This is a genomic window from Alkalihalobacillus phoenicis (assembly GCF_047302405.1).
In the GTDB taxonomy this organism is placed as follows: domain Bacteria; phylum Bacillota; class Bacilli; order Bacillales; family Bacillaceae_D; genus Alkalihalobacillus.
Genome location: NZ_CP154853.1, coordinates 2,537,543 through 2,768,228, shown reverse-complemented (window position 1 = coordinate 2,768,228; position 230,686 = coordinate 2,537,543). Strand labels below are relative to the sequence as shown.

Annotated in this window: 193 protein-coding genes, 1 tRNA gene, 3 pseudogenes and 1 other annotated feature (2 of these 198 cut by a window edge); of the genes and pseudogenes, 139 read left to right on the top strand and 58 right to left on the bottom strand. The window is 37.1% G+C overall.

The annotated features are described in order from the left end of the window. The 8 genes from AA0017_RS13165 to AA0017_RS13130 all read left to right on the top strand — a co-directional run. A tRNA-Leu gene (locus AA0017_RS13165) sits at positions 1–61 on the top strand (it extends 22 nt beyond the left edge of the window). Positions 62–800: 739 nt separating this feature from the next. Next, positions 801–1,724 carry an ArsR/SmtB family transcription factor gene (locus AA0017_RS13160; RefSeq protein WP_413375048.1) on the top strand — a complete coding sequence of 308 codons (924 nt, stop codon included), beginning with the start codon at positions 801–803 and terminating at the stop codon, positions 1,722–1,724. 487 nt (positions 1,725–2,211) lie between these two features. Beyond that, complete coding sequence (locus AA0017_RS13155) at positions 2,212–3,510, top strand: extracellular solute-binding protein (protein WP_413375046.1); 1,299 nt, start codon at positions 2,212–2,214, stop codon at positions 3,508–3,510. A 67-nt stretch (positions 3,511–3,577) separates the two neighbouring features. Next, a complete protein-coding gene (locus AA0017_RS13150) occupies positions 3,578–4,453 on the top strand; it encodes a carbohydrate ABC transporter permease (RefSeq protein WP_413375044.1) in 876 nt (291 codons plus the stop codon). Further along, positions 4,454–5,350, top strand: a complete 897-nt coding sequence (locus AA0017_RS13145) for a carbohydrate ABC transporter permease (RefSeq protein ID WP_413375042.1) — start codon at positions 4,454–4,456, stop codon at positions 5,348–5,350. 19 nt (positions 5,351–5,369) lie between these two features. Then, complete coding sequence (locus AA0017_RS13140) at positions 5,370–7,160, top strand: glycoside hydrolase family 2 protein (protein ID WP_413375040.1); 1,791 nt, start codon at positions 5,370–5,372, stop codon at positions 7,158–7,160. 152 nt (positions 7,161–7,312) lie between these two features. Next, the gene (locus tag AA0017_RS13135; RefSeq protein ID WP_413375039.1) at positions 7,313–9,799 is read left to right on the top strand and encodes a family 43 glycosylhydrolase; all 2,487 of its coding nucleotides are present in this window, start codon (positions 7,313–7,315) and stop codon (positions 9,797–9,799) included. 587 nt (positions 9,800–10,386) lie between these two features. Further along, on the top strand, positions 10,387–11,445 hold the full coding sequence (locus AA0017_RS13130) for an LLM class flavin-dependent oxidoreductase (RefSeq protein WP_413375037.1): 1,059 nt from the start codon (positions 10,387–10,389) through the stop codon (positions 11,443–11,445). Positions 11,446–11,534: 89 nt separating this feature from the next. On the opposite strand, the gene AA0017_RS13125 is transcribed toward AA0017_RS13130, so the two are convergent. Further along, entirely contained in the window at positions 11,535–12,125 is a 591-nt protein-coding gene (locus tag AA0017_RS13125) for a TetR/AcrR family transcriptional regulator (protein ID WP_413375036.1), read from the bottom strand. A 277-nt stretch (positions 12,126–12,402) separates the two neighbouring features. Here AA0017_RS13125 and AA0017_RS13120 point away from each other — a divergent pair, with 277 nt between their 5' ends. The 19 genes from AA0017_RS13120 to AA0017_RS13030 all read left to right on the top strand — a co-directional run bounded on the left by AA0017_RS13120 (position 12,403) and on the right by AA0017_RS13030 (position 34,109). Further along, the gene (locus AA0017_RS13120) at positions 12,403–13,029 is read left to right on the top strand and encodes an FMN-dependent NADH-azoreductase (protein WP_413375034.1); all 627 of its coding nucleotides are present in this window, start codon (positions 12,403–12,405) and stop codon (positions 13,027–13,029) included. A gap of 380 nt (positions 13,030–13,409) precedes the next feature. Next, the gene (locus tag AA0017_RS13115; RefSeq protein WP_413375032.1) at positions 13,410–14,909 is read left to right on the top strand and encodes a spore germination protein; all 1,500 of its coding nucleotides are present in this window, start codon (positions 13,410–13,412) and stop codon (positions 14,907–14,909) included. Further along, on the top strand, positions 14,890–15,993 hold the full coding sequence (locus AA0017_RS13110) for a Ger(x)C family spore germination protein (RefSeq protein WP_413375030.1): 1,104 nt from the start codon (positions 14,890–14,892) through the stop codon (positions 15,991–15,993). Before AA0017_RS13115 ends, AA0017_RS13110 begins: the two co-directional genes overlap by 20 nt. After that, positions 15,993–17,069 carry a GerAB/ArcD/ProY family transporter gene (locus AA0017_RS13105; protein ID WP_413375028.1) on the top strand — a complete coding sequence of 359 codons (1,077 nt, stop codon included), beginning with the start codon at positions 15,993–15,995 and terminating at the stop codon, positions 17,067–17,069. The genes AA0017_RS13110 and AA0017_RS13105 overlap by 1 nt, the downstream gene beginning before the upstream one ends. 417 nt (positions 17,070–17,486) lie before the next feature. Next, complete coding sequence (locus AA0017_RS13100) at positions 17,487–18,053, top strand: NADPH-dependent FMN reductase (RefSeq protein ID WP_413375026.1); 567 nt, start codon at positions 17,487–17,489, stop codon at positions 18,051–18,053. Between the two features lie 371 nt (positions 18,054–18,424). Then, entirely contained in the window at positions 18,425–19,270 is an 846-nt protein-coding gene (locus AA0017_RS13095; protein ID WP_413375024.1) for a phytanoyl-CoA dioxygenase family protein, read from the top strand. Between the two features lie 392 nt (positions 19,271–19,662). Further along, complete coding sequence (locus AA0017_RS13090; protein ID WP_413375022.1) at positions 19,663–20,715, top strand: Gfo/Idh/MocA family protein; 1,053 nt, start codon at positions 19,663–19,665, stop codon at positions 20,713–20,715. A gap of 73 nt (positions 20,716–20,788) precedes the next feature. Further along, the gene (locus AA0017_RS13085; protein ID WP_413375020.1) at positions 20,789–21,484 is read left to right on the top strand and encodes a hypothetical protein; all 696 of its coding nucleotides are present in this window, start codon (positions 20,789–20,791) and stop codon (positions 21,482–21,484) included. Then, positions 21,481–22,455 (top strand): Gfo/Idh/MocA family protein, encoded by a 975-nt coding sequence (locus tag AA0017_RS13080; RefSeq protein WP_413375018.1) that lies wholly within the window; start codon positions 21,481–21,483, stop codon positions 22,453–22,455. The genes AA0017_RS13085 and AA0017_RS13080 overlap by 4 nt, the downstream gene beginning before the upstream one ends. A gap of 318 nt (positions 22,456–22,773) precedes the next feature. Further along, positions 22,774–23,712 carry an ROK family protein gene (locus AA0017_RS13075; RefSeq protein ID WP_413375015.1) on the top strand — a complete coding sequence of 313 codons (939 nt, stop codon included), beginning with the start codon at positions 22,774–22,776 and terminating at the stop codon, positions 23,710–23,712. Between the two features lie 27 nt (positions 23,713–23,739). Then, entirely contained in the window at positions 23,740–25,017 is a 1,278-nt protein-coding gene (locus AA0017_RS13070; protein ID WP_413375014.1) for an ABC transporter substrate-binding protein, read from the top strand. A gap of 145 nt (positions 25,018–25,162) precedes the next feature. Then, positions 25,163–26,077: a carbohydrate ABC transporter permease gene (locus AA0017_RS13065; RefSeq protein ID WP_413375012.1), complete on the top strand. Its 915-nt coding sequence runs from the start codon at positions 25,163–25,165 to the stop codon at positions 26,075–26,077. Positions 26,078–26,096: 19 nt separating this feature from the next. Next, positions 26,097–26,918 carry a carbohydrate ABC transporter permease gene (locus AA0017_RS13060; protein ID WP_413375010.1) on the top strand — a complete coding sequence of 274 codons (822 nt, stop codon included), beginning with the start codon at positions 26,097–26,099 and terminating at the stop codon, positions 26,916–26,918. 39 nt (positions 26,919–26,957) lie between these two features. After that, positions 26,958–27,695, top strand: a complete 738-nt coding sequence (locus AA0017_RS13055) for a sugar isomerase domain-containing protein (RefSeq protein WP_413375008.1) — start codon at positions 26,958–26,960, stop codon at positions 27,693–27,695. A gap of 33 nt (positions 27,696–27,728) precedes the next feature. Then, positions 27,729–29,843, top strand: coding sequence for a hypothetical protein (locus AA0017_RS13050; protein WP_413375006.1), 2,115 nt, complete (start codon positions 27,729–27,731; stop codon positions 29,841–29,843). A 246-nt stretch (positions 29,844–30,089) separates the two neighbouring features. Continuing rightward, complete coding sequence (locus tag AA0017_RS13045; protein ID WP_413375004.1) at positions 30,090–30,827, top strand: glycerophosphodiester phosphodiesterase; 738 nt, start codon at positions 30,090–30,092, stop codon at positions 30,825–30,827. A gap of 191 nt (positions 30,828–31,018) precedes the next feature. Next, on the top strand, positions 31,019–32,197 hold the full coding sequence (locus AA0017_RS13040; RefSeq protein WP_413382583.1) for an ROK family protein: 1,179 nt from the start codon (positions 31,019–31,021) through the stop codon (positions 32,195–32,197). A gap of 85 nt (positions 32,198–32,282) precedes the next feature. Further along, the gene (locus AA0017_RS13035; protein ID WP_413375002.1) at positions 32,283–33,140 is read left to right on the top strand and encodes a sugar phosphate isomerase/epimerase family protein; all 858 of its coding nucleotides are present in this window, start codon (positions 32,283–32,285) and stop codon (positions 33,138–33,140) included. 84 nt (positions 33,141–33,224) lie between these two features. Then, positions 33,225–34,109 (top strand): helix-turn-helix domain-containing protein, encoded by an 885-nt coding sequence (locus tag AA0017_RS13030; RefSeq protein ID WP_413375000.1) that lies wholly within the window; start codon positions 33,225–33,227, stop codon positions 34,107–34,109. 273 nt (positions 34,110–34,382) lie between these two features. Here AA0017_RS13030 and AA0017_RS13025 read toward each other — a convergent pair whose 3' ends face one another. Both AA0017_RS13025 and AA0017_RS13020 read right to left on the bottom strand, forming a co-directional pair. Next, on the bottom strand, positions 34,383–35,132 hold the full coding sequence (locus AA0017_RS13025) for a response regulator (RefSeq protein ID WP_413374998.1): 750 nt from the start codon (positions 35,130–35,132) through the stop codon (positions 34,383–34,385). After that, positions 35,133–36,884 (bottom strand): sensor histidine kinase, encoded by a 1,752-nt coding sequence (locus AA0017_RS13020; RefSeq protein ID WP_413374996.1) that lies wholly within the window; start codon positions 36,882–36,884, stop codon positions 35,133–35,135. A gap of 481 nt (positions 36,885–37,365) precedes the next feature. Between AA0017_RS13020 and AA0017_RS13015 the strand changes: the two genes are divergently transcribed. The 11 genes from AA0017_RS13015 to tnpA all read left to right on the top strand — a co-directional run bounded on the left by AA0017_RS13015 (position 37,366) and on the right by tnpA (position 47,969). Further along, complete coding sequence (locus tag AA0017_RS13015) at positions 37,366–38,733, top strand: ABC transporter substrate-binding protein (RefSeq protein ID WP_413374994.1); 1,368 nt, start codon at positions 37,366–37,368, stop codon at positions 38,731–38,733. 177 nt (positions 38,734–38,910) lie between these two features. Beyond that, on the top strand, positions 38,911–39,843 hold the full coding sequence (locus tag AA0017_RS13010; protein ID WP_413374992.1) for a carbohydrate ABC transporter permease: 933 nt from the start codon (positions 38,911–38,913) through the stop codon (positions 39,841–39,843). A gap of 2 nt (positions 39,844–39,845) precedes the next feature. Continuing rightward, positions 39,846–40,682: a carbohydrate ABC transporter permease gene (locus tag AA0017_RS13005; RefSeq protein WP_413374990.1), complete on the top strand. Its 837-nt coding sequence runs from the start codon at positions 39,846–39,848 to the stop codon at positions 40,680–40,682. 184 nt (positions 40,683–40,866) lie between these two features. After that, positions 40,867–41,238, top strand: coding sequence for a cupin domain-containing protein (locus AA0017_RS13000; RefSeq protein WP_413374988.1), 372 nt, complete (start codon positions 40,867–40,869; stop codon positions 41,236–41,238). Between the two features lie 20 nt (positions 41,239–41,258). Then, a complete protein-coding gene (locus AA0017_RS12995) occupies positions 41,259–42,341 on the top strand; it encodes a Gfo/Idh/MocA family protein (protein WP_413374986.1) in 1,083 nt (360 codons plus the stop codon). A gap of 18 nt (positions 42,342–42,359) precedes the next feature. Then, complete coding sequence (locus tag AA0017_RS12990) at positions 42,360–43,265, top strand: sugar phosphate isomerase/epimerase family protein (protein ID WP_413374984.1); 906 nt, start codon at positions 42,360–42,362, stop codon at positions 43,263–43,265. 10 nt (positions 43,266–43,275) lie between these two features. Next, on the top strand, positions 43,276–44,499 hold the full coding sequence (locus AA0017_RS12985) for a Tm-1-like ATP-binding domain-containing protein (RefSeq protein ID WP_413374982.1): 1,224 nt from the start codon (positions 43,276–43,278) through the stop codon (positions 44,497–44,499). After that, a complete protein-coding gene (locus AA0017_RS12980) occupies positions 44,496–45,317 on the top strand; it encodes a phosphoenolpyruvate hydrolase family protein (protein WP_413374980.1) in 822 nt (273 codons plus the stop codon). Before AA0017_RS12985 ends, AA0017_RS12980 begins: the two co-directional genes overlap by 4 nt. A gap of 52 nt (positions 45,318–45,369) precedes the next feature. Next, positions 45,370–45,537, top strand: a complete 168-nt coding sequence (locus AA0017_RS12975; protein WP_413374978.1) for a XapX domain-containing protein — start codon at positions 45,370–45,372, stop codon at positions 45,535–45,537. Positions 45,538–46,200: 663 nt separating this feature from the next. Beyond that, entirely contained in the window at positions 46,201–47,295 is a 1,095-nt protein-coding gene (locus AA0017_RS12970) for a PRK06851 family protein (protein ID WP_413374977.1), read from the top strand. Positions 47,296–47,477: 182 nt separating this feature from the next. Next, positions 47,478–47,969 (top strand): IS200/IS605 family transposase, encoded by a 492-nt coding sequence (gene tnpA, locus AA0017_RS12965; RefSeq protein WP_413374543.1) that lies wholly within the window; start codon positions 47,478–47,480, stop codon positions 47,967–47,969. A 205-nt stretch (positions 47,970–48,174) separates the two neighbouring features. On the opposite strand, the gene AA0017_RS12960 is transcribed toward tnpA, so the two are convergent. The 4 genes from AA0017_RS12960 to AA0017_RS12945 are packed head-to-tail and all read right to left on the bottom strand — an operon-like array spanning position 48,175 to position 52,881. Beyond that, complete coding sequence (locus AA0017_RS12960) at positions 48,175–49,206, bottom strand: aldose epimerase family protein (RefSeq protein WP_413374975.1); 1,032 nt, start codon at positions 49,204–49,206, stop codon at positions 48,175–48,177. Positions 49,207–49,216: 10 nt separating this feature from the next. After that, the gene (gene galT, locus AA0017_RS12955; RefSeq protein WP_413374974.1) at positions 49,217–50,695 is read right to left on the bottom strand and encodes a UDP-glucose--hexose-1-phosphate uridylyltransferase; all 1,479 of its coding nucleotides are present in this window, start codon (positions 50,693–50,695) and stop codon (positions 49,217–49,219) included. 3 nt (positions 50,696–50,698) lie between these two features. Then, on the bottom strand, positions 50,699–51,694 hold the full coding sequence (galE, locus tag AA0017_RS12950; RefSeq protein ID WP_413374971.1) for a UDP-glucose 4-epimerase GalE: 996 nt from the start codon (positions 51,692–51,694) through the stop codon (positions 50,699–50,701). A gap of 2 nt (positions 51,695–51,696) precedes the next feature. Continuing rightward, entirely contained in the window at positions 51,697–52,881 is a 1,185-nt protein-coding gene (locus AA0017_RS12945) for a galactokinase (protein ID WP_413374969.1), read from the bottom strand. A 584-nt stretch (positions 52,882–53,465) separates the two neighbouring features. Here AA0017_RS12945 and AA0017_RS12940 point away from each other — a divergent pair. The 6 genes from AA0017_RS12940 (at position 53,466) to AA0017_RS12915 (ending at position 62,861) form a co-directional block, all read left to right on the top strand. Next, positions 53,466–54,458, top strand: a complete 993-nt coding sequence (locus AA0017_RS12940) for a LacI family DNA-binding transcriptional regulator (RefSeq protein WP_413374967.1) — start codon at positions 53,466–53,468, stop codon at positions 54,456–54,458. Between the two features lie 292 nt (positions 54,459–54,750). Then, the gene (locus AA0017_RS12935; RefSeq protein WP_413374965.1) at positions 54,751–56,025 is read left to right on the top strand and encodes an extracellular solute-binding protein; all 1,275 of its coding nucleotides are present in this window, start codon (positions 54,751–54,753) and stop codon (positions 56,023–56,025) included. A 104-nt stretch (positions 56,026–56,129) separates the two neighbouring features. Next, positions 56,130–57,386, top strand: a complete 1,257-nt coding sequence (locus AA0017_RS12930) for an ABC transporter permease subunit (protein WP_413374963.1) — start codon at positions 56,130–56,132, stop codon at positions 57,384–57,386. A gap of 3 nt (positions 57,387–57,389) precedes the next feature. Then, entirely contained in the window at positions 57,390–58,241 is an 852-nt protein-coding gene (locus tag AA0017_RS12925) for a sugar ABC transporter permease (RefSeq protein WP_413374961.1), read from the top strand. Between the two features lie 25 nt (positions 58,242–58,266). Further along, positions 58,267–60,333 (top strand): beta-galactosidase, encoded by a 2,067-nt coding sequence (locus AA0017_RS12920; RefSeq protein ID WP_413374959.1) that lies wholly within the window; start codon positions 58,267–58,269, stop codon positions 60,331–60,333. A 197-nt stretch (positions 60,334–60,530) separates the two neighbouring features. After that, complete coding sequence (locus tag AA0017_RS12915) at positions 60,531–62,861, top strand: glycosyl hydrolase 53 family protein (RefSeq protein ID WP_413374958.1); 2,331 nt, start codon at positions 60,531–60,533, stop codon at positions 62,859–62,861. 273 nt (positions 62,862–63,134) lie between these two features. Here the strand turns inward: AA0017_RS12915 and AA0017_RS12910 are convergent, their stop codons facing one another. The 3 genes from AA0017_RS12910 to AA0017_RS12900 form a co-directional block, all read right to left on the bottom strand. Next, a complete protein-coding gene (locus AA0017_RS12910) occupies positions 63,135–64,070 on the bottom strand; it encodes an MBL fold metallo-hydrolase (protein WP_413374957.1) in 936 nt (311 codons plus the stop codon). Positions 64,071–65,057: 987 nt separating this feature from the next. After that, positions 65,058–66,683 (bottom strand): PAS domain S-box protein, encoded by a 1,626-nt coding sequence (locus tag AA0017_RS12905; protein ID WP_413374955.1) that lies wholly within the window; start codon positions 66,681–66,683, stop codon positions 65,058–65,060. Between the two features lie 142 nt (positions 66,684–66,825). Further along, positions 66,826–67,878: an FUSC family protein gene (locus tag AA0017_RS12900; protein WP_413374953.1), complete on the bottom strand. Its 1,053-nt coding sequence runs from the start codon at positions 67,876–67,878 to the stop codon at positions 66,826–66,828. 173 nt (positions 67,879–68,051) lie between these two features. Here AA0017_RS12900 and AA0017_RS12895 point away from each other — a divergent pair, with 173 nt between their 5' ends. The 3 genes from AA0017_RS12895 to wrbA all read left to right on the top strand — a co-directional run bounded on the left by AA0017_RS12895 (position 68,052) and on the right by wrbA (position 70,578). Further along, positions 68,052–68,768 (top strand): hypothetical protein, encoded by a 717-nt coding sequence (locus AA0017_RS12895; RefSeq protein ID WP_413374951.1) that lies wholly within the window; start codon positions 68,052–68,054, stop codon positions 68,766–68,768. Beyond that, positions 68,765–69,535: a hypothetical protein gene (locus tag AA0017_RS12890; RefSeq protein ID WP_413374949.1), complete on the top strand. Its 771-nt coding sequence runs from the start codon at positions 68,765–68,767 to the stop codon at positions 69,533–69,535. Before AA0017_RS12895 ends, AA0017_RS12890 begins: the two co-directional genes overlap by 4 nt. A 431-nt stretch (positions 69,536–69,966) precedes the next feature. Then, on the top strand, positions 69,967–70,578 hold the full coding sequence (gene wrbA / locus AA0017_RS12885) for an NAD(P)H:quinone oxidoreductase (protein WP_413374947.1): 612 nt from the start codon (positions 69,967–69,969) through the stop codon (positions 70,576–70,578). A gap of 277 nt (positions 70,579–70,855) precedes the next feature. On the opposite strand, the gene minD is transcribed toward wrbA, so the two are convergent. Together minD and AA0017_RS12875 are read right to left on the bottom strand one after the other, a co-directional pair. After that, complete coding sequence (gene minD, locus AA0017_RS12880) at positions 70,856–71,698, bottom strand: septum site-determining protein MinD (protein WP_413374945.1); 843 nt, start codon at positions 71,696–71,698, stop codon at positions 70,856–70,858. A gap of 476 nt (positions 71,699–72,174) precedes the next feature. Then, entirely contained in the window at positions 72,175–73,044 is an 870-nt protein-coding gene (locus AA0017_RS12875; protein WP_413374943.1) for an AraC family transcriptional regulator, read from the bottom strand. A 942-nt stretch (positions 73,045–73,986) separates the two neighbouring features. On the opposite strand from AA0017_RS12875, the gene AA0017_RS12870 reads away from it, so the two are divergent. From AA0017_RS12870 to AA0017_RS12850, 5 genes are all read left to right on the top strand, one after another. Then, positions 73,987–75,894, top strand: coding sequence for a beta-N-acetylhexosaminidase (locus AA0017_RS12870; protein ID WP_413374941.1), 1,908 nt, complete (start codon positions 73,987–73,989; stop codon positions 75,892–75,894). Positions 75,895–75,970: 76 nt separating this feature from the next. Continuing rightward, complete coding sequence (locus AA0017_RS12865; protein ID WP_413374939.1) at positions 75,971–76,936, top strand: ABC transporter permease; 966 nt, start codon at positions 75,971–75,973, stop codon at positions 76,934–76,936. A 27-nt stretch (positions 76,937–76,963) separates the two neighbouring features. Beyond that, entirely contained in the window at positions 76,964–77,860 is an 897-nt protein-coding gene (locus tag AA0017_RS12860) for a carbohydrate ABC transporter permease (RefSeq protein ID WP_413374937.1), read from the top strand. A gap of 72 nt (positions 77,861–77,932) precedes the next feature. After that, positions 77,933–79,606 carry an extracellular solute-binding protein gene (locus AA0017_RS12855; protein ID WP_413374935.1) on the top strand — a complete coding sequence of 558 codons (1,674 nt, stop codon included), beginning with the start codon at positions 77,933–77,935 and terminating at the stop codon, positions 79,604–79,606. A gap of 260 nt (positions 79,607–79,866) precedes the next feature. Next, positions 79,867–80,586: a YesL family protein gene (locus AA0017_RS12850; protein ID WP_413374933.1), complete on the top strand. Its 720-nt coding sequence runs from the start codon at positions 79,867–79,869 to the stop codon at positions 80,584–80,586. Positions 80,587–80,732: 146 nt separating this feature from the next. Here the strand turns inward: AA0017_RS12850 and AA0017_RS12845 are convergent, their stop codons facing one another. Together AA0017_RS12845 and AA0017_RS12840 are read right to left on the bottom strand one after the other, a co-directional pair. After that, complete coding sequence (locus tag AA0017_RS12845) at positions 80,733–81,107, bottom strand: hypothetical protein (protein ID WP_413374932.1); 375 nt, start codon at positions 81,105–81,107, stop codon at positions 80,733–80,735. Between the two features lie 87 nt (positions 81,108–81,194). Next, a complete protein-coding gene (locus AA0017_RS12840) occupies positions 81,195–81,437 on the bottom strand; it encodes a hypothetical protein (protein ID WP_413374930.1) in 243 nt (80 codons plus the stop codon). Positions 81,438–82,564: 1,127 nt separating this feature from the next. On the opposite strand from AA0017_RS12840, the gene AA0017_RS12835 reads away from it, so the two are divergent. From AA0017_RS12835 to AA0017_RS12815, 5 genes are all read left to right on the top strand, one after another. Then, positions 82,565–83,488: an ABC transporter ATP-binding protein gene (locus AA0017_RS12835; RefSeq protein ID WP_413374928.1), complete on the top strand. Its 924-nt coding sequence runs from the start codon at positions 82,565–82,567 to the stop codon at positions 83,486–83,488. Beyond that, positions 83,481–84,461 carry an ABC transporter permease gene (locus AA0017_RS12830; RefSeq protein WP_413374926.1) on the top strand — a complete coding sequence of 327 codons (981 nt, stop codon included), beginning with the start codon at positions 83,481–83,483 and terminating at the stop codon, positions 84,459–84,461. Before AA0017_RS12835 ends, AA0017_RS12830 begins: the two co-directional genes overlap by 8 nt. A 23-nt stretch (positions 84,462–84,484) precedes the next feature. Next, positions 84,485–84,919, top strand: coding sequence for a DUF4064 domain-containing protein (locus tag AA0017_RS12825; RefSeq protein WP_413374924.1), 435 nt, complete (start codon positions 84,485–84,487; stop codon positions 84,917–84,919). Positions 84,920–84,991: 72 nt separating this feature from the next. Further along, a complete protein-coding gene (locus AA0017_RS12820) occupies positions 84,992–85,690 on the top strand; it encodes an ABC transporter ATP-binding protein (protein WP_413374922.1) in 699 nt (232 codons plus the stop codon). A 2-nt stretch (positions 85,691–85,692) separates the two neighbouring features. Continuing rightward, a complete protein-coding gene (locus tag AA0017_RS12815) occupies positions 85,693–86,919 on the top strand; it encodes an ABC transporter permease (RefSeq protein ID WP_413374920.1) in 1,227 nt (408 codons plus the stop codon). A gap of 234 nt (positions 86,920–87,153) precedes the next feature. On the opposite strand, the gene AA0017_RS12810 is transcribed toward AA0017_RS12815, so the two are convergent. Beyond that, on the bottom strand, positions 87,154–88,065 hold the full coding sequence (locus AA0017_RS12810) for a PhzF family phenazine biosynthesis protein (protein ID WP_413374918.1): 912 nt from the start codon (positions 88,063–88,065) through the stop codon (positions 87,154–87,156). A gap of 150 nt (positions 88,066–88,215) precedes the next feature. On the opposite strand from AA0017_RS12810, the gene AA0017_RS12805 reads away from it, so the two are divergent. Beyond that, positions 88,216–89,166, top strand: a complete 951-nt coding sequence (locus tag AA0017_RS12805) for an aminoglycoside phosphotransferase family protein (protein ID WP_413374916.1) — start codon at positions 88,216–88,218, stop codon at positions 89,164–89,166. Positions 89,167–89,323: 157 nt separating this feature from the next. On the opposite strand, the gene AA0017_RS12800 is transcribed toward AA0017_RS12805, so the two are convergent. Both AA0017_RS12800 and AA0017_RS12795 read right to left on the bottom strand, forming a co-directional pair. Further along, positions 89,324–90,496 (bottom strand): ABC transporter permease, encoded by a 1,173-nt coding sequence (locus tag AA0017_RS12800; protein WP_413374914.1) that lies wholly within the window; start codon positions 90,494–90,496, stop codon positions 89,324–89,326. Further along, entirely contained in the window at positions 90,493–91,236 is a 744-nt protein-coding gene (locus tag AA0017_RS12795; RefSeq protein ID WP_413374912.1) for an ATP-binding cassette domain-containing protein, read from the bottom strand. The genes AA0017_RS12800 and AA0017_RS12795 overlap by 4 nt, the downstream gene beginning before the upstream one ends. Positions 91,237–91,505: 269 nt before the next feature. On the opposite strand from AA0017_RS12795, the gene AA0017_RS12790 reads away from it, so the two are divergent. The 5 genes and pseudogenes from AA0017_RS12790 to AA0017_RS12770 all read left to right on the top strand — a co-directional run bounded on the left by AA0017_RS12790 (position 91,506) and on the right by AA0017_RS12770 (position 95,551). Next, positions 91,506–92,204: a LytR/AlgR family response regulator transcription factor gene (locus tag AA0017_RS12790; protein ID WP_413374910.1), complete on the top strand. Its 699-nt coding sequence runs from the start codon at positions 91,506–91,508 to the stop codon at positions 92,202–92,204. A gap of 16 nt (positions 92,205–92,220) precedes the next feature. Then, complete coding sequence (locus AA0017_RS12785; RefSeq protein WP_413374908.1) at positions 92,221–93,222, top strand: sensor histidine kinase; 1,002 nt, start codon at positions 92,221–92,223, stop codon at positions 93,220–93,222. Further along, the gene (locus AA0017_RS12780; RefSeq protein WP_413374906.1) at positions 93,219–93,746 is read left to right on the top strand and encodes a GNAT family N-acetyltransferase; all 528 of its coding nucleotides are present in this window, start codon (positions 93,219–93,221) and stop codon (positions 93,744–93,746) included. Before AA0017_RS12785 ends, AA0017_RS12780 begins: the two co-directional genes overlap by 4 nt. Before the next feature lie 10 nt (positions 93,747–93,756). After that, positions 93,757–94,767, top strand: a pseudogene (locus tag AA0017_RS12775) (S66 peptidase family protein). Between the two features lie 73 nt (positions 94,768–94,840). Next, the gene (locus tag AA0017_RS12770) at positions 94,841–95,551 is read left to right on the top strand and encodes a DUF3784 domain-containing protein (RefSeq protein ID WP_413374904.1); all 711 of its coding nucleotides are present in this window, start codon (positions 94,841–94,843) and stop codon (positions 95,549–95,551) included. A 572-nt stretch (positions 95,552–96,123) separates the two neighbouring features. On the opposite strand, the gene AA0017_RS12765 is transcribed toward AA0017_RS12770, so the two are convergent. Next, a complete protein-coding gene (locus AA0017_RS12765; protein ID WP_413374902.1) occupies positions 96,124–96,999 on the bottom strand; it encodes an AraC family transcriptional regulator in 876 nt (291 codons plus the stop codon). Between the two features lie 329 nt (positions 97,000–97,328). Between AA0017_RS12765 and AA0017_RS12760 the strand changes: the two genes are divergently transcribed. Next, a complete protein-coding gene (locus AA0017_RS12760; RefSeq protein WP_413374900.1) occupies positions 97,329–97,841 on the top strand; it encodes a GNAT family N-acetyltransferase in 513 nt (170 codons plus the stop codon). 1 nt (position 97,842) lies between these two features. Continuing rightward, on the top strand, positions 97,843–98,697 hold the full coding sequence (locus AA0017_RS12755; RefSeq protein WP_413374898.1) for an aminoglycoside 6-adenylyltransferase: 855 nt from the start codon (positions 97,843–97,845) through the stop codon (positions 98,695–98,697). Positions 98,698–98,794: 97 nt separating this feature from the next. Here AA0017_RS12755 and AA0017_RS12750 read toward each other — a convergent pair whose 3' ends face one another. After that, a complete protein-coding gene (locus AA0017_RS12750) occupies positions 98,795–99,565 on the bottom strand; it encodes an alpha/beta hydrolase (protein ID WP_413374896.1) in 771 nt (256 codons plus the stop codon). A 138-nt stretch (positions 99,566–99,703) separates the two neighbouring features. Between AA0017_RS12750 and AA0017_RS12745 the strand changes: the two genes are divergently transcribed. The 3 genes from AA0017_RS12745 (at position 99,704) to AA0017_RS12735 (ending at position 101,776) form a co-directional block, all read left to right on the top strand. Then, a complete protein-coding gene (locus tag AA0017_RS12745) occupies positions 99,704–100,243 on the top strand; it encodes an RNA polymerase sigma factor (RefSeq protein ID WP_413374894.1) in 540 nt (179 codons plus the stop codon). A gap of 1 nt (position 100,244) precedes the next feature. Continuing rightward, positions 100,245–101,084: a hypothetical protein gene (locus tag AA0017_RS12740; RefSeq protein WP_413374892.1), complete on the top strand. Its 840-nt coding sequence runs from the start codon at positions 100,245–100,247 to the stop codon at positions 101,082–101,084. 182 nt (positions 101,085–101,266) lie between these two features. Then, complete coding sequence (locus AA0017_RS12735) at positions 101,267–101,776, top strand: hypothetical protein (protein WP_413374891.1); 510 nt, start codon at positions 101,267–101,269, stop codon at positions 101,774–101,776. Between the two features lie 997 nt (positions 101,777–102,773). Here the strand turns inward: AA0017_RS12735 and AA0017_RS12730 are convergent. Continuing rightward, positions 102,774–103,217 carry an N-acetyltransferase family protein gene (locus AA0017_RS12730; protein ID WP_413374889.1) on the bottom strand — a complete coding sequence of 148 codons (444 nt, stop codon included), beginning with the start codon at positions 103,215–103,217 and terminating at the stop codon, positions 102,774–102,776. A gap of 261 nt (positions 103,218–103,478) precedes the next feature. On the opposite strand from AA0017_RS12730, the gene AA0017_RS12725 reads away from it, so the two are divergent. Then, complete coding sequence (locus tag AA0017_RS12725; protein WP_413374887.1) at positions 103,479–104,390, top strand: hypothetical protein; 912 nt, start codon at positions 103,479–103,481, stop codon at positions 104,388–104,390. A 21-nt stretch (positions 104,391–104,411) separates the two neighbouring features. Further along, the gene (locus tag AA0017_RS12720) at positions 104,412–105,170 is read left to right on the top strand and encodes a hypothetical protein (protein ID WP_413374885.1); all 759 of its coding nucleotides are present in this window, start codon (positions 104,412–104,414) and stop codon (positions 105,168–105,170) included. A gap of 49 nt (positions 105,171–105,219) precedes the next feature. Here AA0017_RS12720 and AA0017_RS12715 read toward each other — a convergent pair whose 3' ends face one another. Further along, positions 105,220–106,941, bottom strand: a complete 1,722-nt coding sequence (locus AA0017_RS12715; protein ID WP_413374883.1) for a S26 family signal peptidase — start codon at positions 106,939–106,941, stop codon at positions 105,220–105,222. Continuing rightward, on the bottom strand, positions 106,938–107,453 hold the full coding sequence (locus AA0017_RS12710) for an RNA polymerase sigma factor (RefSeq protein ID WP_413374881.1): 516 nt from the start codon (positions 107,451–107,453) through the stop codon (positions 106,938–106,940). The genes AA0017_RS12715 and AA0017_RS12710 overlap by 4 nt, the downstream gene beginning before the upstream one ends. A 467-nt stretch (positions 107,454–107,920) precedes the next feature. Between AA0017_RS12710 and AA0017_RS12705 the strand changes: the two genes are divergently transcribed. Further along, positions 107,921–108,964 (top strand): ArsR/SmtB family transcription factor, encoded by a 1,044-nt coding sequence (locus AA0017_RS12705; RefSeq protein WP_413374879.1) that lies wholly within the window; start codon positions 107,921–107,923, stop codon positions 108,962–108,964. 9 nt (positions 108,965–108,973) lie between these two features. Beyond that, a complete protein-coding gene (locus AA0017_RS12700; RefSeq protein ID WP_413374877.1) occupies positions 108,974–110,215 on the top strand; it encodes an MFS transporter in 1,242 nt (413 codons plus the stop codon). Between the two features lie 73 nt (positions 110,216–110,288). Here the strand turns inward: AA0017_RS12700 and AA0017_RS12695 are convergent, their stop codons facing one another. The 7 genes from AA0017_RS12695 to AA0017_RS12665 form a co-directional block, all read right to left on the bottom strand. Further along, a complete protein-coding gene (locus tag AA0017_RS12695) occupies positions 110,289–111,479 on the bottom strand; it encodes a cytochrome P450 (RefSeq protein WP_413374875.1) in 1,191 nt (396 codons plus the stop codon). 82 nt (positions 111,480–111,561) lie between these two features. Further along, positions 111,562–112,272, bottom strand: coding sequence for a dethiobiotin synthase (bioD, locus tag AA0017_RS12690; protein WP_413374873.1), 711 nt, complete (start codon positions 112,270–112,272; stop codon positions 111,562–111,564). Further along, on the bottom strand, positions 112,269–113,447 hold the full coding sequence (gene bioF / locus AA0017_RS12685) for an 8-amino-7-oxononanoate synthase (protein ID WP_413374871.1): 1,179 nt from the start codon (positions 113,445–113,447) through the stop codon (positions 112,269–112,271). Before bioF ends, bioD begins: the two co-directional genes overlap by 4 nt. Further along, a complete protein-coding gene (bioA, locus tag AA0017_RS12680; protein WP_413374869.1) occupies positions 113,431–114,798 on the bottom strand; it encodes an adenosylmethionine--8-amino-7-oxononanoate transaminase in 1,368 nt (455 codons plus the stop codon). The genes bioF and bioA overlap by 17 nt, the downstream gene beginning before the upstream one ends. Then, a complete protein-coding gene (locus tag AA0017_RS12675) occupies positions 114,788–115,561 on the bottom strand; it encodes a 6-carboxyhexanoate--CoA ligase (RefSeq protein ID WP_413374867.1) in 774 nt (257 codons plus the stop codon). Before AA0017_RS12675 ends, bioA begins: the two co-directional genes overlap by 11 nt. Positions 115,562–115,910: 349 nt before the next feature. Next, a complete protein-coding gene (locus AA0017_RS12670) occupies positions 115,911–117,263 on the bottom strand; it encodes a TldD/PmbA family protein (RefSeq protein WP_413374865.1) in 1,353 nt (450 codons plus the stop codon). Then, a complete protein-coding gene (locus tag AA0017_RS12665; protein ID WP_413374863.1) occupies positions 117,263–118,651 on the bottom strand; it encodes a TldD/PmbA family protein in 1,389 nt (462 codons plus the stop codon). Before AA0017_RS12665 ends, AA0017_RS12670 begins: the two co-directional genes overlap by 1 nt. Positions 118,652–118,913: 262 nt before the next feature. Between AA0017_RS12665 and AA0017_RS12660 the strand changes: the two genes are divergently transcribed. Continuing rightward, positions 118,914–119,549 carry a DUF3885 domain-containing protein gene (locus AA0017_RS12660; RefSeq protein ID WP_413374861.1) on the top strand — a complete coding sequence of 212 codons (636 nt, stop codon included), beginning with the start codon at positions 118,914–118,916 and terminating at the stop codon, positions 119,547–119,549. A gap of 252 nt (positions 119,550–119,801) precedes the next feature. Further along, positions 119,802–120,860: an undecaprenyldiphospho-muramoylpentapeptide beta-N-acetylglucosaminyltransferase gene (locus tag AA0017_RS12655; RefSeq protein ID WP_413374859.1), complete on the top strand. Its 1,059-nt coding sequence runs from the start codon at positions 119,802–119,804 to the stop codon at positions 120,858–120,860. Between the two features lie 185 nt (positions 120,861–121,045). Here AA0017_RS12655 and AA0017_RS12650 read toward each other — a convergent pair whose 3' ends face one another. The 3 genes from AA0017_RS12650 to AA0017_RS12640 form a co-directional block, all read right to left on the bottom strand. Further along, a complete protein-coding gene (locus AA0017_RS12650; protein ID WP_413374857.1) occupies positions 121,046–121,801 on the bottom strand; it encodes a GNAT family N-acetyltransferase in 756 nt (251 codons plus the stop codon). Between the two features lie 18 nt (positions 121,802–121,819). Beyond that, the gene (gene abc-f, locus AA0017_RS12645) at positions 121,820–123,685 is read right to left on the bottom strand and encodes a ribosomal protection-like ABC-F family protein (RefSeq protein ID WP_413374855.1); all 1,866 of its coding nucleotides are present in this window, start codon (positions 123,683–123,685) and stop codon (positions 121,820–121,822) included. 582 nt (positions 123,686–124,267) lie between these two features. Next, positions 124,268–124,387, bottom strand: a complete 120-nt coding sequence (locus tag AA0017_RS12640) for an RAxF-45 family protein (RefSeq protein WP_326938300.1) — start codon at positions 124,385–124,387, stop codon at positions 124,268–124,270. A gap of 120 nt (positions 124,388–124,507) precedes the next feature. Here AA0017_RS12640 and AA0017_RS12635 point away from each other — a divergent pair, with 120 nt between their 5' ends. From AA0017_RS12635 to AA0017_RS12620, 4 genes and pseudogenes are all read left to right on the top strand, one after another. After that, entirely contained in the window at positions 124,508–125,044 is a 537-nt protein-coding gene (locus tag AA0017_RS12635) for a GNAT family N-acetyltransferase (protein WP_413374853.1), read from the top strand. A 203-nt stretch (positions 125,045–125,247) separates the two neighbouring features. Continuing rightward, positions 125,248–125,495 (top strand) — a binding site (T-box leader). Positions 125,496–125,557: 62 nt separating this feature from the next. Further along, entirely contained in the window at positions 125,558–127,246 is a 1,689-nt protein-coding gene (locus tag AA0017_RS12630; RefSeq protein ID WP_413374851.1) for a 2-isopropylmalate synthase, read from the top strand. Between the two features lie 365 nt (positions 127,247–127,611). Beyond that, positions 127,612–127,701 (top strand): annotated as a pseudogene (locus AA0017_RS12625) (metallothiol transferase FosB); the annotation flags it as partial. Between the two features lie 248 nt (positions 127,702–127,949). Further along, positions 127,950–128,933 carry a rhodanese-related sulfurtransferase gene (locus AA0017_RS12620; protein ID WP_413374849.1) on the top strand — a complete coding sequence of 328 codons (984 nt, stop codon included), beginning with the start codon at positions 127,950–127,952 and terminating at the stop codon, positions 128,931–128,933. 48 nt (positions 128,934–128,981) lie between these two features. On the opposite strand, the gene AA0017_RS12615 is transcribed toward AA0017_RS12620, so the two are convergent. Next, positions 128,982–130,664 (bottom strand): methyl-accepting chemotaxis protein, encoded by a 1,683-nt coding sequence (locus AA0017_RS12615; RefSeq protein WP_413374847.1) that lies wholly within the window; start codon positions 130,662–130,664, stop codon positions 128,982–128,984. Beyond that, entirely contained in the window at positions 130,658–132,307 is a 1,650-nt protein-coding gene (locus AA0017_RS12610; protein ID WP_413374845.1) for a pyridoxal phosphate-dependent decarboxylase family protein, read from the bottom strand. The genes AA0017_RS12615 and AA0017_RS12610 overlap by 7 nt, the downstream gene beginning before the upstream one ends. Before the next feature lie 477 nt (positions 132,308–132,784). Between AA0017_RS12610 and AA0017_RS12605 the strand changes: the two genes are divergently transcribed. Next, complete coding sequence (locus tag AA0017_RS12605) at positions 132,785–134,590, top strand: EAL domain-containing protein (RefSeq protein WP_413374843.1); 1,806 nt, start codon at positions 132,785–132,787, stop codon at positions 134,588–134,590. Positions 134,591–134,738: 148 nt separating this feature from the next. Continuing rightward, the gene (locus tag AA0017_RS12600; protein WP_413374841.1) at positions 134,739–135,464 is read left to right on the top strand and encodes a GntR family transcriptional regulator; all 726 of its coding nucleotides are present in this window, start codon (positions 134,739–134,741) and stop codon (positions 135,462–135,464) included. Between the two features lie 78 nt (positions 135,465–135,542). On the opposite strand, the gene AA0017_RS12595 is transcribed toward AA0017_RS12600, so the two are convergent. The 7 genes from AA0017_RS12595 to AA0017_RS12565 all read right to left on the bottom strand — a co-directional run bounded on the left by AA0017_RS12595 (position 135,543) and on the right by AA0017_RS12565 (position 142,144). Continuing rightward, positions 135,543–136,283, bottom strand: coding sequence for a sugar isomerase domain-containing protein (locus tag AA0017_RS12595; RefSeq protein ID WP_413374839.1), 741 nt, complete (start codon positions 136,281–136,283; stop codon positions 135,543–135,545). A 4-nt stretch (positions 136,284–136,287) separates the two neighbouring features. Beyond that, the gene (gene nagB / locus AA0017_RS12590; RefSeq protein WP_413374837.1) at positions 136,288–137,028 is read right to left on the bottom strand and encodes a glucosamine-6-phosphate deaminase; all 741 of its coding nucleotides are present in this window, start codon (positions 137,026–137,028) and stop codon (positions 136,288–136,290) included. Beyond that, positions 137,015–138,214, bottom strand: coding sequence for an N-acetylglucosamine-6-phosphate deacetylase (gene nagA, locus AA0017_RS12585; protein ID WP_413374835.1), 1,200 nt, complete (start codon positions 138,212–138,214; stop codon positions 137,015–137,017). Before nagA ends, nagB begins: the two co-directional genes overlap by 14 nt. Positions 138,215–138,751: 537 nt before the next feature. Then, the gene (locus tag AA0017_RS12580) at positions 138,752–139,912 is read right to left on the bottom strand and encodes an IS256 family transposase (protein WP_413374833.1); all 1,161 of its coding nucleotides are present in this window, start codon (positions 139,910–139,912) and stop codon (positions 138,752–138,754) included. Between the two features lie 306 nt (positions 139,913–140,218). Continuing rightward, on the bottom strand, positions 140,219–140,518 hold the full coding sequence (locus AA0017_RS12575; protein WP_413374831.1) for a PTS sugar transporter subunit IIB: 300 nt from the start codon (positions 140,516–140,518) through the stop codon (positions 140,219–140,221). Between the two features lie 5 nt (positions 140,519–140,523). Next, on the bottom strand, positions 140,524–140,847 hold the full coding sequence (locus tag AA0017_RS12570; RefSeq protein ID WP_413374829.1) for a PTS lactose/cellobiose transporter subunit IIA: 324 nt from the start codon (positions 140,845–140,847) through the stop codon (positions 140,524–140,526). 19 nt (positions 140,848–140,866) lie between these two features. Further along, positions 140,867–142,144 carry a PTS sugar transporter subunit IIC gene (locus AA0017_RS12565; protein ID WP_413374827.1) on the bottom strand — a complete coding sequence of 426 codons (1,278 nt, stop codon included), beginning with the start codon at positions 142,142–142,144 and terminating at the stop codon, positions 140,867–140,869. A gap of 283 nt (positions 142,145–142,427) precedes the next feature. On the opposite strand from AA0017_RS12565, the pseudogene AA0017_RS12560 reads away from it, so the two are divergent. The 9 genes and pseudogenes from AA0017_RS12560 to AA0017_RS12520 all read left to right on the top strand — a co-directional run bounded on the left by AA0017_RS12560 (position 142,428) and on the right by AA0017_RS12520 (position 151,782). Then, positions 142,428–143,186: pseudogene (locus tag AA0017_RS12560) on the top strand (GntR family transcriptional regulator). A 23-nt stretch (positions 143,187–143,209) separates the two neighbouring features. Beyond that, the gene (gene chbG, locus AA0017_RS12555; protein ID WP_413374825.1) at positions 143,210–143,926 is read left to right on the top strand and encodes a chitin disaccharide deacetylase; all 717 of its coding nucleotides are present in this window, start codon (positions 143,210–143,212) and stop codon (positions 143,924–143,926) included. Between the two features lie 227 nt (positions 143,927–144,153). Continuing rightward, positions 144,154–144,918: a hypothetical protein gene (locus AA0017_RS12550; protein WP_413374823.1), complete on the top strand. Its 765-nt coding sequence runs from the start codon at positions 144,154–144,156 to the stop codon at positions 144,916–144,918. A 20-nt stretch (positions 144,919–144,938) separates the two neighbouring features. Next, positions 144,939–145,583 (top strand): pentapeptide repeat-containing protein, encoded by a 645-nt coding sequence (locus tag AA0017_RS12545; protein WP_413374821.1) that lies wholly within the window; start codon positions 144,939–144,941, stop codon positions 145,581–145,583. A 984-nt stretch (positions 145,584–146,567) separates the two neighbouring features. Continuing rightward, positions 146,568–147,260, top strand: a complete 693-nt coding sequence (locus tag AA0017_RS12540) for a copper homeostasis protein CutC (RefSeq protein ID WP_413374819.1) — start codon at positions 146,568–146,570, stop codon at positions 147,258–147,260. Positions 147,261–147,594: 334 nt separating this feature from the next. Further along, complete coding sequence (locus AA0017_RS12535; protein WP_413374817.1) at positions 147,595–148,434, top strand: metallophosphoesterase; 840 nt, start codon at positions 147,595–147,597, stop codon at positions 148,432–148,434. A 189-nt stretch (positions 148,435–148,623) separates the two neighbouring features. After that, positions 148,624–149,862 carry an efflux RND transporter periplasmic adaptor subunit gene (locus AA0017_RS12530; protein ID WP_413374815.1) on the top strand — a complete coding sequence of 413 codons (1,239 nt, stop codon included), beginning with the start codon at positions 148,624–148,626 and terminating at the stop codon, positions 149,860–149,862. Then, positions 149,840–150,541, top strand: coding sequence for an ABC transporter ATP-binding protein (locus AA0017_RS12525; protein WP_413374813.1), 702 nt, complete (start codon positions 149,840–149,842; stop codon positions 150,539–150,541). The genes AA0017_RS12530 and AA0017_RS12525 overlap by 23 nt, the downstream gene beginning before the upstream one ends. Beyond that, a complete protein-coding gene (locus AA0017_RS12520) occupies positions 150,541–151,782 on the top strand; it encodes an ABC transporter permease (RefSeq protein WP_413374811.1) in 1,242 nt (413 codons plus the stop codon). Before AA0017_RS12525 ends, AA0017_RS12520 begins: the two co-directional genes overlap by 1 nt. Positions 151,783–151,979: 197 nt before the next feature. On the opposite strand, the gene AA0017_RS12515 is transcribed toward AA0017_RS12520, so the two are convergent. Further along, on the bottom strand, positions 151,980–153,437 hold the full coding sequence (locus AA0017_RS12515) for a carbon starvation protein A (protein ID WP_413374809.1): 1,458 nt from the start codon (positions 153,435–153,437) through the stop codon (positions 151,980–151,982). A gap of 427 nt (positions 153,438–153,864) precedes the next feature. Between AA0017_RS12515 and AA0017_RS12510 the strand changes: the two genes are divergently transcribed. The 8 genes from AA0017_RS12510 (at position 153,865) to AA0017_RS12475 (ending at position 160,142) form a co-directional block, all read left to right on the top strand. After that, on the top strand, positions 153,865–154,251 hold the full coding sequence (locus AA0017_RS12510) for a GntR family transcriptional regulator (protein ID WP_413374807.1): 387 nt from the start codon (positions 153,865–153,867) through the stop codon (positions 154,249–154,251). Beyond that, positions 154,248–155,147 carry an ATP-binding cassette domain-containing protein gene (locus AA0017_RS12505; protein WP_413374805.1) on the top strand — a complete coding sequence of 300 codons (900 nt, stop codon included), beginning with the start codon at positions 154,248–154,250 and terminating at the stop codon, positions 155,145–155,147. The genes AA0017_RS12510 and AA0017_RS12505 overlap by 4 nt, the downstream gene beginning before the upstream one ends. Next, complete coding sequence (locus AA0017_RS12500; protein WP_413374803.1) at positions 155,128–155,862, top strand: hypothetical protein; 735 nt, start codon at positions 155,128–155,130, stop codon at positions 155,860–155,862. Before AA0017_RS12505 ends, AA0017_RS12500 begins: the two co-directional genes overlap by 20 nt. Then, positions 155,863–156,606 carry a hypothetical protein gene (locus tag AA0017_RS12495; protein ID WP_413374801.1) on the top strand — a complete coding sequence of 248 codons (744 nt, stop codon included), beginning with the start codon at positions 155,863–155,865 and terminating at the stop codon, positions 156,604–156,606. A 17-nt stretch (positions 156,607–156,623) separates the two neighbouring features. Then, positions 156,624–157,376 (top strand): hypothetical protein, encoded by a 753-nt coding sequence (locus AA0017_RS12490; RefSeq protein ID WP_413374800.1) that lies wholly within the window; start codon positions 156,624–156,626, stop codon positions 157,374–157,376. Next, positions 157,376–158,065: a hypothetical protein gene (locus AA0017_RS12485; RefSeq protein WP_413374798.1), complete on the top strand. Its 690-nt coding sequence runs from the start codon at positions 157,376–157,378 to the stop codon at positions 158,063–158,065. The genes AA0017_RS12490 and AA0017_RS12485 overlap by 1 nt, the downstream gene beginning before the upstream one ends. Positions 158,066–158,257: 192 nt before the next feature. Further along, the gene (locus tag AA0017_RS12480) at positions 158,258–158,794 is read left to right on the top strand and encodes a sigma-70 family RNA polymerase sigma factor (RefSeq protein WP_413374796.1); all 537 of its coding nucleotides are present in this window, start codon (positions 158,258–158,260) and stop codon (positions 158,792–158,794) included. After that, positions 158,769–160,142 (top strand): DUF4179 domain-containing protein, encoded by a 1,374-nt coding sequence (locus AA0017_RS12475; protein WP_413374794.1) that lies wholly within the window; start codon positions 158,769–158,771, stop codon positions 160,140–160,142. Before AA0017_RS12480 ends, AA0017_RS12475 begins: the two co-directional genes overlap by 26 nt. A gap of 97 nt (positions 160,143–160,239) precedes the next feature. On the opposite strand, the gene AA0017_RS12470 is transcribed toward AA0017_RS12475, so the two are convergent. The 3 genes from AA0017_RS12470 to AA0017_RS12460 all read right to left on the bottom strand — a co-directional run bounded on the left by AA0017_RS12470 (position 160,240) and on the right by AA0017_RS12460 (position 164,787). Next, entirely contained in the window at positions 160,240–160,902 is a 663-nt protein-coding gene (locus AA0017_RS12470) for a hypothetical protein (protein WP_413374792.1), read from the bottom strand. A gap of 272 nt (positions 160,903–161,174) precedes the next feature. Beyond that, a complete protein-coding gene (locus tag AA0017_RS12465) occupies positions 161,175–162,914 on the bottom strand; it encodes a methyl-accepting chemotaxis protein (protein ID WP_413374791.1) in 1,740 nt (579 codons plus the stop codon). 121 nt (positions 162,915–163,035) lie between these two features. Further along, on the bottom strand, positions 163,036–164,787 hold the full coding sequence (locus tag AA0017_RS12460; RefSeq protein WP_413374789.1) for an ABC transporter substrate-binding protein: 1,752 nt from the start codon (positions 164,785–164,787) through the stop codon (positions 163,036–163,038). A 117-nt stretch (positions 164,788–164,904) separates the two neighbouring features. On the opposite strand from AA0017_RS12460, the gene AA0017_RS12455 reads away from it, so the two are divergent. From AA0017_RS12455 to AA0017_RS12440, 4 genes are all read left to right on the top strand, one after another. Next, entirely contained in the window at positions 164,905–166,131 is a 1,227-nt protein-coding gene (locus tag AA0017_RS12455) for an MFS transporter (protein ID WP_413374787.1), read from the top strand. An 88-nt stretch (positions 166,132–166,219) separates the two neighbouring features. Continuing rightward, the gene (locus AA0017_RS12450) at positions 166,220–166,999 is read left to right on the top strand and encodes a Cof-type HAD-IIB family hydrolase (protein WP_413374785.1); all 780 of its coding nucleotides are present in this window, start codon (positions 166,220–166,222) and stop codon (positions 166,997–166,999) included. Positions 167,000–167,205: 206 nt separating this feature from the next. Next, positions 167,206–167,925, top strand: coding sequence for a TIGR02206 family membrane protein (locus AA0017_RS12445; protein WP_413374783.1), 720 nt, complete (start codon positions 167,206–167,208; stop codon positions 167,923–167,925). 240 nt (positions 167,926–168,165) lie between these two features. Next, positions 168,166–168,885: a YebC/PmpR family DNA-binding transcriptional regulator gene (locus AA0017_RS12440; protein ID WP_413374781.1), complete on the top strand. Its 720-nt coding sequence runs from the start codon at positions 168,166–168,168 to the stop codon at positions 168,883–168,885. Positions 168,886–168,966: 81 nt separating this feature from the next. Here AA0017_RS12440 and AA0017_RS12435 read toward each other — a convergent pair whose 3' ends face one another. Further along, the gene (locus AA0017_RS12435; RefSeq protein WP_413374779.1) at positions 168,967–170,748 is read right to left on the bottom strand and encodes an ABC transporter ATP-binding protein; all 1,782 of its coding nucleotides are present in this window, start codon (positions 170,746–170,748) and stop codon (positions 168,967–168,969) included. Positions 170,749–171,948: 1,200 nt separating this feature from the next. On the opposite strand from AA0017_RS12435, the gene AA0017_RS12430 reads away from it, so the two are divergent. From AA0017_RS12430 to AA0017_RS12415, 4 genes are all read left to right on the top strand, one after another. Next, entirely contained in the window at positions 171,949–172,770 is an 822-nt protein-coding gene (locus AA0017_RS12430) for a GNAT family N-acetyltransferase (RefSeq protein WP_413374777.1), read from the top strand. A 13-nt stretch (positions 172,771–172,783) separates the two neighbouring features. Continuing rightward, the gene (locus AA0017_RS12425; protein ID WP_413374775.1) at positions 172,784–173,392 is read left to right on the top strand and encodes a transglutaminase-like domain-containing protein; all 609 of its coding nucleotides are present in this window, start codon (positions 172,784–172,786) and stop codon (positions 173,390–173,392) included. Positions 173,393–173,817: 425 nt separating this feature from the next. Further along, positions 173,818–176,559 carry a GTP-binding protein gene (locus AA0017_RS12420; protein ID WP_413374773.1) on the top strand — a complete coding sequence of 914 codons (2,742 nt, stop codon included), beginning with the start codon at positions 173,818–173,820 and terminating at the stop codon, positions 176,557–176,559. 222 nt (positions 176,560–176,781) lie between these two features. Beyond that, complete coding sequence (locus AA0017_RS12415) at positions 176,782–180,513, top strand: alpha-amylase family glycosyl hydrolase (RefSeq protein WP_413374771.1); 3,732 nt, start codon at positions 176,782–176,784, stop codon at positions 180,511–180,513. 147 nt (positions 180,514–180,660) lie between these two features. Here the strand turns inward: AA0017_RS12415 and AA0017_RS12410 are convergent, their stop codons facing one another. The 3 genes from AA0017_RS12410 to AA0017_RS12400 form a co-directional block, all read right to left on the bottom strand. Continuing rightward, positions 180,661–181,026, bottom strand: a complete 366-nt coding sequence (locus AA0017_RS12410; protein ID WP_413374769.1) for a hypothetical protein — start codon at positions 181,024–181,026, stop codon at positions 180,661–180,663. A gap of 17 nt (positions 181,027–181,043) precedes the next feature. Beyond that, on the bottom strand, positions 181,044–181,973 hold the full coding sequence (locus AA0017_RS12405; RefSeq protein WP_413374767.1) for a nuclease-related domain-containing protein: 930 nt from the start codon (positions 181,971–181,973) through the stop codon (positions 181,044–181,046). Positions 181,974–182,181: 208 nt separating this feature from the next. Next, the gene (locus tag AA0017_RS12400; RefSeq protein ID WP_413374765.1) at positions 182,182–183,378 is read right to left on the bottom strand and encodes a dicarboxylate/amino acid:cation symporter; all 1,197 of its coding nucleotides are present in this window, start codon (positions 183,376–183,378) and stop codon (positions 182,182–182,184) included. Between the two features lie 207 nt (positions 183,379–183,585). Between AA0017_RS12400 and sigY the strand changes: the two genes are divergently transcribed. The 6 genes from sigY to AA0017_RS12370 are packed head-to-tail and all read left to right on the top strand — an operon-like array spanning position 183,586 to position 186,557. Further along, complete coding sequence (gene sigY, locus AA0017_RS12395; protein ID WP_413374763.1) at positions 183,586–184,131, top strand: RNA polymerase sigma factor SigY; 546 nt, start codon at positions 183,586–183,588, stop codon at positions 184,129–184,131. After that, a complete protein-coding gene (locus tag AA0017_RS12390) occupies positions 184,121–184,450 on the top strand; it encodes a YxlC family protein (protein ID WP_413374761.1) in 330 nt (109 codons plus the stop codon). Before sigY ends, AA0017_RS12390 begins: the two co-directional genes overlap by 11 nt. After that, entirely contained in the window at positions 184,447–184,683 is a 237-nt protein-coding gene (locus tag AA0017_RS12385; protein ID WP_413374759.1) for a transcriptional regulator, read from the top strand. Before AA0017_RS12390 ends, AA0017_RS12385 begins: the two co-directional genes overlap by 4 nt. A 3-nt stretch (positions 184,684–184,686) precedes the next feature. Next, the gene (locus AA0017_RS12380) at positions 184,687–184,887 is read left to right on the top strand and encodes a PLD nuclease N-terminal domain-containing protein (RefSeq protein ID WP_413374757.1); all 201 of its coding nucleotides are present in this window, start codon (positions 184,687–184,689) and stop codon (positions 184,885–184,887) included. Between the two features lie 12 nt (positions 184,888–184,899). Further along, positions 184,900–185,790: an ABC transporter ATP-binding protein gene (locus AA0017_RS12375; protein ID WP_413374755.1), complete on the top strand. Its 891-nt coding sequence runs from the start codon at positions 184,900–184,902 to the stop codon at positions 185,788–185,790. Beyond that, positions 185,787–186,557, top strand: a complete 771-nt coding sequence (locus AA0017_RS12370) for an ABC transporter permease (protein ID WP_413374754.1) — start codon at positions 185,787–185,789, stop codon at positions 186,555–186,557. Before AA0017_RS12375 ends, AA0017_RS12370 begins: the two co-directional genes overlap by 4 nt. 140 nt (positions 186,558–186,697) lie before the next feature. Here the strand turns inward: AA0017_RS12370 and AA0017_RS12365 are convergent, their stop codons facing one another. Then, positions 186,698–188,851 carry an AAA family ATPase gene (locus AA0017_RS12365; protein WP_413382580.1) on the bottom strand — a complete coding sequence of 718 codons (2,154 nt, stop codon included), beginning with the start codon at positions 188,849–188,851 and terminating at the stop codon, positions 186,698–186,700. A gap of 753 nt (positions 188,852–189,604) precedes the next feature. Then, entirely contained in the window at positions 189,605–190,735 is a 1,131-nt protein-coding gene (locus AA0017_RS12360; RefSeq protein WP_413374752.1) for an IS110 family transposase, read from the bottom strand. Between the two features lie 560 nt (positions 190,736–191,295). Between AA0017_RS12360 and AA0017_RS12355 the strand changes: the two genes are divergently transcribed. From AA0017_RS12355 to AA0017_RS12330, 6 genes are all read left to right on the top strand, one after another. Beyond that, positions 191,296–192,417 carry an NAD(P)/FAD-dependent oxidoreductase gene (locus AA0017_RS12355; RefSeq protein ID WP_413374750.1) on the top strand — a complete coding sequence of 374 codons (1,122 nt, stop codon included), beginning with the start codon at positions 191,296–191,298 and terminating at the stop codon, positions 192,415–192,417. A gap of 8 nt (positions 192,418–192,425) precedes the next feature. After that, the gene (locus tag AA0017_RS12350; protein WP_413374748.1) at positions 192,426–192,956 is read left to right on the top strand and encodes a hypothetical protein; all 531 of its coding nucleotides are present in this window, start codon (positions 192,426–192,428) and stop codon (positions 192,954–192,956) included. 317 nt (positions 192,957–193,273) lie between these two features. Then, a complete protein-coding gene (locus AA0017_RS12345) occupies positions 193,274–193,543 on the top strand; it encodes a YkvA family protein (RefSeq protein WP_413374747.1) in 270 nt (89 codons plus the stop codon). A 30-nt stretch (positions 193,544–193,573) separates the two neighbouring features. Continuing rightward, positions 193,574–194,389, top strand: coding sequence for a TerC family protein (locus AA0017_RS12340; protein ID WP_413374745.1), 816 nt, complete (start codon positions 193,574–193,576; stop codon positions 194,387–194,389). Between the two features lie 358 nt (positions 194,390–194,747). Beyond that, positions 194,748–195,503 carry an AAA family ATPase gene (locus AA0017_RS12335; RefSeq protein ID WP_413374743.1) on the top strand — a complete coding sequence of 252 codons (756 nt, stop codon included), beginning with the start codon at positions 194,748–194,750 and terminating at the stop codon, positions 195,501–195,503. Between the two features lie 90 nt (positions 195,504–195,593). Continuing rightward, entirely contained in the window at positions 195,594–197,315 is a 1,722-nt protein-coding gene (locus tag AA0017_RS12330; protein ID WP_413374741.1) for a DEAD/DEAH box helicase, read from the top strand. 158 nt (positions 197,316–197,473) lie between these two features. On the opposite strand, the gene AA0017_RS12325 is transcribed toward AA0017_RS12330, so the two are convergent. Next, the gene (locus tag AA0017_RS12325; protein ID WP_413374739.1) at positions 197,474–198,694 is read right to left on the bottom strand and encodes an endonuclease Q family protein; all 1,221 of its coding nucleotides are present in this window, start codon (positions 198,692–198,694) and stop codon (positions 197,474–197,476) included. A 200-nt stretch (positions 198,695–198,894) separates the two neighbouring features. Here AA0017_RS12325 and AA0017_RS12320 point away from each other — a divergent pair, with 200 nt between their 5' ends. The 3 genes from AA0017_RS12320 to AA0017_RS12310 all read left to right on the top strand — a co-directional run bounded on the left by AA0017_RS12320 (position 198,895) and on the right by AA0017_RS12310 (position 201,347). Further along, on the top strand, positions 198,895–199,515 hold the full coding sequence (locus AA0017_RS12320) for a YhbD family protein (RefSeq protein WP_413374738.1): 621 nt from the start codon (positions 198,895–198,897) through the stop codon (positions 199,513–199,515). Positions 199,516–199,642: 127 nt separating this feature from the next. Continuing rightward, on the top strand, positions 199,643–200,362 hold the full coding sequence (locus AA0017_RS12315; protein WP_413374736.1) for a polymer-forming cytoskeletal protein: 720 nt from the start codon (positions 199,643–199,645) through the stop codon (positions 200,360–200,362). Between the two features lie 13 nt (positions 200,363–200,375). Then, positions 200,376–201,347 (top strand): alpha/beta fold hydrolase, encoded by a 972-nt coding sequence (locus AA0017_RS12310; RefSeq protein ID WP_413374734.1) that lies wholly within the window; start codon positions 200,376–200,378, stop codon positions 201,345–201,347. A gap of 52 nt (positions 201,348–201,399) precedes the next feature. On the opposite strand, the gene AA0017_RS12305 is transcribed toward AA0017_RS12310, so the two are convergent. Further along, positions 201,400–201,879, bottom strand: coding sequence for an NUDIX hydrolase (locus AA0017_RS12305; RefSeq protein WP_413374732.1), 480 nt, complete (start codon positions 201,877–201,879; stop codon positions 201,400–201,402). A gap of 374 nt (positions 201,880–202,253) precedes the next feature. Between AA0017_RS12305 and AA0017_RS12300 the strand changes: the two genes are divergently transcribed. The 8 genes from AA0017_RS12300 to AA0017_RS12265 all read left to right on the top strand — a co-directional run bounded on the left by AA0017_RS12300 (position 202,254) and on the right by AA0017_RS12265 (position 213,079). Then, complete coding sequence (locus AA0017_RS12300) at positions 202,254–203,543, top strand: glycosyl hydrolase family 18 protein (protein WP_413374731.1); 1,290 nt, start codon at positions 202,254–202,256, stop codon at positions 203,541–203,543. 157 nt (positions 203,544–203,700) lie between these two features. Then, complete coding sequence (locus AA0017_RS12295) at positions 203,701–204,591, top strand: GNAT family N-acetyltransferase (RefSeq protein ID WP_413374729.1); 891 nt, start codon at positions 203,701–203,703, stop codon at positions 204,589–204,591. A 933-nt stretch (positions 204,592–205,524) separates the two neighbouring features. After that, entirely contained in the window at positions 205,525–206,190 is a 666-nt protein-coding gene (locus AA0017_RS12290; RefSeq protein WP_413374727.1) for a TetR/AcrR family transcriptional regulator, read from the top strand. Positions 206,191–206,606: 416 nt separating this feature from the next. Beyond that, complete coding sequence (ppc, locus tag AA0017_RS12285; RefSeq protein WP_413374725.1) at positions 206,607–209,360, top strand: phosphoenolpyruvate carboxylase; 2,754 nt, start codon at positions 206,607–206,609, stop codon at positions 209,358–209,360. 253 nt (positions 209,361–209,613) lie between these two features. Next, positions 209,614–210,387 (top strand): YhfC family intramembrane metalloprotease, encoded by a 774-nt coding sequence (locus AA0017_RS12280; protein WP_413374723.1) that lies wholly within the window; start codon positions 209,614–209,616, stop codon positions 210,385–210,387. Between the two features lie 120 nt (positions 210,388–210,507). Further along, positions 210,508–211,608, top strand: a complete 1,101-nt coding sequence (locus AA0017_RS12275) for an amidase family protein (RefSeq protein ID WP_413374721.1) — start codon at positions 210,508–210,510, stop codon at positions 211,606–211,608. Continuing rightward, positions 211,609–212,466, top strand: a complete 858-nt coding sequence (locus tag AA0017_RS12270) for a fumarylacetoacetate hydrolase family protein (protein WP_413374719.1) — start codon at positions 211,609–211,611, stop codon at positions 212,464–212,466. Positions 212,467–212,638: 172 nt separating this feature from the next. Beyond that, positions 212,639–213,079 carry a hypothetical protein gene (locus AA0017_RS12265; RefSeq protein ID WP_413374717.1) on the top strand — a complete coding sequence of 147 codons (441 nt, stop codon included), beginning with the start codon at positions 212,639–212,641 and terminating at the stop codon, positions 213,077–213,079. 96 nt (positions 213,080–213,175) lie between these two features. Here AA0017_RS12265 and AA0017_RS12260 read toward each other — a convergent pair whose 3' ends face one another. Next, positions 213,176–213,817 (bottom strand): FMN-dependent NADH-azoreductase, encoded by a 642-nt coding sequence (locus tag AA0017_RS12260; RefSeq protein WP_413374715.1) that lies wholly within the window; start codon positions 213,815–213,817, stop codon positions 213,176–213,178. Positions 213,818–214,371: 554 nt separating this feature from the next. Between AA0017_RS12260 and AA0017_RS12255 the strand changes: the two genes are divergently transcribed. Then, positions 214,372–216,024 carry a catalase gene (locus AA0017_RS12255; RefSeq protein WP_413382577.1) on the top strand — a complete coding sequence of 551 codons (1,653 nt, stop codon included), beginning with the start codon at positions 214,372–214,374 and terminating at the stop codon, positions 216,022–216,024. A gap of 253 nt (positions 216,025–216,277) precedes the next feature. Continuing rightward, positions 216,278–216,970 (top strand): SDR family NAD(P)-dependent oxidoreductase, encoded by a 693-nt coding sequence (locus tag AA0017_RS12250; RefSeq protein ID WP_413374713.1) that lies wholly within the window; start codon positions 216,278–216,280, stop codon positions 216,968–216,970. A gap of 177 nt (positions 216,971–217,147) precedes the next feature. Here AA0017_RS12250 and AA0017_RS12245 read toward each other — a convergent pair whose 3' ends face one another. Beyond that, a complete protein-coding gene (locus tag AA0017_RS12245; protein WP_413374711.1) occupies positions 217,148–217,441 on the bottom strand; it encodes an antibiotic biosynthesis monooxygenase family protein in 294 nt (97 codons plus the stop codon). A 164-nt stretch (positions 217,442–217,605) separates the two neighbouring features. Here AA0017_RS12245 and AA0017_RS12240 point away from each other — a divergent pair, with 164 nt between their 5' ends. Next, positions 217,606–218,214, top strand: a complete 609-nt coding sequence (locus tag AA0017_RS12240) for a DUF3298 and DUF4163 domain-containing protein (protein ID WP_413374709.1) — start codon at positions 217,606–217,608, stop codon at positions 218,212–218,214. 107 nt (positions 218,215–218,321) lie between these two features. On the opposite strand, the gene AA0017_RS12235 is transcribed toward AA0017_RS12240, so the two are convergent. Together AA0017_RS12235 and AA0017_RS12230 are read right to left on the bottom strand one after the other, a co-directional pair. Then, positions 218,322–218,762, bottom strand: coding sequence for a Dps family protein (locus AA0017_RS12235; protein WP_413374707.1), 441 nt, complete (start codon positions 218,760–218,762; stop codon positions 218,322–218,324). A 199-nt stretch (positions 218,763–218,961) separates the two neighbouring features. After that, complete coding sequence (locus AA0017_RS12230) at positions 218,962–219,657, bottom strand: B3/4 domain-containing protein (protein WP_413374705.1); 696 nt, start codon at positions 219,655–219,657, stop codon at positions 218,962–218,964. Positions 219,658–219,771: 114 nt separating this feature from the next. Here AA0017_RS12230 and queG point away from each other — a divergent pair, with 114 nt between their 5' ends. From queG to AA0017_RS12205, 5 genes are all read left to right on the top strand, one after another. Beyond that, a complete protein-coding gene (gene queG / locus AA0017_RS12225) occupies positions 219,772–220,938 on the top strand; it encodes a tRNA epoxyqueuosine(34) reductase QueG (protein ID WP_413374703.1) in 1,167 nt (388 codons plus the stop codon). Positions 220,939–220,981: 43 nt separating this feature from the next. Continuing rightward, the gene (locus AA0017_RS12220) at positions 220,982–221,515 is read left to right on the top strand and encodes a methylated-DNA--[protein]-cysteine S-methyltransferase (protein WP_413374701.1); all 534 of its coding nucleotides are present in this window, start codon (positions 220,982–220,984) and stop codon (positions 221,513–221,515) included. Positions 221,516–221,622: 107 nt separating this feature from the next. Beyond that, positions 221,623–222,612, top strand: a complete 990-nt coding sequence (locus tag AA0017_RS12215; RefSeq protein ID WP_413374699.1) for an amidase domain-containing protein — start codon at positions 221,623–221,625, stop codon at positions 222,610–222,612. 294 nt (positions 222,613–222,906) lie between these two features. Further along, entirely contained in the window at positions 222,907–223,380 is a 474-nt protein-coding gene (gene trmL, locus AA0017_RS12210; protein WP_413374697.1) for a tRNA (uridine(34)/cytosine(34)/5-carboxymethylaminomethyluridine(34)-2'-O)-methyltransferase TrmL, read from the top strand. Between the two features lie 396 nt (positions 223,381–223,776). Further along, positions 223,777–224,331, top strand: a complete 555-nt coding sequence (locus tag AA0017_RS12205) for a YufK family protein (RefSeq protein ID WP_413374695.1) — start codon at positions 223,777–223,779, stop codon at positions 224,329–224,331. Between the two features lie 246 nt (positions 224,332–224,577). Here AA0017_RS12205 and AA0017_RS12200 read toward each other — a convergent pair whose 3' ends face one another. After that, positions 224,578–226,449, bottom strand: a complete 1,872-nt coding sequence (locus tag AA0017_RS12200) for a transglycosylase domain-containing protein (protein ID WP_413374693.1) — start codon at positions 226,447–226,449, stop codon at positions 224,578–224,580. A 211-nt stretch (positions 226,450–226,660) separates the two neighbouring features. Here AA0017_RS12200 and AA0017_RS12195 point away from each other — a divergent pair, with 211 nt between their 5' ends. The 3 genes from AA0017_RS12195 to yhbH all read left to right on the top strand — a co-directional run. Beyond that, complete coding sequence (locus AA0017_RS12195) at positions 226,661–228,556, top strand: PrkA family serine protein kinase (RefSeq protein ID WP_413374691.1); 1,896 nt, start codon at positions 226,661–226,663, stop codon at positions 228,554–228,556. Between the two features lie 190 nt (positions 228,557–228,746). Further along, positions 228,747–229,280: a signal peptidase I gene (gene lepB / locus AA0017_RS12190; RefSeq protein WP_413374689.1), complete on the top strand. Its 534-nt coding sequence runs from the start codon at positions 228,747–228,749 to the stop codon at positions 229,278–229,280. Between the two features lie 331 nt (positions 229,281–229,611). Next, a protein-coding gene (gene yhbH / locus AA0017_RS12185; protein WP_413374687.1) for a sporulation protein YhbH crosses the window boundary here: on the top strand, positions 229,612–230,686 show its 5' portion. Its footprint extends 98 nt past the window's final position; 1,075 of the gene's 1,173 nt are visible here — the first part of the coding sequence; it begins with the start codon at positions 229,612–229,614; the stop codon falls past the right edge of the window.

Here is a 230,686-nt window from a genome sequence, read left to right as displayed (position 1 = left end):
CACGGTGGACTCAAAATCCACTGCCAGCGATGGCGTGCCGGTTCAAGTCCGGCCTCAGGTATCAATTTTAAGTGAAATGGTATTTTTTTACCAGGTGTAAAAAGGATTGTGAGTTTAGTCTTATGACTGAATACGCAATCCTTTTTGTTTTAGTCATGTCTTAATCATCGTGTGCGTAAAATATTGTGCTACCTCATATTTAACCTTAAAGGAGTGTAGTAAATTGACAAAGAGAAGAAGAATAAACATTAATAAGTGGTGGTGAGTACTTTCAAACGTGCTTAGCTTTGTTTTAAAGGAGAAACCTCACTTATCGTATAAAGCGGTGCTGTAAGTAGAATCTAGCAATTGTTCAAGCGTGCTTTAGAAAGTTATAAATACTCTACTGAACCGCTCAATACTAAAATGTTTAAAGACGTTATTATCTATTGTATGAAACGCTAGGTAATACCGCAACTACTATCAACCACTGTTATAAGAAGTATGAAACAGTTCTATTTGTCCTTACATAATGAATTAATCATACCTAATCCCTCGCTTATACCCTTCAAAAGCAAGGAAAGAAAGAGCAACTAAAACCCTATATAGATGATGGAGTAAAAGATCTTTTATCCCAACCAAATAAAAAAGAGTTTGAGGCTTTAGAGATTATACTATAATATTAGTTTTTTTAGATACAGGGGTCAGGCTCTTAAAACAAAAAGTTAATTTATTTATTATTAATCTGGATTATTACAGCTTTTTTGTTTATATTAATTATAAGGAACAGATACTAGTTAATGAGTTAGGGGTGGGTATTGTTGTTAGAATTATCAATTAATGATCCTGACTATTTACGTAAGGTTTCTCATGCGTTGTCGTCAGAGGTAAGGTTAAAAATGATTAAGCTATTAAATATGGATAATATGAATATACATCAATTAGCAAATGCATTAGAGATCCCAATTTCGACAGGTGCTTCTCATGTGAAGGTGTTGGAGGAAGCTGGTCTAATCCAAACAGAATTGCGCCCTGCAAGTAGAGGGGCGATGAAGGTCTGTACACGGAATTTTGATGATATTCATATTCAGTTATGTAGTAATGAAAAATATACACAAGACTATAAAAATTTTGAGTTAGAAATGCCAATTGGGCAATATGTTGATTTTGAAGTTGCTCCAACTTGCGGGATGGCTAATCATGAAGGAATTATTCTCCCGGAAGATGAGCCTGTTCATTTCTATAGTCCAGAGCGGTCGAAAGCGCAGATTATTTGGACACGCAAAGGGTATTTTGAATATAAATTTCCGCTAGTTATTCCGCATGAATCTGAAATAAAGGCCGTTCAATTTTCATTGGAAATTTGTTCGGAGGCACCGAACTATGATCATAATTGGCCATCTGACATTACCGTTTGGTTAAATGGAGTTGATATAGGGACTTGGACGAGTCCGGGAGATTTTGGTGAGCGGCCTGGACGATTAAATCCACCTTTTTGGAAAGATTTGACTAGTACACAATATGGATCTTTAAAAACGTGGACAGTAACTAGTCAAAGAACAATGATTGATGAGTTCTATTTATCAGATGTGAAAATTGATGATCTGGGAATACTAGAACGCAATTTTATATCGTTTAAAATTGGCATTAAGGATGATGCTGTTCATAAAGGTGGAATGAATTTATTTGGTAAAGAATTCGGTGATCATACACAAGACATAAAATTAAAAATAGATTTTTCTTAATATATAACTCATTTCCGTGTAAATCTGATCGGTTATTTTTGTGTTTAGGCTATTTGGAGTTGGAGGGTTCGTATGCCTCCAGCTCCAAGTGGCTTATTTGTTTACGTTCATAGCAATAGTTATTTCCATTCATTTTTCAAAATAGCTTAATAAAGTTCATCCCCCCTAATCGTTCCTCTTTAGTGAGCATTTCTTAAATCTCCTTTTCTCCTTATCTCTACTTTCTCTATAACTTAAAATGATGGTGCGTTCTCGAAATGACACGTAGCAATAATTCTATACAGAATTCATAGGCTAAAATCCAGAATATATATATTGTTGTTTATAAACAGTAAATATGTAATTAATACATAAAACGACGAAAAAAGAGGTTGACTTTGCATTTATGAAAGCGTATTCTAAACGTATAATTACAGAAAATAAGTATTATTACAATTTTTCTGTAATTAATGAAGATAAAATTTATTTGAAAAGGGAGGAATCAATAATGAAAAAGAGCTTAATGAGTTTTTTGGGTCTAGTACTAGCTATGTTCGTACTAACAGCCTGCTCTGGCGGAGCGGGTGAAGGAGCTGGAGGGGGCGTAGAAGTACCTGAAGGGGCGACCGAGGTTGTCTTATGGAATCTATTTGGTGGTGGAGACGCTGAGTACATGCAAGAAATAGTTGAAGAGTTTAATAATAGTCAGGATGGAATTTTTATTAATAACGTTCTTCAAGATTACGATGAGTATTATACGAAACTTTTAACTAGTGTTGCATCGGGCAAAGGACCAGATTTGGCAATTTCTCATACCCATGTATTACCTGAACTAGTGAATCAAGGTCTGCTTCAAGAATTGGATACACTCGGTCTAGAAGTTGGTATAACTTGGGATGATTTCAATCGAAATATACTAGAGGCAACCATCTATGATGAAAAGCATTATGCCGTTCCTATTGATACACACGCACATATCTTTTATGTAAATAATAAACTTGTCGGGGACGCTGGTCTATTAAATGAGGATGGAACGGTGAAAATGGAACAAACACCTGATGGATTTAGAGAATTCTTCACAACTCTTAAAGAAGAATTACCTGATGATAAGTTTCCATTAGCATTTTCAACTGCCGGTGTCGATAGTTATCGTCATTGGTGGAGTTATTATACACAGCTTGGAGGCGAACATATTCTTACTGAAGACCTAGAAAATCCAGAATATGTTCTTGATGTTGATAAAGCGATTGAAGCTGCGGAATACCTGTATAATCTTTGGCATGAAGATGAAGTTATTCCATTGAACCTTGCCGATTTCTATGCCGAGTTTCAATCAGAGAATTCAGCTTCAATTGCAACAGGTGTTTGGGCAACTGGGATTTGGGAAACGACGGAAGAGTTAGAATTCACTGCAATGCCACTTCCGAATATTTTTGGACAAGAAGGTGCTTGGGGAGATTCGCATACATTTGTCATTCCTTATTACCAAAGTGCAGACACTGAAGTACAGAAAGCGGCACTTGAATTTATGGATTTTGCAACAGAGAAAGGTGCCATTTGGGCAAAAGCTGGCCATATACCTGCTAAAGATACTGTCGTAGAATCGGTAGAATATCAGGAGCTTCCATATCGTAGTGAATATGCTCAGGTCGCTAACTATGTCAACTTTCCAGACCGAACCATTTATGCACGTGGGGTTCAAGATATTATGATTCGTAACCTCGATTTGATCTGGACAAATGAAGTTTCACCTGAAGAAGCATTTAACAAAATAGAACAAGAAGTTGCTAGTCTTATAGGAAGATAAGGTTTGATTTTGTTCAACTAACATTAAATCTATAGGTGCTTTTGCTTTAATTGAAGGGAGTGTAGTGATGAATAAAAAGGCATGGGTTCAAGATTTGAAGGCAGTCCCGTTTCTATTGCCCTTTTTTATAGCATATGTAGTCTTCACCATTTTGCCTATCTTTAAAGGGTTAGAGATGAGTTTGTACGACTGGACTCTTGTTCGTAAAATGGAGTTTGTTGGATTGGAAAATTATCAAAAAATGTTTGCGGATCCTCATTTCTGGAGGACGCTTTGGAATACAACGTTATTCGTTATACTAACAACGCCAACGATGGTTCTGCTTGCTTTGGGATTAGCGTTGCTAGCAAACTTGAATTCAAAATGGCGAACCTTTTTCAGAGGGGCGTACTTTCTACCGAGTATTCTATCTGTAGCTGTCATATCCTTTCTTGTTATTTTTATGCTTCAACCATACAGTGGACTCGTAAATAACGTTTTACAAAGTATGGGTCTTCAAGTGGAGCCGTTCTGGTTGGCAGATAAATATTTAGCTTGGGTAACAATTGTGCTTGTAACTTTATGGTGGTCAGTAGGATTTAATATGATTTTATTTCTCACTGGTTTACAAGATATACCAGATTCATTATATGAAGCAAGTGAAATAGATGGAGCGACTCGGTGGGAGCAGTTTCGTTATATTACTCTCCCTCAGCTTTTACCGATTGGAAGAGTGATTTTGTTGCTGCAAATTTTAGCTTCCTATAAAGTGTTTGCACAAATTCTTTTAATTACTGGTGGGGGGCCTGGTGGTGCAACAAGACCGCTCATCCAGTATATTTATGAGACTGGATTTAGGCAAAATAATTTAGGGTATGCTGCGACTATGTCTTATGCATTGTTCTTTATCTTATTAATACTCTCAGTCATCCAACTTAGGGCTAATAGATCGGGGGAGAGCTAAATGAGTGAAGTAAAAGTATCTAAGAATCATAACTCCACTCAACCAAGCAAGAATAAAAACACAGCTTTATTACAGCGAAATCGTGATCCGATGCGCAGGCTGAAATTAACCTTAGGCTTCCTTGTAGCGATTTTGTTTATTCTACCAATCATATGGATGTTGTTTGTGTCTGTGAAGCCAAATGGCTTTTCGACGACTAACCCCCTAGATTGGTTTATGCCACCATTTACTTTTGATAATTACACGAATTTATTATTTGAAAGCTTGATTTTACGTTGGGTGTTTAATAGTTTCATTGTTGCACTCATAACCACAATATTAACATTAATTATTACGTCACTCGCAGCATTTGCGATATCTCAAATGAAATTTAGATATAAAAAGTTTATTTTCATCTTTTTCTTATTAGGTTTAATGATCCCGGGGGAAGCAACGATTATTCCATTGTATGAAATCGTCAAAAACCTCAATATGATTGACACTTATGCGGGACTAATCTTACCGATGATTACATCCTCACTCGGTGTCATTATCTTAAAGAGCTTTTTTGATGGAGTACCAAAAGAGGTTGTTGAGAGTGCCATTATAGATGGGTGTTCCTCTTTCAAACTATTTTATAAAATTGTTTTGCCATTAGCGAAACCAGCGTTAGCAGCTATCGCCATTTTTACATTTATTGGTTCTTGGAATAACTTCTTATGGCCGTATCTATCTATTTTATCGGAGCAACTTTATACGTTACCTGTAGGGATTCCGGTATTTAATTCAACTTACTCACAAGCATATGTACTTCCGATGACGGCCAATGCTATCGCTTCAATACCGGTCATCATCGTATTCTTAATTTTCAAAAAACAAATTGTGAAAGGCATTAGTTTTACAGGAATTAAAGGCTAATTAAAGGAGTGTATTACAGATGACAACAACAACAGAAAGCAAGGTTACTTACCAACGAACAGAATATCCGCGCCCTCAATTTCAACGTCAAGAATGGATGAATTTAAATGGGACTTGGAAGTTTGCATTTGATGACGACAACATTGGTGAGAAAGGGTTGTGGTATCAACAATCTTCCTTTACAACTGATATACAAGTTCCTTTTACGTATGAGACAAAAGCTAGTGGGATTGGTAAAGAGGAATTTCATCCTTATATTTGGTATCAAAGAACATTTGAAATCGCTAAAAAGGAAATCGGGAAACGAGCGATACTAAGGTTTCAAGCAGCAGACTATTTAACAAAAGTGTGGATTAATGGGGAATATATTGGTGAACATGCTGGAGGAAATGCTGCTTTTTCCTTTGATATTACAAATGCTCTCGATTATACAAAAGAAAATGAAATAGTGGTCAAGGTAGAAGACAGTCAGAGTTGTTATCGACCGAGAGGAAAGCAACGTTGGCGTGATGAGAATTTTGGTTGTTGGTATGTGCAAAATACGGGGATTTGGCAAACGGTGTGGCTCGAATTTTTACAAAAGGAGAGCATTGAAAAGGTGAAAATTGAGCCTAAATTGGATACGAATTCTGTTTTATTCGATTATAAGCTCAATGGTGAGATCGATTCGGATTGGAAGCTCGAAACGACCATTAGCTTTGCTGGGGAAGTCGTAAAGCGGTTTACAAACGTGCCAGATCGTACGAATAGTCGTGTGGAAGTCAGTTTGCTTTCTGACTTATATGAATGGAAAGTGATGCATTGGAGTCCGGAACACCCTAATTTATATGATGTGCGATTTACTTTATCTATTAAGGATCAAGTGGTCGATGAGGTGCAATCCTATTTTGGCATGAGAAAAGTATCGATTAAAGATGGTCAAGTGCTCCTCAATAATGTTCCTATTTATCAAAAGCTCTTACTTGACCAAGGTTATTGGCCAGATACGATGTTGACGCCTCCATCAGATGAAGCAATGCTAGAAGATATTGAAAAGACGATAGCGATGGGATTTAATGGGGTTCGTAAACATCAGAAGCTAGAAGATGAACGCTTCTTATACTGGTGTGACAAAAAAGGATTGCTCGTCTGGTCTGAAATGGCAGCCACTTATGAATTCTCCGATGAAGCCGTTGAAAATTTCACAAAAGAATGGCTAGAGATTGTGCAGCAACATTACAATCACCCGTCAATTATAACGTGGGTTCCCTTTAATGAATCATGGGGGGTACCAAATATTTTTAAAGATAAAAAGCAACAGGCCTTCACAGAGATGATTTATTATTTGACCAAAACGCTTGATTCAGAGCGGCCTGTCATTGTTAATGATGGATGGGAGCATACGATTTCTGACATTATTGCCCTTCATGACTATGAGGAGCTTGGTAAGGTATTCTATGAGCGTTATAAAGACAAGAGTCCAATTTTAAACAATGAAATTCCTCATAATAAACATAAATATGCATTTGCAGATGGTTATCAATACAAAGGTCAACCGATCATGATCACGGAATATGGTGGTATTGCTTTTAATGAAGCAAGTGGCTGGGGATATGGAAATCAAGTGAATACAGAGGAAGAATTTTTGAAACGGTATCGTGATATAACAGATGCGATCAAATCGCTTCCTTATATAAATGGTTATTGCTATACACAAACGACTGATGTTCAACAAGAAATCAACGGTTTGTTGAAAGAAGACCGAACACCGAAGATTGCATTAGAAAAAATAAAGGAAATTAATGATGCAGACAAAATATGGATTAAATAAGTTTTGACATAAAGTTCAGATCCTACTTATTAGCAGAGTGAAGAGAAGGGTTTCAATCAGGTGGGACAGTTTTTCCACCTGATTTTTTTCATGGTTTTGCTTGTTTAAAATGAGTTTGCTGCTAGAAACTTACTCGGAAGGAGTGGAGTTCATTGCGTATAAGGCTAATGACAATTACATTATTTTTAATCGTTAGTTTTTTGAGTTCGTGTAATGGAACGGAGGATGAAAAAGAAGTGCGATATCAAAATCCAATTGCTTTAGAAGACGAATGGGAGGAATATGGATTAGGGGATCCGTTCGTTATGAAACATAATGGAATGTACTATTTGTATGTTAGTACGAGAGATACCGATATTGGTGTCAAGGCATGGAGTTCTATGAATTTAGTTGATTGGCAATATGAAGGGCTTGTGACAGAAGAACCTGAAACGAGGGCAGCATATGCACCGGAAGTGATCTATTGGAATGGATATTTTTATATGTACACTTCTCCAGCTGGGCAAGGTCATTATATATTGAAAAGTGAGAGTCCGACCGGGCCGTTTCATTTAGCTTCACAAAATTTAGGGAAATCAATTGATGGCAGTGTCTTTATTGATGATGATGGTTCCATGTATTTTTCGCATGCAGGAACTGACGGAATTGAAGTGGCCCCGATGAGTGACCCATTAACAATAGGCACAAGTATTTTAACTGATGCTTATATGGACGGATGGACAGAGGGTTCGACCATTTTTAAAAGAAATGGGAAGTACTATATGACATATACCGGAAATCATGTATTTAGTGATGCTTACCGGATTGATTACGCAGTTAGTGAGCATCCAATTGAAGGATATCAGCTTTCGGACCAAAACCCTATTATTATAAATACAGAAGGTTCTAATGTCGGTTTAGGACATAACAGTGTAGTAAAGGGTCCGAATCTAGATGAGGATTATATCATTTATCACAACTTAGAAGGGCCGGGTATTGTAGGTCCGTTACGCCATATGAATATTGATCGAATTGCCTGGAATGGCGACAAAATGCTCGTACTTGGACCTACTTTTACCGAACAACAAGGGCCTGCATCACCTGTTTTTGAAGAGCGTTTTAATAGGGGGAAACTAGGTAATAGTTGGGAGGATATCAATGGTGGGGAATGGGGGATTGAAAATCAAACCTACTTGAGACAGACAGCAACGGGTTCGACGGAATGGCATAAACAAGTAATAAAAGAAGCAACAGCAAATGATTATACAGCAGAATTTCATGGGAAAATGGTGAACGAGAGTTTAGGAAGTTCTAGTCAATTATATGGTGCTGTATTTTCCTATCAAAATGAGAATAATTATGGAGTCGCATTATTCAGTCCGAGTGATCATGCTCTCCTTGCTCGCTTTACTGTTGATGGACAAAATTCGGATTGGTTTTCATCTGAACTACCGGAAGAGTTTGACTTTACAAAGCTTCACCAAATAAGAGTAGAAAAGTCTTCGGATTCTTTCGAAATCTATGTGGATGGTATGCATCAATTGAGTTTAACTGCTGCTCTAGATGGTGGGAAAATTGGTTATATGACTGAAGATGTTCAAGTGGATTTCGGTTACATTGCCTTTAGTAATGATGTGAATGGAAGCAGTGTATGGGATGTGTATAAACCTCTACCGGGCACAGTTCAAGCGATTCATTATAAAAGTGGTGGTCAAGGAGAAGGTTATCATGTTCTGAACGAAGAGAATAAAAATGGGGAGTATCGTTATGATGCGGTTGCTATCCAAGAAAGTGAAGATGGTGGTTATAGTGTGAGTTTAAAGCAACAGGAAGAATGGTTAGCTTATCTTGCAAATGTTTCTAAAGAAGGAACGTACCATCTTGATTTGCGATTCGCTACTGAAGATGAAGATACTGAATTAAGAATATGGCAAGCTGATCAAGATATCTCGGGTACGATTTCTCTTTCTAATACAGGAGGAGGAGCCCAAAGCTGGCGAACGATAACCGTCAAAGATCTGGAGTTGTCAGAGGGGCAACAGGAATTGAAAGTAGAGTTAGTACAAGGAGAAGTTCATTTAGCAGCTATGACTTTTTATGAGGCTGATACGGTTGAACAAATAACTGAAAATTTTACAGAAGGTTTAGAGAATGAATGGATGATGTATGAAGGATATTGGTCAGCGAGAGGTGGGATCTTTCAGCCAAGTGAGCGTAACTTTTCAAAAGCTTTAGTTGGAAAGGCAGGTTGGACAGATTATACAGTTGAAGTAGATGTAAGCTTGAACAATACGGATGGAGATGCAGGGATTCTTGTACGAGGAATGAATGCAGCGAACGGAGCAGAGCGTAATCAAAATAATGGAGATTTCCTTCAAGGTTATTATGCATTTATTAATGCAGACGGGGTGCATTTAGGAAAACAAAATTATGGATGGGAAAATTTAGCGTCTGTATCGGCCGAATTGCCAGAGGGGATTTTTCATCAGATGAAAGTAGTAGTAAATGGCGGAGAGATCCAAGTATTCGTTAATGATATGGATAGTCCTAAAATTGTGTATGAGGATACATCACCATATGCCTTTACTCATGGAAGGGTAGGGTTACGTAACTCTAATGGAATCGCTGATTTTGCTCGATTTAACGTGACAGCTAATTAGTGGATGGGGGAAGGCGTGATGTTATTACTAGTCGGTTCATCTTTAATCTTAAATACAAGAAGAAAATTGAAGCAATAACTAAATCAGAACAAAGGGATTACCCTTTGTTCTGATTTTTATTATATGGGTTTAAAACCACGTGCTCTGCACGTGTGAAAATAAAACTTCAAGAGTGGTAAAGTGACAGGAAAAAACTCCAAACGTTATAAGAGAAACGGGCCGTCAAACCAACTTCTATACGACGAACCTTAAATAATAGAATTACCTACATAAACATGGCTATACTGCTGTAAGTGTGTTATTGAATAGACTGCAGTTGAGATAAGTTGGTTTGATTAAGTATTAAATTGTTTTAACTTTAATAATTTTTAATTTCTATACATTTTTGTAGTTCTGTTGTTTAGAAGATAAAGATTATTTTTTGTTGGTTGTGATGCTAGTCCTCACTTGATATATTATGAATGCAACATATGTTAGCTAAACAAAATATGTTGCTTAATGAGTGGTTTCAGTTATTGAATTTCTGTGCAATTGGTTGCATGGAGTAATTAAAAACGATGAATTAATCAAGGGAGGATGTATATATAATGAGTAATTTTGAATTTGGTGTTTATTCTTTAGGGGATCGAATTCCAGGTGTGAATGGAAAAAGTACCACAGCTAAGGAACGGGTTGAGGGTATGATTAACATTGCTAAAATGGCCGATCAAGCAGGACTTGATGTTTTTGGAATTGGAGAGCATCACCGGTTGGATTTCGTAACATCATCATATGCAATGATTTTATCAGCCATTGCACGTGAAACAGAAAAGATTAAGCTAACAAGTGCACTTTCAGTTATAAGTACCGCTGATCCAGTGAGGGTATATGAAGATTTTGCAACTCTTGATTTACTTTCAAATGGACGTAGTGAAATCATTTTAGGACGTGGAGCTTTTTTAGAATCTTTTTCTCTCTTTGGAGCGGATATAAATAATTATGATGCTTTGTTTGAGGAAAAGTTGAAGTTATTTATGCAATTGCAAGAGAAGGAACTCATTAATTGGGAAGGGGAGTTTCGACCGGCACTTCAAAATGCCCAAATTGCCCCGAGGCCAATTCAGAAGAACATACCAGTTTGGGTTGGTGTTGGTGGTACGCCTTCAAGTGCAATACGAGCAGGAAAGCTTGGATTGAATATGGCACTTGCTTTGTTAAGTGGACAAGCTGAATCTGTAAAGCATCTCACAGATTTATACTGGCAATCTGCCAAGGAAGCGGGTCATGATTTATCAAAATTAAAGGTAGCTGTCACCGGGCATGCTTATGTAGCTGAAACAGGAGAAAAAGCCGTAAAAGAATTTTTGCCACATTATAATCAATATCTCGGTTACTTTATGAAGGAGCGTGGGCGCAATTTCTTTACAACAGAAGAACAACTAACAAAACAACGTTCGACAGGAGATATTTTAGCGGTCGGTAGTCCAGATGAACTTGCTGAAAAAATATTATATCAACATGAATTATACGGACATTCTCGATTTATGGGGCAAATAGATTTGGCCGATCAACCATTGGTACAAGTAGAAAAAGCTATTGATTTACTTGCGAATAAAGTAGCACCGATTGTTCAAAAGGAAATCGATAAAAAAACATTATCTCATTAAATAATAAAAGTTATGAGCAAAATATTAAAGCACACGTCCTCTCTTTCATTTGTGAAAGGGAGGACGGTCTTTTTGTTATCTTTACATCGTTATTTCTCCATAATTGATTCTACACCATTCATGATAATAGGTGTGATTTTAGCACCGAAATCCTCAACTGATAAATTCCTTCCTTCTTTATTCCAAGAGTAAGCAGCACCATAAATACTCCAGCTTAGCATCATTGATATTGCTTTTAGGGATTCATCATCAACTGATAAAGTTGTTTGTTTTTTTGTTTCTAGAAGGATATGAAAAATTAAAGTTTGTAGTTCTTCGATAATATTATTTTCAATTACAGGTTCCAAAGATTGATATCTACTTGAACACAGAGTTGTTAAATTTTTTTGATATTCGCACATTACCATAACGATTTTCGTAAGGGTCTCTTGATTGATGGCCTTATGACAATTTATTTTTTGTCTAAGGGTATTTCTAAATGTATCAGTTATGGTAGAGTCCAATAATTCGTATTTATCTGTAAAATGTGCATAAAACGTTGCACGGTTAACAGTTGCCTTCTCGGTAATATCTCGTACTGTTATCGCTTTAAAATCCTTTTCCCGAATTAATGTTGTAAAAGCCTCTTGAAGAAGTTGTCTTGTACGTGTTACTCGTGGATCCACTTTTTTTGTGCTCATTTAATTCACCTCAACTTGTTTATAAAAAGAACAATTATGAAGAAGTGTTGTTTTGACAACACTTCACTAATTCTGATGATTGTTGCTTTAATTATTTTATTTTATCATAGTTTATGCAACTAATGTTGTTTAAGCGTTAGATGTCTATAAACACTGTTTACCCGGAGGTGAAAAGAGAAAAAGGAGATTGACTACTTGATGATAGTACCGAAGAAATATGTTTTTTAACCTTAACCAAATTATATAAAAACTTTTTCAAATAAAGGAGTTTATAAAAATGACAAGCGTATTATTTATTAAAGCCAACTCTAGACCTATTGAGCAATCTGTTAGTGTTCAATTATATCAATCATTTTTAGAAAGCTATAAAGAATCTCATCCAGAGGATAATGTGATTGAATTGGATATTTTCAAAGAAAATTTACCTTATTATGATACAGATAAAATTAATGGGATGTTTAAATTAGCTAAAAACCTAGAATTAACTCCAGCTGAAAAGAAAGGAACTGATTTAGTAAATAAATACTTAAATCAATTCTTAGAGGTTGATAAAATTGTTTTCGCCTTCCCTCTGTGGAATTTTACCATTCCTGCAGCATTGCATACTTATTTAGATTATATAGGACAAGTAGGAAAAACTTTTAGTTATACAGCAGAAGGTCCGGTTGGATTACTTTCTGATAAAAAGGTGGTGTTGTTAAATGCAAGAGGGGGGATCTATTCTGAAGGACCAGCCAAATCGGCAGAAATGTCTGTGAATTATTTGAAAACAGTTTTAAACTTTTGGGGGGTACAAGATATTAAAACCGTTATTGTAGAAGGTCACAATCAATACCCAGACAAAGCAAAAGAAATCATCAAAGAAGGAATGAATAAAGCTGAAACAGTTGCACAGACATTTTAATTTAGAATACCTATTCCTACACTATTTACGTAGTGCTTAAAAAAGGTTCTAAAAGTGTTTAGATAAATTAAGATTAAAATCTCTGTTATGCCTTTTTGATTTGGGGAAAATACAATAGAGCTCTGAATAAGAGTGTGGAATAGTAACATATTTCATACTCTTTTTTGTTGGGACTACGGGACAGTTAAGCAGTCCTAGACATTGGTATTAGGAACGTTAATCTTAAGAAAAAGTGAGCGGAGATGAGAGAGGTTAATTGTTTAACAGTCGAAATCAAGTTTGTATTTTCTAGATACTTTTGTGGAAATGTATATTTTTTTAACTCTAGGTCATGATACGGATGTAGTCTTTTTCACAATGGAAAGGAAGCAAAAGATAAAGTGTCTAATCAAATAAATCCGGTACAACAATTTGACAATATCGAGGAATTAATATCTCATTGTTCGAAGTCTAGTGATTTTTCAAAATGGATTATTAGTGAGGAATTATCGCTAAATATTATTTATTTCAATACGCTTGTTGATGAAAAAATAATACAAGAGTACATCTCTAAACCTATTATTAATCATCTTGAGAACATTTCATATATAGAAGATATCCTACAAATCTTACCGATTAAAAATGCAGAATTGACCTTTGACATGGAGAAAATGACCCAAAAGCTATTACAGGGTAGCATTGTTTTATATTTTAAGAATATTAGCAATCAGGGGTTGATTATAAACTCGACAACTGATAATAAAGGATTTCGAGAACAAAATGATGCGGAAAATGAGTATAGTGTAATTGGGGCTAAAGTGGGATTTGTAGAAAACATCGATATAAATATTCAATTATTAAGAAAAGGTTTAAGGAACTCTAATCTGCGTTTTGAAGAAATGGTTGTTGGAACAACAGGAAACACAAGAGTAGTCTTAGCGTATATCGAAGGAATAATAAATCCTCAACATTTAAATACCGCTAGACAGCGAATTAAGGACTTAGATTATGACGTGATTATTGACAGCTCTTTGCTAGAACAAGTTATTTCTGATAATTCTAATTCTCCCTTTCCACTACTATTGACGACTGAGAGGGTGGACCGTACAATATACGGCTTAACTAATGGGCAATTATCTATAATATGTGACGGTTCTCCATATGTAATCAATGGTCCTACTTCTATTTTCGACTTTTTTGTTTCTCCAGAAGATTATCTCTTACCATGGTTGTTAGGCTCTTTTTTTCGGATGATACGCTTTTTAGGCGTATTATTTTCTATCGTAGCTACTCCTACTTACGTTGCTGTTTTAACATATCATATGGCGGTTATTCCAAAAGATTTACTTGGTCCTATCATTGATTCGAGAGCAAATGTTCCTTTTCCACCATTAATTGAAGCACTCATTTTAGAACTTATTATTGAATTATTACGTGAAGCAGGAGCTCGTTTGCCTACTAAGGTAGGACAAACGTTAGGGGTTGTTGGTGGGATTGTCATTGGACAAGCGGCTGTTCAAGCGGCGATCACAAGTAATATTCTGTTAATCATTGTTACCTTCTCTGCTTTGGCGTCCTTTACCACTCCAGCTTTCAAAATGTCTAACACGATACGCTTTTTAAGATTCCCGTTAATTCTTTTAGCGGCACTGTGGGGAGGATTAGGTTTAGTTGCAGGGATGGTTATATTATATACACATATACTTCGACTGAAGTCACTTGGCATGCCCTATTTTGCACCATTATTCCCATTCCGTTACGGTGAGTTTGTAGATGGTTTTTTTAGGTTATCATTAGAACACATTAATAAGAGACGTTCCATATTTAGGCCGTTAATCAGTTCGAGATTTCAAGCAGCGAATAAGCGTAAAGATATTGGAGATGACTTCAATAATGAATAGAGGCAGAGCCATTAGACCTTTAATCCTTTTTATAGCGGTACTCATTTTGATAAGTGGTTGCACAAGAGCCAGGATCATCGACGATGTGAAAATAATTCAAAGTATAGGATATGACTTAGAAGATGAGCAAATTATTGGTACGGGCTCTTATGTCATTTATGAAGATTCGATTGATGATTCATTGCCAGAATATTTGTTTACAGCAGAGTCCAGTACTGCTATGGGGATTCTTTCTTCCTTTACAAGTCAAGCAACTGACATCGTCGATATTATGCAATTAAGTTCGATTGTTATAAGTGAACAGTTTGCAGAAAGTGGGATTCAAGATTTATTAATTAATTTCAATAGTGAGCCTAGTATTGGAACTAATTCGCGCTTAGTTATCTCTAACCAACGAGCGAGGAGCTTTTTGGAAAAAGGTATGAATTATCCTCCGTATTACTTATCGTCTATATTGGAGCAAAATATGAGATTTGGAAAAATACCATTTTCAAATCTACATACTGTTACGTATCAACATTACAGTAAAGGGCAAGATATTTACATGCCAATAATGGAAATAATAAATGAAAGAGTGTTTCAAGTAAAGACGGTAGGGGTTTTTAAAAATGATAAATTAATATTACGATTAAATGAGACCGAGACTCTTTTATTAAAAATTTTAGTTGATGATTTTAGAGGGAACAGTGCTGATTATGAGTTTAGCACAAATGATAATAAAGATATTCTCATAAAGATTGAAAATGTTAAAAGGAATACGACGGTGAAGGATTCTAATATCAATCCGGAAGTCATTTTTAACATTAAGATTAAAGTGCTTTTAAAAGAACAAGTCCCTAATATAGCTATGGAAGTGGTAAATAACCGTATAACCGCAGAAATTGAAACTCATTTAGAAAGTGAACTAGTGTCTCTTTTAAATAAGTTGAAAAAAGAAGAGGTTGACCCAGTAGGTAACGGAGAATTATTTAGAGCCACTCAAAGAACTTGGGATCATAACGAGTTTTATGAGCAAGTTTACCCCAATTTAACATTTCGTGTGAATGCAGAAGTCAATATCGTGAATACGGGAGTAAGAAAGTAATGGATAATGAAACAAAAGTTAATTATCGTGTATCCAATTTTTTTCTGTTTTTTATGATTACCACCTCTCAGGTTGGTGTAGGGTTATTAAGTTATCAGAGTTTAATCGTGACAAATGCTCGGCATGATGGATGGCTAAGTGTCTTAATTACGGGCTTAAGTCTACATCTTATTTTGTGGATGATTTATAAAATATTAGAAGGTGAGACGAATGACATCATTTCTTTTCATAAAGCTGTTTTTGGAACCTTCATTACTAAAGTGAGCACTGTATTATTGTCGATCTACTTTCTCTCGTTATCGTTTGTTGTCTTGCGTAGCTATATAAATATTGTTCAAGTTTGGGCATTCCCAACAATAAGTATTTGGGAGTTAGCCATTTGTATATTATTGCTCATTTACTATATCGTTTCTGGGGGTTTTAGGGTTATAACAGGAGTTAGTTTTTTAGCATTTTTTATTCCTCTTTTATTATTGATGTTTAGTTTATATTTTCCTTTACGAATGTCGAATTTTAATAATATTTTACCGGTATTTAATCTTTCCTTTTTTGAATTTCTTCAATCATCTAAAGACTCAAGTCTGATCTTTATAGGATTTGAATCGTTATTGGTCTACTTTCCTTTTTTGAAAAACGGGGATCGTTCAAAGAAGTGGGCTAATGCAGGTTTAATTTATACAACTAGCCTTTACACAATCGTTGCAATCGTGAGTCTTACTTACTTTAGTTTGGAGCAAATCATTCATTATAGATGGCCTACTCTTGAAATGATAAAAATTTTCGATCTTCCCTTTATTGAAAGATTTGAGTATATATTTATTTTTTGTTGGTTAATCGTGATCATTCCAACCATTTGTGTGCCATTATGGAGTATTTGTAGAATGAATAAAAAGGCATTTAATATAAAACCGAGAATTACATTAATGATCTCTTTAGTTGTTTTATTGTTTGGTTCGATTCTTATAGACAATCATATAAAAATTGAAGCGACAAGTGAGCTAGTCTCAAATATAGGGTTTTATTTTATTTATCTCTATATTCCTTTTTTATTTTTTATAAGAGTTGTAAAAAACTAATGAAGCCGTTTTGGACAATAGAGAGGGCGGTTTTATAATGAAATCTATTTATTATGTTGAATCCAAGCAATCTGGAAGGCTTTTAGACCAAGCACAGATTGCTTCTATATCGTTCACATCTATATTGGAAGGGGCTCTTATTTTTTTCGTATACAACCAATGAACCGTGGATGTAAAAGTGTTATACATTTTTGCAGATATGTTGTTTAGAAGATAATAAGTACTTTTTGTTGGTTGTGATGTTAGTCCTCGCTTGATATATTATGAATGCAACACATGTTGTGTAACTGAAAAATGTTACTTAATGTTACTTCAGTTATTAATTTGTTGTGCGATTAGTTAGAGGTTGCTTGGAGTAATTAAGGACAATGATTTAATCATAAGGTGGAGTTAATAAAGAAAGAGGAGGAGTAAAAATTGAAAATAGTTGGTTTGGCAGGTTCTATCGTAGGGTCTAAAACACGTAATGCGATGAATTACTTATCTAAAGAGATTTCGGAGAATTATCGGGATATAGAGTTTACACTACTAGATCTGGCGGACTATGACATTCAGTTTAGTGATGGACGAGATTATTTAGAATATGAAGGTGATACAGGTTACGTCACAAAAAAGATTATGGAGGCAGATGCGGTAATTATTGGGACACCGATTTTTCAGGCATCTATTCCTGCAACATTGAAAAATATATTTGACTTGTTACCAGCTAATGCATTTCTTGATAAAGTAGTAGGTATGTTTGTTACTGCTGGTACGTCAAAGCATTATTTGGTTGCCGAACAACAATTGAAGATGGTTTTGGCATATATGAAGGCTCAAATTGTTCAATCATATGTATTTATTGAAGAAAATGATTTTTATAGAAAAAAAATTATCAATGAAGATGTGATAGTCCGACTTAATCGTTTGATTGAAGATACAATAATTTTAACAAAAACTTATTCCAGTATTCGTAAAGCAAGAGAAGCCGAATATAACTTTTAGATAAATGTTACCTCATTAAATTAAGTGTAAGTAGCAGTAAAATTTTTAAATTAAAAAAAGGATAATTAATAAGTTTGAGTGAGTGTAAAGAAAATCAATAATAAAAAGTGGAGCGTCCTCTCTTGATAAAGGAGGACGCTCCACTTTTTATTTAGGATTGAAGATAAAGGAGGGTGCTTAATAAGAAGTCCCCCCTTTGGTTTCTTTAAACACTGTATAATTATAGCGTCTATACATTTGGTGACGGATTTATGAGTGATGAATGCAGTTGTTTTTGACAAAGAGGTCAGTCAATATGAACAATGATTCTTATCTAAATTTAAGTTAAAGTAAATATTAAGAAAAATAAAAAAAAAGAAAGAGGGATAGCGATGTTAGAAAGTCATAAAACCTTGCCAGAATTACAGAGTGAATATAATCTTACAGAGGAAAATATCTCTAATTACCGTGAAAGTGGGCATATACGTCTTAATGCGGTAGCAAAACAAGAGGAAATTGATATTTTTCATAAAATTATCAATGATGAAGTTGAAAGGTTAAACTATCAGACTAAGCCTTTAAATGAACGCGATACTTACGGGAAGGCATTTATTCAAATTGGACAATTGCGGGAAAAGAGTGAACAAGTACGTAGATTTGTCTTGGCTCGTCGGTTTGCTAAAATAGCTGCAGATCTAATGGGGGTAGAGGGAGTACGCATTTTCCACGATCAAGCCCTTTTCAAAGAACCTGGTGGTGGTCATACACCATGGCATCAGGACCAGATTTATTGGCCATTAGAGACAGATAAGACAATTACAATGTGGATGCCACTTGATGAGATTTCTGAAGAGATGGGAACGATGTCTTTTATTTCTAATTCTCATACAACAGGAGATTTAAGTCAGAACCTTTTAAAGATATCAGACGAATCTCATAATTTATTTGATCAATATATTGAAAAACAAAAGTTAGAACCAATTACTTATGGAGCAATGGCTGCAGGAGATGCAACATTCCATAGTGGCTGGACTTTGCATAGTGCTCCTCACAATCCAACAAATAGAATGCGTAAAACAATGGCGATTATTTATTATGCAGACGGAGCACATGTAACGGAAATTGGCAGTAAAGAGCGGCAAACGAATTTGGATGTATGTTTACCAGGGTTAAAACCAGGTGATTTGGCTTCTACGTCTTTAAATCCTTTAGTGTATTCGAGTAAACCTTCAGTTTAGGAGAAACACCCTGTAGTCAGAATAATAATAGAATAGATAGAACATAATTATCATTTCTTTTCATATTTGTCATAGGTTTAGATAATCAGCTAATATTATTAGTGATGCACAGGTGGTGATTATTGGTATTTAATTTGTTGATAGATATTTTGAAATTCAAGAAAAAATTGGATGGGCGATTAAATGAACACTATTTATTGGCTGGAAAAGGACGCAAGTGTTGTTCTAAAATTGTATAACAAAAAGTGGTTCGACATTTGACTCGAGGTTGTCTTAAAAGCTCCTATTGAACTTTTGAGACAACCTTTTTGAACTTTTAATTTCAATTAAAAATTATATAACGATGTAAGTAGGAGTTAAAAGAAATCAAGTACTAGGGGTGAGCTTATCGTATGTTAAAAGTAGGGGTGATTGGTGTAGGATCTATTTCCCATTCTCATCTTAAGCCGTATTTAGAAAATGAAAGGGTGGAATTGGTAGCATTGTGTGACATTAATGAAAAGCGTCTAGCTGAGAAAGGTATGCTGTATCATGTAAGCCGATTGTATAGTGATTATCGTGAACTATTGCAAAGTAAGGAGCTTGACGCTGTTAGCATTTGTACATGGAACAATTCACACGCTGAAATTGCTATAGCAGCATTAGAAGCGGGGAAACATGTTTTAGTAGAGAAACCATTAAGTATGACAGTAGATGAAGCTTTCGCGATACAACAAGCAGCAGAAAAGGCTAAGAAAGTATTACAAGTTGGATTTGTAAGACGACATGCGGATAATGCAAAGCTTTTAAAAACATTTATAGAAAGTGGGGAACTTGGAGAGATTTATTATGCCAAAGCATCGTGTTTAAGAAGACTTGGAAATCCAGGTGGGTGGTTTAGCGATCTATCAAAATCAGGAGGTGGACCATTAATTGATTTAGGTGTTCATATGATTGATATTTGTTGGTACTTGATGGGTAAACCAAATCCAGTATCAGTAAGTGGGAATACTTATTTTAAGCTGGGAAATCGCAGCCACATTGAACATTTGTCCTATTATAAAGCGGCAGATTATGATCCGGCATTAAATGATGTTGAAGATTTAACAAATGCTTTCATTCGTTTTGAAAATGGTGCGTCTCTTTTTGTCGATGTAAGTTTTACACTGCATAGCCAAAAAGACGAAATCAATGTTCAATTTTTTGGAGATAAAGGCGGTGCTGAAATCGAACCCGAATTATCGTTAGTATCAGAAAAAAATAACACGATCTTAAATATTACACCGCAAATGGACCAATTAGGCTTTGACTTTACGAAAGCGTTCACGAATGAAATCAATCATTTTGTAGACTGCTGTATAGATGGGAAAGAAACGATCGCTCCTTTAGCTGATGGTATCCAAGTCATGAAAATGTTAAATGCCGTTTATGAATCTGCCAAAACTGGTAAGGAAGTAGAATTGTAAAATAGGATTCTCGTATTAAAAGATTTGTAGAAACATTGAATTACCTCGGCATGGCTGGAATGGGAGGAAAGCAATGCGAAATATCGTCTTTATTAATGAAAAGAAACTCCATCTACAAACAATGTCTGAAACAGGAAACATGGTTCAATTAAATAATCAAATGACCGTAGTGAATGAAACATATGTAGTGGATGGATTGAACATTGATGCATATTTATTAAAAAGTAAGGACGTCTTCGTTTCATCAAAAGCTCTTCAAGGTTTGAAAGTAGCAGAAGGGCTAAATGTATACTTTGATTTAGAACAGTATCCTTTTTTTCAAAAATTAAAAGAGATGCTTGCTAACCAACAAAAAGGTATCTTTCGTTTTAAAAGAAAAGCTAACAAAAATGAAGGCGTTCATTTACTTATTGGAGATTTGTATGTTTTAGCATCGTTATTAGGTGAGCCCAAAGACATCCAAGTGAAGCGAACAAATTCTGCTGTCACACCTTATCATGTAATCGTTACAATCAGCTTCAAAGGAGGCTCGATGGCCCATGTCGAATGTACATTTACTACTGATGATCGTGAGTTTATTGAGTTTGAATGGAATGGCATCAAAACAATCATTGAATTTAATAGCATAGAGATGACAACTAATTTGGAAACGTCACTTCCTCAATATAATCTTTCCGCTATATTAGCTTCTGCCCATAAAGTCGATCAGAAATTAATGAATCGTCTTGAGTACTTTAGTAGGGTGATAATAGGGAGGGAACAATCGTGAAGATTGGAATGATGAGTTTCGCCCATATGCATGCACATAGCTATGCAAACAGTTTGATGAAGCTATCAAATGTAGAGTTAGTAGGGATCTTTGATGATGATGTAAAAAGAGGGGAAGAAGCAGCCAAACAGTATCAAACGAAGCACTTTTGTGATCAGAAGATTTTTTTAGAAGAGGAAATGGATGCTGTCATTATATGTAGTGAAAATGTCCGTCATAAAGAAATGGTTCTAAATGCCGCGAAAGCTAACAAGCATATATTGTGCGAAAAACCAATAGCAACAACGGTTGAAGATGCTAAAACGATGATTCAAGTTTGTGAAGAGCATGATGTGATTTTACAGATAGCCTATCCAGTCCGGTTTAGTTCACCAATTCAACAACTAAAACAAAGGATAGATAATGGGGAACTAGGTGAGATTGTCGCCTTCCGTACAACGAACCGTGGACAAAATCCGGGTGGGTGGTTTATTGAAAAGGCACAATCAGGAGGTGGTGCTGTATTAGATCATACAGTGCATATGGTTGATATTATGCGATGGTATTTAGGAAAAGAAGTGACTGAAGTATATGCAGTCGTCGATTCATATTTTCATGATATCGATATTGATGATGCGGGAATTCTGACTCTAGAATTTGAAAATGGTGTTATTGCCACACATGATTCAAGTTGGTCCAGATTTCCTCAATATCCGACTTTTGGAGATGCAACGATTGAAGTAATAGGCACAAAGCAAACCGTAAAGGCGGATGCTTTTAGTGAGCATTTTCGATTGTTTTCAAACGGAGAGAAGTCATTAAGTCATGTCTTTTATGGGAGGAATATGGATTTTGGTTTAATTAAAGATTTTGTTAATTGTATAGAAGAAGGAAGGAAGCCTTCTATAACAGGGTATGATGGGTTAAAGTCCATGGAGGTTGCTTTGACTGCTTATAAATCTAGTGAATTTAATAAAGTAATTTCACTATAAAAAACTCAAAGGAAGACTATTATCGAGTGGAAGAAGGTGCACATCTGTATATTTGTTTTGGGGTAGTCCAAAAAGGTGAAAACAGTCCTTTTTGAACTACCCCTTTATATGTTGAGAGGAGCTAAGGTACTTTTATTTTAGCCTATTTTCAACATAAATACATGAAATCTAAATTTTCTGATAATAAGTTATTGACAGAAAATTCTTAAAATGATACGATTTTGTTAGTTTATTTCGGAAAGCAACAAACTAAAATGGATAGGATAAAAATATTAAAGATCACATTTTACTGTGAAAAGGTAGATAGGGGGAGGAGACATGATACAAACCAGTAAACTAGCGATTGGCGTGGACATTGGAGGAACCAATATAAAAATGGGACTTGTAACTAGTGCGGGTGAACTAGTTGAGTTTCAGTCACTTTTATTAAAAAGAAACGTTTATCATTCAGCAGATATAGAATGGATTTGTAAAACTGTCAAACAGTTTATTCATAGCAATGGTATTGATGATCGATTAACAGGAGTAGGTGTAGCGAGCCCTGGGATACTTGATATTGAGAGAGGAGTTGTTGCAAATGCTGTCAACTTAGGATGGGAAAATATACAATTAGTGAAAAATATGGAACATTATTTAAACCTAGATGTGAGTTTAGTTAGTGACTCTGTAGCAGGAGCATTAGGAGAACAGAATTATTCTGCAGCAGACATGGCAGATTATTTATTTATTTGTATTGGAACAGGTCTTGGTGCTAGCCATGTCATAAAGGGTTTCTCTAATGGGACAAAAGTAGAAACGATCAATTTAGGGCATATGAGTATTATACCAAACGGGAAAAAATGCATATGTGGAAATCAAGGATGTCTCGAGAAATATGTTTCTGCTTCCGCTTTAATTGAACGAGCTAGAAATGACATGGGAGAGACAAAGACGATACTGAAGCAATATGCAGAAATTAACGGACGATTAGAGGCTCATCACATACATGAGGCAGCCTGTAAAGGTGATAGCTACTCCTTACAGCTGTTTCGGGAAGCGGGTGAATGGTTAGGGATATCGATCGTTAACTGCATTCATTTATTTGGCTCTAAAAATATTATTATTGGTGGTGGATTGAGTCGTGCTGGTACTTATTTACTTGAACCAATGCAACAAGAGATAACTAAAAGATATCCAAAGAATGATCTTCATATCTCCTTTGGAACATTGCCGACAAAATCTGGGGTTTTAGGAGCAGCTTCACTAGTATTTAAATAGATTACAATTCATTAGGAGGTCATTTAAATGCAAAAATGTAAAAGTCTTTCTGCTTTTGTTGTGGTTCTCTTTTTAGTCATCTCTATTTTAACTGCCTGTTCTTCCAGTGGCGGAAGTGCTACGAATGAACAAGGGACTGTCACACTTGAATTAGCGGTATGGGATCAAACGTTCGATCCTTTATTAGAACAGTCTATCGAAAGATTAAATGAAGATTATCCTCATATCCAAGTGAATGTTACGAATACCCCATGGGCACGGTATTGGGATCAAATCCGAACGAGTATTGCAGGTGGAAGTGGCCCAGATGTTCTTTGGATGAATGGACCAAACTTTCAAAAGTTCGCTATGAATAATCTTCTTAGCAGTTTGGATTCTTATGTTGAAAATGATGGAATGGATACTAGTCAATACGATGACAGTGTAATTGATATGTACACATTTAATGACGAACAATATGGAATCCCACATTTTCTAAGTGTAACGGTGTTTTTCTATAATAAAAGGTTATTTGATGAAGCTGGACTTGACTATCCTGATGACACCTGGACATGGGATGATATTAGAGAAAATGCAAAGAAACTGACCAAGGAAACAGACAATGGTAAACAGTATGGATTCCTGGCAAATACAGAACCTCAAAACGGTTACTATAATTTTATTTACCAAGCGGGTGGATATATCATCAATGAAGAAGGGACAGAATCTGGGTTTGATTTGCCAGAAACGCAACAAGGGTTACAATTTTTGTACGATATGATGTATGAGGAAGAAGTCTCTCCAACAATGCAACAACAAGCCGAGACAGTGCCGAATCAATTTATGGGATCGGGAATGGTTGCCATGATGCCAGCTATTGATGTCCATACTCCAGCGTTGTATGAGATGTTAGGGGATGATTTAGGAATTGCCCAACTTCCTGCTGGACCTGCTGGAAAAGCGTCCGTTGTCCATGGTTTAAGTTTTGTCATGAATTCCAACACGGACCATCCAGATGAAGCTTGGGCTTTGATTAAGTATTTAACAGATGAAGAATCCAATCTAGAACTAGGGAAATCTGGACTTGCTACTCCGACTTACAGTGGAACAGAGGGGGCTTTATTTGAGTCATTACCACTTGATTTCCAAGCAATTGTAGATAGCATGGAATTTGGAGCACCATATCCAATTTCTATTGAGACAGCTAGTTGGCAAACCGTTGAATTTGATGAAATGACCAACTTTTTTAATAGGCAGCAGACTGTCGAAGAAGCAGGCCAGAAAATCGCCGATGAGATGAATCGAATTTTAGCAGACGAACAGTAAATTGACTAATCAGGAATTGTTGAATGGATAAGAAAATTTACATCTCCTACGTTTAGAGATAAGAAATGATGGCATTTGTAGTTTTTCGAAGAGGTTGCCGGCTTAATCGTGCACCTCTTCTATAAGAAAAATGGAGGTGATATTGTTGAGTTCTTCTACAACAAAGCACAAAGGTACCTCAAAAAGAAAGCGTGAAGAAACTTATTGGGCATGGTTTTTTATTGGCCCTACTCTCATAGGTTTATTGATTTTCTATACGTTGCCGACGATTGTTGCACTTGGACTAGGCTTTACATCATGGGATGGATTGAGTACACCGATATTTAATGGGTTGGAAAATTTCACACGACTTTTCCAGGATGAAAAATTTATTCGTTCAATTTGGAATACCGTACTCTACACCTTTGTTACCGTTCCTGTTTCCATTTCGATTGCAACAGTGATAGCTGTCTTGCTGAATCAGAAAATTAAAGGTGTTTCTTTTTATCGAACGATTTATTTTCTACCTGTTATCACAATGCCAGTAGCTGTAGCGATGTTGTGGAGGTGGCTATACAACACAGATTACGGGATCATTAATTATATTTTAAAACTGGTTAATCTACCTGGTGTTTCTTGGTTACAAGATGAAAGAACGGTTCTACTATCGATTATGCTTGTTGCCATTTGGTCTGGTGTAGGATTTAACATCGTGTTGTTGATGGCAGGTCTTCAAGGGATTCCACAAACCTACTATGAAGCCGCTGATCTTGATGGGGCAAGTTCTATTCGTAAGTTTTTTACGATAACACTCCCTTTACTTACACCTAGTATATTCTTCGCTTCCGTTATTGGGATTATTAATTCATTTCAAGTGTTCGATTACATCTTTGTCATGAGTCCACGGAGCGGATCCGTTTTGGATGCAACGAGAACAATGGTATATAGCATCTATGAAGTAGGATTTACAAATTTTGAGTTGGGGTATGCTTCAGCACAATCACTTATTCTATTTATTTTTATTTTGCTCGTAACGATCATCCAAATGAAAATGCAAAAAAAATGGGTTCATTATAATTAAAAGGAGGGAGGTTACGAATATGCCGATTTCAGGAAAGCAAAAGTTTTTCATCCACCTTTGTCTTATTGTAGGAATTGCTGTTGTTATTGTTCCGTTTTTGTGGATGGTTAGTACATCACTAAAAACATTTACTGAATCGATGCAAGTGCCACCTGTCTGGTTTCCCGCTGTACTGCAATGGGGGAATTATATTGATGTGACCGAGACGATCAATTTTGCGAAAGCGTACATAAACACGACCCTTGTCGTTGTAGGTCGAACCCTTGGACAGTTAATTTTGTGTTCAATGGCTGCATACGCCTTTGCAAGGTTAGATTTTCCTTTTAAAAATGTACTTTTCCTCTTAACACTGTCTGTTTTAATGGTCCCGATTCAAATTATTATGATTCCAAGCTATGGCTTGATGAGGATGTTAAATTGGTTGGACACGTTTTATGTGTTAATTGTTCCTGGTTTCTTTAGCGCTTTTGGTACATTCCTATTAAGGCAATTTTTCATGACCATTCCGAAAGAGTTAGAAGATGCTGCAAAAATTGATGGCTGCTCTTATTTTGGGATTTACTGGAGAATATTCTTACCATTATCAGGCCCAGGACTTGTTGCCTTAACTATATTTACTGTTCAAGCATCGTGGAATGATTTACTGTGGCCGTTAATCATGACCAGTTCTAATAATATGAGAGTATTGTCGGTAGCGATGGCTACGTTACAAGGACAACATGTTACAAACTTTCCGTTATTAATGGCAGGAGCTACAATGGCGACATTGCCACTTATTATTATGTTCATTTTCTTACAGCGATACTTTATCCAAGGTATTTCGATGACGGGGATTAAATAAGCAAGCAGAAGGGTTAATAGTTTTATGGAGGCGGTCATTTTGTCAGCAGAAGCCTATTTTGAAATGATTCATAAATTAAATGAACAAATTCGAAGTACTCAGATGAATGCTATTTGTAAGACAGCAAAGAGGATAGCCGATTCAATTAAGCAAGGAGGGGTTTTGCATATATTTGGAAGCGGTCATTCTCATATGATCGGTGAAGATGTTTTTTATCGAGCGGGAGGACTGGCCTGTATTAATGCAATGTTAGAACCTTCTTTAATGGAATTGAATATTGGTCGTGCGACATTGTTGGAGCGCATGCATGGATATGGTCAAGTATTGTTATCCGGTTATAAGTTAGAAGCTGATGAAGTCCTGATTGTCATTTCTAATTCTGGTATTAATCCTGTTCCTATTGAAATTGCTTTAGAAGGTAAACGGAAAGGGTTACATGTCGTAGCGATCACTAGTGAAACTCATTCGAAACAGACGCCTTCAAGACATGAGGAGGGACTGAAGCTTACCGATATAGCCGATATTGTGATTGATAATTGTGGTCAATTGGGAGATGCAATGCTTAAGGAAGAACGGTTTGGGACTTTTTATGGTCCTACTTCAACGCAAGCGGGTATTTTGATTATGCAAATGATTATAGCTGAGGTGGTGACTATTTGTGCTGAGTCTGGATTTAGACCCCCGTTGTTTGTGAGTGCCAATCGAGAAAAAGGACATGAAAGGAATCAACAACTGGTAGAAGCTTATCAATCGCGTGTACGGTATTTTCCTAAATAACTTTAAAAACTAATAAAAGGCGAGGTTATAACGATGGCTAATCAACTAAAACTAGTAGATAAAGAAACTCTTAAAAGTTGTCATACAGAAGCTGAGTATTATGAAAACTCGTATACATTAATTGGTTTGAAAGATTATCTTCAAGGGACTAGAATTACACCGAGTGTCTCTATGAAATTAGGACAAAGAAGAGAGGTATCACTAGCTGCGGTAAACCGTAGTGGGGCATTTATCCGCTATAACAATGGAGTTATCAAGGAGTTGAAAAAAGGATATCTCCCAATTGTCTTAACCGATGTTATCGTAGATGAGGCTTTACAATATCAGACGGAAATGTTTGTTGGTCCAATTAAAAATGCCCCATTTGATGGGATGGATACAACAGAAAAAAATTATCTTAATTATTTGCGATTGAGGATGAAAAATAAATCAGGTACCAAAGAAACGGCTGAAATGAAGATAGAAATAACAGAGCACTTTTCCAAAGGAGTTCCTTCATTCAGACCGATTGAATTGAAAGATGACAAAACCCATTGGATTGGTTATGTGAATGGAAAAATTTTATTCCTATTACCAAAGCAAGTAAATGTTCATATTTCAGTTGAAAACTCAACTATTGTTTTTACTTCAGAATTGGATTCAGGGGAAGAATCTTTAGTCGATGTCCGTTTCGTTTTTGCATTAGTTAATGATGCTGATAAGTTAAGGCCTGATGTTGGTCATGATACTGCTCGTCTTGAAGTCGAACAGTTTTGGGAAGACTTTTTGAACGAAGGGACACAACTCAGCATCCCTCATAAAAAAGCTATCCATACGTTAAAGGCGTCAATTATCTATACTTTTATGACGAGAGATCGAGGTGAAATTCATCCAGGTGTTGGATTTTATGACCGGTTTTGGACGCGTGATGCCGCTTTTATCAATTATTCCGTTCAGATGCTAAATTTTACAAAGCAAGCTTTTGATACATTGGCCTCATTTTGGGAGCGGACGGAAAATGAGGACGGTTCGTTAATGAGTCATCGTGGTCAACTTGATGGGACAGGGCAAGGGTTGTGGGGGCTTTATCAATATTACATGTTGAGTCGAGATGCGGGTTGGTTAAATGAGGTCTATCCTCGCTTAAAAAAGGCAGCTGACTGGATCGTGAAAACACGAAGGAAGGACTTGCCAGTAAATGATCCTTACTTTGGGTTAATGCCAAACTCTTTAGCTGACGGGGAATGTTTATGGAATGGGGAATATCATATTGTTGGTTATGATTTGTGGAGTTTACGAGGATTAATCTGTTTTTCTAAGTTGGCTCAATATGTAGGTAAAGAAGAGGATGCTGCTACCTATTTGGCAGAATTTAAGAGCTATAAACAAGATGTACTTAAAGCTTTGGAACGGTCAGGAGTGAATTATTTCCCTCCAAGTTATGAATTGAAAGGAACCCATTGGAGTAATATCAAGTCGGTTTTTCCTTATCCTGTTTTCGATGCTTTTGATTCAAGAGTTTTGGCAACAATGGAAGAAGCAGAAAAGACGTTTGTCGAAGGTGTTTGTTCTTGGGACGGTGCGGAGGAAGATATGGGGGAAGTCATTGAGTTACCGATGAAAGCCATTCATCCTTACATGTCAACATACGTTACCCAAACACGGCTATTGCAAGGGGATTACAAGAAGGTTGCGGAGCATTTTGATGCCATGTTAGAACATACAACATCTACACATGGATTTCCAGAAGGAATCTTTAACGAATACCGTTTAGCTTGGAATGATACGTTGCCCCACATATATGGTCATGCAACTTATATTATCTTGCTTCGCCGTATGCTTATTCATGAAGAGGAACAGTCTCTACATTTAGGTTTAGGTACCCCTTGTGAATGGTTCTCAGAAGGTGATGGCATTCATATTCATGATGCCCTTACAGAGTTTGGTGCAATGAGCTATGAGGCAGTAGTTGAAGGGAAAGTGCTGCATGCCAAAATTATACCTCCAAAGAGAAATGATGTGTCCGAAATTATCTTTTATTTACCACCAAATTTTGCAAAAAGTATCGTTAAAGTGAATGGACAAAAATGTGAGCATGATGGCAGGAAGTTAAAGGTTCCAAGCCACATATATAATGAGGTAATTAAGATTGAAGCACATCAAGAATAGAATATTAAAGTGTATGTTGGAAATAGTCAATTTTGAAATGATGTAATAGCGACATACGTCACGGTTTGCTGATTGAGATGAGTGCTCAATCAGCAATCTTTAACATTAAGTAAGGTGATACCCATTGGTGTAAAAGCTACCTTTAAAAGTTTACTTCTTAAGTTTGGAGAAAGCTTCTTGTGAGTGAGAAAAACAGCAAAAGGTCGTAAGGTGCAGGCTTATCTAAACCAGAAGGGAGAAACAGTGATGAACATTTCAAAGAAAGAACCAATCATTATTGCCCACCGAGGAGCATCCAAAGACGCACCAGAAAATACTTTAGCTGCATTTGCATTAGCAGTGCAACATGGTTGTGATGCGATAGAACTTGATATCCATTTATCGGTAGACAATGAATTCATTGTTTGCCATGATGAGCACATCAATCGCACGACAAATGGCTCTGGAAAAATAGCAGATATGACCGTTCCACAATTGAAATCGTTTGATTGCGGACAATGGTTTAATGAAAAGTTCAGAGGCGAGAAAATTCCTTTACTTGAAGAGGTATTTGAGTTAGTTCCCTCACATATTTTAATTAATATTGAATTGAAAATACCTCATAAGTATCCGGACATTGAAAGAAAATTGACAAATTTTTTGATAAGAAAAAACAGGATAGATAGTGTCGTTGTCTCTTCATTTGACCATCAATGTTTGCATCGGTTAAAAAAACTAGAAAGTAGAGTGAAGATTGGTCTCTTGTATATGTCGAATTTAGTAGAGCATTATCAATATACACGCCTTTTTAATGTTCCCATTTACTCACTTCATCCCTATTTTTTGAATATTGGGGAGGAAGATATTAGAAAAGCGAAAAAAAAGAACTTAGAAGTTTATACATGGACGGTGAACGAGGAAAAGGAAATGGCAAAACTTATACAGGCTGGTGTGACCGGAATCATTACAGATTGTCCACAAAAATTAAAGTTAATAAGAGGTTAGCGGGAATGATTTATCTTTTGATTGAGAAAAGTGAATAGGATAGACTGAAATATAATATAAAAAGAAAGAGAAATGTAGCTAACTTCAACGCAAATCTGTTAAGGGTTTAAAGTACATAGGTTATAATTAATAACATTGAACGGAGTGATCATAGATCATCTATATAATTAATAGGAAAGTGCGGTGTAGTGATGAACGGTATTTCAGGTAATCCATCATATATTCGCAATATGAATCGAGCAAATGTATTGAATATTATTAGACAAAATGGACCAATTACTCAAACGCAAATAGCAAAAGCCTTAGCATTACAACCGTCAACTATTTTAAGGATTGTTCATGATTTAGTGGATGAAGAACGGATCAAGGAAATCGGAAAAAATGAGGCTGGCTCTAAAGGTGGTAGGAGAGCTTCTATGCTTGACTTGGATGAGAAAGGAGCGTATGCCGTTGGGGTTGATTTAGGTTCAGAAGAGATTATTGCTGTATTAATCAATCTTAAAAGTGAGGTTATTGCAGAAGTGAGGAAGGATCTTCCGTTTGAAGAAGGAGCACCAAGTGTTTTAAAAGTGGCTAAAGAAGTGATAGTTGAGTTACTTACCTTACAATTGGTACCTAAAGAAAGGGTAGTGGGCATCGGTGTTTCGATGCCTGGGAAAGTGGATAGCCAGCTTGGGATTTCGGTGTACGCGATTAATTTTAAAAATTGGAACAATGTACCGATACGAGAGGAATTAGAAAAAGCCTTCGATTTGCCAGTCTATCTAGAGCACGATATACGTTCTATGGCTTTTGGTGAAATGTGGAAAGGAGAAGAATGTAAAAATATTATTTGTTTAGGTTTTCGCCGTGGGATTGGTTTAGCTACTATCATTAATGGAGAATTGTATAGAGGAAGTAACGAATTTGCTGGGGACGTTGGGCATATTTCAGTTGAGCCGAATGGCCCACTGTGTAGTTGTGGCAAAAAAGGCTGTTTAGAGGCACTAACAAGTGAAGAAGCGTTTATATACAAATATGGTGAAATGATTAATCGCCCTAGTGAAGAAATAACGATTCCTTTTATTTTCCAGGCAATGAATAATGGGGAATCATTAGCATTGGAATTAATTAAGGATAAATCTCGTTATATGGGTAAGGTGTTATCTGATCTAGCTCGTGTTTTCGATCCGGAAAGAATTATTATTGGAGGAAATTGTATTGCTTCCAGTGAGCAGTTTTTAGCATTTGTTCGTAGTAGTTTTCAAATGAACCAACCTAATTACGCTGATCCTAATATAACAATTGAGTCTACTTATTTGGGTGAGAATGGTTGTGCTGTAGGTGCTGCTTTTGTTGTTTTGTCTCACTTGTTTAAAGTTACTGAATGAGCAAGTATAGAAGTGGAGTAGAGGGTAGGTTCAAATGAGTAAGTTATAAGGAATAGACCCCAAAACATTTATAAGGGTGACATATATGGACTTAAAGTTAATGAAATCAGTGTGGGGGATGACAGGAAGTTTGGAAAGCAAGCTTCAACAAATAGCCAAAGCTGGATATGCTGGGGTGGAGTCTCCATTGCCATCTTTAGAAGATGAATCCTATTTTCTAGAGCTACTAGAACGATTTAATCTTGAATTAATTGTCCAAATATATACAGGGTATTGGGATAAGGGTGATTCTTATATAAATACATTAGATGATCATAAGGCAACATTAGAGATACAGTTAGAACGAGCTAGTTTGTTCAACCCACTTCTTGTCAATTCACTAAGTGCAAAAGATTCGATGCCTTATGTTGAACAGCTTTCCTTTTTTGAACATGCAATTGAATTGGAGAAGCAGATAAAAATTAAAGTTGCTCATGAGACTCATCGCGGAAGAGCTACCTTTACTCCATGGGGAACAGCCCAATTAATAAATGATATGCCTGATCTTCATCTTACTGCAGATTTTAGTCACTGGTGTAATGTGTGTGAGTCTATGTTGCAGGATCAAACAGAAAACTTGAAAAGGATCATCCCTCATGTTATCCATATCCATGGTCGTGTAGGGTTTGAACAGGGACCACAAGTTCCTGACTTTCGTGCTCCTGAATATGAATATACACTAGTCCAACATGAAAAGTGGTGGGATGAAATTTGTACTTTTCAAAGAGAGCAAGGTTCTTCATATCTAACTTTCACACCGGAATTTGGTCCACCCGGGTATATGCATACACGACCATTTACTAATGAACCTGTTGTTGATTTATGGGACATTTGTTTTGAAATGGGGAGACGATTTAACAGCCATTTTATCCAAAATAAAAATTCGTCAAGACCCTTTAGTTAACTGAATTCATATAGATGGACAGTATGAGATCCTTTTCTTTTTTGATAGAAAAGTTGGAAATTATATGAGGAGAAGGTGGTTTAGATGAATGCTGTTTCAGATTTTATTGCTACCCCCCCAATCGTACCTTTTATACGTTTAAGCGACTTTGCGATTCGAAAACCTTGGTCGGTATCAAACCGTCGCTTATTAGATTATTTGCTTATTTATGTCCAAGAAGGGCGGTGCACAGTTAGGGTAGATGAAGTTAAATACGATCTTAATAGTGGTGACTTTTGTTTAATTCAACCGAATACGGTGCATAGCCTTCATGGTACGACAAATACAATTACTCCTTTTGCCCATATGGATTTTTTTTATAATCATAAACGAGAAAATAGTTTTCCCGTCATTGGAGGTCAATTAGATTTAACGGGTTACGAAGAGTTAATGCAACCAAAGCTAGATGATACTTTGAATATCCATGTGCCTGTGAAGTTTCATCCTGAAAATCCTATTGAATTTCGTGATAAAATGCTTAGAATGATTGAATGTTGGCAAAATGATACTTTGATCAGTCACCTGGAGGCACAGTGCCTTGCATCAGAGCTGATTTTGAGCATTTTTCAAGCGTATAGCCAAACAAACTACCAGTCTCCCTCCACTCTTCGAACATTTAATTGGATTACTTCTTATTTGTTTTTTTCTATTTCAGAATCTTTATCCGTTAGTGATATGGCCCAGCGTGCCAATCTTTCACCATCCCGGTTTAGTGCGATTTTTAAAAAGAAATTCGGCATCTCCCCATATCAATATCTTCTAAATTTACGAATAAAACATGCCAAAGAATTATTAAAGACTTCGCAACATTCATTAGAAGATATTACTGTCTATTGTGGTTTTTCAGATGTCCATCATTTCTCTAAATCCTTTAAAAAAAATGTCGGCGAATCTCCAAGTGTCTACCGACAAAATAGTTTATGGAATTAATTTTATTGAGGTTTTTTTGTTCATAGAGGAAGCAAATCATATATTTGGGTTTTGAAAATGAGGACTATATGTTTAAATGATTTGGGCACCTACTAGTCAGGGGCGAGACTACGGCAAAAGTCCTTTTAGTTAGTATAGATATGCGAACTTACATAGCTTACGAGTTCGACGGGAGCCGCCTCGCTAACATCGCTGCGGGGTCTCCCGTTTTTTACTGATCTCGCAGGCGTCTCCGGGCATTCCACCGGCTCAGATTTGGACCTTTTCTTTCTTTTACCTTTTCCGATATTCCTTTGGTGTACATCCATATGTCTTTTTAAATACCTTTGTAAAATGTTTTGAATCTGTGTAACCAATACGTTCACTAATCTCATAAACTTTTAATAATGGATTCTTTAATAGCTCACAGGCTCTTTTCATTCGGTAGGTCGTTAAGTAGCTGATAAATGATTCGCCTGTAACGTTTTTAAACAGTTGCCCGAGATAATGTTCACTTAAGTGAATTCGCTCAGCTAAATGCTTTAAGGTAAGGGGTTCCTTGTAATTTGATTGTATATAAGAGGTTGTATTTGTTATCAACCGTTCTTGATGTGTCTGTGGCGAGTTTTCCGTGATAGTGTTTTTGTTATGGTTTAGTTGCTGTTTTTTAGTGGCAAGTTCTTGTTGGACTTTTTTGACTACATTTAAAAGTTCATTTATATCTATTGGTTTTAGAATATAGCCTTTTGCATTATAATGGAGTGCTTTTTGGGCGTAGGAGAATTCCTCATATCCACTCATGATAATAACAGCTGGGTTAAGTTGGTGATCAAGAATGTGTTTAGTTAATTCTAAGCCATCCATGTGAGGCATACGGATATCGGTGAGTATGATGTCGATTGATTCTTTTTGGAGCCAGTAGAGTGCCTCCTGGCCGTTCTCTGCTGTACTAACGACATCTATATCGAGATCAATCCATTCTTCCATCGTTTTTAAACTGTCTGAAATCATCCAGTCATCATCTACAATTAGCATTTTATTCATTTATTTTCCCCCTTCTTCTTTAGGAAGTGTTATTTGTACAGTAGTTCCTTTGTTTGAAGTGCTTGTAATTGAAAGGCCAAAGGGTTCTCCGTAATGGGAGAGAATTCGGGTTTGAACGTTATATAAGCCAATTCTGTTATCGTATTTTGTTAAGCGAGCTGAGCTGAATTTTAAATTTTTGGTAATTTCTGAAATTTTATCTTGCTTGATACCGACTCCGTTATCAGCGATGTCAATGAGAACCTTATCCTTTTTCGTTCGGACGTATATCGTAATTTTTCCTTCTGAACGTAATGGGTCAATACCGTGAATAATAGCATTTTCGATGATTGGTTGTAGAATCCATTTAATCGTCGTATAGTGTTCAATGTTTGGTTCGATAATGATTTCGTATAAAAGTGGATAACGCATTCGTTGTTTTTGAATTTCTAAGTAATATTCAACATACATAAGCTCCTGTTCAAGTGAAACTTTTTCTTTAAATGAGCTTATACTTAAACGTAATAATCGACCCAATAATACAATCAAATGACTAATTTCATATTCCTTCTTTTTTCGGGCTAAGGAATTGATTGATTCGAGTGTATTATAAATAAAATGTGGATTAATCTGAAGTTGGAGTGCTGTAATTTCAGCTTCTTTCTTTAGTTGTTCTTCTTGTTTAACAGACTCTATCAGTTCTTTTATTTTTATTAGCATATGGTTAAACCCAATGGCTAAGTCACCGAAAGCATCCTTTGAATTCGTAATAAATCTTTTCTCAAAATTACCTTTTTCTACTTCTTTCATTTTTCGTTGTAGCTTGTGAAGGGGTTTAGATATTTGATGAGAGATAAAGAGTGACGCAAAAAGGCAAACAAAGATGCTCACCATAATGGAATAAAGGGAAATCTCTTTAGTGTCGGCAACTGTTTTATAAAGATGATCCACTTCAAAATACTCTACGACGTTCCAGTCTGTAAGTGGAAAATTTTTTTTATAAATTAAAAACTCTTTACCATTTTTATCTTTCAGAATGGAATTGGTAGAGTAGTTTTTAACTAAACTATGCTGGAACCCTAATGTAGAAGGAGGTGGAAGAATATAATCTTCCTCTCCGTAAATAAAAGTACCTGCTACCATTTCGGAACCTTTATAGTCATTTAAGAAACGACTAATAACCTCTTCCTTAAAATCAATAATCATGATGCTTTTTGTTCGTAGTTTATCGTCCCAAGCTTGGCTAATAAATGAATAAACAGGTACATCTTTATCGTAATTACTGTACTCTCTGAGGTGAGGTGTTGTGATCTGAGGGTGTGAAAAATCCTTTTGTTTCTTAAACCATTTTTTTTCATAGAAATTATCAGATGTAAATTCTTGGTTAAATGAATAGCCATAATGGTAGATGAATCCAGATTCGTTAATAAGAGTGACCCCTTCGAAATCAGGAAAGATGTTCTCGATGCTAATTAATAGCTTGTCGAGTTCAATATATAACTGTTGATGGGTACGAAGGTCTGAGTTTTCGCTAAACCTTGTAAATAAGTTATTCTGGATAATTCCCTGACTTAGGCGGGTAAGTTCGTTGTATAAGTTTTCCAAGGCACTCATTTTTTGATCGAGAATGGAACTTGCGTGAAAGTGTAAGTTTTCTGTCATGTTTTTTGTCGCTTTTTGATAGGTAATCCCTCCGACAATACTGAGAGGGACAATAGAGATTAGTAGAAGGCACATTAATAATTTAAAAAATAAAGAATGAAAAAACTTCATAGGGTCACCTCAGAGCTATTAATTATAATTTAATAACAATTAAACGTAGATACTTAATCAATTTCGTTTTGTCCACGTGTTTTCCTAAATAGTCGTTTTTTCTCGTATCCCCATTAAAAATTCATTCAACGTTTGTTTATATTTTTGGGTAATGAAGGAAGGAAAAATAGAATTTATTATCTTAATCAAATAAACTATTTTTATGTAAGGAGCTTTGAAAAGAGCAAAAATTGATCTTTTCATGTAAAAGGTTCATGACCTTAAAAGAGGTAACTAGTGTTAGAAATAGATTATAAGTTATAAAGAATAAAGTCAACAGAGTTTGTTAATAGAAGTGACACTTCTTCTTTTTGCCCCCTTTTTTAAAAGAAACACCCCCTTTTTTTTGACTAATATAACAATTATGATTAGTCATAACAAAAATACTAACCTTCCAAGTCGAAGAATGGTATGTTTTGAATATTAAAGGGGGGCTCATTTGATGGATAGGATGAATCGGAAAGTAATAGGTTTATTTTTCATTTTACTATTTTTGGTGTTGTTAACAGCTGGTTGTCAATCGCCGGCAGCGAGTCCAGACGGTCAAAACGATGAAGTGAATGAACAAAGCACAGAGCAAAGTGATGGAGAAAGTGGTGAGCAAACTTTAAAGCTTTTGATTCCAAATTATTACAACGAAGTGGAAAGAGAGCAATGGACACAGGTTATAGAGAGATTTAGAGAGTTGCATCCAGACATTGAGGTGAATGTAGAAAATGGGGATGTCCGTGTGGAATCGGGAAGCTTAACAGCACTACTGCAATCAAAGGTAAATACTCCTGATGCGATTTTAATGAATGCTGGTCCAAGTCGTATTTCTCTGTTATCTGATGCAGAATTAATTCGACCTTTAGATGAACTGTACGATAAAAATGACTGGAAAGGTGCGATTCGTCCGTTTGCTTACGACTTGGTTTCTGGAAATGACCATATTTATGAAGTTCCACACATGATTGATGCGATTGCTCATTTTTATAATATTGATGTGTTTGAAGAGAATGGCATTGAGGTGCCTGAAACACCAGAGCAATATTTTGAAATGCTTGAGAAACTAGAAGCTGTGAATGGTGTTGACCCGCTTACAGTGGGAGCTCGAAATGGTTATGCAATTGGGTGGTTGTTTGGCGTTATGATTGAAGCGATGGCTGGTACTGATAAGCTTGAAGAAATTCTTTACGGAGAGGGAAGTTGGAATGATCATGAAATAGTACAAGTAGCGGAAGCTCTAGTAGAGTGGGTGGATAAAGGGTTTATTCCTCAAGAAGCAGTCACATTAACGGAAGCGGATTCAAAGTTCAAATTTTTGAATAAACAAGCGGCGATTTATACAGGTGGGACGTATTTAATTACCGATCTTGCACAAGAAAACTTACAAGACAGTGTTGGATATTTTATGATGCCTTCTTTCTTAGAAGGAAATACAGCCCGACCGACTGGAGGGATTGGACAATCATGGGTCATTCCAACTGAAGCAGAGAATGTGAAGGCGGCTGAAACTTGGGTAAAGTTTATCCTTTCTGTAGATTATGCGGAAGTTGTCTATAGTTACTCTGATTATAATTTTATTTTAGCCTCTACTGCTGCTATGGATGTAGTGCCAGCTGGTAATGTATTAAAAACAGCAGCTAACGATGTTCAAGATGGCTCTGGATATAATCCTAGCGTATTTATTGGAGTGGAAACAGGAGAGAGTTACTTCCAAAACCTTCAGGGATTAGTAGGTGGACTCATTTCACCTCAAGCAGCGATGGATAACATTGAAGAAGGAGCGAAAAAAGATAAGGAAAAAGGTTTTCAACTAAGGAGATAACGCTGTTAATTAACTAAGATGAAATCATTTGGTGATAGTGATGATTTTTCAGCATCACTATTATCAAATTCTTATCTACACTTAATCTAGTCTTTACACACTTTCTTAATTTAAGGAAGGAATAATGAATCGTTAGAAGTTTATTTTTCGGAATTTTTTGTTAATGGAGGGGGACAAATGAGTGTATCTGTTAGTGTAACTTCACAGCTAGAAAAACAGAAGAGAAGAACAAAGAAGATTAGTGCGTTTAAAAAGAATATGGTAGTCGTTTCCTTTTTGGCACCTGCACTGCTTTTGTACATTGTATTCATGGCTTACCCAATGTTAGATGCAGTTCGTTATAGTTTGTTTGATTGGAATGGTGCTTCTACTTCCATGAACTTTGTAGGGTTAGAAAACTATGCTGCTCTTATGCAAGATTCCCTTTTTTTACGAGCGTTAGGTCATAATTTGTTGTGGGTAGTGCTTAGTTTGCTGTTAATGGTTTTGCCAACGCTTCTTTTATCAGTGTTAATTAGTAAAGTGAAAAAAGGACGAACTTTTTTTAGGGCTGCTTTTTATTTACCAAGTGTTCTCTCGTTAGCGGTAGTTGGCGTCTTATGGTCGAAAATCTATGATCCAACAATGGGACCAATCAATACGTTTTTAAGAGCAACAGGTTTAGAATTTCTTGCACGTAACTGGTTAGGGGAGCCAATGTTAGTCATTCCAGCTTTGGTGATTGCAAGTACATGGGCTTTCTACGGGTTGTATATGATTTTGTTTTTAGCCGGATTACAAAGTATTGACACACAAATGTATGAAGCGGCAGATATTGATGGTGCTGGCCCGATTCGAAAGTTTTGGTATATTACGGTTCCTAGTTTGAGAAATACAATGAATGTTGTTGTAAGCATGGTTATTATTCATGCATTAAAAGGATTTGCTCTTATTTGGATTATGACTCAAGGTGGTCCATTCTATATGAGCGAAGTAGTTTCGACATATGTATATAAAAGTGCATTTAGTATGAATCAAGTAAGCTATGCAGCCGCACAGAGTGTTGTGCTTGGAATTATTATTATTACGTTTACCATTGCGTTTAACTACTACCGAGAAAGGACTGAGTAAAAGTGGCCAACCTAGCGAAAAAAAGAGTTTCTGGACAGAAGGCTATAGTTATTTCTTTATCTGTTCTATTGCTTTTTATGATTACTCCAATCATTTACGCGGTATTAGCTAGTTTTAAAACTAATATGGAAATTTTCTCAAGTCCGTTTGCTCTCCCGAAAACTTGGAGTTTTGACAACATTATAAGTGCTTGGAATGTCGGAAATTTCCAACAATATTTTTTAAATAGTGCATTTGTGACAATTGGAGGAATGGTCTTAGTAGCACTTGTTGCTTGTCCAGCAGGATATGCTTTTGCACAATTATCTTTTCGAGGCAACAATTTAGTTTTTTATTTGATATTACTTGGAATGGCTCTTCCTGTTCAAGCGATTATCATTCCAATATTTTATCATTTACGAAGCATGGGGTTAGTGGATACACTGACAGGTCTTACGCTTGTTTCAGCTGGGCTTGCACTACCTTTTTCAATCTTTTTAATGCGAAATACATTTCGTGATGTTCCAAAAGAATTGCGTGAATCGTCGATGATTGATGGAGCGGGAGAATGGAGAACTTATTGGAAAATTATGCTGCCACTTGCGAAACCAGGATTAGTCGCACTATTAATTTTCACTTTTATGAATATATGGAATGACTTTTTACTTCCTCTCGTGCTGTTGATGTCACAAGAAAATTATACCATTTCCCTTGGGTTGTATTCCTTTCAAGGTGAAATGGCGACCAACTATGCATTAATTTTTGGAGGGACAGTTATAAGTATGATTCCTAGTATTATTATCTATTTAATTTTCCAACGCTCATTTGTTGATGGGATGTCAAGTGGAGCTAGTAAATGATGGTCATTTAAATAATGTAAAAGTCATCTACTTTTTCCCCACTTTTATCATTGAAATGCCACCTTGTTTAAAAAGTGTAAGCGTTTAGAATTAAATTCAACAAAACTTTTTTAAAAGTCTCTTATTACTACTGTAGTGAAAGAAAGTTGTATTCAAATTTTTACATGGAAAAGAGGAGAGCTTTATGACTGAGAAAACACAAGTTACAATAACAGATTTAAATGAAGAAAAGCATTTGCTTCCAATGGATTGGGGAGGTATTCAATGGCTTTGTGGTCAAGAAATTGATCCGAATAGTGAAATGACATTTGGGATGGTTTATATCAATGCTGGTACTTCTAATCCTAGACATATACACCCGAACTGCGAAGAATTAATTTTCGTTTTATCGGGAGAATGTGACCATACACTAGGGGATGAAAGTTATCACTTAAAACCAGGAATGATGCTTAGAATACCTAGAAATGTGCCACATAACGCGACGGTTACGAGCTGGGAACCTTGTCGTATGATCATTGTTTATTCAGCACCTGACAGACAAACAATTGGGGAATGATAGGAAGGGAGAAATGGTAAGTGGAGACAATTAAATTTAATTACGAGTATTCAAATAAGATTAATGTGGGATTTATTGGGTGTGGAGCTCATTCGTTTCGTAATGTATATCCAACATTTGATTATGCCCCAATAGATTTAGTTGCTGTTTGTGACTTAAATCTAGAAAGGGCAGAGATTTATCGTAATAGATTTGGAGCGAAAAGAGCTTATACGGATTACATGGAAATGATTAAAAAAGAAGATTTGGATGCTGTGTTTATTGTCCTTAATTTTGACAAAAATGGTCATCCACTTTATCCGAAAATATTGCCGGATCTTATGCAGGCGGGTCTGCCAATTTGGGTAGAAAAGCCAATCTCGTACACGACTCAGGAAGCAGAAAGTTTACTAGAGTTACAAGAGAAGACAGGCGTGCAAATTCTTGTTTCAAATAAACGATATTTTTATCCATCATTTGTCGGTGCAAAGAAAATTATTGAAGCTCAAGATTTTGGTGAACCGGTGTCTATGACTGGCCGTTATCCATTGACGTTAACACCATTTCAGGAAGAACTAGGTGAACGGAAAGGGCTTCACTGGTTTTTAGATATATGCCATCCAATGTCAGGAATGCATTATTTATTGGGAGATGTGAAAGAAATGTGTTTTATTGAACATCAACCAAGTGGCAACGTGCAAACGCTCTTTAAGTTTCAGTCAGGTGCGATAGGTAGCTTGCATTTACCATCAACCCAGTCAGAAACAAGCCCAAATGAACGTTATGAGATCATTGGAGATCATCAAAATGTCATTATCGATAATGCAATAAGGCTAGCATATTATCAAGGGAAAAAAGGAAGTGGTGATTATGGGAAAGCCCCATCTTTTATTGGTGATGATCCAACAAATGGACCCATTCATTGGGAACCAGAATTTTCTTTAGGGCAGCTTCATAATAAAAACCTATTTACTCAAGGAATGGTGCAAAGTGTTAATCATTTTGCTCATGCGATTTTAAATAATAAGCAAGTCGAACGAGCAACACTACGAGACGCTTGGCATTTGACCAAAATCTTTGAAGCGTACAAAAATAATAAAGCAGGCAAATGGATTGAACTATAGAAGGGGGAGGAAAACACGATGAAATTTAGTGTTGTGACAGATATGTTTGGAAAGGAATTATTTGAAGAAGCGATTGTTTCAGCAAAAGAGCTTGGTTTTGACTATGTTGAGTTAAGAGCTAAGCTTGATGGCGATACCATCGATACGATTTCAGTAAAAAAAGCGAGAGATTTACGGGAATTGGTTGAGAGTTATGGGTTACAAGTCTCGACGTTAAGTTCATGGGCTGTAAATCCATGTACCTTTTCAGGGCCACCTAAATATGACAATTATGATGACAGTCATCATCTTGAAATGACATCTCAGTTGAACCGTCTGTTTGATTTGGCAGAAGCCTTTCATGCTCCACATGTAAGGATCTATCCGTTGCACCGAAAAGCTAATTTTGATACTTTATCCTCTTTTGAAAAGCAGCAAGAGTACAATCATAATGCAAATGTTCTGTTAAGGCATGCCGAACATGCAAAACAAAGAGGAAAAATTATTTTAGTCGAAAATGAACCTCCAACATTAGCAAACTCTTGTAAAGAGCTGGGAGAGTTAATGAAGCAAACAAATCATCCCAATCTAAAATTAAATTGGGACATTGTTAATGGATGGCGTAGCGGTGAGTATCCTACTGTTAAAGCTTATGAATCAATTAAAGGACATATTGCGTCTATTCACTTAAAAGGGGCCTCAAGAGAAGTAAATTCCATTACAGAACACACACCATATGGACGTTTTAATAACTTTGCGATTGCTGGAAAAGATGACTTTAATCACGAGGAAATATTAAGTGCAGTTTCAGAAGGGGATCCAGAAGCTATTCTTACTATCGATACACATTACCCATCTTTTTATCAACAAGACAAAATCGGGGAAGTAGAAGTAATCCGCCAAACGAAAGAGTTGTTTGAAAAGATTTTAAAAGTAAATGCGTGAGGAGGAACCTATGAGTAAAAAAGTGGTGATCATTGGCTCATTGGATACAAAGGAAGCGGAATTTCGTTATGTTGATTCAATTTTAAAGAAGAGTGGTATTTCTACGATAATAATGAATACAGGAATCTATGAAACTACTTTTGAAGCTGATATTTCCAATAAAGAGGTAGCCGCTGCTGGAGGAGTTACACTTAATGAGCTTCAAAGGAAAAATGATCGTGGTTTAGCGGTTGCTACGATGGCAGAAGGAGCGTCATCTTTCATTCAAAAACTAGTTAATGAACAAAAAGTGGCGGGGATCTTTGGGATGGGAGGTACGGCCGGTACAACAGTAGCGGCAACTGCTATGAAGAAATCACCAATTGGTATTCCAAAATTGATTATCTCGACCGTTGCTTCGGGAAATACTCGTCCGTATATTGGGGAGAAAGACATAATGATGATGTTTTCTGTCGTTGATATTGCTGGTATTAATAGTTTATCCGCACAAATTTTAAAAAATGGTGCCAATGCCTTGGCAGGAATGGTTAAAGGGGCAGACATAGAAGTAGATGTTATAAAGAAACCGATGATTGCGACGACGATGTTTGGAGTGACCACTCCTTGTGTAACAAAAGCAAGAAAAGAGTTAGAAGCAAAAGGCTATGACGTACTAGTCTTTCATGCGACAGGCACTGGTGGAGATGCGATGGAAGCTCTTATTCAAGATGGCTATATTGAAGGAGTTGCAGATATCACAACGACAGAATTTGCTGATCAATTAGTAGGAGGAGTTTTCAGTGCAGGGGCACAGCGACTTGAAAGTGCGGCTATGATGAAGATTCCACAAGTTGTTTCGGTTGGAGCGTTAGACATGGTGAATTTCGGGCCACGTGACACGATTCCCGAGCAATTTAAGGAGCGCCTTTTCTATCAGCATAATCCTACAACGACATTGATGAGGACCACGGTTGAAGAGAATATTCAAATCGGAGAAATTATTGCTCAAAAAATCAATCAAGCCCCTCAGAGTTCTGTCGTTGTATTTCCAAAAGGTGGTGTTTCTCTTTTAGACAGAGAAGGACAACCATTTGAAGGAACCCAACAACGGGAGTCTTTATATAACAGTTTGAAGAAAAATCTAAATCCAGACGTTCGATTTATTGAAGTTGAAGAGGATATAAATGACCCAATAGTAGCTGATTTAATTGTTGAGCAATTGTTACAATTATTAAAAAAGGAGGTAAAGGCATGACTAGAATAAGAGAAGAAGTATTAAGGCGATTACGTGAGAACATTGAAAATAATGAAGTAATAATTGGAGGAGGAGCTGGGACAGGTTTATCTGCCAAAAGTGCAGAAAGGGGCGGTATTGATTTGATCATTATTTATAATTCTGGTCGATATCGTATGGCTGGACGGGGTTCGTTAGCAGGTTTAATGCCCTATGGGGATGCTAATCAAATAGTTATCGAAATGGGAAATGAAGTTTTGACTATTGTTGAAGATACACCTGTGTTGGCAGGGGTATGCGGAACGGACCCTTTCCGAAACATGGAGCTGTTTTTGACGCAATTAAAGGATATGGGATTTGCTGGTGTTCAAAATTTTCCAACAGTTGGTTTATGTGATGGTCAGTTTCGTCAGAACCTTGAAGAAACTGGGATGGGTTATGATTTAGAAGTTGAAATGATTAGAAAAGCACATAATATAGGCCTTGTTACGTCTCCATATGTGTTTAATAAAGAAGAGGCAAAAAAGATGGCTGAAGCGGGTGCTGATATACTCGTTGCCCATGTAGGCCTAACAACAAAAGGAGCTATAGGTGCCCAAACTGCAATGAGTCTAGATGATTCTATTAAACTCGTTCAAGAAATACATGATGCTGGAAAAGCTGTTAATGAAAATATTATTGTACTTTGTCATGGCGGTCCGATATCAGAACCAGAAGATGCGGCATATGTATTGAGTAAAACCGATGGGGTTTCTGGATTTTTTGGAGCTTCAAGTATTGAACGATTACCTACTGAAACGGCTATTTCCAATCAGGTACAAAAGTTTAAAAATATTTAATGGCTTTTGTGTTAGGACTCATAATACTTTACAAAGTAAAGTAGGTGAAAAAATGTTGCAATTATTTTTAGCTTTGTTAGCCGGGGCTTTAGTAGGTTTTGTTTTTGGGTTAATAAAATTGCCAATTCCAGCTCCCTCAGCTCTTTCTGGAATATTAGGAATATTAGGGATTTATTTAGGTTATCAATTTTTTCTATGGTTAATACCGATCGTAAAATAGAATCTTCATTAAATAGGAAGCCACTGTAGTGTTTTAAAAACTATAGTGGTTTTTAAGTGTGCCTGGCATGGGTGATAGCTAGGCAGTGAAAGTCCGCGACAGACTTGGCAATAGGGAACTGTTAGCCTAAGGCAAGAGCCGACGAATAGAAGCTGTATACAAGGCTGATTAGAGATGGGTAAGTTCGTTAAACAAAACATAGACCAATACTGCCCGAATCGTGGCCACTGAAAAAGTCCTGTTAGTTAAAATTAGTCTGGGTGATTTGGATTACACCGCCAGCTCTGTATACCCCTACGCATTACGCGGTGAATCGAAAGCCCCCTCACGTCAAGTGAGCCCATTGAAAAACGGTCTACTCGGTAAAAATATGGTTACATTAGTTAGCTATACTCCGCGGGTGAGTCGGGAGCCTCCTGATGCTGCGGGGGTCTCCCGTCCATCACTATTCTCGCAGGAGTCTCCAGGCATTCCGCTCGCTCCGTTATGGAGCATAAAAAAACAATTTGATCCTTTGAACGACTATTTACATAGATAGCCTTTGATTTTTCTAAGAGAAAGCTGATGTTGAGACTTTTTCAGTTGCCTCGACCGAATATCATAGGCAATCACCCTTGTTAGATTATTTACATATGTTGAGGTAAAAGGGTAAGAGGTGATTGGATGCGTGGAAAGGTATCAAATTATTATGCAGGTGGGAATACAGCCAAGGGATTTTATAGCTTGTATGACTCTGTCTTAGAGGGATTAAATCGCTTGTTTATTTTAAAAGGGGGTCCAGGAACAGGAAAATCATCGTTAATGAAATCGATTGGGGAAGAAATGGTGAGCAAAGGGCTCGATGTTGAATATTTACATTGTGCTTCTGATAACGATTCTATTGATGGCATCATTCTTCCACAGTTTCTCGTTGGAATCGTGGATGGCACAGCACCACATGTGATTGAACCGAAAGCACCTGGTGTCATTGAGGAATATGTCAATTTAGGTGTTGCTTGGGACTCGAAGAAGCTAGCTACACATAAAGGAGACATTCTTGCTTTGAATCAAACAATTGCTCAGACATTCCAAAAAGCTTATGACACCTTCGCCGCTGCACTGAGAGCCCATGATGATATTGAAGATATTTATATTTCCAATATGGATTTTTCTGAAGCAAATAAACTAACAGAAGAGCTAATTGCCCGTTTTTATGGAGAAGATGTTTGTGAGAAGTCAGCGAAAGTAAAGCATCGATTCTTAGGAGCGGCGACTCCAAAAGGGGCAGTTGATTTTATTCAAAACTTAACAGAGGACATCACTAAGCGATTTTTCATTAAGGGGCGAGCTGGCTCTGGAAAATCAACGATGTTAAAGAAAATCGCAGCCGCAGGAGAAGCGAAAGGATATACTGTTGAAGTGTATCATTGCGGGTTTGATCCTAATAGTTTAGATATGGTCATTGTACGTGAGAAAAACTTCGCTATCTTTGATAGTACGGCACCGCACGAATATTTTCCTGAACGTGAGTCAGATGAAGTGATCGATATGTATACAAGATGCATTGCAGAAGGAACCGATGAAACGTTTGCAAAGGATATCGAGAGAACGACGAAACCATACAAAGACAAAATGAAAGAAGGCGTTTCTTATTTAGCAGAAGCGAAAGCACTTCGCGATGATTTAGAAGCATACTATATTGAAGCAATGGACTTTACAAAAGTCGATGAAATTCAAAAGCAATTACTAGCAGAAATTAACCAAATAGTCGGTGGATAGTGTAAGATTACTTCAGCACATCAACTCGTATGTTGGTGTGCTTTTTCTTTGTGGAAATGAAAACCCTAGGCTCGGCCTAGGGTTCCAAAAAGCTTAGAGCGAGGTATTAAAAAAACTCCCCCGAGGTGCTAAAATATATTTTGGTTCGCCAACCAGAATATCAAGCATACGGAGGAGTTTTCATGTCAAAAGACACTAACAGTTTAGCACACACAAAGTGGAATTGTAAGTATCATATTGTGTTTGCACCCAAATATAGGAGGCAAGCTATTTATGGGAGACTAAAAAAAGATATAGGTGAAATTTTAAGAACCTTGTGTGAACGAAAGGGTGTAGAGATTATAGAGGCAACAGCCTGCGTAGACCATATACATATGTTGGTTAGTATTCCGCCTAAAATAAGTGTGTCTTCATTTGTGGGCTATTTGAAAGGGAAGAGCAGTTTAATGATTTTTGATCGACATGCCAACCTAAAATATCGATATGGAAATCGTAAATTTTGGTGTACCGGTTTCTATGTAGATACGGTAGGGAGAAATAAGAAAGTGATACAAGAATACATCAAAAATCAAATACAAGATGATATAGTGGCCGAACAATTGAGTCTTTTAGAATATGTCGACCCATTTACAGGTGAAGAACTAAAAAAGAAGAAGAAATCATACAAAAAGTAGGCCTTTGAGGTCTGGCCAGTAAAAGGAGTACACATGGCGAACCGTTCAGTAGCCCTTTAGGGTTTGGTCAGTAACAAAGGCTTTCAGCCGTAGAGCAAACCACCCGTTATCACGGGTGGTTTTGATTTTTTCGAAACTGGAAGAGTGAGTGATTCAATCGAGGGGTAATAAAGAAAACCGGCCAAAGCCGGTTTTCTTATTAATCTCACTTAGTAAAAAACGTAAACACAGTCTGTTTTTTATAGGGGTGTTTTGCTGTTAGCATGATGCTTGGCAAGATGTTGTGATGTAAGCTAGCGGGTGAACCTTGGGTTTCGAAGCAGACGCCTAAGTGTTTTTGTGAAGGACCTTCTGCTAATTCGTTTTCTTGGCCCATGGAGTTTCCTGTGTACATGACCATGCCGGGTTGATTTGTTTTGATTGTCATGACACGGCCACTTGTTGGTTCATAAATCGAAGCTTGGTTTTCCATGTTATGATCAAAAACAAAATAATGATCGTAACCACTGCCAGCGATTTTGTTTTGTTCAAAGGTGTCGTTGAAGCCGTCCACTAAGGGGCGGCTTGCCCGAAAGTCAAACGTTGTGTCCTCGACAGGAAGAATGTTTCCAGTTGGAATTAAATGGCTGTCGAGTTCAACAAAGTGACTGCTGTCTAATGTAATTTGATGGTTATCCACCGTTTCTTTTAAGTTACCATTTAAATTAAAGTACGCGTGATTTGTTAAAGTCAGGGGCGTTGTTTGGTCACTTTCAGCTTGATAATCAAGAGTTAATTGATTATCGTTTGAAAGGGTATAAGTGATAAGGAGATCCACATTGCCTGGATACCCGCCTTCTCCGTCCAAACTTTTGTGTGATAGTGTAAGCCCAATCGTGTCGGAAGTTTGAAACGGTTCCACGTTCCAAATAACCTGGTGGAACCCTTCGGAACCCCCGTGTAAGTGATTGGCACCATTGTTCGCTTCTAAGCTGTATGTTTTATCATTAATTTGAAAGGAAGAACCTTGAATTCGTCCGGCGACTCGACCAATGATTGCCCCAAAATAGTTCGGGTCTTTTTCAAAGTCTTCGTAGTTTTTATAACCGACGACGATGTTTTCGTGAAGGCCGTCGCGATTTGGGACATTGAGCTTTGTAATGATGCCTCCAAAGTTTAAGACGCTGACGCTCATGCCATTGTCATTTGTGAAGGTGTATTCGGTCCATTTGTATACGTCTTTTTGACTGAGTTTCATTGGTTTACTCCTATTTGTTTAGTTTGTCGATAAAGCGTTTGAATGAGGTTTGCTCTTTAAAGACACCCGCATCTTCTAGTACGCGAACGAATTTTTTTCCTAGTTCTTGGTGAACGACAGCTTCGGCTTGTTGCTCACTTGTGATTGTTCCATGTGATGCTTTTATATCGTTTGCCCATTGTCGGTGATAGTCAGCGACTTCATTAGCTTCGTTCAACAGAAATTTCTTAATATCTTCTAGTTCATCTTTTAATCTTGGCGGAAGAACAGCTAATCCCATTACTTCAATTAAGCCAATGTTTTCTTTTTTGATATGGTGAACATCTTCATGCGGATGGAAGAGGCCATGTGGATGTTCATTAGTTGTTCGGTTGTTACGTAGAACAAGATCGATTTCATAAACATCATCCCGTTTTCTAGCAATCGGAGTGATTGTGTTATGTGGTGTTGAATTGGTAAAGGCTAAAATGTTTGCTTGTTCGTCGTTATACGATTTCCATGTTTGCAAAACGTTATCTGCACAGTCAACAAGTTTTCCAAGTTGTTTGCTTTTTAAGCGAATGACGGATAACGGCCATTTTAAAATGGCAGCTTCAATTTCAGGATAGGCGTTTACCTTAAAAGAGTCAATTTCTGGTGCATTTGTCATCGCAAATTCGTAATGACCTGCTTGATAGTGATCATGACTTAAAATCGAGCCACCGACAATCGGTAAATCGGCATTAGAACCGATAAAATAGTGTGGAAATTTTTCCGTAAAACGAAGCAATCGTGTGAATGTGCTACGATCAATCTTCATGTCTCGATGTTCTGCTGAGAGTAAAATACTGTGCTCATTATAGTAAACATACGGAGAGTATTGTAAAAACCACTTCTCCCCTTCAAGCGGAACTTGAATAATACGGTGGTTAGCGCGAGCTGGGTAACCAGTTCGGCCGACATATCCCTCGTTTTCTTTACATAAAAGACATTTCGGGTAATGATTGGTGTTTTTGATTAGACGTTCCCGTTTAATTTGTTCAGGATCTTTTTCTGGTTTTGACAAATTGATTGTAATATCGAGCTCGCCGTACATCGTTTCGGCTTTGAACGAGATGTTCTTTTGAATACGGTTCATTTGAATGTAGTTACTGTTTTGGCTTAATTTATAGAAATAGTCGGTTGCCTCTACAGGTGATTGCTCGTATTTTTGATAAAAAGTTTTGTTTATGATGGAAGGACGTGCGATAAATGTATTCATAATATTGGCGGCTAATATTTCTTTATCGTCAAAAACATCTTCAATCACATTTTGTTCAATCGCATAGTCAATTAATTTTTCAATTAAGTTCGGAATGGTGTCATCTGTTGGTTGTGTGACTGATGCAGGGAAAGCCTCGAGTCCAAGCTGATGAATGACTTGATTTAATACATAATGTTGATCAGCATGTTCAATCAGTCCTGCCTCAGTTGCTTTTTTTATTAATCCAGCAATGTGTTCATTAATCAAATTCTACACGTCCTCTCCGTAACCTTTTGGATTGGTAGAATGCCACTTCCACGCATCTTCTATTATTTTTGTAATTGATGTACGTTTTGGAGACCAGCCAAGGATATTGTTGGCTTTATTTGAACTTGCGATTAATGTGCTAGGGTCACCAGCTCGGCGTTCTCCTATTTGGGCAGGGATTTCTTTACCTGTTACCGTTCGGGCCGTTTCTATCATTTCTTTTACAGAAAAACCTGTGCTGCTTCCTAAGTTGAAAATGTCACTTGTGCCACCATTTCTTAAGTAATTCAGTGCTAATAGGTGAGCATCGATAAGGTCTTCAATATGAACGTAATCACGAATACAAGTGCCGTCTGGAGTATCATAGTCTTCTCCATAAACGGTAATGTGAGAACGTTGACCGAGTGCGGTTTGCAAAATGATTGGAATAAGATGTGTTTCGGGACGGTGATCTTCACCTATTTCGGTCGTCTCCCGTGCACCGGCTACATTAAAGTAGCGTAAAGAAACGTAATTAACATCGTGAGCTTTGTTTGTCCAGTTGATCATTTTTTCCATCGTTAATTTCGTTTCTCCATACGTACTCGTTGGATTTGTAGGCATTACTTCTGTAATCGGTACGGCTTCGGGTTCTCCGTATGTTGCGGCAGTAGAGGAGAAGACAATTTTGTTGACATTGTGCTCAACCATTACTTGTAGCAAAACCTGTGTTCCATACACATTGTTATCAAAATATTTAAGCGGATTTTCCATCGATTCGCCGACAAGCGAGTTCGCTGCAAAATGAAGGACCGCATCAATTTGTTCTTTTTCAAAAACAGTGCGAAGAAACTCAATCTGACGAATATCGCCTTGATGAAAACGGGCCTTAGGGTGAATAGCCCCGAGATGACCAGTTTCAAGGTTATCAACAATCACGACTTCTTCGCCTTTATCAATCAATTGATAGACGGCATGTGACCCTATATATCCAGCTCCACCTAATACGAGTACACTCATTTTCATTCAGCTCCTTCATGTAATTCTTTTGCTCCATCACCAATGCTTGCTGTATAAAACGTTGCTGAATATCCGATTTCTTCAGTGTAAATCTGATTCACTTGTTGCTTGAATGCGTCAGCTTTGTCTTTTTCAACAAGGGCAATCGCACAACCGCCAAACCCAGCTCCGGTCATTCTGGCACCGACAACTCCATCAAGTCTCCAAGCAACTTCAACAATCGTATCGAGTTCAAGACCAGTAACTTCATAATCATCTCTTAACGATTCATGTGATTGATTCATTAATTGACCAAAGCTTGTTAGATCGCCTGCTTGCAATTTAGCAAGAGCTTCAAGCGTGCGAGCATTTTCATAAACAGCATGTTTGGCCCGTTTTTGATTTGTCCCAATTTGAATGAGGTGTTTCTTTTCTTCAAATTGAGTAGGAGATAATTCTCCTAGACTTTTAATAGATAATTCAGTTTGTAAGTCTTTTAGTGCCATTTCACATTGTGTCCGGCGTTCATTGTATTTAGATCCTGCTAGAGTTCGTTGTTTATTTGTATTTATGATAATGATGACATGGTCGTTTAACTGTAGGGGAGCATAGTGATATTCAAGTGTTTCGCAGTTTAGTAGTAAGGCATGATTAAGTTTCCCCATACCGATCGCAAATTGATCCATAATGCCACTATTAACGCCGATGTACTGATTTTCCACCTTTTGACCAAGTTTAACCAATTCAATGCGAGTTACGTGAAGGTTGTATAACCCTTCCGCTAAAACACCGGTTGCAAGCTCAATCGAAGCCGAAGAAGAGAGACCAGCTCCATTTGGAATGTTTCCGAAGAATAAAATATCGGCTCCATGAGTTAGTTCATGGCCTGCTTCTTTTATATAAAGGAACATCCCTTTTGGATAATTCGCCCAGTGGTGTTCTTCGTTATACGATAAATCATTTAAATCACATTCAATGATACCGTTTTCAGGGAAATTCATTGAATAAAAACGGAGCTTTTGATCGTTACGTTTCTGTGCGAGCACATATGTCCCAAATGAAATCGAAGCAGGGAAGACGTGCCCACCATTATAATCTGTGTGCTCGCCAATTAAGTTGATGCGCCCAGGTGCAAAGAAAATTCGAGGTGTGCTTGCCGTATTGAAAATGGATTGAAATTCTTTTGTTAATTGTAAAGTAGTTGTCATAATAATCTCCTGTAAATGATCTTGAGAACTTAAAGCATAATGATATATAGACTCAGATCATTTTAGTTTTATAGAGTATTACTTAATTAATTAATTTAATTAAGTTAACCAAAGTGTACAATTTTTTAGTTCATTACGCAAGACGTAGAAAGAAAAAACTTTAACGAATATTATGAAATAGTCGAAGGAAAAGAGGTGAACTGTTCATCGCTCCTCTTTGGTGTATGGTGTGGTAACTCCAAACTACTGCAGCCAAACGATTAGAAGTGGAGTAGTTATATAAGGAAATACTCCTTGCATAGCAATTGGTTATCCAATTCATTTATTGATTCATTTGTGGTATTCTTGGTTGTGCATATATTTATCAAATTGGACCTGGAAATACCGTGGAGTAAATCTTATTTGAACTAAGGCCTATTAAAGAAAGCTGTTCGCCTTTAAAAAACGTTTGTCGACCGTCTCATTAAATGGGACTTTGCCGACAAGAATAAGTAAAAAAATTTACTAAATCATTAAGTTAATTTTAAATTTACATATTGGTTTTGGCTATCGGTGTATTAAGGGTGAGGAGGTGACCGAAGTAAGTGGCAAAAATTAAAGATATAGCAGAAAAATCAGGCTTTTCGATTTCAACCGTTTCTCGGGTGTTGAATAATGATTCAAATCTTTCGGTGCCGGATGAGACGCGTGAAAAAATATTCGAAGTGGCTGAACGATTGAACTATCGGAAGAAAACGGTTAGACCTCGAGTAAAAAATATGGCCTTCCTCTACTGGTTAACAGACAAAGAGGAGTTAGAGGATGTTTATTTTAAAACGATGAGGTTGGAACTTGAGAAAATGGCTCAAGATTTTAATGTGGAACTTACAACTTATAAGATAACGGAAGGCATTGAAAGGATTCCGGATAGTATAGAAGGTTTTATTGCGGTTGGAACATTTTCAAATATGGAATTGGACTATTTAAAAGGTATAACGTTAAATGGGGTATTCATTGATTCGACACCAGATCCAAATCATTATGATTCCGTTAGGCCTGACTTAGCCCAAATCACGAGTAATACTGTTGATTTTTTGATGGCACAAGGGCACACAGAGATTGGATTTATCGGTGGGACATATCACAATCCGAACACAGATTCCGATGAAATGGATATTCGGGAGCGGACTTTTCGAGCCTATATGAAAGAAAAAGGATTGTTGAATGATGATTATATCTTTTGGCATCGAGGGTTTTCAGTGGCGAATGGCTATAATCTGATGAAAAAGGCAGTTCATCAATTAGGTGATGATTTGCCGAGTGCGTTCTTTATAGCTGCCGACCCGATTGCTGTCGGTTGTCTTCAAGCATTGAATGAAAGTGGAATTGCGATACCGAATCGTGTTAGTGTCATTAGTATTAACAATATTAGTGTCGCCAAATATGTTTCCCCACCTTTAACAACCTATCATATTGACTTACGAGAAATTTGTAAAAATGCGGTGGAATTGTTAGTTGAACAAGTGCTTGAAAAACGAAAAGTCGTCAAAACTATTTATATTGGAGCAGAATTAGTCATACGAAAAAGCACAAAGTAAAAAGAAAAATAGGATCATTTAGTCTATCAACCTGTTCAAAGGGAGTATCTTTTGAGCAGGTTTTTTGATGTACAAATATTTTCTGCTAGCAATTTGGAGTAGGTGACAATGAAAGAGGGAGCAATGCATCTGGAAAAGTGTTTAAATAACCTTCAGGAAAATAATTAAGTAAAACTTTTACTTTATTAAGTAAAATAATTGTTTACAAGTTTATTAGACGCATGCTATATTATTTTTAATAAAACGCTTCCAATAAAAGAAAGCGTATTAGAAAACAAAAGGGGAGTCGAAAATGAAACGATATAAAAAGATTTTTGGTATCTTGAGTACAGTCGCGTTAAGTTTAGCTTTAGTTGCTTGTGGACCTCAGGAAAGCAGTGAAGATAACCCAGAGCAAGCAGCAGATACAGGCTCAAAAGAATTATTAGTATGGGAAGACCAGGAAAAATCAGAAGGAATTGCTGATGCGATTGCTGAGTTTGAAGAAATTCATGATGTAACGGTTCGAGTTGTTGAAAAGCCGTATGCTCAACAAATAGAAGATTTACGCCTTGATGGTCCAGCTGGAACAGGTCCAGATGTGTTTACGATGCCTGGAGACCAAATTGGGACGGCTGTGACAGAAGGATTATTGAAAGAATTAAATGTTGGTGAGGATGTTCAATCCATTTATACGGAAGCTGCGATGATGTCGCAAATGGTAGATGGTAAAGTGTACGGATTACCTAAAGCGGTTGAAACGACCATGCTTTATTACAATAAAGATTTAGTATCGGAAGAGGAGTTACCTACGACGCTTGATGGGTGGTATGAGCTATCAAAAGAAATCACAGGTGATGGAACATATGGCTTTTTAGCTTTATTTGACCAAATCTATTATGCACAGAGTGTCTTAGGTGGTTATGGTGGATACGTGTTTGGACAAGATGCTGATGGGAACTATGATCCAACAGATATTGGTCTAAATACGGAAGGTGCGATTGCAGGTGCCGAGCAAATTCAACAGTTTTATGCAGAAGGCCTTTTTCCAGCAGGTATCATTGGGGAGCAAGGAATTAGCGTGTTAGACTCTTTATTTAGTGAAGGAAAAGCAGCAGCCATTATTTCCGGACCTTGGAATCTAGAACCATTTGCACGTGCAGGCGTTGATTATGGTGTAACCAAATTACCTGAATTAAGTGAAGGTGATAATATGAGCGCATTCATGGGGGTAAAAAGTTATAATGTGAGCTTTTACTCTAAAAATGCTGAGTTAGCAGAAGAACTTGTTAAGTTTCTAGCGAATGAAGAAAATTCAAAAACAAGATACGAACTTACACTAGAAGTGCCAGCTGTTCAGGCTTTAGCAGATGACCCAGTTGTGACAGAAAGTGATGCTGCAAAAGCGGTTGCTGAGCAATCTCAATTTTCAGAATTGACACCAAATATTCCTGAGATGAATGAAGTTTGGGATCCGATTGATGCGGCCCTTCAAACGATGGCAACAGGAAGAGCGACACCACAAGAGGCATTAGATCAAGCGGTAGAAACAATTAGAGGACAAATCGAAGCGAATCATAATCGATAATCCTTTTGAAAAAGAATGGTGTCAAACTCGATGAGTGGTTTGGCACCATTTAATCTAAAATGGTTTTGTTTCGTCATTTGTGTTTAACCAAAGAGGTGAAAAAAGTGCAACATCGAAAAGTGGCTTTATTACTGTCTATCATTCCTGGATTGGGTCAATTTTACAATAAACAATGGGTCAAAGGGATCATCTATTTAGCATTAGGGGTTTCATTCTTTCTCGTATTTGGTGATTTATTAAACATGGGGTTTTGGGGTCTATTTACATTAGGAACAGAGGTGCCGCGAGACAATTCTATCTTTTTATTAGCGGAAGGAATTATTGCCCTCATCGTAACGTGTTTTGGACTTGCCATTTATTATTTGAATCTTAAAGATGCTTATAAGAATGGAAAATTGCGTGATCAAAACATGCAGCTCTATTCGCTGAAAAGTCAGTATCGGAACCTTGTTGAGCAAGGCTATCCTTATGTAGTAGCAGGTCCGTCTTTATTTATCTTAATTTTTGCAGTGATTTTCCCGATTTTATTTAGTTTTGCTTTAGCTTTTACGAACTATAATCTTTACACATCTCCACCAGCGAACTTGGTTGATTGGGTTGGTCTTGATACATTTAAATCTATTTTTACGGTTGATATTTGGCGTTCTACTTTTTTTGATGTATTGTCATGGACCGTTATTTGGACATTAGTTGCTTCTACTTTGCAAGTGAGTCTTGGGATCTTTTTGGCGGTTGTTGTCAATCAGAAAGATATCCGCTTTAAAAAGTTCTTCCGCATGATTTTAATCTTGCCATGGGCGGTACCGGGCTTTGTCACGATTTTAATTTTTGCAGGGTTATTTAATGATAGTTTTGGAGCGATTAATAATGACATCTTAGCCTTTTTTGGAATTAATGCGTTACCATGGATGACAGATCCTATGTACACAAAAATCGCGTTAATTATGATTCAAGGTTGGCTTGGATTTCCGTATATTTTTCTTGTGACGACTGGGATTTTACAATCGATTCCTGAGGATTTATATGAAGCAGCGACAGTTGATGGGGCTTCGATTTTTTCAAAGTTCCGTCATATCACATTGCCCATGATTTTAATTGCGATGGCACCGATCATTATCACTCAATTTACTTTTAACTTTAACAATTTTAATATTATTTATCTATTCAACGGTGGTGGTCCAGCTGTACCAGGATCGACAGCGGGTGGTACTGATATACTAGTATCTTGGATTTATAAATTGACGATGCAGTCGAGTCAATATGCATTAGCAGCTGCTTTAACTATTTTATTATCTGTTTTTGTCATTGGAATCGCATTATGGCAATTCAGACGAACGAATTCATTCAAAGAGGGGGAGTAAGAGATGAAAACGAATATGAAGCAAAAGAAATTCTTTCGACTCTTTGTTTCTTACTTACTGTTAAGTTTTATGGTGGTTGTCATCGTATATCCCCTTCTTTGGACAGTAGGTGCAAGTTTTAATCCTGGAAACAGTTTAGTCAGTACATCGATTATTCCGGAGAATCCAACATTGGACCATTATCGAGAATTGTTTGCTGGCAAAGAGAGTTTGCAATACACGCAATGGTACAAGAACTCGATTAAGATTAGTATTTTAACGATGATTGGAACGTTAATTACGGTTTCCTTTACGGCTTATGCCTTTTCCCGATTTCGCTTTAAAGGAAGAAAACACGGGCTTACACTATTCTTATTGCTGCAAATGATCCCGCAGTTCTCTGCTTTAATAGCCTTGTTCGTTTTAGCGCAGTTACTTGGAATGATGAACAGCCACGGGCTTTTAATCTTGCTCTACATTGGTGGATTGATTCCGATGAACACGTACTTGATGAAAGGGTATATGGATTCAATTCCAATTGATCTTGATGAAAGTGCGAAAATTGACGGTGCAAGCAATACGCGAATCTTTTTACAAATTATTTTGCCCCTGTCTAAACCGATGCTTGCAGTAGTGGCTATCAATGGATTTGTCGGACCGCTCGGAGACTTTATTTTAGCATCAACGATCTTACGTACCCCTGAAGCGTATACGTTGCCAATTGGTTTATACAATTTAGTCAATGATGTAATGGGGGCAAGTTATACAACCTTTGCCGCTGGAGCGATTCTCATTAGTATTCCAGTAGCACTCATCTTTGTCTTTTTACAAAAGAACTTTGTATCAGGTTTAACGGCTGGGGGAACAAAAGGATAATTTAAGTTTTAAAAGGAGAATACTTATGTCAAACTTTCAGAAATCACGTGTTTCTAACGCAGAATTTATGCTCCATGGCGGAGATTACAACCCCGATCAATGGTTAGATCGTCCTGATATATTAGCGGATGATTTGCAGTTGATGAAATTGTCCGATTCGAATACATTCTCCATTGGTATTTTTGCCTGGAGTGCCCTAGAGCCAGAAGAAGGTGTTTATCAGTTTGAATGGATGGATGAGATTTTTAATAATATTCACGAAATAGGTGGAAAAGTCATTTTGGCGACACCGAGCGGGGCTCGTCCTGCTTGGTTGTCACAAAAGTATCCAGAAGTGTTGCGTGTCAATGAAAAGCGGATGAAGCAGCTGCATGGTGGAAGACATAATCACTGTTTTAGCTCTAAAGTGTACCGCGAGAAGACTCAACAAATGAATCGTCTATTAGCTAAAAGATATGGAAACCATCCCGCTCTTTTAATGTGGCATATTTCCAATGAATACGGTGGCGAATGCCATTGTGACAACTGTCAACATGCATTTAGAGAATGGTTGAAGTCAAAGTACAATAGTGATTTAAAAGCATTAAACGACGCATGGTGGGGGCCATTTTGGAGTCATACATTCAGCGATTGGTCACAAATTGAATCTCCATCACCAATTGGGGAAAGTATGGTTCATGGCTTAAACTTAGATTGGCGACGATTCGTAACCGATCAAACGATTTCCTTTTATGAAAATGAAGTGGTGCCATTAAGAGAAGTATCGCCTACCATTCCGATTACAACAAATTTTATGGCTGATACTTTCGATTTGATTCCGTTCCAAGGTCTCGATTATAGTAAGTTTGCCAAACACTTGGATGTCATCAGTTGGGATGCCTATCCAGCTTGGCATAATGATTGGGAAACGACCGCCAATTTAGCGATGAAAGTCGGCTTTATTAATGATTTGTATCGAAGCATGAAGCAGCAACCGTTTTTGTTGATGGAGTCTACTCCAAGCGGGGTTAACTGGCATAGTGTGAATAAAGTCAAACGTCCAGGAATGCATTTACTTTCTTCGATGCAAATGATTGCCCATGGCTCTGATAGTGTGCTTTATTTCCAGTGGAGAAAATCAAGGGGTTCTTCTGAGAAGTTTCATGGTGCAGTGGTGGACCATGATAATAGTGCTGAAAATCGTGTGTTCAAGGAAGTCGCTCAAGTAGGAGAAACTTTAAAAGCACTTCCTAAGATTGTTGGTACTAACCGTCCGTCAGAAGTTGCGATTTTGTATGATTGGGAAAACAATTGGGCACTTAATGATGCACAAGGTTTTGGCATGGAGACAAAACGTTATCCACAAACGTTGCAAGAACATTATCGCCCATTTTGGGAAAAGGACATTCCAGTTGATGTCATTACGAAGGAACAAGATTTTTCTGCGTATAAATTGTTAATCGTCCCGATGCTGTATTTAGTGAGTGAAGATACGATTGCACGATTAAAAGCGTTTGTCGCAAATGGTGGTAGATTGGTCATGACTTATATAAGTGGAATTGTAAATGAATCCGATTTGACCTATTTAGGTGGCTGGCATTCAGAGCTTCAAGAAATTTTTGGAATTAAGCCGCTTGAGACGGATACGTATTATCCAAACGATAAAAATTACGTTCACTATCATAATAAGACGTATTTATTAAAAGATTATGCAACTGTGATCGAGGTTCATTCTGCTAAAGTAGAAGGGCAATACTTAGAAGATTTCTATGCACATACGCCAGCTGTAACAAGCCATTCGTATAAAGAAGGAAAAACCTATTATATCGGGGCACGGTTAGAAGCTGATTTCCAACGCGACTTTTATAATCAAGTGATTGAGGATTTGGCATTAGAGTCTGTAAGCCAAGTGAAGCATGGAAAAGGCGTCTCCGTTCAAGCAAGGCAAGATGATGAAAATGATTATCTATTTGTTATGAATTTTACGGAAGAACTTCAAACAGTAGAGTTTCCATCAACCGTGTTTGATCTTGTCACAAATGAAAAGCTACACGGGGATGTCACCCTAGAGAAGTATGAAGTAAGAATCGTTCAACAACCAAGAGTTAAGTAGTTCATCGAGAAGGCACCTACACTATTATTTATAGAGTTGGTGCCTTCTTCCTGAATATATAGGTAAGCGTTTACTATTTTTGTGGGAACATAATTGCTCTTGGCAGTAGTTGAAAAAGGGGGTGTTGCCAATTAAAGTGCGTCTAGTAAGGAGAGAAGCATAAATAATGATTAAAAAGGTAGAAAAGGAGAAAATCGATGAGGCGAATAATATATCAAAAAGGGCTTTTAACAATACTTGCAATAGGGTTGATAATAAGCACATTAGTGGGGTTTCAACCTGGATTAACAGTGAAAGCGAATAGTCAAATGAATGAAGAGCACCCTGCAGATCCAGAAGCAGTAGAGTCTGAAATTTTTGTGAAACGAGTAGATGGGTTGTCAGATGATTTTATGAAAGGAGTCGATATTTCAAGCATTATTGCTCTTGAAAATAGTGGGGTGACTTTTTATAACGAAGCTGGTGTTGAGCAAGATATTTTCAAAACATTAAAAGAAGCAGGGGTTAACTATGTGCGTGTCAGAATATGGAATGACCCGTTTGATGGGCAAGGTAATGGCTATGGGGGAGGAAACAATGATTTAGAAACGGCGATAGAGATTGGGAAGCGAGCGACCGAGAATAACATGCAATTGCTCGTTAATTTTCATTACTCCGATTTTTGGGCAGATCCAGCGAAACAAGATCCACCAAAAGTATGGGAACATTTTTCCTTTGCAGAAAAAGAAGGGGCTGTTTATCAATTTACGAAAGATAGTTTAGGAGCAATGTTAGAAGCAGGAATTGACATTGGCATGGTTCAAATTGGAAATGAAACAACCAGTGCTTTTGTTGGAGAAAACAATTGGGCGAGAATAAGTGAATTATTTAATGCGGGATCAAGTGCGGTAAGGGAGATTGACCCTACTATTTTAGTTGCGTTACATTTTACAAACCCTGAGAATGCGGGAAGATACGAAACCATTGCAAGGACCCTTGAGCAAAACCATGTAGATTATGATGTCTTTGCGAGCTCTTATTATCCGTTTTGGCATGGTACATTAGATAACTTGACGAATGTGTTAACTCATGTTGCTGATACATATGACAAGCAAGTCATGGTGGCGGAAACGTCTTATACGTATACTGCTGAGGATGGAGATGGACATGGCAATACAGCTCCTCAAGAAACAGGGCAAGTCTTAAATTATCCGATTACGGTTCAAGGACAAGCAACGGCTATAAGAGATGTCATTGAAGCGGTCGCTAATGTTGGGGAGGCTGGAATTGGCGTATTTTATTGGGAACCGGCATGGTTGCCTGTTGGACCACCTGCTCAATTAGAGCAAAATAAACAAATATGGGAACAGTTTGGTTCTGGTTGGGCAACAAGTTATGCAGCAAGCTATGACCCTGAAGATGCAGGTGAATGGTATGGAGGGAGTGCAGTTGATAACCAAGCGTTATTTGATTTTAATGGACAGCCTCTCGCTTCCATAAATATTTTTAATTATGTTGATACGGGAGCGGTAGCGACGTTAGGGGTAGATGAAATTAAAAATATCTCAATTAGTATGAATGCAGGCTCCGATGTTGAGTTACCTAGTACTGTAACAGTCGTTTATAACGATGGTAGTGAGGGCGAGGTTCCGGTTACTTGGGATCTACAAGCCTTTGAAGTGGCTTTAAATCAAGGCGTAGGAAACTATCAAATTGAGGGATGGTTAGAAGACGGGCAAGTTGTTTATGCAAATCTACAAATCGTACCTAAAAACCTAGTCTTTAATCCAAGTTTTGAAGACAGTGATCGAAGTATGTGGCACATCAATTACCCAGAAGGAGTCCAAGAGCACGTACAGTTCCAGAACAACCCAGCTGATGCAAGAACAGGTGATTACTCTTTACACTTTTATTCAGAAGAAGCTATTGATTTTTCAGTCGAGCAAACGATCACCGGGCTAGAGCCAGGCTACTATCATTTCTCAGCCTTTATCCAAGGTGGAGATGCTCATAATGCGGATATGTCGATCTATGCTTTGACTGGAAATGAAGAATTTACAACAACAACATCGGTAAGAGGGTGGAACAACTGGAGTAACCCAGAAATCCTAGAAATTCTTGTGCTTGATGGAACGATTACGATCGGAGCAAGTATCAAGGCGGATGGTGGTGCTTGGGGTACACTCGATGATTTTAACTTATATCGGACAAGCGAATACGATGAAGGAATAGAAGAAGAAATCGTACCGGACGAACCGATCGATGAGCCGATATTAGACGAGGAGAATGATTCTTCAAAAGAGGATCCCCTATTAACTCCTGAGCAGGAATCTAGTCATTTATCTCCTCAAGAAAAAGAAGAGGACGTAATTGAAAACACAGCAGCAGGTAATTCAAGCGGTAATGGACAAGCAGATGAATTAAGCAATGGTCAAACATTGCCACTAACTGCAACAAATACTCATCAAATCCTATTAATAGGTTTACTTCTAATAGGAATAGGTAGCACCCTCTATTATCTGAAAAAATTGAAAGCAACTGGAGTTTGATAGTCAATGCTTGGAATGAAAAAGGACGAGGCGAATAAAAGAGAGAAAATCAACGAATAACAATTCGAGTGAGCTAATCTCAAAAGTTGACGGAATGTATAATAATGAATAAATTACTCTCACCCACGAAAAGTGTAGGTAATTCGTGGGTAGAGTAGACTAGGTTGATCCAATAGTATTTAATCAACAAACATGAATGTATAGTCTAAGAAGAACTGACATTGTCGGTTTTTCTTAGATATACTCTTTATATAGTTCTCGATGGAACTGCGATTATACGCTGCCCCAATACGTTTCTCCTAACTTTAATACTTTTAATTGTTCCTCAGAAAGTGCGAGCCTTGTCCATTCTTTGTTAAATCTTTCTAATGCTTCTGGCCCTGTGTCATCTGCTAAACGGTAGGCACCATAATGCATCGGGATGAATAATTTTCCTTCTAGCTCTAAAAAGGCTTTAATCGCATCTTCAGGGTTTATATGGGATGAAGCCATAAACCATTCAGGTTCGTAGGCACCGATTGGCATTAAGACAGTGTCGATTGTAAATCTCTTGGAAATTTCTTTGAAGCCAGTAAAATAAGCCGTATCTCCGACAAAATAAATCGATTTATCTGACGAACTATCTTCAATAATCCAACCGCCCCAATGAGAGGTATTCATATCGTTAATAAAGCGTCTTGTCCAATGTTGGGCAGGAACGAAGGTTAATTTTATATTATTTTCTTCTATGATAAAATGTTCCCACCAATTCGCTTCAATAACCTTTTGATACCTTCTACGTGTGAAAGCTGATTTGAGACCGTGTGGAACATAAAAGGTAGGAGCTCCTTTTAATTTTTTTATGGTACTAAAATCTAAATGATCATAGTGTCCATGTGAAATGAGCACGACGTCGATTTCAGGCAAATCGGAAATTCTTAATCCAGGCTCTGTTAACCTTTTCTGGATCCCCATATGTTTTGCCCAAACAGGATCAGTTAAAATGTTTATTCCGTTAAGTTGAATGAGAAATGTTGAATGGCCGACCCATGTAATGGATAGCTTTGTGTTATTTTCTTGGAGCTCTTTCACTTCAACTTTATTGGCATGAGGAATCTGAACCGATAAGTCTTTTTTCTTTTGTTTTCTTTCCTTGGACCACTTGCGCATGTCCTTAATTGTCTTGTTGTCTACTATATCATCATAGTTTTTATATCTCATTTTTTTCAATGGATGTCCCTCTTTTCAACAATCACGCTATATAAAAATCTTTTTAAATTTGGATTCTTTTCTACTATATAGGGGAATAGAGTATTTAGCCAAATATAATGACTTCTTAATTGTAACACCAAGCTTTTTGCACCCTAATTTTGACTTGACTCGAATGAAGCTCGAAGCGATTGAATCAGAGCCGGAAAGGGAATCCAAGGCCGTCAATGAATCCGGAAGCCATCAAATAAAAGTCGCAAAGGAAATTAAAGGTCGCCAATGAATCCGGAAGCCATCAAATAAAAGTCGCAAAGGGAATCCAAGGCCGTCAATGAATCCGGAAGCCATCAAATATAAGCTAGAAAGGGAATCCAAGGTCGCCAATGAATGCTAAAGCCATCAAATAAAAGCTAGAAAGGGAATCCAAGGCCGTCAATGAATCCGGAAGCCATCAAATAAAAGTCGCAAAGGGAATCCAAGGCCGTCAATGAATCCGGAAGCCATCAAATAAAAGCTAGAAAGGGAATCAAAGGCCGCCAATGAATCCCAAAGCCATCAAATAAAAGTCGCAAAGGGAATCCAAGGCCGTCAATGAATCCGGAAGCCATCAAATAAAAGTCGCAAAGGGAATCCAAGGCCGTCAATGAATCCGGAAGCCATCAAATAAAAGCTAGAAAGGGAATCAAAGGCCGCCAATGAATCCCAAAGCCATCAAATAAAAGTCGCAAAGGGAATCAAAGGGCATCAATGAATCCGGAAGCCATCAAATAAAAGCTAGAAAGGGAATCAAAGACCACCAATGAATCCCAAAGCCATCAAATAAAAGCTAGAAAGGGAATCAAAGGCCGCCAATGAATCCCAAAGCCATCAAATAAAAGTCGCAAAGGGAATCAAAGATCGCCAATGAATGCCAAAGCCATCAAATAAAAGTTACCTATTAAATTTAGCAAAAAAGGATACTAATGAATGAGTATGAAAAAGACCTCGCATAGAGCGAGATCTTTTTCATTACATTCGATTTACTGGAAATTTCATCGTTACAATCGTGCCTTCGTTAACGATACTATCATAATGAATCGTACCTCTGTGAGCTTCGACGATTTTGAAGCTGACGGTTAAACCTAAACCAGTGCCTTTTTCCTTTTGTGAATAAAAAGGCTCCCCAATTTTTTTCAATCGTTCTTTCTCGATTCCACAGCCATTATCTTTTACAGAAATTCCGAGGTAAGCTCCTTCTTTAAATATTTCAATTTGTATATGAGTAGCCGAGGCTTCCATTGAATTTTTTAAGATGTTTAAGAATAATTGTTTTAATTGATTCGGCTCACAATCTAATAAAAGTTCTTCTGCTTTCTGATCGAGGCTGACAGTTACTCCATGTAAGTTCATTTCTGAATGAAGTAAGGTTAATACATTATCCATAATGTCATTGAGGTTCTTTTTACAAAAAATAAGTTCCTGAGGGCGGGCTAAAACGAGTAATTCACTTACGATCGTATTAATTCTCTCTAGCTCATCTAACATTACATCGTGGATAAAGTTCTTTTCTTTACTTTCAATTTGAAACAGCTGGACAAATCCTTTTAATGAAGTTAGTGGATTGCGAATTTCATGAGCAATGCCAGCGGCAAGTTCACCAACAACGGCTAATTTTTCGGTTGTTCTTAGTTTTTCTTCTGTTGCTAAAGCAGAGGTCATATCTGTTGTATAACCAATAATACCTTGAATCTCATCGCCATTTAAAATCGGAACGAAGACACAATGGACGATGACTTTTTGTCCACCTTTATGTTTTAAGAGGATCTCCGAATTTTGATCGGTCATCTTTTCAGTTCGCACATTCGCTAAAGAATGTTCAATTCGTTCTCGATCTTTTTCGTCTATATAGTCATTGATTGATTTTCCGATTGCTTCATTTGGTTCAAAACCTGTTAAGGGTTCAAATTGTGGATTTAACTCTGTAATATATCCGTTTAAATCAACCATAAAGACAAGCTCAGGATTGTATTTAAATAATGATTTATATTTGATTTCACTGTCTTTTACTTGTTTATTGGCGATAATTCGCTCAGTTACATCTCGTCCAATGACAACAAGACCTTTCCTTTTTTGATTTGCCTCAAAAAGTGGAACTTTAATTGTTTCAAATGTGCGAAACGAGCCATCGGGTTGAGGAATCATTTCTTCAACTCGTGTGATTTGACCAGAGCGCCATGTTTCTTCATCGGAATCGATACACGCTAATAGGGCATCATGATAAAAGTCGGTATATTTTGCTAGTTCTGCGTCGGTTTTTCCGCGGTAATCAACGCCTTCTAATTGAAATAATTTTAATCCATACTGATTGGTGTCAATCCATCTGCCTTCACCGTCTTTGAAGTTAACAAAGTCGACCATAGAGTTAATTAAGGTCGATAGTCGTTCTTTTTCGTTTTTGAGGAGCTGTAATTGCTCTCGTTTTCCGAGAATATGATAAATAAAAATTCCTGTTAAGAGGACAAAAACAACGCCTTTAATCTTTTGAATACTGATATAAGTATCCATATCTAAATAAAAGACAAGATAATCAGTTATGACGATCCAAAGAATTCCGATAGAAATATATATTAATAGCATTTTTCGCTTGTAAGTCATCGATGGTAACCCTTTCTCACTCGTATATTAAACTTTTTTTCACATACAGATTATACCACTGCTATCATATCATGAATTACGTCCTAGTGAAGAAAATTATCAAAACCATTTTTTTCAAAATTATTCAAAAAAATCACCTAATTTAAGGATTAGGTGAGGGGTACGGCTGTTTTGGGTTAGTTTGTTTCTTTTGCTGGGTTTCTCTTGTTTCTTGATAATCGATGAGCAAATGATAAATAGATAATAATTCAATCGCAATCGAGGTGCTTTTTGAAACAAGTACTTCATCATTTTTACTTTCATAAATGAGAGGATAAAGGATATTACGGACTTGTTGGACATTTTCACCATGAATTCGCAAAGTTTCATCGTAGAAACTATCTTTGATTAAACTCCACGCTTGGTAAAGCTGAGCAGCCTCTCTTTTTTGGAGGTTCTCTTTTTTTGAATACGCAATAATATTTTTGGTATGGGAGGTTACTTGGTACATCATGTTCACTTGTTTTTGAATTTCTTGTAAAGCAATATCGTCTTTTTCTTGTTTTTTAAATTTATGTACATCATGTTGTAATGTTAAATATTCTTTCATTTGTTGCATTTTCTCATCAATTTGTTTTAATTGCTTTTGGAGTTTAGCAGTCGTTTTTTTCGTTAAATTTTGATTGGCTAAGCTTTTATCTATTAACGCTTTTGTATCAAAAATGAGTTCTTTTTGAGTTTGACGAATGTCTTTAATAAAGTTTGGTGACCAAATGATAAGGTTTACTAATGTAGATACAGTTAAACCGATCGTTGTTGTTGCAACACGAGTAAGAAAGGTAAGGAAAAAATGATCCTGGGTCATTGGGATCATGGCTACTGCGGTTAAAGTCGACACGATAATGGCGTCATGCCAGCCAAGCCGGTGGCAAATGTAAATAGTAAAAAAAGCGGAAAGAGCAAAGGTTAATGGAACTTGTCCAAGAAGAAAATCAAAGCTCATCGCAATAGCTGCTCCAATAGCCGCAGCAGGAAGTCTAATCATTCCTTTTTTTATGGAAGCATGGACAGTAGGTTCAATCGTAACAATCGCAGCTATAACGGCAAAAACAACAGGTAAGCCTAACGACTGACAAATCCAAGCTGTAATAAAAACAGCTAACCCCGTTTTTAATAATCGTTTCCCAATCAAGGGCTTTATCCAATTTTTGATCATAGGCATGTCTCCTGTTCAGTCTCTTCTATAATTGTAAAATACTTTTTGATTGCTGAAAAGCCTCTAAAAAAAGAACGTACACCTAAAAAAATGTATAGTTTTACCAAATCTCATGATACGATTTAAATATCTTATTTTATTTATATTTAATGTTGAATTATGGAGGGGTATCGTTGTTTAGTGGTAGTTTTATTTCAATAGGTTTGGTCCTTTTTGGCTGGTCTTTGTTTTTAATTGTGTTAGTTAGTATTTATCGACGAGACGAAGCTGTTCACTCTTTATGGAGAGTTCTTCTAGTTGGCTATATTGGATTATTTTCATATGATTTTTCTTTTCAAATAAATGAAATTCAATATACAGCACCTATCTTGCCTTTAGGGGTCTTTATATTGGTCTTGTTTTTGCGAAAGCGAGAGAATGGCTGGGCCAAATATAAAAAATATGCTTGGATTGGTTTTGCTTTTAACTTTCTTTTTTTCATGACAGATATTGTCGAACGACCTTTACATAATAGTTTGTATGATATATATGATTTAGAAACTCTCATTACTAATGTTGATGATGTTACGGTTTTTACGATTCATCCTTCTGGAGAAAAAGTGCATTTTGACCCTGAGAGCTTTTATTATGATAGTTTCATTATTGAAACATTTAATAGTATTACTTGGTACGATCAAATTCAAATGAATAATGATAAGCCAATTGAATTAATTGATCGGGTCGAAAAATTTCCTTATATGATGGTAGGTGTTGAGTCAAAAAAGGGGAGCGGATTCACTCCAATTGTTTATATTGAAGAAGATAGTTTAGGGTTGTTAATTCAAGTAGGAGAAGAACATCTATATTTTCGTACTAATGATGTTTTTTTAGAATGGGGGACTGATGAATGAGTTTCATTAAGAAATTAATTATAGGAAGCCTGTTTGTTATTAGTATAAGCTTCCTTCTTATTTTTTGGTGGAGTGATGAGAGATTACCTTCTTCATTTTTAAATGAGGAGGAATTAGCCGATATTTTATCGCGAGAATATAAGAAAATGGATGAAAAATCGGAGAAGTTCGAAATTCTAGATATCATTTATTTAGATGAATCACATGTATATATTCCTTTTAAAGATGATGATGGTTCCCATAGTCAAAGTTTTTGGGAATGGCAGAATAGTGAATGGGTTCCAATTGTAACGGAACGTAGGTCATTACCAAAAATTTGGCAATTGGATAAAAAAGATCCAAGTTCTTTGTATTTTGTTTGGAATTTTAATACAGGACCAGCAGAGAAAATTATTTTTCATATGATTCTAGAACGTTCATATTCGGCAAGTGGGCTAGAGGATTATCAATATCAACCAAGAATTCAAGCTAATTATAAGGAAGCTATTAACTCGTCTTACGGCGTTAGTCAAATTCCTAAAGAATGGAAATCGGTAATTCTGGAATTGAATAAATATGAGCAACAGGAAGGGATATTTAGTTTTTGGTCTAATTCTAATGGTTTAAGTTATTCCTATTTACTCGTAAATAATAACGAAGAAATTGTTTATCCTCCTATAGAAGAGATAAATGGTTCTGCTTTTTATAATCGAGGTGGTGAACAAGTATCACACCTTAGTATGACAATGAATTCTCTTGAGTACTTTCATTGGATGGATACGGAGTAATTATTGAAATGTTTAGCTTATTATAGTTTCTACTCAAGTATTTCCGTACAATTTTATGATTAATTAAGAAGCTTAAACAAAAACTTTAAGTTTCTTTTTTATATAAAAAGGGTAAAAGATCAAGGGATTGGGAGTGAAGAAATTGTTTTTAAAATAAACTTACAAAAATATAGTTAATACTATTGTGTTAGTTAAGTGTTTTATGATAGTATATGAAATGTAGATAATTAAAGAAAGTCATCTTAATTATCTTGAAGTTAAGTAATCTGATTTAAAGATTTAATGAAAGGGAGAATCTCGGGTATACTACCAAGAGCAATTTTTGGTGGAGGTGGATTCCATAAGGTTATCCTTTTAATTGAAGAAGAAGGTGAATGGTTATGAGTTTTTTCAAAAAATTATTTGGTTCAGATGAAAAGGAGTCGAGAGAAATGGCAAATGTAAAATTAGCGGTAATTTATTATAGTTCAACAGGTACAAACTACCAATTAGCACAATGGGCGGCAGAAGGAGCAAAAGAAGCTGGTGCTGAAGTCAAGGTATTGAAAGTAAAAGAGCTTGCTCCTGATGCAGCAATTGATTCAAACCCAGCATGGAGAGCTCATGTTGACGCAACGCAAGATGTACCAGTTGCAACAAATGACGATTTAGAGTGGGCGGATGCTATTATTTTCAGTGTACCAACTCGTTTTGGTAACATGGCTGCTCAAATGAAACAATTTATTGATACAACGGGTGGACTATGGGCTCAAGGCAAATTAGCGAACAAAGTAGTAAGTGCGATGTCTTCTGCAAGTAATGCCCATGGTGGTCAAGAAGCAACCATACTTGCACTTTATAATACAATGCACCACTGGGGTTCCCTTATTGCCTCTCCTGGATACACAGATCCCGTACAATTTGCTTCAGGCGGAAACCCATACGGTGTGAGTGTAACGATTGACCAAGAAGGTAACATGGTTGAGGATGTAAAAGATGCTGCAAAACATCAAGCCAAACGTGCTGTAACAGTAGCAGGTTGGGTTAAGCAAGCAAACTCATAAGATTAAAATGAAATATAGGACTGTCTCAAAGGGCGAATGACTTTTTGAGCGGTCTTTTTTTTATGCGTGAAAAGCGGGATTAGTTGGGGGAGGAACATCGGTTTTAGGATAATTGGTAATGAAGTAAGTGTGAGGCGGGAATTAGGGTGCGAATAAAAATGAATAAGTAATGAAACACGTGTAATGCGTGAATTACGGTTCGAATAACTAGTAAATAGACCGTCAAAATAAAAAAGGCTCTCAAAAGCTGATGACATGACTTTTGAGACAACCTTGATTATTTTGTACGCACTTTACGATTTTTAGTTAAATTAAAATAATGAACCATCTTTAGTGGCTGCATGAATTGTTTTTTGTGTGTATTTTTTGTTGAGATATAACGTAATGTTTTTTCCATCAGAACATTTCTAGCAATATGTCTAAATCTTAATCCGCTTTCCAAATGACTGTACAAGGCAATCACTTTACCTTCGTTTGATGATTTAATGATTTCCTCATCTTCATGAATGACTCCTAATAAAGCAGTGTTTAGTTGCTTTTCAATTTCACTTTGAAGCAAACGGTGGCCTTTATCTGCTTGACGCTTATTATAATAATTAATTATGAGTTTAGGCGTTTTTTTCATTCTTTTTTCTAACATACCGATGACTCGATCGGCATCTTGCACGGCTGTTCTGTCAGGTGTTGTGACAACAATGGCTTCAGATGCTGCAGAAATGGCAGTTTGAAAACCTTTTTCTATACCGGCTGGAGAGTCAATTAAAACAAAATCAAAGAATCCATCCGTTTTGAGTTTTAAAATAGCTTTTTGAAAATGAGCTGAATCATAATCAAGTTCTGTAACGGTACGATTTCCTGGCAATAAATATAAATTAGGTAGTTGCTTGTCCTTAATTAACACTTGTTGAAGGTTATCGCATTTTCCTGAAACATAATCTAATACGTCAAAGATAATTCTTTTGGTTAGTCCGAGTGGAATGTCTAAGTTCCTTAACCCGAAGTCAGCATCAATTAAACAGACCTTTTTTCCCATTAAAGCTAGGGCAGTACCAATATTAGCTGTGGTCGTCGTTTTTCCGACCCCGCCTTTTCCTGAAGTAATCGCAATGATTCTAGTCATGTTCAGTCCCCTTTTTAAGACATAGTGGTTTGATTAAAACTGCAAATATGATGACATTAATTAAGAGGCTTAAGATATAAAATGAAAAAAGTACATCGTTATTAAGCATAAAGGACGTAAGCAAAGAACGAAATAGATAAAGAGACTCCACTTTTATGAATAAAAGAAAGGTCGATCGAACTAGTTGTTTATAAAAATCTAAAATTAATGGGAATAATATCCACTATTTATGACTTATTGATTGGTTCATTAGGTAATGGAAGGTAAGATCTTTTATCAACGGAGCAGAGTTTAGGATGGAGTTGTTTTATGGTTAGTTTTGTAAATGGACAAGAATGAAGAACGGTTGTAATAGCAAAAGAAGCAATCCTTTTGGTAAATAATAAACGCCAGTTGGTCAACTTATTTCCAAATGACGTTTTTTTTATTTATGGTTCGTTTAAGTTTTGTTCTAAAGTAAAGACGGCAAAAGTCTTCTATTTGGGAATATGACCTTTTCTGGCGGTCGATGGTGACTCTTTTCGTAATTTTTTATAGGCACGACTAAAGTAATTAGCATCGTTAAACCCGGTTTGTAAGGCTACTTCCATAATGCTTAAATCCGTTTTAGTGAGTAGCATATGAGCTTTTTCAATTCGTCGTTCATTTACATATTGGACAAAACTTCTTCCTGTTGCTGTTTTAAAAAGTCTACAGAAATAATAAGGACTTAAGTTTGAAATTTTCGCTGCTTCATTTACGGTTAAATCTTCGTAATAATGGGTGTCTATGTATTCTAGCACTTTATTTAAACGATTTAGGTTTTTGAGGCGAGTCGTATGTTTTTGCTCATTTAATGTTTTAACTCCGTAATGACGGACTAGGTAACCAATTAAATAAATGACGCTAGATTTTACATATAGTTCATAACCGATATTTTTATTTGTTTGTTCAACGGTTAGGTTGTCCATGATACTTCTAACCGTAGTGTCCCCACTTATGATGTTTTTGATTAATGTGTAATCATTCGGTTGTGTCATCGTTCGGTTCTTAGTGTATGTTTCGATGAAGCTGTTATGAAGGGAAGAGGTGTCGATAATCATACAGTAATAGGAGACATTTTTGCTAAAGCCGATCCCTTGATGTAACTCATTACTGTTAATAATAAGGAGGTCGCCTTCTTTTGCTTCAAAAGTATTTGAATTTATTTCAATAGCAGCATGTCCTTGTGTTATAAAAAGCAATTCCATTTCTTCATGCCAGTGCTTTTGAAATAAAATCCCTTCATTTGCGTGTTGCTCAAAGGTAATTCTTAAAGGGAAGAATGGGTCAGTATATAATGGTTTTTCATACAAAGATAAGTCCATTTAAACCTCCTATTATAAAAAGCGGAGTCCGTTCGCTCAGAAGCGAGAAAAAATTAGGGGCGGCTTTTGAAGACGCTTTTTGTCTTCATAAAGACGAACCGATTTTTCTCGAGCTTCTAACAGACGCAGCTAGATTGAATAAAAAGCGGAGTCCGTTCGTTCAGAAGCGAGAAAAAGAGTAGTTGGTTTACTGCGTCAGCTGCATACCCTACGCGTTCCGCGGGTGAGTCGGGAGCCTCCTCGCTAAGCCTGCGGGGTCTCCCGTTCCTCACTAATCCCGCAGGAGTCTTCGGGTATTCCGCTGACTCCGTTTTGGTTAACGAAAAGTGAATTGGCTCAACTGACTATAGAATATTATGATTGGTTTTACTCGAGCTTCTAACGGACGCAGCTAGATTGATTATAAAGCGAAGCCTGTTTGGTTAGAAGCGAGAAAAAGAGTAGTTGGTTTACTGCGTCAGCTGCATACCCTACGCGTTCCGCGGGTGAGTCGGGAGCCTCCTCGTTAACCCTGCGGGGTCTCCCGTTCCTCACTAATCCCGCAGGAGTCTTCGGGTATTCCGCTGACTCCGTTTTGGTTAACTAGAAACCATTCGATTCAACAGACCATTGAACATTATGATTGGTTTTACTCGAGCTTTTGATATGGGCAACAAAACTTCTTTTGGCTCCAGACATTATGACAAATTTAATGACTGATTTTCTTCTATTATAAAAAATCTACGCTAGATTAAAAGAATTAAAGCAAGATTGTACTAAAAATGAGCAAAAGAGTGAAAGAGTTTTAAGTGTTTATAACATTATAATGTAATAAAGAATTAGATTTCACCTAGAATAATTATCAGAAATAATTCAATATTCTTAGTTTTTGTGTTTCCTTTTCATTTTACCATAAGTGTGTAAATGTAAGGAGGCAGTTTTTAATACTCGGGGGTGGCAACAGTGAAGGTAAATATTTATGGAGAGGTTTCAACTATAGAAGAGGGATTAAAAACGATCCAAAGTCGATTAGGATTGCAATTATCTCCAGAAGGAATTCCGATTAAGATTCAACAAGGGAAAAAAATTGAAGTTCATTTTGAAAATGGTAGAGGGAAAATAATCTACGATAAAAAAGTTCAATTTTTTAGAGCTTTAGGATTATTTCTTGAAAAAGTAACAAAGGAAAATCAATCAGTTCAAATAGAAGAGGAAGCTCAATTTGAGACCATTGGTCCGATGTTCGATTTTTCACGAAATGCAGTTATGAATGTACCTAGATTAAAAGAAATGATTCAAACACTTGCTCTAATGGGGTTTGATTCCATGATGTTATATATGGAAGATACGTATGAAGTAGAGGGTGAGCCATACTTTGGCTATATGAGAGGTCGTTATACAGAAAAAGAATTAAGAGAATTAGATGATTATGGCCATCAGTTCGGAATTGAATTGATTCCTTGTATTCAAACACTTGCCCATTTAGAAGAGTTTTTAAAATGGGATGCCGCGGTTCATTTGAAAGACACTCGTGGTGCGTTACTTGTTGAACAAGAAACGACGTATGAGTTTATTCAAAAAATAATCACAGCAGCATCAAAACCATTCAGAAGTAAACGTATTCATATTGGGATGGATGAAGCGGAAGAGCTTGGGAGAGGGGTCTACTTAAATAAGTTCGGATATAGAGATAGATTTGAGCTGATGAATGGTCATTTGAAAAAAGTTCTAGAAGTAACGAAGGCTTTAGGGCTAGAACCGATGATGTGGAGTGATATGTTTATCAAATTCGCGTCCCAAACAGGGGATGTCCACTATGACTTAGACATTAAGATTCCAGAGCATATTTTAGAAGAAACCCCTAAGGATGTTCAACTCATGTATTGGGATTACTTCCATACAAAAGAAGAAGAATACGATCAAATGATTCAGAAGCACAAGGCATTTGGACGTACTCCTGCTTTTGCTGGTGGAATATGGGTATGGAATACATTTAGTACAAACTATGGCTTATCTTTACGTACATCTAACGCAGCTTTAACAGCTTGTAAAAAAGAAGGGATCAAGGATGTGTTTGTGACCCTTTGGGGAGATGATGGTTATGAGAACAATGTATTCACTGCCCTTTTAGGATTACAACTTTATGCTGAACATGCTTATACAAAAGGAAATGTAGAGGACGAGAAGTTAGCTGCTAGAACTGAGTTTTGTACAGGGGTTAATCAAGAGGACTATATGCTTTTTAATGCTCTTGACTACTTACCAGGAATTCCAGCTGATAATATGTCACAAACCAATCCATCGAAATTTTTATTATGGCAGGATGTGTTAATTGGCTTGTTTGATACCCATGTAAAAGGAATTGACCTTAAAAGCCATTTTGAGCAACTAGAAGAGAAAATTAAGAGCTCTCGTAACAGCAATCGTGAACTTGATTATATGTTCGACGTTCCAGAGAAGCTATCCGCTGTGCTAGCCGTTAAGGGTGATTTAGGAATTCGTTTAAAACAAGCCTATGATCATAGAGATAAAGAGACATTGTTGGAAATTGTTGAAAAAATGATTCCAGATGTGATTCAAAAAGTACAGCAATTAAGGCTCGCGCATCGAAGCCAATGGCTCCATGTAAATAAACCTTTTGGGTGGGAAGTTATCGACATTCGTTATGGTGGATTGTTAACAAGGCTAGATACAGCAGCGATGAGAATTGAAGCTTATCTTAATGGACAAATTGAAAAAATCGAAGAACTTGAAGAAGAACGCCTTAATTTTAATCGAAATGTTGAAGAATCAACAGGAGTTGGTTGGTCAAGTTATTATTACCGAATGGCATCACCAAATGTCTTCTTCCATGTATTACCTATTTATTAAAAATCTAAAACTATTCATTTTCGATTAGAGTTCTAGAGTGATTTTATAGGAGAAAGTTTTATGAAGGGAGAAAAGCATGGCAAAGTTAGGCACATCAAAAGGTAAAAGCTTAGCACATATTCCAGATAATCAAAAAGGTCCGCTAGCTCGTTTTTTCCAGCAATGGGAATTACAGATGATGGTGTTGCCTGGAATTATCCTTATCTTAATCTTTAACTATATCCCGATGTACGGGGTAGTAATGGCCTTCCAACAATTTAACATCTTTGAGGGGATTTCAGGTAGTAAGTGGGTAGGTTTGGAGAACTTTGAGCGCTTTTTTAATGACCCACGTTTTTGGGAAATCATGCGAAATACGCTCATCTTAAGTTCTATAAAAATCTTAATTGGTTTTCCAGCGCCTATTATTTTGGCTTTAGCTTTAAACGAAGTGCGGAACATGGCATTTAAACGTTCGGTTCAAACGATTACTTATCTACCGCATTTCTTATCATGGGTTATTGTTGCTGGATTTGCAATGTCTTTATTATCTACAGATAACGGAAGTATCAATATTTTATTACAACAACTGAAGTTAATTGAACATCCGATACACTTTCTAGCCATTCCCGAATATTTCTGGACGATTATTGTTTCGACGAATGTCTGGAAATCAATTGGTTTTGCTTCAATCGTCTATATTGCCGCTATCGCTGGGGTTGATCCACAGCTATATGAAGCAGCCGCTCTTGATGGGGCGAGCAGATTTAAGCAAATTTTCTTAATTACGATTCCGTCGATTATGCCGATTATTGTTATCTTCTTTATTTTGGAAATTGGTAATCTATTAAATGCAGGATTTGAGGACTTATTATTACTTGGTAATAATCCGATTTTACGCTCGGTTTCTGATGTTATTGATACGTATGTGTACCGAGTTGGAATAAGCAATGGTCAGTATTCCTATGCAACAGCCATTGGTCTATTTAAAGCAGTAATCAGTGTTGGCTTACTAACAGCGGCAAATTACTTCGCCCGAAGATCAGGGAACAGCTTATGGTAGGAATAGAGCGAAAGGGGGAGTTTTGCAATGCTTAAACCAACAGCTGGCGATCGTGTCATGATGACGATTATATATATAAGTTTAACTTTATTAGCTTTTTCTACTTTTTACCCATTTTGGAATTCACTCGTAATCTCGTTTAATGCAGGTCAAGATACTGCGCTGGGGGGAGTCACTTTTTGGCCACGAGAATTTACATTAGAAAACTATACCATTGTTTTTCAAGATAAAAGATTGATGGATGCTTTTGTTATATCGATTTTAAGAACCGTTATTGGAACCGTTCTTTCAGTTTTCTTAACAGCTATGCTTGCATACGGACTATCAAAAAGAGAATTGATTGGTAGAAAATTCTTCATGCTCTTCTGTTTATTTACGATGTTCTTTAGTGGGGGATTAATTCCAACGTTTTTATTAATTCGTGAGCTTGGGTTAATGGATAGCTTCTGGGTCATGATTATTCCGATGTTAATCTCTGTTTGGAATATGATTATTTTCCGAACTTTCTTTGCTCAATTACCAAAAGGGCTTGAAGAATCAGCCAAAATTGACGGATGCGGTTATTGGGGAATCTTTTTCCGAGTGGTCTTGCCGTTATCAGGTCCGGTTATTGCTACCTTATCGCTTTTTACAGCTGTTGCACACTGGAACGACTGGTTTTTGCCGAGTATCTATATAACGACTGAGAGTTTAATTCCGATTCAAACGTTATTGCAAAAGATATTAAACTCAAACACAGTCAGTTCAGCGATGAACCAGCTTGATGCTGGAGCCCAAGCAATGATGTCGCAACAAATGAAAGTTACCGGTAAATCTTTGTCGATGGCGACGATGATGGTGGCGACCTTGCCGATTATTATGGTGTATCCTTTCATCCAGAAATATTTTGTTAAAGGAGTATTAATTGGCTCATTAAAAGAATAGTTTCACCTTTACTTTGATTTAAGGCACTTTTGCTTTAAATAAATTATTTAAGAGAATAAGGGGGATTTAAGTATGTTGATGAAAAAGAAGGGATTTCTTCTATTTGTAGCGACATTGATGACTGTTCTTATTTTAGCTGCATGTTCTGGTGATAGTGTCGACAATGAGCCAGAAGAACCAGCCGATGAACCAGGTACAGAAGAGGGAACTGGTGAAACAGCAGAATCAGAAGGTGACGCTTGGGTACTTGGCTCTGAACAATTAGACATTACGGTTTTTGGTAACTATGATTGGTACACAATGGACCAGTGGGGAGCCGATGAAGCGACGGCTAATATTCAAGAGTTATACGATGTACACCTTACGGCCATTGATGGTGGTGGTAATGCCGCTCAACGTTTAAGCACGATGATCGTTGATGGAAATTTACCTGATATTATTTGGACAGATAGAGGTGCGGATGTTGAAAGGCTTCGTGAAGGTGGGGTATTAGTAGCATTTGATGATTATCTTGATAAATATCCAAACTTAAAAACGTGGATGAGTGAAGAAGCAATGAACCTTCTTCGTTCAGAAGATGGCAAGCTTTATCAATTCCCGAACTGGTACAATGACCAACCTTTTGGTAATGGTGGATACCTCGTCCATAAAGGGATCTATGAGGAGTTAGGTTCTCCTTCATTAGAAACAACTGACGATTTATATGAATATTTAAAGTTAGTACAAGCAGAATTTCCTGATGTTATTCCATTTGAAACAGGGGTTGAAGCTCAAGGTGTAGGTGTCCTTTATTCAGCTTTTGCTGAGGGACGTGCCCCAACTGATATTCGTAACCAAGGGGTTCCAAATGGCGACAAGCTTGTTTCTTTATTTGAGGATGAAAACTATGTTGATTCTTTAAAATATGCAAGTAAATTATTCCGTGAGCGTTTAATGACACAGGATGCTTTAACACAATCAGCTGATGATTTAGAGGAAAAAATCTTAAATGGTCGTGTCGCTGTATTTGCGGGAGCAAGTGTTACAACTTTAGGTCAAAGAGGACATCAGCAATTAATTGCCGATGATCCAGATAGTGGTTATTTTGTTGCTAACCCAATTCATAAAGAAGGAAATAATCCTAACAATACTTTCCCTGGCGATTATAATCAATTAGGTTGGAACGTAAATGTGATTACAACTTCTGCTGAAGACCCAGAAAAAGTATTCGCATTCCTAGATTGGTTAACAGGTCCTGAAGGTCAAATGCTTTCCATGTTTGGTCCAGAAGGAGTTTATTGGGATGGTTGGATTGAAGAAGGAGTCCTACCTAACTTCACAGATGCCTATATTAATGACCAAGAAGGAGCAAAAGAAATGGAAGGTGGAGCTGCTTCATTCCAATTTAATGGAAACTCTAAATTCCTTGACAATGCAAAAGGTTCTTATGAAATGCAATTACCAGAGGACCAAATTACTTGGACAACATATTGGCAGCAAGAAGTTTTATGGCCTAGCCAATTAGATGTCACTGAATTTTTGAATATTAACCCAATGCCTGAATCAGATGAAGGTATTGCCCAACAACGTATTGGTGAAATCTTTGAAGAAGCACGTGCAAAAGCACTTTATGCTCAAAGTGATGAAGAAGTAGAACAAATTGTAGCCGATGCTAATGAGCAAGCGATGGCGGTCGGATATCAGCAAGTATTAGATTATAAAACAACGAAATGGCAAGAGAATTTAGCAGCAATGCAAGGTAACTAATGATATGAATGGTTGCGGGTATCTCAGAAGGTTCGAGCCTTTGAGATACCCCTTTCATATCGAAGTAATATCGGGAAAAAACTTTGAGCTTTACATACTGAATCGTATAAAATAGAGCTATATCAAACTTAAAAATTTTCCAAAGAGGATATGACAACATTTTTGCTTATTTAGGAGCAAACAAAGGATTGCGTCTTTCAAATGTAAAGCATGTCCATTATTTGTATAAAAAAGATTATGAATAAAATTGGGGGTAAATTATGGGACTTACAGGCATCTGGAGCAAACTTTTTAGTCTATCAGAGTGGCTCATGAAAATACTATATGTGAATGGGTTGTGGTTATTATTTAATCTACCTCTCGTTTATTTATTGGCAAATATTGTACTTGCTCCAACGTTTGAAAGTTTATCTGTCCTACTTATTTCTTTTGTTGTCTTACTTCCTTTTATTTTTTTTCCGGCAACAACAGCGATGTTTTCCGTCGTTCGAACTTTTGTGATGAAAACAGAGCAATCGATTTTTCGCACTTTTTGGAAAGGTTTTAAGGGAAATTATATTCGTAGTTTGATTGGTGGGGTTTTCTTTTCGGCATTATGGTCATTATGGATTTACAACTATTACTTAGCACAAATTGAATGGCAGTCGCCTCTATTTTATTTTTACTTAGTGACTACCGTCTTTTTAATTAGTTGGAACGCCCATTTTTTCTCGGATACTGTTCATTTTAATGTGAAGTTTTTTACATCAATTAAAAAGTCTATTTTGTTAGCTGTCGGTTATTTGCCCTATACGATTTCTATGGTTGGGGTTTCGAGTTTTAGTATTTATACGTTAAATTCTTTTCATCCGTTATTTGCCTTTTTTCTAAGTGGAGGAGTTTTTGCTCTCGTTTGTTTTTTTGCCTATTATCAAATTATTAAACGAGCGATAAAAATACAGGAGAAAATAAAAAAACAACAAGAGCAAGAAGCGAGTTAAATATTCATCATATAAAAAGGTAGAATCGTCCATTACGTAGCCTACTCCGCGAGCAGCATGTCCTACACATTCCGCGGTGAGTCGGGTCGGGAGCCTTCACGCTAATCGCTACGTCTTCCATCCTTCGCCCACGCAACCCGACTTATTTATTGTTTCGCTTTTTCTCCCTTAAATCCTTTCCATCTAAGAGGGGTATATGTATCAATGGAGTGAGCCATAATTGCTCCAGCTTTTGGAAAATGTTTGCGGAGATCACGGCAAGCATTTATTCGATAGTCATTTAAATGAGTGATTCGTTGATCATAGGGCACAAGTACTTCCGCATGAACCGAAAGTTGGATATAAAATTGCTTTTCTTTTTCGTCAAACTCCTCTTTTATTAATTGGACATTGGAGATTTGTACGGTATTTGTTTGATAGGACAAAAGGTGGTCAATCCTTTTGTTGATTTCGCTTTTGTCATAACGACTATGTTTATAAAAATAGAGATTGGCTTCACAAAATGCTTTTCCTTTATACAAAATAAATCCCTCCAGCTGATGATCCCCTTTATTTTATCAAAGGAAACAACTTTGTACGAGTAATTAGAAATGAGCTATTAAATAACTTTAATCGATTAAAGGATTGCCATCACCCTCATCTTCACTCTCTTCCTCATCTTCAGTATAAACAATCGACATCACAATGATTAAGATGATTAAGGCTAACCTCGGCAAGACTTCATGTGTCACCGTTTTTAACAGGGCTACAAAAACAAGTCCAAGAATAGGGGCTTCTTCGAGCATTAATACGACAATTATATCTAGAAACAAAATAATATCATCCCGTCCAAAAAAATCTCGATCCTCCATAAGCTACTCCCATCTGTTCCTTCTTTTTTTATAAGTTATTATGGGGTTTAGACTTTTGTGAATAACCTAATTAATTTATTTACTCAACTTTCGCAGCGTATAATTGCCCCTTAACCGTTGATAGAGATTGACTTTAGGGAGATACAAGACTCAAATTGACTTTACATGAACGGTTCAATCGTTGACAGTCTGAACACATCTCTTCGTAGGCTGTTGAAGGAAACTGTTCACTAAATGAAGCGCTTCGGCTGTCGCTACCAAAACCATACTCCGCGTCCTTGCCGAGAACCTGGCGAGCCTCCTCGGCAAGCCTTGCGGGGTCTCGCTCCACGGTTTATTCCCGCGGGAGTCTCCGTATGGTTTTGTCCGCTAAGTGTCGTGGAGATGCTTGATGATAGGGCCATTCTCAATCAGCTATTTCTAACGCAGAAGGACCTTCTTCTTCCCTTTGTTGGTTATAGAACTAAATAGGTCGTTGCCACCTATTTTTTTCCTAAGTCTGCCGTCATGAAAAGACAGGATTCCAATCGAAACAAGCTCGATATTCTAGCTAACGTACAGAGCATCCACACGAATTTGTTTACAACTGTAACGGAATGAGTCATGGAAGGAGAAAAATCATTCTCAAGCTCATGTACGTTGAAGTCATGACTGTTTTTTTATTCAATGAGAAAACCGAACCTAGATTCGATTCCATTATCTAGCGGACAAACAGACACGGAGACTCCCGCAGGAATAAACCGTCCAATGAGACCCCGCAAGCGTGAAACGCTGAGGAGGCTCATGAGGTTCCTGCAGGACGCGGAGTGTTTGTTTGGGAGCGACAGCCGGAGGGCCTATATTATCTTTTTCTTGATGCACAGTTTATCCGTTTTGTGTGATAGTACGTTCTCGCTTTTTAAACGTGTCAAGGGCATTTGTTTAAGAGCTTCCCTTTCGCTCGGCCAACTAGTTGAACGGATTTTCTCGATGCGAAAGTTGAGTTATTAAGAAATGGTTAAATCTTAAATTGTCTGAGAGAAAAAGATTAAAATCAGGAAAGGATATCATAAATCTGAGAAAAATATGAAACTAATTTTCGGTTTGAACGTAAGAGAGAGAGTAAACTTTTTAAGGAGGTGTAGCGTTTGTCAAAAACAGCGATGCAATTAAAAAATGTAAAAAAGAAGATAGGAAAAAAGGAAATTATTAAAGGGTTATCCTTTGATATTAAAGGCGGAGAAGTGTTTGGTTTTTTAGGTCCAAATGGGGCGGGAAAAACGACAACGATACGAATGATGGTAGGGTTGATGAGCATTACAGAAGGGGAGGTGCTCATTCAAGGAAAAAGTATTCAGACAGACTTTAAAAATGCGATTCGTGAAGTCGGGGGTATTGTTGAGAATCCTGAAATGTATCCATTTATGAGTGGCTGGAAAAACTTAAAACATTTTGCGAGAATGATTCCTGGAATTACGGATGAACGAATAAAAGAAGTGATTCAGTTAGTCGGTTTAGAACAGGCCATTCATGAAAAGGCGGGTCGCTATTCACTTGGCATGAGGCAGCGTTTAGGAATCGCTCAAGCCTTATTACATAAACCATCGATTCTTATTTTGGATGAGCCGACAAATGGATTAGACCCGGCTGGAATTCGTGAAATTCGCCATTACATAAGAAATTTAGCTGAAAAGGAAAATGTAGCGGTTATCGTATCAAGCCATCTATTATCAGAGATTGAATTGATGTGTGATCGAATCGGCATTATTAAAAATGGAGAATTAGTTGCGATACAAGATGTCAAAGAAGAGGCTGATAAAGCAGACGGGTTAAGAGAAGTTAAAATGATCGTGGAACCACTTGAACAGGCAAAAGCTTTGCTTGAGAAAAAAGATGGACTAAAGGTAGTAGTGGAAAAAGACACATTAACAATTGAAGTAAAAAGAGAAGAGATTCCCGTTATCTTGAAGGAGTTGCTTGAGCAAAATATCCAAGTATTTGAGGTACAATCGATGCGCTCAACTTTAGAAGATAAATTCTTTGATTTGATAGGAGAGAATGTGATTGAGTAACTTTTTTCAGTTAGTAAAAAATGAGCAAAATAAACTGTATATTTTAAAGTCAACATGGGCGATGTATATTGCTTTATTCATTTTAGTGATAGTTGGCGCTTTTATTTTGAAAGCTTTTAATGATGAAATGGCGATTCCAGAATATAGTGAGAACTGGGAGCAAGAGCTTATGGCGGAGAATGAACAGTTAGCCGAAGAAATCGAAACATGGCAAAATGATGATAGTTTTGGTTGGGATGGAATGATTGATTATAATAACAGTCTTATTGCCAAAAATAACTATTATGTAGATAATAGAATTGAACCACCAAGCTATGACGGTTGGGTCTACTTATTTGATAATGTTGGGCTGTCCTCGTTTATTAGTTTATTTACGATTATTGTCGGGGCCGGTATTGTAGCGAATGAATTTAAATGGGGAACGATTAAGCTTTTACTTATCCGTCCCGTTTCAAGGACGAAAATTTTAATTGCTAAATATGTGTCAGTATTACTTTTTGCGTTGACTACATTAGCTTTTCTGATGGTTAGTTCGCTTCTAGTCGGGAGTCTTTTCTTTGGTCTGAATGGACTGAATCCTGCGATGGTTATTGAAACGTCAAATGGTTTAGGCGAATCCACCTATTTGCTAGAGTCTTTGAAACAATTTGGTTTTGATAGTATTAATTTAGTGATGATGGCTACATTAGCCTTTATGATCTCAACCATTTTTAGAAGCAGTAGTATGGCTATCGGGGTGGCGATTTTCTTAATGTTTTCTGGAAACATTATTGTTAATGCCTTATCAAACTATGAATGGGCTAAGTACATATTGTTTGCTAATACGAACTTACAGCAGTATTTTAATGGAAGTGGCCCAATGTTTGAAGGCATGTCGTTATCGTTTTCTATTATTGTCTTAATCGTGTATTATGTTATTTTCTTAGGGTTATCTTGGTTAGCTTTTACTAAAAGAGATGTAGCTGGGCATTAATTAAAAAAAGGGAGAGAAAAAGAATGATTAAAAGAACAGGTGAAGTGATTTTAGGGATTATTGGAGCAATTGGATACGCGTTTTTAACACTTATATCAGTTGGGATTATGTTGTTACAAAATAATGAGGCTTTGTTGCGAGATACTTTTAATGAAGTAATAGCAGAGGATCCTTCATTACAGGGAACGTTTAATGTTGATGCTATCATTACGGATATAAATAGTGTCTCTGGTATGATGATGCTTGTTATTTTCTCTTTATCTATCGTTGCCGGGATTATCGCGATGGTTAGTTTAAAAGGAAATAAAAAGCCAGTTTTAGCTGGGGCTTTATTCCTCGGGGCAGCAGTTATTTCAACCATTCTTACATCTGGTGCTGGTCTGTTTGGTGGTCTATTTTATCTAATCGCAGGAATTATGAGTTTAGCCCGTAAACCAAAAGTAATGATTGAGGAATAATAGAAATGGAGAGTGGGTTAGCTATTGGCTAGCCCTTTTCTTCGTAATTTTTATAAAGAAGGGAGAAATAAGATGGCCGTATTAGAAGTTGACATTCAAAGTGCTGGTTATACAGGAAAAGAAAAGGCGATTAATAATATTCGTTTTGCGATACAAGAAGGTGAGCTTGTTGGATTAATCGGACCAAATGGAGCTGGGAAAAGCACGATGATTAAATCGATTCTTGGACTAGTCGATTCCATTGAAGGCAATATTCATTTTCAAAAACAAAATGATTATGCTTATATACCAGAGCAGCCCACATATTATGATGAGTTAACTTTGTGGGAGCATATTGAGTTAGCCAAAGCAGTCAATAAAATAGAAGACCTTGATTATGATGAGCGAGCGAATCAATTATTAGATATTTTTCGCCTTCAAGAAGCAAAGCATGATTATCCAGGCTCTTATTCAAAGGGGATGCAGCAGAAGTTAATGATTATCATCGCGATTTTAATTAAACCAAAATTATATATAGTTGATGAACCGTTTATTGGTTTAGACCCAAAAGCGATTAAAGATTTTCTTGTCATTTTAGAAGCGGAACGAAAAAATGGAGCGGCGATTTTAATGTGCACTCATGTTCTGGATACAGCAGAGAAAATTTGTGATCGTTTTTTATTAATCAATTATGGTGAGGTTATTGCGAGTGGAACATTAAATGACATTCAATTGGTCAGCGTAAAGGACGGCTCATTAATGGATTGTTTTTATGAGCTGATGGATCAATGAATATGGAGAAGATGAGTCCTGTAATGGTTTTTAAACAAAGAGTGAAAAGTGAATGGAGCTATCAGTATAAGCTGTGGAAGATGATGGTCGATTGGACCGTTTGGTTATATATCCTACTACCACTGCTTGCTATTTTAGGCTATCAATTTTATTTGCTGTGGCAAGGAGAAATGGAGTGGGCTTATTATTTACCTTCGTTTACAATTCCATTTATTTTCTTGTTGGTTTGTTGGAGTGGAACGTTACGACTTTTTTTATTAGATGGAGATCTACTGTTTTTAAGACAGCGACCAGAATGGGTTCAAATGATAAAGAAATACGGACTCATTTATTCCATTGTATTGAATGTTTTTAGCGTGTCAGTTATCGCATTCATCATCGCCCCGTTTATGCTCGTATACCAAGATGTTTCTGTGTGGGACTATACGTTGTTATGCTCATTTGTCATTCTCTTTCGGCTATGTTTACAATATCTTAATCAGTTGCTTGAATTGCGATATGAACGTTGGAAAAAGGTGTTGCGAACGATTGGGCTCTTTATTCTGACATGGCTTTTATTTCATTTATTCCATTGGAGTCCTTTATCACTACAAGTCACTTTCACTGTTTTACTGGTACCGATCACTTTGGTATTTATGAAAAAACGTCTTAATTTAACAACGACTTTTTTTAAAGACTGTCTTCGTGAAAATAAGGAGCGAATCAAATATACGTCAATGCTTGTTGGTCTAAATGGGTATCAAGTCAACAAAAAACAACGAAAACGACCAGTCTTCCTGTTAGCCAATTCAGCTAAAATCTTTCGGAAGCGAACGACCGAAAATATAACGACCGAACTTTTTATTAAACTGTTTATTCGTAATTCTCAAAAATTAAATGGTTTATTTAGAATTACTGGCGTCTCAACAATGGCTATTTTAATTGTCCCAGCGAATTGGATAAAGTGGGTGCTCTTTTTTATTATGTTAGCGCTTCTTAACTATTATATGATGTCAAGCTGGAAGGAATTAAAAGGCCATTCGTTCTTCAAACTCTATCCATTCTCGAAACATGAAGAGACGATGGAAGGAATCAAACGAGCGATTGCTTATTTATCGATGCCAAGTTCCGCGGTTATTGGATTCGTGTTAGGGATGGTTGTCCTTTCACCAGTTTGGGCAGTTCCAATGGCATTATTATCCGGAGCAATGACGTATTATCTGTGTATGAGGCAGATGATTATCTTTTAAGGGAACTGTTGCGTGGGATTTGGTCGGGAGTGATGTGTGAAAAGAGCGGAGTAATGCGGTCAAGAGTGATTTGGTCGGAGGTGATGTGTAAAAAAGGAGGAACAACGTCGTCAAACCTGATTTAAAATAATATGTTTATCAAAAATAGGCTACAGCAAATAAAAAAGGCTACTTCAAAAGTTTAGCTCGTTAAACTTTTGAGGTAGCCTCTTGTCACTTTAGAAAATGCTTATATTATTTAATCTTTTCAATCAAATTTAATTCGAATTTGTTGACGTATACCGCTTGTCCGCTCATATGAATACTCATTTCTTTCGTTTTTTCATTTGGGGTGGCGGATACATAAACCCTTCCGTTTTTGCCGACTTCATAGCCTTGTTCAATGACAAGGTTAACGATCGGCTTTTTTGATTTCTGAATGTACTTTTTATAATAAGCTGCCATTACACCAGAAGCTGTGCCGGTAACGGCATCCTCGATCGTGCCTGAATAAGGCGAGGAGAAATGGCGTGCATGCATATCCGCTTCAGTATCAAATGTTTCTAGACAAAAGACATGAAGGGAAGCATTAGGTATCTCTTTTAAGATGGAAGGAAAAACTTGATTATTAGGTTTCATTTTTTGAAAGGATTCTAATGAACGAATGGGAACGAGTAACGTCCATGTTCCAGTACTGCCATAAATAATCGGTAAATCCGATGACAGTTCATTTTTGTTTATCCCTATAGCTGAGGCGATATCAGCATAAGAGCCATTAAATTTCTTGAATTTTGGAGGAGCGTGTTCTAACGTAATAAAAAAGGACCCGTCTTTTTCTTGAATACTAATGGGAAGAATCCCTGCATTTGTTTCAATCGTCAGCTCGCTTTTATCAGCTAAAAGCCCTTTTGTTTTTAAGGCGTATAAGATAGCGATCGTACCGTGTCCACATAAATTCATCTCGTGTCCGGGTGTAAAATAGCGTAACTGAAGATCGGCGATTTTTGATGTTAAGTGGAAGGCTGTTTCATTAAAGCCTACTTTAAAGGCAATTTCCTGCATTTCTTTATCGGAAAGGGCATCCGCTTCTAAGACAACTCCCGCTGGATTTCCTTGGTTTGGTTCTAAACTAAATGCATCGTAATGATAAACGGTCACAGACTGCATCCAAACGTGTCCTCCTCTTTATTTTTTATATCTAATTATTCTGCTATTTTAACATTTATTGTAGGATAATGGATCATGAATGAATGATTTAATTACAAAGAGAATAGAAGTATGTCATTTTAAGGGAAAATATTCGGGGTGGAGGTTACAATGGACCAGATAAAAGAAGTTCTCTTGAATCATTTTAAAATAAAGGCAACGAAAGTAAGTAACCTTGCTGGTGGTTGGACAGCACTTGCCTATAAGGTCGAAAGTTTACAAAAAACCTATTTTTTAAAAGTATTTTTGAAGAATAGGCAATCGATCAAAAAATGGGTGGAATTAATTGATTATTATGTTCCAATTACATTTGAACTACAAAAGAATCCAAGGTTGAAAGAAAGGATTTCTGTTCCGATTAAAACGCTTGAGCAAGAGTTTAAATTTGAAGATCAATCTGCTTTTTATTTGCTTTTTCCTTATATTGATGGAGAAACTGTAGGGGAAAGCGGTTTAGATACGAATGAAATTGTCCAATTTGCTGAGATGATTTCTGACCTTCATTGTCACCAAGTAGAGCTAGATGTTCATCCGTCAATGATTGAGGACTTCACACTGCCGTTACTCTCACATTTTAAAAATGAGCGAATGAGAAAAGAAGAGGTTCCTAATGATGTTCGTGTGATAGTAGAACAATATATGCCGGCGATTCAAAATTTAATGAAAGAGACCGAAAAAAAGGCTGTTTTGTTAAGACATAATCCACCTCAAAATGTATTTTGTCATACGGATTTACACCATTGGAATGTCATGAGAGTATCAAATCAACTTGTTATTATTGACTGGGAAGGACTCAAACTTTCACCAGTGGAAGCAGATTTGATGTTTATACAAGAGCAATCATACGCAGCCACATTTATGGAACAATATCAGTTATTAAATCCCTGTTTCGAAATGAATGAGACTGCTCTACTATTTTTTCAAGGGAGAAGACTGTTAGAAGATGTTGCTGAGTTATTAGAAGAGTTATTATATGATAATCAAACGGAGGCACAAAGAGAAAAGACACTAGCCTATTTTAGAATAGAAATGGAGAAAATCGTGCAGTTGGATCAAATATAATGAATCGTCTCGTTCGTCCTTCTAATTACACAATCTTTACTTGTGAAAAAGCGAGTGTTGAAGGTTCTTACTTTATTTAAAACAAAAGGCTGCCTCCATAAGGTCATTTTCATGACTTTATGGGACAGCCGTTGTCTCTATGTGTCTATTAGATATATCAGCTTGCTTTCCCTAATACATATTTACTTTTCATAAACATTTTATAAGCAATCAAGAAGAGAATGGAAACGAAGATAGCTGAACTCCCCGCTACAAGAAGGATATGGGTAATATCGTAAACCCCATAAATAAGTTCTTTAATTAAAGCAAAGATATTCATAACGGGGATGATAAAATAGTTGGTTGATAGTTCATTTACCGATACACCAATTAATAAAAAGTAAGGAATCATCGTTAAGAAAGAGATTGGTGAAATATAGTTGCTCGCTTCCTTAATCGTATTGGAAAATAAACTAATCATTAAATAAATACTCGCCATAAGTAGAGCGAATGAGAGGATTCCAACAGCAAGACTAAGCGAAAGCATTCCGATATTTTCTCCAATTTGTAAAGCTTCTCCTAACTCTCCACCGACAAAATAAATGTATAAAAAGAAAGTAGCGACCGAGAAAAATCCACTAATTGTACATAAAGTTGCTATCGTTAACCATTTGCCTAAGACGAGATGTAAACGGTGGACAGGAGTCATTAAGAGTGCTTCCATCGTTTTTCTTTCCTTCTCACCGGCCACCAGGTCATTTGCCGCCGATAATCCTCCCATATTAATCGAAAGGATAATGATTAACTGAGCAAAAATCGTTAAAATAAAGAGTGATGTTTCATTATTTTCTTCACTTGCAGTTAGTGGAACGAGATAAAAAGGTTCAATCACTTGATGATCAAGATTAAGCTCAGCTAAATTACTAGCAACAATGCCATGCATTTGTTCGGCCAAAACATTGTAAATTTGATCCATAGCAGAGCTAGAGCGTGTACTTGCTGGATCGTATTGAAGTTGAATCATCGGTGTTTCCCCTGATGCCAACATTTGCTCAAATTGATTGTCAAAAATAAGAGCAATATGGGCATCTCCTTCTAAAAAGACAGCCGATGGATCCTCAGAGGGAATGAGGTTGGCTCCTTCTATTTCATTCACCCAACTTGCTATGAGTGTGGAATCTGCTTCAGTAATCGCAACATTAATTTGATCGACATTATCATTAAACAAAAAGTTGGTCATAAAAAACATGACGAGTAAATTAAAGATAATTGGGAGTAACACACTTAATAAAATCGTCTTCCTATCTCTAAGCATATCGAGCATTTCTTTTTTATAAACGTTAAGAATCATGAATTTGTCCCCCTAACTAAACGTGACATAAAGATGTAGTTTAAGTCTTCGCTTTCTTCTTCCTTATAAAGTTCTTCAATCGAACCTTGATAAACCAGTTCTCCTTTATGAATCATTACAATCGACTCACAGAGCTGTTTTACTTCCTCCATAATGTGACTAGAGAAGATAATGGTTTTGCCTTCGTTTTGTAAAGAATGGATCAGTTCTCGGAACATATTCGCAGAGGTGATGTCGAGTCCTGTAGTTGGTTCATCGAGTAAGATTAATTCTGGATCATGGAGAAGTGTCCGTGCAATCGTCACCTTTTGTCTCATCCCTTTTGAAAATCCACCAACCTTTCGATCTAAATAATCCTTCATGCCAAACCGAGTCGCTAAATAATCAATTCGAGTCTTCGTTTCATGTTTAGACATTCCGTAAAGCTGAGCAAAATACTGCAAGTTTTCTCTAGCGGTTAAGCGGTCATACATTCCCGTTTCACTGCCAAAAAGAACACCAATTTGTGCTTTTACCTTCATCGGTTCTTTTAAGATATCAATTCCATTAATCGAAATTTCTCCTTTAGAAGGTTCAAGAACCGTACTAATCATTCGTAGTAATGTTGTTTTTCCAGCCCCGTTCTCACCTAAAAGTCCAACGACTTCGCCTTTTTTGATTGCTAGACTAATATTTTTTACAGCTTCAACGGTTACTTTTTTATCACGAAAGGAACGTGACACATTTTGAATTTTAATCATCCTCTTTACCTCCTTGAATATAAAGCACAGTCCATTTTTTCGAGCTTCTAACGGACGCAGCTAGCTTATTTATTTAAGTAGTACCGACCATCTTTCTAATCGTTGCTGTGATACCGCGATGAACGTTTTTTTGTATAGTCCTACTATACTCATTTTTTCCTTTGAAAACGTCCTTATTGTCGTGAAAAGGGCTTTTTATGTCGCGAAAGTACCGTATAATAGATGAAGAGGGTTAAATTGGAAGTGTGTTAACAGTTAAGGAGAATAATATGCTCAAAGTTGGATTAGTGGATGACCAAAAATATGACTTAGAAAAGCTCAATGCAATATTGGCGGATGTGCCAACAGTTGAGGTTGTCTTTTCAACTAATAATTCTGAGGAAGCTTATGAATATATTAAAACGACATCGATTGATTTATTAATTACCGATATTGAAATGCCCAATCTCTCGGGCTATGAGTTGGCTGATTTTATTAATAGCTATGCAATGGGGATTGATGTCATTTTTGTAACTGGTTATAGTGGTTACGCCGTTCATGCGTTCGAGTTAAATGTATTAGACTATATTATGAAGCCTTATTCAAAGGAACGATTAATGAAAGGGATTAATCGCTTAAAAAAAGAAGAAGTTGTTGAGAAGAAAAAGTTGGTTTTAAAACAGAAAAATGAAATCCACTTTATTGAAAAAGAGAAAATCATTTTTGTAGAACGAACAGGACGTCAAACAACAATTGTTACTTCAAAAGAAGTTCATACGACGTATATGACTTTAAACGACTTAGAAAAGGAGTTAGCTAATCCTAACTTTCTCCGGTCTCATCGTGGATTTATTATTAATGTTCAACACGTCAAAAACTTTTCAATATATACTAAAAATTCTTACTCTGTTATCTTCCAATCAACTAAAAAAACAGCTTTAATTACAAAGGCAAAACTAGACGAGATGCAAAAGCAATTTTTTAATTAAAGTTGGAGGCGATAAATTGAGAAAAATAATGCAAATAAGTAGCCTCAGCTTATACATTCTAGCTTTTATTTTGTTAGTCATGAAAACGTCTGTTTCGATTTCTATTTTAGTTTTTTTGAGTGCTGGCTTATTTTTGATCTTTTACTTTAAGAAGATGAAAGAGAGCACACGAATCGCCCCACATGAAATGAATCTTTTTCTCATTCCACACTTTTTAATGGTGCTGGTAATGTTATCGATAGAATCAGAGATCGGTTTAGTTTTGTTAGTTTTCAGTATTCTTGCTTTGGCTGTCGTTAAAGTTGAGCTTATTAGTTATTGGGGAGCGACTAAGCTTGAATTAGATGAAGTCGAGAAGAAATTAACGAAGATTAATGTTGATTTTCGTGAGGTGCGAGCTCAACGCCATGATTTTTTGAAACATACAGCAGCGTTAGAACAAATGATTAATAAACAAAAAACGGCTGATGTCGATACTTATTCTCAGCAGCTATTTCAAGATTATCAAAATTTGAACCATGTTATAAAGGGAGAAAGTGGAGCAATGGTTTCCGTACTGTTTACTTATAATGAATTATTTAAACAGCATTTGATTGAATGGAGAAGGGAAGTCGAAATACCATTATCAGAGCTTCCGTTAAAGCAAGTCGATCAAATGAGTTTGCTCACAAATTTATTTGATAATGCATTTGAAGCAGCAAAGGATTATCAGGAAAAAGCAAAAAAAGATGCGAGTATTTTCTTACAAACAGAAAAAAGAAGTGGGATTTATCTGTTGCGTCTTTCTAACTCAGCCTTATTTGAAAACCGTCATTTATTGGATACCCTTTTTGAAAAGTTTGGTGTCACAACAAAAGAAGAGGGACATGAAGGGCTTGGTACATATATTATTTCCAAGCTTGTAAAAGGGCATCATGGTCAAATCGATTACTATTATGATAAGAATCTGTTTACAGTTCGGATCAAATTGCCACTGATTAAGGAAGTTGGAGAACGAACTAACAAGGGGGAACAATGAAGCTTAACGTTAAATTAATCAAAGCAAATAAAGAGTGGCTTGGTCCATATCAGGAATTTTATGATGAGTGGTTTAAAAGTGGAGAAAAGATGGTTCCTTGGGTGATAAGAGAAAGTTCGAATGATGCGGAGGCGATGTTTTCTTTTTTACAAAAACAAGAAACAGGTGTAGGTTTAAGTGCTAGCCAAGTGAAAAACACAACCTATTGGCTTATTAATGAGGAGGAAGAAGTAGTCGGAGCGGTTAACATTCGCCACACCCTTAATTCTTTCTTATTTGAACAAGGAGGGCATATCGGTTATGGGATTAGACCGTCCGCTCGTCAAAAAGGGTATGCTACGCAAATTTTAGCTTTGGCTTTACAAGAATCGAACAAGTTAGGCATAAAAAAAGTGCTCGTCTGTTGTGATGAAGACAATCTTGCCTCTTATAAAACAATTGTTAAAAATGGTGGCATGATTGATGAGGATTTTGTGACTGATGATGGTGAAGTGATTAAGCGTTTTTGGGTAGAATGCGAGTAGGAGGGGTTTGATGATAAAATATCCAATATTAAATAACGATGCCACAATCGGAGTAACGGCACCGTCTTCAGGTGTAGATAAAGAATTACACAGATTGTTAAATAAAGCGGAGCAAAGACTTGCTACTAAAGGCTATTCTCTGCAATTTGGTGAAACTGTTTGGACACAATATAAAGCGAAGTCTGCCCCTGCAAAGGAAAGAGCGAAGGAATTTCAAGAAATGCTCGAAAATAAAAAAATCAATGCGATTATTCCGCCTTGGGGTGGGGAACTCTTAATTGAGATATTAGAATTTATCGATTTTGAGAAACTATCAGTAAAATGGGTATTAGGTTATTCAGATACGAGTATGCTCCTACTCGCCATGACATTAAAAACAGGGATTGCCACTGCCCACGGACCGAATTTAGTCGATTTACGTAGTGATGAATGGGATGAAACGACAGCAATGTGGGAAGATGTCTTACAAACAAAAGAAGGGGAAGTGGTAACCCAATATTCATCTAAGCTGTATCAAAAAGAGTGGGATCACTCAAATGATGATTTACAGCTAACGGAAAAAACAGAGTGGAAAACGAGCAAGAATCAAGCCGTTAAAGCAGAAGGTCGCATTCTTGGTGGCTGTATTGACGTCATCCATCATTTAGTCGGGACACCTTATGGCGATGTCGAAGCTTTCCATCACACCTATTTAACAAAGAATGAGAAAATCATTTGGTATTTTGAAAACTGTGAAATGAGCACAACCGACTTGAGACGTTCTCTCGTGTAAATGAAGTTAGCAGGGTGGTTTGTTAATTGTCGCTTACTTATGTTTGGACGTAGTGAAGTGCAAACGGCAGTTGAAGCGTATACAACTTTTGATCTATATCAAGAGTTGGAAGAGGAACTCGGAATCCCTGTTGTCTTCGATATTGATTGTGGGCATGTACCACCACAAGTGACTTTGGTTAATGGGGCTTATGCCAAAGTGGAGGTAAGTGCGGGCCAGGGGAAAATAGAACAGATTTTCCGAGCATAGTTTTTGAAACCAAATAGTGGTTTTTTCGTATATATTAAAAGGATAGACAACAAGAATTTGGGAGGAAAAAAAGTTGGCATTATTTATTATCATTTTATTATTAGCAGTCATGTTTTTTCTTTTCGCCTATTTCATTTTAAAAAAGCAATACTACGGATTAATATCGGGGTTTTGGGCTAAGCCTGAAGAAGAACAAAAGATGTTGATTGAGCGTGGATACCCTCAAGCAACAGGCTGGATTATGTTTAATTCAGGGCTGATTTTACTTGTTGCTGCTCTTTTGTATTTAGTTAAGGTTCCTTATGTACTAGAGCTTTCATTAGTCGTCATGTTCATGTATATGTTCGGTCATTTACTAGTGGTTAATAAAATGGAATCAAAAAAAGTAAGAAAGCGTAATTTTTATATTTTGATTGGCTCAATTATCTTGATTGTTGGAATTTCCGCAACCGCTTTTATCCCGACTCATTTAACGGTAACAGAGGATGCGGTAAAAATTAGTGGTATGTACGGAGTGACTTGGGAATTTGATGAAATAACGACGATTGAAAAAGTCGATTCACTGCCAACGATCAATATGCGTACAAACGGGATTTCGGTTATGGAACGTCGTGTTGGGCATTTTCGTTTAGAGGAATTAGGCGGAGGACGTTTATTTTTACAAAGCTTGAAAGGACCTTTTATATATATCGAAAAAGGAGACGATTTTCTATTTATTAACGGAAAAGAACCAAGCATCACCAATGAATGGTTTACAGAAATGGAAAATGGATTAGCTAATTGATAAAGGTGAATGTCACTTATCCATTAAAATTTAAATTACTTAGATTGAGCACCTAAAAAATATAGGTGCTTTTTTTATTGGGTGAGGAAATTACGGGAAGAGATTGGTGGAGCAGTTGGTAAAATGGATTTTTAGGGCAAAAATGAGGGGGAGTTAGAGAGATTGTCCAATAAAGTGAGTTTCTAGGACATAGGCGAGGAGGAGTTAGAGAGATTGTCCAATAAAGTAAGTTTCTAGGACAAAAGGCGAGGAGGAGTTAGAGAGATTGTCCAATAAAGTGAGTTTCTAGGACAAAGGCGAGGAGGAGTTAGAGAGATTGTCCAATAAAGTAAGTTTCTAGGACAAAAGGCGAGGAGGAGTTAGAGAGATTGTCCAACAAAGTGAGCTTCTAGGACAAAAGGGAGGAGGAGTTAGAGAGATTGTCCAATAAAGTGAGTTTCTAGGTCAAAAGGCGAAGAGGAGTTAGAGAGATTGTCCAATAAACCAAGTTTAGAACAAAATCTAGTTAGACAAAAATGACTCAAACAAATAGTAAATGAGAAACGAAAGATTTCTCATTTACTATTTGTTAATTAAATCTCTCTCTTTATTACTGGAATCCAAATTTCACTTTTATAGTTTGGTTTACTCATGTCTTTGTCTTCGTTCCATAATATTTCGGGTCCACCTGTTTGTTCGTATTGGGATGATGGAAACCATTCGGAATAAATTCTGGCCCAGACATTTTGCAGTGCCTCTGGAAATTTACCGACTGCCGTAAAGATGACCCATGTCTGGGCGGGAACTTCGAGTTTATCGGCAGTGATTGTCACTTCATTTGTTGTCGCTGCGCCAATATAATGATCTAACTCACTGTATTCTGAAGTTCTTTCGCTAAAATTCGTTGAAGCACTAATGAGTCCTGAAGGTTCGATGTTTGAAAGGCTTTTCCATTCCTCTATTTGTTCCATCGTTAAGCTTAACCACATTTTCTCAATTTCTGGATTGACTCCTTCATAAATAAGAGGGACTCTTTTCTTTAAACCAACAATTTGAAACGCTTCTTTTTCTTCGATTCGATATTGCATTTCACTTCCTCCTTTAATCGTTAATTGGAAGGTCATTTGTGGATAAGCTTTTAATAAATGGCCATTTTCTTTTACTTGGGAAGGCAAAATCCCATGTAGTTTTTGGAATGCCTTTGTAAATGAATCGGGTGATTGATATTGATAGGTCATCGCCACATCGATTACTTTGAAATCAGCGTTTAATAGGTCAAATGCAGCTAAGGTTAATCGTCTTCTCCGAATGTATTCAGATAAAGAAACGCCAGCTAAAGACGAGAACATCCTTCTAAAATGATATTCCGAACAATAAGCTAACTTAGCGACCTTGTTCACATCAATTTCCTCTGTGATATGGTCTTCAATATATTGTAATGAGCGATTCATTTGCTGTAAAAAATCCATCTATATGACCTCCTTATCAATAACTTAACAAAAAGTGGTGTGGGCAACCCGATATTTCTTGCCACAAGTTCACGGATCCGTACAATCGTCTGAGAGTGAACTGTAAATATTTAGTATAAATGATTCTTTTTTTATAGTAAAATAAGGAAAAGAATTCTAATGATGCGAAAGTGGGTGTGTGACGATGGCTAGCAGAAAACGAAAACATGATCATTGGTTTTTGGATTTGCTTTTTTACGTGCCAGAGCTTATTATCCTACCAATTAGATTGCTAGGAAAGGCATTTATGGGTGTAGTTCGTTATTGGACTTAAAAGGTGGTTTTAGAAGATGTATCAATTACAATTATTAACGCAAGAGGACGAAAAGAAACTATTTGAGTTTGAAAAAGAAAACCGAGTTTATTTTGAACAAATGGTTCCGGAACGGGGTCATGATTATTACGATTATGCTATTTTTCAAAAACGCCATGCCGCTTTATTAGCGGAGCAGGAACAGCAACAATCCTATTTTTTCTTGATTAAAGATGAATATGGGCAAATTATTGGACGAATGAATGTAACGGATATTGGTGAGCAAACAAAAAGTGGTGAAGTCGGTTATCGGATTGGCGAACGATTTGTTGGAAGAGGGCTTGCTAGTTTCGCACTTAAACTACTCATAGCTAAAGCACCAAGTTTTAATCTTAAACAATTAACGGCAAAAACGACTTCCAACAACGTGGCCTCCCAAAAAATTTTAGAAAAAAATAATTTCAATAGAGAAGCAGATGGAAAAGAGTCTTTTTTATTTAAAGGGGAGATCGTTCATTTCGTCTACTATCGGTGGAAGGAGAAATCATAACTTGAGAACAGAAGAGGAAATGTTGGATTTAATTTTGAAGGTTGCGAAAGAGGATCAGCGTGTGCGTATGGTCGGATTAAATGGTTCGCGGACAAACTCGCATGCGCCAAAAGATATTTTTCAAGATTATGATATCGTTTACCTTGTTAGTGAAATCGATTCCTTTTTAGAAGAGGAGCAATGGGTTGATGTCTTTGGCGAGCGAATCATTATGCAAACACCAGAGGATATGGCGATGTTTCCGCCACAGCTAGGAGCGCGCTTCTCCTATTTGATGTTATTCACTGACCATAACCGTATTGATTTAATGTTAATACCAATGGAAGAAAAGGAAGTCTATTTAAAAGAAGATGGATTAATAGAGGTATTATTAGATAAAGATGAGCCTAGTCGGAAGTTAGCACCACCAACGGACGAGGAGTATTGGGTCAAAAAACCTTCAGACGCATTTTACCAAGATTGTTGTAATGAATTTTGGTGGGTGACGACTTATGTGGCCAAAGGACTATATCGAAAGGAAATTTTATATGCTCAGGAACATCTGAACCAAATTGTCAGGTCAATGCTTTTAAAGATGCTTAGCTGGAAGGTTGGTGTTGAAACCGACTTTTCGTTAAGTGTTGGGAAGTCGTATAAGTATCTAGAGAGATATGTAGATGACGATACATGGCAAAAAATAATGAAGACTTTTGCAACAGGTAACTATGAAGAGGTTTGGCGTGCTTTATTTGTTACTTGTGAGTTGTTTCGTGAGACCGCATTATTTGTTGGGGAATCGTTACAATATACATACGCTAAAAAGGAAGATGAAAGTGTCTTTGCTTATTTAAATTACGTATATGAGTTAGAAAAATAGAGAGAAAACTGTCCCGTAAAGATCATTCAATTGACTTTATGGGACAGTTTTTTATAAGGGAGTCACCATTGCAATTTGGAGACAAGATTCTTATTCTCTACCATTTTTCAATTGGCAACCATTTCAATACATCTTGAATCATCATATCCCAATAGCCCCATTCGTGTGAACCAGGTCCGAAGTGGACATGAAGGGGATATTCTTTTTGTTCACAATGTTGTTTGAAACGGACATTATCTTCGTATAAAAAGTCCTCGGTACCACAGCCTAAATAGAGAAGGGGCCGATTTTTGTTATGAGCTTGTTGGGCAATTAAAGCAAAAAGATCGGCATTAGTGCCAGTTGGGTCTTTATCACCGAAGATTAGCTTGAACTTCTGATCGTCGTTTCGGATCACTCTTGTTTGAATGTCGACAGAGCCGGACAAACTAGCGGCGGCACAAAATTTTTCGGGATGGTTAAGAGCTAACTTGAACGCTCCGTATCCCCCCATGGATAAACCTGCTACAAAATTATCCTCGCGATGACTAGACAAAGGGAAAAAAGAACGAGCAATTTGAGGGAGCTCTTCACTAATGAATGTCCAATATTTTTTGCCGTATTCCATATTACTATAAAAGCTATGGTCGACTGCGGGCATAACAACCGCAATTCCCGTTGATGCGACATAACGTTCAATCGATGTTCTTCTTGTCCAAATGCTGTGGTCATCACTAAAACCATGTAATAAGTAAAGGGTTTTATGTTTTTGGCTATGTAGATTATTTTTCATTCCGATTTGGGTATAGGTTTGTTGGGGTAAAATCACCGTCATCGAAGTACTTAATTGTAATGTTTCTGAAAAAAACTGGCATTGAATCAGAGCCAAAAGTGATCATCCTCTCTATATTATCGATAGTTTTATTTTAAATGAACTTGTTAGGGCTGAAAATAGTAAAATGAAGCGAATCTCTTTTGAGAAAGGTTACGTCTTATATAATGACTAACAAAGAAGAAGGTGAACTAGATGGAGGATGAAGCCTTAGTTAAACAAATTTTAGCTGGGGACGATCAAGCTTTGAGGATGTTGTATGAACGTTATTTTCAGCCGATTTTTCAATACGCTTTTATCCAAACGGGAAATTATCATGATGCTGAAGAGATCACTCAAGATATTTTTAGTAAAATGGCAAGAAATTTGCATACTTTTAAACAAGACTCAAGCTTTAAAACATGGTTATATTCGATCGGACGTAACGTTGTGATCGACCATCACCGCAAACAAAAGCGGCATAAACAAGTGATTCCTGTACCAGGAAGTGATATGGAGGCAATCAAAAGAGAGAGTGTACAAACGGCAAAAACGAATAAACGATTGGATGAAGTTTTAGCGTACTTAAGTCAGTTACCTGATGATTATCGTACAGTGATACAACTTCGATTTATTGATAATTTTACACTCCAAGAAACGGCTCATATTATGAAAAAAACGTTATTATCCGTTAAATCCCTCCAGCATCGAGCAAAAAAGCAATTAACTGCTGCGGTAGAGAAAGGAGGGCTATAAAATGTCTTTTTCGAACGGAAATGAACGAGATCAGGTGGAGACAATGGTAAAAGAAATTCAAATAGAAGCGAAGGGCGATTTTAAAGAAAAGACATTTAAGCTCTTACGAGAAGAAGTAGAGGTTGCTCGTCAAAAGCAGGCAAAAAAACCGAAATGGCTTCAATTCCTTCCAGCATTCGGAATCGTTTCAAGTGTAATAACCGTTTCTGTGATTGCAGCTATATTGATCGTAAGTAGTGGTGGGGATGAACCAATAGGGATAGCTGGGGATGATAAAGGGGAGGCAGAAGTAGAGACAGAAAGGGAACCAGAAGTAAATGAATCTATTGAAGAGGATTTGTATGGTTCATCAGATCGAGAAGCAGAAATGGTCATGGAAGTTCAAGTAGAAGGAATGACTGACGAGAGAGTTTATCAACTTTTAGATCATGAGCAGTTTCCGTTTTCTACGTATTATTCCGCTGAGTTTTGGCAAAGGGGAACAGAGTTTGAAGAGTATTATAAGTCACTTTTTATTTATTCTAATATTGATCCAGAAACGAAAATTGAAGTGGCTTTTTATGAGGCAGATGAGCTAACTCAAGCAGAAGCTTTGTTTGAGCAGTTGATTTTAACTGAATTTGAGCAAATAGAGGAAGTGACCCCACCTGAACAAGCGATCAAGAAGGTGAAAATCAATGATAAAAACAATTATTCTACATCCGCCACATTGTATGAGAGTCAAGGTTTTTATTTTTCGATTTATGAATCTTCAAGAGGGGATTTCTGGGATGGGTGGAGCACTAATTATGAAGTCTTGATTGAAGAGTGGCAATGGAAGTCAGATGGAAGTGGGTTATGATAGTACCTTTAATACTCTAGTTCTATTTACTGAATGGGGAGCTATTAACTTATTTATTATTAAGTTAATGGCTTCTTTCTTTTTATTTACATGGAGGTTTTAATGTTCACAAAATGTTCACTTATGTGAAGGGCATCTTTTTCGCTATACTTTCAAAGTACAGAAAAGAAGGGATGATGGAATTGCCAACTACTAAGAAAGAAAGTCTTTATTTTGGATTAATGATGTGTTTTGGAATGGTCATAGGAATGACTGTTTATAATTTATTTTTGAATGATTTAATCGGGATTATATCCTTTCAAGGAATAATCATTCAGTTATTAATAGGCTTTATTTTTGCCTTTTTACTTGAATCTTTTATTGTCGGACCTATCACACATAAAATCGTGTCTTCAATACTTTATGACAGAAATCATAAACTTTTAATGGTTTTATTCACGTCTATTATAATGGTAACTGGAATGGTTACTTTTATGTCTTTATATGGGTTAGGGACGTTTTATTATTATAATGGTTTAGGGGATGCTTCGTTTTTCCAACACTATAAAGTGATTGTTTTCCAGAACTTTATTTTTGCTTTACCTCTTCAACTTATCATTGTTGGACCTATTGTCCGCTTTTTATTCGTAAAAATGGTTAAAAAAGCAGAGGATCTGGAAACAGAAGCAGCGAAACTAAAACTCATTAAGTGAGCATTATTAAAAAAAGACAGTCATATAAGTCAATTTGACTTGCAGGCTGTCTCTTTTTATACGATGTAAGTCAAACTAATGATGATTTTAATAGTTAATAACTCCACTTTCGCATCGAGAAAATCCGTTCAACTAGTTGGCCGAGCGAAAGGGAATCTCTTAAACAAATGCCCTTGACACGTTTGAAAAGCGAGAACGTACTATCACACCAAACGGATAAACTGCGCATCAAGAAAAAATATACAATGTACAATGCCCTCCGGCGGTCGCTCCCAAACAGACACTCCGCGTCCTTGCCGAGAACCTCATGAGCCTCCTCAGCGTTCACGCTTGCGGGGTCTCATTGGACGGTTTATTCCTGCGGGAGTCTCCGTGTCTGTTTGTCCGCTAGATAATGGAATCGAATCTAGGTTCAGTTTTCTCATGGAATAAAAAAATAGTCATGACTTCAAAGTACATTAGCTTGAGAATGATTTTTCTCTTTCAATAACCAACAAAGTGAAGAAGAAGGTCCTTCTGCGTTAAAAATAGCTAATTTGGAAAGAACCATATCATCAAGCCTCTCCACGACACTTAGCGAACAAAACCATACGGAGACTCCCGCGGGAATAAACCGTGGAGCGAGACCCCGCAAGGCTTGCCGAGGAGGCTCGCAAGGTTCCCGCAGGACGCGGAGTATGGTTTTGGGAGCGACAGCCGGAGCTCTTAATTTTACTGCACAGTTTCCTTCAACAGCCTACGAAGAGAGGTGTTCAGACTGTCAACGATTGAACCGTCCATGTAAAGTCAATTTGAGTCTTGTATCTCCCTAAAATCAATCTCTATCAACGGTTAAGAGTCAATCATACTCTGCGAAAGTTGAGTTAATAAATCGTAACTTTAACAAGAGATGTTTAGATGGAAGAATGGATTATGAGGAGCATATTTGTTACAGTTCGAGCACGACATAGAATGGTATTGCTCAAACGAGTTACATGATTAAGAAAAACTCAAAAATTTATGTTAGATATCCAATCCAATTCCCTTTTGTTGCTCCCATTTTTTGATAGAAGGTTTGGGCATTGTGATTATCAGAAGAGGTAATCCAAGACATGTAGGCATAGTTATGGTCTCTAGTGTACGCTTCGCAAATTTGGAATAAATCTGTTGCAATCCCTTGCCCGCGGTAGTTTTCTAAAATGAATAAATCATTCATAACCGTTACGGGTGCGACTCTTAATGTACTATAAGTAAAATAGAGTGTCGCAAAACCAACAAGTTGAGAATCTTTGATGGCGACAAACTGAACACCGATCTCTTTTTGAGAAAGCTTTAAAATAAGCTCTTTTAAGTGAATTTGGTTTGGTTTAGGCTGTTTATAGAAATCAACAATATAGGACTCCAAAAAAGGCAAGAGTTGTGAGAGATCTTTTTTTTCGGTTGGACGAATGATGATTGTCAATTTTGTCAGCTCCTTTTCCAAGGAAATAGTGTGTTCAGGCTATGAGGTTCTCGTCATAAGCCATCAGTCATAAATGCCAAGAAGAGTTCTCTAGCCAAAGGAACAACACCTTAGGAAACCTTTAATGTGAACGTATACTTATTGACTTGATTGATCAAGTGAATTGTCAGAATATATCCTAGGATTTACAAAATAATAAAGAAAAGTATGATAAGATAACAGTATGTATGTTCGTATCTGGAAATAGAGGAGAGTGATTTCATGAAAAGGCTAACGACAGAACAGTTTCGTTTAGCAGAGCAATTTATTCAAACGCATGCACGCCCGCTTGATCAGGCGTTATTTCATTTTTACTTTCATAAGCGTAAAGCTCATTCGGTGATTCGGGAACTCGCTAAATTTCAAAATGAGGATGGTGGTTTCGGACATTCATTAGAACCTGATTTTCGTTTGGAAAAATCGTCAGCCTTAGCAACAACAGTGGGATTACAGTACATAGTGGAAGTCGGGGCAACAAAAGATGAACCAATCGTACAAAAGGCGATCCAATATTTAATGGATGCATTTATTCCGGAAAAAGATAAGTGGCAAATCGTCCCTTTAGAAGTCAATGACGTTCCTCATGCCCCGTGGTGGGAGATGGACCCAACTAAAGAATCACATAGTTTCGCAAATCCTGGGGCAGAAATCGTTGGCTATTTTTATCGCTACCGTGAGCTAGTGCCTGAACGTTTATTAAAGAAGACGACAGAGCTTGCTTTAAAAGAGCTTCAAAATTTGCCAATTGAAATGGAGATGCATGATTTTTTATGCTATCAACGTTTAGTAGAATTGATAGACAGTGAGGAAAAAGAAGAGATTGAACAGAGGTTAAGGAAGTCGGTACGAGAAATCGCAGTTTTAGATCCGGGTGGATGGGAAGGTTATGGCATTCAACCACTTCAAATCGTCACCTCACCTGAATCCCGCTTTGCTGACTTATTAGAGGATGAGTTGCCTCTCAATCTTGATTTCGAAATAGAACGTCAAGGTGAGGATGGCAGTTGGGCTCCAACATGGTCATGGTTTGGCAACTATGAAGATGTTTGGCCGATTGCCGAAAAAGAGTGGAAGGGATATTTAACAGTCAAAACACTGAAGTTGTTAGCTGATTTTGATAGGATAGAGAGATAAGTCGTTATGGAAGGTGATTAGATGAGAGAGGAGAAAGCCGGCAAAAAATTCTTACAAAAATTGATTGGGGCTAGTTTTTCGATTTCAACTTTCTTGATTTTTATGTTGGTATCGGTTGAATTTAATTTATTTAAATATCACCAATTGTTAACGACTCCATGGTTTTGGATTTTGTTTTTTTGTTATGGGATTTTGAGTTCCTATGCGATTGACTGGATTTCAATGAAATTTAACGATTATACGAGATGGAAGGAAATGGTTTGTTATATCGTATTTGGCTATTTGATTTTTTTAATACTGTCTCCAAATGTATATGGATTTATAGCAGGTACGGTTGGGGCGTTTTTTTCACTATTATTTTTAGTAGCTAAAAAGAAATTCCGTTATGAGAAGCGTTTAAGCGGGCTTGTTTTTATTGTGCCGCTCATTTGTTTGTTAATGGTTCCATTTGATTTTACAAAGAAAATCGGTTGGACTGAGGTAAAAGCGGGCTCCTTTGTGGAAGTGCAATATGACTATTTGAATGGAGAACATCTCATTCCGGTAACGGGTCAACAAGATGACGAGGTCTTTTTTAAAGTTGAGCATCAATTTGAAGAAGGAAAAAGCCACGGTGTATCGGTTTATGATAAAAATGGAGACTATGCCGGCATGAATTCACACCAACGGGATGAATATATATTTAGCATCCAGTTTCCCGAGGAAGCGACCAAATATATAGTTGTCAGAGCGATAGAAGGGCGTAATGGTCAGGCTAGGGTTGAGTGGTGGGAGGAGTGAAGAGATAGAGGAAACAGCAAACATTTTAAAGTGTTTGCTGTTTCTTCTATCAAGGGTTATAGTTTTCTTGAATGATTCCAAACAAATACCATTCATCCTCATATTTTTCAAAAACAAAACGAAGACGTTGCCAATTATATTCGAAATGTTCACCGTAACCGTTTGCGTCATAATCTACATAAACCGCATTAGGGAAAAACTCATGAATTGTATTTATTTTCCCACCTGTTGGTCTATGAGTATTAAATATCACTTCATCGTAATCATATCGATGCTCACCCGAGTGAAAAAGGTGATTGTCAACAAAATCGTTTATGTTCATGATATACATATAACTCGTGGCTCCGTTATTTCCCCAGTAATAGTCAATGGATAAGTCGAGATTTTTTAAGGTCTCTCTTGTTAAAATGACTTCTTGGTTTTGAGGGAGGCCAAAGTTCGCATTATTAGAAAAGCTTAGATGACGTGTTGGATGAACCAAGTCTGCCAGTTGTTCATACTGATGATTTTTTAATTGCTCGAACGCTGTGTCGGCAAGGGTTAGTACCGTCTCTTTGTCGGAGTCTGTTACTCTGACGATGTTTGCTGAGTCATTATCGTCTTCGATTTTACTTAATTCAGATGGTTCAACTACCAATGAAAATGGATACTCTCCGTCGGCATTAAACTCCCTATCTATTATTTGAATAGATCCTTCAAATAGAAAGCCTTCTTCCTTTTGTTTTTCGGAAAAAGGAGTATAGAAGGTAGCGTATACCTCAGCTTGTTCTTCATTAAGATGCTTTATTTTCATATTACGAAGTGAAGCAGGTTCACTATCAATACTTTCATTTTTGACAGAAAGAGTGAATGGAGGAGGCTGCTCTCCGTTCATTTCTTCAGGGTAAAAATTATGTGCATTTTTATTTAGAAGGAAATGAATGGATAGCTGTTCATTTTCAAATTCAATAATAGGTAATGGTTTGTTTTCCTTTTGTTTGATTGTTTGATTTTCCTCGTTTTCATTGGAGACAGGGAGGTTTGCCACAGCTGCATCTGAGTCCTTATAACCTTCAGCAATTCCAATTATGTCATGGCGAGAAACGACACCTTGACTACCTCTGAACCAATCATCGCCTGCTAGGAAAAATTCATTGTCCCCTAAAATTATTTCGTCTAAATTTGTACGAAACATCTCTTGCATGCCCTCTTGATTGACAGTGACTCCATCTGTATTTTCGATCATTTTGAAGTATTCGTCTTCATTGCGTCCTAATCGAAGGACCGAACCATAAAACGTATCTAATCGTTTATCGTTTATATAGATTTGTCCTTCGATGATTTTGAGTGTTTCCCCAGGCAAACCAATCACTCGAGAAAGGGTATCGTATTCACTATTCCAATCATGATAAACGACAGTGCCACGCTTTAAGTCTGCTTGATTAAAGTGAGGGTTAATAAGCACGGTTTTGTCATAATAGTCATGATTGCCACGGTCCATAGAGTCAGACATATAATGTATCTCGATCATATCCTCTGTTTGCTGTACGTAAGGTGCTATAGGCTCTGTCACTTCATCGGTAATGGTCGCAACTGTTCTCATATCCTCGTTAAAACTACTCCAAACGACAAATGAAAAAAGGGTGAGTACAGCGGCTGAGGCTAAGTATATCCATATTTTCGGGGGCTTTTTCACTTTTGATTTTAACGCTTGCTCATTGGCTTCCATCCAAATTTTATGAAAATCTGGTTCTTTGATTTGGTGATTTTTAAATTTATCCTCTATTGTCATTTCATCCCCTCCGATCTAATCTCTTCCTTTTTTTCGGCGTATCTTTTTTTGAACTTTTTGGTGCCTTTATGGAGGCGAGATTTAACTGTACCGAGTGGGATTTTTAAAATACTAGCTATTTCATAAAGGGAGAGCTGTTGGAAATATCTTAAAACAAAAACGATTCTTATTTGTTCAGGGAGCTCAGCTAGTGCCTTTAATAATTCATCATCTGTTTCAGCGTCGATCACTTGTTTTCCGATATCAGCGTCGCTAGAAGGAATGCTTTTGAAAATTTTCGATGAATGATCGAATGGGAGCATTTTTTTCTTTCGTAAAAAACTTTTGCACTCATTCATCGTCACTCGAATGACCCAATATTTAGGTTCCAATATGTGTTGGAAATCGGTTTGCAACACTTTCGCAAAAATATCCTGTGTTAAATCCTCAGCATCTTGATAATTTTTCACCATATAAAGGCACATTTTGAACACATCAAGTCGGTAGTTTATATATAGTTTTTGATGATCCATAAGACCCCCCTGTCGTTTTTAGAAGCCACTGATAAAGAAGGATTCTTTGACTAAAGCAGAAGTAACTTCAGCCAAAGTTATTTGCTAATAGATGACCCTAATCGTTTTTTTGATGACCAAAACGAAGCGAGCGGAATGCCCGGAGACTCCTGCGGGAATAGTGAAGGACGGGAGACCCCACAGCGTTTAGCGAGGAGGCTCCCGGTTCAACCGCTATTGCTGTGGGCATGCAGCTCGCGGAGTAAACAAAAGTCTTCAAACCTATGTTAACTAACAGGCCTTTTTCAGTGGACTCTCGTTCTTAATCTACAAGACAAAATAACGCCGTAAAAAGTTCCCTCTTTTTATAATTTTATAACTTTAGTTTGATAGTTGGAAATATTTTTAAAATATATTTCATATATATTGAATTTTATATTCGGTTAATTTAGAATTGTGTTATGAGAGTTTGAAAAAGGAGAATGAGGATGGACATTTTACATGTGACAGGTAAGAAAAAAGAGTCTTACAAAATTGAATTCACGTATTCAATCTTATGGGAGTGCGCCTTAGGGGTTGCGGCGATTACGAATAAGCCACTGCTAAAGAGTTTAGAAAAACCGAATACATATTGGTTAGAAATGAAGCAGTCACTTTCAAATGAAATGCTTGACCAGCTTGCTTATGTAGAAAAGAACAATACGTGGAAGGCCTTGTTGTTAACACTACATATGGAAAATTTTTCATCTTTAGAGCAGTGGGAAGAGGCCGTTCAGAAGTTGTCCTCCACTGAACTGAGGTTTTGTTGTTTGCCTTATTTGGGGAGTGAACTGGAACAAAGTCGCAAGGAGGCAGCTTTCCAAAAGTCGGAGGCGATTAATCAGCTAAAAGAGGCCGCGGCAGAAGCCGACTTTTTTCCAATGTATATTGAGTTCATTTGTAACGTTGAGGCCCGAGAGTTGCGTGAACATCTAATTAAAGTAATGGGTGGCTGGTATCAGATGGTCAGCGCACGAGACGGGAAGCGGGTGTTAGCAGCTTTACAAACAGATGTGGAGATGAAAAAACGAGTACTAAAAAAGATGGAGCCGGTTGAATTTGTGAAATGGGCCACTGGTGGAGTGGAGTACATGCCCGAACCGAGTGTGTTCAAGGTGCTTCTCATTCCACAATATGTCTATCGACCGTGGAATATCGTCGCTGACTTAGAAGCGACAAAAGTGTTGTATTATCCGATTGCCAATGAGAGCTTGGAGCCTAATGACAGGCTTGTTCCAGATCAGTTTCTTGTCTTAAAACATAAAGCATTAGGGGATGAGGCTAGATTAAAAATGGTTAAAATGCTAGCGGAAGAGGATCTCACTTTACATGTGCTCACGGAGAGATTGAGTATCGGCAAGTCAACGATTCATCATCATTTGAAAATTTTACGGGCGGCCCAACTCGTGAAAAAGGTTGGTTCACATTATCGCTTACAAAAGGATTCACTAGCGAACTTAGGGGCGGAACTTCAAGTTTATTTAAATAAATAATGCAAAGAGGTGGGTCTCATCGCGTCTAGTACAAGTCATTTATTTAAAAGTCGTCCCTTTCTTTTTGTTTGGGCGAGTAATGTTTTTTATGAATTTAGTGGGGCATTAGCTACTTTTTGTTTGTCGATATTAGTTTATGAATTAACGGGCTCAGCCCTAGCATTAGGGAGTATGTGGCTTTTATATTTTATCCCTTCCTTAATTTTGCAGCTTTTTATCGGACCTTTTATTGATCGCTGGAATCGAAAATGGATTTTAATTGGCTCGCAATGGTGTAAAGCTTTTCTTTTTCTCCTTTTGTTACTGGTGATTGGCTTTAACGTTCTAGCGGTCTGGCAACTTTATGTGATTCAAATCTTAATTGGACTGATTGCACCATTATATATTCCAGCTAACCAAGCCTTATTGCCGACGATTGTCGCAAAGGAGCGTTTACAGGAAGCAAATGCGAGTGTCGATGGAGCCGTAAGATTAATGACGTTTATTGCTCCGCTCTTAGGGGGTTTTATCATTCAATATGTGGAGGTTGCGATTGCGGTTCTAGTAATGGCAGTCTTTTCTCTTTTCAGTGGTTTTCTTTTGCTTTCAATTGAAATGAGGAAAACAATTCAATTAAAAAAGACACGTTGGATTGATGATTTTAAAGAAGGTGTGAGCTATTTCTTTAAGCAGAAAACGATCGTTTGGTTATGTTTCTTTCTCACTTTTGTGCAATTTGGGGTCGGGGTGACAATGGTCATAGCCCTACCTTATATAACAGATATATTAACTGGTACATATGATCACTACGGCTTCTTTTTAGCCAGCTTTCCTTTAGGGTATGTGCTCGGATCTTTGTTAGTCCGGAAAATCCATTTTCAGAAAAAAAGGGGAGTGATGCTCGGGTCACTATTTATTGGAGGTTTAACGTTTGCGGTATTAGCGGTGAACGTGAATATTTATTTCGCGTTATTAACGGAAGCGATCGCTGGTGTTGCGATGGCCATCTTTAATATTCATAATATTACGTTGTTTCAACAAATCGCTCCGAATCATCTAATGGGCAAACTAGCATCGGTAAGGCTCTTTTTTATTCGCATTGCGATGCCAGTCGGTGTGGCCTTTGCTGGAATTATGAGTGAATGGCTCGGGATTCGTGCTCTTTATTTAGTCATTGGATCATTGATTTGTATCGTTTCTTTGCTCGGATTATTGCTTCCTTATTTTAAGTTTATCGATGAGGAGGGCAAAGAGGTAAAGAGGGCGGGTTAAGATGATGGTATGTTATTTATGAAAAGTGGTCACCATCGTAGGGATGAGACCACTTTTTCATATTTCTGGATTACTAAAAGGTTATGTGTAGTTCTTTTAACGCCCTAAATCCGATTAGGTCTCGCCATTGTAAATTTGTCGTCTCGAGTTGCATTGTTTTGGTATTTTGAAGAAGTGTTTGAAGGACTATTTTTGTCTCCAACTTAGCTAATATGGACCCTAAACAAAAATGAATACCGGAACCAAAGGCAAGATGGGGATTTGGGTTTCTAGTAATATCAAGAACATCTGGTTTGATAAATATCCTCGGGTCTCGATTTGCTGCCCCGAGAAGAATATACATATGGTCTCCTTTTTTTATCTCGATTTGATTTAGCTTCATATTTTCTGAAGCAACACGTGCCGTTAATTGTGTTGGACTTTCATATCGTAAAAATTCCTCAATCGCTGATTCAATAAGGGAAGGGTTTTCCTGTAACAAATGGTATTGTTCTGTATTCGTTAATAAGCAGTAGACAGAATTGCTTATTAAATTTACAGTCGTTTCATGGCCGGCGATGACAAGTAATAAGCATGTAGCTAGTAACTCTTCTTTTGTTAACTTGTTCTCATTTTGGTTCTCCCTCAGCAATAAGCTAATAAGGTCGTCTTGAGGGGCTTGTTTTCGGATATTAATAAGTTTTTGAAAATAAGTGAGCATTGTCACCATTGTAGCATTACCTGTAATAAGTGATTCTCTAGTTCTCGTTAAATCGAGCGTCTCAATTAAATTGATGGACCATTCACGGAATAGGTGCTTATCTTCTTCTGGTATACCTAAGATTTTGGCTATGACAAGGCTAGCTAAAGGAAAGGCTATGTCTGATACAATGTTTACTTTTTGTTTGTTCATACCTTCTTGTATCAATTTATTTGCTAAGTCTTCTATAAAAGGAATAAGCTCCTCTAATGCCTTTGGAGTGAAGCTCTCTCTTACAATCTTCCTGAGACGTGTCTGGTCTGGTGGGTTTTGAAAAAGTAGCATATTTTGTTGGATATTTATGATCCGATCATATCTTTTAGAGTTTTCTGGAATCGGTGCTCGGTTTAGAAAAAGCTGATTTTTTAAGATTAAGTTCGCCTCTTCATATCCGGTCACATACCAGCCTGGATATTTAAAAAAATTCCCTTTGTAAATAGGGGTTTTTGATCGTAACTCGTCATAAAAAGGGTAAGGGTTTTGGAATATTTCTTGGGCTCTATATTTTAAATTTAAGTCTTTCATCGTCGCTCTCCCTTGTCAATTTTAGTGCATGACTTCATTTCACATGTCTTACCCGATAAAAAAACGGAACATATCCGAACGCTTATCTTGGTCTGATATTGGGCATTTCAACCTTTTTGATTACATCTATATCTACATATTTCTTCACTAAAGATTTGATAGATTCATCTGTCAAATCCGTTATTTTGGGTGTTATTCCTAAGATAGGTATGTTGCTCATTTGTTTTAACAAAAGCGGGTTCCTATCTTCAAATAAATTTGGATTGTCGTTCATTCCATTTATAATGACGCCGATAACTGACAGACCTAACCTTTTCGCATACTCAATGGTTAAAAAGGTATGATTAATCGTTCCGAGCTGAGAGCGTGCTACAATTAAAACTGGAAGATCTAATGCTTTGATGAGATCACTTACTAAAAAGCCTTGTCCTAATGGAACAGCAATACCTCCAGCACCTTCGATAATAAAATAGTTATGTTTTTTTCTGATCTGTTTCCAGTTTTTTATAATATCTTCAAGTTTAATGTTTGTGCCTTCTAGTTCTTGAGCGATAGCTGGGGCTAGAGGTTTTTCAAATTGAAACGGTGTAATTTCCTCAAGTGTCAAAGAGGTGTTGGACATTCGTTTGAGCCAAGCTGTATCACTCATTGGATTAGACCGGTTTATTCCGCTTAACATTGGTTTAAATACCCCAATGTCTATCCCTTCTTCCTTTAGCACGGCAGCGATGCCACTGGAAATGACCGTTTTCCCTACACCAGTATCTGTGCCTGTTACAAAGATGCCTCTCAAATGATTCCCTCCACTTCAGAACGTAAACGAGCGAAAACTTTTAAAATTGTATTGATGTCATCATTAGAATGCTCAGCAGTTACTGTCAAGCGAATTCGACTTTCACCATCCTTTACAGTTGGAGGTCGGATTGCCGGAGCAAAAATATGATTCTCCTGTAGCTTATTAGCAAACGATACGGTTTCATTAGCTCCCCCAATAATGACAGGGATAATCGGGGTTTCTCCACCTTTTACAACATAACCTAATTCTTGGAGTTTGTTGCTAAGCAAATTCGCTTTTCTCTTTACCTCTTTTCTAACGCTGTCATCATTCTCAATTATCTCAATTGCGGCTAGAGAAGCAGCACAAACAGTTGGTGGAATAGCTGTTTGAAAAATAAATGTTCTTGCATGATTGAGTAAAAAATCCTTTAATATATTTGAACCAGCAATAAAACCTCCTTCTGTTCCGACTGATTTACTTAAGGTTCCAATCAAGAGGTCAGGCTTCACTCCAAAATGGTTAGCTGTACCTTTACCATTCTCACCTAAAATACCTGTACCGTGTGCATCATCAACCATTACATATGAATGATAAGCTGAAGCTAAAGACATAATCTTGTCTAATGGAGCCAAATTGCCGTCCATACTAAATACACCCTCTGTTATGATAAAACGACGCTTATATGGCAACGTTTCTTTTAACCTCTTTTCAAGATCATCCATATCAACATGCTTATAAATCACGGTTTTCGCCTTAGATAGACGGCATCCATCGATTATGCTGGCATGATTAAGCTCATCACTTAAAATCACATCCCCTTTTTCTGGTAACGAAGAAAGGGCACCAATATTCGCTAGGTAGCCACTCGAAAAAAGTAAAGATGATTCCGTTTCTTTAAAGCTCGCAATCTTTTCTTCAAGCTTTTTGTGCCAAATGGAGTTTCCTGTCATTAATCGTGAGCCGCTACTACCGACCCCGAATTCATTTAAAACAGTGGATGCGGCATTGATTAACCTTTGGTCGCTTGCTAAACCTAAGTAATTATTTGAAGAAAAGATGAGCTCTTTTTTTCCGTTAACGATAACATGTGGATTTGGTCTAGTATTCATAACGTTTAACTTTCGGTGTAAACCTATTTCTTTTTTGTGATGAGTCCGACTAGATAGCCAAGAATCAAATGTCTCGGTCAAGTGTAGTGACCTCCCTTGTTGTTATTTCTACAATAGCAGCCTTTATGATGTCGACCATCTGCTGCAGTTCACTTTGTGTGCTTACTAGAGGTGGCATAAAGACAATGACATCACCTAATGGTCTTGTAATCATGCCGAGTTCTCTCATTTTTAAGGAGACTTGATACCCGATTCTTTTTTCAAAGGGAAAAGGCTCTTTCGTAGACTTGTTATAGACAAGCTCAACCCCACACATAAATCCTAATTGTCGTACATCACCAACATGCTCTAAACAGCATAACTCCGCTAACATCTTTTTTAATTTTTCCGCTTTTTGTGCTACATCTGCAATGAGCTTTTCAGATTCAATGAGTTTTAAGTTTTCTAATGCTACAGCACATCCGAGCTGATTGCCAGTATAAGAATGCCCATGAAAAAACGTCTTTAATTTCTCGTAGTCATCATAAAATGCTTCATAAATTTCTTCGGAAGTAAAGGTGGTAGCAATAGGAAGGTAGCCTCCGGTTAGACCTTTTCCAGCGGCCATTAAATCTGGTTGAACATTTTCGTGCTCACAAGCGAACATTTTCCCAGTCCGCCCAAAGCCCGTTGCCACTTCATCTATAATCATTAGTACATCATATTTTGTGCAAAGCTCTCGTACTCCAGATAAGAACCCTTTTGGCATAACAATCATGCCAGCTGCTCCTTGGACCATTGACTCGATCGAAAGGGCGGCAATTTCCTGATGCTTTTCGATTAATAGTTGTTCAAGTTCCTGTAAGCAATCATCACGACATTGATCAGGTTCTAGTTGATTTGAACGATACAAATTAGGGAACGGTGCTTTATAGCTAGTGAACATAAGTGGACCATAGACGTTATGAAACAGTTCAATCGAGCCGATACTGACTGCACCTATCGTATCCCCGTGGTAACCGTCTCGCATCGTAATAAATTTCTGTTTTTTAAGATTTCCTTTGTTTTTCCAGTATTGAAAAGCCATTTTTAAGGCTATTTCCATCGCCTCTGCACCACTATCTGAATAAAATACCCGGGTTAGGTTTTTAGGAGTGAGTTCAATCAGCTTTTCTGCAAGCTCTGTTGCTGGAACATTTGTCATTCCTAATAAGGTAGAATGGGCAATTTTTTCTAGCTGGTCTTTAATCGCTTGATCTAATTCTTTCTTTCGGTGTCCATGGACATTGAGCCAAACGGATGAGAAACCATCAAAATATTCCTTCCCATGGATGTCCTTAACTTTTATTCCATTCCCACTTTCGATAATAAGGGGATCGTTTTCATAATCTTTCATTTGTGTAAAAGGGAGCCACAAGTATTTTTTACTTTTCTGAATGAGTTCATCTGTCATTATTTTCCTCCGAATCTAGGAGTACGGGAATCTTTTCTAGGTAATGTATATATGTTCCAATAGTTGTGGAGCAATCAATGAAAAAGATCCTGCACCCTCGTTCATCTCCATAATTTTTAAGTTTAGAAATTCGTTGATACCCCAACTCTTTACTCGCAACATAGCCTGTAATATAGTCAGGATCATCCGACCAACATAATTCCGCTATTGTATTTGGATGGTTCGCCACTTTAGTAGCAAGGCTCAATGCTTCAAGTAATCTTACATTAAATGGAATGTTTTGCCGTTGGGCCCATTTCATAAAATGTTGCTGATTCCAATCCATCTGTGAAACACGAACACCTTTTTCAGCGCGACCATCAACTCGCTCACCTGAATGATTATCGATTAAAATAGCCCCTCTAATTTCCTTGATGAGAGAGAGGGTGTGATAAGCTTTTTCTATCGTTATCTGAGGAACACCGCTTTTTATGAGAAGGTTTTGAGCTAGTTGTTGACCTTCCTGTACGGTTTTGACTTCATTTATGTTTATATGTAATGGGGCGAGTAATTGAACAGGGCTCTCCACTTGTTCAACCGTTATTTTCATATAATTTGGTTTTCCTTTGGAATGTGTGAAGCCCTTATCTATAAGTGTATTTACGCCTTTTTTTATCTCTTCGTAAGGTAAAAGCATCTCTCCACCTGAAATATGCTTTCCTCCTTTTTTATGAGCCCCGCCTTTTGCAGCTCTCATTCTAATACTATATAAGTTCTGTTCCATTTTTCTTAGCCTCCAATTTGTAGACAACTAGCTATTGAGGGAGCAAACGTACTTGTTAACAGACATAACTAAATAGGGGAGAAGAGGTGTTAACTGATTTTATTAAATGTAAAAACTATGAATATAAATCTTTTTTGCTTAAGTAACTATTAAGAGAGTTTTAGGTAGAATCATATTGTTAACTCTTATAAAATAATAGTTAACAATATCATAGTAGTATTGTTAACCCTATATGTCAACAGGTTAATAATATGAAGGGTAAGAGGATTATTTGTAAACAGCAAAGGACTGCCAAAGTGACAGTCCTTACCTAATTTTAGTGAATAATTAATTAAAGTAGAGTGGGACTTTATTCTCCACCAACAGAGAGTTTCGTAATCTTCAGGCTTGGTGATCCAAGGTAACCGGTTCCCATGATGCTAAAATGAACATCATCGGCAATTGTTTCGACTTGATTTAACAGGTCAAAGAAGTTACCAGCAACAGTAATTTGATCGACTGGACGAGTGATGGCACCATTTTTAACTAAGTAACCATTAGCTGCCAATGAGAAGTCGCCTGAGATTGGATCAGCTCCTGAATGAAGACCTTGTAAGTCAGTAATGAATAGGGCTTCATCTTCTGTCTTGATTAGCTCATTTAAAGACTTATCTCCTGGCTCAATATACATATTAGAAGGAGAGATGGAAATCGTTCCCTTATAAGAAGGTTTAAAGGCGTGTCCGGTTGATTTTACCCCGTCCTTACGAGCACTTTTTAAATTATGAAGGTATGTCTTTAACACCCCTTGCTCGACGACTTTTAATTTATGAGTGGCCACTCCTTCGCCATCAAAGCTTTGACTGGCGGCTCCAGCTTTATAATGAGGGTCATCAATAATTGTAATGTTTGTTGCTCCAATCGCTTCATTTAATTTCCCAGCAAGCATCGATTTGCCTTTTCGAACATTTTCAGCTGAAAAACTAGAAGAGAACGTTTGTAATAAAGAAGCAGCAGCCGAGTTTCTTAAAATGATCGGATAGTTTTTACTCTTAATTGATGAGGCATTCATAAAACTAAGGGCTTCATCGACAACTTCCTTTGCCATTTCTTTTGGTGAAAAGCTAGCGAAATCATCTGTAACCCAATATTTCATCGCGCTTTTGAATTCTTCACCTGATTTGACGACAGCAGATAAGACGATGTAGATAAAATTGCGTTTTTCCTGCTTTTCAAGTCCTTTTGTGTTGGCGATAAATGTTACCCCATCACGTGATTCAAGGATACAATAGTTGATACTGTGAACTTTATCGCTTAACGCGTAACACTCCGCTTCTGCTTCTTTTAAAACATTTATTTTCTCTTCAGCCTCGACCTTTGCAAGCTCATCGGAAAAGAAGACCACATCCGCATAAGACTCCGAACCAGGAAACAATTCTTCAGGCTCTTCATCTTCAATGACAGCTGCGTTATCTGCTGCTTCTGTAATAAGAAAATCGATTTCGGATTCATCGACTTTTTCCGTATAAGAGTAGCCCATCTTGTTGTTTATTAACCCTCGAAAGGAGAGCCCACCTTCTACGGCGATTTGATAGGCATCAATTTCTCCTTTAAAAACTTGCGTATTAAAGCGTTGCGTGGATTGATAATAAATTTCCATATCCGTAAAGCCTTTAGCGGTTCCTACTTTGAATAGCTGGTCCTTAAATGCAATGATATCCATTATTCATTCCCCCTTCCGCCAACTGTGATTTCACTAACACGAATCATTGGTTGACCAACATTTGCGGGAATCGAACCACTTGACGCCCCGCACATACCTTGACCGTGGGCTAATTTATCGCCGACCATGTCGACTTTTTGTAATGTTTTCGGTCCATTCCCAATTAAAGTAGCTCCTCGAACAGGCTCGGCAATTTTCCCATTTCGGACGATATAGCCTTCATTGACGGCAAAATTATAGTCACCAGTCGCAGGGTTAACGGAACCACCACCCATATATTTGGCATAAATGCCGAATTCGGTGTTGGCAATAATCTCATCATGAGTCGATTTTCCTGGAGCGATAAATGTATTGGTCATCCGCGAAGTAGGAGCGAACTTGTAAGATTCTCGTCTACTAGAGCCAGTGGAATCCATTTTCATTCGACGAGCCCCAAGTTTGTCAATCAAATAACCTTTCAAAATCCCATTTTCAATGAGGACGTTTTTACGAGATTTTTCGCCTTCATCATCAATATTGGCAGAGCCCCATTCATTTGGTAGCGTGCCATCATCAAGATAGGTAACGATTTCAGGAGCGACTCTCTCACCGATTCGATTGGCAAAAACCGAGTTATTTTTCGCGACAGAGGTCGCCTCAAGGCCATGTCCACATGCCTCGTGGAAAATAACCCCACCAAATTCATTATCAATGATAACTGGAAATTTTCCACTTGGACATTCTTTAGCATTTAACATTGTCACCGCAATTCGAGCGGCTTCCTCGCCATAATATTTCAGGTTAATTTCTTCTAGGAATTCAAAACCTTTGTGAGCTCCAGGCCCGTAAAAACCCGTTTGCATTTCTGTACCACGTGAGGCAACCGTTTGGGCATTAAGGCGTGTGCGAATACGTCGGTCTTCCACATATGTTCCTTCAGAGTTCGCAATTAAAACATGTTGATCCTCATCATTATAGCCAACCGATACTTGTGAAATGAGCTCATTAAACCCTTTGGCAGCGTGATAGATTTCTTTCATTTTCTCAATCTTGTTACCTTTTGGAATTTCTCGCGGAATATGAATAATTGGATGGTGATTTTCAATCGATTGTTTTGTTAGATTAAGAGTGATTTCATTAGGTGTTCCAGTAATAGCGGCAGCGGCTTCGAGGGTGACAGCAAGTAATTTGTCGCGCTCATGTTCATTTGTATAAGCATAAACACTCTGTAACCCTTTTAAAATCCGAATGCCAATTCCATAGTCTTTCCCAACTATACTTGTTTCCACTTTACCGCCAACTAGAGCGATATTGGTATTAAATCGGTCTTCCACAAAAATCTCGGCAAAATCGCCGCCAGTACTTAAAGCGGCTGTTATTAAATCTTCCACCAGTGCTTTTGATAACATAAAAGATCCTCCTTTAATAAAAAGCGAAGTACCACACTACCCATTATTTTACATGATGTCTTTACCGTGTGTACAATAATAAGTCAGATATTTCAGAACTTTTTTTGTGGAACTATTATTTTTCGATAGAATATAAAGGAAGGGAAAAGAAAGATAGAATGGTAATTAGAGCAAGAAATTAGAGTAAGTTTAGTATAAGGGCGGGACTTTTTATTTGTTAAAATAAAGGTGAAAAGCTTTTTAAAGTAGAAAGAGGGAAAAAATGAACGAATTACAAAAGTATTTGCGTACAACATTTCCGCAATTACAATTGAGACCGAGTTTATTGAATCAAGCCAAGCATGGTCTTCATATTGAATTAGGAGATCAAATTTATCAGTTTACAGATGATGGGGAACTGAATATGTCAAGGTTTGAAGCTGTTTATCAGCAAACAGCTGCTATTTTTAATGAGTTATTTAGTGAAACAGATGAGCTTTTTTTAGTAAGTAATTTATATTTACTTAATGATCAAAGGCAGCAGCCGGCACATCCCCATATTTATGATCGATTTTTAAAGAATAATAAATTAAAGAATAAGCTCATACAAATGGAAATGCCTTATATATTAGAGGATGATGAGCCTTTTTATTATATTTCTCAGCTTATGTTGAAATGTAGTCGAGTAGATTTTAATTGGGCTCAATTAATGAAAGCCACTGCTCATGAAGACTTTCCTTTGCATCCACAATTTAATCGAAAAGGGCAAGCTTATTATCCAGATATCTTTTTAATAAACAAGTCACAGAACCTCATCTTTTTTATCTATGATGATCGTGGTTGTGAGGTAGTCGCTGCCAATCAAGAACAGATTCAAGTATTAAAAGAAAAATTTGAAGTATGGGTGGAGACAATATAAGCAAGAGCGGGTGAGTGAGAGCAAGGTAAGACTTAAGTTGCCAAAATCCCAAGCAAAAGTCGATACACAAATATAATAAAATTGTTAAGAAACAATCTTAGCAAGGGAATTGTTTAGTGATACAATACATACAGAATTGCAATTACTTTCATTTAAACGACAGACGTTGACTGAAGTGATATTAGTAAGTGATTTCATTGTCTAAAATTCTTATTATAATTATATTGATATCAGTTTAACCTAGGAGGAATTATGAAAAAGATCGTTTTTACAGGTGGAGGAACGGCAGGACATGTGACGCCAAACTTAGCTATTATAAATGAAATACGTGGTGGCGATTTTCAAATTGATTATATCGGCTCTAGAAATGGAATTGAAAAGGAGCTTGCGGAAAAAGCAGGAATTCCTTATCATGCGATTAGTAGCGGCAAGCTAAGGCGTTATATTGATTTTGAAAATGTGAAGGATATTTTTCGAGTGGTGAAAGGCTGTGTGGATGCCAGGCGCGTTTTAAAGAAAATTAAGCCGGATTTAGTCTTTTCAAAAGGTGGCTTTGTTTCTGTACCTGTTATTGTAGCGGCTTCTACGTTGAAAATTCCGATTTATATTCATGAAAGTGATTTAACACCAGGGCTTGCAAATAAAATTTCGCAACGGTTTGCGACGAAAATTTTTACGTCATTTGATGAGACGAAAAAATATTTGCCAGAAGAGAAAACGGAAGCGATTGGCTCTCCAATTCGGAAAGAAATATTAAGTGGTTCTAGGGAAAGAGGAAGAAAATGGCTTGAGTTTCATAGCCAGCTTCCAGTGCTTTTAATTATGGGTGGCAGCCTTGGAGCAAGAAAGATTAACGAAGCGGTTCGTGACAACATTGAAGAGTTAACTAAACGTTATCAAATTGTTCATTTATGTGGAAAGAATAATTTGGATGAGAGTCTGTTGGGGAAAACTGGTTACAAACAATTTGAATATGTTCATGAGGAATTATCCGATATTTTAGCGACGACGGATTTGGTGATTACAAGAGGAGGTTCTAACGCGATCTTTGAATTTTTAGCTTTAGAAATTCCAATGGTCATTATTCCATTAAGTAAGGCCCAAAGTCGAGGGGATCAAATATTAAATGCAAAGTCATTCCAATCAAAAGGATATTCGTTAACATTAGAAGAGGAAGATTTGACGAAGGAGTCCTTACTTGAGCATTTAGAGATGATTAGCCAAAAAGAAAGGCTCATGAAAGAAAAAATGCGCTCAGGCAATCAAACCGACGCGTTACAAAAACTCGTTGATGAGATCAGAGCCATTTAATTTGAGGCAATAACAAAAGTCGAGGAGCTGTTCCATGAGGTTTTTAAACAACCTGATAGGATGGCTCTTTTTAACGTTTAGTTAAGATAGATAAGTAATGGAAAATTGGATTTCAAGTGAGTAAGGCAATCAAAAATCCTAAAAGCTCCAATCAGAGCTTTTAGGATAGCTTTTACGCCTGTTTTTTACCTATCACATGTTTTCAATACTTCATACATGAAACCTACATATTGATAGCCTTGTTTTTGGTACATTTCACGCGGGGTATCATCTCCATCAGCAATAAGGATTACCGTCTCATCAGGAAATTGCTTCATGACCGCCATTTGCAATTGATGGCCGATACCTCTTTTTTGATAATCGTCAACGACATGAAGATTTTCAATTTCGATCACGTTTTTTGTTTGAATCGCATTGATAAAGCCTGCTGGCTTGCCCTCAAAATAGCCAAGGTAAAAAGTGAAAGGCTCCTGCTCCCATTGCTCTTTTAACACTTGATTTTTCCCCGTAGCAAATTCATCTCCATATTCAGAGTTAAACCGGTAATGTAAAGTTAGAAAATCTTCTAAGTTATGCTCGTTAACTTGTTCAACGGTAATGCTGTTGGTAGAGGTTCTTCCAGCAAAATCGGCTGCCCTTATTTGATAGAGCTCACGTTTAGCTAATGAATAGTCCGTTTGCTGCCAATACTCGTTGATCTCTTTTGAAAGAACCGCATTTTCTGGAAAGCAAAATTTGACATGTTCCTGTTTATTCTTCTGGTGGAACTCTTTTAAATATGTTTCTGTCACGATAAATTGTTCCAGCGATGGCATCATTTTAAACTCAATAAAATTGGCGTCATATATGATTTTAACTTTCGCAAAGTGATAATGCGAAAATAATTCATTTTCAAAAATGATTTCTCCTAATTCAAATGTATGTTTAAAAGTTATTTTCATTGTTTTCTCCTCATCTAGTTATTGAATTTCTTCTACTAATTGCTCCCATTTTAATTCTAATTGTTCTTTTTTTTGATAAAGCTCTTGTAAAGTGGAAAGATCTGCTTCAGTTTTGAGTTGTTCATCTATGTTCGCGATTTGTTCTTCAAGTAAAAAAACCTCTTTTTCGAAATCTATTGCTTTTGTCTTTTTTTCTCTTTTAGGTTTGAACTGTGCATCTTGCTTAGTCGGTTGTTCTTTTTTTGATAAATACTGTAAACGAATTTCTGCCATCTTTTGTTTGGCCCATTCGTAATCACCGTTAATTGAATAGAGGCTTTTGTTTTCAAGCCAATAAATCTTCGTAAAAAGCTTATTGAGGAAGTAGCGATCGTGTGAAACGGCTAAAATGGTACCATTGTAATTTTCTAAGGTGTCCTCTAATACTTCGCGTGATTCGATATCGAGGTGGTTCGTTGGTTCATCTAGGACAAACAAATTTACATTTTGTTGCATTAAAATCGCGAGTCGAAGCCGCATTTTTTCCCCGCCACTTAAAGATGAAATTTGGTTGAAGACACGATGACCGTAAAAGAGAAATTGAGCTAAAATATGGCGGGCCTCACCTTCTGTTGACATCTCATGTTCACGAAATTCTTCAATGACTGTTCTTTTTGTTTGTTCAGAATAAAGCTTTTGCGAAAGGTACCCAATCTTTATATTACTTCCTCGTTTTATTTCCCCGATATCTGCTGTTTCCTGCCCGAGAATTAGTTTAAGTAAGGTGGATTTACCTGTGCCGTTTTCTCCGATAAGAGCCACTCGTTCTTGGTATTGGATATGCATATTGACATCTGAAAATAGCTCGCGTCCATCATAGCCTTTTCTTAAATCTTTTATCGACAAAACATCCTTGCCACTGCGATTAGCGGCTTGAAAGTCGAGGTTCATTTTTTTATGGTTTAAGGTTGGGCGATTTAATTTTTCCATTCTTTCTAAAGCTCTTTCCATATTTCTTGCCCGCTTGTGTAATCCTTCATTGGGCGGATTCGCCTGATTGGCCCATTCGCGTAGCCTTTTAATGGCTTCCTTCATTTTTTTGATTTTTTTCTGTTGCTCTTGGTAGGCTTGGAATTCATGTAATAATCGTTCTTCTTTTTCTTTGACAAACCCACTGTAGTTTGTCAAATAATTGTGAAGTTCTCCATCTTCTAAATCGATAATCCTCTTAACTGTTTCATCTAAAAAGTAACGGTCATGCGAGATGACCATAAATGTGCCTGGATAGTTTTGTAAAAAATGTGTAAGCCACTCAATCGCATTTAAATCCAAATGATTTGTCGGTTCATCAAGCAAAAGTAAGTCGGGTTTTATTAATAAAGCTCTTGCTAATTCGATCTTCGTTTGTTCTCCACCACTAAGGTTCGAAAAAGGTTGGTCGAGAAGATGGGAAGCTTTTAATCCTGCAGCAACCTGCTCAATATTTGCTTCGATTTCATAACCGCCTAAATGGGAAAACTGTTCTTGAAGTTCGCCGTATTCTTGCATGAGTTTCTCTAAATCTTTATCGGAATGGTGAGGCATTTCAGTCTCTAATTTTCGTATTTTCTTTTCCATTTGAATCAGGGCAGAAAAGGCTGTTAATAAAAAATCTCGAGCAGTGCCAGCAAATACAGTTGTTTGTCCTTGTGATAAATAGCCGACTTGACTGTTTTTTTGGACATGGATTTGACCACTATCACTTGTTTCGACCTTGGCGATGATTTTCATTAGTGTGCTTTTTCCACTGCCATTTCGACCGACAAGACCGATTTTTTCGCCTGTTTTGATTTCAAGTGAAAGCTTTTCAAAAATTAAGTGGCCTCCGTAATCTTTTGTAATATCTTTAACCTGACATAATATCATTTTAATTCCTCCTAGCTTAAAGTCGGTTTGTTAAAAGAAGTTGCTGTTTGAGCTACTCCGCAAGTAGACATAAAATACTGAAGTCACTGAAGAAGTAAGTTCTATGATTAAATGAGAAGGAGCTTAATCCTAAAATGATGGGCTCTCTTTTTTCATTAACCAAAACGGAGCCAGTGTAATACCCGAAGACTCCTGCGGGAAAAGTGAAACACGGGAGACCCCGCAGCGATGAGCGAGGAGGCTCCCGGTTCACCCGCGGAACGCGTAGGGTATGGAGCTGGCGGAGTAGGCTAACTAATGTAACTATATTTTAATGAGTAGACCTTTTTTCAGTGGCCTTAGAAATCCCTTATGATTGTCATGGACAAGTCACCTAACTGCTCCAATCTTGATCAGAAGTCTACCGAGTATTCTTAATAGAGATTTCCTAAAAATAAACACAAAAAGGCGATCGAGAAACGAACCTCGATCGCCTAATAAAAATAGAAATGAAAATAAAAAAGAAGAGCTGCTTATAGCCCTTCCCATAATAATTTCTATCCATATGATGGGTAAAAAGGTGTTTTCGCTGAGTGTGTAAAGCTATTTAGTTGCTAAAAAGGACAGATCTCTCCCGTCCACAACTAAAACAGCAAATTTGGCACGACAAACGAGCATAAATTTAGTCATTCCATCATGCACACAAACAGCTTGATTACACATTTTTTCCCACCTCCGTTCATATTAGATATTTTCATTATAAAAAAAATCAAAGAAAAGTTCAAGTTTTCAATTAATTTAGTGATAAGATGATGGTAAAAAATAAAGGGGAGGAGGATTTAGATGGTGCAATTATCATATTTTCAAGAAAAAGATTATCAGAGGTTAATCAATTGGATTCCAACGGAGGCATTTTTGATTCAATGGAGTGGCTCTCAATTTTCGTATCCTTTAACAGAAGAACAGATAAAGAACTATTGCGAAGGGGCAAATACAGCAAGTGCGACCACATACATATATAATGTTCATTCAAAGACAAATGGAGAAGTGATTGGTCATATTTCTTTAGGGCGGGTTAATCGTAGGAATCGTTCCGCAAGAATCGGGAAAGTGTTCATTGCTCCGGAATATAGAGGACTTGGTTTAAGTACTTATTTAATAAATGCTATTTTAGAGATTGCTTTTGCTGAATTAGCTCTTCATCGGATTGAGCTTGGTGTCTTTGATTTTAATAAAAGAGCGATTGCGGTTTATGAAAAAGCAGGTTTTAAAAAAGAAGGGTTAAAGCGTGAATGTCAGTTTGTTGGACAAGAGTTTTGGAGTCTGTGGGAAATGGCGATTTTAGAGCAGGAATGGCAGGAAAAAAGAAGGAATAAATAATTTAATAGATTAGGAAGGCATTATGATGAGATTAACAAAGTGGCTATTCGAATCTTATTCTAACTAATATCGTGTCGATAAAATGATGGTCTAAAAAGTATTTGAAAATAATATAATAGAAACATATTATTAGAATTTTTAAATATTTTTTCATTCGGTATTGAATCTTCTGAAAATCTATAGTACACTATTCAAAATATTTCATAAATACATGGAAGAGGAATAGTAGGGATTATAAACGTCAAGAGAGCTGTTGGTTGGTGCAAAACAGTCGTCATTAATTCTGAACTCGCCTTGAAGTAGCTTCACTGAACAATGAGTAAGTGAAGACGGAGCCTAACCGTTAATATAGGAGGTAAGGGGAGAGTATCCTTTATCTAACCAAGTGCACACGTTATTTGTGTGAATGAGAGTGGTACCGCGTAGGATGTCAAAGTCTTTCGTCTCTTTATGTAGAGACGGAGGGCTTTTTAATTTTAAAAAATATAAAAATTTTTAAGGGAGTGTTTGAACATGAAGAATGTGAGTAAATACGAAAGGGGATATTTTACTCCTCCTGTCAAAAGTACGAAGTGGATGGAAAAAGAATATATTGATGCACCACCCACTTGGTGTAGCGTCGACTTACGAGATGGGAATCAGGCATTGATCATTCCGATGAGTTTAGAAGAAAAATTAGAATACTTCCAGCTTCTTGTAGATGTTGGGTTTAAAGAAATTGAGGTTGGATTCCCAGCGGCATCTGAAACGGAATACGCTTTTCTAAGAGCGTTAATTGAACAAAATTTAATTCCAGCTGATGTTACGATTCAGGTGTTGACGCAATCACGTGATCATATTATCGAAAAAACATTTGAAGCTTTACGTGGAGCGAAAAAAGCCGTTGTTCACTTATATAATTCTACATCTGTTGCTCAAAGGGAGCAGGTGTTTAGAAAATCAGAGGAAGAAATTATAAAAATCGCGGTATCTGGTGCAAAGCTGGTCCAAGAATATGCAGAGAAAACGGAGGGGAATTTCCAGTTTCAATATTCTCCAGAAAGTTTCACAGGAACGGAAATGGAGTTTGCTTTAGACATTTGCAATCGAGTGCTTGATGTGTGGCAACCGTCTGAAGATAATAAAGTGATCATCAATCTTCCGGCAACTGTTTCAATGTCGATGCCTCATGTGTACGCGAGTCAAATTGAATATATGATCGACCGTCTTCATTATGGCGATAACATTATCGTATCACTGCACCCACATAATGATCGTGGAACAGGAGTTGCCGATGCAGAGTTAGGGATGCTTGCTGGAGCAAAGAGAGTGGAAGGGACTTTGTTTGGTAATGGGGAGAGAACAGGAAATGTTGATATTGTTACACTAGCTCTTAACATGTACTCACACGGCATTGATCCAAAACTTAACTTCGAGAAACTTCCTGAAATTAAAAAGGTTTATGAACGACTAACGAGAATGCAAGTTCCGCAAAGGCATCCATACGGAGGAGAGCTTGTTTTTACCGCTTTTTCAGGCTCACACCAAGATGCAATAGCAAAAGGAATGAACTTTAAAGAAGAGAAACCAGAATCAAAATGGAGTGTCCCTTATTTATTAATCGATCCAAAGGATATTGGTCGGGAATACGAAGGGGACATTATCCGAATAAACAGTCAGTCGGGGAAAGGTGGAATTGGTTATATTCTGAAACAACATTATGGATTAGAATTACCGCTCGAAATGCGTGAGAGCTTTGGGTATGCGGTAAAAGATGTTTCGGATAAAAACCACCAAGAATTACAGCCAGCTCAAATTTATGATATCTTTACTGAAAATTACGTTAATATCTCAAGTCCAATCGAATTCCTTGGTTATAAATTCATGAATTTTGATGATTATAAAACGATTGTCCATGTGCGTGAAAATGGAGTTGAGCGAGTATTAGAAGCAACTGGAAATGGGCGTCTCGATGCGATTAGCCAAGCTTTGCAAGTCCATTTAGGCATTGAATATACGAATTTAATTTATAAGGAACATGCACTGGAATCAGGATCAGAATCTCGAGCGGTATCCTATGTTGGAGTAACAGCAAAAGACAATCAAGTGTATTGGGGTTGTGGGGTTGACCCTGACATCATGACATCTTCTGTCAAAGCTTTATTTAGTTCTGTCAATAAGCTTGTCAAAGTGATAGGAAAGACTGAAATGCAGAATAGCTAAAGGTTAATTAAAAGAGTAATGGTGAGGAGATTATCGAGGAAGGCAAAACAAAATATATAAAAGGGAAAGCGATGAGTTAAGTAAAATGATTCATCGTTTTTCCTGTGTATAAAATTAGAAGTAAACTTGTTTAAGCTTGGTAAGATGAATGAGAGGCCCGCATCAAAGGAAAGCTGATACGACGTGAAATGTGAAAAGAAGAGAGGGAGCCACGTCGTAAGGAAGCTGATATGACGCAGAATGTGAAAAAGAGAGAGGAAGCCACGTCACTTTGGCTATGGCCAACCGACATTCATTTCCCACTTACTCATTGGGGCGATGCGCTGCAAATTCCTTGAAGTAGGAGTCTTCTGTCGGAAAAAGATAAATTTGAATTCCATACAGGTACACTAGATGAGAGACTACGTTATTATCAAGAGGAAAAAACGCATATGACATTTTTCAATAAAAAGTAAAAGATTATTGGTTAAAAATTGGAAATGAATCTGAGTAGGTCTGAGGTTGATTTTTAAGACAAAATTTGTTTAAATAGATAGGTATATTTTATACAAAAACAGAGCACCAATCTGCGCTTGGATGCGATGTTGGCTTAAATTTTTTTGGCGAGGTGCTACTATCAGCGCCTTATTTGTACGTCATAGTACAAAGAGAAGCACAAATAGGCAGAGAAAATAACACGATGATTTTCAGTAGGAGGAAAGCAATGAGTAACAAACCAATTCGTGTATTATTGTATTATTTTTATACAAATATCGAAAAAGCAGAAGAATATGCTGCAGAGCACTTGAAATTTTGTAAAGACTTAGGGTTAAAAGGTCGTGTTTTAGTAGCGGATGAGGGGATAAATGGGACGGTATCTGGTACTGTTGAGCAAACAGATGCATATAAAGCGTACTTAGAAAATGATCCTCGTTTCAGCGGAATTGTGTTTAAAGTGGATGAAGAAGAAGAGCATGCGTTTAAGAAAATGCACGTTCGTTATCGTCCAGAATTAGTAACGCTTCGTTTAGAAGACGATGTGGATCCGTTAAAATTAACAGGGAAGTATTTAAGTCCCACAGAATTTTATGAGGCGATGCAAGAAGAGGACACGGTGGTGATTGATGCACGTAATGACTACGAATATGATTTAGGTCATTTCCGTGGGGCCGTGCGTCCGGAAATCCACACATTTAAAGAACTTCCAGACTGGATTCAAGAGAATAAGGACCAGTTTGAAGGGAAGAAGATTTTAACCTATTGTACAGGCGGTGTACGTTGTGAGAAGTTTTCTGGTTGGTTGCGTAAAGAAGGGTTTGAAGATGTGAGTCAGCTGCATGGTGGGATTGTGACTTATGGAAAAGACCCAGAAGTAAAAGGGAAGTTATGGGATGGGCAATTATATGTATTTGACCAACGGATTAGCGTACCAGTAAACCAGGTTGAGCATGTAATTGTAGGAAAAGACCATTTCGATGGAACTCCGTGTGAACGTTATGTTAATTGCGCAAACCCTGAGTGTAATAAACAAATATTAATCTCAGAAGAAAATGAGCATTTTTATATGCGTGGTTGCTCGGATGAATGTCGAGAGCACCCAAGAAATCGTTACATCACAGAGCATGATTTAAGCGAAGCGGAAGTTCAAGCAAGGTTAGATAAAATTGCCCAAAAAAGAGCTGAGGAAGCTGTTATTAAGCACGTATAAAGGAAAAAGGCACTTTGGATAAAAATCTCCAAAGTGTCTTTTTTTCTTCTACAACTCAAACTCTTTAATGGCTTGTCTTAATTCTTCTGCCATAGATGAAAGAGTTTCACTGGCAGCAAATACTTCTTCCATACTAGCTGTTTGTTCTTCACTTGTAGCAGATACACTTTGAATGCTACTTGAGACTTGATTTGAGATATCTGTCAGTGCGTGAATGGTGTTGGCGTTAGTTTGGAGCGATTGATACATTTGTTCAATTGATTTTTGGACAAGCTTCATTTTTTCTGAAGAGTGTTCAGCTTTGTCAGTAATTTTCGCAAAAGCTGTATGTGCTTCATTGACAGAGGTTTGTCCATCTTGAACAGCACTATAAGCATTTGTCATAATTTCAACAGACAAAAATGATTGCTCTTGGATAACACCGACTTTGTTATGGATTTTTGTGGCTGCTTGGCCTGAGGCTTCCGCTAATTTACGAACTTCAGCAGCGACGACAGCAAACCCTTTCCCATTCTCACCAGCTCTAGCCGCTTCAATCGATGCATTAAGAGCAAGTAAATTCGTCTGTTCAGCAATCCCTGTAATAATCGTCACAATCTCATTAATCGCATGAATGTCTTCTTGTAATTTTGTGATAACTGATGCGGACTGGGAAACATTATGATCAATTTCTTTCATTTGCTTGATGACATGGTCAATGGATGTAAAGCCTAAATTTGCGGATGTGGCCGCTTCCTCAGATAAAGTGAATGTTTCTCCAATTTCAACGGTCACTTGTTCCATATTAGAAGCCAAACCAGACGTGCTTTTATTTAAGTCTTCCATTCTTTCTTGATGGTCTGTCGTTGAAAGGGCAATCTGTTGAATCGTTTCCGCAACTTGACTAATATTTTGACTTGCTTCCTCAGAACTGGCTGATAATTCCTCTGATGTAGCTGCGACATGAGTTGCCTTATCATCAATTGTATGAATCATAATATTTAAATCTTTAACCATTTTATTAAAGTGTTGTGCTAATTGACCTATTTCATCTTCCCGATTAAAGTCAAGCGGTTTAAGAGCTAATTTACCTTGAGCGATTTCGCTCGCATATAAAGAGATGTCTTGGATTGGTTTCGTTAGCTTACGAGTAATGATGTAAGAGGTTAAAATACCAATTGTAATCGTTAAGATTAATAAAACCATGGAGATAATCAAAATGTTATTAATTAAATTATCGATAAAAGTAGCGTCTTTATCAATCCCATAAATTGTTTGTCCATCGCCTACTGGAGCAAAGTAGGACATAAAAGTTCCGAATTCATCTGTGTAAATTTCACTTGATTGAGGCTGCCCGTTAATGGAGTCAATCATTTCATTAGTGAAGGAATATTCTTCCATATAATAATTAAAACCACTTAGAGAGAGGATATATTCTTCTTCTCCTTGCTTGGTGAGAACATAGGCATTTTCTATCCCCATTGTTATTTGGAAGCTATCAAGTGTTGTTTGTAATTCATTTATCGCAGTTGGGTTTCCTTCTTTTGCTAACTCAATCAATTCAGGTGTAATGTCGCGTTGGAGTAATTCGATTTCAACAACTAATTGGTTCTCGAAACTAGGAATAATGTGATTATCTACTAAATAGGTTGAAAAGACATAAATAAATCCACTAAACGCAAGCGTCATTATCACCATGGGTAGTAGAATACTTAAAAGGGTCTTTTTGAATAAAGAAGCGTTTTTTAACATGGTTGTGCCTCCGCGATAGCAACTGTTTCGACTGCTTTTTGGATAAACTGAATCACTTCATCTAAATGTTTTGTCTCTGTATAAGGTGAAATACTAAATAATTTTGAAACATAAATAGGGTAAAGTTTCTCACCATTAGAAACAGGCACTAAGTCAAATTTCTTCGTATCTCCTAAGAAAATTTCTGAACGCTTTTCACCGAAGTATTCAAAGAGTTCTTCATTTATCTTATTGGTAGCTAAAATTTGTTCTTTTGTTAGCTCACCATTTTGTTCTTGAGCCCAGTTTGTTCCGTTTAAATAAAGTCTAAAAGCCGTTACAGGTCCAATATTTTTTTTGTTTGTCACATGTATATTTGAAAACGTTTCGGAAAGTTTTTGCCGAAAGACAAGATTGACACGTACGTAATTTGCGAGCAACTGTTGGTATCCTTCAACTCCAAACATTTTTAAAGCAGCTAAAATTGAAATCGAGCTTGCCATTCTAGAACATTCTAACGTATAGCTTGTATGGTAATGCCCATAGCCTCTATCTCCAACATAAGGAGATTCTTCTGCTTCTAAATCGATTAGTTTTAAATCATTTTGTTGTTTGACTAGAAATAGACTCGTTACATACGGAGTTTGGCCAAGTTTTTGAAAATCAAAGCATAAGCTATCAGCCATTGAAAGATACTGCATTCGTTCTTTGATTTTTAACAAGCCTTCGAGAACCGTTTTTTCAAATTGGAGTGGGTTGTTTTCAAAGTCATAATGATTAAATACACAATAAAATCCTCCAAGGGCTGAGTCTGCATGAAGATGAACAGGTGAAAGCTCATGTTCACTTGTTATTGTGTCTACAGTCTGTTTAATCGTTTTTATATTATCAATGGCAAAGTTGTCGGTCGTTCCAGTTGTTGCGACCACATAAATCGGAATCCCACCATTTTTAATGACATCATTCATTTTTTTGGCTAAGTCTTGTTCATCTAATGAATGGTCGTCTTTTGTTTTTACTTTAATAACATGACTTCTTCCTAATCCAGTTGCTTCAGCTGACTTTATCAGGCTATAGTGTGCTTGTTCAGAAGAAAAACAATATAAATTTTGTGGAACACCAACCTCCATTGCAAAAGGAGCATGTTTAGAAATCGCGATTCTTAAACTTGTAAATACGGCTCCTTGACCTCCCCAAGTTGTATAGCCCCAACTTTGTTGATGATCATAGCCTGCAAGCTGAGACATAATGGAGATCACTTCTGTTTCCGCTTGGGCTCCAGCTGGCCCATAAACATCCCAGAGATTATTACCATTTAATAAAGAGGCGGTGAATTGTCCAATTAAGCCTGGAATACTTGCCATAGGTAAGACGTTTGTTAAAAAACGGTTCGTATGGTAAGGGTGTCCTTTCATAAGATGAACGAGTTCATTCAAGAGTTGTTCATAACTTTGGCCTTCCATAGGAATTTTGGCTTGATTTGTTATCTGGCGGTAAAAATCTTCACCCTTATGTATTGGTTCCCCTAGAGTTGATTTATTAGGGTCTTTAAGGTTATCCATTTCATAGAGGATTTGACTTAATAATTGATTCATTTTATTTCGTGTTTCTGCGTTCCCATTTTCACTAGGAAAAAGGGCTTGTACATCTTTTAGTGTTTGCATTGGTAACTCCTTCGATGACTTTTTATTTGTAATGATCGTTCAAGCATTCGTAACAAAAAAGCACATTCTGTACAACGTTAGAAAGTGCCCTATGGAACTAGTAGATTCTGTTCCAGTCTGTTCATAATTAATCTAGTTATGCTAGATAAACAATGTTCCATGTCCGGAAAAGTTTATCTATCTTTTATAACGGGAATAATTTACTAGTCACAATAAGAAAATTATCACAATAGTGGAATGTATTCAAGCTGTTTAATCAATATTAGTTCTTTTTTGGGAAACAATTAATGGAGTCAAAGGTTGTATAAGAAAGGGTTTTATATTCTAAATAGCTCTAAGATGATTAATATGATTGCTTGGGAAATTGAATCGATTAAAATTCGAGAGAATGATAAAAAAATAGTGTGAATAAAGACCTATTATGGTATCTTAAAAATAAAGTAGAATTTTTGAGAAAATTGGCGAATAGGTGATGGTATGGAGCACTTTGAACATATATTTGACAATTATAATATCTGTATCGTATTTATTTCCTATTTGCTTCCTATAGATTATCCTTTATGGATAAGCTATTCCATTTTATTTGGAACGGTTCAATTAACATTAATCATTTGTACGATTGTTGTTCTCCTTTTTACCCTGTCTCTAAAGTTTTTTTTCGTTCCAAGAGTACAAAAGCAAATGGATTATTTACAATGGCAGTTATTAAATTCATTTGAGCATGGGATTGTTATTACAACGGAAAAAGGAAAACTACTTCATGCAAACACGGCATTCGGAAAAATATTAAAAAAGGTTGGACTACCATCCATTGATTATTTGAAAGAATTAAGTTCGGAATTGGATCTAATTAAAGTAAAACCATCATTTGAACTTAATTTAAGATCCGTTCATGTAACAGAAATCACCTTTGAGGTTTCGAAACAAGTTCTTCAGAATGATAAAGAGCTGTCCTATTTATGGTTTTTTCGAGATGTGACGGTTACTAAAAAAATGGAAGCAGAAATATGTTATATAGATTTTCATGATGATTTAACAAAATTGCCGAACCGCCATTTTATTGCCGAAAAAATTAATGGAGCGATATGCCATAATCGAAAAATAGCTTGTCTTTTTTTAGATATTGAGCGGTTAAAGTTTACGAATGATTCATTAGGTCATCTTGCAGGTGACCAATTGTTAATACAACTTTCTGAGCGGTTTAAGAAGGTAGTTACAGAACAGGATATCGTAGGTCGAATAGGTGGCGATGAGTTTGTAATTATTGTTTTTGATGAACGAGTTATGGACATTGAACAGATAGCTTCTGAATGTATTCAGCAAGTAAAAGTTCCTTTTGGGGTGGCCAATCAAAGAGTTAGAGTGACCTTGAGTGGTGGAATAAGCTTTTTTTCTGACGATCTGACGTCTGCGGATGAACTAATTCGGATTGCTGATTTGGCGATGTATGACGCAAAAAAAACTGGAAAGAACCAAATCTCTGTTTTTAATTCAGGAATCGAAAAGGAAGTACGGCGCAGGCTTTTAATGGAAGAACTTTTGCATACAGCCTTAGAAGGCAATGAATTTCATCTCGTTTACCAAACAAAAATAGACTTAAATACGGAAAAAATAACCGGTACGGAGGCTTTGTTAAGATGGAAAAGTTGTGAGTTTGGCAATGTTTCTCCAGCTGAATTTATTCCGATTGTTGAAGAAGTTGGTTTAATTTATGATTTAGGTGATTGGGTATTAAGGCAAGCTTGTTTACAATGGACGGAATGGAATAAAATGAAAGTTCATCCTGTTTTAATGGCGGTTAATATCTCTCCATTACAATTTACTCAGGAAACGTTTATTAGTGACGTGGAGCAAATTATTAAAGAAACGGGAATTGATCCTAATTTTTTAGAATTAGAAATAACAGAGTCTTCGGCAATTGCGTATACGAAAGCGACAATTGAAAAATTAACTTCACTCAAGAAGATGGGAGTAAAAATAGCATTAGATGATTTTGGAACAGGCTATTCGTCATTTCAGCATTTAAACGAACTACCATTAGAAATGTTAAAAATTGATCGTTCTTTTTTACAAAATTTATTAGGGAATAAACCTCAAGAAGCGATTGTTCGCTCAATGATTCAGCTAGGTCATAATATGAATTTAAGAGTTTTAATGGAAGGGGTAGAAAAACAAGAGCAAGTGGAATGGTTAAGGGGAGAAGGGTGTGATTGGGTACAAGGTTTTTTATTTAGTAAACCAGAAAAACCTGACATTGTCACAGAAAAATTATTAGCAAGTTAACAAACGAGGAAGTCTCACTCAACTTTGGAGGCTTTTTTCTTGTATTTCCCTATGTCAGAAGAAGTTCCAGCCAATTATTGACGGAATGAGGGAGTTTCATAGTATAATGGTATATACCAGTTTAATGATTGAGAGGAGTCCGTTTCTTTTGATAGATAAATCATCTCCATTACCGATATATTATCAGATTGAAGAGCAGATCAAGCAACAAATTGTAAGTGGGCAATTAGAGCCTGGTGATATGTTACGGTCTGAGCGTGAATATGCAGAGTATTACCAGGTAAGTCGTATGACTGTAAGGCAAGCGATAAATAACTTAGTTGCCTTAGGTTTAATTTATAAGAAGAAAGGCAGTGGCACATTTGTTCAAGAACAAAAAATTGAACAAGCCCTACATGGATTGACTAGTTTTACGGAAGATATGAAATCACGGGGGTTAGAGCCAAGCAGTCGTCTAATCGATTTTAAAATTGTTCCGGCAAGTCAGACGGTTGCCAATGAACTTAAAATTAAAGAACACACTCCTGTTTACGAAATTAAACGTATTCGACTTGGGGACGATGTTCCAATTGCGATAGAGACGAATATCATTCCTGCTAACCTCGTATTAGGTTTAACAGAAGATATTGTGATGAATTCACTTTATAATTACATTGAAAATAAACTTCATTTACGAATTGGAAATGCAACCCAAATTATCGAATCAGCCACGGCAAATAAAATAGAGGCTGAATTATTAGAAATAGAAAAGCAAAGCCCGATTTTACTTATTGAACGGAAAACCTTTTTATCGGATGGAACTCCTCTAGAGATCGTAAAGTCAAGCTATAGGGGCGACCGTTATAAATTTATGATTAATATTAATCGAAACTAAAGAAAAAAAGCTGCTCCTGACGCTGAATGAACCATTCATGTGTCGGAGCAGCTTTTTATTGTATGTCTATTAAGGCTCTTATAATTTATCAATAAGCGGTTTGTACTTATTTAATAACGTTTCGTTATGCTCAGCGCCACCATCAACATTCCCACTTTTAAAGATGGGTGGAGTCTGACCGTTTTCGATGAGAATGTTTGCTGTTTCGACGACTAAACTATTCATAATGGCCATGCCTGTTATCGATGAACCGGGTCCGACTTGAATGTTCTCATCATCAAATGAAATAAGGGCATCCCCAATTTCGATATGGTTGTTAATGACCGTATCGACCGCTTCTAATAAATGAAGACCAGACGCGTGGCGTGAATCTTGATGCCCTTTGTAATGGAGGGAGGTGATCCCTACCACATGTGTCCCTTGTTCTTTTCCATAAAGAGCAACATCGATCGGGACAGGATTTCGTCCAGATGTGGAGGCGACAATTAATAAATCATTTTTGGAAAAGTTCATATCAGGTAAAAAGCTTTTAGTAAATGTCGGATCTTTCTCAAGTTCAGATGAACGTGAAGCTCCACGATGTAGCATTAAATCTTCAATTAAAATCGGGTTAATTGGAACGAGGCCGCCTGCCCGATAAAAAACTTCTTCACCGAGCATATGGGAATGACCACAGCCAAAAACATAAATAACGCCGTCGTTTGTTAAAGAATGTGCGATTCGTTTGGAGACTTCATAAATCACATTGGCTTCTTCTTTTTCGATCTTTTCTAAAAGGTGATGAATCGTTTTTAAATATTGTTGAAACAAATAAATCACTCCTTTAAGCTGACGTAACGGAAATATTTTTTAAAGCATCTCGATCGGCGATAATCGTTACATTAGGATGTTTTTGTAAAATAGAAGCAGGGAAACTTTCGTCCACTTCATTATGCAACAATTGATGAAGGGCATCTGCCTTTTTTTCACCTGATGCGAGTAAGATGATTTTTTTTGCTTGCATAATTGTTGAAATTCCCATTGTTACAGCTTTAGTCGGTACTTCATCAAGACTATTGAAGTATCTAGAATTAGCGATACGGGTTGATTCTGTTAAAGTGATTACATGTGTTTTGGAATCAAAGGAAGTGCCGGGTTCATTAAAGCCAATATGACCATTTTCACCGATTCCAAGAATTTGAATGTCAATTCCTCCATTACGGGCAATTCGCTCTTCATATTTTTCACACTCTTTAGCCGCATCGGCATTCATTCCGTTGGGAAGATGAATTTGTGACTCAGGTATGTTAATAAAGTTAAACAGTGCATTATGCATATAAGAGTTATAACTATTTTTATCTTCTTTTGGAAGGCCAATGTACTCATCTAAGTTAAATGTTGTAACTTCCTTATAAGAAGTCCCATTTTGGTTGTAATCTTCTATAAGAAGTTGATACATTCCTTCAGGTGTTCCGCCTGTGGCCATGCCAAGTGTGGCATTTGGTTTTTCTTTCACTTGATTTATAAGAAAACTCGCGGCTTTTTCGCTCATTTCTTGATAATTTGTAGTCTCAACGATTTTCATTAACAACACCTCTTTTATCATAGACGATTTTTCCTTCACAAATGGTTAACAGAACTTCGTAGTTTTCATCTAAAACAGTTAAATCAGCATCTTTTCCAAGTGCAATACTGCCCTTATGCTCAAAAATTCCGATTTGTTTGGCGGGATTTTGACTGGCCATAATCGAAGCTTCCTCTAACGTACAGCCAGAGAATTGAATCATATTTTTAACGGCATCATTCATTTTTAAAACGCTACCTGCAAGTGAGCCATTTTCAAGTAAAGCTTTCCCATCAGCGTAACGAACTTGTTGTCCACCGAGATCATATAGGCCTTCCTCTAGCCATTTGGCACGAATAGAGTCTGTGATCAAAACGATTTTATCAGCCGATTTTGCATAATAAGTTGTTTTGACGATGTCTGGATGAACGTGAATGCCATCGACAATTAATTCTACAAATAAATCGGGACTCGATAACGCAGTACCTGCTACACCAGGTTCTCGGTGATGGAATCCTCTCATCCCATTGTAAAGGTGCGTGACATGAGTGGCTCCTGCTTCAATCGCTTCTTTTACTTGAGCGAAAGTAGCATCTGAGTGGCCGATTGATGCGACAATCCCTTTATCATGCAGAAAAGTGGTAAAATCAATTCCGCCTTCTTCTTCGGGTGCATAAGTAACGAGTTTGATAAGTTGCTTGGAATCCTCTAACCATTCTTGAAATTGGGTAATGGTTGGTTTTTGGATATGTTGAAGCGGTTGAGCTCCTGCTCGTGGTGCTGAAATGAATGGACCTTCTAAATGAATGCCAACAATTTTAGCCCCATCTATGTTTTTGTCGCTTTGAACGGTTGCTGCGACATTTTGTAATGCGTTTTTTATATTTGTTGGATCTTGTGTAATCGTTGTTGCCAAGAAGCTCGTTGTTCCTTCTTTGATAATAGTCTGAGCGATTTTTTGTAAATCGTTAGGTGTGGCATCCATAGTATCTGAACCGTTTGCCCCGTGGATGTGCAAGTCGATAAAGCCAGGTAAAATGGTTGCGTTAGCTGGAAGATTAATTTCTTTTATTTGATCGGTTGCTTTAGAAGAGTCTTCGGTTGAAATGGCTGTGATTTTACGATCGGTTACCGTTAATGAACCATTATGAAAAAGTCCTTCTTCTGTAATCATTTTAGCCCCTGTTAAGGTATACGAATATGTCATAAGCCGAACCCCTTTTCATTTTACTTATAAGAGTAGTATAACAATTTATGGTTTAGTTGTATAGACCAATATTGTTTGTTTTGTGTAAATTCGATGTTTTTAGGCAGGGTAGGGAGAGAGGTATAGACATCTTCCGTTGTTAGGGCGAGAGAGTTCATAGTATGACCAAATTATGTAACAAGTATGATTTTGGAAGTTGTAAAATTCACAAGAGATGGAGATTGGGGATTTTCTCTTTTAGGACTGGGTTATCAGAGTTGAGGCATATATATGACGCTATATGACGCGAACTTTGTAACTCATTATGAAACTCCGTCGTAAATCATGCGTTACGACGTGAAATGTGTAAAAGAGCCAGGGAGCCTGACGTAAATCACCCGTTACGACGTGAAATGTGTAAAAGAGAGTCAAGTCCTTCATTCTGTGTAAATTATGGTTAGTAATGTTTTATGGTTTTTCTGAAGGAAGGGGGTACCCCCTTCCTTCAGAAAAACCTGTCGATTCTATTTTCGGTTCTTTTCACTTCTGTTTTCTCAATTAAGATAGGATGTTCTTTTGTGATTTACGCTCATCTAATTCTATAAGTAAAGCACCAATTAATCGGAATGCCGAGTTGTCATTTGGAAAGATTCGTATCACTTTTTCACGACGTCGTATTTCTTGATTTAAGCGTTCAAGTGAATTAGTTGAGCGAATATGACGTTGCCATTTAATCGGTTCGTTCAGGAATTGGATGGCATCTTCAAAACCTTCTTCGAGTTTCGTTAAGGTTTTTTGTAACTTACGACTTTCCTTATAGGTTACCAGAAATTTCTCTAATTTTTCTCTTGCCATCTCAGCGTCCAGTGAGTTAAATATATCTTTGATAATGGCTTTTTCGATTTCCATTCCTTTCTTTGGTAATTCACTAAATAAATTTCGTTTGAAATGAACGGTGCATCTTTGCCATGGAGTCCCTACAAACACAGTACTTATCGCTTTTTTGAGACCTTGGTGTGCATCTGAAATCATGAGTTTAGGTGACGCTAGCCCTCTTTGTTTCAAACTCTGCAGAAACTCTTTCCATGCTTCATAACTCTCTTGATGACTAACCATGAACCCGATGATTTCTTTCTTGTTTCGGTTCGTAAAACCTTGGGCAATATAAACAGCCTTAGACACGACCTTTTGGTGCTCTCTTACTTTTATATACATCGCATCCACAGATACATAAGGGTAATACACCACGTTCAATGGGCGGGTTGACCATTCCCTGACAACGGGATCTAACTTTTCCGTCATCGATGATACAAAGGACTTTGATACGTTTTGACCACAAAGTTGTTCGACGATATGCGTTACTTTACGTGTAGAGACCCCTTGAATGACCATCTCCATCATGCTTAATACCAAGCTTTGTTCAACCCTTGAATACCGCTCAAATAGGCTTGGAGAAAATTCTCCACTACGTGTCCTCGGAACTTTTAGAGTAATTTTCCCTGAACTTAAAATTAACTCACGCTCATAATATCCATTTCTATAATCGACTCGACTTTCTATCCGCTCATAGGATGAGGCTCTTAAATAATCATCCTGCTCTTTCTTCATAATTTCATTAAAAACTAATACAATAGCTGCTTTTGTAATTTCATCTAGATTCGAATGATTGATTTTCCCTGTTAAACTTTCCAAATTTAGGTTAAACTGTACTTGGGTCATCTTTTTCCTCCTGGTTTGTTTTTTAGCGGTAAAAAACATTCTAACCAAAGGGAGTTAAGGTGAACCCTTTTTCTTTTTACACAATTATACGGACTTAATCTAAAAGAGCTAGAGAGCCTGACGTAAAGCACCTGTTACGACGTGAAATGTGTAAAAGAGTTTGGGAGCCTGACGTAAATCATGCGTTACGACGCATACTGTGTAATTAAGCCTGGAACTCTGTCACATATCACTGGTAAGAAAAGCTCCATATAAACACTAGAACTCTCATTTTAAGTAAAATGAGAGTTCTTAATTAAAAATCAATTAGCTTGTCTTTAACACTTGTTCTACTAGTTTTTGCCCGTCCATCATACTAAAGGCGTAAGTGTCCATGATCGCCACTTTAACCGTGTAGTCTGCTGCTTTTTTTCGAATACTTTCCTCAAGATAGCGGATTTGAGGTCCAATTAAAATAAAGTCGGTGTTCTCAAGGTGATTAGGGTATTCAGCTTCTGATGTTGAAATAATGGAGAGTGAGATATTTACATCAGAGGCGGCTTTTTGCATTTTACTGGCTAGGATGCTGCTCGACATACCTGCAGAGCAAATGAGTAACACTCGCATGTTTGTTAGTCCCCTTTCTCGGATAGTCTTTTATATAAGTCGATAAATTCTTCGGCCATTTCTTTAACAGAGATGGCATTCATTACATGATCTTGAGCATGGACAAGAAGTAGGGATACGGTCGCTTGTTCCATTTGTTTAATAAGCTCGGTTTGGAGCAGGTGGGCTTGTTGTATTTTTTTATTACTTTGTTCTATTTTTTCAGATGCTAACTCGAAATTCTCTTTTTTGGCACTTTTGATCGCTTCCATAGCTAAGGACCGACCATCCCCTGCGTATAAAATTAATGAAAAGGCGATTTGTTCATAGCTGTTTTCGTTTGTCCCCATATTTTTGTCCTCTCTTCATTTAAGGTGATTGTAGTTGTTTGTTTAAGCTTTTTTCAGTCAATAAGACGAAAGGGATATAAATACAAACAGCTAGAGTAAGGTTAAACATTTGCAAAAGGACCCCTCTTATATCTCCACCAGTGACAAGATAACCACTAATAAATGGAGGCGTTGTCCAAGGAAGAATCGCAACTGTTTTTGGAACAAACCCTAATTGTAAAGCCCAAAAACTTGTGATCGTCAGTAGGGTTGGGACTAATAAAAATGGGACTAATAGTAATGGATTCAGAACAATTGGTAGCCCGAACAAAACCGGTTCATTTATGTTGAAAAAGCTAACAGGGGTCGACACCTTTCCGATCGTACGATAATGCTTTGTTTTTGCGACGAATAAAATGGCGATTAATAAAGCGAGCGTTGTTCCGATTCCACCCATATAAACAAAAACATCAAAGAATGGTTTTGTAATAATATAAGGAACATCAAAGGCGCTTATACCACTGTTAAATATCGCTTGATTCTCCATAATTAAAGGTAAATATAACGGTTCGATAATGGGTCCTAAAATGTTAGAGCCATGTAGGCCAAAGAACCAAAGGAGGTGACTGCTGAATGAAACGATAATCGCACTAAAAAGTGTATTTGACAGTTCCTGTAGAGGTTCTTGAATAAGCCGATAAATGAATTCGTGGACACTACTTACATTAAGTAATGTAATCACGGTATTCAAAAAACTAAATAGGAGCAAAATGATTAGAGCAGGAATCAGAGCACGGAATGACTTTTTAACTCCTTCTGGTACACTGTCAGGCATGGAAATCGTCCATTTTGATTTAAGTAACAAACGAAAGAGTTCAGGGACAATTAGGGCTGTTAGGATGGCAACAAATAATCCTTGTGAGCTTGTCCATTCAAGTGATAATCCTCCATCTACATGAATCGGAATTAAAATAATAAGGGCAGAAACCGAGATAAGAGAGGTGGAGAGACCATCCAAATGATATGTACGTGATAATTTATAGCTGACAGCTAACGTGGCTAGAATACTTAAAATCGCATACGAGCCATTTCCAATTCCAGTTCCAATGCTCTTCCATGTGTCGCCAAAGAGAGAGAACATAAATTGTTGAAAGTGTTCCGATGGGAAATTATTCAATAAAATAGCCAATGATCCGATAATGATGATGGGCATTATAGCGACAAATCCATCACGAATAGCCATTAAATGACGTTGAGTACCGATTTTGGCAGCGAGAGGTAAAAGTCTCTTCTCAAACGTTTTCATTATTTTCGTCATTATAAAATCCTCCATATTATAGTAATGATATAACCATTCTTGCAAAAGAGGAATGGATTTTGGCTGACCGATAATAAATCTGATTCTATCTTCTTAACCTTACTAGTAGTCTACTATGTATATGATAGCAAGCTTTACAAGTGTTCGCTACAATCTTTGTAAACATATATACGTAATTAAAAAAAGGAACTGTAATTTGTTGTTACAATTAATGACATTTATCAAATATATAATATTTAAAATTGTCCTAACTTATAGATAATATGTTACAATAAAAGGAAGAATGGATGTATTTAAAGGGAGGAAAAAATGCTTGAAAAACGATAGATATGAAGGGAAAGCTTTACATATTCGTGTTAAGGATGAAATTAAACAAGCGATTAAAAGTGGAGAGTATAGAATCAATACAAAGCTGCCAACCGAAGCTGATTTTTGTGAGCTTTTTGATGTTAGTAGAACAACGGTAAGAACGGCTCTTAACCAATTACATGTAGAAGGTTATGTGTATAAAATTCAAGGGAGCGGCACGTATGTTGCCGATAATAAAGTGAAACAATCGTTAACAGCAACCGTTGAAAATTTCAATACACAGCTGCAGTCACAAGGTAAAAATCCAGCGATTAAAGTGATTAATTTACTCGTTGTTCCTAGTGATGAATTTATAAGTCATTCTTTAGGAATTGATAATGGTTCACCTGTTAATAAGCTTGAGAGAATTCGTTATGCTGATGAAACACCGATTCAATATGAGGTGGCTTATTTACCTTGGAACCAAACGCCAGGATTAGATTGAGATGCGTGTGAGCATTCGCTTTATTCCTTGTTACGTAATCAATATGAATTAAAAATTAAAAAGACGGTTGAGCAAATTGAGATTATGTTAGCGGATTCTTTTATTGCTCAAATGTTAGAGATTGAGGAAGGTTCCCCTTGTTTTATGATTGAGACAGAAGCCTATTTAGAGGATGGTCAAATTATTGAATATTCCAAAGCCTATTTTAGAGGGGATAAAGCCAATTTTATTATAGAACGCTCTTATTAATGAGGAACAATTAGGAGGTATAGATGGTAGATTTAATAGTGAATGCTGATGATTTTGGTTTATCAGAAGCTGTTAATCTTGGGATTATCGATGCTTTTCAAAATGGGGTTGTCCGTTCTACCTCCTTAATGATGAACGGGTGTGCTTTAGAAGATGCCATATGTAAAAGTAAAGAGAATCCAGCTTTAAAAATAGGGGTTCATTTAACACTTACATCAGGAAAGCCACTATTAAAGACCGGCTCTAGTTTAGTTGATGCAAATGGGAATTTTAAATTAACAAGCCGCTATTCAGAGCAGAACGTTGAAGTAGAGCTCTCTGAAATAGAAAAAGAATGGTCAGCTCAAATTGAAACATTCTGTACATTGTTTGAGCAGTTACCTCATCATTTAGATAGTCACCATCATATTCATGGCTGGGAAAAATTAATACCAGTTGTACAACGTTTATCCGATAAGTATCAGCTTCCTTTTCGAAATGTAGGGGTGATTAAGCATTTACCTGTACAAAAACGGACCGATTTTTTTACGGATCAATTTTATGGGGAAGGTGTGAACCCAGGTTTTTTTAAGAGTTTACCTGATTTATTCAAGAATTTCTCGTTAGAAGTGATGTGTCACCCTGCTTATATTGATGAGAGATTAAGACAGCTATCTTCCTATGTAGAAATGCGAGAGAAAGAGTTAGCTATTTTAAAAGAACTTCATTTGGACGGGTTGCATTATCAATTAAAAGCTTAATCATTGAAAGAGAAGACGGTCGATGAAAGGTTGTAGTATATGTAGTTCAGCCATATGGTATCGCTGAATGTTCAGGTTAGGACCAAGTCTTAGGACGTCCCATAATTTCCCCAAGTTATTGATAATTTTGAGCATATTTGATAATCGATTTGTGCTATAGTAATCTTAAGTTTAGTCTCCATCTAAAAAAAGAGAGATGGAGTATTTTATTTAAGAGGAGAAATATGATGGAACAACAAGGAACTAGTTTAAAACCATTATCACAATTATTAATAAAACCAACAACAGCAAAAGAATGGGGTATTTGTATTGTCGGCTGGCTTATTTGTCTTGCTGTCCTTTATGTAGCCGTTTTTTATGAAGTTGTTTATCGGGCGGTAGTCTTACTTTTTTTAATTGCTTTTGCTTTTATCGTTCTTCAAAAGCTGCACAGTCTCCAAAAGGAATTATTCCTATTGAAAAGTGGACAGTCGGTAGAGTTACAAAAGCCAAAAGAGTATAAACCACAAATAAAAGTGGATGAATTAGAGGCCCCAACGATGATCTTTGAGGCAGGGGTAGAGGAAAAAGAAAAAGAGTTAGAAAAAATAGACCTTGATCAGACGTTATTAATGGAAGATTTATTGAAGAAGGCGGACTTAAATGAGCGAGAGAAGCAACAATATCGAACTAGGTTCAAAGAAAAGGAAGTAGAAAAGGCCAATATTTTGACTGAATTAACCAATGCTAAAAATAAAATTCAGCAAGCCTTTATAGAGACAAAAAATATCTTTGTTAAAGAGGATCCGATGAAGGAATTAGCGGCTGCCCTTGATTCAGAAAACTTTGAGGGTTCTTCTATTCAAGAGTTAAATGAGCAATTGAGTATGATCAAACCGAATCTTTCACAAGATTTAAAGGCATTTATGGAAAGTTCAAGTTTTGTAGATGAACAATTTAAACTAACGAGATTAGGATATAAAACTCTAATAAAATATAGTAGTAAGAAATAATTGTGTTGGAAGGTGACAGGGTGAAAAAAACAAAACGGCAAAAGCCAAAACTACCAAGAGTATTGAGTGAGCTTAACTTAGGCGAACAGTTAGAAGAGGAAAAGTATATTCATAATGGACTAATCGAAAATCAAGTCATTCATGTCCAGGAGTATGAAAAAGTCTTTTTTGACCAGTTGGTTTTTAAAAATGTTTCGTTTGTTGGGAGTTTTTTTGAGCTATTAGAATGTGCCGATGTAATTTTTGATCATTGCGACTTTTCTAATGCAGAATTAAATCAAGCCGTTTTTCATCGTGTCGAGTTTATCCATTGCAAAATGACTGGTTGCCATTTATCTGAAGCCCACTTTCGTCATGTGAGTATGAATCATACGTTAGCTCCTTATGTCGAATTTAATCATGCCAACTTTAAACAAGTTCTTTTTGAAGAATCGGTACTTGAACATGCGAATTTTTTTGAGGCGAAACTTGAAGCGGTTGAATTTGTCAAAAGTAAATTAAATGAGGCATCCTTTTATGAGGTTCGTTTAAACGGGATCGACATTAGTACTTGTGAGTTTGAACGAATTTCAGTTTCTAGTGAGCAGCTAGCTGGTTGTATCATTTCACCAGAACAAGCGATAGGGTTTGTGAAGGCCTTCGGGATGGTCGTAAAAGAATCATAGAAATGGCACTTTCAAAAAAATGATCTTTGTTTATTTCTTAGTTACTCAACTTTCGCAGAGTATGATTGACCCGTAACCGTTGATAGAGATTGACTTGATGGAGATGTAATGCTCAAATTGACTTTACATATACGGTTCAATCGCTGACAGTCAGAATACATTTTTATTTTTACAGTTGAAGGAAACTGTTCACTAAATGAAGCGCTTCGGCTGTCGCTACCAAAACCATACTCCGCGTCCTGTGGGAACCTGGCGAGCCTCCTCGGTACACCTGCGGGGTCTCGCTCCACGGTTTATTCCCGCGGGAGTCTCCGTATGGTTTTGTCCGCTAAGTGTAGGGGAGATGCTTGATGATATGGCCATTCTCAATCAGCTATTTCTCACGCAGAAGAACCTTCTTCTTCCCTTTGTTGGTTATGGAACTAAATAGGGAGTTGCCCCTATTTTTTCCTAAGTCTGCCGTCATGAAAAGACAGGATTCAAATCGAAACCAGCTCGATCATCTAGCTAACGTACAGAGCATCCACACTGATTTGTTTACAACTGTAACGGAATTAGTCATGGAAGGAGAAAAATCATTCTCAAGCTCATGTCCTTTGAAGTCATGACTGTTTTTTATTCAAGGAGAAAACCGAACCTAGATTCGATTCCATGATCTAGCGGACAAACAGACACGGAGACTCCCGCAGGAATAAACCGTCCAATGAGACCCCGCAAGCGTGAAACGCTGAGGAGGCTCATGAGGTTCCGGCAGGACGCGAAGTGTCTGTTTGGGAGCGACCGCCGGAGGGCATATTATTATTTTTTTCTTTCTGCGCAATTTATCTCTTTGACGTAATAGAACGTCCGTTTTTTTCAATGTGTCAAGGCCATTTGTTTAAGAGTTTCCCTTTCGCTCTGCCAACTAGTTGAACTTATTTTCTTGATGCGAAAGTTGAGTTAGTTATATTTCGAAAGATAAAAATTAAAGTTAGGTGAACTTTGATGCAAATAGAAGTGATTGTACAAAATGATCAAGAGGCAAAGCAAGCTGAGCAATTTGGAGCGACAAGGTTAGAGCTTGTATCAGCGATATCAGAAGGTGGATTGACACCGAGCTACGGTTCCATAAAGCGGGTTCTTAACGCTGTAACCATTCCTGTACAGGTGATGATTCGCCCACATGCTTATCACTTTAACTATTCAGATACCGATCGGAAAATTATACTTGAAGATATTCAAGCATTGCTTAATCTAGGTGGAAAGAGAATCGTTTTTGGGGCATTAAAGGACGACAAAACGATTGATATTGCGTTTTTAAAAGAAATTATCGCGTTATCTTCTGATTTAGATATTACTTTTCATCGAGCTTTTGATGAAGTCCGTAATCAGCAGACGGCCTATGAAACGTTAGCTAACTATTCAAAACAAGTGAAACGAATCTTAACCTCTGGTGGAAAAGTTAATTGTGAAGAAGGTAAATTGCAACTACAAGCATTGGTGAAACAGTCAGTCACAACGGATGGACCAGCTATTATGCCTGGAGCAGGTCTTTCATCAGCTAATATTCAAGAACTACATCAAATGATAGGGGCCAAACAATATCACTTTGGAAAAGCGATGCGCCTGAATCAGTCATTTGCAGAAGGCTTTAACAAGCAAGCGTTTGAACAAGTTTTAACTAGTTTAAAAGAATAGAAAAATCAGTGAATGAATTCATATATATTGGCATTCATTAGCCGTAGACAAATGCCTCTGAGGAATCCCTCAGAGGCATTTGTTATTTATATATGTGGTTACATATGTGGACCACTTGGTATTGGTTGGCGTTGTGACAATTAAATGAAGTTAGAACATTTTGCTTGATAAAGGCAGTTATTTAATTGGAATGACCAGCCAGTTGAGAAGGAAATGAAATAGTTATGGCGAATTAAAGGGAGGAAAAGTTTGTCAATATATCAGATAGGATGTCGGATATGTGATGGAATTTGTAGTTTAATTTTTCAAAAGCTAATAGTCAGGGGTTTACACTATGTTTAAACGAAAAAAACTTTTAATTGCACTGTTAATGGCCATTATCGGAGTGCCTCTCTTTTTATATGACCAAAATAATCGCCTTGTTGTGACCGAATTTGAATTGGAGGGCTTGGACAAATCTCATTTTGGTGAGTTGAAGATGGTTCATTTATCCGACTTACATAGCAAAAGTTTCGGTTCCAAACAAAGTAAACTTTTAAAGAAAGTAGAAGAACTTCAGCCAGATTTGATCTTTGTAACGGGAGATTTAATCGATGCGAAAAAAGCAGAATCAGAAGCACCCCTTCATCTGATGGAAGGGCTAGTTGAGCTTGCACCGGTTTATTTTGTGACGGGTAATCATGAGTGGTGGTCAGGCGATTTCGAGCAGCTTGAGAAGAAAATGGAACAAATGGGTGTGGAAGTTTTGCGGAATGATTATAAGACTGTTCAACTAAAAAAAGGCCAACTAAATATAATGGGAATCGATGATCCAGCTATTCAGTCTAACCAATCAGAAGAAATAACAACCGAACAACATTTGAATGTTATATTCGAAAATGAATTAATAGAAGGAGAGAATTATACGATTTTATTAGTTCATCGCCCTGAGTTTTTTTCTCTTTATCAAGGATACGATGTTGATTTGATTTTATCCGGACATGCTCATGGAGGCCAAATTGGTTTACCAAATAACCGTGGTCTCGTCGCCCCTAATCAAGGGTTGTTCCCTGAATATGTAAAAGGGATGTACGAAGAAAAGGGTTCTAAAATGATCGTTCATCGTGGGTTAGGTAATAGCATTATTCCACAGCGACTATTCAATCGCCCTGAAATTATTCTGCTCAATAATTAATTTTAGTCGCTACAAAGTGAATAAACGTAAAAATATAAAAAAATGATTAAAATGATGAAACTTTTTAAGGTCGAGGAGCGTCTTTTATATGAATCTATTTTTCCGAAAAAATAGATTGCTTATTTGGAAGGTATAATACATAATATTTCTATAATTAGAAAAAAGTAGAAAAACAAAAGGGGTCAGGATATGTCAAAGAAAAAGGTTGGGTTAATCGTCACGTTGTCGGTTGTAGGTGTACTAGCTTTAGGGGGAGTTGGATTTGGAGCTTATATGGCTTTAAATAATTCCGTCAAAGCCGGAGGGGAATATGAGGAATGGGGGGAGATGGAGCCATATGCCATGGCTGTTTCCGACATGATGTTCGGAATGGAAATGTACTCGCCTTATACTTATTCAGGAAAGGTTGAGCCTGAAAAATCAGAACGTGTTTATTATGAGCCTGAGCGTGGGAAAATTCTTGAGCTTTTTGTTGCGGAAGGTGACACAGTTGAAGAAGGTACACCTTTATTTGAATATGAACCACTTGAGGATTATTCCTTAGAGTTAGATCAATTAAAAATGTCACTTGAAATGTCTTATATGCAAATTAACCGTACAACAAAACAAAAAACAAAATTAGAGAAACAAATAAAAGAAGCTGAAACAAAAGAAGAGAAAGAAATGTTTGAAGAAGAGTTAGAACAAATCAATTTTGATTTACGTGTCAGTAATTTAGAGGCTGGTCAAACCCAAAAACAAATTGCTGCTTTGGAAAAAGATGATGAAGAAAATGTCAATGTCGTTGTTGCAAAACAGGCTGGAATTGTCCAAACGATTAATCAAGATATTGCAGAAGGGGCAACAAATGAACAGACACAAGGACCAATGATTCAAATTGTATCAACGGGCTCTTATTTTATTAAAAGTCAGGTCAATGAATTTTTACTCGATACGTTAGAGGTTGGTAGCCAAGTCCGTATCATGAAAAAAGTATACGATGGACAAGAGTGGTTTGGAACGATTACGGACGTTGGAAAGCTGCCAGTTGGATTTGATGAAGATGATCAAATGATGGACATGTATTATGGTTCTAACCCACAATCATCGAATTATCCATTCACGGTGCAAATTGATGAGCATGACGGGTTAGAAATTGGATTCCATGTGAATATGGAGCCATATACAGAACAGGAGACTGTTTCATCTGATGTCGTTCAAATTTATGATTGGTTTGTTGTTCGTGATGAAGAAGAGCCTTATGTATGGAAAGTCGATGAAAATAATTTAGCTTATAAACAAGTCGTTGAGTTAGGTGAAGAAAACTTTGATATGGGCTTAGTTGAAATACTAAGTGGTGTCTCATTGGAGGACTTCCTTGTTGAACCATTTTCGAATGTAGAAGAAGGAAGCGAGGTCCAAATGTATGATCAGTTTGAAGAGTATTAATAAATCATACAAAATCGGCAAAGAGGAAGTACCGATTTTACGAAACATAGATTTACAAATTAAAGAAGGCGAATTTTTGGCGATTATGGGTCCTTCTGGTTCGGGAAAATCAACATTAATGAACATTTTAGGGTGTTTAGATAAACCGACTAAAGGTAGTTATCAGTTAGATGAGATGGATATGATCGCTGGTAAAGAAGGAAAGCTTGCATCGATTCGAAATAAGGAAATTGGTTTTGTTTTTCAAACCTTTCACTTATTGCCTCGTTTAACGGCTGTTCAAAATGTTGAGCTCCCGCTTGTGTATGCTGGTATTAAGAAAAAAGAAAGAAGAAAGCGGGCGTTAGATGTATTAGGGAAGGTTGGATTGGCGGACCGTGTTGGCTTTTTGCCGACCCGACTTTCTGGCGGGCAAAAGCAGCGTGTCGCTATCGCTCGTGCGTTAGTGAATGAACCCCGCTTTATTTTAGCGGATGAACCAACAGGTGCTCTTGATACAAAAACGGGTGAACAAATCTTAAAATTATTTGCTGAGTTAAATGAAGAGGGAGTCACGATTATTATGATTACCCATGATAAGGAAGTCGCTGAAAAGGCAGATCGGATCGTCTACATACGCGATGGTGAACTTCTCAGACAAGACCGAGAAGTTGAAGTGGAAGATGAGGTGAGAGTGTAATGTTCGAAAATATTAAGCTCTCTTTTCAATCGATTTTTGCCCATAAGCTACGTTCTTTATTAACGATGCTAGGGGTAATTATCGGGATCGCTGCTGTCATTGCGATTGTCTCGATAATTGAAGGTCAAAGTGAAGCGTTAAAAAGTGACTTAGTCGGAATGGGAAATAATACGATTAATGTTGTATATGAAGAGAACAATCAATTTGGCGAGGATGATTATTGGGGAAGTGATATGTCCTTTATTTCAGCCCCTCCGATCAGTGAAGAAACATTAGAGATGATTCAAAGTGATCCTTTAGTTAATGTGGTTTCCACTTATTATCAGTCATGGAGCGGAGAAGCGTTTCATTTAGCGAACTCCTCATGGCCAGAAATGTATGGTGTTGATCAAACGTATCTTGAGCTTTTTCCTATTACAGTAGTTGAAGGAAGAGAGTTTTCGGAGGAGGAATTTAACGGGAAATATCAATATGTGATGATTAATGAGGAAGCAAGGGATGAGCTGTTTCCAGAAGGCTTTATCCCAGGAAGTTTTATTGATTTAGCAGGCAGTCCGTTTCGTGTAATTGGCGTTTTTACCGATCGATCTGAAGACGTTAACGATGAGTTTTCTTATTATTACTGGTACCCTCCAAAGGTATATGTACCGAAACAAATTTGGCCACTCGTTGGCGGATATGATGCTCCAACCCAAATTGCGGTTCAAGCGATCAATTCTGATTCGATTCAAACAGCAGGGGTGATGGCTGCGGACTTATTAAATGCAGACTTACATCCAGTTGACGCTGAATTAGCATCTTATACGGTCATGAATTTAGAAAGAATTATGGAAGAAATGGCCGCATATACGCGAACATTTGCATTTCTATTAGCGGGGATTGCCAGCATTTCGCTTCTGGTTGGTGGGATCGGCGTTATGAATATTATGCTCGTTTCCGTAACAGAACGAACCCGTGAAATCGGAATTAAAAAAGCTCTTGGTGCGAAACGCCATATGATTTTATTCCAATTTTTAACCGAAGCAACTGTTTTAACGAGTATCGGTGGGGTCTTTGGGATCGGACTGGGAATCGGGGTTGCTAAACTGATTTCCATGTTTACGGTGTTGCCATTTATGATTTCAGTCCCTGCGATTATTGGAGGGTTAGTCTTCTCGATGATTGTCGGAATCATTTTTGGAATTTTACCATCACTTAAAGCTTCGAAACTGCAACCAGTTGATGCATTGCGTTACGAATAAACAGATAAAAAGCGAACCCCAGCAGGTTTAATGCCGGGGTTTTTTAGTGTGTTTTAGTTTTGGGTTGATGGTTGGATGTGGATGGTCAGGGATGATGTGAAAAAGAAGGAGAGGAACATCTTTGGCACATACTTTACTTTCTTAACATTACATTAAAACAACCCCACTTCTAATAAATGAAGTGGGGTCATTAGTTTTTAGCTTAACTTAGTTTTTATATCAGTTTCATCAACTTCTAAATCAACCTGCAAGCCGGCTTTTTTATTTTTATTTGCTTTCCAAAAGAACCAAATAGTAAAGGCGATTGTTAACACGATCCCTACAATAAATGAAATGTTTAAGTCAATATTAAAACCGATTTGTGCGTTTAGAATATAGACTAGAACCATATAGGTCATAAACAAGGCTGGTACTAATGAAATGATATATTTTCTTCCTTTTACAAACAAATACATTGTCGCTATCCATAGAGCGATGACGGCAGTCGCTTGGTTCGCCCACGAGAAGTAGCGCCAGAGAATATTAAAATCAATTTGCATGAGCCCATAAGCAATTGCGAATAGTGGGAGGGCAATCATTAAACGATTTCTTGTTTTTTTCTGACTAATATTCAAATAATCTGCAATGATTGAACGTGCAGCACGGAAGGCTGTATCACCAGAAGTAATAGGTAAAACAATAACTCCTAATACAGCAATGGTTCCTGCAATGGCACCGAGTAATGTAATGGAAATTTCATTTACAACAGCAGATGGAGTTCCAGCTGCAATTAACTCGTTTAGAGCTTCACCGTGGAATAAACTCATCGCAGCCGCAGCCCAAATCATCGCAATAATAGCCTCTGCAATCATCATTCCATAAAAAATATAACGTCCTTGTGACTCTTTCTTTACAGTTCTAGAAATAATAGGTGACTGTGTGGCATGGAAACCTGATAAAGCTCCACAAGTTATGGTAAAGAATAAAATTGGGAAAATAGGTAAATTATCTGGGTGTAAATTTTCAATCGTTAATTCAGGAATTTTTGCTCCTGAAAAAAGAAGTGCAATTCCAACACCTATAGTTCCAAATAATAAGATAGCTCCAAAGAATGGATAAACACGTCCAATGATTTTATCAATTGGTAGCATCGTAGATAAGAAATAATAAAAGATAATTAATGCAGCGAAAACCCATACGGCAACAGCACCATTTGAAACGATACTAAGTAATGATGCAGGGGTTGTAATGAATACGGTTCCAACTAAAACAAGAAGTAGTAAGGCAAAGAAATTGACGACATGACGTGAAAATTTCCCTAAAAATCTACCTGCTAGCTCAGGAATATGAGCACCACGATTTCGTATAGAAATCATCCCTGTTAAATAATCATGGACGGCACCGGCAAATATAGCACCAACAACGATCCAAATAAAAGCAACTGGTCCAAACAATGCCCCCATAATCGGTCCAAAAATGGGCCCAGTACCAGCAATATTTAATAATTGAATAAGGGCATTTTTTTGTTTATGCATAGGAACATAATCGATTCCATCATTATTGGCATATGCCGGGGTTGAACGATCATCAGTAGGCCTGAATTGCTTTTCAACAAACTTCCCGTAAGTAAAATAAGCAATAATTAAAAGAATAATCGCACTAAAAAAAGTGATCATGTTAACACCATCCTCCATTTGTAAGCGGTTACTTTTAGTGGGATGATAATGAAAAGAGAAAAATTGATAAGGAAAAAACAAACTAACAATCCTAAAAGTACTTTTAGGTAGAATTCAAACCTCCTCAACTAAATCTACTTAATTACAAGAATATTATAACAGAAGATTGCTATAATCAAAGGATTATTTATCTGTTGTATAATAATTTTTGTTTTTGATGGTTAAGTTTTAGTTATTAATATTATTTTGTACAAAACTTAATTAAGTCTCAGTGATAAAAAGGTGAATCAAAACCCTGATGTCAACTTTATAGTTGTATCAAGGTTTTTTTATTAAATTTTGTAAAACATATTGTATAATTTGGTAAAAAAGTATATAGTACATTACAACAGTAATGCACTATATATCGGATATGGGGTGAGTGAATGTGATCATAGATAATGACGGTTCAAAGCCGATTTATGTACAAATTGCCGAATGGTTGGAAACAGAAATTATAAAAGAGAATTTTAAAGTGGATGAAAAAATTTATTCACAGTATCAATTGGCTGAGATGTTAACGATTAATCCAGCAACAGCTGCCAAGGGGTTAAATATTCTTGCTGATAAAGGCATTTTATATAAGAAAAGGGGACTTGGGATGTTTGTGACAGGAGAGGCAAAGCAATTCATTATGGCAGAACGAAAGGAACAAACATTAAGAAAGCTTGTACATGAGCTCGTGCTTGAGGCCTATCGTTTATCTGTGGATGAAAAAGAAATTATGGAAATGATAAAAGAGATGAATAAAGAGATTAAGGGGGAGAAGCAATGAGTGTCATTCAAGCAGAGAAGGTAAGTAAAATTTATCGTCATAAAAAAGCATTGAATGAATTGAGTGTAACGATTGAAGAAAAGAAAATTACCGGAGTGATCGGACGAAATGGAGCAGGGAAGACGACCTTGCTAAAATTAATTGCTGGTTTTTATAAACCGAGCAGCGGAACTATTAAAGTATTTGGGCTAGTTCCATTTAATAACATTAACACCTCCTTAAATACCGTGTTTGTCGACGATTTAATGTATTTTCCAACAAGTCTTACACTCGAAGATATTTTAAAGGAAGGCAAACGCTTTTATCCGAATTGGGATGAGAAGCTAGCGAAAGATCTCTTTAACTACTTTTCTTTCAATCCAAGACAGATTCATCAAAATTTATCAAAAGGGATGAAAAGCACATTTAATATGATTTTTGGCTTATCGGCTCGCTGTGAATTAACGATTTTTGATGAGCCGACGACAGGTATGGATGAATCGGTTAGAAAGGATTTTTATCGGGCGTTAATTAAAGATTATATTAATCACCCACGTTCCATTTTATTATCGAGCCACCACCTGAATGAAATAGAAGATTTATTAGAGGATGTGTTATTAATCAAAGAAGGGAAAGTTGAAAAACATCTCTCGATTGCGGAATTAAAGGACTTAGCAGTAGCGGTTCAAGGTGATACAGAGCTCGTCACGGAATGGGCAACAGGCAAAGAAGTTTTGTTCCAAAAGTCAGTCGGTACACATTCTAGCTATCTTGTTGTTCCTAATGATAGTGAGACAAAGCTTGAACAAGCAAGGGGTCTAGGGTTACAAATTAGTTCGGTCTCAGCGAGTGACATTTGTGTCTATTTAACGGAAAGTCGTAAAGGAGGAATTGATGATGTCTTTAGCGACAACTAGTAAAAGAGAGATGGTTCTCAAACAAGTTCGTTTTCGAATAAAGGCAAACTGGGGCTTCTTTTTCTCTCTTATGGTTACACAATGTGTCATGATGTTGCTATCGATGGGGTCAACGATTTCGATATCCTCGCGTTCTTATATGGTTGAGTCCACCACAAATGATGTTATTTTGGTTTTTACATTTATTTGGTTGTTTGTTATGGGGGTTCTACTCCTGTCCAAATCGTATCGGTATGATGATTTTTGTTTTGTCACGAGCAATGTAAGTCAAAGCTTTGCCAATTTTATTTATTTAATGTTTGCTAGTCTAATTGGTGCTGTTACAGCCTTTTTAGCAGGGTACGTACAAAAAATTATCATGTATTTTGTGACAAACAGCGAACTCATGTTTTATCCGAGCCAAACGGGATTATGGGACTATATAGCAGGGATAGTAGCGATGGCTTTATATGGTTTGATGTTTGGTTTACTAGGTTATTTGATGGGGGGCCTCGTCCAGCTCAATAAGAGTTTTTACGTCATTATTCCAGTAGCTGTTGTCGCTATCATTACTTTAACAAATACGCCAGGAGAATTGAACGGATTTTTTAACTTTCTGGCCCATGCCTACTTTAATCAGTCTTCGTTTTGGGTGTTTAGCTTTAACGTGTTATTGACCGTTATTCTCTTAATGGTTGGCTCTGTTTTGGTCGGGAAACGTCTGGAGGTGAGGTAAATGGAGATGATGTCGTTGATTATTAGTTCTTATCTTTTTATTATTGTTCTCTTTGTCGGATGTTTTTATCTCGGTAAAAAAATAATCAAACCAAAAAGTCAGAAAAAATATAATCCTAGTATGATTCTATTATCGACTTATTTTGTTTTGCTAATACTTGCACCGATTATCTTCAGTCTTCTCCCAAAAGATGAGTTAAAACCGGTACAGCTTGATACGGGGTATGTGTATACGAAACAGGTGGCGGCAGAGTCGGTAGCAAGAGTAGAGGAAGCCGAACGGTTAATCGAAGCAGGAAACTTTGCAGAAATCGATCAAAGCTGGATTAGTGAGACGTGGAGCTTTGACTATAAGGACGATGAAATTTACTTGACGGCGATGTTTTATCAATCTATTTTTCAAATTTATATTGAAAGAAAAGAAGAGAATGATGGGGTGATTGAAGCTTCTATGATTGCTAGAACAGAGTTAGAATCGACTTTAGGTTATCTTTTAGAGGAGAGAGTAGAAACCGGAAGAGTTGAATTAGGAGAGAACAGATTGCTTGTCATGGGAGAAGATGACTTTATTAGAAAACAAGTTAGACTTTTTGATCATGGATTCCCGATTAAACAATTTCAAGGGGCCTACGAAGAGGGGCAGAGTAATCCATCAACTGGACAGTCCATTATATATTTAAAAATACCTAACGATTTAGAAATAATTGCTGACAGTGATTTCAATTATAAAGAAATAAACAAGTAATGAAGGGGGGGCTGACGATGTTATGTTCCATCAGTTTATTGGAACTAGTGAAAAAGCAAACGTTATTTAAATTAAATGCGTTATCCGGAGCGTTTACCGTTATGATTGTTTTCCAAGTGGCGACGATATTATTTACGATATTTATTCCGACTTCTTCATATGGTATGAACAGTTCAGATTTGTTTAGCTTTAATTTATATAACATATCGTCAAATGCAGTCATTGTGTTCACGTTTATTTGGGCTTTTATCGTTGGGATATTAATTACGTCCAAGGCTTATCGATATGATGATTTTTCCTTTGTGACCTCACGTGTAAGTGCCAATCTCGCGAATATTTGTTATTTAGTTGTGATGAGTGTTTTCAGCGGCTTTACCGCTTTTTTCTCAAGCTATATGATTAAGGTAGGTGTTTATTTTAGTAGAAGTGGCGATGTTCTTTATGAGTCTATACCTAGTTGGACGATCATTATGAGTGGGGCCGTTGCCACTATGTTGTATTTATTATTGCTTGGGACAATCGGTTATGTAATTGGAATGCTCGTTCAAGTGTATCCAGCTTTCAAATTTATCATTCCAGCAGTTTTTATTGGATGGATTTTTACATGGTTTATTACAGGAATTGGTGAGCAAGGGATCATTAACTGGATTTTTGTGCAAATCTTTGCAGAAACATCGATTTTACTTGTAATCGTAAAAGTACTTTTAAGTTGCACCCTCATGCTTTTTCTTACGAGTATGATAACGAATCGTTTGGAGGTGAGAACTTAATGTTAGTTGTTCTTCTCCTTTTAATAGTCATTATTTTTATTGTGTTAAGGTGGCGGGATTCGAAGCTGAAATTAAAGGCTAAGCGTAATCATATGATTGCTGTTGTCTATTTAGGTGTCATTATTCTTTCAATGATCATTTGTTTATTTTTACCAGTTGAGCCGATGGAAAGTGTACAAATGACCGAGGGTGAACGAATCCACATTGATGAGTTATATAGAAAGTTTGAAAATGGCCAATGGGAGCAGATTCCAGATGAGTTTATAAAAAAGCAAGAGACTTCTTTTAAGATAGAGACTGAAAAATTAATCATCGATTATGAGGACCGTGATGTTTACTCATACCCGATTACAGTAGAAAGAAAAGCAGAAAATGATGGGACTATTGAAATCTATTCATTTGCGGCTGGAAGCTTAGATTTACGTGGGTTTGAAATGCTGATGGAAATCCCATTGCCGGAATTTGAGCTGAATGGTGATACGTTAAAAATGCTTACACCTCAGACTGTTCAGATTGAAAAAACACTATTTACTAACGAATGGCCAATTAATCAATTTAATCCTCAAAACATCGATTATGATGATTCCGGTTGGGGTTATGGGTATGTGATTTACTTTTATATGAAAATTCCACAAAATTTGCATGTGGAATCTACAGTAGAGTATGGATTAGAGTTTATCGAGGAATAATAAGGAAATCTGTCTTTCTGAGCGAGGGTACAAGAATAATAGCAATGTTAAATAATAGGCCAGTTAAGAGGGATTAAAAACAACTTAACTGGTTTTTTATTTTGTAATGTAAAAATTTTAAAGTGATAAAATAAAAAAAGCTGGAACGGATCGGAATGGAAGTCAGTCTAATAATTGACAGGAGGTGAAAATGTGAAATTAAAAAGCTTTTTTAAGAAAGAACCGAAACCAAAGTTTGAAGAGTTAATTAAGACAGAGCAAGAAAAGTTGTATCGTGTGGCGTATTCTTTTGTTAAAAATGAGCAGGACGCTTTAGATATTGTCCAGGATGCTGTAATAAAAGCTTATCGTAGCTATGAAAAATTAACAGAGATCCAATATTTTTCGACTTGGATGACGCGGATCTTAATCAATACAGCAATTGATGCGACCAGAAAAAGACGAGAAGTGATTTATGTTGATTTTGAACGGACCGTAAGTGGGAAAAATGAGCAAAATGATACATTAAATAAAATGCTGGTGGACGAGCAGTTTGACCGATTAAAACCAGAACAGAAATCATTAATTATTTTACGTTTTTATTATGGATATTCAATAAAAGAAATGGCTGAACTGCTTCAAAAACCAGAAGGAACGATTAAATCGAAGCTTCACCGCACCCTTACTCAAATGAAAATAAGTTTAGAAAAAGGAGGGGAAATGATTGGAAAGGTTTGGACGGAATATTAAAGAATCGATGGAAGAAGTGCCAGTGCCAAAAGAGAAACTAGAGCAAACGATCCAACAAGCAATTGTGAAAGCCAAACACGAAAAACCGAGAAGGAAGCACCGACTTTTTGTGAGTATCGCGTCCATGTTGATGGTTGGGATATTGGGCGTTTTGATAACTGTACTTGGATATGGAGAAGAGGAGAAGTTAGGAGAAGGCAGAGCTACTAGTATTTTTTTGGAGGAGGATGACGTTCCCTATTTAAAGCGTTTAGCCCTGAACAAGCAATATACAAAGTTAAATGTAAGTTCGGAGCAAGATGGCATAAAGGTGACCTTAGAAGATGTCATATATGATCAAAATGTGTTTGCAGTTAGCTTTCGTATTGAGCAAGAAGAGGAAAGGGAAACGTTAGAAATTGAGCAGAATTTAATGTTAGGTCATGATGCAAATACTTTTAAGGTTAAAGCTGTTTACCCAATAGCTGAAAATAACGAGGTTGCTAGTATTTTTTACATACCTTATGAAGACGCAAAGGGTTGGGATAATAATCTTGAGGTTACAATGCAAATAACTCGTATTGGTGAGAAAAAAGGGGAGTGGGACTTTGTTTTTAACGTAGATAAATATCATACGCTCGCTCCTCAATATTCTAATATTTTCTATGGCAAAGAGATTTTAAGTGAATATAAAAGAATTGAACTAAATCGTTATCGGGAAGATCAGGATTTTGCTTATTTTGAAGGATTTGTTCATTTACCGAAAGAGCAGGAAGAGCTAAGTTGGTTACCGGCAATCCCAGAAATTTTACCTTCAGTTGCGACGAAAATAGGTGAGGGGCATTATTCTTTTCATGAAAAAATCTCTAGAGCGAATAAAGTTTCAAGTTCATTTGAGTATGAACAAGAAAACTATCAAAATGTCATCAATGATAAAAGTGAAGATTATAAAGCAACTCCAATTAGAATTGATTATCCTCTTCAACGAGGAGGAGAAAGACCTTCATTTATGCTGATTCCAATTCAACATCAACCTTTCCATTATATTAGGGAACGAGAATTACTTGAAAACACCGTATTACCACAGGAAAATCTTGAGCTGAAAGTAAAGAGTATTACTCATCAAGATGAGTTTACTTCAATTATCGTTGAAAGTGATAAAGAGTTAATCTATTTTCCATTTGAAATGTTCCGTGTATACAACAAACTTGAGAGTGAAATCTATCCGCTTTTAGAAATGAAAATGAACGGGACCGAAATTGAGCTTATATATCCTAAATTGCCAGAGCAGTCAAAAAATTATATGGAAGTGCCAGAAATTATAGAAGTCTATGATGAATTAATGTTGAATATTGGTCAAGAGGAATAACATCTGCCTCTCTTATTTAAGAAATTCCACACAAATGAACTAAAACATGAAGAAGGAGTCGCACCACGTGTGCGTACTCCTCTTTTAAATCATATGCTCACAAATGATGATACGGATCTTTCGTCCCTGGGTCTTTTCCAGTTTTTAACCATGGGAAAAGGCGGTCGGTGAAATATCTCCATGGGCGGCGACGGTAACGTTTGTAAGCCCGGTGCTCACGACGGATGAGTTGTTTAATCGTGATAATCACCATAAACAGAATAAAATAAAAGCCACCTAAAAATGTGACGTGGATATTGGAAAATAAACTGTTGACGATGAGTGGGAAAATAAAGACCGTCGCAAGTGCTGTCGTTAAGAAGACAAGACCTTTATGAACCCAAACATTTAATTGTAAATACATATAAGCAAATGTGCTGCCAAAATTCACGACTAGATAAAAAATCGCGAACGGTAAAATGATTTTAATGACCTCATTATCGGCCATAAAAGGGTTAAAAGGTTCCCCGTTAATTATGTAAGCAGGTTCGGTTGTGATAAAGGCAAAAACGCCCATAATGATAAAAGCTAAAAAAGAATAGACGATTAAAGAGACGATAAGCATCACCAATCCAAAACCAACTATAAAGGTATTTCGTAACCCTTTTCCTAGAATACTAATTATCGGATATTTTTTGGAAAGAACGACTAAACCGGCTAATAAAATAATAAATAAAAACAAAATTCCATAGTTAATCATTAATTCAACAGCATAAGGCATCGCATTGCTCCTTTCTTTTTTTGTTTACAAATGTTTATGAGTAATTCTTAGCACTATATTTTAGACTTATTGATTCATAATGTATCAATACCCAATAAAAATAAATCGAATCCAAAAACAGCCAAATTTAACTCTTTAATCCTACTAATAATTTTGAATAGGAACAAGGGACGATCCATCTGTGATAAATGTCCCAGTTGTACTTATGCGACTTTAATAAACAACAAAAAGCAGCTCTGATCGACTTTGAGGACGATTAGGCTGCTTTTGAATTACGCTTCTTTGAGTAGTTTAAAAGCTAGAGAGCTTTCTTTTAAGTCTTTTGATGTATTTTCTAACTCAAGCATTGAATTTAATAAATGATTTGATGTTAAAAGCTGTTCATTTGTATAACTTTGAATCGTATTTGTCTTTTCAAAAATTGAGGAGGCAGATTCAACTAAATCTTGAGTCGATTGAGCTACTTCCTCAAGTCCTAATGAAATTTCGTTAATGGATTCATTAATTTCAAACTGATTTTTTTCGATTTCAGCTCCTTGTTCATTGATTGTCGCAAATAAAGTGGCGGCCTCATTGGACTTAGAGACAATCGTTTGCACAAATGAACTAAAAGAAAGAAACTGTTCCATAAAAAGTTTCGTTTTCGATTCGGATGAATGAATCGTCTTCTTAATATGTTGAGAGAATTGATGGGTTTGATCGGATAACAATCGAATTTCATTGGCAACAACGGCAAAGCCTTTTCCTGCTTGCCCCGCTCTAGCTGCTTCAATTGAGGCATTTAAGGCAAGTAAATTTGTTTGCTCAGTAATTTTATCAATTTGTTCCATGAAACGTGAGACTTCTTTCATTTGAGCAACAACTGCTTGGATAGATTGTGATAATTGACTTGTTTCTGTCGCAGTTTCTTGAATGGACTTGGCCATTTGCTCAATTTGTAATTTACCATCAGCCGCAATCGAATTCATTTGTTCCGTTTGATTTTTAATATATGAAACCGAATTTTGAATCGCTTGAGTGCTTGTTGCGGATTCTTCTGTAATCGCTGAAATCGAGGTGACATGTTCAAGCTGTGCATTGATATCTTGTTTGAGCTCACTCGTATAGTCCTCAATTTTTTTCGAAGCTTTCTGATTTTGTTTTGATTGATGAAGGACATCTTCGACAATTGTTGATGTTTGAGAACTACTGTCCAGGTTTATTTTTAAAGTCTTAGTCATATTTTGAGCCATTTGAATTAAGGACTGATCGATTTGTCCAATTTCATCTGTTCGTTTAATGTCATGACGATAAGAGAAATCATTGTTTTTATAAGCCTCAATTCTTTTGAAGATTTTTAGGACTCCATCATTTAAGTGACGACCGAACAAGAAAATAATCATAAAAGATATGATCGTTAATGAGAGCGTGGCGATGATTAACAAGACACTTGATGTGGTCATACGATCATTTAACGCTTCGATATGAGCGGTCATATTTTCTGTGAAATATTCGTCAATCGGATTTGTCGCACGTTCTAAATCAATTAAATTATTTGTAATACGAGTTGATGCTTCGGTTGTAATTCGTTGAGCACGTTCTCCAAAAATAGGCTCTGACAAGTATAACTCGCTAATGTTCTGGAATTCAGCTTCGACTGATTTCAGTAGTTCGAAATAACCTTGTAAGTTAGGCTGACTTTCCATAAAAGGATCAATTTTTGTCAGCATTTCATTGGCGATTAAATGCTTTGCTTCTAATTCATTCACTCGATTATTCGTATAATTTCCAGTCAAAATATCATACTGGATTAAGCCAACTTGTTGAATGTTTTGAACCATAGAGAAGTAGTCATCTTTCACATGAAGAGCAGCATTCATATTGGCGACTTCTTTTTGAACTTGTTGGTTGTTCATAAAAAGCATGGTGACAAAAGCGACATTAATAACGACAATGCTAAAAACAACAACAAGTAGCTTATGCTTCAGTAAAAAACGAAAGCGGCTGTTTTTCTTTTCTTTTACTCTTTTCATTCGACGCCCCCTAAATATTTCGTAATGAAATCGTTTGCATAGTCTTATTATACTATAATTCGATATTAATGGGAGAGTTAATCTTCATTTTTAGTTATATTTAAATAGTCTGAAAGGTGGACTAATCATGGCGATACCAAAGTTTTGTATAATCGACCCAACCTAAGGCATTCAAATGGATATTTTTTAAATCATTTGGGTAAATAGCTGACTGTTGTAAACGATAAAGATAAATAAGGGCGTGCTGCTCACATAGACTTTCTTCCATTTGGCTCAGTTTTTTCAAACGTTCCTTTTCTTCAGGTAGCTTGAGCAGGGCTTGTTTTAAATCATATTTCCATTTATTTGTTAAATGGTATTGCATGAAGCTATGAGTGCCAAAGTAGGCCGATAAATAAGTATAATGAAGGTTTTCATCTGATAACTGTTCTCCAAGTAAAAAGTCGGATATTTGGCTAAGAGGCAATGTATGGAGCTCTTTTAAAGGCAGGAAGTGTAGGGTGACGGTTACACCAAGCTTTTTTAATTCGCGCTGGATCCACTCGCCATCCTTTTCATTGCCTGCCCCTACATAAGAATATAAATGTAATGGAGTGTCATCATATTGACTTTTGCTTAAAAGCTCCCTCGCTTTTAAAAAAGAAGAATTCCATTTCGCTTCGGATTCAGAAAACATTCTATAGGCAGGGACATGGCGATTCCCTGTTAATTCTTGAATCATTTTCGTTCGTGAAAGAGTGATGTTAATGGCCTTTCTTAAATAAAGGTCCTGACCAATGGAGCGATTCATATTAACGGATAATAGTTTGCTGCCACGGTCGATAATTGAATTTTCTTCATAGGCTAAATTTGCTTTAACTGAATTGGGATATTGATAAAAGTTAAGCTTTTTTTCGGTTGCGATATTTTCAATTGTCGATGTTTCATACACTTGGGGAAAAAAATACATGGTCACTTTATCAAGCAATGGCCGTAAGCCAAAATAGCGTTCATTCGCTTGCAAGGTGAGCTTATCCTCATTATTGACATCAACTAAAAATGGTCCCGTTCCGATTGGTTTATTCGCTTGTTCTGGTCGAATAAGACTGCCGCCTAAAGATGAGGCAAGGGTGAGGAAATAGGGATCGGGATGCTTTAATGTAAACGTTACAGTATAACGATTAAGTGCCCTAACATCCTCTACTGCTTCCATAATCCAATGGTAAGCAGAGTTCGAATCGTTGTGACGTAGAAAACTAAAACAAACATCTTCGGCGGTAAGCTCATCGCCATTGTGAAAGAGGACTTGTTTTCTTAAATAAAATGTCCATGTTTTGTCGAGCGGACAGACTTTCCAAGTATGAGCTATTTCCGGCAAAAAGCTTTGAGTCCTTTCATCAAAAGTAACTAATTGATTAAATAAGTGTCGCATCATATGGTTTTCGGAGCGTCGATTCACGTCAAAAGGGTCTAAACTTGGCAAAGGGCGATAGGAAGCAAATCGTAAGTGATCGGCATTGTTTGTTGTGAGCTCCTCCTCGATATTAATCAAGTTAGAAAACAACCAATCAATAAATCGATCCTTTTGAATCGAGTTTAATGGTTTCGATTTTATGAAGGAGATCGCTTCATCAATCGAATGAGTGGAGGCCATTTCCTCGGCGATTTTTGTAATAAATTCCTCGTACTCGTACAGGAGTGTAAGAGTAGAAAAATTTCCGCGCCCACTTCCAGACTTCCAATGAATCCAACCTGCCTTTTTAAAATTTGTGATAATGTTTTTGGTATGACGCTCAGAGCAATATAAGATCTTTGCTAAGTCCTTAATCGTCGTTTTCGTCGTTTTATTAGGAAATGCTGTTAATAGTTGTTCATATTGTTCTGATAATTTCATTTACATCAACCTCTCTTTTAAAAGGGGAAATGAATCTAGATTAAGTTTACCCTTTTTTTCCTCTTTATTGAATGTAAAAATATTAAGTATCGATAGTTAGGGAATGGTTGTGAGGGAATGGGGCTAACATCAAAGAGTCGAGTTATCGCTATAGCGTTAGTGACGGCGGTTGCAGTAATGGGAGATGCGATGTTATTTATTGTGCTTCCTCTTTATTGGCAGGATTTTGGTTTAACATCGATTTGGCAAATCGGTTTATTGTTATCGATTAATCGTTTTATTCGTTTGCCATTAAATCCGTTAGTCGGGTATTTTTACAAACATTTTCAGTTAAGAACAGGTGTCTTTATTGCGTTAATATTAGCCGTTATTACGACTTTTTCTTATGGTGTTTTTCAAGATTTTTGGAGTTTACTCATGATGAGAGCCTTATGGGGAGTTGCTTGGTCCTTTGTAAGGCTGGGAGGCTTTCTAACGGTTATTGATGTAACAACAGACCAAAATCGTGGCTGGCATGTGGGCTTATACAACGGTTTATGGGGGCTTGGTGGACTTGTCGGAATGTTAGCAGGTGGATTTCTTGTCGATCAAACTTCGATTTTTTTCGTTACAACATCATTTGCTGTCATTGCGGCCTTAGCGATACCAGTCGTTTGGTTTGTTGTTCCAAAAGGGAAGGGGGAACCGGAAGAAAAGAAGGTAGTGGCCAAGACAATGAAGAAAAAATGGGTGACACCGTTTGTTGTTTTAGTTTTATGTACAGGGCTTACGCAAGGATTTATCGTTATGGGTTTATTTGCTTCAACGATAAGTCCATTAATCGAGACTGTTTATTTTGGAGATTGGCAAATAGGTACGGTTGTCATTGGTGTTGCTACATTAGCAGGAATTATGCAAGCACTGCGTTGGAGCTGGGATCCATTTGTTGCTCCATTAATAGGGAGGAAATTGGATGAAATGACTTCTGTACTCCCAATTCTTTTGTTCCCGCTTCTCGGAGGTGCACTCCTTTTCTTTAATTTAGCTTTTACGGATCAAATCGTGAGTTTGTTGCTGTTTATTGTATTATTCCAATTATTATCGACGATGTTTACAACCACCACCGATACATTAGCAACTCGTGCCGCGGTTCGAACCGATCGAGTGAAAATGATGACAGCCCATACAGTTGTCGTAGATGTCGGTTCTGCATTAGGACCACTTATTTCTTTTCTGCTTCTAATGTATTATCCAGTTTCATTTATTTATATTATGGCTGCTGTGATTCTACTCCTATTAGCTGTAAGCTGGGTAAAGTTTCGTAAATTTGAGATATATGAGGCAGAGGAAAAGAATTATATTTGATTTATTGTTTGAAGATTTGTTTTAATGGTAGTGGAGTGGATTTATTAGATAGAAGAAAAACGATTTAAAAATAGAAAGAGGGATAGTAGTGGAGAAAAGCGTGATCTTTTTTGATATTGATGGGACATTGTTGACAGAAGAAAAAACGTTACCTGCTTCAACAAAAGAAGCGATTATGAAATTAAAGGAATTAGGCCATGAAGTGGCAATTGCAACAGGCCGTGCACCTTTTATGTATAAAAAACTTCGTGAAGAATTGGGTATTGATACGTATGTCAGTTACAACGGTCAATATGTCGTTTTAAATGGTGAAGTCATTTATACAAACCCGTTAAATAGGGAAGCGTTGGAGCAACTAACAAATGAGGCATTAGAAAATGGACACCCAGTTGTTTTTATGAATCATGAAGAGATGAAGGCAAATGTTGCCGAAGACCATGAGTATATTCAAGAAAGCATTGCCACTTTAAAGGTATATCAAATGCCTGGGCATGACCCGCACTTTTATAAGGACCGTGATATTTATCAAACCTTATTATTCTGCCAAGAGAATGAGGAAGTACCTTACGAGCAAAAGTATAAAGACTTAGATTTTGTGCGCTGGCATCCAGTTTCGTTAGATGTAATCCCACAAGGCGGCTCTAAAGCAGTTGGAATTGCTAAAATTATGGAGAAACTAGGATATCCAAAAGAAAGACAGTATGCTTTTGGTGATGGTTTAAATGATATTGAAATGTTAACAGAAATAGAAAACAGTGTCGCGATGGGAAATGCTGAACCTGAAGTTAAGGACTGTGCCCGCTATGTGACTAAAAGTGTAGATGAAGATGGGATAGCCCACGGATTAAAAATGGTCGGGTTATTATAATGAAATAAAAAAGGCTGGAGCAATGATCGGTTCTCGACTGGTCGTTGTTCTTTTATTTGCTTGATAAGGCATGTTATAGAAGGAGAATGAACTATAATGAAATAAAAGTGAAAATTAGTTGAAATAAACGGCGATGTAAGGGCAGGTTAAAAAGGAGCTAAAGTGAAACTGAACATATTTGAAGAGTTATTAAAGGGGGGAATAAAATGTCCTGGTTTTCTTATCAAAATGATGGTCCAATCTTTGAATTATTTGGTCTTTCGCATTTGTTTATCTTTATTTTACTTATTTTAATCTGTTTAGCGATTGTTTTGAAGGCTAGAAGAGTTAGTGATTTTCCACAAATAGAAAAAGGCTTGCGATATAGTTTAGTTATCTTTTTAGTAGCTTTAGAAGGTTCCTATCATTTTTGGCTTTTGATCCATGGAGAGTGGTCGATAGCCTATGCACTTCCCCTTCATTTAAGCAGTATAACGTTAATCACAGCTGCTTTAATGCTTGTTTTTGGCAAGCAACGACTCTTTGAGTTTACATTTTTTGCAGGAGTTGGTAGTGCCACTTTAACGCTAATCACTCCTGATATAGGTGGTTATGATTTTCCGCATTATCGCTATTTCCATTTTTTTATGTCACACGCCTTTGTGATTGTATCTGTTATTTATATGATAGCGGTGAAAAAATATAAAGTAACTTTCCGGTCGATTTTTCCCAATTGGTTGTGGTTGAATGCTTATGCTGCGATTGTTTTTGTTGTGAACTTAATAGTTGATGGCAATTATATGTATTTAATGCGAAAACCGCCAGGACCTTCACCGTTTGATTGGTTTGGACCATGGCCCTATTATATTTTTGTCTTGCAGCTAGTGGCATTAGGGTTATTTATGTTGATGTATGGGATTTATCGAATATTGGTGAAGGAGAAGTGAAAATGAGGAGAGTTTGATTGTTTGGTCGGGTATGGTAAGTAATTTGGGCTGAGGAACGGCCGGACTTAGTATGTAATTAGAACCGAGAAACAGCGTCCAAAAAAGAACGGACGCCACCTTACTATCCAACGAACTATCATATAGATGAAAAGTTAAGATAATCGGAGTATAATAGATGATGGTATTAATTAATTGTATTTTTTTGATGGACTTATTTTAATTGAAAGTGAGTGTTTTTATATGGGACGTAAATGGAATAATATTAAGGAGAAAAAAGCTTCAAAGGATGCGAGTACGAGTCGCGTTAATGCTAAGTTCGGACGTGAAATTTATGTTGCCGCCAAACAAGGTGAGCCGGATCCTGAATCGAATCGCGCTCTTAAAGTCGTATTAGAGCGTGCCAAGACGTACAGTGTGCCTAAACATATTGTGGATCGTGCCTTAGAAAAGGCTAAAGGTGGTTCTGAGGAAAGTTATGATGAGTTAAGATACGAAGGGTTTGGACCGAACGGGTCAATGGTTATTGTAGATGCGTTAACAAATAATGTAAACCGTACGGCGGCAGAGGTTCGTTCTGCTTTTACAAAAAACGGTGGGAATATGGGTGTCAGTGGTTCTGTTGCTTATATGTTCGATGCAACTGCGGTAATCGGGCTTGAGGGCAAAACAGCTGATGATGTATTAGAGCTTCTAATGGAGGCAGATGTAGAAGTTCGTGATATTTTAGAAGAGGATGAAGCGGTTATTATTTATGCCGATCCAGAGATGTTCCATTCTGTACAAGAAGCGTTAAAAGCCGATGGTGTGACCGATTTTACCGTTGCCGAATTAACGATGTTGCCGCAAAATGAAGTCGAGCTTGCCGACGATACTCAAGTGCAATTTGAAAAATTAATTGATGTATTAGATGACTTAGAGGATGTTAAGCAAGTATATCATAATGTTGATTTAGGAGAGTAATTTCTGAATTACACTATATAGTCCATAACTAATAAGCCATTATGTCAGCGGAAACACTGATATAATGGCTTTGATGGTTTCTTAATTTAACTGCTGTTGTACGAGTTGTTGATAAAAATCATGGCTCTCCATTAACTCATTATGGGTTCCGTTGCCACTCGCACTACCTTTTTCAATGACGATAATTTGGTCAGCGTGCCTGACGGTTGAAAGGCGGTGGGCAATTATCAAGGTGGTTCGACCTTGCATTAATTCATTTAAGGCATCCTGCACGAGTTTCTCCGAAGCACTATCAAGATGGGCTGTGGCTTCATCTAATAAGAGAATTTCAGGATCCCTCATAATGGCACGAGCGATCGCTAATCGTTGCTTTTGTCCTCCCGATAGCTTGACGCCCCTTTCTCCAACATGGGTTTGTAATCCTTGTGGTAATGAATCAATAAAGCTAGTTAGATTGGCTTGTTCAATCGCTGTTGCTATGGCTTCATCGCTAGCTTCTGATAAACCATATTTTAAGTTATCATAAATCGTTCCATTCATCATCGGGCTTTCTTGAGAAACGTAGGCGATCTTTTGACGCCACGCTTGTAAATCTAACTCTTTTATTTCATCTTTTCCATATATAATGTGACCTGTAACAGGTTCATAAAAACGTTCGATTAAGGAGAAAATCGTCGTTTTACCTGTACCGCTTGGGCCGACAAAAGCTGTGATTTTTCCAGCTTCAGCTTTAAACGAAAGGTTTTGTAAAATCGGTTTGTCTTTTTGGTAAGAAAAATGAACTTGCTGAAAATGTAGAGAGGCTCCTTTGGTAGATAGAGAAACAACCTCATCTGCCTTTTTAAACACATTCAGTTGATTTGTTCCGGTTTGAAGGTAAGGCTCCTTATGTTCATGAAAAATTTCCTGAATTCGTTCGGTTGCTCCTAAAGCCTTTTGATACTGGGTGAAAAAGACAGCTAATGTCGTAAAAGGAATAACAATTTGGAATAAATACAAGATAATAGCAACTAGTTCCCCTGAAGTTAATGACCCTGAGGCGACTCGAACACCACCGTAACCAATAACTAAAACAAGGACGAGCATCATGACGGTCATCATGGCTGGTGAAACAAAGGCTTGAATTTTGGCTTCACGCATGCCATAACGATATAAATGTGAAATTCGATTTTTCCCCATATCTTCTTCCATCACTTCACTATTTGAAGCTTTTACTAAGCGAATATCAGAAAGGACCCTTCCTAAATCACCTTGAAAACCAGCCGTTTCATTTTGTAAAGATCTTGATATTTTGAGCATTTTTGAGCCGAGCGGCATAATGATTAAGTAGGCAAGTGGAACGGAAATGAACATTAATAAAGTCATTTTCCAATCGATAATAAACAATAAAATCATCGCACCAATGATAGAAGCCACGCCAGAAACAAAGGGGATGACTTGCATCGTAATAAAGTCTTTGATGATATTTGTATCGTTTGTCATCCGACTCATCGTTTCACCAGATGTATTTTTATCAAAAAAAGGAATCTTTAACTGTAAAATGTGGTTCCATAAATCATTTCTTAAACCAGCGATCATCTTTTGTCCAACATAGTACATTAAATAAATGGAAAAACCAGACATAATCGCTTGTAAAATAAATACGATAACTAAGGTCGAAATCGATTGCCATGAGAAGCTAGCTTCTGCTAAAACATCGACTAAATTCATCGTTAATAACGGAACGAGTAAAGCCATTGCGGTTTCACCTAAGCCGAATAAGAGAGCTAGGAGGATGGCCCAGAGTGCGGGGCGATACTTCTTTAGTAACATCCAAAACTCTTTCGGTTTGATTGAAGGGGGGGTGGTTGCTTTTTCTTCCATAATATATCTGCTCCTTTAATATGTGTATTTCATAGTGGTATTCTGCCTTTTTATCATAGCCCCTTACGTAACGGGAGGCGCAAGTTTTTTTTCAAAAAAATTCTTTCTTAGGCTTGAATATTGTGTTAATGGCGGGATAATCGTGTAGATATTATTGTTATGTAACTCAACTTTCGCAGCGCATAATTGCCCCTTAACCGTTGATAGAGATTGACTTTAGGGCGATATAAGATTCAAATTGACTTTACATGAACGGTTCAATCGTTGACAGTCTGAACACATCTCTTCGTAGGCTGTTGAAGGAAACTGTTCACTAAATGAAGCGCTTCGGCGGTCGCTACCAAAACCATACTCCGCGTCCTGCGGGAACCTTGCGAGCCTCCTCGGCAAGCCTTGCGGGGTCTCGCTCCACGGTTTATTCCCGCGGGAGTCTCCGTATGGTTTTGTCCGCTAAGTGTCGTGGAGATGCTTGATGATAGGGCCATTCTCAATCAGCTATTTCTAACGCAGAAGGACCTTCTTCTTCCCTTTGTTGGTTATAGAACTAAATAGGTCGTTGCCACCTATTTTTTTCCTAAGTCTGCCGTCATGAAAAGACAGGATTCCAATCGAAACAAGCTCGATATTCTAGCTAACGTACAGAGCATCCACACGAATTTGTTTACAACTGTAACGGAATGAGTCATGGAAGGAGAAAAATCATTCTCAAGCTCATGTACGTTGAAGTCATGACTGTTTTTTTATTCAATGAGAAAACCGAACCTAGATTCGATTCCATTATCTAGCGGACAAACAGACACGGAGACTCCCGCAGGAATAAACCGTCCAATGAGACCCCGCAAGCGTGAAACGCTGAGGAGGCTCATGAGGTTCCTGCAGGACGCGGAGTGTCTGTTTGGGAGCGACAGCCGGAGGGCCTATATTATCTTTTTCTTGGTGCACAGTTTATCCGTTTGGTGTGATAGTGCGTTCTCGTTTTTCAAACGTGTCAAGGGCATTTGTTTAAGAGCTTCCCTTTCGCTCTGCCAACTAGTGGAACGGATTTTCTCGATGCGAAAGTTGAGTTATGTAATTATAAAAATGTCAAAGAAGACTAAGTAAAACTAAGAGCTTTTCCGTATTTTGTTAGCCAGTCGAGTGATTATTTTCAGAAAAATGGTATAATTAAATAAAAATGTTTTTTATCAAAGGGGAATGTATATGCTGACAGGAGAACAACTTCAAGAGATAAAAACACTACAAAACCGTTGTGAAAAGTATGAGAATATACGGCTTAAATTAAATTGGGAATTGCTTGAAGCTCGCTCTGATTCCTGTAAAGAGGACTTTTTCCAATATGAGGATGAACAACTAGTTGGTTATTTAGCGATTTATCGTTTTGGCAATAAAGCTGAAATTTGTGGCATGGTTGACCCAGACTATCGTGCACAAGGGATTTTTACAAGCTTATTAGAAGAAGCTAAGGTGGAATTAAAGGATGATATCAAAGTGTGTATCAATACTCCTGCCTTATCAGACTCTGCCAAAGCGTGGATTCATTCTCAACAATTACCGTTAGCCTTTTCTGAGAGACAAATGAAATTTAATACAGATACAAAATTAAGGTTAACGACGGAGTTGACTACTTTAGTAGAAGCAACTGAAGAGGACTTTGATTTGTTAGCCTCATTAGATGTATCCTGTTTTCAATTTAGTAAAGAGGAAGCGCGTAAATATAATGAAAAGCTTTTGACTGATAAAGATAACAAACTGTATCTAATAGAAGTAGAAGGGCGTAAAATTGGTAAAATGAGAGTGAGCCAGCACGAAAAAGAACGTTGGATTTATGGGTTTGCGATTTTTCCAGAAGAGCAGGGAAAGGGTTATGGAAAAGAAGCGTTAATTAAAGTCGTTCAAGAAGGCATACAACAGAACCTTGATATCTTCCTTGAAGTGGATGGATTGAATGTAGGAGCGAAAAGGTTGTATGAGCAATGTGGCTTTGAGACATATGAAGTTCAGGATTATTTTACGATAAGGTAAGGAGGTCACTGTCGTGCAGTTAAGGCAACAATCGCCGGATTTAGCGGACTACTTAGTTGAATTAGAAGAAGTAAGCTTCAAGGACCCTCTAATAAAAAAAATAAATGAACGATTATTTGATCGTAAGCTGACGGATGTTGAGAAAGTAGAGAAGGCCTTTCATTATGTCCGTGATCAGATCTCGCATTCTTGGGATATCCAAAATCGTCAAGTAACAAGGACTGCCTCGGAAGTATTGGAGCATGGTATGGGGATTTGTTATGCAAAATCAAATCTATTAGCAGCGATTTTAAGGAGAGAAGGCATTCCAACTGGCTTTTGTTATCAAAGACTGATGTTATTTGATACACCTGAAGAAGGTTTTTGTATCCATGCTTTAAATGCTGTGTATATCGAGTCAGAACAAAAGTGGATTCGTTTAGATGCGAGAGGAAATAAAGAAGGTATTGATGCGAGATTTTCCTTGGTTGAAGAGAAATTAGCTTTTAAGGTTCGCCCAGCTATTGGTGAAATCGAGTATGAAGCGATTTATTCGAAACCTCATCCCAAAACAATGGAGGTTCTTCAAACACATCGGGATATGATAGAGATCTATGTTCATTATTTACCAGCTGAATTATAAGTTCGAAAAGAAAAGAGAAAATGAATGAGAAAAACATTCGGTAAGGAATTAACCTTTTTTAAAGAGAGGGTAGTCCCGTTATACTGAGTGTTTTTCTTTTTTTCGAATGGGATGTGCTAGGAAAGTGAGAGTTGGACAGGATGGATTAGCCACACTCTTATCGACCTTTCCTTTTTCTTTATTGAAATTTGTCAAAGTTTGTCTTGTTTTTTACTATTTGTAGATAAATTGAAACATAACTGCAAAGAACGACACATTTAAATTTGTTACAATCGCACCATAGTAGGATATACATATTGTTTAAAATGGACTACTGTTAGGATGAAAGAGTACTTGAACTTGTAATTAAGATTAAGCTAAGCCAGTAGCGGGAATAGATTTAATCAACTCAATAAAGTCAAGTGTAGGGAAAGGGATTGAATCAAATGGATAAAAATTTAATTAATAAACATTTATATAAAAAATTAGTGAAACCAGCAACAAACAAATCAGAACTTCAGCAGTTAGCGGAATTAACTTTAGAGCTAGATGAAACGAGTGAGGTAACAGTTGATGACATTCGTTTTGGACAAGGGGAGCTTTATTTTCATCACAAAGATTTTGAGACAGCGATTTTTAAATGGGAGAAGGTTACTGGGGAAAAAGTTCCTTGGGCTCAAAAAAATATCGCGGATGCTTATGATGCACAAGGCTTGATAAAAGAAGCGAAAAAGATGTATCAATCAATCAAAAGTACAGATGAGATGTTAAAAACAGAAGTGTATTTACAACTTTTTTCCATTCATATGGAAGAGGAAAAGTTGGATGATGCCGCGAAAATTATTAAGGATGCTGTTGATTTAAATCCAGATTATCCTAATGTAACCGAGATTGCCCGTGCTTTTTTTGAGCAATACCGTGATTATAGTTCAGCGATAGAACTGGCAGTAAATGAAGCAATTAGAACAGAGTCAATGCAATGGTTTGATAAAGTATCTGACTATGTGAAGCAGAATTTAACGACTACGACAAGCCCAGCTTATTTTATGAGTTTATTAACTAAACTTGCCGTACTAGACCAAAGAAAATATGAGCAATTGGTCACGACCTTTTGGTCCAGTTACCAAGGTGAGGAGTTGTATTTTGATTGGCTCGTTGAGTTTAACGACTCATTTGCAAAATATGAGGAGCGTAGTGAAAAGAATTGGCCACTTTTATCGAAAAAGTATGAGGAAACTTATTTTGAGTTAATAAGTGGGACGTATTTTATTAGAGAAATTGAATCAATTATTCCAGTTCATATGAGAAATTGGTTTGAATTATCTAAAAAAGCCAATGATTTATTAAGTACAACGGCCATATTAGCTTGGAATGAATTATTCCCCGGCCAGCTTGAAGAAGCAATTACGTACCAAGCGAAAGAAAAAATGGAAAGTTTACCTGTTCAATCGGATTCGTTGGAAAGTAGTTTAATGCTTTTCCAAGAAATTTCTAATTGGGCTAAAAAACATGAGCTGGAAGTTGGTCAAAGGCTAAGATGGTTAATGCAACAATTACTTGATTTTGACAAAAAGCATGTGTTAATTGCTGGAGCGTCTGTTGGGGCGAAAAAATCCTTTTTAGATGATGTCGTGGGGGAAACAAATATTCCTGAACAGCATTCCTCTTTTATCTTTTTAAAGGATGGTGCTGAAGAGATCATCGAAATTGATGAGGCAAAAGATCAAATCGATGAAGAAGAAGTAAGTGAAGTAGAAGAAGTCTTCACTTTGGAAAGACAAGAAAATAATGAAGGGTTCTCTATGTTAGAAGTGAAGTGGCCAAGTCCGTTTTTATCTGAGAGTGAACTTGTCTTAATTGATACGCCAATCGCTTCAAGAAAAGATGTGGATAATCAGCAATGGCTTCCATATTTACCTGTAGCGGATTGTTTTGTTTTTGTGTTGAATGGCAATCATCCATTTACGGACCATGAGCGTGAATTTTTATTAAAAATGAAATCACAATTCCCAGAAATGCCGCTCCACTTTATTTTTAATAAAATGGATGGGATTTATAGTGAATTTGAAGAGGAACGTATTTTAACTGAAACGAAATCACGTGTGAAATACTATTTCCCTAATGCTCAACTACACTCATTTACTCCACAGACGAATACGCGTAATGTAGCTGACTTTTTCTTGACGATAACGGATGTAGAGCTTCTTGAAAAACAGCGAAATGAAAAAATCCTTTACTTTATTCGTGAAACGATTAAACATTTATTTGAACAGCGTGCTGAAATGGAAAAAGAACATCTTCACTCGGTTACATGGAATGAAGATATGGTTGAGAAATTAAAAGCAGCTGTTCATCAATTAAATGATCTTGAAAAAGAAGAGAGTGCTTTAATAAAAGATTCTTATCAGAACATCCGAAAAGAAATGAAAGAGGATATTGAAAAGGCCATTCCTGAAATTATTCGAGAATGTTCAAGCTACGTAAAAGAAAATAGTGATTTCAAAGCTTTACCAGCCCATTTAAACGAAGAGATTAATAGTAAGATACAAACTTATTTGGATCGAACGATTATGCCTAAGTTTGCGAATGCTTTCCAAAGATGGCTAGAAACTTCAAATGTTGCTTTTATCCGGAGCCAATCTTATTTGAAAGAAATGGCGGATGGGTTTAATAAGTTGTATCAACATGAGCGTTTCAAAATGGATGGGGATTTCCGTATTTTAGATGATTGGCATCGTGATGTTGAACGAATGTCAGCAGGAGTAGCGATTGAACCAATTAATATCTTTAATCGAATGAGCCCATCACAACTAGTTCTCAAAAGCTCTGGCAAACTATTTGGTGCCCTACCAAACAAATCAATGCTATACAAGATGTATATGAAGTTCTTTAGTAGTGAGGACTTTTCACCAATAGCTCGTCATATTTCAACTCAATTTTTAATGCAATTTGAGTTGTTCGAAAGAGGATTACAACGTGATGTACAGATGTTCTTTAAACATCCATTTAACATCTTAAATGGAGCAGTTAAGGACGCCGAAAGTGAAATCGAAACAAATAATGAAGCGATTGGGACACTTAAATCAGCGCCAGAAGTCTATCGTGACCCACTTACATTATTTCAAGTACGCGTTCGTCAATATGAATGGATGACAAGTGATAAACGAGCGTTGGAAATGAGGGTGTAAGAAGCCAATAGCATATAAATGAGGCTGTCTTAAAGGTTCATCCTTTGAGATGGTCTTTTGCTGTTTTTATTCAAAGTTATTTTGCTGAACAAAATGATTGGTTAAATATTCAGAATAACCTTGAAAAAAGGTAGGAAACATAGTAAGTTTAAGATAAGTTATGAAATCGTTTTCATTCAGGGTGACTATTGTTTTATTTTTTCTTAAGTAAGGGAATTTTTAGTGGTATTTGTGCAAACGGTTGCACGGTGGGGTTATTGGGATGAAGGGTTTTTAGCCCATCCATATAAAAAAGAGACAATGAGAGGAGAAGGTAAAATGAGTGTAAGGAGCAGTCGTTCAATTTTTTCATTTCTAATGGCCTTTATTTTGGTATTTTCTGCTTTTTCTAGTTACATACCACAACAAACAGCCATCGCCACGGATCATGATGTTAGTCCAGTTGTTAACGATGATAAAACGGTTCTTTTTCAATATGAAAATGCTGAGGCAGATTCGGTTCAAGTTGCGGGTAGCTTTACCGATTGGCAGGATGGAGCTCTTCCATTAGAAAAAGATGAGTCAGGGCTTTGGACTTTGTTAGTCGAGGGGTTATCTGCTGGTGTTTATGAATATAAGTTTATTGTTAATGGTGGAGATTGGGTCGAGGATCCATTAAACCCTCATCCAATTGTAAATGGCAATAGTCAGCTTATCATTGCAGGGATGCATTTACATTCTGTTCCGCATGTAGTGGAGCCAAATAATGATTATTCTTTAATAGCGAATGAAGTTTCTGAAAATGGCGAGGTAACAGAAGCAGACGGTGTTCATTGGACTTTAGGCACATCAGTTGCCGGTGTTCAGTTAAATAGGGCAGAGCTAAGTATTTTAGCAGAAGCATCAGCAGGACAAAGCTTTGAACTGATCGCTTCAAAAGGAAATGAATCGGTTAAGAAAAATGTGGAAATAATTGGTGATATGTATGAGTATACGATTAATTACCACCGAGTAGATAATGAATTAAATAATTGGCAACTTTGGATTTTTGATGGTGGATTAGAGCCGTCGGGATATCATTTTAGTGAAACTTATACGGTAAATGGACAGTATGACTTTGCTAGGGGTACGTTTGAATTCCCTAAAAACCACTTAAAAGTCATTCCTCGATTAGGAGAGTGGGAATCTCAAGATACTGAAAGAGTGATTGAGCTTCCAAGTGCTCAATCAAGTGCGGAAGTTTGGATGATTCAAGGGAGTTCTAGTGTTTATTGGAGTGAAGAAGAAGCCATAGCTGCGTTAGAAAATGAAGCAGACGAACTTGAGCGTCATATTCGTTTTTACTATGAGCGTTCGGATAACGACTATGATGATTGGAATATTTGGGTTTGGGGAACAGGAGCTCAAGATGATCAAATTGATTTTACTGATATAAAAGATGGAAAAGCTTATGTAGAAATAGCCGTTAGTTCTGCGGCTGAACAAGTTGGTTTTGTGTTAAGAAAGGGTGAAAACTGGGATACAGCGATTAAAGATGTCGAGCCAGACCGTTTTATTCATTTAAATCAAAACGATCCGGTTACAAAGGTGTATGTGACTAGCGGCCAAATTCCTTTTGATATTGTCCCAGAGGTGAATGGTCCCATTATTGAGAACGGGAATGTCACTTTCTATTATCGCGATAAAGAGCTTTATTATGAAAATAGGATGGATACAATCGATCAAGTAGAGCTTCATTTTATGGGCGAGCGTTACCCAATGGACTATGAAGCAAATAATGAACGTTTTGTTTATACGTTTCGGGATGTTGGGTCAGGGAATCATGAGTATAGATTTTTTGTGACGATTGACGGTGTGGAAAGAGAAGTATCGGATCCTTATAATACGGTCGATGGAAAATCAGTCATTTATTATGATATTCCTGATGTCGAGGTTTCTGGACAGTTTGAGCCAGCATCCATAAATTATAATCAAAATGCGGTCTTAAAAACTGAAATTGAAACGGAAGAAGAAGTTGAGTTTCAAGAGCTTTTTGCAGACTTAAGTGGCGTTGGTGGAAAAGAGAAGGTGGCCATTGATCCACAATTAATGGAAGTAACGATTGGGATTGACCATACTGTAACGACAGGAGTAAAATCGATCCCGATTTATGCAGTAGACCAATTTGGCAACACGCATCAAGGAGAAGCTGAGCTAACGATTGAAACGAGACAATTTATTGGAGACTCAGATTTTGATTGGGATGAAGCTCAAATTTACTTCCTCTTAATTGACCGTTTCTTCGATGGAGACGAAACAAATAATGACCCTTATGGAATTGGTTATGATACAGAAAAAAGAGGGACTTATCAAGGTGGAGACTTAAAAGGAATAACGGCAAAATTAGATTACTTGGAAGACCTAGGGATTAATACAATTTGGATGAATCCAATCGTTGAAAACATCCAATATGATGTTAGGCATGATGATGATCCAGAAACACCTTATTACGGATATCATGGTTATTGGGCTAGTAATTTTGAGGAATTGAACCCTCATTTTGGGACAATGGAAGATTTTCATGAATTAATCGATGAAGCCCATGCACGTGGAATGAAAATTATGCTTGATGTCGTCTTAAATCATACAGGTTATGGTTTAAAAGAATCGGATGCTGGAAATGAGCATATTCCTTATTTCCCAACAGATGAAGACCGTGAGCGTTTTGCAGGCATGATCCGCACAGGTGGTACGGATACGATTCAAGGAGAATTAGCTGGATTACCAGACTTTTTAACAGAAGTTCCAGAAGTTAGGGAACAAATTATTGAATGGCAAGTTGATTGGATTGAGAAGTCAAGAACACCGAATGGCAATACAATTGATTATTTCCGAGTTGATACGGTGCTGCATGTAGAAGATACAACTTGGATGGCGTTCAAAAATGAGTTAACGAAAGAAATGCCCGAATTTAAAATGATTGGTGAAGCTTGGGGTGCCGGACAAAATGAAGATTTCGGGTATTTAGGAACGGGTATGATGGATTCCTTATTGGACTTTGAGTTTAAATATTTAGCAAGAGACTTTGCTAATGGTCAACTTGAGCGTGTTCAAAGTTTATTGGAAGAACGTAATGCTAAGCTTAGCAATCAAGCAACACTAGGACAGTTTTTAGGTAGTCATGATGAGGCTGGGTTCTTAGAGTCAGTAGATGGTGATTTAGGAAAACTAATGATTGCAGCCGCCTTGCAAATCACAGCTAAAGGCCAGCCTGTCATTTATTATGGTGAAGAATTAGGATTATCTGGTTTAGATAATTACCCTTATTATGATAATCGTTATGATATGGCATGGGATGAAGTGGAAGGTAATGAAGTACACGCTCATTATCAAACGTTATTAAATATTCGAAAAGGCTACTCACAGTTATTTGCAAAAGGTGTACGTAATCAGATCGCGGGTAGTGATGAAGAAGGATTTTTATTATTTGAACGTGCATATGGTGATGAGTCCATCGTGATTGGTTTAAATACGAATGAAGAAGCGGTGGAAGTTGAAGTAGAGGTTACGTCTGATGAGTTGAAATCTGTGACCGATCTGTACGGATGCCAACTTTATTCGGTAGTCGATGGTAAGGCTGTTGTGGAACTTCCAGCAATTGCTGATGGTGGGACAGTTATGTTAGTTAACGGCGAAGCGAGTCAGTGTTTAGAAGAAGATGGTTCAGATGATGGAGAAGAAAATCATGGGCAGAAACCTGAAGAAGATAATGAAGACGATGACGGTCATGAAAACGTGGGGGCTCCAGGTGCTGGTGGTTCGAATAACGGAACGACTTCAGGGAATGAAAGTAACGGTAAAACAGATGGTACCGACTCAGGAAAGTTGCCACAAACGGCCACGAATTTTTACACTTGGCTATTAGTAGGTGTGATTCTTTTGGCGAGTGGTGGAGTGCTCTATTTTATACAAAAGCGGAGAAAGGTGATTTCTTAGTGGGCTGGAAATTTTTGGATGGGTAAGAGGAACTAGATTTAATTGAAGGTGGATATTGGTTAAAACGTTCAAACATTGACGCTCTTTCTGGAGGGGGGATGTGTTTGGGCGTTTTTTGTGGGGAAGTAAGGTTTGGCTGAGTTCGGCTTAAAAAGCGGAGGGGAGAGAAGGAAAAAGCCGAATAAGGCTGAGTTCGGCGTAAAAAGAGGAAGAGAGAGAAGGGGAGAGCCGAAGTAAGGTTGAGTTCGGCGTAAAAAGAGGAAGAGAGAGAAGGAAAAAGCCGAGCCAGGCGTAGTTCGGTGTAAAAAGAGGAAGAGAGAGAAGGAAAAAGCCGAGCCAGGCGTAGTTCGGCGTAAAAAGAGGAAGAGAGAGAAGGGGAGAGCCGAACCAGGCGTAGTTCGGCGTAAAAAGAGGAAGAGAGAGAAGGAAAAAGCCGAGCCAGGCGTAGTTCGGCGTAAAAATAGGAGGGAGGAGAAGGAGGAAGCCAAGTAAGGCAGAGTTAGAGATAACCATTCGAGCAATCAATGCAATTAAAATGGTGGTTTAATATAATAGGAGTTGTTCGTTTGACCAACTCTTTGAAAGTAAGTTGTTAATATTTGGCGAATAGATCTTTTGGATGTGTTAGCAATGTTGCACCAATCCCAAATAGCATAGGTTGTTACTTTTTTATCAGGAAAAAGGAGCATGAATTCATGTGTTGTACGAATAACGGCATGGTTTAACTTTTCTTTTGTTAAACAGTTCTTACAATGGATAGACTTTCCTTTGAAAAAAGTGTTTAGAGAACGACAGCCTTTACAGACAATTCCTTTGTTTATTTCTTCATATTTGTATTCGGGTAACCGAGTATAAGGATTGTCAATTAAGTGTGAGGCTAAAAGCTGCTTAGATAATTTAGTATGAAAAGAGGCCATTGTTTTTGTTTGCTTTTGTATTTTGGTAAGGAAACGTTCGAGTTGACTATAAAAAATAAAGGCTGAGGAGTTTTGGTGGGAGTGATATAAATAAAACCGAGGGTTAATAAAAATCACGTAAGAAGTAATGGGTGGATGATGAAGTTTGTTTTTTTGAAACCATTGTCGTAAAAATGTTTCGCTGCGTTTAACTTGGTCAAGTGGGTTTTGAATTTCGAGGTTGTTAATGCTGTAGAAACGGTCTTGACTAAAAATAAAATCGCCTTCGTAATTTTTAACTTCAAAAAGATATATTTTCTCTGGTGATATTACAAGTGAGTCAATTTGAAAGACACTTTTATCTTTTTCTAGTAATAAATCATGAAAAAGTAACCATTCATCGGGAAGTTTCTGGAGAAATTGAGCAAATTCTATTTCTCCTAAAAATCCTTTTTGGATACGTTCATATTCCGAATGGTAGCTTTCATCAAGACTACTGTGTCGTACAATTAAATGTTCAAGTAAATTTAATTGTGGCGGTTTAGTTTGTTGTTTTATGATCATCACATCCTCCTTGTAAAACAAATAGTTATCCTTATTTTAAAGGTGAGGATAAGGGGTATCTATAACTTTGTGGAGATATTTAACAGAGTTTCTTTCCAACTAAAAAGGAGTATAAATGGTTGAAAGTAAAAAAGCCCAAAGTATTTTAAGGATACTTTGAGCTTTTAAGATATTATTAAGACGATAGTGATAATAGATTTATCTAAGATTACTCTTTTGTTGCTGCGACTTCACTTAACTCTCCTTCTTCAACCTCTTGTCCAATATCTTCTTTGGCAAATTTATCAACTAGGGTGATAATGGCCCCATCTCCGGTAACATTAGCAGCTGTACCAAAGCTATCCTGTGCCATATAGAGAGCAATCATTAATCCGATAGCGGCTTCAGTAAATCCAAGCATGGAAGTTAACACCCCAAGAGCGGCCATTACGGCTCCACCGGGAACTCCTGGTGCGGCAACCATTACAAGACCTAACATAATGATTACGGGAAGCATCTCTAAAAGAGTGGGTATTTCAAGGCCAGGTAACATCATCATTACAGCCGTTGAACAAAGTGTAATGGTGATCATACTACCTGATAAATGAATCGATGCTCCAAGTGGAACTCCGAAGTTGGCAATTCCTTCTCGCACTTTTGTTTGCTTGATAGAACGTAGTGTGACAGGGATCGTTGCTGCACTACTCATCGTACCAAGTGCAGTGAAATAAGCAGGTAACATTTTCTTTAAAATCGAGAATGGGTTTTGTTTAGTCATGATTCCAGCAACGGTATATTGGATCATTAACCAAACCCAATGTAAAATGATAACCATTAATAAAACAACACCGAATACTTTTAAGGTGGCGAATACAGTCCCTTCAGAACCCATTTCGGCAAAAATACCGGCAATATAAAATGGAAGTAAAGGAATAATAATTTTAGCAATAACAAGTTCGACGATATTTTTTCCTTCATCAAAAATATTCTTGAGCCATTGGCCCTTCACTTTTGTGACTCCGATACCGAAAACAAAGGCCATCATCAAGGCAGTCATAACACCCATTAATGGAGCAATTTCCAACTCGAGATATGGCATTAATGCAGAACCACTAACAAGTTCTTGATTTGTAGTTGATAATAAAGGAATGACATTTACAGCTACTAAAAACGCTAATACACCGGCAAAAATGGTTGATACATATGAAATACCTACAGTTGAACCAACAAGTTTGCCTGAGCTTTTACCAAGTCCAGCTACTCCACTAGCAATAAAAAAGAGAATGATAAATGGGATAATAAAGGTAATAAAACTTCCGAAAAGCACTTTAAAGGTGATAAGAAGGCGAATAATAAAATCAGGACCAAATAACCCTAATAAAATCCCGACGATAATCCCAGCAAGTAACTTAAGTATTAGTTTCATTCTAGTTGCTCCTTATGATCGTTTTTGTGTGTATTGCAGAAAGCGAATTCAGTTTCAAGTTTTACATGAATGAAATAATATTACAATAGCAATTTATTTATTCAGAATAGTGAATTAATTAAAGGGTGAAAAATTTAAGATTATTTTGAACGAATAAGAACTTAAGAACGTCATATAGTTGAAGCAAAAAAAAGAAGGGGGTGTCTTATGGAACAAGTAGAGGATTTGGCATTAATTGCTAAAGTTTTGTTAGGAAATGAAGAAGCATATACGGACCTTTATGAAAGACACTACCCTTTTCTTTTTAAATATTTATTGAAGCTCTCCGTTAATGAAGAGCTGAGTAAGGACTTGGCTCAAGAAACAATGCTAAAAGCCTATCTCAAGTTAGCTTCCTATAAAGGAGAAAGTCAGTTTTCAACATGGCTCATTTCAATAGCCTCAAGACAATATTTAGATCATTTACGTAAGCGAAAAAGAGAAAAGGCAAAAATAGAACAAATCAAAGAGGCCCTCTCAAGACAGCTCAACTGGAAGGCTGATAAACAGGGGATAAGCTGGAGTGAGACTTTTGTTGAATTTAATGATTTAGATGCAAATAGCAAGGTACCCATATTGCTCAAACACTATTATGGCTATCAATACGATGAGATTGCCAAAATGCTCCAATTACGAGAAGGTACGGTTAAATCACGTGTCCACAACGGTTTAAAGAAGATCAGAAAGGAATGGAGGAATGAAGATGAAAGATGATCAGCAAGAAAAACGAATCATTCATGATCTCAAAAAAGATTGGCATCAGCTCGAACAATTAAGTGATCACCATTTCCCTTCTCGTTTTGAAGTGGGGCAGCAAGTCGCCTTATTTGTAAAAGAAAAGAAAAAACAATTGATTCGTGAGCTTCTCTTATTTGTTATCACAGCATTAATATTGTTAAGCATCACACTCTTTACACTTTTCCAGTCAGTCCTTTTATTTATAATGATTCAAGTATTTGCCGTTTTAATGGGTCCCATTATTTGGCTAGTTTTATTTAAAAAAGATAAACAAAGGGAGGAGCGGTTGTCATGAATGATTTGACAAACTTGTCGAATCTGGAATTGTATGTGCTCATTCCCCTTCTAATTATCACCCTCTTGACTCAAAGTATCCTTTTGTTTATTAATGCAAAAAAAAGAAATAAGTACCCTTGGTTTTGGGGGTTATGGGGCTTGATTCAAGTACCGATGCCGACTTTGTTTTATTTGTTATTTGTTTATATTCCGCACAAAAAAAAGTTAAAAAAACAAGATGGGAGAGTTTAAAAAATGGAAATTTTAAATGAGATTAATTGGTCTTTAGTAACACCGATTATTATTTTGCAACTTATTTTAATGGTATTTGCTTTGTTTAATTGTTCGAAGCAGGAAGCAACAAATGGTCCGAAGTGGATGTGGGTTCTGATTATTATTTTTATTAATATTTTAGGACCGATTTTGTATTTTGTTATCGGTAGAAAAGCTGATTAAGGGGGAGTTACGATGCTCGTTCAAGTGCAAGAGTTAATGAAAGAATTTAAGGGTGAAAAAGCGGTTAAGGAGCTTTCGTTTCAAATAAAAAAAGGCAAATGTATTGCTTTATTAGGACCAAATGGAGCGGGGAAAACGACTACACTCAATATGCTTGCAGGGTTATTACAACCTACATCAGGAACCATTCGTTTCGGTTCAGATGTAGCTGATGTAAGAGAGCTTATAGGCTTTTTGCCACAGCAACCTCATTTATTTGGATGGATGACAGCAGTTGAATTTCTAAAACTGAGTGGAGAACTTTCGGCGATGTCAAAGCAAGAATTACAGCAACGAATTGATTTAGTGTTAGCTTTTGTTGGCTTAGAAAAAGTCAAAAAGAAAAGGATTGCTGGATTCTCTGGAGGGATGAAACAAAGACTCGGTCTTGCTCAAGCGATTTTGCATGAGCCTCCTTTATTAATTTTAGATGAACCAGTCTCAGCTCTCGATCCGACGGGGAGAAGGGAAGTGCTTGATTTAATTCGAAAAATGAAAAAGGAAATGACGATCCTTTTCTCGACGCATATTTTGCATGATGCCGAACAAGTCTGTGATGAGGTGTTGATGTTAAAGGATGGGGAATTAAGGTGGGATGGTACTTTAACTGATTTAAGAGATAGTCTAAAAACATCAAAAATCAAAATTAAAACAAAAGAGCCAATTAAGGGAGTTTTTGAAGAGGTTTCCCAAAAAGTAGAAATAGAGTATATCAGTGATTATGAAGTGGTTTTAACAGTTGAACCTAATACGAACCCAAGTTTATTTTGGCAAAAGCTGTTAGAACATCAGCACACCATTTTGTATTTTAATGCGAACCAAGCAACGCTAGAGGAAGCGTATATGGAGGTGCTGACTAGATGAATTCCGTTTTAGTTTTAGTCCGAAAAGAATTTACAGAAAGCCTCCGGAATGGTAAATGGATTTGGTTACCAGTCGCACTCATAATACTTGGGATTTCTCAGCCATTAAGTCTTTATTATATGCCGCAATTGCTTGAAGTAGCTGGTGGTTTACCAGATGGTGCGGTTATTAATATTCCAACTCCCGATGCAGCTGAAGTGCTAATGGGAACACTCTCACAATTTGGAATGTTAGGTACTTTACTTTTTGTGTTAGCTTCAATGAATATCGTCTCTGCTGAGCGAAATAATGGCTCATTGACTTTTATTATGGTTCGACCTGTGTCTGAATTTGAGTATATTCTCAGTAAATGGCTAGGGGCACTTACTATTTTTGGTGTTAGTTTCTTTTTAAGTTACTTTCTCACTTGGTATTATACAGCTGAATTATTTTCGCTGGTCGATATTACAAAAGTATTAATGAGTTTTCTCATTTACATGCTATGGATTTGCTTCGTACTAGCACTCACTTTATTTTGTGGGGTTTTATTAAAAAATGGGGGAGGAATTGCTGGATTAAGTATTAGTATATTAGCCGTATTAGCATTAACGAGTTCATTGATGCCCGCTTTTATGAAGTGGAGTCCTACGAATTTACAAACAGAAGCAGGTCAAATCTTAATCAGTGATCCAACCTCTAGTTTATGGACGGCTCTCATTTGTACAGTTGTGTTTATCATCTTGTTGCTTGGCGGAGCGGTTTGGCGATTGAAACGTGGTTTGTTTTAGTACTGATTTTAACTATAAGAAAGCCTTGTTTCTGGTAATTGTTTGACCTTCTATTATTAAAAGGATGGATGTATAAATTTTATTCAAAAACGCCAAAGGTCTATCCCTCTGGCGTTTTTTATATGAAATTTCTCTTTCAATTAAGCTTGATTTTTAATAATAATCTCATCTTCTGAAACATCGACCGTAATCTTTTTCATGTTTTCTTCATCTAAAATAAAATCGGTGATACGGTCTTCTAATTGTTCTTGAATTGTTCTTCTTAATGGTCTAGCACCATATGCTTTGTGATAACCAAGCTCGGCTAATTTTGTCTTGGCAGCGGCACTTACTTCGATTGTGATTCCTTGTTCGGCCACTGTTGTCTTTAGTTCCTCTAACATTAACTCGACAATTTGAATCAAGTTGTCTTTTTGTAAATGCTTGAATTCGATAATGTTGTCAAAACGGTTAAGGAATTCTGGTTTAAAGAAGCTTGAAAGTGAATCAAGGACGGAAGCTTCTTTTATCGCTTCGTTCGTTTTTTCAAACCCAACTTCGATCGTTTTTGTCGCAACTCCGGCATTACTTGTCATAATAATCACGGTATCTTTAAAACTTACTTTGCGGCCTTGGCTATCGGTTAAGTGACCATCCTCTAAAATTTGTAAGAACATATGTTGAACATCCGGATGAGCTTTCTCGATTTCGTCTAATAGTATAATCGAGTATGGCTTGCGACGAACTTTCTCCGTTAATTGTCCAGCTTCTTCATGACCGACATAGCCAGGGGGTGAACCGATTAATTTGGATACAGAATGCTTCTCCATATACTCACTCATATCCAGGCGAATCATCGCATCTTTTGACCCGAAAAGTTCTTCGGCTAGAGTTTTGGTTAATTCAGTTTTTCCAACACCAGTTGGACCGACAAACAGGAAGGAGCCTATTGGACGGTGTTTAGCTTTTAAGCCTGCTCGGGAACGACGGATGGCTTTTGCTACTTTTTCAACAGCTTCCACTTGGCCAATGACTTTCTCTGCTAAACGAGGAGCTAAGCTTTTCATTTTGGTTGTTTCATTTTTTTTGATTTTTCCAACTGGAATCCCTGTTTTCTTTTCAATAATAAGCTCAATATCGTGAACGTCAACTGTTGGGCGGTTTTGTTCATGATGAGAGTCTAATTTCTTCTCAAGAGAAGCTTCATCATCACGTAATTTGGCTGCTGTCTCGTAATCTTCTTGTCGAAGAGCTTGCTCTTTTTTATGAGCTACTTCTTTTAACTGTTTGTTTATGTCGTTTTGGCTTGTCATTCCAGCTTTTAGGTTTTGTTTAGAGCCTGCTTCATCTAAAAGGTCAATGGCTTTATCTGGTAAAAAACGGTCTTGAATGTAACGTGCTGATAAGTTTACACAAGCAGTAAGAGCTTCATCGCTATAAGTTACTTGATGATAGTCTTCATATTTGGAACGAATGCCTTTTAAAATCTCGATTGCTTCGGTTGCTGTTGGTTCATTTACGGTTACAGGCTGGAATCGACGCTCTAATGCGGCATCTTTTTCAATGTTGCGATATTCTTTTAAGGTCGTAGCCCCGACAAGTTGTAGTTCTCCACGAGCGAGGGCAGGTTTCAAAATATTCGCTGCATCCATTGAGCTTTCCGCAGATCCTGCTCCAACAATTAAATGAAGCTCATCGATAAAAAGAATCACATTTTTCTTTTGTTGTAATTCAGAAATCAATTGCTTCATTCGTTCTTCAAACTGCCCACGAATTCCTGTATTAGAAACGAGTGAAGCTACATCAAGTAAAATAACCTCTTTATTTTTAAGTTTTTCAGGCACATTTCCTTCCACAATTTTTAAGGCAAGACCTTCGATAATGGCTGTTTTTCCGACACCTGGTTCTCCAATGAGGACAGGATTGTTTTTATTCCGTCGGTTTAAAATTTCCGTCACTCGTTCGACTTCTTCATCACGTCCAATGACTGGATCGATTAATCCCGCTTTGGCAGCGTTCGTTAAGTTTTGACCATATTGGTCTAGAAATCCACCGCCAGTTCTGTTATGTGCTGTTTTGGCATGTGTTGTTTGCCCAGGTTGAAATGGCTGCTTGGAACCATTCATAAAGGATTGTAGAAAATCATCTATCTCCATAGAATCTGGAAACCCTTCGCTAAATCCTGATGACATTTTATTTCCTGTTTGTATTTCTTGATAACATTTTTGGCAGAGCTGTATGGATTGTTGCTCTTGATTATATTGTAGACGAATATTGACAGTTGCTTCGTGTTGTTTGCAATGTTGACACATCATCATAAATTCCTCCTTAATTATAAAGCGAAGTCCGTTTGGTCAGAAGCGAGAAAAAATAAGAACAGCTGATGAAGACGCTTTTTGTCTTCACTCAGATGGGCGATTTTTCTCGAGGTTCTAACGGACGCAGCTAGATTGAATATAAAGCGAAGTCCGTTTGGTCAGAAGCGAGAAAAGAGTAGTTGGTTTCCTCCGTCAGCTGCATGCCCTACGCGTTCCGCGGGTGAGTCGGGAGCCTCCTGATATGAACGAAACTGTCAAGGGCCCTCCTCATAACCAAGGTTTTATCCGTTTTTGGCCAATCTTAACTAGAGAAGCGGTATTTGCTTCTTAAAAATGGATGGCTTGGAGCCTTTTAGGCTTTCAATGTCCTTTCTTTAGCCTAACTACTCCACTTCAACTCTTAGGAGGTCTGTCAAGCGGGTTCCTTGACTGGCCTTCTAAGTAGTTGAGACACTTAAGGTTAGCTAAAGATAATCGTCTTTTATTCCCTCCTAAAAGTCGGATCTTTGTGAAGAAAAGGACACGGCACGAAGGCAAAAACGTTAACGACGATTTTCATCCTGATATCCGTGGGTTTTCACATAGTATCTTTCCGTATAAAGGCCATTCCACTAACTCGCGGCGTGCGTTCTCCCTAAAACGGGATAGCACAGAGGAGGCACGTGGATTTTCCTTCCCGGTGTTACTCTTTGCCTTCGAGCCCTATCCTTCTTATCTAGTTGATATTGATTTCTCTATTTTGTTGATTTCTTATACTTTGTTTAGTTGGCTTTGAGCGGCGGTGCTAGGCACATGTCGGCTAACAGCCCAAATAAATCCTGCTAACTCTCTTGCCACCGCTGTTATGACTTTCCCACTTTCTTTTCCACGCGATAATAAACGATAGTAGCGCTGGTTCAGTCGATTCTGTGCTTTCCACGATAGAGCTTGTATGGACGGATCAAGCTTCTCCAACCTCTTTTTCAAACGACCTTTTACCGCTGGTTGGTAACGATAACTCCAGGCCGATTCTACTAATAAGCGACGGACATGACGATTTCCCGTTTTGGTAATCTTCCCTTGGTACCTTCTATCTCCGCTTGAAGATTCACTCGGTACTAAACCGACATAGGACATGAATTGCCTTGGGGTGGCAAAGCGTTCAAAAGATCCTATTTCTGCCACGAGACTCGCAGCCGTGATTAAAGCAACCCCTCTGAGAGATTGTAACGTTTGAATAGCTGATGCATGAACGCCTTCTTCTGCTTCTTGTTCGATTCCTTCCTCATATCGTTTCAATCTTTGTTCCAACTCTTTTAACTGATGGTAATACTCTTGAAAAACGAGATTTAAGTTTGGGTGCTCAAATGTCAAAGCATCTAACCAAGCGTAATACTTCTTCGTCCACTTTTTCACCCCTTCAGGTGGACGCTTTTCATTACGCAAGAGAAACTTTGTTAAGCGATGTTTGGAACGTAATTCATCTTCTTTGGCATCTTCACGTGCTCGAACTAAATCACGTAACGCTTCATCTTCAGGCGTCGGAATGTAGATGTTCGTTAGTTCTCCCGCACGATAAAGTTGGGCGAGCCTTAAAGAATCCCTTTTGTCCGTTTTGACTCGGTCTCCTGCTTTTTGGGGGATCAAGGAGGGAGCGATCACCTCACAATAGACCCCTAAAGATACACATAAGCGATACAGCCCATATCCAGTCGGTCCCGCTTCGTAACAAAAACGGAGCGTGTCGACCTCTCCTAATTTTTTGATAAGCTTTTTAATCGCCTCTGGTATATGCGGAATCATCCCCATATAACGAGGGGCATCCCGACCTTCTTCCGCCACCGCTACCGCAATTTTTTCTTTTGATACGTCTAAACCAACGTATTTTATGGTATCCTTCATAATAACTAGCTCCTTTCGTAATGTAGCTCTGATTTGGTTTGGTTAATTCTTCTGTTAATCATTCTAACCAAATTAACCTACGCTGTTACGAGTAAGGGGCTAGTTTCGTTCATGATAACTCGCAAAACGCTGCGGGGTCTCCCGTCCTTCACTAATCCCGCAGGAGTCTCCGGACATTCCGCTGCCTCCGTTTTGGTTAACCAAAATCCATTCGATTCAAAAATAGTAGTGAATATTTCAATTGATTTTTCTCGAGCTTCTACGTTGGCTCAGAAGCGAGAAAAGAGTAGTTGGTTTCCTCCGCTACTGTATACCCTACGCGTTTCTCTGGCCCTTTTGGTTATTGACTGTTTGTTCAGTAACGTCACAAAGGAACAATGTTAGTTAAAAAATTGACTTTGACTATCTTTGACCTTTGTTGGATTTATTATACTTTGACCTTTTCTGACTTTCAAGTGTTTTGCTTAAATTTTTGACCAATGTTAATCAATTACTTGTTTGACCTTTGTTTATAAACGCTTCACAACTATAATAATAGTGAAGAGAAAGGTGTGTAGGAAATGAAGAAGCATTATGTCATTATTGGGGCAGGGATTCTGGGGGCTTCGACGGCTTACCATTTAGCAAAAAAAGGAGAGAATGTGACGATCATTGATCGAAATGATCAAGGGAAAGCAACGAATGTCGCAGCAGGAATTGTCAGTCCTTGGCTTTCGCAACGGCGAAATAAAGCATGGTATAAACTTGCTAAAAATGGGGCGGCTTATTACCCAAATTTAATCAGACAATTAGAAGAACTAGGTGAAACAGACACTGGCTATCAACAAGTAGGCGTATTAAATGTTCATCCGGAAGAAAAGAGAATCGATAAATTATTATCGATTGCAAAGGAACGGAAAGTGGATGCTCCCGAAATCGGTGAAATAAAAAAGTTTAACCAAGATGAAATAGTGAAACGGTTTCCACTTTTAACAGAGCCCATATTTGCTGCTTTTGCAACTGGTGGAGCACGAGTTGATGGATATAAAATTTGTTCAGCTTTAATCCGTGCCGCACTCAAGATGGGGGCAAACATGATGGAAGGCGACGCAAAATTGTTTATGGAAGATGGACAAGTTGCGGGCGTTTGTGTGAACAGTAAAGTGATAAAAGCGGATGAACTCATCGTCACAACCGGTGCTTGGGGTCAAGAAATTTTATTACCACTAGGTGTTCATTTTCAAGTCAAACCTCAAAAAGCTCAAATTTTAGAATTAGTGCAACAAGATGAAAAAACAAATGAATGGCCTGTAGTGATGGCTCCATCGACCTTGTATTTATTGGCTTTTGAAAAAGGTAGGTTAGTCATTGGGACAACACATGAGGATGAGAAAGGGTTTGATAAACGACCAACAGCAGGAGCAATTCATGAAATTTTAACAAAGGCATTTGAAGTTGCACCGAATTTACAGGGGGCAACATTAGTGGAAACGAAGGTAGGGTTTAGACCAGTCGTACCGAATTTTTTACCTGTTATCGGCCGTTTAAAGAAACATAAAAATGTGTTAGTTGCGAATGGACTTGGCTCAAGTGGTTTAACGGTTGGACCTTATCTTGGTAAGGAATTAGCTAAATTAGCTTTAGAAGAACGATTAGAAATTGACTTAGAAAATTACAAGCTGGAGACAGCGATTCAAGAGTAGGTGAGAGTATGTTTGATCCAACCGTTTTTGATAATTTAAAAATCGGATTTGAGAATTACTTATATGATTTAGATAATTTAGATGGAGAAATAAAGATTATTAATCGCCGCGATGTGTTGGAAATGGCAACGATGGCGAGAGAGTTTTCGCTAGCGTTTCAATTAACAGAAGAGAAGGAGGTCACGGCTGAACTACTTCTTAAAGCGGATTTGAATCAATTAGCGCTGGAGATTTTGGAAGCGGAAGGCTCTGACCCAGGTTGCCAATTAATTCTACAGTTTTTTGTGGAGCTAGTTGATGTTGAATCACAGTGTTTCCTGATTGAAAAAGAGCTACAAAAAATATGGGGGCATGGAATACAGCTCAACCAACAGCTTTCTTATTTATATAAAAAACAACCAAAAGTTATTCAGAATCGGGTTGAAGTCTTTTTTAAACGGTTGATTAATGAAGAGCAAATGAATGATATTCCTGGACTAGTTGATCATATTTTGCTTACTTTGCAAAAGTTAGAAAAAGTTATCAATGAAAATACCTGATAGGAATAGGCGTTTACCCAGTTTCTTCATCGTTTTTTCTAAAAATGAATTGACAAGTTAGGCAATTAGGCTTACAGTAATGATATTAATTAGCTGAATAAACCTCCTAAAGGGGAGTAGCTTTAACAGCAAAGTCGTCATTACGGAGCAAATGCTCTCGGCTTTGTTGGCGACATTTTGTTATGTTGTTAGCAAGACCTTTACTCGATTGTGGTAAAGGTCTTTTTCTATTGTTTTTTAAACCTTTGCCACGTGGTGAAGGTTTTTTTAGTTATCAAGGGAGGGTTTATTAAAAAACGAATAAAGGATGATAATAGATGAAACTGTTTTTTCGAAGGGCGGCATTTTTATTAACGTTTTGGCGTTCCATTCCAAAATTGTTCCGTTTTTATCGGATAAAAGAAATTAAATTATCAACAAAGCTTTTATATACGGGGGCACTATTTGGTTACTTATTGTTACCGTATGATTTAATCCCTGATTTTATCATTGGCCTTGGGTTTGTTGATGATGTGTTAGTTGTCGGTTTTTTACTTGATAGAATGATTAGAATCACGAAAGCACATGATAAAAAGAGAAGAAATTAGATGTGCAACTTGAGAGGAGTTTAATAAATAGTGGAAATATCGTTATTGTTCGAATATGGTTGGGTATTATTATTACTCATTTTATTAGAAGGGATTTTGGCTGCAGATAATGCTTTGGTTTTAGCGATTATGGTGAAACATTTACCTGAAAAGGAACGGAAACGAGCGTTGTTTTATGGTTTGGCTGGGGCTTTTGTTTTCCGTTTTGGTTCGTTATTTGTGATTTCGTTCCTCGTTGACGTTTGGCAAGTCCAAGCGATTGGTGGGTTATACTTATTATTTATTGCATTAAATCATATCATAAGAAAATGGGTCTTTAGAAAACGACCGGAAGATGAAACGAAAAAGCCGAAAAAGAAATCTGGATTTTGGATGACTGTATTAAAGGTTGAAATTGCCGACATTGCTTTTGCAGTTGATTCGATTTTAGCGGCTGTTGCTTTAGCAATTGCTCTTCCACCATCAGGGTTACCGCCGATTGGTGGAATGGATGGAGGGCAATTTTTAGTCATCTTAACAGGTGGGTTAATCGGGGTTGTGATCATGCGATTTGCCGCGACATGGTTTGTTAAACTTTTGCATTCACGTCCTGGTTTAGAAATCGCGGCGTTTATGATTGTTGGTTGGGTCGGGGTAAAATTAGTCATTTTAACCTTGTCACATGAAGATTTAGCTGTGATTCCATATGGATTTGCCCACTCGACTGGATGGAAGTTATTCTTCTACGGTGTCCTTGTAGCGATTGCTGTAGGTGGATGGTTCCTATCTAGTAAAAATCCGAAAGCTGAAGAGGAAGTTGAAGAAGTCTTAGAGGAAGAGAATCAAGTCAAAGAAAAAGAACTCTAAGTTAATATATGAAGAAAGATAATGGAGAACCCGTAAGTCAGAGATGGCTTTCGGGTTTTTGGGGATTCTGTGGAGGGAGGTTTGTGTTTTGATTTGGCCGTGGTAGATTGTAATTTGGCGGAGCGAAACGTTGTCCATAATGTTTGACCTGTGTGAGTATGTAAAATGAAGAGAAGCACCATAATATGGTACGATTAATGTATGATATTTTGCTTATTAAGTCTAGCTACGCCTGTTAGAAGCTCGAGAAAAATCGGTTCGTTTGAGTGAAGACAAAGAGCGTCTTCATCAGCCGACCCTAATTTTTTCTCGCTTCTGAGCGAACAGGCTTCGCTTTATAAATAAGGAGGGAAATAGAATGTTGCTTCATTCTCAAAACCAATATGTAAAAAAGATGGAACTTATTAAAGAACGGGTTCCTTCGTTTGCTGAGTTTCCTTTCACGCTGCCTTCGTTACAGCACTTTGAAGAACTTTCCTTTCATCCGAATGTCACGTACATTATCGGGGAAAACGGGATGGGGAAATCGACAATCTTAGAGGCAATTGCTATTGCATACGGTTTTAATCCAGAGGGCGGTACGTTAAATTTTCGTTTTTCTAACTTTGATAGTCATTCAAAATTAGATCGGTATATCCGTTTAAGTAAAGGAGTGTTGCGACCAAAAGATGGTTTTTTCTTTCGAGCGGAGACCTTTTATAATGTCGCTTCTAATATTGAGGAGTTAGATCGTGAGCCAGGTGGCGGAGGTCGAATCATTGATTCCTTTGGTGGGAAATCGTTGCATGAACAATCACATGGCGAATCTTTTTTTGCCGCTTTTATGAATAGGTTTCACGGTAAAGGTTTATACATATTGGATGAACCGGAAGCAGCTCTTTCACCAGTTAGGCAACTTTCTTTATTAGCAAGAATTCATGATCTCGTACAAGATGGTTCACAATTTATTATTTCAACTCACTCGCCTCTTTTAATGGCCTATCCGAATGCTTCTCTTTGCCAACTTGGCAACGATGTGATCGAAAAAGTGGAGTTAGAGCAAACCGAGCATTATCAAATCATGAACCAATTTTTTACGGATAAGGATCGTCTCTTACATCATTTATTTAATTAATGCCAAAAGAAACATTTCAGTTGCTAATACTCCTTTTAAAGCTATAGACTAGTAATATTGATTTTTTTATAGTAAGTGGAGTTGGAGAAAATGATGAATAGTGCGACAGAGAGAGACATCCAAAAATGCGTGGAGCTTTTAACAAAAAAGTATCAAGTGCCGACACGATTAATTATTCGTTTAATTGGAACAGAACAGGCAAAACAAATCGAGCAAATGGTTTTTAGAATGAGCGGCATTAAATTAACTGAGTTAAAATTGATTGAGATGGTTGTTCGAGAAAAAGGTGAAATGCTATTTGCCGGTAGTGATCTTAATGTGAGGGATTTAAGAACTTATTTACTGAAAAGTCTAGACGAGAAAGAACTTATCCAGTTATATCAACGTAATCCAGATTCAAAAAAAGCGATTACTGCGTCTAAATATATGATTACACCATTAGTAAAGAAAAAATGGCTGATAGGTGGGAAATGGCCTAAGGATTTCGTTAGAACGTTAGGGTTTCCACTTGCTTATGCAGGAATGGCGTCAGAGAGAAGCTTTGAAAAGGAACCCATTTTAGATATTGAGCCACGAAAAATGGTGCCACCACTTGTTGATTTTCAAGCAACCATAAAAGAGGATATGCTACGAGTGTTAAGGCTAGAAGGAGAACATACCCGTTGTGTCGTAACGATGCCAACAGGTACAGGGAAAACAAGGGTTGCAGTGGAAAGCTATATCGAGTGGATGCGTGAAGGTTTTGCTGATGGAAAGTATTTAATTTGGATTGCTCAAAGTGAAGAGTTATGTGAACAAGCAATCGCCTGTATTGCCGATATGTGGCAGGAAAAAGAATATCCAGAGCCGTTACGAATTTATCGTTATTTTGCAGGAAATAAAGTAAGAGATGAGCAATTACGAGGTGGGGCTGTTATTGCAAGTATTCAACAGCTTTATTACCGGGCGAAAGCAGATGATCCTGTTTTACAAGAGATTCTCCGCCATTGCGGGGCCATGATTATTGATGAAGCACACCATGCCGTGGCTCCGATGTACAGCCTGTTGTTAGAAAAAGCAGAAGAACTAGCTGGGCCAAAGCTTTTTCCCATTTGCGGATTAACGGCCACTCCAGGAAGAAATGATGAGCAAACGATGAATTTGGTTAATAAATTTGAAGCTTATTTAATTCAACCTAAGACCGGGAGAAGTGAAAAAGAAAATCCGTTAGCTTATTTTCGAGAACGTGGTTATTTGGCCAAACCTAAGCATGTCATTTATCAATCAGGAAGAGCTTATGAAGTCGATGAGCAAAAAGTCCAGGCTGATGCTGAGTTAATTAGTGCGGAGCTGTTAAGTACACTCGCAAACGATGTGCAACGAAATGAACAAATCTTAACGCAATTATTTAAGATTCCAAATGGTTCGAGTACGATTGTTTATACGTGCACAGTCGATCATGCGGAACAATTATCCTCGACAATGAATGCAATGGGTTATCGTTCAGCAGCCATTTCCGGGGAAACACCGAAATCAGCAAGGCGAATTTATATTGATGCCTTTAAAAGAGGACAGATTCAATTTTTGTTCAACTATGGCGTATTAACGACTGGCTTTGACGCCCCCAAAACCGATTATATTGTTATTTGTCGACCGACTACGAGTATCATTTTATATGAACAAATTGTTGGCAGAGGATTGCGAGGTCCGAAATTCGGAGGGACTGAAACATGTACAATCATTGATTTTGCCGATAACTTATTAAGATTAGGAAAACCACTTGCATACGCAAGGTTTCAAGGATTTTGGGAACAAGAGGTTGTACAGCAGTAGTGGAGATTTTATTAACACGAAAAAAAAGCTTGTTGTTAGAGATTTTTATGATCACTAATGCAGGCTTTTTTTAGATAGCTTTTTCGGATGGTTCAATAGAGATTTGGCCGGTGCAAGTGTGTAGAACCTTCGTCTAAGCACAAAAAACGCCCCTCTTACTAAATTGGAGACGTTTTTGAGTTGCTAGTTTGTATTTGATTACTTGTAATGACTAATTCTCCAAGCACTTTCCCGTAAACCCCGCCGCCACCTTCTTTTAAGTTTAATGTACCGTGACGTGCCGCGATAATCATATCGACGATCTTTTTCGGCACAATCTCTTCAAGCATAGGTGGCTGAACCTCATGGAGAATGTTCATCTCTGTGCCAAAGTGATTTTTTAATCTTTCTAATGTTTTCGGTCCAAGTCCAGGCAAATATTCTAATGGAACTTGGTGAATATATGGTGGGCGAGTAGAGAAATTTTTATGAGTATCTTTAAGTTCTAATAATCGATTACTAACTCCTTTTGTAAAGCGGTGATGGTCACATTGCAAACATGTTGCCTCATCGTTTATTTTTTTTGATAAACATTTTTCACACACCGTTACATGATATTTTCCTAATCGTGGGTTTAAACCGTAATTGGCAACGATTCCCCGACCGTGCTGCTGTTTTAAAGCGAGAGTGAATTCGTCAAAACTTGCTTCTTTAACAGCAAGTTTTTGATACTCTCTTCCAATTTTAGCAAGGGAATGGGCGTCAGAATTTGTGACAAAAGGATAGGGATGTAACTCACTTATTTCATCAGCCATACTAGTGTCTGAACTTAAGCCAAGCTCGACCGCATCAATTAAATTTGGTTCAAATACTTCTGTCAGTGAACGTTGAACTCCACTGCCGTAAAGGCTTTTAAACGGTGTGAAAATATGAGCAGGGATAAAAAGTCCACCGAGCTCTTTGACTTTCTCTTGAAGGTTGGCTCCCGTTTCATAAATTCGCTGTGAACTTAAGGTACGGTTTTTCATGCGAGTAGAAAGCCACTCTGAAAATAACCACATCTTTTCTAGTGTGGGTAGAAAAGCTAAAACATGAATAGGCCCTTCACAATTCTCATCATAGATTTCAAGTTCTGAACCTAATAATAAGGACGTCTGATTAAAAACTATGCCTCCACCAGGGTGTTCTATACAAGTCCCTTGTTGGACTCTTTTTTCTAATGTTTGGAGTACTTCTGGGACATGACAATCAATAACACCAATCATATCGATTCCTTTTTCTTCGCTTGCTTCATATAGAATACGATCAATGGTTAAGGATTTTGAGCCTGTTATTTTCACAGGTCGACCTGATTCTGTGCGACCAATATGGATATGTAAATCAGCAAAAATCGTCTTCATTTTTTCTCCTTTATTAAATCGTCAAGTTTTGTTAATGATTATTCATGAACATTGTACTGTTGTCAAATTGAATTAAACAACTTCATATAGATCATAATGACTTTACTAAAAAGGCTTAATCTTTTCTATTAATAAACTTTACTGCGTAACAATGTTATGTTACATTGTTGTTAGGATAAAAAAGTGAGAGGCGATAACGAATGGATGATGAATTAATTTCTAAAAAAGATTTGTTAAAAGTAACTGGCATATCTTATGGTCAGCTTTATCGATGGAAGCGAAAAAACTTAATTCCTGAAGAGTGGTTTATACGGAAATCAGCTTTTACAGGGCAAGAAACATTTTTTCCAAAAATGAAAATCCTTGAGCGAATTGATAAAATAATTCATCTGAAGGATGGCTTATCATTAGATCAACTCGCTGATAAACTAACAAAAGCAACAAATGATGTTTCTATTACTAAAAAAGCTGCAATGGAACGTAACATTGTTACGGATTATGTACTTAATTTATATGAATCTACACTCGGTGAATTAGATGTGTTGGATTTCTCACAACTTGTACAGCTTTATGTATTAGATGAGGCATTAAAAAGTGGTGAAATAAATTTAGAGGAAGGAAAACAGATAATTAAGCTTTTAAAAAAGCATAATTTAGTGTCTCAAAGTAACCTTGAGCTTTTAATTATGAGGAAAATGGGTGTAACCTTTGTATTAGTAATAGAAACTGATCAAATTTATGTAGAAGAGTCAGTTAGGATAGCTGTGCGAATTCGTTTACAGGATATGAAGGAGAAGTTAAATAATTTAGTATTTGACTAACTTGATTTGTCTAATAAATAGAGCAGAGACTGTGACGATTGAAGGAAAGTAAGATTTTTTTTAACAATGGGATGAGAAAATATTAGAAATTTTATGTCTAAATATTAATAAAAGGGGAGTGTTCGTGATGGAAAGAGAAGATTTGGTGATTTCAGGTAGTGGGAGTACAAGTGGAGGAGAGTACAATGCAGTTAGAATCAGTGGAAGTGGACGCGTGAATGGGGATATTAAGTGTGTTGATTTTATCTGTAGTGGGTCAAGTAAAGTAGAAGGAGCCATTCACAGTGAGAAGATGGTTATCAATGGTAGCACAAAGGTTGTCGGGGATGTACACAGCAAAGACATGATTAAGGTGAATGGGAGTTCTGTTATTGAAGGGAATGTCTATCATCGTGAATTTAAAATTAATGGTTCTGCGAGAGTTGTTGGTGATACAACAGGAGAACACTTATATTTAAAAGGGAACGTGAAGGTGGAGGGAGATTGTGAAGTTGAGTATGCTAAGTTAGATGGTAGCTTTAAAATTGAAGGTTTATTAAGTGCAGATAAAATTGAAGTGGAATTGAATGGGCGCTCGTATGCAAAAGAAATTGGTGGGGAGTCGATTACGGTTCAAAAAATCGGAAGTTTAAGTGGGTTCTTGGATAGGTTCTTTAAACCACTAACGAAGGAATTGATCGCTGAAATGATCGAAGGAGATGCGATTCATATAGAGTATACAAAAGCAAAAGTGGTTCGTGGAAATAAGGTGAAAATTGGCCCTGGATGTATAATTGATCTGGTTGAATATAAAGCGGATGTATCTATTCATGAGGATGCACTAGTGAAGGAGAAGAGGAAGGTTTAGCTTTTAGTTCAATTTGGAAAGGGGAATTTTTCTGAGGGATCAAAAACTATTTTTCGAAAAAGAGTATTTAACTGTTGATGGTCATAAGCTCGGCTTAATCATTGAGGGAACAGATAGAACAAAGCCTGTTATTCTATTCTTACATGGTGGTCCAGGGTTCCCACAATATCCAATGATTAAATCATCTAATCTAGAGTGGAGTCAATGTGCGACGATTTGTTATTGGGATCAACGTGGGGCAGGAATGTCATATAATGCCAAGACACAAGGTGAACTGGAAATGGAGCGTTATATTTCAGACACAATAGAAGTAACTAAATATTTGAAAAAGAGGTTTGCTCAAGAAAAAATCTATTTATTCGGACATTCTTGGGGCAGTATTATAGGGAGTTTGACTGCTTATCGATTTCCTGAACATTACCATGCTTATATTGGCTCAGGACAGGTAGGGAGAATGCTGGAATCAAATAGAGAAACGTATCAGTTTTTGTTAAGTACAGCATTAGCAAAAAGGGATAATAAAGCGGAAAAGCAGATTCGTTCTGTTACCATCGATGAAGATTATTATAAAAATGAAGCCTATGGAAAACTTTTATCACGTTATTTAATTAAATATGGTGGCGGAATGAAACGTAACAACTATTCGTTACTAAAAGGAATCTTAGAGGTTTTTAAATGCAAGCAATATTCCATTAAAGAGAGGATTAATTTTCCTAAAGGCTTGTTTACGACATATCAAGCGGTAAGTGAGGTTATGGGGAAATTTGATGCAGTAAAAGCGACAGGTCATTTTGATATACCTATATACATTATCCATGGTGAACACGATTATCAAACTACTTTTAATGAAGCTAGTTGGTTCTTTGATTCGATTGAGGCTCCAGCTAAAAAGTTATATAAGTTTACGGATTGTGCCCACAGCCCATTTGTCGAGAAATCTGCTGATTTTTTGGAAATATTAAAAAACGAAATACTTGTAAATTAACCTCGCCTGAATGATTTAGACGAGGTTTTTATGAGGGGAAATTAAGGGCAAACTAGATGTTTCTTTCAAGTTTTATTTCAAAAGGCCTAGTAATGTATTCACAATAGACTACATCGCCGGTTGCATTTAAATAAGCTTCAAATCGGGTACGAATCGCTGGGGCTTTTATATAATTTAAAACTTGATTACAAGGAATCCAACGACTTTCTGAAGTTTCTTCTGATATAGATAGTTCTCCTCCGCTTGCTTTGCAGATAAAATCCATTATGAGTTTTGTTGGAATATCTGTGATTCCGTCATAGCCTTTATGAATTTTTGTATTGGAGTATACACCAACTAAGTTAGAGACAGAAACTTTTATGCCACTTTCTTCTAAAACTTCTCTTTGTAAAGCTTCTATTAGATTCTCACCACTTTCAACTTGGCCTCCTGGGAAAACCCATCCTCCATGAATGGTTTTAACTAAAAGTATGTTTCCTTTCTCATCTTCTACAATTCCACCTACTGCGACGATATGTGTTGGAATGTTCAACTTGATGACTCCCTTCGTATGTAATCTTCTAAAGTACTTCTATTCTTTATAACAAGGCTTTTTCCTATTTTTTAAATTGTCACCATTTTGTAGGCCTTTGCATAGGTTTTTATGGTAAAGGAACTTTTGAAAGTGGGTTTAGTCATAGTTTTTGTGACTTTAAGAACTTATTATCAATCTAGCTACGTCCGTTAGAAGCTCGAGAAAAATCGGTTCGTCTGAGTGAAGACAAAGAGCGTCTTCAAAGGCCGCCCCTGCCCACAGGACGTGGGTACAAGGCGTTGCGGCAGGATGGCGCGAACTTAGCGTTGATCCTTGATATTCTCGCTTCTGACCAAACGGACTTCGCTTTTTAAATAAAGGAGGGTATATCCTTGCAAATTCATGTTGTAAGAAGTGGGCAATCTTTATGGGGAATTGCCGAAGCCTATGGCACAAATTATGAGGCTATTGTGGCGGCGAATGAATTAGAATTTCCAGATCAATTAGCGGTCGGTCAAGCATTAGTCATCCCGATTCAAGGGCGTTTTCATTGGGTTCAGCCGGGGGAATCTTTATGGAGTATTAGTCAGCGGTATCAAATACCTGTGGAACGTTTAATGGCAGTAAATCAATTACAGACGGTAAATCTTCCTGTTGGTTATCGTTTGTATATTCCAACATATGAACTGGTCAAGCGAGAGGCTGATGTAGCGGCGTATGTTTCTTTAGAGATAACGGGTGAGGAGTCTCCTGCCGAAGTGAATGCAGTAGGTGAATTTTTAACGTATGTGCAAATCTTCAGTTATGAACTTAATGTGGATGGCTCGTTAACCCCAATAGATGATACGGCTGTTATTCAAGCAGCTTATAATCACAATGTCGCTCCATTATTAGTGATCACAAATTTAGAAGAAGGAGGTTTTGATACGGATTTAGTTGCCACCGTGTTACAAGATGACGCTCTGCAAAACCGAATGTTAGATGAAGCCGTTGCAATTATGGATGAAAAAGGGTACTTAGGTCTTGATCTAGATTTAGAGTATGTTGGTGCAGAGAATCGCCAGGCTTATAACGAACTATTGTTAAAAGCACGAGCAAGAATGGATGAGCGTGGTTATTTGCTTTCTAGTGCGTTAGCTCCTCAAATATCAGGAGACATGGAAGGGATTTTATATGAAGGGCATGATTACGCTTTTCATGGAGAAGTGAATGATTTTGTTTTTCTGATGACGTATGAGTGGGGCTGGACTGGTGGACCACCGATGGCTGTCGCGCCGATTAATCAAGTAAGACGTGTGATTGATTATGCCGCTTCTGTTATCCCGAGTGAAAAAATTATGATGGGAATTCCGCTTTATGGTTATGATTGGACATTGCCATTTGTTGAAGGAGAATCTAGGGCAAGAGCGATTGATCATCAGGAAGCGATTGAGCTTGCCCTCAATTATAATGCTGAAATTTTATATGATGAACAGGCACAGTCTCCATATTTCTATTATTATGACGAAGAAGGCAGGCTGCATGAAGTTTGGTTTGAGGATGCGAGAAGTATTCAGGCTAAATTTGATTTGGTGAAGGAGTATAATTTGAGAGGATTTTTCTATTGGGTATTAGGTTGGGACTTTCCGCAAAACTGGTTGCTTATTGAAGAGAACTTTATTGTCAATAAAGTCGTTGTTTAAAAAACACCCTACACGGTGTTTTTTTCATTTTCTATTTCTTTTAAATCTTTCGAATTTGTCTTATAATACTAACTGAAGTGGAAAAAATAGGATGATAATATCATGTGAGAGCTGATCAAAGGATAGCAAGAATCGTTGTAAAGAGAGGAATTTCAATATGATCATACAGCAAGCAACTGACTTTAGAGAAGTGGCCAAGATGATGGCACAAATAAATGCTTTAGCCAATCACCATATTGGATATTGTGGAACCGATCCTGAAGAAATTTACAGTGTCTTAAAAGAAGATTTTCAAATAGAAGAAATTTATTTAGCTTATCATCAAGGTGAAATCGTTGGAATATTAGCATTTGATTATGAGGTTGAGACGAAAAGTGCGGAGGTTTGGGGTCCATTTATTTGTGATGAGAATTGGTTAGACATAGCAAATGTTCTGTGGCGAGAACATCCATTAACGAAAAAAAATTGGGACTTTGAATTTTTTATTAACAAAAATAATAGGCAACTAATCGAGTTTATTACAGAACATTTAAACGGGAGTTATAATGGAAATTATTATGTCTTAAAAAAAACGAAGAAAGAACATCAGCCTATTCAAAGGAAGGGGCAAGATATTCAACTCCATAATCATAATGAAAAAGCAGAATTTATTCAATTACACGAGCAGACATTTAAGCAAGCCTATTATTCAGGAGCAGGAATTCTAGAACGTTTAAGTGAAACGAATCGGTTATTTATTTACAAGAGTGATTCTCATGTTGTTGGTTATGTTTATTTAGAAGGAACACCTGCTTTTCGAGAGGGCACTATTGAATTTATTGGAGTGGACAAGTTTTATCGAAATCAAGGAATTGGACGGAAGTTATTACAAGAAGCGGTTGATTTTTTATTTGGAGAACTAAAGGTCAACGAATTGTCATTAGTAGTGTCGGAGGATAAAAAGGATGCCTTTCATTTATATCGTTCAATCGGATTCACTATTCGGCATGAACTGGTTAGTTATGAGTTGAAAAAAATCAATGAACATATAGAAGCTATTGGAGATTAAATCCATAGCTTTTTTTTATGCTTTAGTGATTTAATCAAATTCCGCATCAAGAAAAAATAGACAGTGTACAATGCCCTCCGGCGGTCGCTCCCAAACAGACACTCCGCGTCCTTGCCGAGAACCTCATGAGCTCCTCAGCGTTTCACGCTTGTGGACGGTTTATTCCTGCGGGAGTCTCCGTGTTTGTGTGTCCGCTAGATAATGGAATCGAATCTAGGTTCGGTTTTCTCATGGAATAAAAAATAGTCATGACTTCAACGTACATGAGCTTGAGAATGATTTTTCTCCTTCCATGACTCATTCCGTTACAGTTGTAAACAAATCCGTGTGGATGCTCTGTACGTTAGCTAGATGATCGAGCTGGTTTCGATTGGAATCCTGTCTTTTCATGACGGCAGACTTAGGAAAAAAATAGGTGGCCACGACCTATTTAGTTCCATAACCAACAAAGGGAAGAAGAAGGTCCTTCTGCGTTAGAAATAGCTGATTTGGAAAGAGCCCTATCATCAAGCCTCGCCAGGTTCCTGCAGGACGCGGAGTATGGTTTTGGTAGCGACAGCCGAAGCGCTTCATTTTAGTGAACAATTTCCTTCAACAGCCTACGAAGAGATGGGTTCAGACTGTCAACGATTGAACCGTTCATGTAAAGTCCATTTGAGTCTTGTATCGCCCTAAAGTCAATCTCTATCAACGGTTAAGGGTTAATCATACGCTGCGAAAGTTGAGTAATTTACAATAAATAGAATATCTTCTATTTATTTCGGGGAAAATTAAAAGGAATTCACTCTTTTTTTTATCAGATTAAAAAAAGAACTGAAAATGCCACAAAAATTAGCATTAATATGATTTAATATACCTATGTAAAAGATTATATTTTATTGAATTATAGTAAATAAGTCCTTTTTCTTATAAATTTTTAAAGAAGGTGAGCGTGTGAAGGAAGAATTAGATGAAAAGAAGGAGTTAATACATACCGTTGAAATGCTCAAAAATGGGCTTAATATAGAGAAGAAATTTTCTAAAAGCCAATTGAAAATTATTCAAGCAGCGACTGAATTATTCTCAACAAAAGGATATGAAAATAGTTCTACGATTGATATTGCTAAACAAGCCGGAGTAGCGGAAATTACAATTTTTCGTAATTTTAAATCAAAAAATAATCTCTTATTTCAACTATTAGCTCCGGTTATTGCTAATATATCAAAACCGACTCAATTTGATGAGAGCAAATATATTTTACCAGAAGAACTGATTAAAGATGTTGTTCTAGAAAGAATTAGAGCTTTTGAAAAATATGATGTCGAGATGAATATTTTAATAAAAGAAAGCATCAATCATTCTGAAATTCGTGAGGCGGTTCAACATTTTATTAGTGAGCCTACAAAGAAAGCGATTAGTTCCTTTTTAGAAGATAAGATGGAGAAAGAATATTTTCGACCTGTCAATAACCAAGCTGTCGTTGATTTACTTTATTTTAGTATTTTAGGCTTCGTGATGAATCATTATGTTTTAAGATTACAACCATTTAGTGATAATCAAGAAGAAGCGATTACGACATATTTGGACTTTTTATTAAATGGTATATATAACAAGAAATAACGGTATTGCTTCGTTACTTACTAGGGAATGTCAGTGGTGAACGAAGCTATTTTTTGTTTGAAGAATAATGGGGAGTAGGCATCTTCAAACGTTATTATTAGGCTTATTATCCCATATAGTCAGCGATGACCAAAATGTCTTTTCTTACAGCTATTTTTGTCGATCTTTGAGTTATTAGCGAATATCTATTATAATGGTCGAATAGAGAGAAAGAAAAATAGTTAAAGTATCGTATGGAAAAAAATAATATCGGTCCCTACCTGCTCACATAATATGTTTATCATTAAGGAAAAAGGGTTGTTAGAGTTTTAAACGAATAGCCTAATAATAATTTTTGTACTATTATAAAAATTCATTATTCCTTAAGTTCTACATAGTGATTAGGGGATTGGAGAGAAGTAATGGAGGTTGGGTAAATGATCGAACTTACAGATAGTAACGTATCCTTACGAAATGATGTGAAGAAGTTAGGAAACATTTTAGGTGAAATATTAATCCATCATGGTGGAGAAGAGCTTTTTAACAAAGTTGAGTCCATTCGCGAAATGACGAAGAAATTACGTCAAGAATATGATGTCGAGACATACTTGAAGTTAAAAGAGGAAATTACGAATCTAAAGCCACCGACACGCCAACAAGTCATTCGCGCGTTCTCAGTCTATTTTCATTTAGTTAATATGGCAGAACAAAATCATCGTATTCGTCGGAGAAGACAGTATCAGCTTCAGGATGGGGCGAGGTTACAACCATTTTCATTAGAAAAATCAGTTGAAACTTTAAAAGATTTGGAACTGACTACGGACGAAATTAACAATGTATTGCAAAATTTGTCGATTGAACTCATTATTACAGCACACCCAACGGAAGCGACAAAACGAACAGTTTTAGAAATTCAAAAGAGAATATCAGCCATTTTGAATCAACTAGATTCACCTCTAGTTTCAAAGAAAGATAGAATGGTTTTAGAAGAAAGTTTATATAATGAAGTCGCGACTTTATGGCAAACGGATGAATTACGTCACCGTAAACCAACAGTCATCGATGAAGTGAAAAATGGTCTTTACTATTTTAATGAAACATTATTTGATACGATTCCAGAAATTCATCAAGAACTTGAACTTCAACTGGAAGAATATTTTCCAAACAAAGAGTTAGTCGTGCCGAACTTCCTCCATTTTGGTTCATGGATTGGTGGAGATAGAGATGGGAATCCAAATGTGACTCCTGAAATTACATGGGAAACTTTAAAATTACAAAGAAAGCTCGTACTAAAAAAGTATCGTACAGCGATTATTGACTTAATGAAACGCTTCAGTCAATCGAGCACTCGAGTAGAAGTGAGCGATTCTTTTGAAAAGCTATTAGAGGAAGAAGAGCGTCTTTATTTAGAAGCAGGGGAAGAGTGGACCGTAAAAGGCGAAGTTTACCGCCGGAAATTTGCTGTTGTCTTAAAAAGACTTAGTGAAGTCGGGAAGTCTTCAATTGGTTATCAAAATTCGGAACAACTTGAATTCGATTTATCAATGATAAAAGAACATGTTGAGCTTCATCAACCTTCCAAAAAACGTTTAAAAACGATCCGTAATATCATTCGCCAAGTGCAGCTATTCGGCTTCCATTTAGCGACATTAGATATTCGTAATCATAGTGGGGAGCACCAAACCGCCGTAGCTGAACTATTAAAAGCTGTTAAGGTCTGTGATCATTATGCTGAGCTTTCTGAAGAGGAAAAAATGAGTATACTGAAAGAAGTTCTGAATGACCCACGTCCGCTTTCTTTATTTGAAGGGGATTACTCGGAAGAAACCCAAAAAGTATTAAACGTGTTTAAGATGATTAGAAGAGCACATTTAGAGTTCGGGAACCGTTCCATTGAAGTATATTTAGTTAGTATGACCCAATCGTCAAGTGACTTGTTAGAAGTATTAGTTCTAGCAAAAGAAGCCGGCATTTACCGTTTGCATGCTGATGGAAAAGTCGAAAGTGGCTTACATGTTGCCCCGTTGTTAGAGACGATTGATGATTTGATTGCAGGTCCGAAAATTATGAAGACTTTATTTGACTTAGATTTGTATCGTCATCATTTAAGTGTCCGTGGTGACCATCAAGAAATTATGCTTGGATATTCAGACGGTAGTAAAGACGGTGGAACCCTTACGGCAAATTGGAAGCTTTTTAAAGCCCAGCAAGAAATCCATGAGATGGCTCGCGATTTTAATATCCGCTTAAAGTTTTTCCACGGTCGTGGTGGTTCTTTAGGACGTGGAGGCGGTCCGCTTAATCGCAGCATTGTTTCTCAACCGGTCGAAACGCTTGGTGATGGCGTGAAAATTACGGAGCAAGGAGAGGTGCTTTCTTCTAGGTATTTATTGGAGGATATTGCCTTCCGTAACTTAGAGCAGGCAACATCGGCTTTAATTGAAGCAACGGCAACAGTTAATAAGAAATCAAAGCATGGCCATTTCCGCGAAAAAGAATGGGAAATTGCTATGGAAGAAATGTCAAAACAATCGTTGAAAAAATATCAATCGCTTGTGTTTGAAGATAAAGACTTTTTAACCTATTTTAATCAAGCTACACCATTAAAAGAGCTTGGTGAGTTGAATATTGGTTCACGCCCGACACGACGTAAAAACAGTTCAAAATTTGAAGATTTACGAGCGATTCCTTGGGTGTTCGCTTGGACGCAATCACGTCAAATGATTCCAGCATGGTATGCAGCTGGAACAGGATTATCATCATTTGCCAAACAAAGTTCCAAAAATTTAGAGATGCTGCAAACGATGTATCAAAAGTGGCCATTTTTCCATTCAACAATTCATAATTTGCAAATGGCACTTATGAAAGCCGACTTAGCGACAGCAAAGGAATATTTAAATCTTGTGGAAGACAAAGATATCGCGACACGAATTTATGCAGATATTTCAGCTGAATACGAAAAGACGAAAGAGGTTTTATTAAAAATCACTGGAAGTAACGAGCTGCTAGATCATGCACCTAATATTCGAGAGTCGGTTCGTCGCCGAAACCCTTATGTCGATCCGCTCAACTTCTTACAAGTTGACTTAATCCAAAAAATGCGTTCAGCTGAACATGTTGAGGATGAACTGATGACAGAAGTACTATTAACGATTAGTGGCGTCGCTGCTGGTTTAGTCAATACAGGTTGATTTTTTGAGCAAAAAATAACGATTAGTTTGATAAACGATTAATGGAATTGAGACTAGTCTGGAAAATAACTAGCGATAGAAAGTAGAAAACGAGTCCAATGAACAAAATGTTCATTGGACTCGTTTTTCGGTTCCAGATTTCTTCGGGGAAATCTAACAAAATCAGACATTTTTTCTGAAGATTTATACTTTTGAAGTTTATTTTTGGTATCATAGTTGAATAGAGAAGAAGTCGAGGGGGATGGAATAAATTATGGTTATTGGGGAGGGAACGATACGGCTATTAACGATGTCCGTTTATTCGGCAGTCCTTATACCGTTAATTCTTATTTTAGTTGCTAAATTTAAATTTAAAGCCTCAATCAAGGTTGTTTTAATTGGGATGCTCACTTTTTTTGTTTTTTCACAGTTATTTGTCAATATATTTCATATGATTGTATTTGCGAGTGAACCTATGGAAAGATTTGTGCATCAGACCTTTATTTTTGTACCTTATGCAGCAGTGACGGCTGCATTATTTGCAGAGCTTGGTCGTTATGTGATGTTCACGTACTTATTAAAAAAATATCGCGATTGGAGTAATGGACTAGGTTTCGGAATTGGTTTTGGTAGTTTTGAGGCCGTTCTCATTCTTGGTTTTACAAGTGTTAGTATGGTAACTGCTGCTGTAATGATCAATGAGGGAATTTATGAGGATCCATTAATCATTAGTCAGTTAATGGAGGTTTCCAATAGTTTCATTGTATTTGGAGTCATAGAAAGGCTCTTTTCCATAACCTTACATATTGCATTATCGATATTAATCGTTTACGCCATTAAAACAGGCCTTAAGAAGTACTTGCTTTATGCGATTTTGGCTCATTCTATTTTTAATATTCCAGGAATGTTATATCAAGCGGAAGTTCTTTCGAGTGTCATAGTAGTCGAAGCGATTCTAGCTCTTTTTGCCGTAGTTGCCTTTATGTATATTAAAAAGTCGAGAAAAATATTTGTCGATACATTTGGTCTTGCAGACGGAAACACTTAAAGTTTAATTTTTTTGTGCGAAATAAACAATCAAAGGTTGGATATTTAGTTATATTGACTAATGATGTTATGTCAATTTTTTTCTAAAATGAATCCATATTGGCGCATGTAGGAGGGTACTATGTCGAAACAACTGAATGCATATATACAGGAAGAACTGATTTTGGAACCACTTGCTACAGGCATATTAAGTGGAAAAAGCTTCGCAGTCAAAGATGTTTTTGCGATTAAGGGGTATACGTCAACAGCTGGAAACCCAAATTGGTTTGCCACTCATAAGGCAGCAGAAGAAACGGCTGAGGTCATTATAAAACTAAGAAACAATGGGGCCAAAATGATTGGTACGACAATCACTGATGAGCTTATGTATAGTTTAAATGGGGAAAATATTCATTACGGAACACCTGTTAACCCAAAAGCTCCAAGTAGGATCCCAGGAGGGTCTGTTCGAATTCCGTCCTCTTATTGTGGAATTTATGGATTTAGACCAACACATGGTGCTGTTTCTGTAGATGGTTTAATTCCGTTAGCAAAAAGTTTTGATACGGTTGGTTGGATGACGGAAGATAAAAAACTGCTTCTAGAAATTGCTCAACTGCTTATTACTTCCCAAGAGAAAAGGGAGACACCGTTTAGTAAGCTATTATTTCCAGAAGATGCGTGGGCTCTTGTTGATGAAGAAACGAATGGAGATTTATTAAAAGCGGTTGAAAAGATAAAAGAAGTGATGCCAACCCATGAATTAATATTGCTTGAGGAAGATGGTCTAGCTACTTGGAAGGAAATGTTCCGGATTATTCAAGGATATGAGATTTGGCAAGAGCATGGTGAGTGGGTTTCGGCAACGAACCCTCAATTTGGTCCAGGCATTAAAGAGCGCTTTGCTATGGCCAGTAAAATTACTGAAGAAGAATTTAAACAAATGGGAAAATCGCAGGATGTGATCAAGGAACGATTATTTGCGCTTTTAACAGAAGATACGGTATTAATTGTTCCGACTGTACCAGGGGTAGCACCATTGCTGAATTTACCTGAAGGTCAAGTGGAGGAACGACGTTCAAAAACGCTACAACTTTCAGCGGTTGCTGGATTAGCTGGTTTGCCACAAGTGACGATTCCAATCGCTGCTAACTTAGGTGCTCCGATTAGTCTTTCTATTATTGCAGGTCCAAATCAAGACTTACGTTTACTAGAATGGGTCAACCAATTGGAGGTCAACTAAGTGAAACTTGTAATGGTAAAGGAAAATGAAATAGAAAGACTAGCTATTGAACTAGAGAATAAATTTTATTTAGTTGAAACGGTTAATCAATCATTTCAAACAATGTGGCCCAATACTTTTTTTGAGCTTATTACAAATAATAAATTAAGAGAATTGCAACAATGGGTAAAGGAAAATGAAGTTTATATTAAAATATTACCTGATTTAACTCATACGAAGTTGGCACCTCTTAATCGTAATCCAAGAAAAATTTGGGGGATTGGCTTTAATTATGTAAAGGAGAAAAAGGAATTAGATCTATATGGAGCAGAATTTGAACCGGTTACTTTTATAAAGCCAGACACAACGATTATTGGTTCAGATGATAAGATTGTTATTCCGAAACAATCACAAAAAGTAACCGCAGAAGCAGAACTAGCGATGATTATTGGCTGGGAATGCCGCAATGTCTCTGAAAAAGAAGCCCTAAAATATGTGGCCGGATATACAACCGCACTTGATATGACAGCGGCAGATATTCACGCACGAAAACCACATAATATAGCGAGAGCTAAAAGCTTCGACACTTTTTTTAGCATTGGGTCCCAGTTGATAACGGCTGATGAAATAGAGGATTTTCAACATATTCATGTTTCGACGTGGCTAAATAATAAAAAAGAAACGGAAAATTCAATGGGGTTGATGATTTATCCACCAGAAAAAATCATTTCCTTTCTGTCTCAGGATACGACGCTCTTACCGGGAGATGTCATTATTACCGGAACACCAGGACCTGTAACTATAACAGAAGGAGATCGTGTTGAATGCCAAATTGAAGGTTTCACTCCTTTGTTGAACAAGGTTGTGAGGATGCAGTAAAAAATAAGAGGGATAGGTTCTCAAATGCTCATTGTTGAGCTATTGAGAACTTTTTTGGTTAACAATAACTATAGTCATATTTGCTGACCATTTTTTTCTATTATTTTATGCTATTTGCTTTTCGATTCTTGAAGTATAATGAATAAAACAAGTGATAGGGCATGGTGAATAAATGAAAGAAGTCATATATTTTATTTCTGATATTGTTAACTGGTTTCATAGCGTTTTTAGCGGTTTATTTGGAGTTCATTTAAATGATAAACAATTGCATTTTTGGGTCATTGGATTATTTGGTGTAGCCTTCTTTTTTCTTACTCACTTTTTGTTTAAAGTTTTATCTAAATGGAGTATTACGGTGTTATCGTTTATTTATGCTTTTACCGTTGTACTTGTGGTCGTATTTGCGATTGAGATTCAGCAAGGCATTACCGGCAGTGGGAACATGGAATTTGATGATGCGGTGGCGGGAATAAAGGGATTCCTACTTCTGTTTGCTGTCTTCTTATTAATAAAATGGACGATGATGGGCATTCGTTTTCTTTTAAAGAAATTGGTTTCGCCGAAAAAAACGGTACCATCAAATGGGAGAAGTCGACGCCGTCGTGTTTCATAAAATGTTTGGGATAAATGGTATTAAAAAAAGAGACCAGAGGATTGAATCTCTGGTCTCTTTTACTTCGAAGGGCTTTTGTCCCGCTTCGTTACGGTTTTATGCATGTTGTAAAGATAGTTTTTTGGCTACTTCTTTTACTTTTTCTAAACCTTCAGCAATAATCTCATCTGCTTTGCCTGGCATAGCATTGTGGCCTTCAATGATCACTTCATCAACAATTTCCATTCCAAAAGTAGCATGGAAAACATTGCGCATGTAGTTGACCGCCATTTCAATTGGTGCCATTTCTGGAGCCGAATAAACGCCACCTCGAGCATTTAAGAAGATGACTTTTTTGTCATTTAATAATTGAACCATATTTCCATTCTCATCATATTTGAAAGTGAAACCAGCAGAGTAAATATAATCAACAAATGTTTGTAGGCGAGCTGGAATCGTTAAGTTCCATAATGGGAAAGCGAAAACGATCATATCTGCTTCAGTTACAGCATCCATTGCTTTTTGTTTCGCTGTCAGTAAACGTTGCTCTCCGTCTGTTAATTGACCACCAGATTGTAATTTACCAAAAGCATCAAAAAGTTCTTGACCTAAATAAGGCATGTCCTCTTCAAAGACGTCATAAGTTTTGATATTTATAGAAGAGTTATCTTTAATAGATTCCATAAATGTTTGATACATTTGACTTGAAACGCCTTCTGCAGCTGGTCTGTTATTTGCTTTTACTACTAAAATATTCATTTTGTTACCTCCTAAATTTTATATATCTTCTATACTTTTTATAGTAACTTTATCATAATAACAAAACAGCATTCACTTGTAAAAGGAAAAACCTTGAACTATGTAAGTTCAGATTATTCTGTTAAAAGATCCATTCAACTGTTGATTTTGTTTCAAGTTTTGGACATTTGGGTACATTAACTTTAAGCGATAAAAGAAGGGATGAGTCGTATGCTTAGAACGATCTTAATGATTATCGGAGCCGTTGTGGTTATTAGTTTTATTATTTCACTTTTATAATGGATAGATTAATGAGTAATACTTTAAAAAGATAAGTTTAATAAAGCCGGTGGGAAGCTAGTTGGTCAAGCTTACACCGGCTTTTGGGATGTATTTGAGTTTGAACGAAACTAATTTTGCTAGAACAGGGTAAATCTCATCCTATAAAAATAAAAAAAATGAAGGCATTTAAAGTGTTGAGTTGTTCTTAAATATATTCTGGCTCCAGTTGGTACATAAATTTTATTTTCTTGGAGACTCTTATCTAGAAGGAAATTTCTAGTTAAGGAGTGAATATTTTGGCTGAACAAGAAAATAAAACAACTGGAACCAATGTTGAAGGAGTTGGTGGGGCTTTAGATAAACGATATGGAACAAATGAGTCTGAAGATACGTTAACCAATCGACAAGGACACCCGGTGACAAATAATCAAAATATGAGGACTGTTGGCAATCGTGGCCCAACAACTTTGGAAAACTATGATTTTCTTGAAAAAATTAGTCACTTTGATCGTGAACGTATTCCAGAACGTGTTGTGCATGCGAGAGGTGCTGGAGCACACGGTTATTTTGAAGCGTATGGTTCATTTGGTGATGAGTCCATTTCAAAATATACGAGAGCAAAATTATTTCAAGAAAAGGGGAAACAAACGCCTGTTTTTGTTCGATTTTCTAGCGTGATTCATGGTGGTCATTCTCCTGAGACATTAAGAGATCCACGAGGGTTCGCGGTTAAGTTTTATACAGAGGATGGAAATTGGGATTTAGTTGGAAATAACCTCAAAATTTTCTTTATTCGTGATGCTTTGAAATTCCCTGATCTTGTTCATGCGTTTAAACCTGATCCTGTTACGAATGTACAAGATGGGGAGCGAATTTTTGATTTTGTCTCACAGTCACCTGAAGCACTACATATGGTTACTTTTTTATTCTCACCATGGGGAATTCCAGCAAACTATCGGATGATGCAAGGTTCGGGTGTAAATACGTATAAATGGGTAAATAACGATGGCGATGCGGTATTAGTGAAATATCATTGGGAGCCAAAACAGCCAATTAAAAATATGACACAAGCCGAGGCTGAACATGTTCAAGGTAAGAACTTTAATCATGGTACACAGGATTTATATGAAGCGATTGAGCGCGGTGAGTATCCGGAATGGGAACTTTTTGTACAAATTATGAGTGATGACGACCATCCTGAGCTCGACTTTGATCCATTAGATCCGACAAAACTATGGTATAAGGAGCAGTTTCCTTGGGTTCCGATTGGAAAGATGGTTTTGAATAAAAACCCAGAAAACTATTTTGCGGAAGTGGAGCAAGTGGCGTTTGGAACCGGGGTCTTAGTGGATGGTTTAGATTTTTCCGATGATAAGCTTCTTCAAGGTAGAACGTTCTCTTATTCAGATACACAACGTTATCGAGTCGGATCGAACTATTTACAATTGCCGATAAATGCACCGAAAAAACATGTGGCAACGAACCAGCGTGACGGACAAATGGCGTATCATGTTGACCAAGGACCGAAACAAAATCCGCATGTCAATTATGAACCAAGTCTTTTAAATAATTTAAAAGAAGCGAAACAAGAAGGAAAAGAGTACAAACCAATCATTACCGGAGAATTATCGAGAGAGTCAATTGAACGAACGAATGATTATGGTCAGGCTGGAGAAACATTTAGACGTTTAGGAGATTGGGAAAAGGATGATCTAATTAAGAATCTTGTCACGACCTTAAAACCATGTGATAAGAGAATCCAAGAAACGATGGTTGAACATTTTACGAACTGTGATCCGGAATATGGACGACGTGTAAAAGAAGGATTAATGGAAAAAGGAGCAGAAGAAGCTCATCTTTCTCATCGGAACTCAATTGGAGGCGATGGTTCAGAGCAAGCAATAGAAGAGGCGATTGAAAAAGGCCATGTCTCAGATCCGTATTAATTGTTTTTGAGGTTGTTCCCTTTTAGGAGTCAGCTTGTCGACTAAGTCTCGTTAGACGGTCGGCAAGCTTTTTTATATTTGGAGAGGGTAATCTTTGATAGCTAGGTTGTTCAGTATTTTTTAAGATAATCTGCATTGAACTTTTATAAAGAGGGAGGAGAATTTTCTGAATAAAGAGAATACTATTATATAACAGGTGAGAACTTGAGCATAGATGTTCCTTTTTTATTAATAAAAGAAGTGGGGGATTAAAATGAATATTCTTGTGACTGGTTCGAACAGAGGATTAGGGTTGGCACTCGTTCAAAAAGGAGTAGAACGAGGTCATACGATGATTGCCGCTGTTCGTTCTCCTCATTCGAAGCTAAGGGAATTAAAGCAATTAATTAATCATCATCCGGACCAGGTTCGATTGTTATATTTGGATGTAACGAGTGAGAAGTCTTTAAGTGAGGGGAGAAAAGAAGTTCAAAATTGGGGGCTTCATTTAGATGCGATTGTTAATAGTGCAGGGGTTTTTATTTCTAGAGAGAGTGAGCTTGAGAATTTGAACTTTGATGAGGCCATTGTTGCTTTTGAAGTTAATTCTATTGGACCAATGCGTGTGGTTAAGCACTTTTTCCCGCTATTGTCAGGGCGGAACCGTTCATGCATAAATATTTCATCCGAGCTAGGTAGTATTTCTAATGCAAGTCGAGGTGACTATTTTTATGGCATGTCGAAAGCGGCGTTAAACATGTTTTCGGAAAAACTGAAAAAAGGCTATCCTGATTTAAATGTGCTTTCCATTCATCCAGGCACTATTCAGAAATCGTTCAGTGGACACAGATTGACATCTGAATTAACTGATGTAGCTGATGAAATTTTAAATTGGATAGAAGGGACAAAACCTTTCGATACACATCATACGTATTATGATTATAAAGGCCAATCGATTATGTTTTAATCGGAGAATTTGTTCGTCCTCATGATAAGTGGACTAAAGTCTGGTTTCATTGGCAAGCGGATACCCAGAGACCGTCTAGCATGAGCAAGAAGGCTCCAGACTCGCCCACGGAGTAAGATAAGCGTAATGCTTTGAGTACGATTCTAACTACGAGTGTTTTTTAGAATGGTAACTGATTTATGAATGAATAATGGTAAAATGTTCAACCACGGGAAAAGGCTCGTAATAATGGTGGAGTTTTTCTTTCCATTGGACGTATTCTGGTGATTGTCTGAAGCCAATTGTATGATCTTCTAATCGTTCCCATTCGACCGTTAATAAATACTTCCCTTTTGTTTCTAGGCAACGTTGTAGGCGGTGTGAAAGATAACCATTCATGCTCGAAATAATGGGGGCAGCTTCTAAAAAGCTTTGTTCAAAATCTTCCTCTTGTCCAGATTTAATAGTTAAAAATACAGCTTCAACAATCATAAAATAGACCTCCGACATATTTGATTTTTCCAATCATACCACAAAAAAATAAGAATTTTTTGTTTATTAGTGTGAATCCATTGATTTATACAATACGAGAGAGAAAGCTGCATAGATATGAACAGTAGCCTATTTTGGATTGTATAATGAAGGGGGAAATTCTGGTGAATACTTCCATTTTACCGGTTGGAATTAAAGCAAGGCATATTGTGGAGCCGAGGATAGATATTTTTTTTCCGCAGATTACAGGCTTATCTAATCGAACGATTGAGAAAAATTTAAATGAGCGAATTGAAACGCAAGTGTATCGAATGATTCGGAAGCAAGGCTATTTAGAAAACCCTCAAACCGAAATAACGGGTGGATTTGATTTGAAAAATAATCAACAAAATATTTTGAGCTTGACGAATAGTCATTATTCTTATTCTGGTGGAGCACATGGGCTGACAATGGTTCGCTCCTTAACGATGGATGTTGAGAGTGGGAAAGTATATGCCTTAAAAGATTTATTTAAAAAGGGAGCCAAATATCAGGAACGAATTAACCATTTAATTCGGGAACAGATTAAGTCTCGGAATATGGATATGTTAAATGAATTTAAAGGCATTCATCCAAATCAATATTTTTATGTAGCCGATAAATCGCTCGTCATTTATTTTCAATTATATGAGCTCCAAGCTTATGTATATGGTTTGACGTATTTTCCAATTTCGGTCTATGCTTTTGAAGATATTATTGATGAAGAAGGTCCTTTAGGAAAAATGATTTATTAGATTTATGGGCATGTTTGAGGAGGTGGGAGAGAGCTAATCGTTCTAGTTCTAAGCATCCAAAAGCGATAATCGGCTCAACACCGATTATCGCTTTTTTACATGTCATTTTATTTTAAGAACGAACGTAACATCCAGTTATGCTTCTCTAATGATTGATGGATTGCAAGTAACATGTCGGCGGTTGTTTCGTCGCCTAATTCTTCAGCTGCTTCCATTCCTTCTTTTAATTCATTGATGAGGATATTAAAGTCATCGACAATGTCGGATACCATATCATCCGCTGTTAACTCTTTTTTTGCTTCTTTAATAGAGGCTGTCTCTAAGTACTCTTGCATGGTTGCGACAGGTTTTCCTTTTAAGGCTAAGAGTCGCTCCGCTAACTCGTCAATATGTGTAGCTGCTTCATTATATAATTCTTCAAATTTCTCATGCAAAGTGAAAAACTGAGGACCTTTAACATACCAATGGTAGTTATGCAGTTTGATAAATAGAACGCTCCAGTTTGCTACTTGTTTGTTTAAAATAGTTGATACTTTGTCGTGACTCATTTTTTCGTCCTCCTTAAATATAAAGCGAAGCCTGTTTGCCTAGAAGCGAGAAAGAATACAGGGCGGACTAAAAAGTCGCATTTTGACTTGATAGGACGCCCGATTTTTCTCGAGCTTCTAACAGGCGTAGCTAGATTAAATAGTTCTCAATATACATGTTCCCTCAAATGAGAAATAATAAACCATAAACTCAAAAAAATTAAACGATCACACTATCTTTTGATGAACTTAAAAGACTGACAGTAGACGTACCACCATGGAGTTGTTCAAACATCTTGGCACTTGCATGTAGAAGCTCTAATGATTCTTCTTCTGACATTTCGGCTCGTAAATAAAAGATTTGGATAGCGTTTGTTGTATCTACGGTTGTTTTCGTTTTCTCCGAATCGACAATCGGACTGCCAAAAGCTCCGGTTTCATCTGAGCTTAGTAATTTTCCACTCATTGATTGTTCACGTCCATTTAAGCCAAAATATTTGTCTGACTCTTCCCCTAAACGGATGACGATATTTCCTTCGATTTGCTCCAAGTTATAAATCCCAATAGGAATTTCATATTTTAATGAGAAAAAGTTATTTAAATCAACAGCTGAATGGACAGGTGGTAAAAATTCACCTTTTTTGACGCGACGGAATAAAGCCTCTGACGAAGGGTGATACTTTGATGGGGAAATGCCGAGTTTTTTAAATGTTTCGCGCCAGCTTATGATGCCGGAGAAATCTGTTAAAGCTTTTTCCTCCTCTAAATCCACTCTTAATGTTTCTTGAAAAAATTGCAACCGTCCCTTTAACATTTGAGGTGAATCGCTAATCACGATATGATGGTATGTAATAAAACCTATTTTAAAAGTAGGGATATGAGTAAAAAGTGTCGGATCGATTTTGTAAGAAATCATTCGAATCCTCCTTATCGTTTTGCTCATATTTTACCATAAATTGTGTTAAGGTCCATTTTGAAAGTTAGTTATACTTAATGTTTCGAGAATTTTTAGAAGTAAGGTGAAAATGAAATGATAAACGCCCAGTTAAAAAAAGAACTGCTTGCATATAGTGTCAGTATTGGGATTGATAAAATTGGTTTTGCCTCAGCGGATCCTTTTACTACATTAAAAGAGAGACTTATTAAACAACGGGAGTTAGGCTATCAATCAGGATTTGAAGAGTCTGATATTGAAAAAAGAGTAGACCCATCGTTAACATTACCGAAAGCTCAAACGATTATATCAATTGCTGTAGCTTATCCTTCTAAAATGAAAAATCCACCTAAGAGTACAAAGGAAGAACGAAGAGGCATTTTCTGCCGTGCTTCATGGGGGATGGACTATCATGACGTTCTCAGAGAGCGATTAGGAAAAGTAGAGGAATTTATTAAAGCTAAAGTTCCAGACGCTAAAACGGTCTCAATGGTTGATACGGGAGTGCTCTCAGATCGAGCAGTGGCTGAACGTGCGGGGATTGGTTGGAGTGCTAAAAACTGTGCGATAATCACTCCTGAATTTGGAAGCTATGTTTACTTAGGAAATATTATTACAACTGTTGCGATGGAACCTGATACCCCGATTACCGACCAATGTGGGAGCTGTACGAAGTGTATTGATGCATGTCCAACTGGAGCACTTATACAAGGTGGACAATTGGATTCACAAAAATGTGTCGCATTTCTTACACAAACAAAAGGATTTATTGCGGATGAGTATCGGAAAAAGATCGGAAATCGCCTCTATGGTTGTGATACATGTCAGCAAGTTTGTCCTAAAAATAAGGGGATTGACGAACACCGTCACGCTGAACTTGAACCTGATCCGGAAATAGCGAAACCGAAATTAATTCCATTATTAACAATGAGTAATCGAGAATTTAAAGAAAAGTTTGGCCATGTATCGGGAGCGTGGAGAGGAAAAAAACCGATACAAAGAAATGCGATTTTAGCTTTAGGACATTTTAAGGATAAAAACGCTTTGCCGGTGTTAAAAAAATTGTTGAAAGAAGATCCAAGGCCTGTTATTCGAGGCACAGCTGCTTGGGCCATAGGGAAGATCGGTCATGTAGAAGGAGAGATTTGGCTTAAAGCAGCCAAAGAGAACGAAAAAGATGAACAGGTGTTAGCAGAAATAGAAAAAGGGCTGAATTTGCTTAAAAATACGAATTTTACTGATGGAAATCAAATGAAAGTTTGAGGTAAAATCAGTAGGAACAAACGAGTAGGAAAGAAGGGATAATATGACGACGCAAAACTGCATATTTCAAGATGAAATGAATAGTCCTATCGGCCCACTAACGATTTTAGCAACAGACAAAGGCGTGTGTCATATCCATTTTGGTAGTTTTGACAAAAGCACAGCATCATTAAATGCACGATTAAAAAAGCTTGGTCTAAAAGGTGAATATGTGTCGTGTAACGATACATTAGCAGAAGTAAAAAAGCAGTTAAATGAATATTTTAATGGGGAAAGAAAATATTTTGATGTAGCAATTGATTTACACGGAACTGCTTTTCAACAAAAGGTTTGGAGAGCTTTAATGAAGATTGAATACGGGGCCACTAGCTCTTATAAAGCGGTTGCTGAAAGGATTGGATCCCCTAAAGCTGTTCGAGCCATCGGAGGAGCCAATAATCAAAATCCGCTTCCAATTATTATTCCTTGTCATCGGGTGATCGGAAGTAATGGAAATATGGTTGGTTATGGTGGCGGACTTGATAAAAAAGAGCACTTGCTCATGCTTGAAGGCTCATTAGCGAAGTTATCTTCATAAATAAACAAGTTGTAGACCTCTTTATATAGAGGTTTTTTTTGTTAAAACCAACCGATTCATGATTTAAGACTTTAGCTCATAAGGTTTTAAAAAGTGAGGTGATACGGTTGCTTGAACAAAAGTTAAAAAAGTTAATTGATGAGCGTAACCGTGGTTTTCTTCAAAAGGAAGACTGTTTTATTGTACCTGAGGAGTTGGGCTTATTGGAAAGAAAGAGAGAATCAAACGAGCGACGTGGAGTTGAACTTGTTCGTTCCAATGTAAAAGGGAGGATTCTCTCAAAAAGTAAACTTGATTTACAAACCCATTTTTTGTATGCCGTCCATTATGAGCAGTTATGCAAACAAAGAGGGAAGCTTTATTTAGAGGAAAGGGTTGAATATCGGAAGGCGATTTTTGAGAAAAAACAATTAGTTGATGACAGAGAATTAATTCCTTCTAGTCATCAAGAGGAACATCAAACGCCTCAAAAGGAATTGGAGAAAAATTGGATTGACCTAGAATTAATGAGAAAGAGATCACTACCCTTTTTATCTCATCATCAACCTTTACCACTCATGAGGCAAAAAGAAGACATTCAAAAACGGCTTAGCTTAAAAAAAGAAGAACGAGCTCCTTTTAATCGAATCGAGGCTGTTCGATACGCGGAACTTTGGTGGAATGATTATAATCCGGAATACCGAAAGTTCACGGATAACTGTACGAACTTTATTTCTCAATGTATGAGGGCGGGTGGTGCCCCGATGAGAGGGTATCCTAACCGTTCAAATGGTTGGTGGTACCAAAATAATAATTGGAGCTTTAGTTGGTCGGTGGCCCATTCATTTAGATGGTACTTAAGTGGCTCGACAGTGGGACTTAGGGGACAAGAAAAATCGAGTGCCCGTGAATTAATTCCCGGTGATGTTATTTGTTATGATTTTGATGGGGATGGTGTCTGGCAACATAATACGATAGTTGTGGCGAAGGACTTTAATGGGGAACCCCTTGTTAATGCACAAACGACCAATAGTCGTATGCGTTACTGGGCTTACGAAGACTCTACGGCATGGACACCAGAAATTAAATACAAATTTTTTCATATATTAGATAATTAACAGTTAAACGTTTTGAAGAAGAGACTGTATTGGGATATTAGGGGGCGAGGATGGGATTAGACGTTTCAATCGCCTCCAATTCAATTTGAAAAAAGCGGAGTCTGTTTGGGCAGAAGCGAGAAAAAATACAGGTCGGACTAAAAAGTCGCTTTTTGACTTTATAGGACGAACCGATTTTTCTCGAGCTTCTAACGGACGCAGCTAGATTAAAAAAGCATCTGTTTAGTTGGATCTCATTTGCTATAATAGGTATAATGAGTTTTATTTAGTTCATGGAGAATAGGAGTGCTTAATTTGGGTTTACATGTTGTTCTTTATCAGCCAGAAATTCCAGCAAATACAGGAAATATCGCACGTACATGTGTCGGAACAAATACAACATTGCATTTAATACGGCCATTAGGTTTTTCGACAGAAGATAAGATGTTAAAAAGAGCTGGCTGTGATTATTGGCCTGATGTCAAAATTAATTATTATGATTCATTAGATGAATTGTTTGCTACATACTCAGAGGGAGAGTTTTATTTTATTGAGACATTTGGTACGAAAAATTATAGTGAATTTGATTATACAGATGAACAAAAAGATCATTTTTTTATTTTTGGTCGTGAAACAACGGGAATTCCACGTGAAATTATTGAACAGCATAAAGATAGATGCTTCAGAATTCCGCAAACGGATAAAATTCGCTCGTTGAATTTGTCGAATACCGCAGCGATTATTATTTACGAAGCGATACGACAACAAGGGTTTAAAGGTCTATCCTAATATAAGGAAATAGTTGAAGCTTTTCTAAAATGAAAAGCTCGTCTAGCCATTAAAGACTAGACGAGCTTTCATTTTGTTACTTTTTGTGTGGGTTGTCTTCATAACCAGCTGTAAAGATAGCAATTAGAAAAACAACACAGACACCAAGGATTAAAAGTGTATTCATGATAAATATGCCTCCCTTTATGTACAGGTTCCATTCAAATCGCATAAAGTATTCAGTGAAACTTTATCGAATTCATTGAGCACACTGGAAAAGTTAACTACGACTATTATATAGGATTAAGAAAGAAAAAGAAATGGATTATCAAGCTTAATTTTGACAAAATCATTATCATTATTGTTTCCAAAAACGATGTACACTATGTAATGGAAATAGATTAGGGGGACATAAGAGTGTCCAATCGTTATATTACGAGTCATTTTCCTTTAATTTCGATTATGCTCTTTAGTTTGTCGTTTGCTTTATATGTACAAGGGTTTATTTTAGAGCAATTAGTCGGTTACGGGTTATATGATGGGATGAGAGAATTTTTTTCGGAAAATGGGATTAAATTAACATTATTATTTTTATTAGTATTAATTTTCTTTATGGTTTTTTCAGCTTTTAAATTAATTGCGGATACCGTTTTTCAATTATCTATGCTTTTTTTCTCAAAGGATGAAGAGGGAAAGGAGCTTATTAAAGTTCGCTCGGGCTCGTGGATATTTTTATTCTGTGGAATTGTTTCATTGTTTTTAGCTTATTCTTGGTTGTGGCTTCTCATACTATTTATCCTCGCTTGTTTTATTTATTTTACTTATTTTGTTTATAAAGTTAGTGATTCGATTTCCTTTATTGGGATGTGTGGGATGGTCTTTTTCCATGTTATTTTTTGGACGGTCTTCTTATTGTTGGTCTTATATGCAGCAATAAAGCTTTATAATAGCTTTATTGCGAGCTTGCCATAAAATCGCTCTGCCAACGCTCATGCAATTCACTACGCGTCCTTTTTTCACCATGGTGGGCGACTTTGTCGTGAGGAGGCTCCCGATTCACCCGTGGACGCGCAGGGCATGCAGCTCGCGGAGTAAGCTAATTAATGTAACCATATTTTAACGAGTAGACCGTTCTTCAGTGGCCTCTGTTTCCTATCGGAGGAGTCTATTTCACCTGCTATAGTTGAACTCCTTTAGCAGAGGCCAGATAAGCTTCGTCTATGGTTGGATGATATCTTTCCAAATCGAGATTTGGGGTTGGCGTGAATTAACATTTAACAAACTTGCTCCGATATCTTTGCCAATCCAAACCCCCGCTGTATAATCTTCTGTTAAGCCTACAAACCATAGATCATAATAATTGTTGGTCGTTCCTGTTTTTCCTCCGATATAAGAGGTGGAAAAAGCGGCTCTCTGCCCTGTTCCACTCGTGATGACGGCTGCAAGCAGTGCACGCATTTTTTCATTTGTTGCCTCACTCCAAAGGCTCTTCTCACGTTCATTCCATTCATATAATCGATTGCCTTCTAAGTCTGTCACAAATTCGATTGCACGAGCAGGCGTGTACTTCCCTTCTTTAGCAAAACTTGAATAAGCTCGAGTCATTTCTAAAGGGGAAAAGCCATAAGTTAGACCGCCAATAGCTGAAGCTAGTTGGTAGTCCTGCTCAACAATTTTTTCAAAAGAAAAAGGTTCTAAATAAGAAAAGGCCGTATCTATGCCTATTTGCTCCATTAATCTTATTGCTGGGGTGTTATAGGAATGTTGAAAGGCTTGGGTCAGCGTGACGTGTCCATATTCACCACCACCATAGTTTTTTGGACAATAATCTCTTCCGTTTTGAAGATAACACACATTGTTTGCATTGACCGTTGTTGTAAGTGATGCCCCTGACTCTTCTAAATAAGGAGCGAATACGAGTAATGGTTTGAGTGCTGATCCAGGTTGTCTGAAGCTTTGAAAGCCACGATGGAAATCAAATTTTTGATAATTCCGCCCCCCAGTTATGGCAAGGATCGTATCATTTTGATGGTCAATAACAGTGGCTGCCCCTTGAATATCGGTTTGTCCGAGATGTTTCTCAAAGGCTTGGATTGCTTTATTTTGAATATTGGTATCGAGAGCAGTTTTGATCTGAATGCCTTGGTTGGTGATTTCATTAACCCGTTTGTCTAATTCAGTAGCTATTTCTTGAAGCTCTGTCTCTGTTTCTGCTTTTTCTATTTTTGTTAAAAAACCTTCATTTGTGGCAATCAAATCAGTAAATTCATCTAGAACAAAGGTGACATAGTCAGGAAATAAATCGATACGCTCTTTAACATTTAAAACAATTTCTTCTTGTTTTGCTTCCTCTAATTGTTCAGCGTCAATCGCCCCATTTTCATTCATTTTTTCTAAGACCCAATCTTTTCTTAAATGAGTTCTGTCACTATGGTTAAGCGGATTGTAATACGATGGATTGTTCGGTACGGCGGTTAAAAAAGCAACCTCGGCCAATGTTAATTGGTCGCTTGATTTACTGAAATAAAATTGACTAGCTGACTCAACCCCGTATACTCGATTATGAAAAAAGATCGTATTTAAATAAAGCTCAATAATTTCTTCTTTTGTATATTTCTTTTCCATTTCCGATGCATAGAGGACTTCTGTAAATTTCCGTTCATAACTTACATCGTGAGATAAATATAAGTTTCGAACGAGTTGTTGGGTAATCGTACTAGCCCCTTCCTCAATGTCATTGTTTTTTAAATTAACACTGACGGCCCGAAAGATCGAGGGCAAATCATATCCTTGGTGTTCAAAAAAGCGGTGATCCTCTGTCGCAATAAAAGCGTCTACAAAGGTTTGAGGGATATCCTCATAAGGTAAATAAATTCGATTTTCATCTGAATATATTTCAGAGATAATTTGAGAATCTTGTTCTAATATATAACTGTTTTTAGTTAATGTAATGTCTGTTAAGTTGACTCGTTCATTGATGACGGTTTCTAATGACTTTGCAACGTATAATTCTGCTGCTGTTTCTGTTAATAAAAATAAAAGTCCTGTTAGCATAAGGAAGGTCATAAACCAGCCAGTCCCCATCTTCATTCTAAAAGTCCTCTCTTCGTTCTTTTTTACTATTGTAGCATGGCTGTTCTAACGGGTATGTAGTACTTTTTCAGAATTTTATTAAAGAAATTCAAAATAGTTGTCATAAAAAATTAGGACATTGCTTTTTGAAAAGGGATGCATGTTCATGTTCGGCATTGCATAAGTTTTATTAATCTCGCACTTGACCACGAGGATGGAGGTACGTGAAATGGAGATATTAAAAAAGATTGAAAAATACCGAGAAGAAGAAGAGCGTTTGAAGTGGGAAGGGACATTTGCTGATTATTTGCAATTGCTCAAGGAAAAGCCAGGGGTGGCTCAAACTGCACATTCACGTGTCTATCACATGATAAAGGACGCTGGCGTAGAAGAGGTTGATGGAAAGAAGGAATATTTATTTTTTAAAGATCAGATTTATGGCTTAGAAGAGTCAATTGAACGATTAGTGGAGGAATATTTTCACTCTGCCGCTAAACGATTAGACGTACGAAAGCGGATTTTATTATTAATGGGGCCTGTTAGTGGAGGGAAATCGACTCTTGTCACGATGTTGAAAAGAGGCTTAGAAAAATATTCTCGAACAGATAGTGGAGCGGTTTTTGCGATTAAAGGTTGCCCTATGCATGAAGACCCACTTCATCTTGTTCCACAGCATTTAAGGAAAGATTTTCAAGAGGAATACGACATTAAAATTGAAGGGAATTTATCACCATTAAATATGATGAGATTAGAAGAAGAATATGGTGGGCGAATTGAGGACGTATTGGTCGAACGAATCTTTTTCTCTGAAGATAAACGAACAGGAATTGGTACGTTTAGTCCATCTGATCCAAAGTCCCAAGATATTGCCGATTTAACAGGGAGTATTGATTTTTCAACGATTGCTGAATATGGCTCTGAATCGGACCCACGTGCATACAGATTTGACGGGGAACTAAATAAAGCGAATCGCGGGATGATGGAATTTCAAGAGATGTTAAAATGTGATGAAAAATTCTTATGGCACTTGCTTTCATTAACACAGGAAGGTAATTTTAAAGCGGGTCGATTTGCTTTAATTAGTGCGGATGAATTAATTGTGGCCCATACGAATGAATCTGAATATAAGTCATTTATTTCGAATAAAAAAAATGAAGCCCTGCACTCGCGTATTATTGTGATGAAAGTTCCTTATAATTTACGGGTTACAGAGGAAGAACGAATTTATAAAAAAATGATTGAAGATAGTGATTTAGCACATGTTCACATTGCTCCACATGCGTTAAGGGTAGCGGCAATTTTTACGATATTAACGAGATTGAAGGAGCCAAAAAAGCAAGGCATTGATTTAGTAAAGAAGATGAGATTATATGACGGTGAAAATGTAGAAGGCTTTAATCTTCAAGATTTACAGGAATTAAAGGAAGAGTATCCTGATGAGGGAATGAGTGGAATTGACCCTCGATATGTTATTAATCGAATTTCTTCAGCGATTATACGTAAGCAATTAACATCGATAAATGCTTTAGATGTGCTTCGTTCCATTAAAGAAGGACTTGATCAACACGCGTCGATTTCAAAAGAGGACCGTGAGCGCTACCGTGATTTTATCTCGACTGCAAGAAAAGAATATGATGCCCTTGCTAAAAGTGAAGTTCAAAAAGCGTTTGTCTATTCTTATGATGAATCTGCAGTGACGTTAATGGATAACTATTTAGACAATGTGGAGGCATATTGTAATAAAAATAAATTACGTGACCCGCTAACTGGGGAAGAAATGACTCCCGATGAGAAGTTGATGCGTTCCATTGAAGAACAAATTGGTATTTCTGAAAACGCGAAGAAAGCCTTCCGTGAAGAAATCTTAATTCGGATATCTGCCTATGCAAGAAAAGGGAAAAAATTTGATTATAATTCTCATGAACGGCTACGTGAAGCAATTCAGAAAAAGTTATTCGCCGATTTAAAAGATATTGTCAAAATTACAACATCAACGAAAACACCTGACGAATCACAGCTTAAGAAAATTAATGAGGTCATCGCACGGTTAATTGATGAACACGGTTATAATTCTGTTTCAGCCAATGAATTATTACGTTATGTCGGAAGTTTGCTTAATCGTTAAAAGGTAATAACAGGAAACAACCTTCATTTGAACGTTCTCGTTCAGACGAAGGTTGTTTTCGCTTTGGAAGATAATTCTAGATTAAGATTTCTTTAATAGTAAAATATGAAATTAGTAAGGTCGATTTGCCTTGTTCTATTACCTTCAAAATGTTAAATTATAGAAGTAGGTTAAAGTAAAGGAGAACGAGATGTATTCCGAACAAGACCATTGGATTGAAGGTTTAAAGGCGATTTTATTAGCATTATTATTGGCGATTATTATTCGTACTTTTCTATTTGCTAGTTATGAAGTGAGTGGAGAATCAATGATGCCTACTGCCTATGATGGGGAACGTTTTATAGTGAATAAAGTAGGCTATGAATTTTTAAAGCCAAAACGATTCGATATGATTGTTTTTCATGCAAACGAAGAGGATGATTATATTAAGCGAGTGATCGGTTTACCTGGTGAGACGATTATGTATTTGGATGATGTTTTATATATTGATGGTTTGCCAATAGAAGAGCCATTTTTAAAGGACAGAAAAAAAGAATACGGTCCTTATTATACTCAAGACTTTTATTATCATGGTCTGATCCCTGAAAATCATGTCTTTGTTTTAGGTGATAATCGACCGAATAGTACAGACAGTCGTCGACTTGGTCCGATTAGTCAGGATGAAATCGTTGGAAAAGTCGATTTGCGTTTTTGGCCTATTACTGAAGTAGGAATTATGAAATGATAATTTGAATATGTGTGTCATAAACCCAATGTTGCTATACTAAATTGGGTTTTTTATGATTTTGGAAGTAGGAAACATGAAGGCAAATGGAGGATTTAGCGAATAATTGGCTTGTCCAATGACGATTTGTCAGAATTTATTGGCAACTAAACTTCTTGTTTGCATAGGATAGAGTAAGCCTTTTAAAAAGGTTACTTTTATCTAGCTATAACGAATTCGAGATAGTATATGCAGATGTTGGGAAATGTGTGAAAAAGAATGAATAACATCATGTGAATGATTGATTAGGCAGATTTTATATAGCAGTAAAAATAAATGGGAGGGAAACATATTGAAAAAAGGGAATAACCACAATTTTGTCGTGTCTCAGGAGAACTGGACCCTCCATCGTAAAGGCTATCAAGATCAACGTAGACACCAAGAGAAGGTTCAGGAAGCCATTCAGAAAAACTTACCAGACCTTGTTAGTGAAGAAAACATCGTTATGTCCAATGGAAAAGACGTCATTCGTATTCCTATTCGGTCACTAGATGAATATAAAATTCGCTATAATTATGATAAGAATAAACATGTTGGTCAAGGAAATGGTAAGAGCAAAGTCGGAGATGTTGTGGCACGGGATCCGAATGGTCAAGCGCAAAAAGGACCAGGGAAAGGTCAAGGTGCCGGTGATCAAGCAGGTGAGGATTATTTTGAAGCGGAAGTATCGATTATGGAATTACAAGAAATGTTATTTAAAGAGCTTGAGCTTCCAAATTTGCAAAAGAAAGAAGATGCCGATTTTGTAGTGGAAGACGTTGCCTTTCATGACATACGTAAAAAAGGGTTAATGGGCAACATTGATAAAAGAAGAACAATCCTTTCAGCAATTAAACGGAATTCATTAGAAGGACGACCAGGTATTGTACCTATTAATAATGATGATCTGCGTTTCAAAACTTGGACAGAAGTGACACGACCAGAATCAAAGGCCGTCGTACTTGCGATGATGGATACAAGTGGTTCGATGGGACGCTGGGAAAAGTATATGGCGAGAAGCTTTTTCTTCTGGATGACTCGTTTTCTACGTTCAAAATACGAAACAGTTGATATTGAATTTATCGCCCATCATACGGAAGCTAAAATTGTTACAGAGGAGGACTTTTTCTCAAAAGGAGAAAGCGGAGGAACGATTTGTTCGTCAGCTTACCGGAAAGCATTAGAAGTTATTGATGAGAAATACGATCCGAGTCGTTATAATATTTATCCTTTTCATTTTTCTGATGGTGATAATTTAACATCTGATAATGCCCGCTGTTTAAAGCTTGTGAATCAGCTGATGGACGTTTCCAGTATGTTTGGTTATGGAGAAGTCAATCAATATTCTCGTCACAGTACGCTAATGAGCTCTTATCGGAGTATCGACG

Excerpts from the sequence above, each read along its gene's own strand:
- AA0017_RS13155 (WP_413375046.1), top strand. The coding sequence starts at position 2,212 with ATGAAAAAGAGCTTAATGAGTTTTTTGGGTCTAGTACTAGCTATGTTC.
- AA0017_RS13150 (WP_413375044.1), top strand. The coding sequence starts at position 3,578 with ATGAATAAAAAGGCATGGGTTCAAGATTTGAAGGCAGTCCCGTTTCTA.
- AA0017_RS13145 (WP_413375042.1), top strand. The coding sequence starts at position 4,454 with ATGAGTGAAGTAAAAGTATCTAAGAATCATAACTCCACTCAACCAAGC.
- AA0017_RS13140 (WP_413375040.1), top strand. The coding sequence starts at position 5,370 with ATGACAACAACAACAGAAAGCAAGGTTACTTACCAACGAACAGAATAT.
- AA0017_RS13130 (WP_413375037.1), top strand. The coding sequence starts at position 10,387 with ATGAGTAATTTTGAATTTGGTGTTTATTCTTTAGGGGATCGAATTCCA.
- AA0017_RS13125 (WP_413375036.1), bottom strand. The coding sequence starts at position 12,125 with ATGAGCACAAAAAAAGTGGATCCACGAGTAACACGTACAAGACAACTT.
- AA0017_RS13120 (WP_413375034.1), top strand. The coding sequence starts at position 12,403 with ATGACAAGCGTATTATTTATTAAAGCCAACTCTAGACCTATTGAGCAA.
- AA0017_RS13110 (WP_413375030.1), top strand. The coding sequence starts at position 14,890 with ATGACTTCAATAATGAATAGAGGCAGAGCCATTAGACCTTTAATCCTT.
- AA0017_RS13105 (WP_413375028.1), top strand. The coding sequence starts at position 15,993 with ATGGATAATGAAACAAAAGTTAATTATCGTGTATCCAATTTTTTTCTG.
- AA0017_RS13095 (WP_413375024.1), top strand. The coding sequence starts at position 18,425 with ATGTTAGAAAGTCATAAAACCTTGCCAGAATTACAGAGTGAATATAAT.
- AA0017_RS13090 (WP_413375022.1), top strand. The coding sequence starts at position 19,663 with ATGTTAAAAGTAGGGGTGATTGGTGTAGGATCTATTTCCCATTCTCAT.
- AA0017_RS13085 (WP_413375020.1), top strand. The coding sequence starts at position 20,789 with ATGCGAAATATCGTCTTTATTAATGAAAAGAAACTCCATCTACAAACA.
- AA0017_RS13075 (WP_413375015.1), top strand. The coding sequence starts at position 22,774 with ATGATACAAACCAGTAAACTAGCGATTGGCGTGGACATTGGAGGAACC.
- AA0017_RS13070 (WP_413375014.1), top strand. The coding sequence starts at position 23,740 with ATGCAAAAATGTAAAAGTCTTTCTGCTTTTGTTGTGGTTCTCTTTTTA.
- AA0017_RS13060 (WP_413375010.1), top strand. The coding sequence starts at position 26,097 with ATGCCGATTTCAGGAAAGCAAAAGTTTTTCATCCACCTTTGTCTTATT.
- AA0017_RS13050 (WP_413375006.1), top strand. The coding sequence starts at position 27,729 with ATGGCTAATCAACTAAAACTAGTAGATAAAGAAACTCTTAAAAGTTGT.
- AA0017_RS13045 (WP_413375004.1), top strand. The coding sequence starts at position 30,090 with ATGAACATTTCAAAGAAAGAACCAATCATTATTGCCCACCGAGGAGCA.
- AA0017_RS13040 (WP_413382583.1), top strand. The coding sequence starts at position 31,019 with ATGAACGGTATTTCAGGTAATCCATCATATATTCGCAATATGAATCGA.
- AA0017_RS13035 (WP_413375002.1), top strand. The coding sequence starts at position 32,283 with ATGGACTTAAAGTTAATGAAATCAGTGTGGGGGATGACAGGAAGTTTG.
- AA0017_RS13030 (WP_413375000.1), top strand. The coding sequence starts at position 33,225 with ATGAATGCTGTTTCAGATTTTATTGCTACCCCCCCAATCGTACCTTTT.
- AA0017_RS13025 (WP_413374998.1), bottom strand. The coding sequence starts at position 35,132 with ATGAATAAAATGCTAATTGTAGATGATGACTGGATGATTTCAGACAGT.
- AA0017_RS13020 (WP_413374996.1), bottom strand. The coding sequence starts at position 36,884 with ATGAAGTTTTTTCATTCTTTATTTTTTAAATTATTAATGTGCCTTCTA.
- AA0017_RS13015 (WP_413374994.1), top strand. The coding sequence starts at position 37,366 with ATGGATAGGATGAATCGGAAAGTAATAGGTTTATTTTTCATTTTACTA.
- AA0017_RS13010 (WP_413374992.1), top strand. The coding sequence starts at position 38,911 with ATGAGTGTATCTGTTAGTGTAACTTCACAGCTAGAAAAACAGAAGAGA.
- AA0017_RS13000 (WP_413374988.1), top strand. The coding sequence starts at position 40,867 with ATGACTGAGAAAACACAAGTTACAATAACAGATTTAAATGAAGAAAAG.
- AA0017_RS12990 (WP_413374984.1), top strand. The coding sequence starts at position 42,360 with ATGAAATTTAGTGTTGTGACAGATATGTTTGGAAAGGAATTATTTGAA.
- AA0017_RS12985 (WP_413374982.1), top strand. The coding sequence starts at position 43,276 with ATGAGTAAAAAAGTGGTGATCATTGGCTCATTGGATACAAAGGAAGCG.
- AA0017_RS12980 (WP_413374980.1), top strand. The coding sequence starts at position 44,496 with ATGACTAGAATAAGAGAAGAAGTATTAAGGCGATTACGTGAGAACATT.
- AA0017_RS12975 (WP_413374978.1), top strand. The coding sequence starts at position 45,370 with ATGTTGCAATTATTTTTAGCTTTGTTAGCCGGGGCTTTAGTAGGTTTT.
- AA0017_RS12970 (WP_413374977.1), top strand. The coding sequence starts at position 46,201 with ATGCGTGGAAAGGTATCAAATTATTATGCAGGTGGGAATACAGCCAAG.
- tnpA (WP_413374543.1), top strand. The coding sequence starts at position 47,478 with ATGTCAAAAGACACTAACAGTTTAGCACACACAAAGTGGAATTGTAAG.
- AA0017_RS12960 (WP_413374975.1), bottom strand. The coding sequence starts at position 49,206 with ATGAAACTCAGTCAAAAAGACGTATACAAATGGACCGAATACACCTTC.
- galE (WP_413374971.1), bottom strand. The coding sequence starts at position 51,694 with ATGAGTGTACTCGTATTAGGTGGAGCTGGATATATAGGGTCACATGCC.
- AA0017_RS12945 (WP_413374969.1), bottom strand. The coding sequence starts at position 52,881 with ATGACAACTACTTTACAATTAACAAAAGAATTTCAATCCATTTTCAAT.
- AA0017_RS12935 (WP_413374965.1), top strand. The coding sequence starts at position 54,751 with ATGAAACGATATAAAAAGATTTTTGGTATCTTGAGTACAGTCGCGTTA.
- AA0017_RS12925 (WP_413374961.1), top strand. The coding sequence starts at position 57,390 with ATGAAAACGAATATGAAGCAAAAGAAATTCTTTCGACTCTTTGTTTCT.
- AA0017_RS12920 (WP_413374959.1), top strand. The coding sequence starts at position 58,267 with ATGTCAAACTTTCAGAAATCACGTGTTTCTAACGCAGAATTTATGCTC.
- AA0017_RS12915 (WP_413374958.1), top strand. The coding sequence starts at position 60,531 with ATGAGGCGAATAATATATCAAAAAGGGCTTTTAACAATACTTGCAATA.
- AA0017_RS12905 (WP_413374955.1), bottom strand. The coding sequence starts at position 66,683 with ATGACTTACAAGCGAAAAATGCTATTAATATATATTTCTATCGGAATT.
- AA0017_RS12900 (WP_413374953.1), bottom strand. The coding sequence starts at position 67,878 with ATGATCAAAAATTGGATAAAGCCCTTGATTGGGAAACGATTATTAAAA.
- AA0017_RS12890 (WP_413374949.1), top strand. The coding sequence starts at position 68,765 with ATGAGTTTCATTAAGAAATTAATTATAGGAAGCCTGTTTGTTATTAGT.
- wrbA (WP_413374947.1), top strand. The coding sequence starts at position 69,967 with ATGGCAAATGTAAAATTAGCGGTAATTTATTATAGTTCAACAGGTACA.
- minD (WP_413374945.1), bottom strand. The coding sequence starts at position 71,698 with ATGACTAGAATCATTGCGATTACTTCAGGAAAAGGCGGGGTCGGAAAA.
- AA0017_RS12875 (WP_413374943.1), bottom strand. The coding sequence starts at position 73,044 with ATGGACTTATCTTTGTATGAAAAACCATTATATACTGACCCATTCTTC.
- AA0017_RS12865 (WP_413374939.1), top strand. The coding sequence starts at position 75,971 with ATGGCAAAGTTAGGCACATCAAAAGGTAAAAGCTTAGCACATATTCCA.
- AA0017_RS12860 (WP_413374937.1), top strand. The coding sequence starts at position 76,964 with ATGCTTAAACCAACAGCTGGCGATCGTGTCATGATGACGATTATATAT.
- AA0017_RS12855 (WP_413374935.1), top strand. The coding sequence starts at position 77,933 with ATGTTGATGAAAAAGAAGGGATTTCTTCTATTTGTAGCGACATTGATG.
- AA0017_RS12850 (WP_413374933.1), top strand. The coding sequence starts at position 79,867 with ATGGGACTTACAGGCATCTGGAGCAAACTTTTTAGTCTATCAGAGTGG.
- AA0017_RS12840 (WP_413374930.1), bottom strand. The coding sequence starts at position 81,437 with ATGGAGGATCGAGATTTTTTTGGACGGGATGATATTATTTTGTTTCTA.
- AA0017_RS12825 (WP_413374924.1), top strand. The coding sequence starts at position 84,485 with ATGATTAAAAGAACAGGTGAAGTGATTTTAGGGATTATTGGAGCAATT.
- AA0017_RS12820 (WP_413374922.1), top strand. The coding sequence starts at position 84,992 with ATGGCCGTATTAGAAGTTGACATTCAAAGTGCTGGTTATACAGGAAAA.
- AA0017_RS12815 (WP_413374920.1), top strand. The coding sequence starts at position 85,693 with ATGGAGAAGATGAGTCCTGTAATGGTTTTTAAACAAAGAGTGAAAAGT.
- AA0017_RS12810 (WP_413374918.1), bottom strand. The coding sequence starts at position 88,065 with ATGCAGTCTGTGACCGTTTATCATTACGATGCATTTAGTTTAGAACCA.
- AA0017_RS12805 (WP_413374916.1), top strand. The coding sequence starts at position 88,216 with ATGGACCAGATAAAAGAAGTTCTCTTGAATCATTTTAAAATAAAGGCA.
- AA0017_RS12800 (WP_413374914.1), bottom strand. The coding sequence starts at position 90,496 with ATGATTCTTAACGTTTATAAAAAAGAAATGCTCGATATGCTTAGAGAT.
- AA0017_RS12795 (WP_413374912.1), bottom strand. The coding sequence starts at position 91,236 with ATGATTAAAATTCAAAATGTGTCACGTTCCTTTCGTGATAAAAAAGTA.
- AA0017_RS12790 (WP_413374910.1), top strand. The coding sequence starts at position 91,506 with ATGCTCAAAGTTGGATTAGTGGATGACCAAAAATATGACTTAGAAAAG.
- AA0017_RS12780 (WP_413374906.1), top strand. The coding sequence starts at position 93,219 with ATGAAGCTTAACGTTAAATTAATCAAAGCAAATAAAGAGTGGCTTGGT.
- AA0017_RS12765 (WP_413374902.1), bottom strand. The coding sequence starts at position 96,999 with ATGGATTTTTTACAGCAAATGAATCGCTCATTACAATATATTGAAGAC.
- AA0017_RS12760 (WP_413374900.1), top strand. The coding sequence starts at position 97,329 with ATGTATCAATTACAATTATTAACGCAAGAGGACGAAAAGAAACTATTT.
- AA0017_RS12745 (WP_413374894.1), top strand. The coding sequence starts at position 99,704 with ATGGAGGATGAAGCCTTAGTTAAACAAATTTTAGCTGGGGACGATCAA.
- AA0017_RS12740 (WP_413374892.1), top strand. The coding sequence starts at position 100,245 with ATGTCTTTTTCGAACGGAAATGAACGAGATCAGGTGGAGACAATGGTA.
- AA0017_RS12725 (WP_413374887.1), top strand. The coding sequence starts at position 103,479 with ATGAAAAGGCTAACGACAGAACAGTTTCGTTTAGCAGAGCAATTTATT.
- AA0017_RS12720 (WP_413374885.1), top strand. The coding sequence starts at position 104,412 with ATGAGAGAGGAGAAAGCCGGCAAAAAATTCTTACAAAAATTGATTGGG.
- AA0017_RS12715 (WP_413374883.1), bottom strand. The coding sequence starts at position 106,941 with ATGACAATAGAGGATAAATTTAAAAATCACCAAATCAAAGAACCAGAT.
- AA0017_RS12710 (WP_413374881.1), bottom strand. The coding sequence starts at position 107,453 with ATGGATCATCAAAAACTATATATAAACTACCGACTTGATGTGTTCAAA.
- AA0017_RS12705 (WP_413374879.1), top strand. The coding sequence starts at position 107,921 with ATGGACATTTTACATGTGACAGGTAAGAAAAAAGAGTCTTACAAAATT.
- AA0017_RS12695 (WP_413374875.1), bottom strand. The coding sequence starts at position 111,479 with ATGAAAGACTTAAATTTAAAATATAGAGCCCAAGAAATATTCCAAAAC.
- bioA (WP_413374869.1), bottom strand. The coding sequence starts at position 114,798 with ATGACAGATGAACTCATTCAGAAAAGTAAAAAATACTTGTGGCTCCCT.
- AA0017_RS12675 (WP_413374867.1), bottom strand. The coding sequence starts at position 115,561 with ATGGAACAGAACTTATATAGTATTAGAATGAGAGCTGCAAAAGGCGGG.
- AA0017_RS12670 (WP_413374865.1), bottom strand. The coding sequence starts at position 117,263 with ATGGATATCATTGCATTTAAGGACCAGCTATTCAAAGTAGGAACCGCT.
- AA0017_RS12665 (WP_413374863.1), bottom strand. The coding sequence starts at position 118,651 with ATGTTATCAAAAGCACTGGTGGAAGATTTAATAACAGCCGCTTTAAGT.
- AA0017_RS12660 (WP_413374861.1), top strand. The coding sequence starts at position 118,914 with ATGAACGAATTACAAAAGTATTTGCGTACAACATTTCCGCAATTACAA.
- AA0017_RS12655 (WP_413374859.1), top strand. The coding sequence starts at position 119,802 with ATGAAAAAGATCGTTTTTACAGGTGGAGGAACGGCAGGACATGTGACG.
- AA0017_RS12650 (WP_413374857.1), bottom strand. The coding sequence starts at position 121,801 with ATGAAAATAACTTTTAAACATACATTTGAATTAGGAGAAATCATTTTT.
- abc-f (WP_413374855.1), bottom strand. The coding sequence starts at position 123,685 with ATGATATTATGTCAGGTTAAAGATATTACAAAAGATTACGGAGGCCAC.
- AA0017_RS12640 (WP_326938300.1), bottom strand. The coding sequence starts at position 124,387 with ATGTGTAATCAAGCTGTTTGTGTGCATGATGGAATGACTAAATTTATG.
- AA0017_RS12635 (WP_413374853.1), top strand. The coding sequence starts at position 124,508 with ATGGTGCAATTATCATATTTTCAAGAAAAAGATTATCAGAGGTTAATC.
- AA0017_RS12630 (WP_413374851.1), top strand. The coding sequence starts at position 125,558 with ATGAAGAATGTGAGTAAATACGAAAGGGGATATTTTACTCCTCCTGTC.
- AA0017_RS12620 (WP_413374849.1), top strand. The coding sequence starts at position 127,950 with ATGAGTAACAAACCAATTCGTGTATTATTGTATTATTTTTATACAAAT.
- AA0017_RS12615 (WP_413374847.1), bottom strand. The coding sequence starts at position 130,664 with ATGTTAAAAAACGCTTCTTTATTCAAAAAGACCCTTTTAAGTATTCTA.
- AA0017_RS12610 (WP_413374845.1), bottom strand. The coding sequence starts at position 132,307 with ATGCAAACACTAAAAGATGTACAAGCCCTTTTTCCTAGTGAAAATGGG.
- AA0017_RS12605 (WP_413374843.1), top strand. The coding sequence starts at position 132,785 with ATGGAGCACTTTGAACATATATTTGACAATTATAATATCTGTATCGTA.
- nagB (WP_413374837.1), bottom strand. The coding sequence starts at position 137,028 with ATGAAAATCGTTGAGACTACAAATTATCAAGAAATGAGCGAAAAAGCC.
- nagA (WP_413374835.1), bottom strand. The coding sequence starts at position 138,214 with ATGACATATTCGTATACCTTAACAGGGGCTAAAATGATTACAGAAGAA.
- AA0017_RS12580 (WP_413374833.1), bottom strand. The coding sequence starts at position 139,912 with ATGACCCAAGTACAGTTTAACCTAAATTTGGAAAGTTTAACAGGGAAA.
- AA0017_RS12575 (WP_413374831.1), bottom strand. The coding sequence starts at position 140,518 with ATGCGAGTGTTACTCATTTGCTCTGCAGGTATGTCGAGCAGCATCCTA.
- AA0017_RS12570 (WP_413374829.1), bottom strand. The coding sequence starts at position 140,847 with ATGGGGACAAACGAAAACAGCTATGAACAAATCGCCTTTTCATTAATT.
- AA0017_RS12565 (WP_413374827.1), bottom strand. The coding sequence starts at position 142,144 with ATGACGAAAATAATGAAAACGTTTGAGAAGAGACTTTTACCTCTCGCT.
- chbG (WP_413374825.1), top strand. The coding sequence starts at position 143,210 with ATGGTAGATTTAATAGTGAATGCTGATGATTTTGGTTTATCAGAAGCT.
- AA0017_RS12550 (WP_413374823.1), top strand. The coding sequence starts at position 144,154 with ATGGAACAACAAGGAACTAGTTTAAAACCATTATCACAATTATTAATA.
- AA0017_RS12540 (WP_413374819.1), top strand. The coding sequence starts at position 146,568 with ATGCAAATAGAAGTGATTGTACAAAATGATCAAGAGGCAAAGCAAGCT.
- AA0017_RS12535 (WP_413374817.1), top strand. The coding sequence starts at position 147,595 with ATGTTTAAACGAAAAAAACTTTTAATTGCACTGTTAATGGCCATTATC.
- AA0017_RS12530 (WP_413374815.1), top strand. The coding sequence starts at position 148,624 with ATGTCAAAGAAAAAGGTTGGGTTAATCGTCACGTTGTCGGTTGTAGGT.
- AA0017_RS12525 (WP_413374813.1), top strand. The coding sequence starts at position 149,840 with ATGATCAGTTTGAAGAGTATTAATAAATCATACAAAATCGGCAAAGAG.
- AA0017_RS12520 (WP_413374811.1), top strand. The coding sequence starts at position 150,541 with ATGTTCGAAAATATTAAGCTCTCTTTTCAATCGATTTTTGCCCATAAG.
- AA0017_RS12515 (WP_413374809.1), bottom strand. The coding sequence starts at position 153,437 with ATGATCACTTTTTTTAGTGCGATTATTCTTTTAATTATTGCTTATTTT.
- AA0017_RS12505 (WP_413374805.1), top strand. The coding sequence starts at position 154,248 with ATGAGTGTCATTCAAGCAGAGAAGGTAAGTAAAATTTATCGTCATAAA.
- AA0017_RS12500 (WP_413374803.1), top strand. The coding sequence starts at position 155,128 with ATGTCTTTAGCGACAACTAGTAAAAGAGAGATGGTTCTCAAACAAGTT.
- AA0017_RS12495 (WP_413374801.1), top strand. The coding sequence starts at position 155,863 with ATGGAGATGATGTCGTTGATTATTAGTTCTTATCTTTTTATTATTGTT.
- AA0017_RS12490 (WP_413374800.1), top strand. The coding sequence starts at position 156,624 with ATGTTATGTTCCATCAGTTTATTGGAACTAGTGAAAAAGCAAACGTTA.
- AA0017_RS12485 (WP_413374798.1), top strand. The coding sequence starts at position 157,376 with ATGTTAGTTGTTCTTCTCCTTTTAATAGTCATTATTTTTATTGTGTTA.
- AA0017_RS12470 (WP_413374792.1), bottom strand. The coding sequence starts at position 160,902 with ATGCCTTATGCTGTTGAATTAATGATTAACTATGGAATTTTGTTTTTA.
- AA0017_RS12465 (WP_413374791.1), bottom strand. The coding sequence starts at position 162,914 with ATGAAAAGAGTAAAAGAAAAGAAAAACAGCCGCTTTCGTTTTTTACTG.
- AA0017_RS12460 (WP_413374789.1), bottom strand. The coding sequence starts at position 164,787 with ATGAAATTATCAGAACAATATGAACAACTATTAACAGCATTTCCTAAT.
- AA0017_RS12455 (WP_413374787.1), top strand. The coding sequence starts at position 164,905 with ATGGGGCTAACATCAAAGAGTCGAGTTATCGCTATAGCGTTAGTGACG.
- AA0017_RS12445 (WP_413374783.1), top strand. The coding sequence starts at position 167,206 with ATGTCCTGGTTTTCTTATCAAAATGATGGTCCAATCTTTGAATTATTT.
- AA0017_RS12440 (WP_413374781.1), top strand. The coding sequence starts at position 168,166 with ATGGGACGTAAATGGAATAATATTAAGGAGAAAAAAGCTTCAAAGGAT.
- AA0017_RS12435 (WP_413374779.1), bottom strand. The coding sequence starts at position 170,748 with ATGGAAGAAAAAGCAACCACCCCCCCTTCAATCAAACCGAAAGAGTTT.
- AA0017_RS12430 (WP_413374777.1), top strand. The coding sequence starts at position 171,949 with ATGCTGACAGGAGAACAACTTCAAGAGATAAAAACACTACAAAACCGT.
- AA0017_RS12420 (WP_413374773.1), top strand. The coding sequence starts at position 173,818 with ATGGATAAAAATTTAATTAATAAACATTTATATAAAAAATTAGTGAAA.
- AA0017_RS12410 (WP_413374769.1), bottom strand. The coding sequence starts at position 181,026 with ATGGTTATCTCTAACTCTGCCTTACTTGGCTTCCTCCTTCTCCTCCCT.
- AA0017_RS12405 (WP_413374767.1), bottom strand. The coding sequence starts at position 181,973 with ATGATCATAAAACAACAAACTAAACCGCCACAATTAAATTTACTTGAA.
- AA0017_RS12400 (WP_413374765.1), bottom strand. The coding sequence starts at position 183,378 with ATGAAACTAATACTTAAGTTACTTGCTGGGATTATCGTCGGGATTTTA.
- sigY (WP_413374763.1), top strand. The coding sequence starts at position 183,586 with ATGGAACAAGTAGAGGATTTGGCATTAATTGCTAAAGTTTTGTTAGGA.
- AA0017_RS12390 (WP_413374761.1), top strand. The coding sequence starts at position 184,121 with ATGAAAGATGATCAGCAAGAAAAACGAATCATTCATGATCTCAAAAAA.
- AA0017_RS12385 (WP_413374759.1), top strand. The coding sequence starts at position 184,447 with ATGAATGATTTGACAAACTTGTCGAATCTGGAATTGTATGTGCTCATT.
- AA0017_RS12380 (WP_413374757.1), top strand. The coding sequence starts at position 184,687 with ATGGAAATTTTAAATGAGATTAATTGGTCTTTAGTAACACCGATTATT.
- AA0017_RS12375 (WP_413374755.1), top strand. The coding sequence starts at position 184,900 with ATGCTCGTTCAAGTGCAAGAGTTAATGAAAGAATTTAAGGGTGAAAAA.
- AA0017_RS12370 (WP_413374754.1), top strand. The coding sequence starts at position 185,787 with ATGAATTCCGTTTTAGTTTTAGTCCGAAAAGAATTTACAGAAAGCCTC.
- AA0017_RS12365 (WP_413382580.1), bottom strand. The coding sequence starts at position 188,851 with ATGATGTGTCAACATTGCAAACAACACGAAGCAACTGTCAATATTCGT.
- AA0017_RS12360 (WP_413374752.1), bottom strand. The coding sequence starts at position 190,735 with ATGAAGGATACCATAAAATACGTTGGTTTAGACGTATCAAAAGAAAAA.
- AA0017_RS12355 (WP_413374750.1), top strand. The coding sequence starts at position 191,296 with ATGAAGAAGCATTATGTCATTATTGGGGCAGGGATTCTGGGGGCTTCG.
- AA0017_RS12350 (WP_413374748.1), top strand. The coding sequence starts at position 192,426 with ATGTTTGATCCAACCGTTTTTGATAATTTAAAAATCGGATTTGAGAAT.
- AA0017_RS12345 (WP_413374747.1), top strand. The coding sequence starts at position 193,274 with ATGAAACTGTTTTTTCGAAGGGCGGCATTTTTATTAACGTTTTGGCGT.
- AA0017_RS12335 (WP_413374743.1), top strand. The coding sequence starts at position 194,748 with ATGTTGCTTCATTCTCAAAACCAATATGTAAAAAAGATGGAACTTATT.
- AA0017_RS12330 (WP_413374741.1), top strand. The coding sequence starts at position 195,594 with ATGATGAATAGTGCGACAGAGAGAGACATCCAAAAATGCGTGGAGCTT.
- AA0017_RS12325 (WP_413374739.1), bottom strand. The coding sequence starts at position 198,694 with ATGAAGACGATTTTTGCTGATTTACATATCCATATTGGTCGCACAGAA.
- AA0017_RS12320 (WP_413374738.1), top strand. The coding sequence starts at position 198,895 with ATGGATGATGAATTAATTTCTAAAAAAGATTTGTTAAAAGTAACTGGC.
- AA0017_RS12315 (WP_413374736.1), top strand. The coding sequence starts at position 199,643 with ATGGAAAGAGAAGATTTGGTGATTTCAGGTAGTGGGAGTACAAGTGGA.
- AA0017_RS12295 (WP_413374729.1), top strand. The coding sequence starts at position 203,701 with ATGATCATACAGCAAGCAACTGACTTTAGAGAAGTGGCCAAGATGATG.
- ppc (WP_413374725.1), top strand. The coding sequence starts at position 206,607 with ATGATCGAACTTACAGATAGTAACGTATCCTTACGAAATGATGTGAAG.
- AA0017_RS12280 (WP_413374723.1), top strand. The coding sequence starts at position 209,614 with ATGGTTATTGGGGAGGGAACGATACGGCTATTAACGATGTCCGTTTAT.
- AA0017_RS12275 (WP_413374721.1), top strand. The coding sequence starts at position 210,508 with ATGTCGAAACAACTGAATGCATATATACAGGAAGAACTGATTTTGGAA.
- AA0017_RS12265 (WP_413374717.1), top strand. The coding sequence starts at position 212,639 with ATGAAAGAAGTCATATATTTTATTTCTGATATTGTTAACTGGTTTCAT.
- AA0017_RS12260 (WP_413374715.1), bottom strand. The coding sequence starts at position 213,817 with ATGAATATTTTAGTAGTAAAAGCAAATAACAGACCAGCTGCAGAAGGC.
- AA0017_RS12250 (WP_413374713.1), top strand. The coding sequence starts at position 216,278 with ATGAATATTCTTGTGACTGGTTCGAACAGAGGATTAGGGTTGGCACTC.
- AA0017_RS12245 (WP_413374711.1), bottom strand. The coding sequence starts at position 217,441 with ATGATTGTTGAAGCTGTATTTTTAACTATTAAATCTGGACAAGAGGAA.
- AA0017_RS12235 (WP_413374707.1), bottom strand. The coding sequence starts at position 218,762 with ATGAGTCACGACAAAGTATCAACTATTTTAAACAAACAAGTAGCAAAC.
- AA0017_RS12230 (WP_413374705.1), bottom strand. The coding sequence starts at position 219,657 with ATGATTTCTTACAAAATCGATCCGACACTTTTTACTCATATCCCTACT.
- queG (WP_413374703.1), top strand. The coding sequence starts at position 219,772 with ATGATAAACGCCCAGTTAAAAAAAGAACTGCTTGCATATAGTGTCAGT.
- AA0017_RS12220 (WP_413374701.1), top strand. The coding sequence starts at position 220,982 with ATGACGACGCAAAACTGCATATTTCAAGATGAAATGAATAGTCCTATC.
- AA0017_RS12200 (WP_413374693.1), bottom strand. The coding sequence starts at position 226,449 with ATGAAGATGGGGACTGGCTGGTTTATGACCTTCCTTATGCTAACAGGA.
- AA0017_RS12195 (WP_413374691.1), top strand. The coding sequence starts at position 226,661 with ATGGAGATATTAAAAAAGATTGAAAAATACCGAGAAGAAGAAGAGCGT.
- lepB (WP_413374689.1), top strand. The coding sequence starts at position 228,747 with ATGTATTCCGAACAAGACCATTGGATTGAAGGTTTAAAGGCGATTTTA.